A 230686-nucleotide genomic window follows, 5' to 3' on the forward strand; every position below is an offset into this window, starting at 1 on the left:
AAAGTTTCAGAGAGAGAAAACAGCTTGTTCGGGATTGAAAACAGGATTTGTCTGGCGGCAAGAGCGCGGTGGTCCCACCTGACCCCATGCCGAACTCAGCAGTGAAACGCCGTAGCGCCGATGGTAGTGTGGGGTCTCCCCATGCGAGAGTAGGGAACTGCCAGACATTCAATCAGTCAGAGAAGCCATCCGTCACCGGATGGCTTTTTTGCGTTTGGGCTACCCGCGGCAGCTACAATTGCAGAAAATAAAAAATGTTGTATTTTATCTTTTCCTTTCCAGTTGTCATTTACCTGACGTATCTTGGAACAAGAAGTGTTCAATAGGATAGGAAAAATTATTAATATATTTCGTATCAGAGTGATGATGTTTTTTTCATCGTAATTCATGCCATGATTTATTTTTTAAATCATAGCCGTTTGATAAATAAGATAAAAAAACCCCTCAGGCAATAGCGAGAGGGGATTCAAAAAAACGATAATTATTTATCTATTCTACAGTATTCTACTGATTAATCGGTCCACTCGAATACGACGCAAGCGTCGTATCAGCTTGCGTACCTTAACAGGATAGAGCTGAATACTTTCTAATTCCTGATAACTGTGAATAACCTTTGTATGAGTGCGAATGCAATCCAATTCCATTGCACGTTGCTCATTCATCTCTTGGTGGGGATCGTGAATAAGAATGGCATTTTCCAGATCTAATCCCCATGCGCGAGGATTAAGGTTATTACCAGTAATTAATTGCCATTTATTATCAACCCAGATCCCTTTTAAGTGATAAGTATTATTTTGATCTTCCCATAACCGGATAGTCAATTGCTGGCTATCGATAAACTTTTGCAGCCGACTAGTAAATCTACGCAGGTTAATTTCGTACAGATAAGGCAATGCACCAATGATCTTAAATGGTTCCTCTGGTGGAATATAAAAATCATTGGCTGTTTTGTCTCCAATGATAATCTCAACTTGCTTGCCTTGGCGGAGCAGGCGAGATATTGCACGTACCAACACTGCGGGTAAATTGAAATAAGGTGTACAGATAACCAGCTTGTTTTCAGTGCAAGACATAAGATGACAAATTGTTTTGTTTAGCAGATTCTTTTTGCCTAATCCTACCAGGGGGGTTACTGCCAATTCTTCATTTGATGCCTGATTTTCAACGTGGTATTCGGCATTTCTTAATGAAGCACGAAATTGGCGGATCAAATTTTTAATTTCAAGGCTACGAGGGCGATTGTAGCAAGCGAGATCTTTTACGGCTTCTGCACTAATAATACTGTCATCGATAAATTGCTTCATGACCGAGGCAAGTTTTGCATTGTGCAGCAAATGATAACGATCGTAACGATATTTTTCATGGCGGTGCAGATAGACATCATTAATACTGGCTCCGCTGTAAATAACCGTATCATCGAAGATAAAGCCTTTCAGATGTAAAACCCCCAGTGCTTCACGTGTATTCACTGGAACACCCAGAATGGAAATATTGACATCAGGGTAGCTTTCAGCTATAGAACAGTACCAATCTGCATTTGTTGCCGCAGCTTCCGCACCAATACGGCCACGCTGGGCACGATGCCAATCGACTAGAATTTTTATATCCAGCGCAGGGCGTTTTTGTTTGGCTTCATATAATGCAGTCAGAATATCTCGCCCTGCATCATCGTTTTCTAAATATAATGCGGCGATATAAATATGCTTTTGGGCATTTTTTATATGTCCTAATAAGGTGCTGCGAAATACTTTAGATTCATAAAGTGTCTCAATGTCAGCAACTGATTGCGGTAGCTTAGGCAGTTGTGCAAGGTGTTGTTGGTGTTTTGCTTGTTTAAATTTGGACAACATCACAGTGCGTTTTTCTCTTAGTCTAGATGGAATTAATCCATCATAAGGTGTATGAATCAAAATGATCTGGCGATGATACCATTAGTTTGGTCTATTGTGAGTATGAATTAACTCTCTTGAGCTGATTGCTTTAAGACTGTGCGATCTATCACGGAGTGAGCATTTTTTATCACTCATCACGAGATGCATATTGAATTGATTTTTTTGCTAGAGTTTCAACATAAGATTAACAATACCGTCTTCTAACTGTAGATCAATGGTAAACCCAAGTTTTTTCGCAAGTTGGATCATATTACGATTTTCAGGCATAGTGATGGCTGTTAATGCCTGAATACCATGTTCTCTTGTATAGTTAATCAGTTTAGTCATAAGCTGATAACCTAACGTAACCCCCTTCATATCTGATCGAACTAATATCGCAAATTCAGCTTCGATATTATCGGGATCAGCCATAGCACGAGCGACACCAATAATTTCAGGTGTTGTTGTCGGGTGGCGGACTGCCACAAATGCCATTTCTCGGTCGTAGTCAATTTGGGTCATATTGGCGAGATCATCATGGGTAAACTCGTTAATTTCACTGAAATAGCGGTAATAAAGATCTTCCTTTGTTACCTGGTCGATAAATGCTTTCAGTAAAGGTTCATCTTCTGGCAAGATTGGTCGTAGCAAGCATTCAAAATCATCTTTGGTATAGATGGTTTCTTCCAGTTCATTAGGATAAGGTCGGATAGCCAATCGATTACGGGGATCACCTGTTACTGGCACTAACTCCATTGTTACATCCAACAGAGTAAACTCATCGCCTGATGCAAGCAGTGGATGGATATTCAGACGAATAATTTGAGGGCAATCGATCAGAAGATTAGAGACTCTGACCAATAACTGGCTGAGAGCAAGAATATCTAGCGGCAAAAGTGAACCACCCGATTTTATTTTGCCGCTCTTAATTGCCTGAATAACCAGATAACGGGCTAATGCCATATTAAGGGGAGGAAGAGCGACAGCCGCCTGAGTTTCATGTATCCAATCGATATCTCCCTCGCCTAGCATGATTAAAGGACCAAATATTTCGTCTTGTTCAATAGCAATTCTCAGCTCTTGTGTACCAGCCCGATTAGCCATACTTTGTACTAATAATCCATGGATCCTGGCTTGCGGAAAGTTTTGTTTAACACGTTCAATAATCGCTTGTGTGGCGGCCTTAACTTCATCAGCATTGCGCAAATAAAGCATCACGCCCTGAACTTCTGATTTATGTGGAATATCAGGGGAGCGGAGTTTTAATGCCACTGGATAGCCAATTTTTTCTGCAATATTGACCGCATCATCACTGGTATGGGCGATCCAAGTCGGTAAAGTATTTAAACCATAAGCATCGAGAATAGGTTGTACTTCATGGGTATCCAGTTGGATATTCCCGTTATTAAGCGCTTTCTGTATACATTCATGGGCTCTAGCCGTATTCGATGTGATGCCAATAGGTAAGGAGGGGGTTTCTTTTAATTGTTTTTGGTTTCGTTGGTATTCCACCATATGCATAAAGGCGGTAATGGCACCTTCTGGCGTCCGATAAGTCGGAATACCTGCCTCACTGAACAGGCGTCGTGCTGCCAACGAAGAATATTCTCCGCACCAATTAGTGAAAATAGTGAGCCATTTTCCACGGGGATGCTCTTTAATGGTTTGTATAACCCGTACCGCTGTAGTTTGGCTGTGGGATATGGCACTAGGAGAGTGGATTAACAATAAGGCATCATGATCATGATTATCCAAAAGTAACTTGAGCGTAGCAATATATCGTTCGGTGGAGGAGTCATCACCGATATCCAATGGATTACGTAAAAGCAGTGTGTCTGGAAGTATACCAGACAATCCATTGATCGTTTCCTTACCTAATATAGCGAGCTTGCCAGTTCTCCTGACTAGTTCATCCAACGCCATTGCTGCTGGTGCTGCACCATTACTGACGATTAATAAACGTTCTCCGCGCAATGGCCGCATAAAACTTAATGTTTCCACTGCGGAGAACATTTCATGTGTATCTTGTACACGCAGTAATCCGGCACGTTGAATGGCTGCATCATAAGCAGCATCGAAATTTTGTTGTTCTCCTAGTAATTTCTGAACTTGTCGGGTACGGCCACTTTTCACGATTAGAATAGGTTTATTGCGTGAAGCACTGCGGGAAGCAGAAAGAAAACGGCGTGCATCACTAATATGTTCGAGATGCAACAAAATGGCGCTGGTTTTACTGTCTCTGGCTAAAAAGTCGAGTAAGTCATCAATATCAATATCAACACTGTCACCTAAAGCAATAAAATACGAAAAACCAATACTACGGTGATTGGCCCAGTCCAAAATTGTGTTAGATATTGCTGCTGATTGTGAAATAAAAGCCAGTTTACCTTTAAGGATAGGGATTGGGGAAAAACTGGCATTTAGCCCGCTCCAGGGAGCTAAGATGCCAAGACTATTTGGTCCCAGAATTCGAAGATGATGTTTTTGGCTGCACTGTTTCAATTCAGTAAATTGTGATGGCGGGGAGGATAAAATGATGACGGTTTTGCATCCGTGTTGAGCCAGTTGCTCTAGTAAAGACAAATTGCGACTGTGATGAGTACAGATCACAGCCAAATCAGGAGAGAGTGGTAATTTATCGATAGAAGGGTAGGCTAACACACCCAGAACGGCGTTTTTGTTTGGTGTTACGGGGAGAATAGGCCCTGTAAATCCACCCATTAACAAATTTCGCATCAACACTGAACTGGCTTTTTCTGGCTTTTCAGAAGCACCAATAACGGCGATGGATTTAGGGCGTAACAATGCTTCAAGTCCGCGCTGGCTCATTTCTGGAGTTCCTTATCAGTTATCACATCAATAACAATCACTGTTGATTAAACAATTACTATGAATAACTTTAGCCACCATCAGTCACTTTAGCGCGGATTGTCAAGCATTACTGTGAATTATCCCTACAGATGGTTAGACTTTCCTGCCAGATATTGTTCACGAAAATGATTGAAATGGTTCAATAATGACTGTGACGCTTTAATATCTCCTGCCAATTCTAGTGCCGCAGCCGCGACTTCGGCAGTACAATGTTGTTCTGTTCTGGAGGGTATCCGAAGTAAATAGTCCATTTTGGCAATATTATTAATAGACAATAGGGGAATATCATCCAAATATGGGCTTTTGCGAAACATTTTTCTTGCTTCTGGCCACGTGCCATCCAATATAATGAACAGCGGTGGTTTTTGGTTAGCAGGGAGTTTCTGATATACCGTACGAGGAGGCATAGCATAACTGTCTGGGAAGATCAGATAGGGTTGTCGGGTTGGATCACGTAATACTTTAAGCAGTTGTTGATCAGGCTCTGTTCTAGACCAGAGAAAAGCCATCGTATCGGGCAGAATATCTGCAATCAACTTTCCCGTATTACTGGGTTTCATAGGTTCAGTATCGAACATGATGAGACAGAAGCGGCTTTCTGCATTTGCAGATGAAATCATTTCACACAGACATTTTTTTTGGGGTAATAAACAATGCAGGCAACGCTGCACTCGGCATCCCCTTGCCAGAAAAGGGCGAGTAGAGCGGGCAAGCCGACGTTGGCGAAGCTGATAAACGGCGTTGTTATTTCTCATTTAAGAACTCAAACATGTTCGTGGATAAAATCAGTAAAAAATTAGCGGATATTTTAATGGATTGTCGTTACCAGAGGTAGCTTCGGGCGCGTACATCGGGTAATCTTCGCGCCATAACGCAGTTGGAGAAATAAATGAACGATTCCTATAGTGGTAAGAACGGCAAAGTCAAAGTAATGTATGTCCGCAATAATGAGGACAGTAACGATAACCGTAAAGGCGGAGATCGCCGTAAAAACAGTGACAGTCGTAAGAGTGATAACCGTCCGTTTGGTAAAGGGCGTGATCAGGGTGACCGCCGTCGTGGCAGTGAACGCCCAGAGCGCTTAGGTGATCGTTCTCCGTGGAGAACGGTCTCCCGTCCAGAGAGTGAATTTCTTGAGCCAGAGCATCAAGGTATTAGCGGTAAAAGCAACATTGATCCTGAACAGCTTCGTCGTCAGCGTTTGGAAGAAACCCGCATCTATGGGGAAAATGCTTGTCAGGCAATGTTCCAGAACCGTCCCGATGCGATTGTTCGGGCCTGGTTTGTTCAATCGGTCACGCCGCGTTTTCGCAATGCATTGAAATGGATGGCGGCAAATCGCAAAGCTTATCATGTCGTTGACGACGAAGAACTTTCCAAAGCATCAGGTACAGAACACCACGGTGGCGTATGTTTTTTGATTAAGAAGCGTAATGGCTTGGATGCGGAAACCTATTTGCAGCAGGCACCAGCAAAAGATTGTGTGCTGGCATTGGAAAATGTAGGTAATCCACATAATCTTGGTGCAATTATGCGTAGTTGTGCGCATTTTGGCGTGCAAGGTATGATTTTACAGGATACAGCGATGCTGGAATCCGGTGCGGCTGTTCGTACAGCAGAAGGGGGCGCTGAACACATCAAAGGCATTGATGCGGATGGATTCACGGCTACGCTGAATAAATTTCGCAACCAAGGTTACACAATTGTGACCACATCAAGTCATAAAAGTAGTACAACACTGACACAAGCAACATTACCAGAAAAAATGGTTTTGGTATTGGGACAGGAAAGTGACGGATTAAGTGACAGCATTTGGGAAGATGGTGACATTCGTCTTTCTATTGGTGGAACGGGTCGAGTAGAAAGCCTGAATGTTTCTGTTGCAACAGGTATTATGCTGGCGGAATGGTGGCGTCAGAATAAGGTTTAATTTTTCATTGTTAATAAGGCTCTGACTAAATAGTCAGAGCCTTATTCCTTTATCTATTAAGTTAAGCTCACCAGGTTCAATGTAACAAGTTTAATGCGCTCCTCCGTGGTCTTTACCTCCGGCAGAAAAAGGCGGTTTTGCCAGCCAGATCAATAATGTCAAAACAAGGAATATACTTGCTGAAAGCCAAAAGATCTCATTGGCAGAGATAATTAATCCTTGATGAGTGATCTGTTTTGCCAGATAAGCGGAGATTTGTTCATCATTCATGCCTAATTGAGTTAATTGCTGATGTATTTGCTGATAATTAGGGTTATATGGGTTGATGTATTCCGTAAGGTTCGAGTGGTGCATCGACTCACGTTGTGTCCATATTGTGGTTGTGAGGGATGTCCCGATTGAACCAGACAATATACGGGTAAAATTTGACAAGCTGGAAGCTGAAGCCATTCGTTCTGGCGCTAGGCCTGATAATGTAATGGTTGTCAACGGCATAAAGAAACATGCCATGGCAAGCCCCTGAACAAACTGTGGCCATGCTGTAGCAGCAAAATCCATGTCCGGTTCAAAGGTATATGCCCGCCAATAGAAGCAAATAGCATAAGTGATGAAACTAAATGTCACGATATAGCGCATATCTATCTTATGACCAAACTTGCCAATAACGGGGGACAATAACAGTGGAAGCAATCCTATCGGTGCGGCCGCAAAGCCCGCCCAAGTTGCAGTATAGCCGTAAACTTCTTGCAATAGCTGTGGCAATAAAACAATTGAACCGAAATACATCATGAAGCCGAGACTAATACTCAGCGTACCAATAGAAAAGTTGCGTAGCTTGAACAGGGAGAGATCGATTATCGGATGATCATCAGTTAATTCCCATATGATCAAAAAAATAAGCGCGATAATAGCAGTAATAGTAAGAATAATAATCTCGGTGGAATTAAACCAATCAAGTTCCTTGCCCTGGTCAAGCATAATTTGCAAACTGCCTATACCAATCACCAACAAAAACAGCCCAATAATATCGATGGGGCGGATTTCTGTTTTTGTTTCTCGGTCACGCAATAGTTGCATGATGATAAAGATAATGGCAATGCCAAGGGGGATATTGATGTAAAAGATCCATCCCCAGTGGTAGTTATCACTGATATAGCCACCAAGAATAGGCCCACAAATGGGGGCAACAACAATCATTATCGACCATAGCGCCAATGCCATGTTTCGTTTCGCTGGTGGGTAGTTATTTAGCAACAAACTTTGACAAAGAGGAAGTACGGGACCCGCGGCCACTCCTTGCATAACACGGAAGAAAATTAACATGCCAAGGCTGTTGGAAAGACCACACAGCCAAGATGAAAGAGTAAAAATTGCGGTAGACCAGAGGAACAATTTGACTTCACCAAAGCGTTTCGCTAGCCAACCGGTAATTGGAATGGAAATTGCGTTTGCGACACCGAAGGAGGTAATCACCCATGTTCCCTGTGAGCTTGACGCACCCAGATTACCAGCAATCGTCGGTATGGCGACGTTGGCAATAGTAGAGTCGAGAACAAGCATGAACGTCGCCATTGAAAGAGTCATGGTCAAAAGGGCGAGTTTTGCACCTGTAAGCGGTTCTCTTGTCACCATGAACCCCCCTTAAATTTGATTGCCTGCATTACTATTAATAATGTCAGTAACTATTTTGTTTGCAGGAGCCATATCTATCGTCAAGGCATTGGTCTGATAGGCCGGAAGAGTACGTTCGGTGGTTGCCAGTACAGTTCCATCGGTGTTCGCTGTATCCACGGTAACTTTTGTTGATAACCCAATCCGCAAGGGATGTTGTTTTAATTGTTCAGGATCAAGTTCAATACGGACAGGCAAGCGTTGTACGACTTTAATCCAGTTTCCGCTGGCATTTTGCGCTGGTAATAGGGAAAAGGCGCTACCAGTTCCCATATCGATACCGGTAACCTTGCCGGTATAGACAATATCGTCACCATAGAAATCGCTGATGATTGTTGCTGGCTGACCAATCCGCATATTTGCCAGTTGGGTTTCTTTGAAATTGGCCTCAATCCACATATTGTTGGCAGGCACAATTGCCATCAAAGGTGTTCCTGAATTAATACGGGAACCGACCTGAACGCTACGACGAGCGACATAACCATCAACAGGGCTGACAATATTGGTTCTCTGTAAGGTGAGCCAGGCATCACGGACGCCAGAGGCTGCTTTTTCGATAGCTGGCTGTTTTTCCAGCGGAGTATCCAGAATAATGGCCTGATTACTTTTATATTGAGCGATTGCGACATCCAGATCAGCTTGGGCAGCAGAGACAGCTTCGCGCATATGTTGCAATTCTTCTTTGCCAATTAAATCCTGAGTTCCCAATATTTCTCGTCGCTTAAGATCATGTTGGGCTTTTCTAAGCGCAATTTTTTTCAGCTCAATGATGGCTTGATATCTTTTACTGTCGATCAGGTGTTGATGGGTGATTCGGACAGTATTGGCTAATTCATTTTTAGCTCTTTCTAAAGCTAATTCGGCATCACGGGGATCGAGCTGGATGAGAGGCTGACCACTTTGCACAAAATCAGTATTATCAAAATTGACCGTCACAACACTACCCGCAATTTGAGACATGATTTGTATCTGATTACCTGTAACATAGGCATTATCAGTTTCTTGGTGGTGACGTAAAGTGAGAAACCAGTAAACAGTATAGCCAGCCCCAAGCAGAAGGAAAAAAAACGTCAATAACGTAATGATACGGCGGCGTTTCTGTTTTTTAGCACTATTTTTTGTTTTCACCTTTTCAGGAGAGGGTTTTTCGGTAGAAGGAAGTGATGTTTTCTCACTAATACTCATGGAGAGTCCCCATATTTGTTTTTGACTTATTATTAATGTGTGGCCCCGACAGGACGAAACACGTTTCCAGTAGTGTGCGCTTACACTACTGGAAGAGACGAACGATATGGATTTAAGTATTATCTGAAGATAATAATTAGCCATACGAAGTATCTGATGATACAGGCTAGTAGAAAAGTTTTTTTAGATCATGTTGCTATAACATGTTTTCTTGGTTCAAAACCATCCAGAAGAAGGGCAATCACTGACTTAAACAATCTCCCACACTATCTAGTTGCCCCAAAATTTTTCTCATCAATTTTTCTAACTGCTTTTTCTCCTCTGAGTCCAGGATAGACCAAAGCTTAACCAGGCATTCATGCTGTGGTGGAAGTAAACTGTTCAAGAAAATCGAACCTTTTTCTGTGAGATGAAGATGGAGGCAACGACGATCATTATGGCTCTCCTTTCTCTCTATCCAGCCCTGCTTTTCTAATTCATCTGCAATTCGGGTTGCATTTGTACGGGAAGAACCCAATGCAGCACTAAGTTCTGATGGCTGAATGCTACGGCTTTCTTTGGTATCCAGAATCATCAGAGCCATAAACAAGGTTTCATTGATTCCTTGTGCTTTCAGCATGTTGTTGCGATTTTCCAGAAGTCTACTTTGGACATGCATGGATAAGCGAGTTAGTAATATCTCTTGATAGGGTAAACTTTTTTGCTGTGCTACACGGCAATTAAGTAACTCTTCTGTGGGAGTGAATGAACTTTCCATTGTTTAGATACCTTATTAGTTTCAACCGGTAAAGTAACTTTTGTTAAAAACCATACAAATACTATATTAAAAGTTAAATTTAGCAATTATAGTTATTTATTATCATCATATTTCTTTTAATATTGATACCTAATTCATAAATACTTTGAATATTATTCCAAAAACTACGGCACCAGACAGTGTTGAAATAATGATGCTTCGAGTTTTATAGAAAAACAGACAAATAGTTAGGTAGCCAATTAAAGTCGGAAAAAATTTGCTGTGTTCCTTCATGACGTCAGGAATACTTGAGACGATAAGGAGTGAGCAAATTGATGCAATACCAATGCTGTCGAGTATGACGCCCATTTTTCCTTTTTTTTCTGTCGGTGAGCGATTGACACCCAGCCGCAGAGGAAGATAGCGGAATAAAAAGTTGGCAGCGCCTACAATGAATCCGATAAGAAGTATTTTATTATCAATCATATAATGAGTTAATTATGTAAGGTTCTAATCATGCATTTTTAGTTTGCAGAAGTGCGGCTAAACATCCACTCACGATCCCCGCAAGAATGGCGATAGGAATTGAAAAAAATGTGATTCCCATTAATGCACCTAATAAAGCAGCGATAACACAGTAGGTATTTTGTTTTTTGAAAGATGCTAACAAAAAACTTAAGAATAGCGCCGGCAGCATAAATATCATGGCAGCTTCAATAGCTGGATAAGAACTTAAATAACCATTACCCAATATGGCCCCAGCTACAGTACCCAGCACCCAAGAGAGCCAGGAACATATTGCAATGGCAACCATCCAGTTTTCACTCCAACTCCGTTGGTCTTTAATTAATTTGGTTGTTGCTGCGGCAAAAACTTCATCAGTCAGGCCAAATGCCCAAATCACAGTTTTCTTTTCCGATAATTTTTGTTTGATGCGATAACGTAAGGCAGGGCCATACAAAATATGGCGGATATCCATTGCCATGACAGTTAGCGCAGAAAACCACAATGACATTCCTGCACTGAGCAAAGCCGTGATGACAAACTGGCTGGCGCCCGCATAAATGACACAGGAAAAAAATATGGCTTCTACGGGGGTAAACCCTAGTTTAGTCGCGCTTAAGCCAAATGCAAAAGAGACGGGAATATAGCCAATGGCGATTGGGAGACTATCCCAAATACCGTCTTTAAATGAAGAAGCCTTGCTTGGCAGAGGATTCTCAGATTCTGATGTATCAGATATTGGTATATCAGGTACAGACTTATCAGACATTGACATGGAGTATTTTATTTTTTTGTTAACAGATAAAACAACATTAACAAAATATGATGAAAGTGAAAATATAAAATATATAAATTATTTAAATAATATCATTGGGAATAAAGGAGTTGATAATGATAGAAGAGTGTGTGCTGGATAGTCGTGAGTTTTATTAATGTCTTCACGGCTATCCAGGTGCAGAATGAAGGAAGGTTAATTTATGCTTTGTGAGCGGCTTTTCTGGCTGCTTTTAGCCAACCATCTACCGTTTTCCGATGTGTTTTGATCCACTCTTCAGCCTGACGTTCAATATCAGCCTCGGAAATTTTAGTGTTATGCATGAGCTGATTTTGAGCACTGATGTCAGCAATAGGTAAGGTCATAACAGCAAAAAGTTTCGCCGCCGCAGGGTTCTTTTCTGCCCACGCTTTGTTTGCCACGATATGCATGGTACTGGGTGGGAAGCCATAGTTACGGCCATTAGGCAACTGGGTATTGAGGGTTTCTCCCTCACCGATAGCAGAGAAGGGGACTTGAAGCCAGATGACATCTTTTCCGGGTTTCAGTACATCACTCACCCAGTAAGGTGTCCAGGTATAATAGAGGATAGGTTTACCTGCCCGATAACGGGCAATAGTGTCAGCCATCATAGCCGCATAATTGCCTTGGTTTTGCTCCACGGTATTTTTCAATCCATAAGCAGTTATGTGGTGATTGATCGCTCTTTCACACCCCCATCCAGGGTTACAGCCTGTCAAATCTGCTTTTCCATTTCCATTACTATCAAACAGTTTGGCAAGTTGAGAATCTTCTAATTGAGCGATATTGGTGATGTGATATTTTTCTGCGGTTTTTTTATCAATAAGATACCCTTGAGCCGCATTGACAACATAACTTCCCTTGCGATAGAAGATGTTATCTCCTCCGGCAGCTTTGTATGGGGCATCATGGAGCGGTACCCAATTGACGGCCATAAATGTGGCATCACCAGAAGCAATCGAAGTGTAAGCGACGTTATAATCCACTTCTTTGATCGGTTTGACGTCATAGCCAAGTTTTTCCAAGGCCTTGCAGACAATCAAAGTCTGAAATGTTTCTTCACTGATTGTACTTTGTAGCGGTTGTACACTGATACCTTTGCCGGGAAGGTCAGTGGCAGATGCTATTGAGGATAATAAAAGACTCATAAATATCATGAGAAGTGCTGCGAAAATTATCCTCTTATTCATGATCTCTTTGCATACGGTGATTATGCGCATGGCTGTTTCCTCCTTTTGTTGCCAGGTCGGATATTGTTTTGGCTGTATTATTTTGACCGGCATGATTTTGATGAGCGGTTTTTTTCTTAATTGAGCGAATTGAGAGAAAAAGCAGGCGCAGTAATCCTATTGGCCCAGAGTGATACCAGTGCCCCCCTCTGGTTCGATGATTTTTGCCCAAGGATTGAGTCAGGCGATCAAGGATAATGGCAAGAATGACAATTCCTGTCCCGCCAATGGCTGCTAATCCTATATCAAGACGGCCAATACCGCGCAATACCATCAGCCCCAAGCCGCCAACCGCAATCATGGAAGCGATAACGACCATAGAAAGTGCTAACATCAATGTTTGATTTACCCCCGCCATGATTGTAGGCATCGCCAACGGCAGTTGGACTTTGAACAGCATCTGCCGTGGGCTCGCCCCAAATGATCTGGCGGCCTCAATTAAATCTGATGGCACTTGTTTTATTCCCAAAATGGTCAGGCGGATAATGGGAGGTAACGCAAAAATGATGGTGACGATGACGCCGGGTACATTACCTATGCCAAACAGCATTACGATGGGAACGAGATAAACGAAAGCTGGGGTGGTTTGCATGGCATCCAGTAAGGGGCGAACAATTTTGGCTAACCGTTCATTGCGAGCCAATCCGATCCCAAGAGGAAGCCCAATGATAAGGCAGAACAGGAGGGCAGTTAGCACCAGAGCCAAGGTTATCATAGCTTCTGACCATACCCCAATTGCACCGATCATGATCAGCGAAATTAAAGAAATCACGCCTATTCCTGCCCCCGCAACTTGCCAGGCCACTAATGCAAAAAACAAAATGGTGATAGGAGGGGGCAATGTCATCAGAAACTGTTCAAAACCACTAAGGACAAAATCGATTGGAACGCGGATGACTTGAAAAACAGGCCGGAAGTGAACGACAACCCAATCAATAATATTGGTCACCCATGAGTCAAACGGAATGAGCTTATGCTGAAAAGGTGACATGAAATTAAAGTGCTCTGGAGGAATATTGGTTGCAGAAGTATTCAGCCAATCGTGGTTTGATGAAGGAACAGCGGTGCCACTGTCCATCCAGGGATCACTGCTGTTGCTGGGATCCGTGACTATCTGTGGAGAGTTATTGTCCATTGGGCGCCTCCTTATCTAAGGCCTGTAGCAATATTCCTTTGGAAATGACACCTAAATAACGACTATTGTCATCTGTGACAGGAACAGCGCAGGGAGATTGCGCGACAGTGGATATCAATTCGTTCAGCGGAATATCTGCTGAAACGGCGGTTGGTTTTTCCAATATGGCATGTTCAATGGGTTTTTTTTCTGCCAATGCCCGTTGCAGGGAATTAACAGATACCACGCCAATAAACTTTTGGCCTTTTTCGATTAAATAGCCATAGTTTCTGTCTTCATTATCCAGCACTTTCAATGCAGAGCGGGGACCAAAACCTGCCGCGGTATGCAGCAATGTTTCTGGCCGACGGCGGGCAATGTCTTTGGCTGAGAAGACATGTCCAACATCCACGCCACGAAAGAATGTTTTGACATAATCATTAGCAGGGCTATTCATAATCTCATCAGGCGTGCCGACCTGAACAACAATACCGTCCTGCATGATGGCAATGCGATCACCGACACGCATGGCTTCATCTAAATCGTGGGAAATAAAAACAACAGTACGTTGATGCTCCCCTTGTAAGCGCAGTAATTCATCTTGCATTTCGGCACGGATCAAAGGATCGAGGGCTGAGAAGGCTTCATCCATTAACAGAATATCGGGATTGTTGGCTAAAGCCCTGGCTAACCCAATACGTTGCTGCATACCGCCGGAAAGTTCATCGGGATAGGATAGAGCATAGCTTTCGAGATTGACTTGTTGTAGCGTTTCAAGCGCTTTTTGATGACGCTCTTCTTTGGGGACGCCAGCAAGCTCCATACCAAACGCCGTATTCTCCAAAATGTTCAAATGTGGCATGAGTGCAAATGACTGGAAGACCATGCTGATCTTGCTGCGGCGAACATTCCGTAGCTGAGTTTCTGTGATGATGGAAATATCTTTGCCGTCAATAAGTACATGGCCTTTGGTAGGCTCTATCAGACGATTGAGAAGACGTACTAGTGTGGATTTACCTGAACCAGATAATCCCATAATCACAAATATTTCGCCTTCTTCAATGGCCAGATTGACATCTTGAACACCGACGGTGAGACCTGTTTTTTCAAGTATTTGTTCTTTGCTGAGACCAGACGCTAATAACTTAAATGCCAGCTCAGGATTATTGCCAAATATTTTATAGAGATTCTTAACTTCAAGTTTAACAGTCATGGAATAATATTTTCCTGTTGTTGATGATATATTGCGTTTAATTACTCCGCTGATATTTTTACCAACATATACCCTAACATATTAAAATGTACTGACAACCCTTTATTTAACATCATTAATAAAAGGTTATGTTTTACCATGACATAATATTGGGGTGGTAAAGTAAATTTCTGAGCATTAATTTAATGAAATTCAACTGGGTAAATGATTTTTTCAGAAAACAAAAAAGTCATCATCATGGGGGGATTTAATTTTTTTCTGGTTTTTTATTGATTTTTATAACTTTTTTGGTTTTTTATGCTTGTTTTTGAAGTGCCTGATGACGCATATTCTAATCATGGAAAAGCTCATGAAAAATTGATGGGTTTAAATTGCCATCACAATATATTTTTTTGATTAGTAAATATAAGCCTATTTTGCAGGTTTGAAATCGAGTTTTGCGATGTATAAATATTGCTATAACAATAGCATGTTTCATGTATATTTATTGTTTTTTATCATTGATTAACCGCATGGTGTGGAATTGAAATTCAGTATGCGATATTTATTTTATATATTTTCTATGCTTTGAATATGTGCAGATTATTTGTTAATGAGTTTTTATATTAAACAGCATGCTAATAGATATGGAATTTAAATCCATTGTGCCTGATTCATTATTTCACCCCTCCGGGGATAGGAAATAGTCATTCATTGCAAAAAAGAACCAGAGGGTTGGGTGACTCGAAGATGATCTTCACACCGTTTGTGAGTGAACGCGGTTAATACTTGGGTATAACTGGCTTTTTCTCACCATTGAGTTGATTGGCAACAGTGTAGTGTATCTCTTTTAGGTGAATTGGCTTTTAGGTGAACTCGTTCTCGATTGCCGTTTTCTAACTTGGAATCGGTCAATGACATGTCACTGTGTTTGCCATAAATGGTAATACTTCTAGTAAAATTTCTGGATGCTATATTATTTAATAATAATAAAAAATAATATATCTGTATTATATTGAGATAATTTAATTATGAAAGTTATACTATATGTAGAGTTTAATTTAATTGTTTTATCTATATGTGGTATTTTGTTCTTTTTTAAATCGGTGGCATTAAAAATAAAATGTCATAACTTATTGGCAGAGCCATAATTTTAATTGTCAGAGGGCGCGATGATTTCTTTATCAAATTGTCAGATGTGTAACCGAATTCATCATTGCAAATTGATGAATGAGAGATTTAGGCTAGTACTGAAATTTTTAATAATAAATTAAATGGAGGTAGTTTATGTATCATCATTACCTGAATACTCCAGAAGGATTTCCCAAGCCTTATGTGTATATCACTGCGGACGATGAAGGAGTAACCAGTATCTATTTCGTCAATGAAAAGAAAGCATTAGAATCGAAGAGTGTGATAACCAAGCAGTGCGCGAAAGAGTTGCAGGAATATTTTAAAGGGAAACGACTAACGTTTACCGTTCCTTTAAGTATGCAGGGAACTGAATTCCAACAGCGTGTTTGGCAGCAACTTTGTAAAATTCCTTATGGCGAAATGTGGAGTTATAAACAATTGGCACTAACATTGGGATCGGTAAATTATTGTCGTGCAGTCGGTATGGCGAATTCACGCAACCCTCTGTCATTAATTGTGCCTTGCCATCGGGTGATTGGGCATGATGGTAAATTGGTGGGCTATACCGGTGGGCTGGATATCAAAAAGTGGCTACTTGATCATGAAAAGAATAGAAAGGTGAAAAGTAAACAGAATTAAAATAAAACGCTAATTTATTTGTGAAATCACCATTGGCGTATAAAATCAATCAATGTAATTAAGCAAAAAGTGTGTTTTTTTGCATTCGGTTATATGTTTCGTGATCTATGTTGCAGACAGTGGACTATATTATTTGTTGTACTGTACGTGACACAGAGTCCGTGTCTTTTTTATTAAAGGTAAGTTTTAATGTCAAAAATTAAAGGTAACGTTAAGTGGTTTAATGAATCCAAAGGATTTGGTTTTATCACTCCAGAAGATGGTAGTAAAGATGTTTTTGTACACTTTTCCGCCATTCAGTCTGGCGGATTCAAAACTCTGGCTGAAGGCCAAAAAGTAGAGTTTGAAATTACTGAGGGTGCGAAAGGTCCATCTGCTGCAAACGTTGTCGCAATCTAATTTCGAATCCCGTATTCTGAAAACCCGTTTTGATAACGGGTTTTTTTATCTTATTAGCTTTTAGATAGTTATAAGATTTTTGTTTATTACCGCAAAAGCAAATGCTGTCATCAACAATGAAGCGATCACATTCGCCAAAATGCTGAACAGTGCCCAACTTATTTTTCCTGCTTGCAATAAATAAACCACTTCAGCAGAAAAGGTAGAAAAGGTCGTTAGCCCACCGCAAAACCCCGTCGTTAGCATTAGCTTCCAAACCGGATCGAGATGTGTGGCTTTGTTAAAATAGGCCAAACCCACTCCAATGATAAATGCACCAACACAATTAGCCGTCAGCGTACCAACGGCAATCGGGGAAGAAGGCGTGTTCAAGCGGAGGCTGATGACCCAGCGTAATACGCTACCCAGGCCACCACCAATAAATACAGCAAATATGATATTCATCATGATGGTGGCGACAGATTATTTGATTTCTATGCCTTTGGCCTGCAAGTCAGCATGGTACGAAGAGCGAACAAACGGGCCACAGGCAGCATGGGTAAAGCCCATTTCTAACGCGGCTTCTTTCATTTCATCGAATTCAGCGGGGCTGACATAACGCTGCACTGGCAGGTGATGGCGGCTCGGTTGTAAATATTGCCCTAATGTCAGCATGGTGACACCGTGGCTACGCAAATCACGCATGACTTCTAAAATTTCTTCGTTGGTTTCACCTAATCCCACCATTAAGCCTGATTTAGTCGGGATATCTGGATGTGCTTCTTTGAATTTTTCCAGCAATTTCAATGACCAGTCATAGTTGGCACCGGGACGAACCTGACGATAAACCCGTGGCACGTTTTCCAAATTGTGATTGAACACATCAGGAGGAGTTGCCGTCAGAATTTCCAGCGCACGATCCATACGACCGCGGAAATCTGGTACTAAAGTTTCAATCCTAATTGATGGACTTTTTTCACGAATAGCCGTGATACAGTCAGCAAAATGTTGTGCACCACCATCACGCAAATCGTCACGGTCAACAGATGTAATAACGACATAGCGCAGCCCCATATCCTGGATAGTCTGTGCGAGCTTGATAGGTTCATTGGCATCAGGTGCATTTGGGCGACCATGGGCTACGTCACAGAATGGACAGCGACGAGTACAGATGGCGCCAAGGATCATAAAAGTGGCGGTTCCGTGGTTAAAACACTCAGCGAGGTTAGGGCAGGAAGCTTCTTCACAGACAGAATGCAACCCATTTTTGCGCATTGCCGCTTTGATACCCTGAATGCGGCTGGAATCCGCAGGAAGTTTGATTTTCATCCACTCAGGTTTACGCAAGAGTACTTCACGTTCTGTGGCGATTGTCTTCACAGGGATCAAAGCCATCTTGTCTGCGTCGCGGTATTTAACACCACGTTCCATCTGAATTGGTTTACTCATAATCGTGCTGGTTCCAGTTATATTCTTCAGATTTTGATTTACTGCCTGATGGTGATGAGAAAAATATCGAGGCAAATAAATCCATTCAAATTTTTTTGAAAAATGTTAAAAAATTATATCATCTTTCATCGATGAGTTGGAATCCCAAGATCTGACAGAATTTCTCCACCAGAACGGGTTGTACATCTTCAACGGTCACTCCGGTGACGAAATCACTGAGTTGTATCATTTGCATTCCTGCGTAACCACAAGGATTTATGCGTAAAAATGGTTGCAAGTCCATTGCAATATTCAGTGCCAGACCATGGAAAGAGCAACCTTTTCGGATACGCAATCCAAGGGAACATATTTTGTTACCTGCGACATAAACTCCAGGGGCATCTGGGCGGGCAGAGGATTCCACGCCAAAATGAGCTAACGTTTCGATTACGGTATTTTCGATTGCAGTGACCAATTGACGCACCCCAATTTTTGACCGTTTCAAATCAATCAAAACATACATGACCTGCTGTCCGGGGCCATGATAAGTGATCTGTCCCCCCCTATCTGACTGGACGACAGGGATATCACCCGGTGCAAGTATATGCTCAGCTTTGCCAGCCTGACCTTGCGTAAATACTTTTTCGTGTTGGACAAGCCAGATTTCATCAGGTGTTTCCGCTGTACGTTGTTCGGTGAACTGGTGCATGGCATCAGAAACCGGCTCGTAGGGCTGAATGCCTAGCTGGCGTAAAATAACGGTGTTATGTTGCAATGGAAATTTCATCATTCATTAACAAAAAGTGCCCGCCAGTATAACGCTGTAAGATGATTCCCACCAGTTTGAGAATGCCGTAATACAATAATATTGTTAATTAGACGAATATATTTTTATTTTATATTATCATAGTTATATGTTTTGATGATTTCCCTTTTAATCCCCTTTTGAGCTAACAAATGGTCAAAAAAAACCAATTTCTGATTGTTGGGCATCTTTGTAGTTTTCTGGTGCTCCTTTATAGCCTCTCAATGCTGATACCGACTTTTGTGGCTCTGTTTTATAAAGAGAAAAGTGCTTTTGCTTTTTTTGAGACATTTGTCATTGGCTTGGTTACAGGTGGAATAGGCTGGTACTTTACCCGTAAAATCAAGGCGCAGCCGAGTACGCAAGATGGATTTCTTATCATCGTACTTTTCTGGTTGTTATTCTCATTGCTCAGTGCGTTGCCTTTTGTACTCGATAAAAGTTTAAACATTAATCTGGTAGATGCAATGTTTGAAGGGATATCTGGCATTACAACCACCGGAGCTACGGTATTGAATGATGTCTCAGCCCTGCCTAAGTCCGTACTTTATTATCGCGCTCAGCTCAATTTTATTGGTGGCTTGGGTGTCATTGTCCTTGCTGTTGCCATCTTGCCTTTATTGGGTATTGGTGGTGCCAAATTGTATCAATCAGAAATGCCGGGCCCTTTCAAAGAAGAGCGGTTGACTCCACGGCTTGCGGACAGTGCCAAGAGTTTGTGGGTAGTTTATTTGTTGCTGGGTGGGCTTTGTTCGGCCAGTTTCTGGGGCGCGGGAATGTCATGGTTTGATGCTATCTGTCATGGTATCTCAACGGTTTCTTTGGGGGGATTTTCCACCCGCAATGAGAGTCTTGGCTATTATGACAGTGCAGCCATTGAAATGGTAGGAGGCATTTTTTCAGTTCTGTCAGCAGTCAACTTTACACTCTATTTTGTTGCCCTGACGCGCAGAAGCTTAAAACCGTTGCTAAAAAATACCGAACTGCAATTTTTCTTGCTGGTACTGGCGGCGATAGTGATCATTATCTGGTTAGAATTATACCGTTCAGGCATGTATGGCGTGACAGAAGCCTTTGTTCACGGTTTTTTCATGACCAGCTCCATGATGACGGATAATGGTTTGGCGACTTCTGATTACGCTCAATGGCCTCCCCATACGATATTGCTGTTGCTGGCAGTGAGTTTTTTTGGTGGCTGTGTGGGTTCAACGTGTGGAGGCATTAAAGCCCTCCGTTTTATGATCCTGGCAAAACAGAGTGTGAGTGAGGTTAACCAGCTCATTCATCCAAATGCCATTTCGACGATTAAAATTGGCAAATCTGTGGTTCAGGAAAGAGTTCTGCGCTCTGTTTGGGGGTTCTTCTTTCTCTATGTCTTTTTTAGTTGTTTCTTTATCTGGGCATTGAACTTACTTGGCTATGATTTGATGACTTCATTTGCCACTGCGGCTGCTTGTATTAATAACATGGGGATAGGATATGGTGCGACGGCGCAAGGTTTTGGTGATCTTGATCCTATAGCGAAATGGATGATGTGTGCAGCTATGTTGTTGGGAAGATTGGAAATTTACCCAATACTGATTTTATGTTCAAAAGCATTTTGGCGTTTTTGAGTGGCAATTTCTCCCATTATCATTTTTGGGGTTTCTGATTTGAAAATATTGACAGTCGTTTTGGAACATTCCGTATGGTCTTTATGAAAATAATTATCATTATTATATTGATTTGAATTACTGCCTGATCTAAGTTGTATAATATTTTATCAATCAAGGGAATAACAAACCTGTTTGTTAATATAATATTATGTCTTCAACTTATTCTATTTTTAACTTATTCTTGAAAGAACGTATCACGGTATCACCCTCTATTTTGCGTTGTATTTTCGCAGGTTCTGAAGTGCATAAAATGCGGCAGCATGCCCCCGATCAACGTATTAAGCTATTATTTCCCCAGGCAAGCAATCCTTCACTACAGATAAAAGAGGGGAAAGATTGGTACAATAACTACCTGTCTATCCCTAAAGAAGAACGTCCTGTAATGAGAACATACACATTAAGGGCGCTACGCATCGAAGATAATGAGATGGATGTAGAGTTTGTTTTACATGGTAAAAATACGCCGGTATCCAATTGGTTGAAGCAGGCTAATCCAGGCGCTCCTTTACAGATTGTCGCCCCGAAAGTGGATTCCAATGCCGGCTCAATAAATGGGGCTGATGGTTGCGAGTGGAAGCCACCAGCACAGATCCGTCAGGTGTTGCTGATTGCTGATGAGACGGCTTTACCCGCGGCATTGGGTATCCTTGAGGAATTATCACTAAATGAGAATCCCCCTGATGTACAGGCATTTTTTGAAGTTCCCAAGCCAGGGGACTGCATTAATATAGCGCAATTTAAATTCGCCAATGTATTTTGGTTGCCTCGTGAAGCTAAAGAAAGATATAGATATGGTGAACGTCTGCTTGAGGCAGTACGTGAACATATCACTTTGCCGACGTCTGCGTTGATTGAAAAACAGCCCCTGACTGAAACAGTTTCACCAGATGGCACAATATGGGAAAAGGCTGAAAGCGGAGATGAGGCCAACCATTTTTATGGTTGGGTTGCAGCGGAATCCACTGTTGTAAAAAATCTACGCCGTTATTTGCTGCAAGAACGTCATTTGGATCGGACATTAATTAATTTTATGGCGTATTGGGCTAAGTCTCCAAGAGATAATCATTCCTGAATCTGACTAACTGTTTTTTTATTAACAATGCGCTGATTTCTGTGTCAGCGCATTGTTTTTCAGTAAATGGTGATTACACCATTACAGCACAACGCGAACCAACTCCAGCTTACCTAATTCTTCATACAGCGTTTCCACTTGCTCAATATGTGTCGCATTGATAGTAATGGAGACGGAATGGTAGTTGCCTTTGCTGCTAGGTTTCACGACTGGAGAATAATCACCTGGGGCATGGCATTGAACCACTTCAATCACTTGATCCACCAGCTCTGGTTGAGCCAAACCCATCACTTTGTAAGTGAATGAGCAGGGGAACTCAAGCAGTTCATTTAAATTCGTTTTCATGGGTGCTCCTAAAATATATTTGCCACGGCAATAGTGCATAATGGTTGATTTGCCGTGGCGTGATAATTTTTTAACGATATCTAATTTAATATAGGCTCAATATCTGGCTTTCAAGAGATCAGCCGAACCAGTGATGAAACATCAGTCGAATATAGTCGATCATGCGGCTGAAAAAGCCACCTTCTTTCACTTCCTGCATCACAACCAATGGACGTTGTTCAATGGTTTTACCATCAAGCTGGAAGTTGATCGTTCCAACAACTTGATTTTTAGCAAGCGGTGCATGCAGCTCGGTATTGTTCAATACATAGCTGGCTTTCAGGTCTTTCAAACGGCCACGGGGAATAGTCAGGTAAACATTTTTGTCAACGCCCAGTTGAACCTTATCAGTATCACCGAACCAAATTGGCTCTGAGGCAAATTCTTTACCGACTTGCAGTGGTGAAACCGTTTCGAAGAAACGGAAGCCCCAGGTCAGTAATTTTTTGCTGTCGGTTTCACGTCCTTTGGCGGTTGGGCTACCCATCACCGCAGAAATCAGGCGCATATTGCCTTCGGTAGCAGAAGCAACAAGGTTATATCCTGCACCGTTGGTATGGCCTGTTTTGATGCCATCGACATTCAGGCTCTTATCCCATAGCAAACCATTACGATTAGGCTGATGAATGTTGTTGTAAGTAAAGTCTTTTTCTTTATAGATAGCGTATTCATCTGGCACATCGCGAATTAGTGCCCGACCAATCAACGCCATATCATGGGCAGAGCTGTATTGACCGTTAGCATCCAAACCATGAACGGTTTGAAAATGGGTGTTTTTTAACCCCAGATTTTGTACATATTGATTCATCAAACTGACAAATGCATCTTGGCTGCCTGCGACATAATCTGCCATAGCAACACAGGCATCATTGCCAGATTGCAAATTGATACCGCGAGAAAGCATAGCGACAGAAACTTGATCGCCCGGTTTTAAAAACATCAGGGACGAGCCTTTAAATACCGGATTACCCGTTGCCCAGGCATCTTTACCGACAGTAACAATATCGTCCGGTTTGATTTTTCCTGATTTGATGGCCTGACCAATGACGTAGCTGGTCATCATTTTGGTCAAACTTGCGGGATCGCGGCGGATATCTGCATTCTTTTCGGCTAATACCTTTCCTGAATCGTAATCAATCAGAATATAGGCTTCTGAATCCAGTTCTGGTACACCGGGGATCATGGTCTTGAAATTATCATCCGCGTAGGCAGATGCGGAAACGCTGGCAGCCAGAACAACACCTAACGTGGCTCTTTTAATAAAACGGGAAGTAACTATATATTTCATGGTTGATTAGATAACATCCGTGAGAGAGGGATTGATAATAAGTGACATAATAACAAATGAAAAAAAAGCTGACATTAAACAAAACTGAGTACAGCCGATTTATCTGCCTGCTGACAGGAAAAGATCAGCAGGCGGTGATGCTATTTATCTCGCGTTATCGTGACTGTGGTGCATAAATCAGGGAGCAACAATAAACGAGGATTGATGCATCTCATCTGTCAATTTTTTTTGTAATTCCATCGCTTGCTGGCGGCTATTGAATGGCCCCAGTTGGACGCGATAGACGTTACCAAATTGGATAATACGCCCTTGAACATTAAAGCGCTGGCTCAATGACTGTTGCCATTCTTTGGCTTTTTGTTCAGCGCTGATTGCGCCTACTTGCACCATATAACCGCTTGTTGGTGCAGGCGCAGGTGATGTAGTGGAAAATGTAGTGGAAGATGGCGTAACAGGCTGATTCGTCGTATTTTTAGCCGAACTTGGTTCATCTGGTGGTTGCTTGACTGTATTTTCGTCAGCAGAACTGCTTATTACAGCAGGAGGCGTTGATGATTGTGATTGAGAAAGAAGATTAGGTCTTTCAGGTAAGGCAAAGCTCTTTTTAACAATCGTTGCTCCTTCGGTTCCCAAACCGGAAAGTGAGCCATCAGGTGAAACGAGGATACCATCCAATTTCACTTTGCTTTGTGGCATCAAATTGAGCCGCTCTGCTGCTGCATGAGATAATTCAATGATTTTCCCTGGCTTATTGTAAGGACCTCGATCATTGATTCTAACAATCATCATGCGTCCATTGCTTAAATTGGTGACACGAACATAACTTGGAATAGGCAGTGTCGGGTGTGCTGCCGCTAAAGCATAGGAGCTTGCTCGTTCACCAATTGCTGTCAGTTTTCCATTGGATTCTTCACCGAACCAACTGGCATAGCCTGTCTGGGTAAAGTGAGCGGGATCTTGCACTATGTGATAGGTTTGCCCATCCCGCTGATAATCTTGGTTGGCACTTGGATGGTAAGGCTCATATTGAGGCTCTGCGCCCAAAACATCACGAGTTGGAACAGGGGGAAGAGAAGATGTCCGATGGTTATCGGTTATTGTACAACCTGATATCAGTACAGCTACGATGCTAAGTATAAGCCACTGTTGACGCATGAAACTTCTTCCTCATAAACTTTTGGACAATAATTTACGATGCGTGTGTATCGACATGATAATGCCGAACCCCGCCATTAAGACAATTAATGCTGATCCCCCATAACTAATCAACGGCAGGGGAACACCGACTACCGGCAGGATACCGCTTACCATGCCGATATTGACAAAAACATAGACAAAGAAAATCAGTACCAATCCTCCGACCATAACTCGGCCAAAAGTATTCTGTGCTTTGGTTGCAATAAACAATCCACGCATAATAACCAGCAAGTAGAGTACCAGCAAAACCAGGACGCCAATTAACCCCAGCTCTTCCGACAGAACGGCGAAAATAAAGTCGGTATGTCGCTCTGGTAGGAATTCTAATTGCGATTGAGTGCCTTGCAACCAGCCTTTTCCAAACATTCCTCCGGAGCCAATAGCAATTTTGGACTGAATGATATGGTAGCCTTTGCCCAATGGATCACTTTCTGGATCTAATAGCATCATAACGCGAGCGCGTTGGTAATCATGCATCAGGAAGAACCACAAAATTGGGATGAAACAAGCCAGCAGTAAGACGGCAACGCCAATGAGTTTCCAATTCATCCCCGCCAGAAATAGGATGAATATCCCAGAAGCGGCAATCAGAATAGAAGTGCCTAAATCGGGTTGTGCTGCTACCAGCAGAGTAGGGACAAAGATCAAGACCAGCGCAATAGCCGTATTTTTCAGCGAAGGTGGACAGAGGTCTCGATTCATAAAGCGAGCCACCATTAAAGGTACGGCGATTTTGGCAATTTCTGACGGCTGGAAACGTACAATGCCCAGATCCAGCCAACGCTGTGCCCCCTTACTAATCTGGCCAAAAACATCAACAAAGATAAGCAGAACAACGCAGACAATATAGAGATAAGGCGCCCAATTTTCGTATACACGTGGAGGAACCTGAGCCAAGACAAGCATCACTATCAGACCCATGATGACCTGTCCTATTTTTCGCTCCATCATATCAATGTCTTGCCCACTGGCGCTCCACATAATGAAAAGGCTGTAGACCAGTAATACCAAAACACATAGCAGTAATGGAATATCGATATGTAGTCGGGTCCAGAAAGGAACCTTGTTTGATGAGTCTGTCATGGTGTTACTCAATTAATTAGTTTCTGTTCTGGGTCGCTTGATTTACTCCTGTCTGCGCAGAGGCGTTGACAGGAGAGCGGTTTTTGTTATCCCTGAGTAAAATATGATCCAGAATTTGACGAACAATAGTGCCAACAGGTGGCCCGGAACCACCATTTTCAAGAATGATGGAAATGGCAACTGTCGGGTTGTCATAAGGCGCAAAGGCAATCATCAGTTTATGGTCACGCAGATGTTCAGCAAGTTTACTCGCATTGTAGGTTTCATAACTGAAAACCTGAGCAGTACCTGATTTAACGGCCGCTTTATATGGTGTACCGGCAAAGGCTCTGCGCGCTGTACCATTTGGGGCATTGGCAACACCGTACATGCCATCTTTAGCAATTTCCCAATATCCTGAATGAATATCCCCAATCGGTTCGCTGGCTGGCGACTGGTAAGGTTGCATTTCGCCATTTACACGAGTATTCATCAAGAAATGGGGTGTTTTCACTACGCCATCGTTAATCAAAATCATTAAGGCTTTTACCATCTGCATAGGCGTTGCAGTCCAGTATCCTTGACCGATACCAACGGAAATCGTATCGCCTTGATACCACGGTTTTTTATAGCGTTTGAGTTTCCATTCACGGGTAGGCATATTGCCAGGGTTTTCTTCTTTCAGATCGATACCCGTGAATTGACCATAGCCGAATTTTGTCATCCATTCAGACAGTTTATCGATACCCATATCATAGGCGACTTGATAGAAAAAAGTATCTGCCGATTCAACAATCGATTTATGCACATTCAGTTTGCCATGTCCCCAGCGTTTCCAGTCACGGTAACGCTTTTCTGAGCCTGGCAGTTGCCACCAACCAGGATCATTGATTGTGGTGTTCTTGGTGATGACATCACTACTGAGGGCTGCAACGGCAATAAAAGGCTTCACTGTTGATGCTGGTGGATAAGCACCTTGGGTGGCTCGGTTAATTAAGGGGCGATTGGGGTCATTGAGCAGAGATTTATAGTCCTGACTCGAAATACCATCGACAAACAGATTCGGATCATAGCTTGGGTTGGACACCATAGCCAAAACCTCCCCTGTACGCGGATCGGTAACAACAACACCTGCGCGGCTGGTCGTTAGTATCCCTACAATATAGGTTTGTAACTCTAAGTCGATTGACAGGTAAATATCTTTGCCAGCCTGTGGCGGTTGTTCATGTAGCTGGCGGATCACTTTACCGCGGTTGTTGACTTCGACTTCCTCATAACCCGGTTTGCCATGCAGGACAGATTCATAATAACGTTCAATGCCCAGTTTTCCGATATCGTGGGTAGCTGCGTAGTCCGCCAGAATACCCTCTTTTTCTAGTCGTTCTACATCTTTATCGTTGATTTTAGCGACGTAGCCGATCACATGGGTGAGTGCGGAACCGTAAGGGTAATAGCGGCGTTGGTAGCCTTTGATCTCCAGTCCCGTAAAGCGATATTGATTGACGGAGAATCGAGCAACCTGAACTGGGGTCAATGATGTTTTTAGCGGAATAGAGGTAAAACGGCGTGCGCGCTGACGCTCTTTTTTGAAGGTTTCAATATCTTCATCAGTCAGGCCAACGACGGAGCGCAGTTCATTTAATGTTTTCTCAAGGTCAGCGACTTTTTGTGGCACGATTTCTAACTGATAAATAGTTCGGTTAGCCGCCAGCGGGGTGCCATTACGGTCATAAATGATGCCCCTGCTTGGGGCTATGGGAACGAGTTTAATACGATTTCCATTCGATCGGGTCTGGTAATCTTCGTGGCGCGTAATCTGGAGATGATAAAGATTGGCAAACAGGATGCCTGTTAAAATAATAATACCTATAAACGCCACGAATGCGCGGCGTATGAATAGGGCTGATTCAGCCGAATGATCGCGAAAAGAGGTTCGTTGATTCTTCATCCCATTGCCAGAATTCACGGTGTCAGATTACCCAATTTATTCCCGATGATAAGGGTGGTTAGTCGTGATGCTCCACGCCCGATAAAGGCTCTCCGCAACCAGAACTCGTACAAGGGGATGCGGCATGGTTAAAGGAGAAAGTGACCAGCTTTGTTCCGCGGCTGCTTTGCAGGCAGGAGCCAAACCTTCAGGGCCGCCAATTAACAGGCTGACATTTCTGCCATCCAGCTTCCAGCGTTCAAGCTGTTGTGCCAATTGCGGGGTATCCCAACGAGAACCAGGAATATCCAGAGTCACAATACGATTACCTTTACCAACGGCAGCCAGCATCTGTTCACCTTCTTTTTCCAGAATGCGTTTGATGTCAGCATTTTTGCCCCGTTTCCCCGCAGGAATTTCAATAAGCTCAAAAGGCATATCCTTGGGGAAACGATTCAAATAATCCATAAAGCCGGTCTGTACCCAGTCCGGCATTTTTGTTCCTACAGCGACCAGTTGTAACTTCAAACTCAGCTCCAGAGTTTTTCCAGTTCGTACATACGGCGGCTGTCTTCTTGCATGACATGGATCATGATTTCGCCGAGATCGACGACTATCCAGTCTGAAATGCCTTGCCCTTCAACACCTAAAGGCATAATGCCGGCTTGGCGACAGTCATCCACCAGATTATCTGCCACAGACATCAGATGGCGATTGGATGTTCCGGTGCAGATAACCATGCAGTCAGTAATACTGGATTTCCCACGAACGTCTATAGAAACAATATCTTGTGCTTTGGAATCTTCAAGTTTATCAATAACAAATTGTTGTAGTTCTGTGCCTTGCAAAAGGATCACCTTTATTTCATAAAATTGGTTGAGTAACGCAGAATAATAGCATGCCAATCTCTATAAAAGTAAGCGAGTTAGCTGCAAATCACCGCATGATTTCGTTATTTCTTATATAACCCCTGTGAATCGATATAATTTTGTATTGATGGGGGAAGTAAATCATCACAGCTCATTCCTTGCTGGTGACGCTGGCGAATATCCGTTGCGGAAATGTTTAACAACGGAGTGGCAGCCAGGTAAATATAGCCGTGTGGTTTTTGGCTCAGAAGGAGTGGAGAAGCAATTTGGTGCTTTTCAAGCCACGATTGCATTCCTGGAGCCGAAAGTTGACTTTGATAACCCGGACGGGAGCAGACCAACAAATGACAAATGTCGAGCAATTCCTCCCACTTATACCAGGTATGAATAGTTTGTAATGAATCCTGACCAATGATGAATGCCAATGGATGGTGTTCACCGATTTCCTGACGGAAGGATTTCAGGGTTTCTACTGTGTAAGAGGGCGTTTGCCGCTCTAGCTCACGGGTATCCACGGTAAACAGAGGGTTATCCTGTACCACCAGACGAACCATTTCCAGTCGTTGTTGGGAGGTCGCCTCCGGTTGAGGGCGGTGCGGGGGAACATGATTCGGCAATAAGATGACCTGCTTGAGTCCTGCTAATTGCGCCAATGCTTCCACAGGACGCAAATGACCATAATGGATAGGATCGAATGTACCACCGAATAAAGCCTGAATAACCGGAGAATTCCCATTGGTTGCAGAATCAGTGGCATTGTTTAGGGCAATAGTTGTTGAATCAATATCTTGATTGATATTGATTGGATCAGTAGATTCAAGCATTCAGGAAGCTCTCTGGTAATGGTTTTCCGCATAACAACATGGAAAGCGTTTCCAGGTCAGCCCAAATGGATTGGCTATAATCCTGTTTGACGCACAGTTCCATTTGGGTCAACAAATGTATGGCAGATTGCAGTTCTCGCTGTGACAGGCGCTGTAGTGCGGTTGACAGCAATGTTCTGCGATTTTGCCAAATCTTGTGTTGATCAAACAAAGTCTTCAAAGGGACGGTCGTATATTGACGTTTAAGTACCAGAAGCAGCATTAACTCCCGCTGTATAGTACGGAGTAAAATAATCGTCTCGGTATCTTCTTGCCGCAGTTGTTTCAGTATATGCCATGCCCGTTTTATTTTTCCTGTCAGCAAAGCATCAACCCAATGATAGGGCGAAAAGTGAGCCGCATCGTTGACCGCTTCTTCAACGCGAGGAAGTGTCAGTCGATTATCAGGGTAGAGCAGGGAAAGGCGTTCCAGAGCCTGAGCCATTGCCAATAGGTTTCCTTCATAACAATAGCAGAGTAATTGATTGGCTTCATTTTCCAGTAATAGCCCCATGTTTTTGGCACGCTGTGCCACCCATTGTGGCAGGCGATTTTGCTCAGGTGTTAAACAACTGACATATACCCCATTTTGCCCAATCGCTTTGAACCACGGGCTATTTTCCTGTGCTTTGGTTAGTTTGTGTCCACGCAATATCAGCAGGATATCTGAATGCAGCAACCCTGACAGTTTGGTTAACCGCTCTGCCATTGCAGCATTTGGGCCATTTTCTGGCAGCAGCAGGTTGAGTGACTGGCGACTGGCAAACAAGCTAAGTGACTGGCACAGGCTAAAGATTTCATCCCAATCGGTATGGTTATCCAATGTAAAGGTGAAATGCTCCATAAGGCCATGTTGTTCAGCCACCTTGCGGATGCTGTCTTGACTTTCCTGTAATAGTAATGGCTCATTGCCCCATAACAGGTAGCTGCCTCGCAGCTCTTCATTGAGCTGCGAAAGAAGTTGTTCAGGATACAGTCGGATCATTGCTTCTGTGTAGCCGCAGCTTTTTGGGTTGCCTCGGCTTTCAGGAGTTCTGCACTATGGACGGTCAGCAATTGGCGTATAAGCTGACGGGCAGCCTGTTCGCGCATTTCCTGTTTAACCAGTTCATCTTCTGCATCTTTTGCCAGTGCTTCCAAAGGGTTATCGAAAAATGAACGATCAATCTTTGCCCGCAATGGATAGATGCTACCATCTGGCATCAGAACTTGTGCATCAACATTCAATACCAACAGGCGTTCAGCCGCTTTACCATCCTGAAAGATAGAAACTGTCTCTTTGTTCTCATTAGAGCCAACCAGTTTCAGGATAGGGACTGAAGCATCACCATTTTCAATAAGTTTGACATCGTTTAGCCGTAGTTGCTGGCGTACTGCCAGTGCCAAAGGCCCATAAGGGTCACCAGAACTTAATTGCAATGTTTGCAGTTCTTTTGGTACTTGTGTTGTACCCTGAAGATGAAAACCGCAGCCAGCGGTGACTAGCACCGCTAACCCGAGCAACAAGGTGTAAATATGATGTCGTAGATTATTTTCTACCACAAATAGGGTCTCCTGTTATCAGCCTACAACCAGATTCAGTAACTTACCTGGAACATAGATGACTTTGCGGATACTGACGCCTTCAAGGTATTTCTTCACACCGTATTCTTGCATTGCCATCTCTTGGACATACTCTTTTGTTGCATCTGCCGGTACTGTGATGCGACCACGAACCTTACCGTTAATTTGGATAATGACCAGTTTAGTATCGTCTACCATTGCCTGCTCATCAGCTTGTGGCCATGCAGCGGTGTCTATGTCATCCTCATTACCAAGTGCTTTCCACATGACAAAGCAAGCGTGTGGTGTAATCGGTGAAAGCATCCGTACAACCGCAGTGACTGCTTCTTGCATCAGAGCACGATCTTGCTCTGTTTCTTGTGGCGCGCGAGTTAGTCTATTCATCAGCTCCATAATGGCCGCAATGGCGGTGTTGAACGCTTGACGGCGACCAATATCGTCAGTGACTTTCGCAATGGTTTTGTGTAAATCACGGCGCAGATCTTTTTGCTCTGTAGTCAGGTTGCTGACATCCAGAGGCTGGGTGGTTCCTTTATTGCTGTGTTCATGAACCAGACGCCAAACACGTTTCAGGAAGCGGTTAGCCCCTTCCACACCAGATTCTTGCCATTCCAGAGTCAGTTCCGGTGGTGCAGCGAACATCATGAACAGGCGAACGGTGTCAGCACCGTATTTATCAACCATAATTTGTGGATCGATGCCGTTGTTCTTGGATTTCGACATTTTGCTCATGCCGGTATAAACCAGTTCATGACCATCTTTATCCATTGCTTTTACAATACGGCCTTTCTCGTCGCGCTCAACAATGGCATCAGCCGGAGATACCCAGACTTTCTCGCCGCTGTTGCCAGTGTAGTAGAAGGCATCAGCCAGAACCATGCCTTGGCACAACAGGCGCTTGGCAGGCTCATCAGAGTTGACCATACCCGCATCGCGCATCAATTTGTGGAAGAAACGGAAGTACATCAGGTGCATGATAGCGTGTTCAATACCACCGATGTATTGATCCACTGGCAACCAATAGTTGGCCGCAGCCGGATCCAACATCCCTTTATCATAATCTGGGCAGGTATAGCGTGCGTAATACCATGAGGATTCCATAAAGGTATCAAAGGTATCGGTTTCAAGCCGTGCTGGCTGGCCGTTGATGGTTGTTTTTGCCCATTCAGGATCCGCTTTGATTGGGCTGGTGATCCCATCCATTACAACATCTTCTGGCAAAACTACCGGTAATTGATCTTCTGGAACAGGAATAACAGTGCCATCTTCCAGTGTTGCCATTGGTATTGGCGCACCCCAATAACGTTGACGAGAAACGCCCCAGTCGCGCAGGCGGTAATTGACTTTACGTTGTCCGACACCCATTACAACCAGTTTGTCTGCGATAGCATTGAAGCCTTCTTCATGGCTCAAACCACTGAATTCGCCGGAGTTGACCAGTGCATTTTTGTCAGTAACAGCCGCTTCCTGAACGTTTGGTACATTGCCATCATTGTCAAGAATAACGGCTTTTATTGGCAGGTTGTACTTAGTGGCAAATTCCCAGTCACGTTGATCGTGTCCTGGAACAGCCATCACCGCACCTGTGCCGTATTCCATCAGGACAAAGTTGGCAACCCAGATAGCGAGTTTTTCGTTGGTTAATGGGTGAATGACAAACATGCCTGTTGGCATACCTTTTTTCTCCATTGTTGCCATATCAGCTTCGGCAACTTTGGTATTACGGCATTCGTCGATAAATTTCTCTAGTTCAGGATTATTTTCCGCAGCCTGTTTGGCCAGAGGATGACCCGCCGCCACAGCGACATAGGTTGCCCCCATGAAGGTATCCGGGCGTGTGGTATAAACGGTGAGTTTTTCCTGGCTGTCAGCAACATTGAACGTGATTTCGACACCTTCAGAACGGCCAATCCAGTTACGCTGCATGGTCTTGACCTGTTCCGGCCAATCTTCCAGTTTATCCAGATCGTTTAGCAGCTCTTCTGCATAATCGGTGATCTTGATGAACCATTGTGGGATCTCTTTACGCTCAACCTGGGTATCACAACGCCAGCAGCAACCATCAATAACCTGTTCATTTGCGAGAACCGTCAGGTCATGCGGGCACCAGTTAACTGCGGAAGTTTTTTTGTATACCAGATCTCTTTCGTACAATTTAGTGAAAAACCACTGTTCCCAGCGATAGTACTCTGGTGTACAGGTGGTGACTTCACGATCCCAATCATAACCAAAACCCAGTTTTTTTAACTGGTTTTTCATATAGTCAATGTTGGAATAAGTCCACGGGGCAGGGGCGGTATTATTCTTGACCGCAGCACCTTCTGCTGGCAAGCCAAAGGCATCCCAACCGATAGGTTGCAGTACGTTTTTGCCCAGCATGCGCTGGTAACGGGAAATTACATCACCAATGGTGTAGTTACGGACATGGCCCATATGTAGTCGGCCAGAAGGATAAGGTAGCATGGACAGGCAGTAGTATTTTTCTTTGCTGCTGTCTTCTGTCACTTTGAACGTTTGCTTCTCTTGCCAATGAAGCTGGACTTGTTGTTCTATGTCTTCTGGACGATATTGTTCTTGCATGGCACCGATAATCCTATGGTGAATAATAAAGCTACGCCTTGAGCGTGTTTGGTTTGTTTATGAAATCAAAGATTCCATAGCATAGCTGATAAGGGATAGAAGCAACAACTCTTGTTAAAGGTGGAATGCGGAAAATTACTTATTTTTAGGGAAAATTTAAGATCGGCGGCAGTTTTGCCTTCCGCCGATGAGGAAAAATCAGTGCAGAATTTTCGCCAGAAAATCGCGGGCACGTTCTGATTTTGGGTTGGCAAAGAAATCTTCTTTCTTACTGTCTTCGACAATTTTGCCTTCATCCATAAAAATAACACGATGTGCCACTTTCTTGGCAAATCCCATCTCATGGGTTACCACCATCATGGTCATGCCTTCGTTCGCCAATTCCACCATGACATCCAGGACTTCATTAATCATTTCAGGATCAAGGGCAGAAGTTGGCTCATCAAACAGCATAGCAATCGGGTCCATGCAGAGTGCTCTGGCAATGGCAACACGTTGTTGCTGACCACCGGAGAGTTGGGCTGGGAATTTATCTGCATGGCTGGTTAACCCAACTCGCTCCAGCAGTTTTAAGCCTTTTTCAGTCGCTTCTTTCTTGTCGCGCTTTAGCACTTTAACTTGAGCCAGTGTCAGGTTTTCAATGATCGATAGATGAGGAAAAAGTTCAAAGTGCTGAAATACCATTCCCACCTTGGAGCGCAATTGTGCCAGATTGGTGTTCTTGTCATTGACTTTGGTATCGTTTACTCGAATTTCACCTTGCTGGACAGGTTCAAGGCCATTAACCGTTTTTATCAGTGTGGATTTACCGGAACCAGAAGGCCCGCAGACCACGACTACTTCGCCTTTTTTAACTTCAGTTGAGCAGTCAGTAAGAACCTGAAATTGGCCATACCACTTGGATACATTTTTCAGGGAAATCATCAAACAGTCCTTTTCTTCAAATAGTTAACCAGCATAGAAGCGGAAAAACTAATCACAAAATAAACAAAGCCGGCAAACAGAACCATTTCAATCTGGGTTCCATCGCGCTCACCAATATTCGTTGCTGTACGGAAAAAATCCGCCAGACTCAATACATATACCAGAGAAGTATCCTGGAATAATACAATGCCTTGTGTTAGCAGCAATGGGATCATTGCCCGAAATGCTTGTGGCAGTATGACCAGCCGCATGCTTTGCAATTGAGTCATCCCCAGCGCCAGCGCAGCAGAGGATTGCCCGCGAGAAATGCTCTGGATACCTGCCCGAATTATTTCGGAGTAGTAAGCGGCTTCAAAGAGCGAGAAAGCTACCATTGCAGAAATTAAACGGATATCGGTTTTTGGTGATATACCTAGAATATTTTGTAATAAGTTAGGCACAATGAGATAAAACCACAGTAATACCATCACCAGTGGAACCGAGCGGAAAAGGTTAACATATAGGGCTGCAAACCAGCTCAATGCCTTGATGGATGAGAGACGCAGCATCGCCAGAATGGTTCCCCAGACAATGCCTATGATAACGGCTGTCACGGTAATTTTTGCCGTTATCAACAATCCATCCAGAAGAAAGGGCAAACTTGGTACAATCGAACTCCAGTCAAACTGATACATTTCTTATCGCCCTCCCATATTACCGGGTAAACGTACTTTTTTCTCCAGTATGCTCATGGCAAGCATAATCACCAGGTTGATAGCCACATAAGCCAATGTGATCGCTGTGAACGATTCATAGGCGTGTGCGGAATAATCCAGTAATTTACCTGCTTGGGCAGCCATATCGACTAAGCCGATTGTGGAAGCAATGGCTGAATTTTTCACCAAATTGAGCATTTCCGAGGTCATTGGAGGAATAATTACTCGATAAGCGTTTGGTAGCAGAACGTAACGGTAGGTTTGTGGCAAGGTTAAGCCCATTGCCAGACCGGCGGCTTTTTGTCCTCTTGGGAGTGACTGAATTGCCGCGCGAACTTGCTCGCATACACGGGCAGCAGTGAATAATCCTAAGCAAATGACTGAGGAGATAAAAAATTGAATATTGGGGTCCAGCTCCATTTTGAACCAGTCGCTTAGGTTTTTGGGCAGAAGCTCAGGAACGACCAAATACCAGGTAAAAAATTGGACAATGAGAGGAACATTGCGAAATAACTCCACATAACAAGTTCCAAGTCCGGCAAGGAATTTATTCGGAACTGTACGGAGAATACCAAATAATGAGCCGACAACGAATGCAATGATCCAGGCACAGGCGGAAAGTGCCACCGTCACCTGAAAACCAGAAATAAGCCACCCCAGATAGGTGGTATTACCAAAAGGGGCAGCTTGTAAAAAGATGCCCCAATCCCAATTAGCGGACATAATCGAACTCCCTGATATGGGGTTAGCTGTCATTCATCGAATTGAAATCTGGAAAAAATGAGGCAGGGAACGACTACCTCATATCCGTTTTGCCAATTAAGTCGTAATTTTAGTTATTTAATTCAATGCCTTATCATTTGGTGATTTAAACAAAGCTCGCATTTCATCTGACATAGAGAAGTTTAAATTCAGGTTTTTAGGTGGAATAGGTTCTTTGAACCAGCGATCAAACATTTTTTCTGCTTCACCGGAGGTTTGTGTTTTGGCAATAACGTTATCAATTAATTGCTTAAATTGAGGATCATTTTTGCGCAGCATACAGCCGTATGCTTCTTCCGATTGTGGTTTGCCAACAATGATCCATTGATCGGGTTTTTTGGCTTTCGCGCGTTCACCAGCGAGCAAGGCATCGTCCATCATAAAGGCGACAGCACGGCCTGATTCCAGGGTGCGGAATGAATCACCGTGGTCTTTGGCACTGATGATACGCATTTTCATTTGCTTCTCATCATTGAGCTTATTCAGCAAGATTTCAGACGTTGTGCCGGAAGTCACAACGACATTTTTTCCTGCCAGATCATCAAATCCCTTAATGCCTGAATCTTTTTTGGTCAGCAAACGAGTACCGACGGAAAAGATAGTGTTGGAGAATGCCGCTTGTTTCTGTCGTTCCAGGTTATTGGTAGTAGAGCCACATTCAAAATCGAAAGTACCGTTTTGCAGCAGGGGAATGCGATTCTGGGAGGTAATTGGGATAAGCTTAACTTGCAAATTAGGCACATCCAGCTTTTTCTTGACGGCATCAACAATGAGGTTGGAATAATCCTGGGAATAACCAACGACGTTTTGTCGATTATCGTAGTAAGAGAATGGAACAGAAGATTCTCGATGTCCAACAACGATAATGCCATTATCCTTGATTTTTTTCAGTGTTCCTGTCAATTCCTCAGCATGGGCAGACCCAACTGCGCTAAGTAACATCATGGTTAACATCAAATTACGCATATACAGCTCCTTTATCTGGCTATTTTTTGTGAAATTGGATTTTTTACAGATAACTGTGTTTCTGCATGTTTCTACATAAATTAAGACTGTTGAAACGATTTTTTTGGGTTGTTTTGTTTGTGTGCTGTAAAAAAATAATTCAAAGTGTTACTTTTTTGAAACCATAATGTTTCTATTTCGCGACCTACATCGCACTATAAATAAACAATTTCATTTATGTGTGGTTAAAAAGCGAATAATATTGAATAGTGTTCACACTTTGCGCTATTTGGAGTATTATTCTGTTTTTGCGGGTATTTTATGGTGATGTGTGTGATGGATTTTTATTATATCAGTGATTAAATCGAGGGGTAAGTGAAATCAGGACATAACTAATATGCCCTGACCATGATTAACGTTTCATTAAAAGAAAATAGAAAATTAAGTTTTGCGACGTTTTTTTATAAAAGCAAAGATGAAAAACAGGACGCTTGCACCCCATATTGGTAAATTTCCGAAGCGAAAATAAGGTGTTATTCCTGTGGCTGGCGTTACTTTGGCTTCCAATACCTGTCGGGTAAATTGTGGAAGTTCAGCCTGAATGGAGCCATCAGGGTTGATTACGGCTGTAACACCATTATTCGTTCCTCTTAGCAGAGGACGTCCTAGTTCAAGGGCACGCATCCGTGCCATTTGGAAATGCTGCCAGGGGCCAATGGAACGTCCAAACCAGGCATCATTAGAAACGGTTAGAAGGAACTCTGTGTCAGGTTTGAAATTATCACGTACTTGTTCACCTAAAATAATTTCATAGCAGATAGCCGCAGTAATATTGTGCCCGGCAACAGAAAGTTGAGGCTGAATGTAATTACCTTGGCTAAAAGAAGACATTGGCAAATTGAATAACGGGGCTAGTGGTCGCAGTATTGATGCCAATGGCACAAACTCACCAAATGGTACTAGGTGATGTTTGTCGTAGCGGGTTAGCGCGGGGTATTGGTAAGGTATCTTGTCCCCTAAAACGATAATGCTGTTATAGAATTTATAACCTTCCAATGTTTGTCGGGCATCCACAACGCCAGTGATTAAGCTAGTATTGTGTTCCCTCAATACGGTATCCAATTTAGTCAGGAAATCACTTTGGTTATATTCATAATCAGGAATGGCTGATTCTGGCCAAATGATAATTGGCACTTGACCAATGAAAGGACGGCTGTTATCCAAATAAATATCCAGCGTTTTTCCAAGAACAGCGGGGTTCCACTTTATGGCCTGAGGAATATTACCCTGAACCAAAGCAATATCAGTGGTTTTTTCTGGTTGTAGGGTGTACCACGGGTAGTGCTTCATTGTCCACGGTAACAGTAGCAGTATAGTGGCGAAAATAGCCGCGGAAATTTTTTTCTGGGTGATGGCAAAAACCAGTAGCCCGCTGATCATCATCAGCAAGAAAGTAATACCTTCTACTCCCAGAATAGGCGCGATGGCTTTCATCGGGCCATCAATTTGGCTATAACCAAATTGTAACCACGGAAACCCAGATAACACCCAGCCACGCAAGAATTCTGTCAACTGCCACAGCGCTGGGCTGGCGATAACCAGCCTGATGCTATTAGAAACCGGGAAAAAGCGGTTCAATAAACCAGCAAACAGAGCAGGATAAAGAGCAAGGTAGGCAGATAGCAGGATCACCAAAAAGAGATTGATAGCGGTTGGCATACCACCAAAGTCGGCGATACTGACATAAACCCAGTTTGCGCCACTACCAAATAAGCCCAAACCCCAGCATAAGCCAATAAAGCAAGCTTGACGGGTTGTTCTGTTCAAGGAAAGGATTTGCAGGCCAAAAAGGGAAACAAGTGCGGCAGGCCAGAAATCAAAAGGTGAAAAAGCCAGTGTTCCACTGGCTCCGAAAAAAAGTGCCAGCGCAGCACGTAGCCGCTGGCAACTTATTAATGAGGCTTTGTTCATCCAGATCCTATTTATTGTTTATCAAGGCCAGGAACGTCAGCATCATCCGGTATTTTTACATGAACCTGAATGATTTTACGGCTATCAGACATTGTCACTTTGAACAGGTAGCCATCAATGGTGATGGATTCCCCACGTGAAGGCAGATGCCCAAATGCCTGCATGACTAGCCCACCAATAGTATCAACTTCTTCATCGCTGAAATTGGTGCCAAAAACGTCATTAAAATCCTCAATTTGAGTCAATGCCCGCACTGAATAGGAGTGGCGGTTTAAAGCACGAATATCGTTATCTTCATCATCATCGTATTCATCCTCTATTTCACCTACAATCAGTTCAAGAATATCCTCAATTGTGACCAGCCCCGAAACGCCGCCAAATTCATCGATCACAATCGCCATATGGTAGCGTTGGGAGCGAAATTCTTTCAGCAGGCGGTCAACACGTTTACTTTCCGGCACGACAACAGCCTGACGAAGTACTTTATCAATGCTGAAAGGTTCTGCATTTGTACGCATGAAGGGTAGCAGATCTTTCGCCATTAATATGCCTTCGATGTGATCTTTATCTTCGCTGATCACGGGAAAGCGTGAGTGGGCTGAGTCAATAATAACATCCAGACATTCGTCCAGAGATTGGTTGCGTTTTAAGGTAACGATCTGTGAGCGTGGGATCATAATGTCACGCACGCGTTGATCAGCAATATCCATAACACCTTCGAGCATCTCGCGGGTATCGGGATCGATTAGGTCGTTCTGCTCAGAATCACGGATCAGTTCAACCAAATCATCACGGTTTTTCGGTTCACCGTGAAAAAGCTGATTAAGAAGTGCAAAAAAGCCTTTCTTAGGGTCAGGGTTATCGTTACTTGATGAAGGATGGTCGTCGCTCATGGCGTTTTAATGAAAATTCCCCATATAAAATCGTAGACTATTATGTTTAACATAAAAATGTTGACAAGGGTTATTCTTTTTCCGCGAGATAGGGATCAGCATAACCCATTTTTTTTAGGATCTCTGTTTCCAGAGCTTCCATTTCCTCCGCTTCATCGTCTTCAATATGATCATATCCCAGAAGATGAAGACAGCCGTGAACCACCATATGCGCCCAGTGTTCTTCGGCCGTTTTTTGTTGCTCATCTGCCTCTTTTTCAACAACCTGGCGACAGATGATTAAATCACCGAGTAAGGGTAATTCAACTTCAGGTGGCGCTTCAAATGGGAAGGATAACACATTCGTTGGTTTATCTTTCCCGCGATAAGTGAGGTTTAAATCGTGGCTTTCTGCCTCATCAACCAAGCGGATAGTCACTTCACTTTCGGCCTGAAATTGCGGTAAAACACCTTCCAGCCAGCGCTGGAAAAGGACTTCTTCGGGAAGCCCTGCGGGGTTTTCACATGCAATTTGCAAATCTAGTATAACTGAACTCATTGTGTTTCCTGTCGGCGTTTCTCTGCGAGCAATTTTTTACGTTCCTGTTCCGCCGCTTCCCATGCTTCATAGGCGATTACAACTTTTGCAACCACCGGATGGCGAACAACGTCCTCACTATGTAAGAAGTTAAAACTCAGTTCATCAACATCAGATAAAACTTCAATTGCATGACTCAGTCCTGATTTTTGGCCTCTTGGCAGGTCAATCTGGGTGACGTCACCAGTAATGACTGCCTTAGAATTAAAACCAATACGAGTCAGGAACATTTTCATCTGTTCAATGGTCGTATTCTGGCTTTCGTCGAGAATAATAAAGGCATCATTGAGGGTACGTCCACGCATATAAGCCAGTGGTGCTACTTCAATAACGTTTCTTTCGATCAGCTTCTCAACTTTTTCAAATCCCATCATCTCAAACAGGGCATCGTAAAGCGGGCGCAGATAAGGGTCGACTTTCTGGCTGAGATCACCAGGCAAGAAGCCCAGTTTTTCGCCGGCTTCAACCGCAGGACGGGTTAGCAGGATACGGCGGATTTCCTGACGTTCCAGTGCATCAACCGCCGCAGCGACAGCCAAATACGTTTTCCCTGTACCCGCAGGCCCCACTCCGAATGTGATATCGTGATCAAGGATGTTAGCAATGTATTGCGCCTGATTGGGCGTGCGGGGCTTTACAACACCCCGTTTGGTTTTGATATTGACGGCCTTGCCGTATTCAGGAACGCTTTCTGCTGCTTGTTCCAGCACTCGGCTTTCGGTAATCGCGAGATGAACCTGTTCAGGCTCAAGATCCGGTATCATGCCGCGTATAGGCGCGGTTTCAACATAAAGGTGACGCAGGATCCCCGCGGCTGCACTAACACACAATGGTTTACCTGCCAGTTTGAAACGGTTATCGCGGCGATTGATTTCAATACCCAAACGGCGCTCAAGTTGTTTCAGATTATCATCAAGTGGTCCACACAGGCTCATCAGACGTTGATTGTCTGCGGGTTCCAGAAAGATTTCTTGGGTTGCTACTTGTGAGTGTATTTGTGTCACTGATTATCTCTATGTTAGAGCCTATTAAGGCTGGTAAAGGCCAACGCCGAGTTCATCTTCTTTGCGAGTACGGGCAATGACTGATTCAGGTGACTCATGGATGCGCAGATCCATCTCATCTTCAGTACGGATCACTTTACCACGCAAGGAGTTAGCGTATACGTCAACAATTTCAACATCAACAAATTTACCAATCATGTCAGGCGTTCCCTCAAAGTTAACCACACGGTTATTTTCGGTACGGCCAGAGAGTTCCATGATATTTTTGCGTGACGGACCCTCAACCAGAATGCGCTGTGTAGTGCCAAGCATTGCACGGCTGAAGCTCATCGCTTGTTGGTTAATGCGCTGCTGGAGCAGGTACAAGCGCTGTTTCTTCTCTTCTTCACTTACGTCATCTGGCAAATCGGCGGCGGGTGTTCCTGGACGCGCTGAATAGATGAAGCTGAAACTCATATCGAAGTTAACATCGGCAATCAGTTTCATGGTTTTTTCAAAATCATCCTGTGTTTCACCTGGGAAACCAATGATGAAGTCAGAACTGATCAGGATGTCAGGACGTGCTTTACGCAAACGGCGAATAATACCTTTATATTCTAGTGCAGTATGGGCGCGCTTCATCAGGGTAAGGATACGATCAGAACCACTCTGGACTGGCAGATGCAGGAAGCTCACTAACTCAGGAGTATCTTCGTAGACGGCGATAATATCGTCAGTAAACTCAATTGGGTGGCTAGTGGTGAAGCGAATACGGTCGATACCATCAATAGCCGCTACCAGACGCAGCAGTTCTGCAAATGTACAGATGCCCCCATCAAACGTAGCGCCACGATAAGCATTAACGTTTTGACCGAGCAGATTAACTTCACGTACACCTTGCGCAGCAAGTTGTGCAATTTCGAATAAAATATCATCACAAGGACGGCTGACTTCTTCTCCGCGGGTGTAAGGTACAACACAGAATGTGCAGTACTTATTGCAGCCTTCCATGATGGAAACGAATGCAGTTGGGCCGTCTGCACGAGGCTCAGGCAGGCGGTCAAACTTTTCAATTTCAGGGAAACTGATGTCAACAATCGGGCTGCGGCTGCCTTTGACATGATTAATCATTTCGGGCAGGCGGTGCAGGGTTTGTGGTCCGAAAATAATATCGACGCTAGGAGAGCGCTGGCGAATGTAATCCCCTTCCTGGGAAGCCACACAACCACCCACACCGATAATGATTTCAGGGTTTTTATCTTTCAGGCCTTTCCAGCGGCCAAGTTGGTGAAAGACTTTTTCCTGCGCCTTTTCACGGATTGAACAAGTATTCAGGAGTAAGATATCTGCTTCTTCGGCGACATCGGTTAACTGATAACCGTGAGTGGTTTCCAGCAAATCGGCCATCTTGGATGAATCGTATTCGTTCATCTGACAGCCCCAGGTTTTGATATACAGTTTTTTTATCGTCGACATTTTGTGTTGTATCCGGTGTTTCCAGTGGAATGATGCTTCAACACTGAAAAGTGCAATATATTGCACTTAGTGTATTTAGCATAATATTGTTGGTTATTGTAGTCATTTGAGGCACCAGTGACCAGACTGTAACAGCGGATATTCACAGCCGGAAAGGGAAAATTCCGGTAGACTATTTTAATCAATAAGTTAATGACGTGATGAATATGAATAATCCACAACAAAAATTCGATATCGTTGTCGTCGGCGCAGGTATGATTGGCGCTGCGACAGCATTGGGATTGGCGCAGGAAGGTTGGCGTGTTGCATTATTGGAGCACCAGCCTCCCGCGTCTTATGATGCAGATAGTGAACCTGATGTTCGTATATCTGCGATTAGTTGTGCTTCAGTGGATTTATTGAATCAATTGGGAGCATGGGAAAACGTACTACGAATGCGTAGTGCCCCTTATCGAAAGCTGGAAACATGGGAGCAAAATGATTCGAACGTCGTTTTCGACGCTGAAAGTTTGGGGCTGCCAGAGTTGGGGTATATGGTTGAGAATCGTGTCTTGCAACTGGCATTGTGGCAGGAATTTGAACGTTATCCAAACCTGACATTGATTTGCCCCACTGTTTTGCAATCTATGCAGCGCCAGCATAAGAATAAAACGTGGCTGATGACATTGGCAGATGGCATGGAAATTAACACACGCTTGATTATTGGCGCAGATGGTGCCCGTTCTCAAGTCCGTCAATTGGCGGGTATTGGCAGTAACGGGTGGCAATATCGGCAGTCATGTATGTTGATAACCGTCAAGACCAACCAGCCTCAACAAGATATAACATGGCAACAATTTTTTCCTTCTGGTCCCAGGGCTTTTCTGCCGTTGTTTGATCAATGGGCTTCGTTAGTTTGGTACGATTCTCCTGCTCGTATTCGTCAATTGCAGTCAATGACGATGGCACAACTTGAGCGAGAAATTTTTCAGGCATTTCCCACTCGTTTGGGTAACGTCACCCCGATTGCTGCGGGTTCATTTCCACTGACTCGTCATCATGCCAACCATTACGTACAAGAAGGATTGGTTTTGCTGGGGGATGCGGCTCATACCATCAACCCGTTGGCAGGGCAGGGAGTGAATTTAGGCTATCGGGATGTTGATGTATTACTCAAGGTGCTGACTGGTGCTAAGGAATTATTGGAAGAGTGGGATTCTTTGGCTGTCTTGATGCGTTATCAGCGTCGCAGAATGCCGGATAATTTGGTGATGCAGGCGGGAATGGATTTTTTCCATACCGCATTCAGTCATGATTTGCCAGGGTTAAAAACGGTACGAAATCTGGCATTAATGGCAGCGCAGCGTTCAGGCGTCATGAAAAATCTGGCGCTGAAATACGCATTGGGACTGGGATGAATATTACCTCCTATTAGCCCCTTATGGGGCTAGTTTTGTTCAAAAGTCAACGAATGCTTGTCTTTGTATGCCAATACTCTTTTTCGAAAATCTAAGCTGTAGCCCATCTCATTTTATGCCTTGTCATCTTAGGTTTAGATATTATGTCATATTGATATGATTTAGCTATATCCCTGTTGGTCGATTTATTTCCGTTCGTTTCCAGATGCCGGCAGATTCGTGTGTAATTTGAGATAGGGGAGGTGGGTGATTTGTGGCGTAATGGGCAAAAGTTTTCAGTCGAAAATGATGAGATTTTTTATCTATTGAGGAATAAATGAGGTGGTTTTTGTGGCTCATAAATAGAAAAAACCACCTAAAAGGCGGCTTGCACATCAAAGAATATTTTACCTGTATATTCTTTTTCAACTTGTTAAATAATGTAACTCATTGAAAATACTGGCTGGGGTACCAGGATTCGAACCTGGGAATGCCGGAATCAGAATCCGGTGCCTTACCGCTTGGCGATACCCCAACTGAATTTTTAAATGGTGGCTACGACGGGAATCGAACCTGTGACCCCAGCATTATGAGTGCTGTGCTCTAACCAGCTGAGCTACGTAGCCATTTACGTTAAACGTAATTTTTTTGATAAATCTCATTAATATGGCTGGGGTACCTGGATTCGAACCAGGGTATGCCAGGATCAAAACCTGGTGCCTTACCGCTTGGCGATACCCCATCTGAGTATTATCAATGCAGCCTTTGTTATTCCCAGAGTGCCTAGTTAATTCTAGCTCGTTTTAACTTTCTGTTTCAGTTAAATGGCTGGGGTACCTGGATTCGAACCAGGGCATGCCAGGATCAAAACCTGGTGCCTTACCGCTTGGCGATACCCCACCTGAAACTACAGACTAAAACTTAAAATCGTTACTAAAACACATCGTAAGTACAACCCGATGAAGAAAATGGTGCGGGAGGCGAGACTTGAACTCGCACACCTTGCGGCGCCAGAACCTAAATCTGGTGCGTCTACCAATTTCGCCACTCCCGCAAAGATGGTGGCTACGACGGGAATCGAACCTGTGACCCCAGCATTATGAGTGCTGTGCTCTAACCAGCTGAGCTACGTAGCCATCTTTCTCGCTTTGCCTTCATCGGCGGTGCGGGGCGAATTATGCGTATATCAGACAGATGCGTCAACTGCTTTTTTAAAGAAATATGCACAAAATCGTTTGTTTGTTTGTCTTATAAGCGCTTTGTCGACAAAGTCGGCTAAAACGGTTGAAATTATCCGCCAAGAAGATGTTGTAACAGTACACCATTAAGCATTGCACGTTTCGTTAGGGCGAATGCTCCAATTGCTGAACAGTGATTTAGCTCAGAAACCACCACGGGGAGGTTTTCACGGAATGCTTCTAATACTTGGGTATTGATGCTGCTTTTGATAATCGGCAGTAATACCTGTTCTGCTTCAGTAATTTCTCCGGCAATCACCACCTTCTGAGGGTTAAATAGGTTAATGGCGATTGAGATAGCCTTGCCGAGATAGAGTCCTACTTGTCTGATGACTTCTGTTGCAAGCAGATCACCCGCATTGGCGGCAAGGCAAATTGCATGGATATTGCAATTATTCAAGGCAAGCTGACTTGGAAACCCTTGGCGTAATTGTTGCTGTACTTTAGCTTCTATTGCTGAATTGGACGCAATGGTCTCCAGACAACCAAAATTACCACAATGGCAACGTTGACCCAGAGGATCGATTTGGATATGGCCTATCTCACCCAGATTGCCGCGTTTATTGCGTAAAATATTGTTGTTAACAATGACACCAGCCCCTGTGCCGCGATGGATGCGCACCAGAATGGAATCTTCACAATCGCGTGTTGCCCCGAAATAATTTTCTGCTAATGCAAGGCTGCGAATATCATGACCAATAAAACAGAAAATATTGAAATGTTCTTTGAGGATCTTAACCAGAGGCCAGTTATCTACTTTAATGTGTGGCATATAGCGGATAATACCTTGGTCAGGGTCAACCAGTCCGGGCAGAATAACGGAAATTGCGATCAATTCACGGATCCGGCGCTGGTTTTTGTCGATGAAACTTTCAATGGCGTAAATAATTCGTTTTTCGACTTCATGCTGACTATTTTCCCGCACAGGATAGTGTGCTTCCACTAACGTCTTGCCGCTCATATCGAACAGCGCCACGGTCGCATCATGGCGCCCAAGCCGGACTCCAATAGTATGGAAATGGCGTGTTTCAGTAATAATAGAGATTGCGCGTCTTCCGCCAGTGGAAGCCTGATGTTCGACTTCTTTTATCAGGCCCCGCTCCAATAATTGACGAGTAATTTTGGTTACGCTAGCAGGGGCAAGCTGGCTCTCTTCTGCAATCTGGATACGTGATATTGGCCCATGCTGATCAATCAGCCGATAGACCACCGCACTATTTAGCTGTTTGACGAGATCAATATTACCAATTTGCTTCTGTGCGTTCTCATTACTCATCAATCTTTATACTCACGGTAGTTTGATTTCATTTCCGTTAACAATGGTTTTGCAGATTTTGAAATCGTGAGTAAATGCGGTCAGATTCGCTACCTTGCCAGATTCAATCGTACCGAGGTGTTTATCAATACCGATTGCGCGGGCTGGGTAAAGCGTCACCATTCGCAACGTTTCATCCAAAGCAATACCAACATGCTCCACACTATTTTTAACACAATCAATCATTGTGATTGATGAGCCGCTCAGTGTTCCATTTTCATCAACACATAAGCCATTTCGATAATATATTGTTTTATTGGCAAAGGTAAATTGTTCTATGGCATCGGGGGCAAGTCCGGCAGGAAGGATGGCATCTGTTACCAAAATAAGTTTTTCATTTTTTAATCTCTTGGAATTGCGGACATTTGGCCATGATACATGCATTCCATCACAGATAATGCCGGCATAGACTTCAGGGGAGTCATAAATGGCACTCACCAGCCCAGGCTGACGGCCAGAAATCGCAGGCATGGCATTATATAAATGGGTAGAGAAAGTAATGCCATGTTGGAAGCCATAACGAGCTTCTTCATAGGTGGCATTGGAATGACCCGCAGAAACCGTAATACCCGCTTCGGCCAATTGTCGAATATATTTGCTTTCTACTATTTCCGGAGCAAGGGTGATTTTGGTAATAACATCCGCATTCAGGCACAGGTAATTAACCATTTCAGCGGTGGGTTTGCGGATATAAGCTGTATTATGAGTTCCTTTTTTTATTGGATTGATATAAGGTCCTTCCAGATGCAGCCCTAATGCCTGATTAGGATTTTTTTGCAAATAAGCGCGCATTACTTCAATGGCTTTTATCATTAATTCATCGGGGCTGGTGATGAGGGTAGGCAGGAAACTGGTACAACCGTAGCGCTGGTTGGTTTTCTGCATGGTATGCAGAGTCTCTTCTGAAATATCTTCCAACTGTTCATTAAACTGGACTCCCCCACAACCATTCAGTTGTAGATCAATAAATCCTGGTGCGAGATTTGCGCCATGTAAATCATGTTTTTCAATCTCTTCTGGCAACTCGTTGACCGGACAGACGTGTTTAATCAAACCATCTGCAATAATGACTGCATGGTTATCGAGCCTGTCATATCCGGTATAAATAATGCCATTGGTTAACGCGTACATTGATATCTTAACTCCTGGATCAGTTTAGCTGGCGAACTCATTAATGATATCGGCCTCTAACTGGTGAAAATACTTCACTGTCTTTACTTTCAGTTCCAAAGTGGCGGGTTCATCGCAAGCAATAAGTGATTTTGGATGCATCTGGAGACAACTGATTGTCCACATATGGTTGATATTCCCTTCTACTGCGGCAAGCAGAGCTTGTGCTTTATTCATTCCAGTTGCCAAAATCATAACTTCTTCAGCATCCATTAACGTACCCACACCAACAGTTAATGCATATTTGGGAACTTGCTCCACATCATTATTAAAAAAACGGGAATTGGCAGTCCGCGTTTCAATGGTCAATGTTTTAATGCGGGTGCGTGAAGAGAGAGAAGATGCGGGTTCATTAAAGGCAATATGCCCATCATTACCAACACCACCCATAAATAAATGTATCTTGCCATAAGCCTTGATCTTATTTTCGTAACGCTGGCACTCAATATCAATATCTTTCGCATTTCCATTTAACAAATTGATGTTCTCTTTTGGAATATCAATGTGATTAAAGAAATTGTGGTACATGAATGAGTGGTAGCTTTGGGGATGATCTTCCGATAGTCCAACATATTCGTCCATATTAAATGTCACAACATGCTTGAAGCTCACTTTTCCAGCTTGATACAGGGAAATAAGTTCCTTGTAGGTTGCCAGTGGTGTGCTGCCTGTGGGAAGCCCAAGCACGAAAGGGTGTTCAGCCGTTGGATTGAATTCATTGATTCTGCTTGCAATATAGTGAGCAGACCATCGGCCAACATCACTTGCCGTCGTTAGGGGGATCAGCCTCATGATTACCTCTTAAAAAACATTCAATAAATTAATGACGAGAACTATGCACGATACACATGATTTTGAGATATCAATGCGGGGCGTGATAGCTGTGTGACAAAACTACACATCGTACTTGTTCTAAGTGGGGTCTTGTCGCATTCAATGTAATATAGATATTTTTAATAATAAAATAAGTTTTGCGTACTAGCTAGATTTTTGATTAAAAAATTATCAAATATGGTGATTTTAATCACGCGTTAGATGGATTTAATTTGCGTTACAAAATATTTTTTTTAGACTAAAAACGTATTAACAATAAATACATAAATGATGGCACCACACATTGATTAACTAAAAGATTCCATTAACGGAGCTTCAAGGGGGCATACGTGAACATTCTGAACTACTTACAACGGATTGGTCGGGCATTAATGGTGCCTGTGGCAACATTGCCGGCAGCGGCAATATTGGTTGGTGTAGGTTATTGGATTGATCCAACGGGATGGGGGGCCGATAATGAGTTGGCGGCACTGCTTATCACATCAGGCAATGCCATTCTTGATAACATGGGTATGTTGTTTGCGATTGGGATTGCCTATGGAATGTCGAAAGATAAAGATGGAGCTGCTGCACTGGCAGGACTTATCGGATTTATTGTTGTCATGAAACTATGTTCTCCGGCAGCGGTGGCAATGATTAAGGGTATTCCGATTGAGGAAATTCCCAAAGCATTTAGCAAGATTAATAACCAATTTGTTGGGATCTTGGTGGGGGTATTTTCCGCTGAACTGTATAACCGCTACAGTAGTGTAGAGCTACCTCAAGCACTGTCTTTCTTTAGTGGCCGTCGTTTAGTTCCTATCTTGAACTCTTTCTTGATGATTGTTGTGTCTTTTATCTTGATGTTTGTTTGGCCAATAGTTTATGACTGGCTGGTAGCATTCGGTGAGAGTATCACCAATCTTGGTTCCGTTGGCGCGGGTTTGTATGCCTTCTTCAATCGTCTGCTGATACTCATTGGTTTGCATCATGCACTGAACTCAGTATTTTGGTTTGATGTTGCTGGTATCAATGACATTCCTAACTTTCTTGGTGGACAGAAATCCATTGAAGCAGGAACTGCGGTTATGGGTATCACTGGCCGTTATCAGGCTGGTTTCTTCCCGATTATGATGTTTGGCTTGCCGGGAGCTGCATTAGCGATTTACCACTGCGCTCGTCCGGAAAATAGAGCGAAGGTTGCTGGTATTATGATGGCAGGGGCATTTGCGGCTTTCTTTACAGGAGTAACAGAACCGCTTGAATTTTCTTTCATGTTTGTTGCACCAGTGCTTTATGTTCTGCATGCCATCATGACTGGGATTTCGGTTTATATTGCGGCTGCCATGCATTGGATTGCCGGTTTTGGCTTTAGTGCCGGATTTGTCGATATGTTACTTTCTTCACGTAACCCGCTGGCTGTTCATTGGTACATGTTGATTCCGCAGGGTTTGGTATTCTTCTGCCTTTATTATGTTGTCTTCCGTTTCACCATCAAAAAATTCAATTTGATGACCCCCGGACGTGAGTTGTCAGCCACAAATGAAACTGATGGTTATGATATTGATATGGCGAAAAAAGAGAGCAATTCAGCGGGTTCCATTCAGGAAAAGGCCCATCAATACATTGCTGCTGTTGGAGGTTCAGACAACTTGACGAATGTTGACTCTTGTATTACTCGCTTACGTTTATCTGTGAACGATTCCAGCCTGGTCAATGAACAATTAGTAAAACATCTTGGTGCTTCGGGTGTTATCCGCCTGAATAAGCAGAGTGTCCAGATTATTGTTGGTACACGTGCAGAATTGATATCCAATATGATGAAAGAAATTCTGAAAACAGGTTATGTTGCAGCGGCAAAAGTAACCCTCAAGTCTGAGGCTGATGTTTTGGTGGAAAAAGAGGATGAGCCAGCAGGTAAACCCATTTTGACTTTAATTGCTCCTGTAACGGGTGAATTGGTCAAATTGGAAGATGTTCCTGATGAAGCCTTTTCCAGCAAATTAGTCGGTGATGGGATTGCCATAAGACCCACATCGAATATCATTTTTGCTCCTGTTGCGGGTACGGTCGTGAAGATATTTGATACCAACCATGCGGTATGTATTGAAACGGATAGTGGTATTGAGATCATTATTCATATCGGCATAGATACAGTCTCACTGAATGGCACAGGATTTGAGCGTTTGGTGGAAGAAGGGGAGAAAGTGAAAATAGGGCATCCTCTATTGAAGTTAGATCTGGATTATTTAAATGCACATGCAAAATCAATGGTCAGTCCTGTGATTATCAGCAATATTGATGATTATGTTGGTGTGAAAATTCTTACTAAGGGAAATGTAATCGCTAATAAGTCAGATTTATTTCAAGTAATGCAATAAGTTAATGCACATAACATTTTATGTCATAACGAGTTAAAAAAAGTTGAGCCGATACAATAAATAAACCATTTCCCACGAACAAAGTATTGTTTCTCGGTTCAGCTTATTAGATTATAGAAGGTTATGTTGAAGCGCTTTTTGCATTGAGGAAAAAAACGATGAGTGAGGCAGATGCCCGCCCGACAAACTTTATTCGTCAGATTATTGACGAAGATCTGGCAACTGGTAAACATACATCCGTACATACCCGTTTCCCACCTGAACCCAACGGTTATCTGCATATCGGCCATGCCAAATCGATCTGCCTGAATTTCGGCATCGCTCAAGACTATCAGGGACAATGCAACCTACGTTTTGACGATACAAACCCCGTCAAGGAAGATATCGAGTACGTTGAATCGATTAAAACTGACGTTCAGTGGTTGGGATTCCAGTGGAGTGGGGATATTCGCTACTCTTCCGACTACTTCGATATCCTGTATCAATACGCTATTGAATTAATCAATAAAGGCCTGGCGTATGTCGATGAACTGAGTCCTGAAGAGATCCGTGAATATCGCGGTACGTTAAAAGAGCCAGGCAAAAACAGTCCATATCGTGATCGCAGCGTAGAAGAAAACCTGGCGCTGTTTGAAAAAATGCGTGCCGGTGAATTTGCTGAAGGCAAGGCGTGTTTGCGTGCCAAAATTGATATGGCATCCTCGTTTATTGTTATGCGTGATCCGGTAATCTACCGCATCAAATTTGCAGAGCATCACCAGTCAGGCAATAAATGGTGCATCTATCCGATGTATGATTTCACGCACTGTATTTCCGATGCGCTGGAAGGGATCACCCATTCCATCTGTACACTGGAATTCCAGGATAACCGCCGTTTGTACGATTGGGTATTGGATAACATTACGATTGATTGCCATCCACGTCAGTACGAATTCTCGCGCCTGAACCTGGAATATACGGTGATGTCCAAGCGTAAGCTTAACCAGTTGGTGACAGAAAACATCGTTAATGGTTGGGATGACCCACGTATGCTAACTATTTCTGGGTTACGCCGTCGTGGTTATACTGCGGCAGCTATCCGTGAGTTCTGTCGCCGTATTGGTGTGACGAAACAGGATAACAACGTTGAAATGGCGGCATTGGAATCCTGCATTCGTGATGATCTGAACGAAAATGCACCGCGCGCAATGGCGGTTCTTGATCCGGTGAAACTGGTGATTGAGAACATGCCAGAAGGTGAAGTTATTCTGACGATGCCTAACCACCCGAACAAACCAGAAATGGGCAGCCGTGAAGTGCCATTCAGCCGTGAATTGTACATTGACCGTGCAGATTTCCGTGAAGAAGCAAACCGTCAATATAAGCGTCTGGTTCTGGGTAAAGAAGTCCGTCTGCGCAATGCTTACGTGATTAAAGCAGAGCGAGTTGAGAAAGACGCGGAAGGCAATATCACGACAATTTATTGCCAGTATGACGAGCAAACCCTGAACAAAGATCCAGCCGATGGTCGCAAGGTTAAGGGGGTCATTCATTGGGTAAGCGCAGCACACGGTGTACCGGCAGAATTCTATCTGTATGACCGACTGTTCAGCGTGGCAAATCCAGGGGCAGAAGATGACTTCTTGTCTACTATCAATCAGAATTCGCTGGTGATCCGTAAAGGATTTGTCGAACCAGGGTTGGCAAATGCATTGCCAGAAACAACCTATCAGTTTGAGCGTGAAGGTTATTTCTGTGCTGATAGCCGTCTGTCAAGCGCTGAACATCTGGTCTTTAACCGAACGGTTGGCTTGCGCGATACTTGGGCAAAAATCTCACAAGAGTCATAACCTCACTAAGATAATGTGATCCTTTCCACAAAAAAGCGTGATTATTTTCACGCTTTTTTGTGCTTGATAGCCCCGTAATGAAAATTAACCCCTTCATCTAAGATTAAAAATTGCCTTATAGTCACATATTATATAGGGTTATTTCCTGGCCAGACTTGTATATTATTTACCCAAAGCTTACCCATCGAAAAAATAATAAGTTCGGACGAGGTAATTTATGAAACCCATTAAATTACGTACCTTGGCAGCATTTATCACGGCAGTTGGATTTATAGGCAGCGCTCATACAGAAATGACATCGGCAATGTCGCCGCAAAATCCAATGTCATCACAACAGATCGTGGATTTACTCAGTCAGTTAAAAGTCACTTTCAAAGTCATTGATAATCAGGCGGGTTCACATGGTACAGATTGTGCCATTCTTGGCGCTGATTCGGCGGCCTGTAATCGGGTCAACATTATCTTGAGCAATGGTGATCAGGCAATCAACTCTTCCGATTGGGCGCTCTATTTTCACAGTATTCGCCAAATCCTGAAATTGGATAATGATCAATACAAAATCACCCATATTACCGGTGACTTACATAAACTGGAGCCAACGAAACAATTTACGGCCATCAAAGCCAATGAAAAGATCGTGCTACCCATTATTGGTGAATATTGGCAGATTTACAGTACAGATTTTATGCCGCGTTGGTATGCAACTTCCGGTGATGCGACGCCCAAAATTTTGGCAAATACTAATACAGAAAACATCAGCGAATTTTTATCTGATCTGAAAGGTGAACAGTGGCAACGAACCACAACGGATAACAATACCCTGATGACGCCTGAAAACCGCTTTGCAAAAAACCAACAAGTGGCAACGATCAGTGAAGATAAACTGCGAGGGCAGATTATTCCGACACCGAAAGCGCTTTCCGTTCATTCTCAGGATGTGGATTTATCCCGTGGCGTGAAATTAGAGTTAGGTGGGTTGAGCGGTGAATCTATTAACGTGATCAGGGAGCGTTTCAAAGCTCGTGATATTCATTTAACGGATAATGGTTACCGAATAGCGACTCAAATCAACGCAAACCAATTTACCAAGCCTTGGCGAATAAAAGGTGCGTATTTATTGGAGATTACCACCAAAGGGGCACAAATCATCGCATTTGATCAATCTGGTGTATTCTATGGCCTACAATCGCTATTTTCCTTACTTCCTGCCAATGGTATGCCAAAGATTGCGACACTGACGGCAAAAGATGCTCCACGGTTTGAATATCGTGGTGTGTTTCTTGATGTTGGGCGAAATTTTCATAGTAAAGAAGCTGTCTTGCGTCTGCTTGATCAAATGTCCCGCTATAAATTGAACAAGTTTCATTTCCATTTGAGTGATGATGAAGGTTGGCGTTTAGAAATCCCTGATTTACCGGAATTGACTGAAATCGGCAGTCAACGTTGCCATGATTTGAGTGAGACTCAGTGCTTATTGCCGCAATTGGGATCAGGGCCAGAGAATAACAATATGGGAAGTGGCTATTTTAGCCGTCAGGATTACATTGATATTCTGAACTATGCCAAAGCCCGCCAGATAGAAGTGATCCCAGAAATTGATATACCCGCCCATGCTCGTGCCGCAGTGATGTCGATGGAAGCGCGTTATAAGCGGCTTATGGCGCAGGGCAAAGAGCAGGAAGCCAACGAATATCGTCTGCTTGATCCGACAGATACCTCGAATACCACCTCCGTGCAATTCTATGATCGCCACAGTTATCTTAACCCGTGTATGGACTCTTCAAAACGGTTTATCGATAAAGTTATTAGCGAAGTTGTTGCCATGCACCAAGAGGCCGGTTTGCCGTTGAATACATGGCATTTTGGTGGGGATGAGGCGAAAAATATTCGTTTAGGCGCGGGATACCAGGATAAAGACGAACCGAGTGTGCCAGATAAGGGCATTATCAACCAGAAAATCGAAGACAAACCGTGGGCAAAATCTCAGGCTTGTCAGAAGATGATAGCGCAAGGTGTCATTAAAGATGTTGATGAACTTGCCAGTTATTTTGCCATTGAAGTCAGCAAAATCGTCAATGCTCACGGTATCAGCACCATGCAGGCGTGGCAGGATGGCCTGAAACAGGCTAAATCGGCAAAAGATTTCGCCACTAAACATGTTGCGGTGAACTTTTGGGATACCCTGTATTGGGGAGGTTATGATTCTGCCAATGACTGGGCAAATAAGGGCTATCGGGTTGTTGTTTCCAGTCCTGATTACGTCTATCTGGATATGCCATACGAAGTCCATCCGAAAGAGCGGGGCTACTATTGGGCAACTCGCTTTAATGATGAGGCAAAAATTTTCAGCTTTGCTCCGAATAATATGCCACAAAATGCTGAAACCTCGCTGGATCGTGATGGCAATTACTTTAGTACTCATAGCAATAAACGCTGGCCAGGGGCTTATGGTATGTCGGGGCAATTATGGAGTGAAACCGTGCGCACCGATGATCAAATGGAGTATATGATTTATCCACGTTTACTGCCGCTGGCAGAACGGGCATGGCACCAGGCAGAGTGGGAGCAGAATTATCAGCAAGGCAGGGAGTATAAAGGTGGAATAACGCACTATGTTGATACGGTTCTTCTGCAACAAAATTGGGAACGCTTTGCCAATCTGATCGGACAGCGTGAGCTAGCGAAGCTGGATAACGCCCAAATTTCATATCGTTTGCCAGTGCCGGGTGGCAGAATTGTTTCTGAAACACTGGAAGCCAATATCGCATTGCCAGGGGTGGTTATCCAATACTCATTGGATAATGGAAAAACATGGCAGGATTACAATGACAGGCAGCGACCTCATGTCAGCGGCAAGGTGAAAATTCGTTCTGTCAGTACTGATGGAAAACGCTTTAGCCGTATCGATGAAGTTAAATTCTAACGGCTGCTTTTGAGCAATGAGGGGAAACCAGAGCAGAAGATTGATAAAGTAACCTGCCGATTAGTTGGAATTCTAATCGGCAGTAGCTTATTCAGACGAACAAACACCAGAAGTGGATTATTTCAGTTGCCTTATTCGGTGCTTGTTTATCTATCTATCATGCTTTTTCATCATGCAGCGCGTTATCTTTGCGGCAATCACCAGCAGCACAGTGACCATATAAATAAAGACTGTGGTTTGAGAGCTTAATGCCATAACGCTCAGCAATATTTTTCTGGCGCTCTTCAATAAACTCATCACTAAATTCAATGACCTTACCGCAGTCGAGACAAATCAGGTGGTCATGGTGATGTTGTTGGGTGAGTTCAAAAACCGATTTACCGCCTTCAAAATTGTGGCGTGTGACAATGCCGGCATCATCGAACTGGTTCAACACGCGATAGACAGTGGCGAGGCCAATCTCTTCACCGATATCAATCAGTTTCTTGTAGAGATCTTCCGCACTGACATGATGGCATTCTGGGTCCTGTAGCACTTCCAGAATTTTCAGTCGTGGAAGTGTTACTTTAAGTCCAGCATTTTTCAATGCTTTATTGTTGTCGGTCATGCGGATTCAGTCCTGTAACTTGAGTTAAGTGAACTTGTGATACTTGGGTATCGTGAGGGAATCATGATTCTGTTTCACGTTGCTGATTATAGGCATGGATATTAAAAATGAAAACCATGCCTATTCAGATATCATGACACATTATGCAAGAATAATCCTGCCTGAAAGGGCTTTTATCTTCTTATTAAGCAATTAGAATTTCTGATAGGCTCACTTCAGCCTTGATCTGTTGTACCCAGGCTTCAACGCGCTCATCCGTCAATTCTGGTTGACGATCTTCATCAATGGCCAAACCAATAAAATGGTTATCGTCGGCCATGCCCTTAGAGGCTTCGAAATGATATCCTTCGGTTGGCCAGTGACCTACAATAATGGCGCCACGAGGCTCAATAATATCGCGAATGGTGCCCATAGCATCACAGAAGTACTCTGCATAATCTTCCTGGTCACCACAGCCGAACAAAGCAACCAGTTTCCCTTCGAAGTTGATCTCTTCCAGTGTTGGGAAGAAATCATCCCAGTCACACTGGGCTTCGCCGTAATACCAGGTTGGGATGCCAAGCAGCAGGATATCGAAGGCTTCAATGTCTTCTTTGCTGCTTTTGGCAATATCGTGGACTTCAGCAACATCAGCACCACCCAATTTTTCTTGGATCATTTTGGCGATGTTTTCTGTGTTGCCTGTATCGCTACCGAAGAATATACCTATTATTGCCATAAAATGGGTTAACCTCTTGTTTTATTTGTGTATTAAATCTATACACATCACGCTGAAATCAGCTAGAAAAATGTCAGTTTCAGTAACATGAAAAGCGTTATTTTGACCAAACATCCATGACAAATCTGTCAGATTTGTGTGGTGATACCGCTTCATTGTGTTTAATAAAAGCCGTTAATCGGCAAGGTGATTTTTTTCTGTCAGTTGAGCTAATAACATTTGTTCAATCAATTCACTGCGGCTAATGTTGCGCTGTTTTGCCAGATGGTTTAGTGCGTCGACGGCATCTTCATTGAGTTTGAGTTCCACTCGACGTAGTCCTTTGACTTTATCTCGTCGCAACTGATTGCGCTTATTGATTCTAAGCTGTTCATCCCTGGACAGCGGGTTTGTTTTAGGTCGCCCAGGCCTGCGTTCATCTGCGAACAAATCCAGTGTGGTGCGATCAGTTTGTTCTTTTGCCATAAATTCAATTGATAATGGGCGTGTACCAATAATATAGCGGGCAATAATACCTTAGCTGGACGTGTGTCGCTACTAGTTGATGGGAGAGATTGTTGGGATGGTTCAAATGTTATGAGTATGTTTTGAGTGAAATTTGAACTCTTACCTTGCGAGTTTTTCTCTCTAGAGTTAGCATGTATTACAATGTAACACATGCTATATAGGTAACTATTGAGGTATAGCTATGAGTGAAACGACATTTACATTTAGGGTCGATGATACACTGAAAAGCGATTTTTCAACGGCAGCAAAAGCACTTGATCGTACTGGTGCACAGCTTTTGCGCGAATTTATGCGTGATTTTGTTCGCAAACAGCAAGAAGCGGCGGATTACGATGCTTGGTTTCGCGAACAGGTTCAAATAGGTATTGATGATGCCAATATCGGAAATTTGATGTCAGCGGAAGAAGTTGAAGCTGACGCAAATGCATGGCGCACGGAAATCCGAGAGAAACTGGCTAAGAAATGAAAATTGTATGGACGTTATCAGCCAGTACTGACAGAAAAAAAATTCGTGAATATATTTCACTAGATAATCCGGTAGCAGCTTTGGACTGACGTCGCGGACGTATTGTTGGTACACGTGAGCTGGTTATTCATCGTCATTATGTTTTAGTCTATGACATAAAGAATGAATCAGTTAGGATCCTCGTTTGTTCAAGCCAATTAGTGAATTGAATGTGACCGCTTAGGCGGTCACGGAATACCCGCTTCGGAGTGACAAAACAAGTCTCATATCTTCAATAAATTTCTTTTTCAGTCATCACTTCGTTTGTTGATACCAAAGTTGTGCATATAAACCATCTTGTTGTATCAGGGCATCATGTGAACCTGATTCAGCGATTTTGCCCAAATCTAAAACGAAAATCTTATCAGCGTGGCGAATAGTATTCAGCCGATGAGCAATGCTGATCACAGTTCGGTTTCGGCATATTTCAGCCATATTACTCATGATGGCAGCTTCGGATTCATAATCCAGTGCGGAGGTCGCTTCATCAAGGATCAGAATTTTGGGATCATTGAGCAATGCCCTTGCCAATGCGATGCGCTGCCGTTGTCCGCCAGAAAGGTTGCCTCCTTTTTCGCCAACAGGATGGGCAAATTTATGTGGAAATGTATTGATGAAATCAACCGCACCCGCTAAGGTGGCAGCCCGATAGACTTCCTCATCGCTGGCATTGGGCTTACACAGGCGGATATTGTCCGCAATGCTGCCGGAAAACAGGATGCTCTCCTGCAAGACCACGCTCATATTACGGCGCAGTGACACTGGGTCGGCAATTGCTAAATCCATGCCATCCACCAAAACCTGACCGTGTTGTGGCACATAGAGGCGCTGTAACAGGCGGGTTAATGTACTTTTGCCGGAACCTGATGGCCCCGTAATGCCAATAAATTCTCCGGCCTTAATTTCCAGTGACAAATTTGCCAGCACTTCTGGCGTATCGGCATGATAGCGGAAACGTATATTGCGGAATTCAATCTGGCCTGCCAGTTCAGGTGCTGATGCCAGCCCTTGTTTACTGCTTTCCATCGGTTCATCAAGAATATCACCCACCCGTCGCAGGGCAATCAGGGTATGCTGAAAGTCTTGCCAGACTTGTGCCAATCTTAGGATGGGTTGGGTAACATGCCCCGCCAGCATATTAAAAGCAATTAATTCACCAGGGGACAACTCTCCATCAAGCACGCCCCGAACTCCCCACCATAAAAGCAGAGCAGCAACCACTTTTTGGATCAGCTCAATCCCTTGTCCCGCAGCCAGTCCGCTTTTTTGGGCTGTAAAACGCTGGATTAATTGCTCGCTCAATACTTTTTGCCATTGGTACAAAAAACGCTTTTCTGTCGCCGTGGTTTTGATGGTTTCAATTCCCGTGACGGCTTCTGTCAGGAAGCTGGTGGCATTGGCATCGGCTTCATACTCTTTTTCTACCTTGCGACGAATAATGGGCCCGACGGCGATCCAGAGTAAAAAATAGAGAACCAGTGAACTGATTACAAGCCATGTCAGCAGGGAGGAGTAATGGAACATCACACCCAGAAACAGAATGATGAAAATCAGGTCAAGCAACAACATTAGGGTCGATCCGGTCAAAAATTGGCGGATCTGTGCCATCTCCCTGACTCTGGCGATAATTTGTCCGGTCTGCCGCTGTTTGAAATAGGGCAGGGGCAAACCTACGAGATGGCGATACAGTTTGCCGGAGAGTTCCGCATTGATTTGGCTGGCCATATGCCCAAACACGGTATTGCGCAGGAAGCCATACAGGGGTTCTGCCAATGCCAGTGCCAGCATCGCCATACCTAAAACATGCAGGCTGGAAATACTCCGTCCAACCAGCACCTTATCTATGACATTTTCAAATAACAAAGGCGCTGCTAATGCTAAAAGCTGCAACATAATGGCATACAGAAAAATATCCCGTAACTGGCTTTTTTGCCTGAAAATGGAGGGATAAAACCAGCTTAGACCAAATTTAACCTGCTGCTTGGTCAGGGATTTATCCGCTATTAGCAGCACCTTGTATTCGTATCCACTATGATCCTGTTCGCCACGCATTGGAGGAGCCAGTGCACGTACTTCATATTTTCCGGTAATAGGATCGAACACCTTAAATGTGTCAGGATGGATTTCTGACAATACCCACCAGCGCTTATCCAGTTTAATCAATGCAGGTAAAGGTAATGTAGTGGCGGTATCCGGTGTCAGGCGTTCAAACTTGCTGTGTAGCCCAATGGCATCTGCGGCTTCACGTAGCTGTGGATCTGTCAGTGCAAGAGAGTCTACACCCAGAATATGATGCAATTGCCCGACAGAGGCCACTTTGTGGAACTGTTTGCCTAAGTGGGCGATACAATCCAGGGCATAATTGTTTGCATTGATATCACTATTTGCGCCGATTGTGTGGTCGGTTTTTGGGTCTGTATCTGTACTACAGGTGAAGGAAAAAGTATCAGCCATGATTATTTCTCTCTCAACGCTTCAGATTGATATTCCTGGATTGGGCTGAGCAGGTAATCAATGACTCTTCGCTGATCTGTTTTGATTTCCGCAACGATAGACATACCTGCTGTAATTTCAACCGGTTTCCCATCTACCATAATGTTGTTCTGTCTGAGGCTGATTTGCGCGGGAAAAACCAGACCTAACCGTTCATCGGTGGTGGAGTCCCGCGAAATACTCAATAACTCTCCTTCAATCGTGCCATAGCGGGTATAAGGAAACGCATCGACTTTTACGGTGACAGGCTGACCAGGCCGGACAAAACCGACATCTTTGTTCAGGATCTGGATTTCAGCCAGTTGTACATGCTCGTCAGGAACAATCACCATCAAATTCTGCGCAGGTTGCAAAACAGCGCCGAGGGTGTGGACGCTCAATTGTTGAACCGTGCCAGTGACGGGAGAGCGCACGACCTCAAGTTCTTCCCGCTCTTGCATTTTAGAAATTTCTTGTTGTGTTACTACTAGCTGTATTTTTGCCTGTTTTCTTTTCTCAAACCATTCCCGCTCTTTTTTGATTTTGACGCTCTTTAATTGCTCCTCCTGGCTCTTGTATTTCGCCATCAGAATATTGAGTTCCGATTTTTGTTGCGCGATCACCCTTTCTGTTTCCAGAAGTTCCTTTTCTTGTTCGAGGTATTCCACCTTGCTGATAACCTGCTTCTGGCTCAATGTTTTTCGTGCCTGCAAACGCTGGCTGATATTTTCGTGCAGATGGGTTAATGACCGTATATCGCTATTCCGCGCTTTTTGGGAAGTCAGGTTCTCTGTCATTTCCGCATGAATAGTGGTCATAATTGAGTCGAATTCCTGCTTTTCGTGGGCATAATGTGCCAGAATGCTTTCCTGCTTAGCGGCGGATTGCTGCTGGAAAAGCAGCAGAGATTTGGGGTCGTGTTTTTCAAGCAGCGCTTGATAACGAATTTCCTCTTCCGTCAGGTAATCGCGTTGCTCGATCAAACGGGCAATATCTTGATTGACGCCGAGCGTATTGAGTGTCAGCAATGGCGCTCCTTTCTCAACATGCTGACCATTGGTGACATGAATGGCGATCAAGCGGCTCTGCTCATAAGCCTGAATGATTTGGGAACGGCCAGAAGCGATCAGGCGTCCGGTTGCAGTTGCCTGCACATCCAGTTTCCCCAGACAAGCCCATAGCAGAGCAACCAGAACGCTAATGCTCAGGGTTATTGCGGTATAACGGGCGAACGGGGAAGGTGGGCGTTGTGACAAAGCCAAGTGGGTCGGTAAAAAATCATAATGCGGGTTGGCAGTACGTAACTGTTTGATCCCTCTGCGCAAGATAGCCTTAAACATGGGCAGGCTCCTCCTGTGTTGTTTCCTGTTTTAGTTCTTGTTGTAACTGCCAAAGTTTCCGATAGTGTTTGCCTTGTTGCAGAAGCTGTTCATGGCTACCTTGTTCGATGATTTGGCCTTGATGTAACACAATGATGCGGTCACATTGGCGTACTGTGGAGAGCCGGTGTGCAATGGTAATGACTGTTCTGCCTTGAGCAATAGCAGCCATGTTGGATTGAATAACGGCTTGCGATTCATCATCCAGTGCACTGGTGGCTTCATCAAGGATCAAGATTTTGGGCTCGGATAACAGCGTTCTGGCAATGACAAGACGCTGTCGCTGCCCGCCTGATAGCGATTGCCCGCCTTCGGCGATCACCGTGTCATACCCCATCGGCAATCTGAGAATAAAACCGTGTGCGCCTGCCAGCTTTGCGGCTTCAATGACAGCGGATAACGGGGCGTCAGGGCAGGATTGGGACAAATTCTCATACACCGTTTTATTAAATAGAAAGTTTTCTTGCAGAACGATGCCAATCTGCTGCCTGATGGATCCAATATTGAAGTTTTGCAAGGGAATGCCATCCAGCGTGATAGTCCCACTTTCTGGGGTATAAAGCCGTAACAGCAAACGTGCAAGGGTACTTTTTCCTGAGCCAGAGGTTCCGACGACGCCTACAGTTTCCCCCGCCCGAATATTCAGAGTGAAATGGTTGATGGTGGGGGGGAGATCGGGTTGATAGCGAAAGACGATATCAGAAAATGAGATAGCCCCGTGCAAGGCAACCCGTTCGTTGCCTGATTGCTGCTCTGTTGGCAGGTTCAGCATATCTCCCAGCTTATCGATGGCAATGCGTGAACGGATAAATTGCCCCCAGAGCTGCACCAACTTAGCCAGAGGCTGCTGGGTGTGGCTTACCATCATATTGAAGGCAATCAATTGACCAATGGTCATATGTAGGGAAAGCACTTGCGAAGCGCCCAGCCAGATAATGACCGCACTGGTGACTTTTTGTAGTACCGTTACCAGATGACCGGAACGATTATCCCATTGCTGTACATCATAACTGGTGCTGACCATCTTTTCCGTCTGGCTATCCCAACGGCGAATAAAGCGAGGTTCAGCGGCGAGGCTTTTTAGTGTCTCAGCACCGGCAACGGTTTCGGTCAGGAAAGAGGTGTTCATTGCCGCATGAGTGAACTGTTTTTCCACCGCTTTTTCCATTTTCGGTGTCACCCACCAGGCCAGCAGGGCATAACAGGGTAGGGTAAGCAGGAAAATCAGGGTCAACATAGCGGACAACAGGCTCATGACATAAATAAATACGAACATGAACAAAACGTCGATACATAAGGTGAACATGGAACCGGTTAAAAATTCCCGAACCGTTTCCAGCTCCCGTACTCGTGTCACAATCGCGCCCACCTGGCGGGATTTAAAAAACAGCAACGGCAGGCCAAACAAGTGCTTAACCAGTTTCAGGCCAAGTTTTATATCAATCCGGTTGGCGGTGTGGGCATACTGGTATTCACGTAATCCCCGCAAAATAATCTCAACCAATCCAGCCGCCACCAGCCCAAAAATCAGCACATCCAAGGTGGAAAATGCCTGATGTACGAGAACTTTGTCCATAACAACTTGCACAACCAGTGGGGAAATAAGTGCCAGAATTTGCAGAACGAAGGAGAACAGGAGGATCTCCGTAAGGTTCTTCTTTTGCCTGATAAATTCAGGAATAAACCAGCGAATATTAAATTGGTTGCTTTTTTGTTTTATTTTTATCCACTTGCCATTCCATAGATTGATAAATTCTTCTTTACTTAATATCTCAGATGTTTCTTGATGGGGTTTTTGGATTAATACCCGTTGATCATCATATTTTGCCAGAATAAAGGGTTGTCCATCATGGCTAAACAAAATGGCAGGCAGTGATAGGGTGCCTAACTTCTTATTTTTAGAGTGCTTATTTTTAATGCTAATATTACATTCTTTTTGCAGCTTGTTTAGAGTAGAAATATAATCATCACCATCATTTAAGTTTTTATTTGATGGGGCTGTATGATCCTTATTAGATATCATTACTATTAAATTAATTAATGATATTATTGTTTTTTCTATTTCATTCATTAAATTAAATCTATTTTAAATAAAAAATTACATTTTTGATGTAAAGAGATAACCTGAAAAAAATAAGGCATTATATTTATTAAATAATCTTAACAAAATCTCTTAAAAGATATTATCTGCTATCAAAAAGCCTATGGATGTCGGTGATTGGAACAAAATGTCGAGCCTAACCAGACATTTTACTATTTATATGTTGATCTTAGCCAATAAATAGATATATCTTTATCCAACGTTATCGGTAAACCCTGATTGGTAACTCATTATCAATATACCATCTGGAACGTAGAACATACTTAAGTTGGTTTATACTTTACTTGCTATTTTGTATTTTGGATAGCTCTTTTAAAAAGAGCGTTACTGCAAGATAATAACTATTGAAAAATAAGGGAAATATAATTTAATTTAGCTTACTCAGAACGTTGTAGCAAGCAGGTTAAATCATAAATGAACCCATCATGTATATGGATTTATTTATGATTTAATCATTTTAATTTAATATTGTTTTAACATTAAATTAATATTTATTTAATGGGTAATGCTATGTCTGAAAAATTTGTTCAAACTATCTCAAGCGTTAATTATAACAAAGGCGTATTTTCTCTCTATTTTGTAGGCCAAGAGCCAAATAGAATGGCCAATGGTGTGCTGGCGGAAAATGATCAGGAATTACAGTTAAAACAAGTTATTCATATGCCAGCTTCTGGTTTTATGTATATGGTTTCTATGGTCAAAAGTATGCTGGAAGATCCAAGAATGGAAGCCGAAATCAATAAGCTGATTGCCGCAGGCTTTTTGCCGGTGCCTGAAATTAATGAAAGCGAAAAACCGGCTGAAACAGAAGTGGCTATTTCAGAATCGACGGAACCCAAAAAACGTTCACCACGTCATTCTGCAACATCAAAATAACATCAGCCAAATTCTATCAGGCAGTTGCTAATCTATGATGATTACACATCAACCGGCAACACTGAGCGCGAATGAAATACAGGCAATGATTGGTGGGGTGATGTTGCTTTGTCAGCATTCCCCCTTGCACCGGCGTTATTTAGTTGCTGAATGGCAACAACGTATCTTGCCTGCATTTCAGCTTAATCAGTTTTGCTATTACGAAGATGAACATCAACGCCCAGTTGCTTTTTGTAATTGGGCTTTTTTGTCTGACCGGAGTCGGGATGCGATTCTTGCCGGAGAACGGGAAATTTCGCGGGAAGACTGGCGTTCCGGTCAGCATATCTTTTTTCCAGAGATGATCGCGCCCTTTGGACATGCGCGGGATATTGCCTGCGATCTGCGTCGGCGTGTCTTTGCCGCCTGGAAAGGGCAAAAAGCCTGTACAGTCAGGGGAACTCTGGATGTTCCAAATAACCGCTGTATCCGTCGGGTACAGTGGTTTATTGTTTAATTTCTGCCCAACATCAGGATTATTTTATGGGAAAATCATCTAGCCGCAGTGCAGAATACTTCTTTACTGAGAGATACGAAGATGATGATGATGGCAACGCAATACATGCCTTCGGCGTCGGCGTTAATGGTGTCATTAATGCTTATGGCGGAAATGACAACATAGTTGTCGGTTCTATTAATGTGACAGTCAATACCACCTGGGGTGACGACACTATTTCGGGCGCGACGGGCTATCTGAAAGTCAATGACACGAGTGGCAATCTGACAGTGAAAGGAGGCTCCGGTTTCACTGCAATCAACAAGACACAGAGTGGGCTAATCAGATTTGAGGGCGCCGCTGGTGGCGTGAAAATCCAGCATACCGGTGATAAGAGTGGCATCGATTATTCTGGCGCAGCCGGATACAACAGCATTACCCGCAAAGGCTTACAGGGTGATGTGAGCTTCAAGGGTGCAGGTGTATACAACGAACTCTGGCATGAAACCAATCAGGGAAATTTCTATTTCGCGGGAGCGGGTGGTGCAAACAAGATTGATCGTACCTGGTTCAACCGTTATCAAGGTTCCCTGGGGAATTTAACCTTCAAGGGTGCCGGAGCGGCAAATATTATTAGCTCCAGAGTTGAAAGTGGCAACATCGATTTTGAGGGAGTGGGAGCGGCCAACAGTATTGTTCGTCAAGGTAAAATGGGCGACGTCATATTACGTGGTGCGGGCGCGTCTAACCGTATTGAACGTACTCGTCAGGTAGATGATATATATTCTGAAACCAGCGGTGATATCCGGTTTGAAGGTGCTGGCGGTTATAACAGCCTCTACTCCGATGTTGCGCACGGTAATATCTCTTTCACGGGGGCGGGGGGCTATAACGAAATTACCCGCAAGGGCACCGCCAATGACTTCGGCAGCGAAGGGATGGAGTATGCCAAGGCCGAAGAAATTGTGCTGACCAATGCCACTATGAGCGGTACATGGGTTGGTGATTCTCATCAGGTTATGGGGCTTAAATTCACACGGGAGCCGAATACTTACCTGTTTGCCTTTGAGGATGGTGTTCACACTAAAATCAACAAAGTTCAGCTCAGTAATGATCCGGTAACTGGCAAACTAAGATACTTATCGACCGCCTGGTATAAAGAAGGGAAGCATCTCAAGGGGCTGGAAAAACAAGATATCTCTGCTCAAGGTGGCTTTAATTCTGTTAATACTGACGGCGCATATACATTGTCAAACCTGACTGTTGAACGACGGAAACAGGTAACGTTTAATGCAGTTGAGAAAAAACTGACCGAAAACGAATGGGTGAATTATGGTAATGGTGTCCAGATTGACGCGGCAGATATCACCTTGTCTGACGCTAAAATGGGCGGTTATGCCATTTACCGCGATGGAACCACCGTTGATGTCAAAGCCGTCAAATCCAACCGGATGCCAAACACCTATGTTTATTGTAAGCAACTTGGTGAATATACCAAGATTGTGGTGGTTGAGCTGAGAAACGATCCCAAAACCGGAACGCTGCAATACTTCGCCCGCCCTTGGTATAAAGAGGGGCACCATACAGCAAATCTGGCGAACGAAAATATCTCTTACGCTAACGGTTATCACGATATGGGAACCGGTAGCTATTCGCTGAGTGATATTCATTACCGCGTTAATGCTGTGCGCACAACATCCAGTCGTGTGCCTGATATGCATGAATACCGTGAACTTGATCTGTTCAAATCGGCAACGGTCAGCGGTGACAGTTCCGGTGATATTCATTATGCCGGTGCGGGTGGTGGTAACCTCATCAAGTCCAACGTCACCCGTGGCAATGTCAGCTTTAAAGGTGCTGGCATTGCGAATGTGATTGAACATAGCGCTGAGTTCGGTAACACCGAATTCAATGGTGGTGGTGGGGCAAACGTCATCATCAAAAAAGGCAAAGAAGGTAACCTGAATTTCAATGGTGCTGGCATTGCCAACGTATTGCTGCACCAAAGCCAGCAAGGTGAAATGAATGTTAATGCTGGTGGTGCGGCAAACGTATTGGTTCGCGTTGGTGACGGCCGCTATCTTGCTCACCTTCTGGCTGTTGGCAATATCTCCATTCATCAAGGTAATGGTGATAGCCGAATCGCGATGGGTGGCGGTTTTAATACCCATACCCAGATTGGCAACGGTGACGCATTGTGGTCTGGTATTGGTGGAGCCAATGTCCTGACCCAAGTAGGGGAGGGTAACGTTTCCTCCATTCTTGTGGGTGGCGCAAATGTTGTGACCAAAATCGGTGAAGGTGATCTGAAATCAGCGATGTTTGGCGGTGCTAATATTATTAGCCATATCAGCGCTGATACTTCCGAGACCAATGCTGCAAATAGCCAATCCTCAGATACGGCGGTAATCGCACTGGGCGGCGCTAATGTCCTGACGAAAAAGGGCAAAGGCGATCTCTTGTCTGTCATGGGCGGTGGCACCAACGTCCTGACCCATGTCGGTCATGGCAAAACTACCGGTGTTATGCTGGGTGGGGCGAATATCCTGACTAAAGTCGGTCATGGCGATACCACGGGCATTATGTTAGGTCTGGGGAACGTTTTGACTCACGCAGGTAATGGGCAAACACTGGGCGTTATGGCTGCGGCAGGGAATATCTTCACCAAAGCGGGTCATGGTACAACCATTGCGGCAATGGTCGGTGCCGGCAATATTTTCACCCATGTCGGTGATGGTGATGCCTGGGCATTGATGGGCGGTGCCGGCAATATCTTCACCAAAGTCGGCGATGGCGATGCCTTGGCATTGATGCTGGCATTCGGCAACGTCTACACCCACATTGGTGATGGCATGAGTGTTGCCTTGATGATCGCGAAAGGCAATATTGCGACCAAAGCCGGTAATGGTGATGCGTTGTCTGCCATGATTGGCAAAGGCAATATTTTTACCCAGATTGGTAATGGTTCCACTTTTGCTGCCATGATTGGCGGGGCGAACGTACTCACCAAAGTGGGTACGGGTTTGACTGCCGCGCTGATGGCGGGTAAAGCCAATATTTATACCCATGTTACCCGTATGGGTGAAGAAAGTACGAGCATCGGCCTGTTTGCGGGCACCGCCAATATTATGACTAAAGTGGGTGATGGCACAACGCTGGCGGCTATGTTCGGCGAAGCCAATATCATGACTCATATCGGTGATGGCTCGACGGGGGTACTGGCATTAGGCAAAGCCAATATCGTGACGAAAGTCGGTAATGATTTTATGGGCGTTGTGGCGGCGTCTGAAGCCAATGTGGTGACCCATGTTGGTCATGGCACTACGGCGGCCTTGTTAGCGGGCAAAGGCAATATTCTGACGAAAGCGGGTGATGGAACCGCGGTCGGCCTGTTGATTTCTAAAGTCGGCAATATCATGACCCATGTTGGTGACGGCACGACGGTCGGGTTTGCAAAAGGTGAAGCTAACATCATCACCAAAGTCGGTGATGGATTGGGCATCAATGCTGCCTGGGGCAAAGCCAATATCATCACCCATGTTGGTGAGGGTGATCGCTATAACCTCGCCAAAGGTGATGCAAATATCATTACCAAAGTCGGCGATGGTCAGGAAGTTACCGTTGTTCAAGGGCAAGCTAACATCGTGACTCAGATTGGTGATGGCGATAGTTTCAACGCATTATGGAGCCAGGGCAATGTTGTCACCAAAGTGGGTGATGGCATACAGGTCACGGCCGCCAAAGGTAAAGGCAATATCACGACTACCGCGGGTGAGGGGCTTAGCGTGACGGCTGCTCATGGCGACCTGAATATCAATACCAAAGTCGGTGATGGTGTTTCCGTCAATGTGGCTTGGGGCAAATTCAACGTTAATACCCATGTGGGTGACGGCCTGAATGTTTCAGTCATGAAAGGCAAGGGCAATGCCAATATCCATGTGGGTGATGGCTTGAACATCAATGCCTCTTATGCTCGTAACAACGTAGCCATTCAGGTGGGTAACGGTGATTTCTATAGTTTTGCGGTGGCGGAAAGCAATACCCAGAGCAATAAGCTGGATGCGTTTTTCGATAATATCAAGCAGACAGTGCTTGGCAGCGCGGGCAGTCAGGGCATCAATTATCTGGTGAATGGGGATGAAGCCAATACATCAGGAACCCATAAAGGCCGTGGTGCTATTGAGCTGCCGGAAGTCTCTTCTCTGAATGGCTTTAAGCTGACAGAAATGGATAAAATCACTTCTGATTTGAAGGACAGCTTGAAAGGTTCTGTGACGGGTGTTGATACGCCGGATATGGGGAATATCGAGCAAACACTCGGCAACGAAACACGCCTGAATCCCAAAAATCAGTCACGCAACTTGATTGTCAATGGTGATTTTGAGCAAGGCGACAAAGGATGGACATACACCAATGGCATTGAAGCTAGTCATTCAGCGAAGTCATACGGCCTGAGTACAGAAGGGCATGGCAATCGTGTCAGTGAGCTTGATGTCAAGGGTAACACGCATATCTGTCAGAATATCCAGAATTTGACAGAAGGCGAAGAAATTACCGTCAAATTCGATTTTGCAAGGCGTGTTGGCAGCTCTGCTGATAACGGGCTGGAAGTGTGGTGGAATGGTAAGGTTGTTTATGCGGCTGCCAATGGTAAAAGCGAGTGGCAAAACCAGACACTGACCTTAACCGCCAAGGCGGGCAAAAACCTACTGGGATTTTCTGGAATCGGCTTGGATGATGGCTTGGGCTACGTTCTGGATAACGTTTCGGCCACTTCATCCTCTTATCTGTCAGACAATGCTATTACTGACCATGTGCAGCAGGACAAGGCTGCCCATAACGCCTTGCAGGATAAAGAAAAGGCACAAGCGGATCGTCAGCGTTTAGAGCAGGAAAGAGATCAACAACTGGCCGCGATTGCGGGTACTCAGGCACAACTTGAGGCTACCGATCTGGATGCCCTGAACGCTAATGGTCAGGCGCAGCGTGATGCGATCAGAGACGAAGCTCAAGCGGTGACAGCGGAACTGATGGCGAAAGCCAAAGGTCTGGAAGCATTGGATAGCTATGCGGAATATCATGGGAGATCCGGTCAGCAATGGCGTGATCAGTTTGCCGTTGGTTTGCAGCAGCGTATTCAGACCGAATTGAACAAAGCTGACGAAATTGCGCAAAACCAACTGGATAATTCACAAAAAGCGGCGGTAAGACGGCTGGGTGATATCAAGGATGCTGTTGCCAAATCAGAAGTGGGAACACTCAAGGCCGAACATAATCATCAGAGTGCCAATCTGGATGTTGAACAGGCTCGTAATCAGGCTGAATACAGGGAAACAGAAGCCATCAGCCATAAGCAACGGGCTGAACAGGCAGAACACGATGGCACAGCCGCCGTGCAGCAAGCAAAACAGCGTGCTCGGCATGAAGTCACCGTAGCAGACAGTAAAACTGCGCAAGTACAACATGATGCTAAAGGTTCGAAACTGGATGGCAATTATAAGCCGACTCGCGCAGGTACAGCAGGTAGTGGACTGTCAGTGACCGCGGATAAAGCTCACGATGCTGAAAATATTGAAAAATTAGAGAGCACCAAGAGTCACATCAATCCTGAGTCGATTGTTCAGGCTGATGGCGGGTTCAGTGAAGAATTATACGATCTGGATGAAGATCTGGATGAACAATTGAGCGGTGCCAAAGAGGCATTGAACCGTTTACAGATCAATGCGGGAATACGTGCTAAAAAAGCGTCTGGTGGTTCTATCTTGACATCAATGCAGGGAGAAACATCGGCCAATCCGCCTGTTAGCCAGTCCACTCATACTGTAGCTGAATGGGTAAGAGACACCGCGAAAATTTCAGGCTTGGATCTCAGTGGCTTGCAAGCACTGGGTGAAGCTCTGGCTCAGCCAGAATCCATTGATACGTCAAAAGTGTCTGCGACGGCAGAAAGGGCACAAAAAGTGGCAGATGTTTATCATTGGCTGGATAGTGACAATGGTGCCACGACAGATAGCTACATTCCTGTCCCTGGCTTTAACCGTGTTGATGCAGATATTCCGGCTGATCTCAGACAGAAAATGGTGACCTTTGTTGAAGGCTACCTGAATGCTACAGAAAATAGCGTACCGAAAGACCAGATCACTTCTCTGGCGAAACTATTTGTTGATGCCACAATTGATTACAACTGGGATAAGCGCGTCGAATTCGTCTCAAGACTGGAAAGCTATGGCTATAGCTTCGAACCTGTACATGGCGACAAGAGTATCGTTTCATTTTGGTCTGGCAGAAACTTCAAGCAATACCGTGACATTCTTGATGCAGTACAGACTGATGGCAAGAAGGTAGTTTACGATATTGATGTAAAAGGTAACTCTTTTGCTATTGAGTTGAACAAGACGCTGCTGCGTTGGGGCGGTATATTCCTCGATTCTGACATTGCGGAACAGAAAGCCTTGCAATCGGTTATTAACGCTTCAGCATACAGCAATACCGGATTCTGGAGTTCTCTCTATGCAACCGGATCACGTGATGATGTCTATGTCATTGCGGAAGGCGGATTACGTCTTGGCAACTATTTCTGGAATGTTGAATTGCCGGTATTGCGTCAATTGCAGCGTGAAGGCTTGGTAGGCGAAATTCGCCTGCTGGATAAAGCGGCCAAAGAATATCAAGGAATGTCACCTGAATCCATTGGACGCAGATTGACAGAAGCGGGGGTTGCTGTAAAAGCCCGTTTTGATTCACTTAGTCTTGTTGAGCAGGAACGACTGCTGGCATTAGAACCCGACAAATATAAGCCGGATACATTAGTTGATCTGGATATCAAAACCAGTGCTATCGATAGCCTACTGAATCAAGCATTGCCATTCTATGCTTTGCGTACAGAACGTAATTTGTTGGTGCGTGAATCCGATGATGGCAGCTTTGACATCCGTCCGTGGCCGGGCAATAACAGTGACGCCGCCAAGACTATCATTGTGGAAGATCCAAATGACCCAGCGCAGATCAAAGCCGCTGAACGTTTTATCCTTGCCAACTATGAAAGTTACGACCAACTGCCTGAGTCATTGTGTCTGTCCGAAAAGCAAATTATTTCCCTCGATCACGGGCGTACCCGCATTATTGCTGAAAAAGTAGAGGGTAGCTGGAAATATAAGCCGGAAATTAACCTGATGTCTGTCAGCGAGTTGCAGGAAGCCGCTTACGTTAAGGGCAAAATCCTGGGTGACAGTTATCGTAATATTCTGGACGCGCTCAAAAGTTATGAAAACAGCCTGCAAAACCGCAGAGATTATGACCTTGAGGCGGTAGAAAAACTGACTCATTTGCGTCAACAGGTTGAAGGCTATTTGTTAGGACATCCGGACTCAGCACGTACACCCGCGTTGAAAAACGTGTTGTCACAGATCACTGTACGCATGGAAGAATCGCTGGTACTTGCTGATTCGACGGTGAACGCAGGCAAAGATAGTTTCAGTGAGTTATATAACAAACTGGGCAATGCCAACCTCAAAGATTCCAAACATCTTTATATGGATGAACAGGGGAATTTTGTTACCCGCGGTAAATCCAATATCCAGATTGCCATGAAAGCGGAAAGTGCAGAAAAAGCCATTGAACAGGTCAAGGCGGCTGTCACTAAAGAATATGGTCAATCAGTGGCTGACACGGTCTTTTCAAACTTGCCTGCCTCTGAGTTATCGAAAGATGGCAAGGGGATCGATATCTCCGGCTTAAGAAAGGTACATCAGGCGATTGAACAACAATTGTCTCCGGTCAGTGCAACCCTGTTTGTCTGGAAACCGAGTGATCACAGCCGCCTGGGACATGCTGCCCTGCAAATCGGGCAAGGGCGTGTTCAGATCAATGCAGAAGAGGCGGGTGAATTTAATGAGAAAAACTACGTCAGTTGGTGGCCAAAAGGCAGCAAATCCTCCAATTTCAGCGATATTCTCAATGTTTCTTCTGAGCAATACCCTGACTTGAGGATACGTTGGTATGACCTGAGTCAACCCGCGTCCCAGAATAATACGCTGGAACACGATGTCGCATCTGAAGAGCAAGATAACTTTGGTATGCAGGATGGGGAGCTCAAGCTGGAGAAATTTATTGAAAAACTCCAGATAGCCAACGGCATTGATGCAAAATTCAAGGATATCAGTGAAAGTTTTGCTATAGCTGCATTGGCAAATCCTCATCTATTACAATCTGCTGGTGTACCGGAAGCGATTTCCCGACCGTTTATCAAACAGTGGGAAGATGGTGGCGTTGATATGTTTGAAGTGGGCAAAGATTTTGCTGAGGCTCTGCGCAGGGCTGCCAGCCAATCACCTGAGCTGACAGAAAAACGCATCACCAACGTTATCCGCCAGTTTGCCGAACGAGAGTTGAGCAATATTCAGGACTTCAAAGCCAGTGAGGGCGACCAAGGGCGTGTATTCCGGATTAATCTGGCGGGATTGGACGCGGCAGCAATGCAGGTGGAATGGCAGAAAATCAGCCAAAACCCTGATGCCCGTTATCAACTCCTGACCGACAACTGTTCCAGCATTGTTGCCAGAGTACTTAAGGCTGGTGGTGCCGATAAAGTGATTGGTCATGCGTGGCGGCCAAAATTGGGTATCTGGACACCAACCGAGTTGTTCAATTTTGCGCAGGCATTGCAGGAAGCACAGATTGAAACAAACCTGCATAAGCCGAAGCAGGTTGCAGGCGAAGAGCTGGAAGCACTGGGTCATTCTGGTAAAAAAGATGAAGTGCTGGAAAAAATTGCCATTGATAATGACGGCACACCACCGCGTGACAGGGAGCCATTCAATCCAGTAACTCGCTTCCTTAACGATGAACTTTACGGCGCCAGAGAAAATCGCCGCAATGTCGATGATGACACTCAACTTATATTGAATGAAGCTGTCAGCAAAGGTACAGCGGATAAAATCACGCTACAGGGTGAAGCGGGACGTCTGACAGGTTATTACCATAATGGTGATCAAAAAGATCAGGGTGAACATAACTTAGCGGAAAATAGTCCGGCGAAAAAAGTGGTGCTTTTCATTCATGGTTCCGGCTCATCTGCGGAAGAGCAGGCGAGTGCTATCCAAAGCCACTATCAAAAACAGGGTGTTGATATGCTGGCGGTGAACATGCGGGGCTATGGCGCCAGCGATGGTCATCCAAACGAAAAAGGGCTGTATCAGGATGCCCGTACCATGTTCAACTATCTGGTTAATGATCGCGGTATTAAGCCCGAAAATATCATTATTCATGGCTATTCTATGGGTGGGGCAGTCGCGGCAGATCTTGCCCGTTATACAGAGCGCAACGGACAGGCGGTTTCCGGTTTATTGCTTGACAGACCAATGCCAAGCATGACTAAAGCCATTACCGCCCATGAAGTACCAAATCCAGCGGGTATCATCGGGGTGTTGGCGAAGGCGGTTAATGGCCAGTTTTCGGTTGAGAAAAATCTGCATGGTATCTCGAAGCAGACACCGATCATGCTGTTGACCGATAACGAAGGATTGGGCAACGAAGGCGAAAAACTGCGTGCCAAACTGGTTGTGGCGGGTTATCCGGTGTCGGGTGAACAAACCTTCTATGGTCATGAAGCCAGCAATCGGTTGATGCACCAATATGCCGATCAGATTGTCTCAGCGCTTTCCGCCCCTCGGCGTGAAAACGGCAGCATAAAAGCGGGTGTAGAGATTGATGGTGCTGACGAGGTGAAAAAACCATTGGGTAATAACTCACCGGAAAGCCATATTCATGTGAATAACCAAGATGTTGATTCTTGGGGCAATGTTGATGTCAAACCACAGCCTGAAAGTAGCGAGAGCCGTTTTGCTGGTCAAATTATTATCCAGACAGAAAATGATCCGGTGGTTGCGCAAGCCGCCGCGAACCTGGCAGGTAAGCATCCAGATTCCAGCGTGATCGTTCAACTTGATGCCAACGGTCAATATCGCGTGGTGTATGGTGATCCGGCTGTCTTGTCCGATAAATTACAGTCCGGCAAATTACGCTGGCAAGTTGTTGGGCATGGGCGTGAAGAGTCAGTGCAGAATCATACGCGCATGAGCGGTTACAGTGCGGATGAACTGGCGCTGAGACTGAAACAGTTGCGCGCGGATTTCAAACTGGCAGGCACACCAGACCATATCAGCCTCGTGGGTTGTTCTTTGATAGGCGATGACAACCGCAATGGTTTCGCTCACCGCTTTATTTCGGCACTGGATAAGCAGGGTATTCGTACCACCGTATCGGCGCGCAGCAGTGAAGTTGCGGTAGACAGCGTCGGCCGCAAATACACCAAAGATACGCAGGCACAATGGGTGCACAAACTCACGGACAATAAGATCCTGTTGGGGTGGAATGATCAAGGGGAAGTGGAAAGCCACACGGATCGAATCCGTCGCGGTATTTCTGAAAATAACATCAGCCTGTCCCGCGTAGGTCAGACCGATATTGATGCAAAAGCACAAGGTGCTATTGCGGGCAATACCGAAACATTCCATGCACCCAAAATCGATCATGTAAAAGATGACAATAAATCGGTCATTCCAGCGGAATCATCAAACAAGCAACTGAGTTATTCCGGCAATATTCAGGTACAGATTGGTGATGGTGAGTTTACAGCCATTAACTGGGGAACCACCAATGTCGGGATCAAGGTCGGTACAGGCGGCTTTAAGTTTCTGGCCTTTGGGGATAACAATGTGATGGTTCACATTGGTGATGGTAACAGCAAACACAGTGTTGATATTGCCGGTTATCAGGCATTAGAAGGGGCACAACTGTTCGTAGGCAACCGTAACATCAGTTTTAATATGGGACGCAGTAACGATCTGATCGTTATGTTGGATAAATCTATTCCAACACCGCCACTGGTTAACCCATTTGGTGGTGCAGCGCGTATTTCTGGTGTATTGCAAAACATTGCCGGATCGTTTAACTCACCAGATTGGCTGGAGACGCAAGACCAGCAATGGACATTGGCAAGTGCGAAAAAATATGTCAGTGATCTGTCCGGTCTCGATTTGACCAGCGGTGTGGACTATCAAACCTTGACAGATCTCGGTTCGCAAAATGAACGTAGCAGCCGTGGCCTGAAAAGTGATCTCGAAAGCACCCTGAACAAGCAATACAACCAGTGGCTGGGTAGAAATGGCAATACGCCTGAAATGAGCAAAATCAGTCGGGCAGATAAATTCCGTCAAGCGAATGAAAAACTGGCCTTTAACTTTGCTGTTGGCGGGCAGGGGGCTGATATTCAGGTCACGACCGGTAACTGGAACTTTATGTTCGGTGACAATATCCAGTCGATTCTGGATACCAACATGGGATCGCTGTTTGGTTTGATGACGCAGGGATATACCCCAACGGGCATGGCGAAAAATACGTTTACCTTTAGCCCGACAGACTTGCCACGTCAGATCAAAAACAAATTGCTGGGGAACCTGGCAGGCGTCAGAGCGGATACCACGCTGGCGGATATCTTTGGCGTGGATTATACCCCGCAATGCGGTATTGTTTCCCGCTCAGGTCAATCTGTTGACGGCGTTGCCATTCTGCGCGAAATGCTGGAAATCATCGGTGAATTCAGTGGTGATCAACTGCAAGCCTTCACTGATTCGGAAAAATTTATCAACAGTCTGAAAGCCAGTTTGAATATGGGGGCTGATGGTGTGAAATCTTTTGCGGAAAGCCACGGTCTAAAAGCAAAAGCACCTGATGAAAAGCAAGACGAACTTGTAACCATTACTAAAGAGGGTGATGTAGTACCAGAAACAGCCAACTCTCAGGCCGATCGTGATTTTGGGTTGACTTCCCTGAATCTGCCAAATCTGTTTGCTACCCTGTTCCATCAGGACAAACAGGTCGAAATGAAATCGCTGGTCACTAATCTGAAACAGAACCTGACAGCCGACTTGCTGAATATGCAGGATAAAACCTTCGATTTCCTGCAAAAGAGCGGCCATCTGCAAGGTGATGGTGATATCAACATTTCTCTTGGTAACTACAACTTTAACTGGGGCGGTGACGGTAAAGATCTCGGTGCTTATCTGGGAGAAAATAACAACTTCTGGGGCGGTCGTGATGATGACGTCTTCTATTCCGTAGGCACCTCGAATATCTTTACAGGTGGCGAAGGCAATGATACGGGCGTGATGATGGGGCGTGAAAACATGATGTTTGGTGGTGCAGGCAACGATGTTGCGGTATTGGCTGGACGGATTAACTACGCCTACATGGGAGACGGTGATGATCAGGTCTTTGCCTTTGGTGAAGGCGGGGTGATCAACGGCGATAAAGGACGTGACTACATCGTGGCTTCTGGTGACTTCAATCTCATTGATGCCGGAGAAGATCAGGATTACGTTGTGACCATCGGCAATAACAATCAGGTGGATTTGGGAGAAGGCAACGATTTTGCCACGGTATTCGGCAACTACAACTGGATCGATGGTAACACGGGCAACAATTCCATTAAATTGATGGGTTATCACGCTGTCATCAACGGTGGCACAGGTGACGATCATTTGATCGCCGATGTGGTATCGAAGTTCAGCCAGCTTAACGGCGGTGATGGTGATGATCTGCTGATACTGGGCGGATACCAAAACCGCTTTAAGGGCGGCACAGGTGTGAATAGCTTTGTAGTCAGCGGTGATGCCATCGATAACGTGGTTGAAGATATCAAGCAAGGTGACAAGATTATTTTCAACGATATCAACTGGCAAAACCTGTGGTTCCAACGCAGCGGTTACGATTTGGTGCTATTGACCCAGCGTAATATCAAAGATACTTCCGCACAGGGGCAGTTTGAAGCAATGGGTTCTGTGACTTTCGACAATTACTTCAATGGTAACCGTGCGGATATCATCACCCAAATGGGGGATAAAGATGCACAGGGCGAGCGTGAATATACGGCACTGTCTGCCAATGCGGTGGATTCTCTGGTGCAGGCCATGAGTGGATTCGCGCCGAATATGGGAGACAGCGGCTTTATTGATTCGCTTGATAGTAAATCGAAATCAACCATTGTGACGGCTTGGTCGGATACCATTAATGGAAAATCCAAACTAGTCTAATCGTTTTATTAAATAAATTTGATTAACAAAATGGCTCATAAATATGAGCCATTTTTCAATTGACGTGTTATCGGGATTGATTTTATCCCTCTATGATTGCTTGCCATGGATCTTCCTCTTTTGCTGTCATAGCTTGAAGAAAAATCCATGTTGGGTGAAGCGGTTAAAATTATGTGCTCATTTCCAGCTCTTTTTCAGTATTACTGATAGTTGATGTGACCTGAACATCGGATTTCAGCATATTTTTAATAACCCGATTTGCTATATTCGTGACCACGACAAGGGCATTGGGCACCCATAACCGCTTATGCGCAGGCGTGCCAACAAACCAAATACTCTCTTTTTCCTTAAAGTCAGGGAGAATAGCGGCCATTTCTGGCGAGATCGATATGGCGCGTTCTGAACGCTGGCCGTGAGTATCAATCTCAAGTATCCCATCCTCGTCAATGATAAAGTCAGGTCGGTGATAACCCACCGCAGCGACAATAGCATCAAATGGTTGATAATCCCGTCCTAAGTTGACTAACCAGGTATCTGTTTCTCCTTTCTCTATAGCAACATTTAGCATTTCTCCTTTCTGAATGATCAGAGAACCACTATCCATATAGTGCAGAAGTTTTCGTGCATTGGGTAAAGCAATGGCGGTGATATAGCGATGAAGCATTTTTTCGACGTTGGGATGAAATGAACCGCCGAAATAGGCGTTATCATTTAAATGCACTTCGTTAATGACGTGCATGAAATTGGCTATCATATCTTGCCATTGACTTTTTCCTTGCTCGGCAATAGCGATTTCTTCACGCAGACGTTCCCGATAACTATTGGCATTAGAAAATTGCTCTCGCCACGGTATTTCTGTGTATTTGTTGAGTGCGCGGCAGAAATATTTCAGATACGCATGCTTCAATGAATCAGGAAAAATACTTGTCATTTGATTCCCCTTACGGGTCATTATCGACATTATATTTTCATGCTCAAAGAAGGTTCCAGGGCTTCGTATAAACCGTGAACGGACTGCGGGAATATCTCCTGACGGCGATGTCATGGTGACGTTATGGCCTTCACGACAGAGAAGAATAGCCGCATCGATTGCTGAAAGTTTACTGCCGATAACCAATACCCGTGATTGCGGGGGGATTCTGGCTAACATATCCTTCTCTGGATAGGGGCTGTGCATAAAGGTTGGGCGAGTCAAGTAGGGTTTCAACACCTCAGGGAGCCGAGAAGCACCTAATCCTGTACAGAAAATGACCTCGGTCACTTCCAGCGATTGAGGTGTCAGGCTATTACCGTACCAGATCGTATAATAGCGATGTGAATTGACCTTCAATCCCCTAAACCAGTCAGGTACATGGAAAACCTCAATACCAGCCTTAAGAGCGAGAGTACTAAATTCCAGAAATCTTTCATTCAGATAGTTGCCTACCCACTGCCGCGGTACGAAAGATTCTGGTGTAACGCTATGCCCGTGTTTATGCAAATAATCCAGAAAATCCAGAGGGTTATCTGCCACGACTGACATGGTATCGACCGAGGTATTACACAATACATCGCCATCCAAATTGAAAAAAGCCATTCCTGGGCCAACAGGCCCAGGTTCTATAATATAAATAATTTGTGCCGCACGCTGTTGCACTGCTGCGATGAATGTCGCCACCCCAGCAGCCCCGCCTCCGACAATGGCAAGACTTCTTTTGTGAAAAGACATCACTATTTCCTCAATATATTGTGAAAATAAGGAAGTTTTTACCTGGCTGACTTAATGCTCAGGAACTCATTCGGCAATGGCTTCAATAATCGAAATATGACAGCCTGTATTAATGACACGATTGAGTTTCAAGCCTGCGTTAGCCAATAATTGTCGGAATTCATCCTCTGTGCGTTCACGCCCTTCTTCGTAGATCCCCATACAGAGAAGATCCATTTCCTTACCTGCATGGGAAACGTTGCCATTAGGGATCACCGGATCCATTACCAATACGCGTCCATCAGGGGACATCGCTTGTCGGCAGTTACGTAGAATGCGGATACATTGTTCATCAGACCAGTCGTGCATAATGTACTTGAGCAGATATATATCGCCCTGAGGACATGACTCGAAAAAGTCACCAGAAGCAATATCCCACCGCGTATCGTCACCTAGTGCGCCAAGTTCATGTCTGGCCAGTACATGTGATTGGTCGAAAAGTATCCCTCGCAGAGTGGTATTAGCCTGTAATACTTCTAATAACAAGCCACCAAATCCGCCCGCTATATCGACAACTGTTGCGTTTTTCGGGAAGTCATAACTGTGCACGAGAAACAAATTTTCCACTTTAGACATTGAGGACATACCGACGTGAAAATCATCAGATTGCGTGTCCGTCTGTGCCCAATAATCAAAGAAAGAAAGTCCGTAGAGGTGTTTGAAGGCTGGATTACCACGGACACTTTCTACAATCTCACCAAGAGATTGCCAGCATGTCCGGTCAGTCAACATCAAAACTGCGGCGCGGAGGGAATGGTGTGTATCTTTGCGCAGAAATTCTGCGGCTGGGGTGAGTGAAAACGATTTTTCTTCGGTTTCATGAAAGATATTCCGTGTGGCAAGTAACCGCAGAACGCGGTGTAGCTGTTGCTCTTGGGCTCCGACAGTTTTGGCGAGTTCATGCACTGTTTTTGGCCCACTGCTCAAATGATCGGCTACACCGAGAACCGTGGCAGCACGAAGTGCCGCTTGATAGGTATATCCCATTGTTTGATTAAGTAAATGTAAAGCTGCTGATGTGTAGTTAGAAATTGCTGTGTTATTATTTAATATGTTCATATCGATCTCATTTATAATTTTAAATTAAAATTAAAAAAATATAAAAATACTTTATTATTGCATTTACATTATTAATCTGGAATTTGTTCATTTTGCAATCACAAAAAATCTTATATGAAAGTATATTGTTATCATAATTATTATTAATTGGAGAGTAATAAGTAAGATTGTTTTTACGAGAAGGCCACGTTGTGACATTAAGTAATATAATAAAAAACTCATTAGTGTTTGATGAAAACCCCATTATAAATGATGGCAGTAATTTATATTATTTGCGTAATGAAAGTTGATATCATAACGATATGTTGTTCTAATATTTACTGTTTTAGAAATAGCATTAATAGTAAAGTCATCCCCCGTAATAAAATTACATTTTCATCACTGCCTTAGTGATGGCATTTTTATATTGATTCTTTATTTTATCAACCCATCGTAATATGGGTTGATGTCCGCTATTATTTTGTGCCTAAAAAACGATGAATTGCCCTGAGTACAGCTTCAGGTTTTTCTGCATGCACCCAATGCCCACAACCCGCGACAACCCATGCCGTTGCTTGTGGAAATTGGTTGATAATATCTTCCCGATATTCTTCAGTAACGTAATCTGAATTTCCACCACGGATAAACAGGGCGGGTTCATGCCATGCAGAAATAGTTTCCCAACCGATAATTTTTTCGTATTCTTTTTGCAAAACGGACAAATTGAATTTCCATTCTCCTTGACGGAATGATTTCAGTAAAAATTGAATAACACCCTCTTCCCGAATATCCTGGCGCATAATGTCTGCTGCTGCTTGTCGGGTCTGTACACCGGCTGCCGTGACTTTGGTCAGTGCTGCGAAAATGCTGTCATGGCGGCGAACCGGGTAAGCAATGGGCGCCATATCAATCACCACGATTTTTTCAATCCGTTCTGGCGCAATAGCGGTCATGGTCATGGCGATTTTGCCACCCATTGAATGCCCAATAATAGTGGCTTTGGGCACAATTAGCTCATCAAGCAGTGTCAGGACATCCTGCGCCATATCGCGATAATCCATATTTTCCAGACGTGGTGAGAGACCGTGGTTACGTACATCGATTTGGATCACTGAATAATGTTGCTGCAAATCACGTCCCAATACGCCCAAATTGTTTAAATCTCCAAACAGCCCATGAATCAAGACAATGGGCGTTGACGATTGCGGATTTTCTACAGTGTGAAGATGATAATTTAATTGACGATTTGACTTCATAATTTGCCTGAATTTAATACCATTTATACAATGTTTAATATTGCCATGATTAATATCATGGCACGTGAATTGTGACAAACTCCATGAGATGAAATAGTTGTAACTAATTGATTTATTTTAAAGGAAAGTCGCTTTCCTAAAGATTCTCAATTTTAAAAGGAAGCGCTTTAAGTTATTGAAAGTTTAATTGTTTTGTTTTGTGGCATTATATCTTATAATCCCAGAATAATTTTTTCATTAAGAACAGTACTGGATAGAAATGAAAACGATAGAAGTTGATGAAGAACTTTACCGCTTTATTGCAAGCCAAACTCTGCATATCGGTGAAAGTGCATCTGATATTTTACGGCGCATATTGAAGTTAGACGTCGGGCAGCCAGTACAAATTACAGAGCCTGCCAACAACCCTGCACCTGTTGTTAAAACCCCGATTGTCCGTTCTCGTGATGCTGTCCGCGTTATTCGTGAATTATTGCTTTCTGATGAATATGCTGAAAAGAAAAAATCTGTTGAGCGCTTTATGCTGATTTTGTCGGTATTGTATAGCCTGAACAGCGAGAGTTTTTCTAAAGCAACGGAAGCGATGCGTGGTCGCACCCGTACCTATTTCGCCGGTGATGAATACACTTTATTGGCTAACGGTAAGCAAACTAAGCCACGTCACGTTTCCGGTACCCCTTTTTGGGTGATCACTAATACCAATACTGACCGTAAACGCAGCATGATTGAACATATTATGCAGGATATGAAGTTTCCGGCAAATTTGATTGAAAAAGTGTGTGGCACTATTTAATTCAATGAGTTAGTTGCCCTACTATGAATACAATCGCTTAGTTTATTAGTACTGCGCTGGCGATAAGTCAGTGCAGTTTCCCAGGAGAAATAATAAAGTGGCAATTCATCCAAGAGCAGGGCAGCTCGCCCAGCAGCATGATTTAATCAATATTGCTCAGCTCACTTCACAGTACTACACCTTACAACCACATCCTGAAAATCCAGCACATAAGGTCAAATTTGGGACTTCCGGCCATCGCGGCAGTGCTGGACGCAATAGTTTTAACGAAGCGCATATTCTGGCTATTTCGCAGGCGATTGTGGAAGTGCGTTCGCAACATGGGATTACTGGACCATGTTATGTGGGTAAAGATACCCATGCACTTTCAGAAGCGGCATTTATCTCCGTATTGGAAGTATTAACGGCGAATGGTGTAGATGTAATTGTGCAGGAAAATAATGGGTTTACACCGACTCCGGCCATTTCCCACGCTATCTTATGCCATAACCGTCAGGGAAAAAGTTTGGCTGATGGTATTGTGATTACACCATCCCATAACCCGCCAGAAGATGGTGGTATTAAATATAATCCGCCTAACGGCGGGCCAGCCGATACCGATTTGACGGCAATCATTGAACAACGTGCAAATGCATTATTGGCCATTGGTTTCAATGGGATCAAACGTCTGCCTTATGAACAGGCATTAAAAAGTGAATATCTGCATGCCCAAGATTTGATCGATCCTTATGTGACTGCACTGGGTGACGTGGTGGATATGGCAGCGATCCAACAGGCAGGCTTAAAGATTGGTATTGATCCACTGGGCGGCTCAGGGATTGCCTACTGGCAACGGATTGGGGAATATTACAATCTCGATCTGACATTGGTTAATGATAAGGTCGATCAGACATTCCGTTTTATGACTTTGGATCATGATGGCGTGATCCGTATGGATTGTTCATCCCGTTGGGCGATGGCGGGGTTACTGGAGCTGCGTGGTAAATTTGATTTAGCCTTCGCCAATGATCCTGATTATGACCGTCATGGGATTATTACGCCGGCAGGTTTGATGAATCCTAACCATTACTTAGCAACGGCTGTCGATTATCTATTTCGTCATCGTCCACAATGGCCGAAAAATATCGCAGTGGGTAAGACATTGGTTTCCAGCGCCATGATTGATCGTGTTGTCGCCGATCTGGGACGTGAATTAATCGAAGTTCCCGTCGGTTTTAAATGGTTTGTGGACGGGTTGCATAAAGGCAAGCTGGGCTTTGGGGGAGAAGAAAGTGCCGGCGCATCTTTCCTGCGTTTTGATGGCACTCCGTGGTCAACCGATAAAGATGGCATTATCCTCTGCTTGTTGGCGGCTGAAATGACCGCAATGACGGGTGAGAATCCACAGCAACGCTACGACAAACTGGCGGCCAGATTTGGCACACCAAGCTATAGCCGTATTCAGGCTCCAGCGACTCATCAGCAAAAAGCACTGCTGTCCAAATTGTCACCGGAAATGGTTAAGGCCGATATATTGGCAGGTGACCCGATTACTGCCCGTTTGACCACTGCATCGGGTAATGGCGCTTCCATTGGTGGCTTGAAAGTGATGAGTGACAATGGTTGGTTTGCCGCCCGTCCTTCTGGTACGGAAGAGGCCTATAAAATCTATTGCGAAAGCTTCCTTGGTGCGGAGCATCGTGAAAAAATTGAACAAGAGGCACAGGAAATCGTCAATCAGGTATTTGCTGCGGGTTGATTGTTTTCTATTTTTGGCCGGAAAAACACCAGCCGTAGCAACTGCTACGGCTGGTGTTTTTATCCCAAAGCAACCATCAAAGCGCCTATGGCAATCAATCCGACGCCGGCGGAAGTCACCAGAGATATTTTCTCGCCAAATAGAATTACCGCCAGAACGACCGCAAATACCACGCTCAATTTATCGATAGGAGCAACCTGAGAAACGTGACCATGTTTGATCGCCAAAAAATAGAAGAGCCAAGAGAGAGCTCCGGCAATACCACTTAATAGGATAAACAGTAGCGCTTTACGATTGGCAAGAATTTCACTGATAAGATTCAATTTGCCCTGCACAACGACAACGCCTACCAGAAACAGTGCCATAATGACAGCACGAATAGCGGTTGCTGTATTGGCATCCAAATTTTGTAACCCAATCTTTCCAAAGATAGCAACCAGCGCTGCCGTTAGCGCGGAGAGTAAGGCATAAATCAGCCATGTACTCATATTCAATTAATCCTGTGTTTGATATTAACGTGTTGTCTCAGAGGAGTGAATAATAGGCTAATTTTGTTGATCTGAATATATAGAACTCCACTAAAATGCAGAAAAATTTTATGTGCTTTAATTTTTGAATTTCTGCAATTTTTGATTATGTGAACGTTAATTATATGAAAGTACCATTAATTAAAGGTTGTCCAGAGAGTTTAAATTAATTCATGCAAAAAATCAGATCCAATTTTCTTACAAAACGCCTTTTATGATGAGCATCACAAAAGGTAACTCAGCCTTTATTCTCCTCCTGATATTTATTAATAAAGGAGGAGGTGAACTTATCTAATACAATGTTTAATCATTATTTTCATTTTATTAAAAATAAAATAATTGATGTGATCTTTCTATTAAAAAGGTTTGACTATGAAATCTGACTTTTGGAGAAAGGTTTATCTTATTGTATTCGGCAGCTTATTCATTTTATCACTGACAAGTTGCGTACAAGATAACTGTATACAAAATAAAAATCATTCGCTCAACTCCCAGGAGGAACTGATGGCACCTAGTTTGAAACAAATATCGGGTAGTGAACAAATCTATCGTTGTCATTCTGAGTCAGACATTTCTCAAGCTTCCGCACATTGGGTTGATCGACAAACATTATTATGGTCAGGTGGAGCAGGCCAGCCTATTGTTCGCTTATATTACAATCTCAACAATAAGGTAGAGCCTAATAACCAAGGTTATTTTACCGATAACTATCTGACGCTAACACCAACGAACTTACATCAAGAGACAGCAAGCCGATTTCCTCATCTGGCAAAATGGGCAGCATTCCGTCTACCAGAAGGAACAGATATCGATCTCCTTCTGACCGGAGATTTGGTCGTATTGGCGGCTAATGAGCAAGGTTTGCTAATATCAGCAACTCAGATACAAACGGCGGGTGTATTGGATGATCGTTTTGCTGATGCTGCTGATAAGCTGGAATATGGGGCACGGATAAACGATAAGGGAGTGATTTTCCGTTTATGGGCACCAATTGCCCAAGAAGTTGGCCTGGTTATTTATAATCAGGATAAGCAGGTTATCGCCAATTATACAATGGAACGCGATGCTGCAAGTGGCTCCTGGTCATGGCAAGGCGATGAGAAATTGATTGGTGCTTACTATCGTTATGCCTTAAACGTTTATCATCCATCTTCCCGTAATGTGGAACGTTATGAAGTTACCGATCCCTATTCTTATAGCCTGTCTACTAATTCAGAATATAGCCAGATTGTTAATTTGGATGATGCATCTTTAAAACCGCAAAACTGGGATAACCTGTTGACGCCGCACGCACAAGATACAGCAACGGATATTGCCCGCATGGCTATCTATGAAGCGCATATTCGCGATCTTTCTGTTGCCGACAGCACGATACCAGCAGACTGGCGTGGTAAATATCTGGCACTGACTGACAAGAACAGCGATATGTTCAAGCATCTTAAAGCGTTAAGTCAGGCGGGAATGACGCATATGGAGTTATTGCCTGTGTTTGATATCGCTTCCATTAATGAATTTAGCCATCAGGTGGCTGATCTTGATCACCCTTTTAAACGTCTATGTCAGGTCAATCCAATGGTGAAAAATAGCCGTTTTGCCAGTTATTGCCATAGTTCATTGACTATACGGGAGGTTTTGCAGCAATTGCGGCGTGATGACAATATCAACAATCCACAGGTACAAGAATTAAATACGATGGTGGCAAAGACGGATTCCTATAACTGGGGCTACGATCCGTTTCACTATTCAGTGCCGGAAGGCTCTTATGCCACTGATCCAGAAGGTTCCGGTCGTATAAAAGAGTTTCGCTCTATGATCCAGACTATCAAGCAGCAACTGGGCATGAATGTGATTATGGATGTTGTCTACAACCATACCGATGCAGCAGGTTTTACGTCCCGGACGTCAGTGTTGGATAAGATCGTGCCTTGGTATTACCACCGCTTAGATGAGATAACAGGTAATGTTGAAAGTAATACCTGTTGTGCTGACACTGCGCCTGAACGCCGCATGTTTGCCAAACTGATTGAAGACTCACTGGTGACCTGGGTTAAAGATTATAAAATAGATGCATTCCGGTTCGACTTAATGGGCTATCACCCCAAAACGCAAATTATATCGGCACTAGAAAAAGTACGGGCGATTAACCCATCGATCTACTTTTTCGGCGAGGGCTGGAATTCTGGGCAGGATGATCGATTTGAAACTGCCTCACAAGTTAATCTTAAAGGGAGTGGCATTGGAACCTTCTCTGATCGGTTGCGAGATGCGGTACGTGGTGGCGGGCCTTTTGATGTTGCCGATAGTATTCGCAGTCATCAGGGCGTTGGTAATGGTGCCGAAATATTACCGAACGAAATTTCTAACTTAGAGGCAGATCAAGTTCGTCATTTATGGGATCTGGTTCGTCTTGGCATGGCGGGTAATTTGGCGGATTTCGTCATGATCGATAAAGATGGCGAGGTAAAAGCAGGCAAGGAAATTAATTATAAGGGCACTGCTGCGGGTTATGCACTCGATCCCACTGAAGTACTGAATTATGTATCTAAGCATGACAATCAAACATTGTGGGACATTATTAGCTATAAAGCTGCCCAAGAAGCGGATTTGATGACGAGGGTTCGTATGCAGGCACTCTCTCTTGCGACGGTATTCCTTGGACAAGGTCTGGCTTTTGATCAACAAGGGTCAGAGCTATTGCGTTCAAAATCATTTACCCGTGATTCTTATGAGGCTGGCGATTGGTTTAATCGTGTTAGCTATGACTATAAAGACAATAATTATGACGTGGGATTACCTGAACGGGGTAATGACGGCAAAAATTATCCACTGATTAGTCGGGTGAAAAATCAGGTGGAAAAACCAGACCAAAATGAATTATTACAGATGATGGCGTTTTATCAGGAGCTATTGCGTTTACGTCAATTTTCACCACTGATGACACTTGGCGATGGTGCTGCTGTCAGGCAACGTGTTGATTTCGTTAATGTTGGTTCTCATCAGCAACTTGGTTTACTGGTCATGACGATTGATGATGGCAATATGACGTCGGATGATCGTGATTGGCGGTTTGATGGTTTGGTCGTCGTCATTAATGCTGCACCTTGGTCTGTGATTGTCAACGATCTTAATGTCGAGGGGCTGAAATTAAATGATATTCAACGTGAATTAGGTGAAGCGTCTTTGGCTGCGGGAATACAGATAACAAAAAATGGTGAGGTAATTATGCCCGCATGGTCGGCAGCCGTGTTAGTTCTGCCACAAGAAGGAATTCGTGGAACCGGTTTGCCTGTTCGCAGGAAATAATGAAATCAGGCATATTGTTTGACAGGCGCATTGTTTGAATATATTGAGTTTGGGGGCGGGCTCATTTTTATTTACATCTCCTTGAGATTATTTTCAATTTTTGGTGGCTCTTCCAACGGCAGACGAAAATGAAAACTAGCACCGCCTTTTCTATTGTTCGCCGCCCATATTTTTCCACCGTGGATTTCAATAATGGAGCGGCAGATTGCCAAACCTAATCCGACACCAGGTATAGCCGATTCTTTGCTGGTGCGTGAAAACTGATCAAAGATAAGTTTTTCTTGTCCTTGTGGAATTTCTGTGACTGTATTCCAAACTTCAATATGCAACTGTTTTTTTTCATATTTTTTTTCTATTGTGGCTCGTATGCCTAAGGGTGTTTGTTCATTGGTGTATTTAATGGCATTTTCCAGCAGGTTGATAAAAACACGTTCCAACAAGGTGGCATCACAGTGCAATAATAAATTGTCAGGTAAAGAAAGTTCTACAATATAGTGATTGAGGGTATGTTCCAGAGAGCGCAAAGCATTGCCGACAATGTCTTCCAGTGGATGCCATGCAAGATTAAGCTGAATGCCTCCTGATTGTAGTCGTGCCATATCAAGCAGGTTATTAACTAGTCGAGAAAGGCTGAGAATTTGCTGGCGGATTTGATTAACTTGTTGGATACGGGGAGAGTTTTCGGTGGATAAATCCAACATCAGTATTTCAGCCTGCCCAAATAGTACGGTCAACGGGGTAAGTAAGTCGTGAGAGAGTGCTGCCAGTAATGAATTACGTAATTGCTCCCGCTCAGTTTCTAACTTGGCAGATTCTGCACTGCGGGTAAGGTGCAAGCGTTCCAGTGCATTGGCAATGAGTCCCGTGAAGATTTGTAATAACCTTTGCTGCTCCGGCACCAGTAGTTGACGTTGGTTAGGGGATTCAATAGCGAGAACGGCAAAGACCTGCGAGGGCGTAGCGATAGGCAGTAATTGATAAGGAACTGCCGGTAATGTATCAGTACCCGCGCCAGCAGGTTGTTTTTTCTCAAAACACCATTTGGCGATCGCTTCGTCGATCTGCATCTGACCACCATTATTGGCTTTCACTTGATATAAATGTTGGTTGCTATCGGGCAGCAGCAGCCCTGTTTTTGCCTGAAAGCTGTTGGATAGAAAGTGATAGCTGATACGGGCTACGTCTTCTTCGTTCAGAGCTTTGCTCAATGTACGAGTTATTTCGTATAGATGCCGTGTTCGTTGTTCGCGATAACGGGCGACTCTGGCTTGATAGCGTATACCAGAAGTGAGATTTCCAACAACTGCCCCGACAATCAGCATTACAGCCAGTGTGAGCAGATATTGTATGTTTTTGACTTCCAATGACCAACGTGGTTGGACAAAGAAAAGATCAAAACTGATGACATTGACAAAAGCAGCAAAGACAGATGGCCAGCGACCATAAAACAGAGCGATAATGACAACACCGAGCAGGTAGAGTGCCACCAGATTGGCTTTATCCAGGGTCAGCAAGAAGGTTCGGGAAAAGAGGGTAATCAGGGCACAAAGTACAATCGCCATCAAAAAACCCTGGATCGGGACTCGCCATTTATCATTGAATGTTCGGTTATCTTTTGGCTCTTTGTCTCCGTGTTTTTTGTCTTCCAACGCGACAATAATCAAATCCAAATCAGGGCCGAGTTTTCCCAGCCGCTCTGAAAAGTCACGATACCATTTAAAGTCGAAAAAATTTACCTGTGAATTGTAATAGCGACCAATCAGGATCTTACCCAGATTATGCTCTCTGGCGTAGCGCAGGATGGCTTTTTTTTCATCAGAATCGGAAAGTGTTGCGGTTTCAGCGCCCAGATCTTGTGCCAGCTTTAAGGCTTGCAAAATGGTACGTCGTTTGCCTTCTGGCAGTCGATGTAGTTTGGGCGTTTCAACGTAAACGGCATGCCAGGTACAGTTGAGCTTTGCTGCCAGGCGAGCGGCTTTCCGAATCAGTTTTTCATTGCCGGCGTTGTAGCCAATACACAACAGTAAATTCTCTTGCGTATGCCATACGGGCTCTTTTCCTCTCGTATCACGAAAAGCGCGCATTTGGTCATCTACGCGATCTGCCGTACGACGCAGAGCCAATTCACGCAGGGCAATCAGGTTCCCTTTGCGAAAAAAATGTTCAATAGCACGCTCTGCCTGACCTGAAATATAAACCTTACCATCGTTGAGCCGCTGACGCAGATCATCAGGCGGAAGATCGACCAGCACCACATCATCGGCCTGATCAAAGATATGGTCAGGAACGGTTTCCCGAACGCGAATACCGGTAATACCGCCGACAACATCATTCAAACTTTCCAAATGTTGCACATTGATGGTCGTCAGTACATCAATGCCAGCTTCCAGTAATTCTTCAACATCTTGCCAGCGCTTCGGGTGGCGACAACCTTTAGGGTTACTGAATGCCAGTTCATCCATCAGAATAATGGCCGGATGGCGGGCAAGGGCTGCATCAATATCAAATGCCGCTATCCTGCGTTCATTATGGCGGAAATATTTTGCTGGTAATTGGGGTAAACCTTTCAGTAGGGCTGCGGTTTCTTGTCGATCATGAGTTTCAACCACGCCGACAATGATATCTAACCCTTGTGCCAGCAGCCGTTGAGCTTCTTGCAACATGGCATAAGTTTTGCCAACACCCGCACAAGCACCAAAAAATATTTTGAGTTTGCCACGTGGTTTTTCGTTTGCCAGTGTCAGTAATTCATCAGGATCAGGGCGCTGTGGTTCATTTTGTTCCATGTCTTAATCTGCCTTTTGGTTCAGGTTATCCAACGCCAGATTCAGTTTCAGTACATTGACTATGGGCTGCCCCATATATTCCAGCAGGGGATATTGAATGTGTTGCTGAATGAGCTGATGGATGACTGCAAGTGGTATATGACGGGCTATCGCCACGCGTTGTGCCTGAAATTCAGCCGCTTCAGGAGATATATGGGGATCGAGTCCGCTACCTGATGCCATGATTAAATCAACAGGGATCGGATAATTTCCGGGATGATTAAATAAACGTTCTCGGATGATGTTTTGGTGTATTTTACTGTTCAGTATAGGGTTGGTCATAGCGAGATTACTGCCTCCAGATGACAGGGTGTTATACGGTTTTTCGGCCGTCATAGAAGGTCGCCCATGAAAATAGATAGCTTCGGTAAAATGTTGGCCAATTAATTCAGAGCCAACCCATTTGCCATTCTGCTCGATTAGCGATCCTTTGGCTTGATGGGGAAATAAAAATTCGGCTATTCCCGTCACCAGTAATGGATAGGCAATCCCCGTGATGAGGCTAAGAAATACCAGCAGAACAATGGAAGAACGTAACCAGATCATTTTTCATCACCTTATTTGAAGCCCGATTTTTAAATACGCGGTAGTTAAAAGATCGTTAGTTAAACATTAAGGCAGTGAGCAATAGGTCAATCAGCTTGATACCCACAAAAGGCACCAGCAGGCCACCAAGGCCATATACCCATAGATTCCGGCGCAAGAGTGACAATGCATTCATTGGGCGATAACTGACACCTTTTAGGGCTAATGGCAGTAAAAAGATGATAATTATCGCATTGAAGATAACCGCAGACAGTACCGCAGATTCTGGCGAATGCAGATGCATAATGTTCAACACATTAAGTTGTGGATATGTGACCGAAAAAGCAGCGGGAATGATGGCAAAATATTTAGCAATATCATTGGCAATACTGAATGTGGTCAAAGCCCCGCGCGTCATTAGCATCTGTTTGCCGATATGTACAACCTCGATTAGCTTGGTGGGATTGGAATCCAGGTCAACCATATTGCCGGCTTCTTTCGCTGCTTGTGTACCTGAATTCATGGCAACAGCAACATCTGCTTGTGCCAGCGCAGGTGCATCGTTTGTACCATCACCCGTCATGGCAACCAGACGCCCTTCGGATTGATATTGGCGGATAAGGGCGAGTTTCGCTTCGGGAGTGGCTTCTGCCAGAAAGTCATCAACACCAGCTTCGGCGGCAATTGCCGCGGCAGTGAGATGATTGTCACCCGTGATCATGACAGTCTTGATCCCCATTTTGCGCATTTCACTGAAGCGTTCTTTAATGCCACCTTTCACAATATCTTTTAAGGCAACCACACCTAAGACTTGCTGATTCTCAGCCACAACCAAGGGAGTTCCTCCCTTATGCGCAACTTGTTGTACCAATTTATCAATCACATCCGGGAAATGGCTATGATTAGCTTCAATATGGCGGCGAATAGCATCGACCGCCCCTTTGCGGATCATACGGTTACCAATATTGACGCCACTCATGCGCGTCATTGCAGAGAAGGGGACAAATGTCGCGTTTAATGCCCGAAGATCACGTTCACGCATATTGAAACGTTGTTTCGCTAAGATCACGATACTGCGGCCTTCCGGTGTTTCATCTGCAAGGGAAGAGAGTTGAGCGGCATCAGCCAACTGCTGTTCTGTTACACCCGATGCAGGTAAAAATTGGGATGCCTGACGATTGCCTAGCGTGATAGTGCCCGTTTTATCAAGTAGTAAAACATCTACATCCCCGGCGGCTTCAATGGCTCGTCCGCTGGTGGCAATGACATTGGCTTCCAGCATACGGCTCATACCTGCAACCCCAATGGCTGACAGTAATCCGCCAATCGTGGTGGGGATCAGGCAAACCAGTAAGGCAATTAATACGGTAAGTGTGATCGGCGCGCCAGATTGGTTGGCTTGGACGCTGAATAAGGAAAAAGGCAGCAGGCTTATACAGACCAGCAGGAAAATAATGGTCAGTGCAGTAAGTAAAATGGTGAGGGCTATTTCATTGGGTGTTTTACGTCGTTTAGCTCCTTCAACCATTGAGATCATTCTGTCTAAAAACGTTTCTCCCGGATTGACTGTACATTCGACGATTAACCAGTCTGATAAAACTCGCGTACCGCCAGTGACAGAAGAAAAATCACCGCCGGATTCACGGATAACGGGGGCAGATTCTCCTGTAATCGCGCTTTCATCAACGGAAGCCCCTCCTTCAAGGACTTCGCCATCACAAGGGATAATTTCTCCTGCTTCTACCAGTACAATATCGCCTTTGCGTAAAGTGTCAGAAGTGACTTTTTCTTTTGCAGCCTCACGGCTGGATGATGCCAGTTTGGTCGCCCAATTAGTTCTTTTGACCCCTTTCAGGCTGGATGCTTGAGCTTTGCTACGTCCTTCGGCCAGCGCTTCTGCAAAGTTGGCAAACAGTACGGTGAACCATAGCCAGAGAGCAATAGCACCGGTAAAGAGTGCACTGCCCGTTAATTGCCCCACTAATATGCCGATCCATAAGGCAGTGGTCAGGCAGCTTACTACATAAACAACGAACATGACCGGATTGCGCCATTGTTGAGCCGGATGGCATTTTTTTAACGCACCGATAAGTGCATGGCGGATTAGAGTCGGTTCAAATAATACGTGTTGTTTGTTCTTCATTCGTCACCTCACATTCTCACGGCCAAAGTTGTAGCTGTTCTGCGATGGGACCCAGCGCCAGCGAAGGAATAAACGTAAGGGCACCAATGAGTAAGATGACCAGAATTAATAACCCAATGAAGAGTGAGCCGTGAGTTGGTAAAGTGCCGTTGCTAATCGGCTGGCGTTTTTTGTTAACCATAGAACCTGCGATTGCCAAAACAGGCAGAATGAGACCAAAGCGTCCAAGAAACATGATGACGCCCAACAATAGGTTGTAAAAGACATTATTGGCATTGAGTCCGGCAAAGGCACTGCCGTTGTTGTTGGCAGCAGATGAGAAAGCATAAAGCACTTCGGTGAAGCCATGAGCGCCAGGATTTGCAATAGCGCTGCGGCCTACGTCGATTGAAATTGCCAGAGCAGTGCCTAATAAAACAAGCGAAGGCGTGATTAAAATCGCCAATGCGACCATTTTCATGTCATAAACATCGATTTTTTTGCCTAAGTATTCTGGTGCACGGCCAATCATCAAGCCGGCAATAAATACGGCAAGCAGAACGAACAGTAATATGCCATAAAAGCCGGAACCTGCCCCACCGAATATAATTTCACCAATCTGCATCAACCAGAGCGGTATCATGCCACCCAGTGCAGTAAAGGAGTCATGCATCGCATTTACGGCACCACAAGAAGCGGCTGTCGTCACAACGCTATAGAGAGAAGAAGCAAGGATACCAAAGCGGGCTTCCTTACCTTCCATATTAAAGTGGTTACCAATATTAGGATGGATGAGATGGGAATTACCTGCGGTTTCGGCATACATGACAACGCTGGCGGCAATAATGAAAATAATGCTGATTGCCCAGAGTAAGGCGTATCCCTGTCGATTGTCGCCAACAACCAGACCGAATGCGAAATATAATGCGCAAGGGATCAAGAAAATAGCCAGGATCTGGACAAAGTTACTCAGTGAAGTTGGGTTTTCAAATGGATGGGCTGAGTTTGCGCCAAAAAATCCTCCACCATTAGTGCCCAAAAGTTTTATCGCTTCTTGGGAAGCGACTGGCCCCATAGGCAACAATTGTTGTTGTCCCTCAAGCGAGTGAATGAGGACATAGGGAGAAAAGTTTTGGATAACGCCTTGACTGACAAAGAATAAGGCTACAATGATTGCAAGCGGCAACAAAAGATATACAGTAATACGTGTGATGTCGATCCACGCATTTCCCACTGTTTTAGTGCCTTGACGGGAAAACGCCCGCATTAAGGCAAAAGCCACAGCAATTCCCGTTGCCGCAGACAGAAAATTCTGAACAGTCAATCCGGCCATTTGGCTCAGGTAACTGAGGGTATTTTCCCCGCTATAAGCTTGCCAATTGGTATTAGTGATAAAGCTGATCGCGGTATTAAGAGCCAGATCCCATTTCATGCCAACAAGATGTTGTGGATTCAGGGGCAGATGGCCTTGGCTTATCAGCAGAATAAACAGTAGTAATAGTCCGGCTATGTTGAATATGATGATAGCGAGAGCATACTGCCACCAGTTCATTTCTTTGACATCACTGCCCGGTTTATTCAGGCCACAACAGCGCCATAAGATGGCTTCTGTTTTAGTCAGCCAGCGAGGTAGTTCGCCTTCGACGAGCCTGGCAATCAGGATACCAAGAGGTTTACCCAATAGAAACAGCATGAGCAGGAAACTGGCAATCAGGAAAAAAGCGGCTATTGCCATTTAAAAATCCTCCGCATTCAATAACGCATAAATGAGATAACCCAGTAATAGCGTCACCAGAAAAATGCCAAGGATCAGGAAGGTATTCATGGTGATGTATCTCCTTGCTTATTTCTTTAAGAAATAGTCAGTTACAGCATAGAAATACCAGACAAAGAAGTTATTAAAAGGATTTTCGAAAGCGTAAAAAAGTACCAATAATTTGCGGAATTCATCGACAAAGCATCATAAAGCAAGTGTAGCAAACTATGTCGAGTTAATTTTTTGTTTTCGATTTGTTTGTTTTGTTTCTGTTTAAGAATAATTTTGTAATTGAATTACGCAACCATGGAAAAAAAGCGATTTATTCCACTAAAAAGTGGTCGGATGAGTAGTAAGTTTTCATTTTATCGGATAAAATTTTGTGCATATTACAGGTTAAGCCCGTGGGGGGCATCAATGTCTATATATCGTGCATACTCTTGGCATCAGATTATTTTGCGGCGTATTGGCGCTATATCACTGGGTGTCATTGCGCTTCCTGTTATGCTATTTCGTCGTGATCGTGCCCGCTTTTATAGTTATCTGCATAAAGTATGGCTAAAAACCAGCGATAAGCCAGTATGGCTGGAACGTTCAGAAGTGACTTTAGAGACTCGGAATCACTAAAATAGCATCATGATTAAGCCTGACAGGGCATTTTGAATTAACATATTGAACGCTATATTTTGGCACCTTGCCGGTTTATGCTGGCAAGGTGTTTTTGTTTTATATTGGATTTAGTTAATTCATGGCAGGTATGTATTTTATGATGAAAAAAATGCTAAGTGACAAGGGGGATGTGATGAACAATGTTGAATTGGAGTATGTGCTTAATACGGAATTGAAGATCCGTGAATTCCAAGATTACGCTCCCAATGGATTACAGGTGGAAGGTCGCTCCCATGTCCAGAGAGTGATTACAGGTGTGACAGCTTGTCAGGCACTGTTGGATGAAGCTGTTCGCCTTGAGGCAGATGCTGTCATTGTTCATCATGGATATTTTTGGAAGAATGAATCTCCTGTTATTCGTGGCATGAAACGTCGCCGTTTGCAAACACTACTTTGCAATGATATCAACCTGTATGGTTATCATCTTCCATTAGATGCTCATCCTGCTTTGGGTAACAATACCCAATTGGCACGCCAGATGGGGGTGAAGGTTATCGGCGAAATTGATACTCTTCTTCCTCATGGTGCTTTTGATCAGCCTATTACACCAGCAGAATTGACTGAACGTCTTGAAAAAAGCCTGGAAAGAAAGATACTGCATTGCGGTGATAATGCACCAGAAGAGATACGCACACTGGCATGGTGTACAGGCGGCGGCCAAAGTTTTATTGAACAGGCGGCTGAGTTTGGTGTTGATGCCTTTGTGACGGGAGAAGTATCGGAAAAAACTATCCATGTTGCCCGCGAAATGGGACTCCATTTTTTTGCAGCAGGACACCATGCGACAGAGCGCTATGGTATCAAAGCGCTCGGTGAATGGCTGGCAAATAATTATAGATTGGATGTGACTTTTATCGATATTCCCAATCCGGCTTGATTTTTAATTAATTTACATAGCCCCTGGATTTTATTTCCATTTTGGGATTTGGGGCTTTTTAGCTTGCAAGAGAGATAAAACAGTGATTGCGATCCCACAACATATTAATACGCTGCCTAATGCCTGACTCCAGCCCGCCAGTGCCAAACCAACTCCCAGCAGCAAATAGTAAAATAACCCAAGTAAAGCACCGGCTGTGCCTAGCCTATCTGAATAGTGGGTTAATGCAGAAGCTAAAATATTCGGTATCGCCAGTCCATAAGCGATGACTATTCCTGACATGGGAAAAATAAAGAGCCAGCTATTTTCGAGCAAGTATACGCCGATCCCACTGAATAAACTCATTAATGAAGTAAGGACAACTAATTGGGTTGATATCCATTGTTGTTTTAATAGATATTTGTTTAATAGTGAGCCTAATACAACGCCAAAAGTTAATAACAGGCCAGTATAACCAAATACTGTCTGGGATAATCCAAATTGTTGGAAACGAAATGGCGCTAATTGGTAATAGCTGAACAAACAAATATTGAAAAATGCGATCAAAAACGCATTTCGCCAAATTGAAATATCTTTAAGCATCATAATTCCTGTGCTTAATAAAGCCACTTTTGTTACGTTGGTTGGGCGAGTTTCTGGTAATCGGGCAATAGACCAACAGGTCAGGATAACCGCCAAAATAATTAACCCGGTAAAGACTGCCTTATAGCCAGCAAAATAGTTCAATGTTGAACCACTGAGCATACCAATGGCAGGGCTGCTTGCTAAGGCAATTCCCATGATAGAGAAGACATGTGCTAACTCTTCCCCACGATAAGCATCACGCATCATGGTTTGTGTGCCGATAGAGCCAACTGCGGCTCCGAAAGCAGATAGCATTCTGGCAACGAGTAATAACCAAAATTGTTGTGTCAATAATGCCAGCAGAGAAGCGAGGCCATAGAGTGATAGGCCAGCAATAATCGTTGGGCGCCTGCCAATGACATCACACATACGCCCCCATACGACAACTCCAAAGGAAAAAGCAAAAAAGTAGAGTGATAATGTTTGGGCTGCTCGCTCTGGGGTGACGGAAAACCCAACGGCGATATTGATTAATGCAGGGCTATAGATAGTTTCTACGATCTGCGGGAACATCATCAAGGCGATAGCAAGCCAAAGTGATGGTTTAGTTTGCATGATTTTTTTCTTTTGCTGATAAGTAGGTAATGGCTTGAAAGGTTAGCATTATGGCTATTGTCTTTTTATGAAAATAAAGACTATTTATTTACCTTATCGGACATTAAATCAGTAGGAATGAATATGACATGGTTGCAACAAAGTGATTATTTTGATCCTGATAGCTTGAATATACCTGTGATAGGGATTGCAGCAGAAATGGGGCAACACGATTCTGGCTTTCATCAACATGATATGGGGCAATTGCTGTTTACCCAGCGGGGCTGTATCAAGATCACATTGGCAAACCAGATCTCCGTTTTGCCCCCAACCAGAGTGGCATGGATCCCTCCTAAGACACGGCATCGGGCAGAAATGCGTGGCTCTGTAGGCTACCGTTCTATTTATTTAAATTCTAACTATTTAAATTCTAATTACCTGAAATCACCTGAAATGGCATTATTTTCGATGCAAAGTGAAGTATTGGCAGCCACACCATTATTACAGGCTCTTTTGGAGCGTATCGCGATATCTTCTTTTGACTCTGATTGGCATCAGGGAAAAGGAGCAAATTTGTTAGCACTATTTTTTGATGAAATTCGCGAGGCGCGTAGGGAACCAACCTTATTGTCGTTGCCGTCTGATCGACGATTAACTCATTTGTCATTTGATCATCTGCCGTCACCATTGCACATACTGGCTACTGATATTGGTGCCAGTGAGAAAACCATTACCCGAATATTTCAGCGTGAAACAGGAATGAATTATCAACAGTGGCGGCAGCAATGGCGATTGGTAAAGGCAATAGAATTGTTGGCGCAGAATAAAACGTTATCCTACGTTGCACAGGAACTTGGTTTTGTCAACGATAGTGCATTTGTGACCTTTTTTCGCAAAATCATGGGGAGACCGCCAAGGGAATATATGGCGGGATCAGAGAGATAAAATAAAACTGCACCTCTAATATCAGAATAAAAACGGGTATGAGAGGTGCAGAAATACACTATTCAAAATGTGCCAGAATATGATCAAGATATAACCAAAATATGAATAGTATTATTGATCAAATTACTTTTTCAACGGGCTCTTGAAATCGCGTTTCGTGTGACCAGTATAAAGCTGGCGTGGACGTGCGATCTTCAAACCTTCATCGTGCATTTCATTCCAATGTGCAATCCAGCCAATAGTACGGGCAATGGCGAAAATCACGGTGAACATGGTTGACGGAATACCCATGGCTTTCAGGATAATGCCTGAATAGAAGTCGACGTTTGGATACAGTTTTTTCTCAATGAAGTATGGGTCATGCAAGGCAATGCGTTCTAATTCCATTGCTACTTCCAGCAGACTGTCATTCAAACCGAGCTCATTTAGCACTTCATGGCAGGTTTCACGCATCACTGTCGCGCGAGGGTCATAGTTTTTGTAAACACGGTGACCAAAGCCCATCAGGCGGAAAGAGTCATTTTTGTCTTTGGCGCGCGCGATGAATTCAGGGATGTGTTCGACAGTTTGGATCTCCTCCAGCATCCGCAAGCAGGCTTCATTTGCTCCACCATGTGCTGGTCCCCAGAGAGATGCAATACCCGCAGCAATACAAGCAAATGGGTTGGCACCAGAAGAGCCCGCAGTGCGCACCGTTGAAGTTGACGCATTTTGCTCATGATCTGCATGCAGAATGAAAATACGATCCATAGCGCGTTCTAATACTGGATTAACCTTATATTCCTCACACGGTGTTGAGAACATCATGTGCAGGAAGTTAGCCGCATAAGACAGATCGTTGCGTGGATAAACGAAAGGTTGACCAATGGAATATTTGTAACACATTGCCGCAACTGTTGGCATTTTGGACAGCAGGCGGTAAGCAGTGATTTCACGGTGACGAGGATTATGGACATCCAGGGCGTCATGATAGAAGGCAGCCAGTGCGCCTGTAACACCACAAAGTACAGCCATTGGATGGGAATCACGGCGGAAGCCGTGGAACAGACGGGTGATCTGTTCGTGGATCATAGTATGGCGAGTCACCGTAGTTTTAAATTTTTTATATTCTTCGGGAGTGGGGGGCTCGCCATATAGCAGAATGTAACAGACTTCCAGATAGGTCGATTCCGTTGCAAGCTGATCGATGGGAAAACCACGGTGTAGCAAAATGCCTTCATTGCCATCAATATAGGTGATTTTCGACTCACAGGAGGCAGTGGAAGTAAAACCTGGATCATAAGTATAGAAGCCTTTTGAGCCGAGGGTACGAACGTCAATCACTTCAGGACCTAGGGTCGGCGTTAGTACGTCTAGTTCGATAGCAGCTGAACCATTTATGTTCAACGTAGCCTTTTTATCAGCCATTTATATCTCCTTAGCGCTTATTTTTATAACCCCTAACAACCAGATAGGCGCAATTTATACTGTGCCAAAGGCATTGTGCTACCGGAGAGAATTTAAAATCAGGCTGGTATCACATTTAACGCTGAAATCTCATTACGGATGACAATGGTTTTCAGGTTGTTAAAAAGTTTCTGGAAGTTATGTTTAAAGTATTATTGACATAAAATGTTACCATTTTGTGCTTATGTAATACTTTTGCATAACTTTTATCTTTCGTTAAGATTAATTTTTCATCATAAAATGATGGAAAATAATATATAGCGATATATATGTAAGATAAATGTTTAATCTTTGTCAAACAAGATTGTGGGTTTCATGAATAATGTTTGAAGCGTGATCTTTCTCACTGTTCAAGCTAAATGTTAATAATCATATTGTGTGGGAATTGTAATAACAATGTGAAGTACTTATACTTCTGTGAGGTCTCCGGATTATCCTGATGTAGGAGCACCCAGCGTAACCAAATCACAACTTTTGATGAACAGTAAGGATTGTTTAAGTTATATGTTGTGTCTTTGTATCCTCTTTAGCGCTGTCTGATTCCCGCCCAGGACCGGAGGATGGAAAATAAAAAAAGCTTTGTGGGCAAAATTGTGAAAAAACAAAGACCTGTCAACCTTGATCTGCGGACGATTAACCAACCCGTCTCCGCGATAGCTTCGATCTTGCACCGTATCTCAGGCGTCATCACCTTTATCGCAGTTGGAATTCTACTGTGGTTATTGGGGATGTCATTGTCTTCGCAAGAGGGCTTCCTGCAAGCATCTGAAATCATGACTGGCTTCTTCGCCAAATTTATCCTGTGGGGGATATTGACGGCGTTGGCTTACCACATCTGTGGAGGTATTCGCCATGTATTGATGGATTTTGGTTTTCTGGAAGAAAATCTCGCTACCGGTAGTGCATCTGCCAAAGTAGCAATAGCAATCGCGGTTATTCTGTCCATTCTGGCTGGGGTATTATTATGGTAAGCAACGCATCCGCTTTGGGTCGTACGGGTATTCAGGATTGGCTGCTACTGCGCGCATCCGCAATTATTATTGTTTTGTACGTTCTTTATCTCGTTGGTTTTGTCGCAACAACGTCGGACATTACCTATGAAGTTTGGCGTGGTTTCTTTTCTTCATCCCTCACTAAAGTATTCACCGTGTTGACACTGTTTTCCATTCTAATCCATGCATGGATTGGCATGTGGCAGGTACTGACAGATTATGTCAAGCCGCTCGCACTGCGTCTGGTTTTGCAACTGGTGATTATTGTAGCGCTGTTAACTTATTTGATTTACGGAACAATGGTTGTGTGGGGTGCATAAATGAAACTACCAGTAAGAGAGTTTGACGCTGTTGTTATTGGTGCTGGTGGCGCAGGTATGCGTGCAGCACTGCAAATTTCACAAATGGGTTTATCCTGTGCTTTGATTTCCAAGGTGTTTCCAACTCGTTCCCACACTGTATCAGCACAGGGCGGGATCACTGTCGCTTTGGGCAATTCCCATGAAGATAATTGGGAATGGCACATGTATGATACGGTGAAAGGCTCCGATTATATTGGTGATCAGGATGCTATCGAATATATGTGTAAAACTGGCCCAGAAGCAATTTTAGAACTGGAGCACATGGGATTGCCATTCTCTCGTCTGGATAATGGCCGTATTTACCAACGGCCATTTGGTGGGCAATCCAGGAATTTTGGTGGTGAACAGGCTGCTCGTACTGCTGCCGCTGCTGACCGAACTGGTCACGCTTTATTGCATACTCTGTATCAGCAGAATTTAAAAAACCACACGACTATTTTCTCCGAATGGTATTCGTTGGATCTGGTTAAGAATCAAGATGGTGCCATTGTCGGTTGTACCGCGATTTGTATTGAAACCGGTGAAGTGGTCTATTTCAAAGCCAAAGCGACTATTCTGGCAACGGGTGGTGCTGGCCGTATTTTCCAATCCACAACCAATGCACATATTAATACCGGTGATGGCGTGGGAATGGCATTGCGTGCAGGAGTTCCTGTTCAGGATATGGAAATGTGGCAATTCCACCCAACTGGCATTGCTGGCGCAGGGGTTCTGGTTACAGAAGGTTGCCGTGGTGAAGGGGGTTACCTGCTGAATAAAGACGGTGAACGCTTTATGGAGCGCTATGCACCAAATGCTAAAGACCTTGCTGGCCGTGATGTGGTCGCCCGTTCTATGATGATCGAAATCCGTGAAGGCCGTGGTTGTGAAGGTCCATGGGGTCCGCACGTGAAACTGAAACTGGATCATCTGGGTAAAGAAGTCTTGGAATCTCGCCTGCCAGGTATCCTTGAATTATCCCGTACTTTCGCTCACGTCGATCCGGTAAAAGAGCCGATCCCTGTTATTCCAACTTGTCACTATATGATGGGCGGTATCCCAACTAAAATCACGGGTCAGGCGTTGACAGTAAATGAAAAAGGCGAAGATGTGGTGATCCCTGGTTTGTTTGCTGTCGGTGAGATCGCTTGCGTATCTGTTCACGGCGCAAACCGTTTGGGTGGTAACTCACTGCTTGACCTGGTGGTATTTGGTCGTTCCGCGGGCTTGCATTTGAAAGAGTGTCTGATGGAACAAGGCACTAGTCGTGATGCCAGCGAATCTGATGTCGATGCGGCACTGCAACGTCTTAACCGCTGGAATGATACCCGCTCAGGTGAAGATCCAGTGGAAATCCGCAAAGCATTGCAAGCTTGCATGCAGCATAATTTTTCGGTATTCCGTGAAGGTGATGCGATGGCAAGAGGGCTGGAAGAACTGAAAGTGATCCGTGAACGCCTGAAAAATGCTCGTCTGGATGACACTTCATCAGAATTCAATACCCAACGCATTGAATGTTTGGAATTGGATAACCTGATGGAAACCGCTTATTCCACTGCGGTTGCTGCGAACTTCCGTACAGAAAGCCGTGGTGCCCATAGCCGCTTTGATTATCCAGAGCGTGATGATGCTAACTGGCTGTGCCATAGCCTGTATTTACCGCAAACTGAGAGCATGGCTCGTCGTGAAGTGAATATGCAGCCAACGCTGCGTGAAGCTTTCCCGCCAAAAGTGCGTTCTTACTAATTGCGTTGCTGATGTTCCAGTTGCGGAGAAATAGATTATGAAACTTGAATTTTCAATTTATCGTTATAATCCAGATGTCGATGATGTTCCTCGTATGCAGGACTACATACTGGAAGCACAGGAAGGGCGCGACATGATGTTGCTGGATGCGCTCATCCAGCTAAAAGAGCAAGATCCAACCTTATCATTCCGCCGCTCTTGCCGTGAGGGTGTTTGTGGTTCTGATGGCGTGAATATGAACGGTAAAAACGGGTTGGCATGTATTACACCCATTTCAGCGTTGCGTCGTGGCAATAAGAAAATTGTTATTCGCCCATTGCCTGGTCTGCCTGTGGTTCGTGATTTGGTTGTTGATATGGGGCAGTTCTACACGCAATATGAAAAAATCCGCCCTTATCTGATTAATGATGGTAAAAATCCACCTGCACGTGAGCACCTGCAATCACCAGTACAGCGTGAAAAGCTGGATGGTTTGTATGAGTGTATCTTATGTGCTTGTTGTTCAACATCTTGCCCATCATTCTGGTGGAATCCAGATAAATTTATCGGTCCAGCCGGTCTTTTAGCGGCATATCGTTTTCTGATTGACAGCCGTGACACTGAGACAAGTTCACGATTGGATAATCTCAATGATGCATTCAGTGTTTTCCGTTGCCACGGAATTATGAATTGCGTCAATGTATGTCCTAAAGGATTAAATCCGACAAAAGCGATTGGTCATATTAAATCTATGTTGCTGAAACACAGTGCATAGCGAAATAAAAAGTTGTGTATAAATAACACATAAATAGTGTGTAAATAGTGCATATAATGTTGCCCTCCACAATTTTGAAATAAATATCAAATCAGTGGAGGGCATAAAGAATGGAAAATGATAAATTGCCTGCTGCTAAAGACGAAGTATGTTGCTAAATAAAGGAACCTTTAAAAATTGATATTCAATTTTTAAAGGTTCCTTGAAGGGTAGGAAAACCCATAGAAGAACATGCATTAAGCACGTCCAAATGAACCTTTTATCAACACCGCTAATTAAGCGGTATTTGTTAACCACGGCGAAAACTAAAGCTTTTAAAGCTTAAGGGATCACAATGCAGAACGGCGCAATGAAGGACTGGCTGGACTCAAGCTTTCTGGCTGGTGCAAACCAGTCTTACATAGAGCAAATCTATGAAGACTATATAACCGATCCTAATTCTGTTGATGCAAGTTGGAGAGAAATTTTCCAACAATTACCAGATGCAGGACTTAGCGGCGAACAACTTCACTCACAGACACGCGATTATTTCCGTCGTCTGGCAAAGGATGCCACGCGTTACCACACTTCAGTCAGCGATCCAGCAATGGATGCAAAACAAGTCAAAGTTTTGCAGCTCATCAATGCATTCCGCTTCCGCGGACACCAACATGCAAACCTTGATCCATTGGGATTATGGAAACAGGAACCTGTATCTGATCTTGATCCTGCTTTCCATAATTTAACAAAAGCGGATTTTGAAGAAACGTTTAATGTAGGCTCTTTTGCCATTGGTAAAGAGACAATGAAATTGGCTGATCTGTATGACGCGCTGAAACGCATTTATTGTGGTTCAATTGGCGCGGAATATATGCACATCACCAACACGGAAGAAAAACGTTGGCTCCAGCAACGTTTAGAGTCAGTGGCAGTAAGTTCACAGTTTAGTGCAGAAGAAAAGCGTCGTTTCCTGAAAGAATTAACATCAGCGGAAGGTCTGGAACGTTATTTAGGTGCCAAGTTCCCAGGGGCGAAACGTTTTTCCCTGGAAGGTGGCGACGCACTTATCCCTATGTTAAAAGAGTTGATCCGTCACGCAGGTAAACAAAGTACCCGCGAAGTGGTATTGGGAATGGCTCATCGTGGTCGTCTCAACGTTCTGGTCAATCTTTTGGGTAAAAAACCGATTGATCTGTTTGACGAATTTGCGGGTAAACATAAAGAGCATCTGGGCACAGGTGACGTAAAATATCATCAAGGTTTTTCTTCTGATTTTGCAACCGAAGGTGGTTTGGTGCATTTGGCTCTGGCCTTTAACCCCTCTCACCTTGAGATTGTCAGCCCTGTTGTTATCGGCTCTGTACGTGCCCGCCGTGATCGTCTTGATGAAGGTCGCAGTAACATGGTTCTGCCGGTCACCATCCACGGCGATGCCGCAGTTACAGGACAGGGGATTGTTCAGGAAACACTGAATATGTCTCAGGCTCGCGGGTATGAAGTGGGTGGTACTGTTCGTATCGTCGTAAATAACCAGATTGGTTTCACCACTTCTAACCCGAAAGATGCGCGTTCAACACAATACTGTACTGATATTGTGAAAATGGTTCAGGCGCCGATTTTCCACGTTAATGCAGATGATCCGGAAGCTGTTGCATTCGTCACACGTCTGGCGCTTGACTTCCGTAACACCTTCAAACGTGACGTGATGATCGATCTGGTTTGTTACCGTCGCCACGGTCATAACGAAGCTGATGAGCCGAGTGCAACTCAGCCATTGATGTACCAGCAAATCAAAAAACAGCCAACTGCCCGTAAAATCTATGCAGATAAGCTGGTAGCAGAAGGCTTGCTGGAAGCCAACGACGTTACTGAGATGGTGAATCTGTACCGTGATGCACTGGATCATGGTGAGTGTGTAGTCGATGAATGGCGTCCAATGGGGCTGCATTCATTCACATGGGAACCCTATCTGAACCACGAATGGGATGAAGAGTATCCACATAAGATGGATATGAAACGTCTGCAAGATCTTGGCAAAAGCATCAGCACCGTTCCTGCCGAAGTAGTCATGCACTCACGTGTTGCGAAAATCTATGGCGACCGTGCAGAAATGGCTAATGGCAATAAATTGTTTGACTGGGGTGCTGCGGAAACACTGGCTTACGCGACCTTGGTTGATGAAGGTATTCCTGTCCGTATCTCTGGTGAAGATGCAGGACGTGGTACTTTCTTCCACCGTCATGCTGTTGTCCATAACCAAAACAATGCTTCTGTTTATGTGCCCTTGGCAAATATCCACAATGGACAGGGTGTATTTAACGTATGGGATTCTGTCCTTTCAGAAGAAGCTGTACTGGCATTTGAGTACGGTTATGCAACAACTGAACCTCGTACCCTGACAATTTGGGAAGCTCAATTTGGTGACTTTGCCAACGTAGCTCAGGTGGTGATTGACCAATTTATCAGTTCTGGTGAACAGAAATGGGGTCGTATGTGTGGCTTGGTTATGCTGCTGCCACATGGCTATGAAGGGCAGGGACCAGAGCACTCGTCGGCACGTCTGGAGCGTTATCTGCAACTGTGTGCTGAACAAAACATGCAGGTTTGCGTACCATCGTCACCAGCCCAGGTTTATCACATGCTGCGTCGTCAGGCTCTGCGTGGTATGCGTCGTCCGCTCATCGTTATGTCACCTAAATCGCTACTGCGTCATCCACTGGCGGTGTCTACTCTGGATGAATTGGCGAATGGCAAATTTGAGCCAGTGATTGGTGAAATTGACACCTTGGATCCAAAAGGTGTTAAGCGCGTAGTGCTTTGTTCCGGTAAAGTTTATTACGATCTGCTGGAGCAGCGTCGTAAGAATGAACAGACCGATGTTGCTATTGTGCGTATTGAACAGTTGTATCCATTCCCACGTCAGCACCTGCAAGCTCAGTTTGAGCAGTATGCTCATGTCCATGACTTTGTCTGGTGCCAGGAAGAGCCACTGAACCAAGGGGCTTGGTATTGCAGTCAACATAATTTCCGTGAAGCAATCCCATTTGGGGCTTCTTTACGTTATGCAGGTCGTCCGGCATCTGCTTCCCCAGCGGTGGGATATACGTCTGTTCACCAGCAGCAACAGCAAGCACTGGTTAATGACGCACTGAACGTTGAATAAATTAAGGATAGAAAATGAGTAGCGTAGAAATTCTGGTTCCAGACCTTCCTGAATCTGTTGCAGATGCCACTGTGGCAACATGGCATAAAAAACCAGGTGACACCATAGAGCGTGATGAAGTACTGGTTGAAATTGAAACGGATAAAGTTGTTTTGGAAGTACCAGCAAGTGAAGCCGGTGTGTTGGAATCTATTTTGGAAGAAGAGGGTGCCACCGTACTGTCCAAACAACTGTTAGGTCGTATCCGTTTGGGTGACAGCACGGGTATACCTGCCGAAGTAAAAGCAAAAACAGAGGCCACACCAGCACAGCGTCAGACCGCGTCTTTGGAAGAAGAAAACAACGATGCACTAAGCCCTGCTGTTCGTCGTCTGATTGCAGAGCATGATTTAGATCCTGCTGCAATTAAAGGCAGTGGTGTTGGTGGCCGTATTATCCGTGAAGACATCGAAAAATATATCGCTGCAAATAAAAAAGAGAATAATAAGCCTGCTGCCTCTGCTGAACAGCCATCCTTATTACCACATCGCAGTGAAAAACGTGTCCCAATGACGCGTCTGCGCAAGCGTGTTGCAGAACGTTTGCTTGAAGCGAAGAACAATACGGCAATGCTGACAACTTTCAATGAAGTCAACATGAAGCCAATTCAGGAATTGCGCAAGCAGTATGGCGATGCGTTTGAGAAACGTCATGGTGTGCGTCTGGGCTTCATGTCTTTCTATGTGAAAGCGGTTGTTGAAGCGTTAAAACGCTATCCAGAAGTGAACGCTTCCATTGATGGTACAGATGTGGTTTACCACAACTATTTTGATATCAGTATTGCTGTATCTACACCACGTGGTCTGGTTACACCGGTATTGCGTGATGCTGATGCATTGAGTATGGCTGATATTGAGAAAAGCATCAAAGAGCTGGCTATCAAAGGCCGCGACGGTAAATTGACTGTTGAAGAACTCACCGGTGGTAACTTCACCATTACTAACGGCGGTGTTTTCGGTTCCCTGATGTCCACCCCGATCATTAACCCACCACAAAGCGCGATCCTTGGTATGCATGCCATTAAAGATCGCCCAATGGCGGTAAATGGTCAGGTTGAGATCCTCCCGATGATGTACCTGGCACTGTCCTATGACCACCGTCTGATTGACGGTCGTGAGTCAGTCGGCTTCCTGGTGACCATCAAAGAAATGCTGGAAGATCCAACACGTTTGTTGCTGGATGTATAGCATCACTATCGGCGGAGGGTGTTAACTCCGTCAGTCTGAAGTAGTACGACGTTGATGTAAAAATATATGCAGGCCAGCCTCTTGGGGCTGGCCATATCCAGAGCAACAAAATAGAAGGTAATTTACCTTTCTTAAATTAAATTATGGATAGAACATCATGAATTTACACGAGTATCAGGCAAAACAACTTTTTGCACGGTATGGTTTACCAGCACCTGCTGGCTATGCTTGTACCACACCGCGCGAAGCAGAAGAAGCAGCATCCAAGATTGGTTCAGGCCCTTGGGTCGTTAAATGTCAGGTTCATGCAGGTGGCCGCGGTAAGGCTGGTGGTGTGAAAGTCGTCAACAGTAAGGAAGATATCCGCACTTTTGCTGAACAATGGCTGGGTAAACGACTGGTAACTTACCAGACAGATGCGCAGGGGCAACCTGTCCATCAGATCCTGGTGGAAGGGGCAACTGATATTGCCAAGGAGCTGTATCTTGGTGCTGTTGTTGACCGCGGTACACGTCGTGTAGTGTTCATGGCCTCTACTGAAGGTGGTGTCGAAATAGAAAAAGTGGCGGAAGAGACGCCTGAACTCATTCATAAAGCCATTATCGACCCACTGTCTGGCCCTATGCCGTATCAAGGCCGTGAATTGGCGTTCAAACTTGGCTTGACTGGTAAACAAGTTGGTCAATTCACCAAGATTTTCTTGGGGTTGGCGAACCTGTTCTTAGAGCGTGATTTGGCATTAGTCGAAATCAACCCTTTAGTGATCACAACGCAGGGTGATCTGGTTTGCTTGGATGGAAAATTGAGCGCTGATGGTAATGCGATGTTCCGTCAGGCTGAACTGCGTGAAATGCACGACCCTTCACAGGAAGATCCGCGTGAAGCTCAGGCTGCACAATGGGAACTGAACTATGTTGCGCTGGATGGCAACATTGGTTGTATGGTGAATGGCGCAGGTCTGGCAATGGGAACGATGGACATTGTCAAACTGCATGGTGGCGCGCCGGCAAACTTCCTTGATGTAGGTGGTGGTGCAACAAAAGAACGTGTTACTGAAGCATTTAAGATCATCTTATCAGATGAAAATGTTAAAGCTGTTTTGGTTAATATCTTTGGTGGTATCGTCCGCTGTGACTTGATTGCTGACGGCATTATTGGTGCGGTGGAAGAAGTGGGTGTGAACGTACCGGTAGTCGTTCGTCTGGAAGGAAACAATGCTGAACTGGGCGCTAAAAAACTGGCGGATAGTGGTTTGAACATCATTGCAGCTACCAGTTTGACAGACGCAGCTAAACAGGCAGTAGCAGCAGCGGGGAATAAATAATGTCTATTTTAATCGATAAAAACACCAAAGTGATTTGTCAGGGTTTTACTGGCAGCCAGGGTACTTTTCACTCTGAACAAGCGATAGCTTACGGTACTCAAATGGTGGGTGGCGTAACACCGGGTAAAGGTGGCACTGAGCATTTAGGATTACCGGTGTTCAACACCGTACGTGAAGCCGTTGAAGCAACGGGGGCAACCGCTTCTGTCATCTACGTTCCGGCGCCATTCTGTAAAGATTCCATTCTGGAAGCGATTGATGCAGGCATTAAACTGATCATTACGATTACAGAAGGTATTCCAACACTCGATATGTTGACAGTTAAGAAAAAACTGGATCAAGCCGGTGTTCGTATGATTGGCCCTAACTGTCCGGGAGTAATTACACCGGCTGAATGTAAGATCGGTATTATGCCTGGCCATATTCACAAGTCAGGTAAAGTGGGCATTGTTTCCCGTTCAGGCACGTTGACTTATGAAGCAGTTAAACAGACCACAGATGCTGGATTAGGGCAATCTACCTGTGTTGGTATTGGTGGTGACCCGATCCCAGGCTCAAACTTCATTGATATTCTGCAACTGTTCCAGGAAGATCCGCAGACAGAAGCGATTGTCATGATTGGTGAAATTGGTGGTACAGCCGAAGAAGAAGCTGCGGCCTATATCAAAGAACATGTCACTAAACCAGTTGTTGCTTATATTGCTGGTGTGACTGCACCTAAAGGTAAGCGCATGGGTCATGCCGGAGCGATTATCGCAGGTGGTAAAGGGACAGCAGATGAGAAATTTGCTGCACTGGAAGCTGCGGGTGTGAAGACTGTCCGTAGCCTTGCAGACATTGGCGATGCTGTAAAAGCGTTATTGGTATAAGAGTCACAAAATAAACTATTTTTATAGAAAAAGGCTGCCTCAGGGTGGCCTTTTGTTTTTATTTATAATATTAACAGTAAGTTAGTTCATTTATAAGATAAGTTATTTCTCAATTTAATTGAGCTGGATTTTAGGAAAACCTATTTATTTGATTAATTAAATTGGAAATATCGGAAAAATATATTTTTTAAAGAATGAAAACGAAAAGTTAATTTTCTAACGAATTTTACAGCAAAAAATAAATTACAAATCATCGCAAATAACAACTTATTAACATGAAGTAAACTATAATGAAATAATAACTGTAAAGATTAACAAAAAAAGGAAAAAATTGACTAAAATCAATTTATTACTCTGGATTGTATTCGCTAAACTTGATTAAATTGATCTAGTATATATAGATATTAGACTGAGAATGTATGGTGTTGTTGACCTATATTCAGAATTCTAAGCTGAGTCACGTAAAAGCTATTTATTGTATGTGAATATAAGCGTAATATTATTGTGGTATCTATTGAATTTTTGATTTTGTAATTCATTGTTGTGTTTGAGGCATTTATTGCTGGTAGTTACGAGACTTTCGTTTTACGAAGTCGGGTTGCCGCAAGTCGGTGTCTTCCTGCTAGGAGCAAGGAGTCAAGATGTTTGATATTGTCGAACTGTCACGATTACAGTTTGCTTTAACTGCCATGTACCATTTTCTGTTCGTACCATTGACGCTCGGTATGGCATTTTTGCTTGCGATCATGGAAACGGTATATGTCCTTTCTGGCAAACAAATCTATAAAGATATGACAAAATTCTGGGGTAAGTTATTTGGTATCAACTTTGCTCTGGGTGTCGCAACGGGCTTGACCATGGAATTCCAGTTCGGAACCAACTGGTCATATTTCTCACATTATGTTGGTGATATTTTTGGTGCGCCTCTGGCCATCGAAGGTTTGATGGCATTTTTCCTCGAATCCACATTCGTTGGCCTGTTTTTCTTCGGATGGGATCGACTGAGCAAAAAACAACACCTGGCGGTTACCTGGCTGGTTGCATTAGGCTCTAACTTCTCTGCATTGTGGATCCTGATTGCGAATGGTTGGATGCAAAACCCGATTGCGTCTGACTTTAACTTCGAAACCATGCGAATGGAAATGGTGAGTTTCAGCGAACTGGTACTTAACCCCGTTGCACAGGTGAAATTTGTCCACACTGTTGCAGCCGGTTATGTTACTGGTGCCATTTTTGTATTGGGTATCAGCTCTTACTATCTGCTGAAAGGGCGTGATTTGGCGTTTGCCAAACGTTCTTTTGCGATTGCAGCAAGTTTTGGTATGGCTGCGGTACTGTCTGTCATCGTTCTGGGTGATGAATCCGGATATGAAATGGGGGACGTGCAGAAAACCAAATTGGCAGCAATCGAAGCAGAATGGGAAACTCAGCCGCCTCCAGCTTCATTCACGCTGATTGGTCTTCCTGATCAGGACAAAATGGAAAATAAATATTCCATCCAAATTCCTTACGTTTTAGGTTTGATTGCTACCCGCTCCACAGATACACCGGTTGTTGGTTTGCGTGATTTGATGAGCCAGCATGAGCAGCGTATTCGTAACGGTATTAAAGCCTATGAATTACTAGAAGAACTGCGTGCCGGTAATGTTGATCCAAGTGTCCGCAGTGCATTCAATGAAAGTAAGAAAGATCTTGGCTATGGCATGCTCGTGAAGCGTTATACCCAAAACGTAACTGATGCGACAGAAGAGCAAATTAAAGCCGCCGCGAAAGATTCTATTCCACGCGTAGCACCACTCTACTTTGCCTTCCGCATCATGGTTGCTGCTGGCTTTATTATGCTGTTGGTTATCGGTCTGTCGTTCCTGAGTGTTTTGCGTAACCGTATCGGTCAACATAAATGGTTGCTGCGTGCTGCATTGTTCAGCATTCCATTGCCATGGATTGCCGTTGAAGCAGGTTGGTTTGTCGCAGAATATGGCCGTCAGCCATGGGCGATTGGTGAAGTATTGCCAACTGCTGTCGCGTCTTCAACCCGCAGTGTAGGCGATCTGATTTTCTCAATGGGGCTGATTTGTGGTCTGTACACTTTGTTCTTGATCGCAGAGATGTTCTTGATGTTCAAATTTGCCCGTCTTGGCCCAAGCAGCCTCAAAACTGGACGTTACCATTTTGAACAAAAAACCGCTTCTTCAGCGAATAATATTGAGTAAGCAGGAGTCCACTTATGCTTGATTATGATGTATTACGATTTATATGGTGGCTGCTGATTGGTGTGTTACTGATCGGTTTCACGGTGACTGATGGTTTCGACATGGGAGTTGGTATCCTGCTGCGGATCATTGGTAAAAATGATACCGAACGCCGCATCATGATTAACTCAGTTGCCCCGCATTGGGATGGTAACCAAGTTTGGTTAATTACCGCGGGTGGAGCTCTGTTTGCCGCATGGCCGATGGTATATGCAGCCGCTTTCTCTGGTTTCTATGTGGCAATGATTTTGGTCTTGGCTGCACTGTTTTTCCGTCCGGTTGGCTTCGATTACCGCTCAAAACTGGAAAACAGAAAATGGCGCAATATGTGGGACTGGGGGCTGGTTATCGGTAGCTTCGTACCTGCATTGGTTATCGGGGTGGCATTTGGTAACTTGCTGCAAGGTGTACCGTTAGCGGTAGATTCTTACCTGCGTGTCTCCTATGAGGGTTCATTCTTTGGCTTGCTGAACCCTTATGGGTTGCTGGCAGGGGTGATTAGCCTGATGATGATTGTGACGCAAGGTGCAACTTATCTGCAAATGCGTACAACTGGCGAACTGCATCTGCGTTCCCGTACCGCAACTCATGTTTGTGCAGCGATAACGGCAATTGCATTCTTGTTGGCAGGGATATGGCTGATTTATGGCATTGATGGCTATGTTGTAACGGGAGGATTGGATGTCAATGCAGCATCTAATCCGTTACATAAAGAAGTAGTTCAGCAGGCAGGTGCATGGCTGACTAACTTCAATAACTATCCGGCGCTGTGGGCGATACCTGTATTGGGCGTATTGCTTCCTCTGCTGACTATGCTGACCACTTGGATGGATAAGGGGGCTTGGGCATTTTTGTTCTCATCACTGACAGTAACTTGCATTATCCTGACTTCAGGGATTGCTATGTTCCCGTTTGTGATGCCATCAAGCATTGACCCGAATGTCAGTCTGACTATGTGGGATGCGACATCCAGTCAGTGGACGTTGCAAATTATGTTTGTTGTTGCACTTATCTTCGTTCCTATTGTGCTGTCTTACACCATTTGGTGTTATTACAAGACATTCGGGCGTTTGGATAAGAACTATATTGATAACAACAAACACTCACTGTACTAAGGAGCATAGGCATGTGGTATTTTGCTTGGATTCTCGGAACGCTTTTGGCCTGTAGTTTCGCTGTCATTGCTGCCTTGGCACTTGAGCATAGCGAATCACCAAAAACCCCAGAGAGTGACAAAAAATAATGTTGGTTGATAAATGTTACCAACTTATGGATAAGCGCCCATTGAGGGCGCTTATCCTCATCATCGCTTTAGCACTTGCTATATGTGTGTTTTGGGAGCCTGCGCGTTTTGCTGCCAACACCAGTTCACTACAAATATGGCAAGGTATTTTATTGATCTGGGCAGTTTGTTCTGGCGTTACTTTTGGTGTCGGTTTTCACCCTAACCGTATTATCTGGCGATTGTTTTTTCATCCGTTACCCGCATTTTTCATTCTTCTTTTTGGCTTATATCATTTCTTTAAGTAAACTAATTGTAATTTTATAGGCTGACGGCCTATAAATTTTTTTTACTGACAAGTCATTCCAAAGCGCTATTGTCTTAAGTATAGTGACAGCGTCAATTCACCTAATTAGGATTATGTGAGTAATATGTTATTCCGTTGGCCTATCCGTGTTTACTACGAAGACACAGATGCTAGTGGTGTGGTTTATCACGCTCGGTATTTGGGGTTTTACGAAAGAGCTCGTACAGAAATGTTGCGGGAAAAAGGCTTCAACCAACAGTCTATGCTGGATGAGCAGGTTGGCTTTGTTGTTAGTCGTATGACGATTGACTACCGGAAACCAGCAAAACTGGATGACCAACTGATTGTTGAAAGCGAAGTTACGAATATTCGTGGCGCTTCTCTGACATTTATTCAACGAATTGTTGATTGCAATGGCGTAGTTGTCGGCAGCGCGGAATGCCTGGTTGTCTACGTGAATTCATCTCAAATGAAGCCGATTGCGCTTCCAAAGTCTATTGTCGCGGAGTTTAAGCAGTGACTGACATGAACATCCTTGATTTATTTCTTAAGGCAGGTTTCTTAGTGCAGCTAATCATGTTGATTTTGATTGGCTTCTCTATCGTCTCTTGGGCAATCATTATTCAACGGACAAAAATTCTTAATGCCGCAAGCCGTGAGGCAGATGCATTTGAAGATAAGTTTTGGTCTGGTATTGAATTATCTCGCCTTTACAAAGAAAGTCAGTCACGCCGTGATTCACTAAGTGGCACTGAGCAAATCTTCCATTCTGGGTTTAAAGAATTTTCTCGTTTACATCAGGCAAATAACCATGCCCCAGAAGCTGTTATTACAGGGGCTTCCCGTGCCATGCGTATTTCACTAAACCGTGAATTGGAAGTATTGGAAAATCACATTCCATTTCTGGGGACGGTAGGCTCCATCAGCCCTTATATTGGTTTATTTGGTACGGTCTGGGGGATCATGCATGCCTTTATTGCCTTGGGGGCGGTCAAACAAGCCACTTTGCAAATGGTTGCTCCTGGTATTGCTGAAGCTTTAATTGCAACAGCTATTGGTCTGTTTGCCGCAATTCCTGCGGTGATGGCCTATAACCGCCTGAACCAGCGCGTTAACAAACTGGAACAAGTTTACGATAATTTTATGGAAGAGTTTCTGGCTATCCTGCATCGTCAGGCTTTTGCTTCCAATACCAATAAGTCGTAATAAATCGTAAGGGGAAATCAGCGAATGGCGCGCACTCGTAGTCGCAGACGTGAGCTAAAATCCGAGATCAATATCGTCCCCTTGCTGGACGTGTTGCTGGTATTACTGCTTATTTTTATGGCAACAGCACCGATTATCACGCAAAGCGTAGAAGTCGACTTACCTGATTCGGTGGATTCAAAGACAGTTTCCAGCACTGATAATCCGCCGGTCATTGTGGAAGTTTCTGGGGTAGGGCAGTACAGCATGATTGTTAATCAGGAACGCTTGGAATTATTACCTGAACAGCAAATCGTTGCAGAAGCTCAAACCGTGATGAAAGCCAATCCGAAAACGGTTTTCCTGATTGGTGGTTCTAAGGAAGTTCCTTATGATGAAATTATCAAGGCGTTGAATATGCTTCGTCAGGCAGGTGTAAAATCGGTGGGTTTAATGACCCAACCTATTGGTGCCTGACGGCGGTAGTTACTTAAAGTTTCTGGATGTCGAGCGTGGGAAGAACAAGCGAGCAAAATAATAGGCTGAATCGCGCCATTATCATTTCGGTAATATTGCACATTATCCTGATCGGGTTTCTGATTTGGGGTTCTTTGGTGCAAAAAACAGAAATGGGGGGCGGTGGACAAGATGGGACTGTCATTGATGCTGTTATGGTTGATCCGAATGCGGTCGTTCAGCAATATAACCAACAACAACAGCAACAGGCTAATGCAAAGTTAGCTGAACAGCAACGGAAGAAAAAAGCTGAGCAACAGGCGGCTGAATTGCGGGCAAAGCAGGCGGAAGAACAGGAACGCTTGAAAGTGGCGGAAGAAGAGCGAATTAAGGCACTACAGGAAGCTGAAGCGCAGAAAAAACAGTCTGCGGTTGCTGCCGCTAAGGCACGTGAAGAGCAGGAACAGGCTGATGCCGCCGCTGCTAAAGCGCGTGAAGATCAAAAACAGGCAGAAGAAGCGGCTGCAAAAGCACTGGCAGAAAAAGAACGAATTCTAAAAGAGCAAGCTGAAGCCCGACAGAAAGCGGAAGCCCAGGCGAAGAAAGAAGCGGAAGAGGTGACAAAACGTAAAGCGGCGGCTGAGGCAAAAGCTAAAGCGGAAGCCGAAGCGAAGGCTAAGGCAACAGCAGAAGAGAAAGCCAAGGCAGAAGCAGAGGCTAAAGCAAAAGCAGCCGCAAAATCTAAGGCAGAAGCGGCAAAGCAAGCTCAAACAGTTAATGATCTGTTAGGTGGATTAACGTCTAACACACCTAAGCAGGGTGGAGCGGCTACGGCAGGAAAAGGTGGCGGTAAGAAAAGTGGTCTTTCTCAGCAAGATATTAATAGTTATCTGGGAAAAGTTCAGGCTGCCATAGAGAGTAAATTTTACGATTCGAATCTGTATATCGGTCGTACTTGTGATTTAAATATAAAACTGGCGCCAGATGGATTATTGATTGATATCAAAGCGGGTGCGGGTGATCCGGCGTTATGTCGAGCAGCAATTACCGCCGCTAATTTGGCAAAAAAAATGCCACCTCCACCAAGCAAAGAGGTTTATGAATATTTTAAGAGTTTCACACTAGAATTTAAGCCGCATTAAGTTAAATGTTTGGCAGATAATCGTTATGTTCTAGGTAAACTTTCGAATAATTTATATGTACAAACAAAATTATTAGATTTTATTTAGGTATCTAGTTTTGTTTGTTGGCGTTTGTTAGAATCCGGCGAATTATTGCGGCAGGTAAAAGATCGCGATATGGGAGAGATGATGAAGCAAACTTTTAAACAGATGTTTAAAGTCATACTGGGCTTTCTGATGCTATGGGCAGCACTTGCTCATGCAGAGGTTCGTATTGAAATTACACAGGGTGTTGATTCTGCCCGCCCTATTGGGGTTGTTCCATTTAAATGGACTGGGGAAGGCGAATCCCCTGAAAATATTGGTTCAATTATTGCTGCGGATTTGAGAAACAGTGGGAAATTTAATCCGATTGATCCTACTCGTATGCCACAACAACCAACTACCGCATCAGAGGTAACGCCTGCCGCATGGACTGCGTTGGGGATAGATTCAGTTGTTGTTGGACATATTCAGCCTAGTGCGGATGGTAAGTTTTTAGTTTCTTATCAGCTTGTTGATGTTGCCGGTGCACCAGGAACAGTATTGGCACAAGAGCAATTTACAATTGAAAAAAAATGGTTGCGCTTCGCTGCACACACAGTCAGCAATCAGGTTTTTGAAAAACTGACAGGTATTCGCGGTGCATTTACTACCCGTATAGCTTATGTCGTCAAAAATAACAGTGCAGGTAAGTATCCATATGAGCTACGTGTTTCTGATTATGATGGTTATAATCAATCTACCGTACATAGCTCGCCAGAACCACTGATGTCGCCAGCCTGGTCGCCAGATGCTTCCAAACTTGCTTATGTTACATTTGAAGGTGGCCGTTCTGCGTTGATTATTCAAACACTGGCAACAGGTGCTATTCGTCAGGTCGCTTCGTTCCCTCGCCATAACGGAGCACCTGCATTTTCTCCGGATGGAACTAAGCTTGCCTTTGCATTATCTAAAACCGGTAGTTTGAATCTTTACGTGATGGATTTAGCTTCTGGCCAAATTCGCCCGATCACTGATGGCCGCAGTAATAATACTGAGCCAAGCTGGATGCCAGATAACCAGACACTGGTCTATACCTCAGATCAGGGTGGGCGTCCACAATTGTATAAAATCGATATTAATGGCGGTGCTCCACAACGCCTAACTTGGGAAGGATCACAGAACCAAGATGCAGATGTTAGCCCTGACGGTAGTTTTATTGTGATGGTTAGCTCAGCGAGTGGCAGTCAGCATATCGCCAAACAGGATCTGGCAACGGGATCTGTCCAAGTCTTGACAGATACGTTTCTAGATGAAACGCCGAGCATCGCACCTAATGGCACTATGGTGATTTATAGCTCCACTCAAGGGTGGGGAACTGTATTGCAGCTAGTTTCGACTGATGGGCGTTTCAAAGCGCGTCTTCCGGCTACCGATGGACAGGTAAAATCTCCTGCCTGGTCGCCGTATCTGTGATGCATAATAATATGTATGGCAAACTATAAAAGGATCAAAGAGATGCAACTGAACAAAGTGCTAAAAGGGCTGATGTTAGCTTTACCAATCATGGCCGTAGCAGCGTGTAGTTCTAACAAAACTGGCAATAATGATCAGTCGGGTGTAAGCACCGTTGATAATTCTTCTAAGACTCTGTCTGCTGAAGAATTAGCACGTCAGCAGATGCAAGAGCTGCAAAACAACAACATCGTATACTTCGGTTTCGATAAGTACGACATCAACGGCGAATTTGCTCAAATGTTGGATGCACACGCTGCTTTCCTGCGTACTAACCCATCTGTTAAAGTGACTATCGAAGGTCATGCAGACGAGCGCGGTACTCCTGAGTACAACATTGCTCTGGGTGAGCGTCGTGCGAACGCAGTGAAAATGTATCTGCAAGGCAAAGGCGTTTCCGCTGATCAGCTTGCTATCGTTTCTTACGGTAAAGAAAAACCGGCTGTACTTGGCCATGACGAAGCAGCATATGCGAAAAACCGTCGCGCTGTGATCGTATACTAAGAGTAATGCATGAACAGTAACTTCAGACGTTATATGTTGGGTCTGTCGTTATTGGTTGGCGTAGCGGCTCCTTGGGCCGCTACCGCCCAAGCGCCAATCAGTAATGTCGGCTCAGGCTCCACCGATGAGCGCCTCTCCCAATTAGAGCGTATTTCTGACGCTCACAGTCAATTATTAACCCAGCTTCAGCAACAGCTTTCTGACTCTCAGCGTGATATCGATACACTCCGCGGTCAAATTCAGGAAAACCAGTATCAGTTAAATCAGATCATTGAGCGGCAAAAAGATCTTTATCTGCAATTGGATAAAATCACCAATCCATCAAGTGCAGAGGGTTCTGAATCAGGAAATCGTGATGCGGCGTCTTCGGCACAAGTTGGGAATAAACAACCTGCTGGGTCGGCGAGTACAGGCAGTGAAAAAGGTGATTACGATGCCGCTGTCTCTTTGGCTATCAACACCAAGGAATATGATAAAGCGATTGTAGCATTTCAAAACTTTGCCAAAACCTATCCCAAGTCTAAGTACCTGGTGAATGCCAATTATTGGTTAGGTCAGTTGAATTACAACAAAGGCAAGAAAGACGATGCAGCTTATTATTTTGCCACTGTCGTGAAAGACTATCCCAAATCACAAAAAAGTAGTGATTCCCTGTACAAAGTTGGTTTAATCATGCAGGAAAAAGGACAAAAGGATAAAGCAAAAGCGGTTTATCAGCAGGTGATTAAGCAATATCCTGGCACGAATGCAGCAAAAATGGCTGAAAAAAAGCTTTCCGGAATGTAATAATTATCCCCAAAAGGTCAGAAATCGGTCTTTTTGGGGGTGATTGACCGCTTAATAAGCATTTAAACCCGTTTTTTAAAATAAACGTTGCGCCACGCTGAGAAATCAGTAATATATGCCGCCGTTGGCAGGGATAACTGCCAAGCAGATTTAGATGGGTCGTTAGCTCAGTCGGTAGAGCAGTTGACTTTTAATCAATTGGTCGCAGGTTCGAATCCTGCACGACCCACCATCTAAACTCTCACTATCAAGCATTCCCTAGATGGGTCGTTAGCTCAGTCGGTAGAGCAGTTGACTTTTAATCAATTGGTCGCAGGTTCGAATCCTGCACGACCCACCATCTAAATTCTCATCTCAAACATTCTTTAGATAGATCGTCAGCTCAGTCGGTAGTGCAATTGACTTTTAATCGATTGGTTACGACAGATTACTTAATAATTTAATTACTGACTTTACATTTTTCCCTGATCGTTTTTAAATCTTCGAAATAATTAAAGACTTTTTTTCTTAAATTAGCTATCTTGTTTAGTATGTAAAACATAAAGGAGCAAAATAGCCTGTTTATCTCGTAATTTCATATTTTTGTATTGATATACTAAACATTGTTTATGGTAAGGATAAAAAAGTATGGATTTTTTCAACATTAATAACATATTGGTACATATCCCACTGGGAACGGGTGGCTATAATCTTTCATATATTGAAGCGATTGGCACGATAGCAGGTTTGTTATGTATATGGCTTGCTAGTCAGGAAAAAATCATTAATTATCTATTTGGATTAATTAATGTCTCACTCTTTGCTGTCATCTTTTTTCAAATTCAACTCTACGCCAGCCTCATTTTGCAAATCTTTTTCTTCGCGGCCAATATCTATGGTTGGTATGCATGGAGTCGAGTAAATGAGCAAAAACAAATAGAGCTTAAAATCCGGTGGCTCAACCCTAAACAGATGGCTGTTGTTGCCGCGGTTTCCATCTTTGCCATATTGATCATGACATTTAATATCGATCAAATATTTGGTTATATGGCAAAAGTGGTGGTGCTCGCCCTACAGGAAATGGGTTTTAATATCATCATGCCTGATTTGCAGCCTGATGCTTTCCCATTCTGGGATTCAGTGATGACAGTCTTATCCATTGTGGCAATGATACTGATGACGCGTAAGCATGTGGAAAACTGGCTGATTTGGGTGATCATCGATGTTATCAGTGTCGTGATTTATTATTATCAAGGTGTTTTAGCCATGTCGCTGCAATATATTATCCTGACCGGTATTGCAGTTAATGGCGCTCGCCTGTGGATCAAGGCAGCGAAACATAATGAAGAACAACCACAAGAAAATGTAAATTAGCGTTGATCATCGGCCATAGAAATTTCTATGGCCTGTTGTTTGATATTTTCCTATATTCTCTTCTATTAAGCCATTTATTTGAATTAACATCATTTTTACTTCCAATGGTATTTTTCATAAAAAAGTATCCTATTTTTACTCACAAAGATTATTTACAGAACTACGCCTAACAGTTAGATTGAGATCACAAAATGATTTCGGATAACTGTAAACGTATTAGGTGAAAGGATAATGAATTACCAGAATGACGATATAAGAATAAGAAAAATAACAGAATTATTGCCACCAGTTGCATTGCTCGAAAAATTTCCGGCAACAGAAGAGAGTGCTATTACTGTTCACAAAGCACGTGAATCTATTCATAATATTTTAATTGGTGAAGATGATCGTCTATTGGTAGTGATTGGCCCGTGTTCAATTCATGATCCACAAGCGGCGTTAGAATATGCAGAGCGTTTGAATAAATTACGTGAAGAATTGAAAACCGATTTGGAAATTATCATGCGGGTTTACTTTGAAAAGCCCCGCACAACTATCGGCTGGAAAGGATTGATTAACGATCCAAGCATGGATTGTAGTTTTAATATTAATGGCGGATTACGTACTGCCCGTAAGTTATTGCTCGATATTAATAATATGGGGTTACCTGCGGCAGGTGAATTTCTGGATATGATTACTCCTCAGTATTTGGCAGATCTCATGAGCTGGGGCGCAATAGGGGCACGTACAACGGAGTCCCAAATTCATCGCGAATTGGCATCGGGGTTATCCTGTCCGGTTGGTTTCAAAAATGGCACGGATGGAACAATTAAAGTTGCTATTGATGCGATTAATTCAGCTAGCTCATCGCACTGTTTCTTGTCTGTCACAAAATGGGGTCACTCCGCGATTGTTAATACAGTAGGCAACCAAGATTGCCACATTATTCTGCGTGGTGGCAAAGAACCTAATTATAGTGCCGAACATGTCAGTGCCGTTAAAGAAGGACTACAAAAAGCCGGTTTGGCTCCCCGCGTGATGATTGATTTCAGCCATGCCAATAGCGCGAAGCAGTTCAAAAGACAAATGAATGTCGGAGCTGATGTTTGCGGTCAGATTGCGGGTGGTGAAAATGCGATCATTGGTGTTATGGTTGAAAGCCATCTGGTTGAAGGAAACCAAAACCTGGAGAGTGGCAAGCCTTTTGTTTATGGTCAAAGTGTGACCGATGGTTGTATTGGCTGGGAAGATACCGAAACGTTACTGCGTCAGTTGTCTCAGGCCGTTCAGAACCGCAGAAGCTAATTTATTGTAAAAATGCCATAAAAAAGCCGGATTAATTTCCGGCTTTTAACATTCTTTTTATGCGATGTGAGGATTACTTCGCTTTACCCTGATTTGCAACTGCTGCCGCTTTTGCCGCGATTTCATCAGCGTTGCCCAGATAGTAGTGTTTGATAGGCTTCATGTTTTCATCAAACTCATAAACCAGTGGTACAGCAGTTGGAATATTCAGTTCAAGAATTTCTTCTTCACTCATATTATCCAGATACTTCACCAATGCCCGCAGGGAGTTACCGTGAGCAGCGATAATGACTTTTTCGCCTTTTTCTACGCGTGGCTTGATAACTTCTTCCCAATAAGGAATAACACGTTCGATAGTAGTAGCAAGGCTTTCAGTGACTGGGAGTTCTTCTGGTTTCAGGCTTGCGTAACGAGGATCGTGGCCTGGGTAGCGTTCATCATCTTTGGTCAAATCAGGAGGAGTAATAGCGAAGCCACGACGCCACAATTTAACTTGATCATCGCCGTATTTGGCTGCGGTTTCTGCTTTATCCAGACCTTGTAATGCGCCGTAGTGACGTTCATTCAGTTTCCAGCTTTTCTCAACGGGCAGCCATTGCTGATCAACCTGATCCAGAATGTTCCACAAAGTGTGAATAGCACGTTTTAGAACGGAAGTGTAGGCGAAATCAAAAGTGAAACCTTCTTCTTTCAATAGTTGACCAGCTTGTTGTGCTTCAGAGCGGCCTTTATCGGACAATTCAACGTCAGTCCAGCCAGTAAAACGGTTCTCTTTGTTCCACTCGCTTTCTCCGTGCCTTACAAGAACCAGTTTAGTTACAGCCATAGCTTAAACTCCTATCAGTACTTTTTAATACAAAATGAAAAAGATCGCTGCGGGCATTATATGGCGCGACAGGCCAAAACGGCAAACAATAGTCTCGTATCTCCTGTTTTAAATCATGTTTGGTGATAATTACGGCGATTATATATCTGGCAAGGGAGGGGATAGCGGGGAGTTTATGATCTGAACTGTCCCCGAATAGGAGACAATTCAGCTCAAATATAATTCAGTTTAGTGCATGACTACTGATTTTATTGGGTAGGTGAAAAATAGCAGATGCATCAGATTGAGTGAAAAATGGAAAGCAACAGCCACCCATAAACGACCACTCCACAGCCAGGTCAGGCCATAAATTAACCCTGCCAGCGTAGCAAAAATCACCAGCAAACCACCGCCGGCAAAATGGGCGGCGCCAAACAGTAGAGAGGTGATGACCAGAGCTAAGTAAGGATTCATCCATTGACTGAGCTTCTGCTGAATATAGCCACGAAACAGCGCTTCTTCAGCCAAAGAGACAAAGAAAAGATTAGCAATAACAAAGGCAGGGAACCAATTAGGTAAATGGAGTTCAACGGACAATCCACCTAATACGGTTGCAAGCCCTAATAATGCTGGAATGGCTGCGATCAATAACGCCCATCCATGAGCCGGTGCATTAACCAAAGGTTTTCTGATAAACAGAGTTGGCATACAGAATATTAGGATAAATGGCAGCAGCGCCTTGTCAAAGTTGAAGTACATTGAAAAAGGTGCGCTGAGCGAGCCTACCTGTACTTTATCCAAGTACTTGAGATTATGGAATCCTGGGATGTAATGTACAAACAGTAAAATACCACCGATAAGCAATAACAGCTCGATGACGATCCTGGGGATAAAATGTTTTTCGCTGTTTTTTTGGCAATAAATATATGCCATACCTAAAAGAGTTATCACTGTCAGCGTGATTATAGCAGGATAGGTAAGTACGTTAGTGCTGATCCCAGCAATGATAGCGAAGAGCGCGACGAAAAAAGCAATTTTCTGGCGACTCTCTAAAAGAGCCAATGCAATGGCAAGTAATGCCCAAGCCATATAATTCCCTATTATCTTTAAAAAAACCAATGAAATAGTCTAAAAATGGACGGTGATTTTATAGTAATGGTTAAAAAATTCAAAAATAATAATAAAAAATATCAAAAAAATATGACTTGATTTTATTAAAGAGTGATTACATAGAACGGTAATAGGAATCCCTCTCTTGATAGAGAGGGATAATTAATATGCTGAACGAAGAAAGAAGATCACAGCGATTCTACGGAAATACTCTCGGTTTCATACCGATAAATATCACCGTCAGGAATAAATCGCAGGCGATGGGTAATGCACTGTGGTGCATCTTCTTGATGGTGAGAAACAAACAGAAGCTGCGTATCACCATTAGCAATCATGATGTCAATGAAGCGCAGGATTAACTGGCGGTTTAGCGGATCAAGCCCTTGCAACGGCTCATCTAAGATCAATAAAGCGGGATGTTTCACCAGAGCACGGGCAATTAAAACCAGCCGCTGTTGCCCCCATGACAGACTATGAAAGGGGCTAGTTGCCGTTGATCCCGATAACCCTAATAAGTCCAGCCACTCATCGGCTAACTGTTGCTGTCGATCTGAAACAGCCTGATAAATTCCTATTGAATCGAAGAAACCCGATAGAATAACGTTTCGAACGCTGGTACTGACACGATACTCCAGATGAATACTGTTACTGACATAACCAATGTGACGTTTGATGTCCCAAATCGTTTCCCCGCTTCCCCGTTGACGGCCAAATAAGACTAACTCATTGCTGTAACCTTGGGGGTGATCGCCTGTAATCAGGTTAAGTAGTGTCGATTTTCCGGCACCATTTTCACCGATGATTTGCCAGTGTTCATTCGGATTCACTTGCCAGCTCAAGCCGTGCAAAATGGGTTTGTCATTGTATTGAACAATAACATCACGCATTGATACCAAGGGTTGGTCAAGTGGAAGTTGTCCATCAGTCCGGTATTCATCGGTTTCGGGCAGATGAATATTTTTCAGTCCTTCACTGTGTGCTAACTGTGCCACGAGAGATTGTGCCAGAATGCTCTCTTTCTTTCCGGCCAGCATCAGGTGGCAATCCGCCAATACGCCAACTTGTTCGACAAAATCAGGAATTTCATGGAATCGGGTTAAGATCAAAACTAAAGTAATGCCTTTTGCAGCCAGAGAACTCAATAATTGGGAAAGTTGATTGCGGGCATAATTATCTAACCCATCAAAAGGTTCATCAAGAATAAGCAGGTCAGGATTTGCCATTATTGCCTGACATAGCAGAACCTTACGGACTTCCCCGGTTGAGAGGTATTTGAATCGTCGCGAGAGTAAATCTTTAATACCAAAATATTCGCTTAATTCAAGGCACAATTCATTGTCTTTATGGTGAAGTTGAATAATATCTGCGGCAGTACGCCCAGTATCCTCTTCTCCGTCACTAATCAAATCTGTATTGTTGCGTTGCCACTCTTCATCAATCAGTTTTTGCAATTGTTCGAAAGACAGACGTATTGGTATGCGAAACGAACAATGGCGGTCACCTGTCAGTTGGATTAATTCATCCGACAATGCACGAGCCAGTGAAGATTTTTCACTGCCATTTGCCCCAACAAAAGCCCAGCTTTCCCCAGAAATAATTTTCAGTGACGGTAACCGTAGGGTACGGGTGTCACTTAAACGGAAACTAGCTTGCGTTATTTGCAATTCAGACATTCCTCTTCCTTATTTAAGCAACATCAACTAAAGGATCACCAGAAATAAGCGGAATAATGTTTAATGTCAATGTGTAGCTGTTTGTTATTCATTGAGGATTAATCATTTTTGTAATCGATTAACATAGGGTGGCAATCATCACTTTATCGGCATTGAAAAGTGCGGTAACAGAATCGTGGGGCTGGAGCTGTAAATGCGCCACGTCTTGGTTAGATAACGTAACACAAAGGGATTCACCGCCATCAAGTGTCAGAATAATTTCACTGTATTCTGTTCCTGTTTCAATATGGCTAACCTGGCTGGATAGGATATTTTCGCATGAAACAGCAGGAGCCTGATCTTTGGTTAAAGTTATCCACGGCGCTTTAATCAATACCAACACTTCTTTTCCGGTGACTAAATTCAGCCGATTGGCACTTTGTTCCGTTACAGCCGCATAGATTGATGTTTTACCATCTGCCAGCAAAACCCGAACATGTTGTTGAATATTGGCGTGGCTACGTTCAGTGATCGTACCGAAAAATTGATTGCGGGCGCTGGTTTGTAACGAAAAACGAGATATAGCCGCGAGCAAGCTGTCTAAGGGCAGAGAATCCTCTTTCAGGACATCAAACGCTTTTTGTTGAATTTTTTCCAATAAATCATAAAGTTGCAACAGACGTTCACCATAATGGCTCAGTTGGGCACCGCCGCCGCCTTTTCCACCCGTGGCACGTTCCACTAAAATCTCATCGGCGAGTTGGTTCATTTCATTGATGGCATCCCAGGCACTTTTGTAACTGATCCCAGCCTGCTTTGCACCTTGGCTAATAGAACCCGTGACTTTAATTTGCTTAAGCAATGTAATTCGCCGAGGATCAGCGAACAGGCGTTGTTGCAATTTCAGTATTAATAATATTTGGGCTTGCATAGTGATTTATTTAGGGCAACTATTTGAGAATTTTTACAACAGAACCATAAGAATCGCACGTTTCGTCGGTTACTGTTACTGTTTTATTGTCTAGAATAACGGAATTAATGTCTGTGTTATGTCATTTTCAGATATGATTCAGTTAATTTGTTAGTCACTCAGGATATGAGGTTAGCATGTTTGAATTGCTTAAAAGTATGGGATTTGCGCTGATCATGGTTCCCGTGGTGATGGCGGCTATTTTGGCGTTGATTTACGTGCTTGGGGGATTATTCAATCTGATCTCCAAAACAGAAAACACCAGTCGATAGTCTTGAGCTTTACCATTTTTATTACCCGGTTATCCGGGTAATCATCAACTCCTGCCTTCCTCTTCATATATAACTTTTCATATGTAATTGTTGCATTGAGATCAATATAAAAGCTAAAACTAACTCACAACTTGCCGATTAATCACAAAATAGCGTTTTCATTTAACGTTGTATCTTGTTATATACAACGCACCATATTGATTATCTCAGGTGAGTGTAAAATGAAAAATAAAATTTATCAGTTGTTGGCAGGAGCCGTGGTCACTTTTGCGCTTGCCGGAAATGGTTGGGCGGCAGATAAAGTTACTGTGTTTGCGGCGGCTTCATTAACTAATGCGTTGGATGAGATTGCAACACAATATAAAAAAGAGAAACAGGGCAATATCGTGGCTTCCTACGCTTCATCGTCGACATTGGCGCGCCAGATAGAGCAAGGAGCTCCGGCCGATATTTTTATTTCTGCCGATCAGCAGTGGATGAATTATGCTACTGATAAACAATTAATTGCCGAGAATACCCGTCATACCTTGTTGGGGAACCGGATCGTCCTGATTGCGCCTAAAGAGAGTAACTTGAATCAAGTGGAGATCAACCGAGAAACCAAATGGAAATCTTTGCTGGCAGGAGGGCGATTAGCGGTTGGCGATCCTGATCATGTACCCGTTGGTATTTATGCTAAAGAATCGCTGCACTATTTGAATGCATGGGATACGGTTAATCCGCTGATGGCTCGTACTAATAATGTGCGTAGCGGTATGGCACTGGTAGAACGAGCCGAAGCTCCGCTGGGCATTGTTTATGGCTCTGATGCCGTTGCCAGCAATAAGGTGAAAGTTGTGGGGGTTTTCCCCTCTGAAAGCCATAAACGGGTGGAATATCCGATGGCAATAATCAAAGATCATGAAAGACAGGCCGTTCGCGATTTTTATGATTACCTTAAAACCTCTGAAGCCGCTGCCATTTTTAAACGTTACGGCTTTAGTCCACTGTAGGAACTGATCTTTTGGAGATGTTAAGTGAATATGAGTGGCAGGCAATTTTACTGAGCTTAAAAATCTCAGCGATTGCTGTGCTATTCAGTTTGCCATTTGGGATCTTAATGGCATGGATGCTGGCTCGTTGCCAGTTTGTTGGTAAATCCTTGCTTGACAGCATTATTCATCTGCCACTGGTATTACCGCCAGTGGTAGTGGGATATCTGTTGCTCATCAGCATGGGACGGCGCGGGGTCATTGGTGAATACCTTTATGATTGGTTCGGTATCAGTTTTGCATTTAGTTGGACAGGGGCGGCATTGGCTTCGGCTGTGGTGGCTTTTCCGCTGATGGTCAGGGCTATTCGTTTGTCATTGGAGAGTATCGATCGGCGACTGGAACAGGCTGCCCATACTTTAGGGGCAGGTTCGTTTAAAGTCTTTTTCACCATTACCCTGCCATTATCATTACCCGGCATCATTGTTGGTGCAGTATTGGCGTTCGCCCGTTCATTGGGGGAATTTGGTGCCACTATTACCTTTGTTGCCAATATTCCGGCGGAGACGCGAACCATTCCTCTTGCCATGTATACATTGATAGAAACACCAGGCGCTGAAACCGCCGCAGCCCGTTTGTGCATCATTGCTATCGTATTGGCGCTGATTTCATTAATGCTTTCCGAGTGGCTGACACGCTGGGGCAGGAAACGTTTGGGGGCAGCATGTTAGAGCTGGATTTTGAGCAGCGATTGGGTGAGCTGCACATGCAGGTTAACACCACTTTACCAACAGAAAGCATTACTGCCATATTTGGGCTTTCAGGGGCAGGGAAAACCTCACTGATCAATATGATTGCGGGATTGAGCCACCCACAACAAGGTCGCATTGTTTTAAACGGCTCCACGTTGGTGGATACCGAACAAAAGATCTTTGTGCCACCAGAAAAGCGCCGGATTGGTTATGTTTTTCAGGATGCACGCCTTTTTCCGCATTATCGTGTGAAAGGAAACTTGCAATACGGCATGGCACCTGAGATGAAATCGCAGTTTGACGGTATTATTGGCCTATTGGGAATTGAACATTTATTGTCACGTTTCCCCATCACATTATCTGGCGGAGAAAAACAGCGGGTAGCCATTGGCCGTGCATTACTGACCGCCCCAGAAATCCTGCTGATGGATGAACCACTGGCATCATTAGATTTACCCCGTAAGCGTGAGTTATTGCCTTATCTTGAAAAGTTGTCCGAAGACGTCAAAATCCCGATCCTCTATGTCAGTCACAGTTTGGATGAAATCTTACGGCTGGCAGAGAATGTCATTGTGATGGATAAGGGAAAAATCAGGGCAACAGGAACCTTAGAAGAGGTCTGGTCGAGCAGTGCACTGCGTCCGTGGCTGCAAAAAGAGAGTTTGGGCAGCATACTAAAAGTGTCTGTTATGGAACACCATCAACGTTATCAAATGACCGCAGTCGCAGTGGCTGACAAGCTCCTTTGGTTGCCACAAGTTAATGCTGTTCCAGGAACTGATCTGCATATCCGCGTTGATGCATCAGATGTTTCCTTAGTTTTGGAACCGCCGAAAACCAGCAGCATTCGTAACACTTTGCAAGTCAAAGTCATTGAGTTGTTTGAGGATAATGGTCAGGTTGATGTCAAATTGGCGCTGAGTGAACATACACTGTGGGCGAGAATTACGCCTTGGGCGCGGGAAGAGCTTAATCTGCGAGTAGGGCAATGGCTCTATGCACAGATAAAGAGTATTTCGTTGAATCGTCACTGATAAATATGTCGGAAGTTGGGAGCTGATTTGCTCCCAGTGAATGGACATCAAAGGTAATTACAGTACATATTTTCTTAAAACTTCAGCGATACCGGGTTGGGTATTATCCCGTGTGACAATATCTGCCCGCTCTTTGACGGCATCAACGCCATTCCCCATCGCAACACCCAGTCCGGCGCTTTCCAGCATACTGAGATCGTTATAATTATCACCAAAAGCAATCACATCTTTCATGCTCATGCCTTGCGATTCCACCCATTGTTGCAACCGTATACCTTTACTATTGCCTTTTTTGGCAATATCGACTTGATCAAACCATGACCATTCACACTCAAGGCCAATATTTTCCTCAATTTGTTCACTAATCTCACGTAATTTCACTAAATTGGGTGAGCTGGTGGCAAATTTCCAAATCGCACTAACCTCGTGGATCGCGTCTTGAAAATTCCCTGTTTGCTGGAGATTCGGACGCTGGTACTCAGGCAGAGAATCCGACCATGCAAGGGTTCGGGCTACAGTGTGAGGAAATTGATATAAAATGGCATCATCAACATACATCAGATGCTGAATTTCTGTATCTTGCAGATAGGCAAGTGCTTGAGAGGCTTCATGGATGGAGAGTGGGTCAGAGGCCAAAACTTTCTTTGCATGATAATCATACGAATAAGTTCCATTGCAACAGATGGCAGGCGTATCAAGTTGCAGTGCTTGATAGAAAGGATGGATGGCGACATGATGGCGTCCGGTTACAATCAAAACTTTGATACCTGACTGGCGGGCTTCATTTAGGGCTGCCAGTGATTCTGGCAGAATACGTTTTTGTGGATCGAGCAGTGTTCCATCGAGATCCAGAGCGATAACGCGATACGACATGGATTGGCCTCTAAGTTGTCTATGATATAAACAAAATATTATACGTTAGTTGAATATAGTTAAACCGTCATATAGGCAGTTTAGCCGTTAAAATTTTTTAAGAATCGTTATAGATCAATAAAATGGCAATACGCATTAAGGAGATAACATGAAACAGGTGGTTTATACAGCCAGCCCAAATAGCCGACAAATTCACGTATGGTCGCTTAATGTGGCGGGGGAACTTGCGCTTCTCCAGACCGTAAATGTACCAGGTGAAGTGCAGCCAATGGTTGTCAATCCAGATGGTAAACACTTATATGTGGGAATTCGTCCGCAATTTAGTATCGTAACTTATGCCATTGGGGTAGATGGATGCCTTGAACAGCGAGCCATTGCCCCCTTGCCGGGTAGCCCGACCCATATATCCACTGACAGAGCAGGGCGTTTTTTATTCTCTGCTTCTTACAGCTTCAATAACTTAAGTGTTCATCCTATTGATGAAAATGGGATCGTTAAAGCTCCAGACCAAATTGTAGAAGGTCTGCAAGCGCCACACTCTGCTAATATTGATCGGGAAAATCGTCAACTGCTGGTTCCCTGTCTGAAAGAAGATCATATTCGTATTTTCAATTTGAATGAGCAGGGCTATCTGACAGAAAGTCGGACAGATGAAATTACGACAGCAACAGGTGCAGGCCCACGTCATATGGCATTCCATCCGGAAAAACAGGCCATCTATTGCATTAATGAATTGGATTCAACCGTTGATGTTCTGCGTCAATGGGAAAAATATCGTATTGTGCAATCAATTGATTCGTTGCCAGCAGATTTTTCCAACGTTCGTTGGTCGGCTGATATTCACATGACACCGGATGGTCGGCACCTCTATACCAGTGAGCGTTCAGAGAGCCTGATCAGCCATTTCCGCGTTTCAGAAGATGGTTATCGCCTGACATTAGCCGGACATTATCCGACAGAGAGTCAACCGCGTGGTTTTGCTATTGATCACAGCGGTCATTTTCTGATTGCATCAGGGCAGAAATCGGATCATATTTCAGTATCGCGTATTGACAAATATTCAGGGGAATTAACTCAACTGGCGCGCTATCCGGTTGGCAAAGGCCCGATGTGGGTGACGATATTGGCAATAGTGGCATAGCAATATTGGCAAAAGTAATATCGGCGAAGGTAAGTCGTGATCACGCCAGCCATATAGCTTGGCTATGTGACTGGCGAAAATTTATTTGCTACAAACAAGATAAAAAATTAATGTAATTAATTGATGTTAAATTAAATTAAACGTTCCGACACCTGGTAAAACAATAGGATAGGTGATTAATATGTGATTCTGTTGTACGGAATATAAATCGCCTAAATAAACATTTCCTTTTAAAAGTCGTAAGATTATATTTCTTGGGTAAATATAAAGTTGAATGTTTAATGGTGTATTGATAATGGAGTAAGGATATTTGACTACACCTCCAAGATGAATATTATTAAAGTTCAATATTGGTGTGTTATATACACCATTAATATAGCCATTGAAATTGGCCTTTTTCCCTATATTAGGTTCGTGCCCAATGGTAGTGGAGTTAGAAGATATTTGGGTAAAAGGTAAGCCGCCATATTGATAATATGTGTTAATGTTAAAATACCCACTGACAAATTCGGTTTGGTTCTGGGTTGGACTGGTTAATGAATCTGGTTGAATATTTTCAACAAACAGATGGGCTAATTCAGGTTTTTCTATTACCAGAGTTTCGTAATGCGAAATTTCTTGCTCATACCTATTTTGAGATAGTTCAAAGACATCTTGTATTTCATTATTGGAAGATGTAAACAAATTTTCTGTATTCATGATATTTTCCTCTTTGTTTAAATAAGCGTGGTTTCATCATGAATATATCAAATAATTTGTTTTTAGGTGATGTAATAGCCTCTGTTTTTGTCATTAATATTTGTCAGTGATTGACGTTTGGAAATGCATTTAATATGCTTTGTTTTTTATTAGAAATATAATAAATGGGTCACCTATTCAACCTATTGATAGTTATGTATAATCACCATTTTTTCTGGTCATGATTCCAAAGTGTATTATTGCTCACACGTTATAACAGAATTAACCGCTTGAATCGTAAAACACTCAGCTACTCAAAATCCCCCGAAATGAATGAAAAAGTTATCGGTACTTTTATCGAAAAAGAATACTATATTTAAGGCAAATCAACGGATTGAATACATGACCGAAAATGTATGTTTTTATTTATTTCAATTAATTAAGATATACCCTATACTTTCCATCTCGTTATAAAGCCATTATTTTTACGTTCTTGTCAGGTGATATAACTGCTAGATTAAATACTTTTTTCATACTGTTTTGAATTGTAAGATATGTATTTTTCTTTAAAGGAGAGTGGCATTTAGCAGAAGGGGGGATTACTTTCCTATTAGGAATAGGATCTTCTTCTGCTAACACAATACATTTACCCATGTAATGCCATTTATCCATTTTGCTTTTCCACAGGTCATTATATTTTTCAGCAGGGCAAACAATATTTGCCCAAGGATCGCATACCCATAATTCCTTTGGTAGATTGTGATATAACCTCCCCAGTATAGGTTTAAACATATTATGATTAAAAGAGCCTATTGTTATAAATACATGATCATGTACTCCTACAGCCCCCACTATTTGAATATAGACATGATCAGGGTTTTCTAAACCAGAATTAAAAAACTTCAGAATATTATCAAGACAATTATGTATTAAATAATGAAACGCACAATTGCAGTAATCAGGGCAATTTCCGGATAGAAAATTATCTTTATTTTTCAATGTATAATTATATAGCGCCTTATAAGTATCAGCTTCTCTTTCTATTTCATTACGTTTATATAACCTCTCGTGTTTTTCTTGTTCATGAAGTTTAGATTTTATTTCATTTCTTTTTTTTATGCTTTGTTCATTAATTTCACTACCATGCATAATATTCTCATACATACTTCTATAAATGTCATTTTTAAATTTGTCATTTTTAAATTTGTCATTTTTTTCAATATTATGTTCTTTTTTTCTGAATACATCTATAAAGTTTCTCATTTTATTAAATTCATTATATTTATGTTTTTGCATTTCATTTCCATATAAAAATTCCTTATATGTTCCTTTTTCCTTAAGGGGAGCGTTGTCAAAATAATACTTATTACCTGATTTTGCTTTTAACATTTCCCTGGAGTGTCTTACCGCATCATTTAGAATAGATTCGATCATAATGAACTCCCATTAATAATTTTAAAGATACTTATAATTCGGAAGTATTTTCCTACTGATATTAATATCAGTCAAGAAAATAATAAGATAAAAGTGGGTATAAATATATTTATATTTATATTTTTTATTCATAACTGAATACCACCTCCTACGGAGGTGGTCAATATCATATTGTCTGAATGCCAAAATGCCGATTTAGAATACTGAAAAATAATGTAAGAAGGGAGGTTTATAAGCAGATACGGATTTCATGTGAGCAACTCGAGATAGAAATTGTAGAATTGACTGTTCAAATAGATCATGTTCATCTTCTGGTAAAAATACCGCCAAAATTATCTATATCTCAGGTGGTTGGACACCTTCATTTGAGCGGTGAGGATGTCAATGTACCCGCAATGGCATTTGTCAGCCTTGCTAGCTGTTCTGGTTGAATAATATAAGGTGGCATCAGGTAAATTAACCGACCAAATGGCCTGATCCATACACCATTTTGAACAAAATGGCGTTGCAATGAAGCGACATTGACGGGCTGTTTCATTTCAACCACACCTATCGCGCCTAACACCCGAACATCTTTGACCAAACTGTGTGATTTGAGGGGAAATAGTTCTGCTTTTAATTGAGTTTCTATTGATTGAATACGTTGTGGCCACGGGCTATCAGCGAGCAATTTCAGACTGGCACAGGCGACGGCACAAGCCAGAGGATTTCCCATAAAAGTTGGGCCATGCATAAAACAGCCTGCTTCACCTTGGCTGATAGTTTCAGCAACGTGGCGGGTAGTCAGTGTTGCGGACAATGTCATATACCCCCCCGTCAATGCTTTGCCTAAGCACAATATATCCGGTTCGATCTGCGCATGTTCACAAGCGAATAGCTTGCCAGTCCGTCCAAATCCGGTCGCAATCTCATCTGCAATTAACAAAATCTGATATTCATCACAAAGCTGACGAATCTGGCGCAGATATTCAGGATGATAAATCCGCATTCCGCCAGCACCCTGAACAATAGGTTCTAAAACCACAGCAGCGATTTCATCATGATATTGCAGCAATAATCGTTTAAAAGAATCGATATCTTCGGCTTGCCATTCATCACCAAACTGGCATTGCGGCGCATTGGCAAACAGATGATTGGGGAGATAGCCTTTGTACAGATTATGCATAGAGTTGTCTGGATCGCAGACAGACATGGCTCCAAAAGTGTCACCATGATAACCATGACGCAGGCTCAGGAAACGATGGCGTTTTTTCCCTTTGGCTTGCCAATATTGCACTGCCATTTTCAGGGCGACTTCTACGGCGACAGAGCCAGAATCTGCCAAAAAAACACACTCCAAAGGATCTGGTGTCATTGCCACCAATTGCTTGCACAGTTCAACCGCCGGGGGGTGGGTTATGCCGCCGAACATAACATGGGACATCTTATCGATTTGTGACTTTGCTGCCTCATTGAGAACAGGATGATTATAACCGTGGATAGCTGCCCACCATGAAGACATACCATCAATCAATGTACGTCCATCTGATAAAACCAGTTCCACACCAGTGGCTGATACGACAGGATAGGTGGGAAGTGGATTCGTCATTGAGGTATACGGATGCCAAATATGGCGCTGGTCAAATTTAAGATCTGAAGGAGTCATAATAACTTTGTTGTAAACCTTTTAAAGTTCATTTTGGTTGACATGATAACGGTGTTATTTAAACTGACAACATTTTTTACATCGGAGATGTTATTGTGAGCGAGCGTCAACAATGGACAATCAGACAAACGCAGACGTTGTTTGATAAACCTTTTTTTGAATTATTATTTCAGGCACAACAAGTACACCGCGAACATTTTGATCCACAACAAGTACAGGTCAGTACACTGCTTTCGATAAAAACGGGCGCTTGTCCAGAGGATTGCAAATATTGCCCACAAAGTTCCCGCTATAAAACCGGTTTGGAAAAAGAACGGTTGATGGAAGTGGAAAAAGTCATTGAATCAGCGCGCAAAGCGAAAAATGCGGGTTCAACCCGTTTCTGCATGGGGGCAGCCTGGAAAAACCCACATGAGCGTGATATGCCGTATTTGGAAAAAATGGTCAAAGAAGTCAAATCACTAGGGATGGAAACCTGCATGACGTTAGGCATGTTAAACCAATCGCAGGCACAGCGTTTGGCACAGGCCGGTCTGGACTATTACAACCATAATCTGGATACCTCGCCAGAATTTTACGGCAATATCATCACCACTCGCAGTTATCAGGACAGGCTGGATACTTTAGGCAATGTCCGAAATGCAGGTATTAAAGTCTGCTCCGGCGGTATCGTTGGTTTGGGTGAGCAAATTCGTGATCGGGCAGCATTATTGGTGCAATTGGCAAACCTGCCTAAGCCGCCGGAAAGTGTACCGATCAATATGCTGGTAAAAGTCAAAGGAACACCACTGGAAGACAATGAAGATGTCGATCCTTTTGACTTTATTCGTACCATCGCTGTGGCACGGATCATGATGCCAAAATCTCACGTCCGTTTATCCGCAGGACGTGAACAGATGAATGAGCAAACTCAGGCACTGTGCTTTATGGCAGGGGCTAATTCCATTTTCTACGGTTGTAAATTGCTGACTACACCAAACCCGAATGAAGATAAAGATCTGCAACTGTTCCGCCGCTTGGGAATTAACCCTCAACAAACAAAAACGGCATTTGGTGACAATCAGCAACAGCAGAATTTGACTGAAGCTATGATTCATCATGCTGATAACGAACAATTTTATAATGCGGCAATATGATGAGCTGGTCAGACTTTCTCTCCCTGCGTTTGGCCGAACGTCGGGGCACCCCGCTATGGCGTAACAGGCAAATCCATCACGGCGCTGATGGGCGTTTATTATCCACTTCGGACGGCCAATATCTTAATTTTTCCAGTAATGATTACCTTGGCTTGAGTCAACATCCCCAGATTATTACTGCCTGGCAACAAGGTGCCCAGCAATATGGTGTGGGCAGTGGCGGCTCAGGGCATGTTACGGGTTACACTGCTGCACATCACACGCTGGAACAACAACTCGCGGAGTGGTTGGGATATTCTCGTGCTTTACTTTTCATTTCCGGTTATGCCGCTAATCAAGGGGTGATTGCGGCCTTGATGGAAGGGAAAGATCGCATTATTGCTGATCGCCTGAGCCATGCGTCGTTACTCGAAGCAGCAATGCACTCTCCCGCACAACTTCGGCGTTTTCTGCATAATGATATGGGATCTTTGCAGCAACATTTGGCAAAAACGTGTATCGGTAAAACGCTGGTGGTCACGGAAGGTGTTTTTAGCATGGATGGGGATTATGCGCCACTTGATGTTATTGCACAGCAAGCGAAATCGACGGCAAGTTGGTTGATGGTGGATGATGCCCACGGTATCGGCATTCATGGTGATGAAGGGCGCGGCAGTTGCTGGATGCAAAATGTTAAACCGGAGATTCTGGTCGTCACCTTCGGCAAGGCATTTGGATTAAGCGGAGCCGCAATTTTATGTGATGAACAAACCGCAGAATACCTGCTCCAATATGCCAGACATCTGATTTACAGCACCTCAATGCCACCTGCGCAGGCACTGGCACTTTCCGAAGCAGTACGACAAATCAGGGCTGGGGATGAATTGCGTCAGCGGTTGCAAAACAACATCCGTTATTTTCGTCGCGAAGCACAGCATCTGCCTTTTGCATTGCTGAATTCAGAAACGGCTATCCAGCCATTAATCGTTGGTGATAATGAGCGTTGTACCGCACTGTCTCATGTACTTAAGCAAAAAAAAGTGTGGGTTAAAGCAATACTTCCACCCACGGTTCCCCCTGACAGCGCACGATTGCGTATTACATTGACAGCAAACCATACCCGACAGGACATTGATGCATTACTGGAGGCGTTGCATGGTTCTGGCTGTTAAATCCGTTGACAAGCAGGCGATTGCCGGTGCTTTTGACCGTGCGGCTGCCAAATATGACACGGTGGCTAAGTTACAACAGCAAACCGGTGAGTATTTGATGGGGTTGGCACAAGCGGAAGATATCGGTATGCAGGTATTGGATGCAGGGTGCGGAAGCGGTTTTTTTAGTGCTCGTTGGAAACAGCAGGGTAAACAAGTTATCGCACTGGATCTGGCTTCCGGTATGTTGAGCTATGCAAAAGGGCAGCAAGTTGCTGATTATTATTTGCAAGGAGATATCGAACATTTGGGGTTAGCAGATAACAGCGTCGACATCTGTTTCAGCAATCTGGCGGTACAATGGTGCAATGATTTATCATGCGCTTTACGCGAATTTTACCGTGTTACCCGTAGCGGTGGCCTTATCGTATTTTCCACGCTTGCACAGGGTTCGCTGAATGAATTGGCAACCGCTTGGGCGCACGTGGATGATTATCAGCATGTTAATCAATTCCTGCCATTGCGAACAATTATCCAGGCATGCCAACCCTATCGACATAAAATCATTAGCCGAAAATATTACCAGCGCTATCCACAATTGTTGCCTTTATTGAATTCCCTAAAAGGGATCGGTGCAACACACCTTCATCATGGCCGCCAGCAAGGATTAATGACGAGAAAACGTCTAAACGCCCTTGCAGAAGCCTACCCACGAAACAATGGGGATTATCCATTAAGCTATCAAATTGTTTTTGGAGTTATTTATTGTGACAAGTAAATATTTTCTGACAGGAACGGATACTGATGTAGGTAAAACAGTGGTGAGTTGTGCCTTGCTGCAAGCGGCTAATAAGAAGGGATATTTGACTGCCGGTTATAAACCTGTGGCATCAGGAAGTGAAATGACGTCAGAAGGAATACGTAATGGTGATGCATTGGCCTTGCAGCGTAATAGTTCGGTGTCACTCACTTATCGGGAAGTGAATCCGCTGGTATTTATGGAGCCGACATCGCCGCATATTGTAAGTGCGGAACTTAATCAACCAATAGATTTTTCCGTTTTGTCGGAAGGTTTGGCAGTACTGGTAAAAAAATCTGACTGGATTTTGGTTGAAGGCGCAGGAGGATGGTATACGCCATTATCGGAAAATACGACTTTTGCCGATTGGGTGATCCAGGAGAATTTAGCGGTAATTTTGACAGTGGGTGTCAAATTGGGCTGCATCAACCATGCTGTATTAACCGCAAAGGCAATTCAGTATGCTGGGCTAAAGTTAGCTGGCTGGGTTGCCAATGAAATTGAACCGGCCGGCAAACATCAGGCTGCCTATCTGGAGACACTGGAGCGCCTGATCCCCGCACCTTTATTGGGAATTATTCCTTATCTGAGTGAATCATGCGATAAAAATAATATAGGAAAATATATTACTATTGATTCTTTGGTTAACTAATTGTTTACTTTGGGCTAGTTAAAATTGATGCTTAGGGTTGTGATTTAATCGATGTTCTTACGTAGAAGATGTTTTATTTCAACAACGATTGAACTATTTTTGATCAACAAATAGCGTGAATCAATCCCAAAGCAGCATAAAAATATTCCACTATTGAAAAAATGTATCAGTGGGGATAACTCTGCAACCGCCCATGCTTAATAGGTTTTGCTGAGTTATCCACTATTCCTGTGGATAACCTTGTGTATTAGTTTTAGAAAAGTATCCTCGTGCAAGGTAATACGCGGCCTGCGGCAGATTTGCTGTTATTCTCTACTTGGATTTTTTTATAGTCAAAATCAATGCGTTAAATAAAAGCAATTCCTTTTTGCATCTCTTTGCTATTCAGTGCCCCATCATTTCAGCCAATAATACAAAAATAGAAAAAAGCAAGATCATTATCTGGGGATAAAAATAGTTACCTTTGATGTTAAGCAAAGGTTAATAACATCCGGACAACAACATTATTTTGCCAACTTACTTGAAGCTGGTTTTTTATCCAGTATGATAAAAATAATTTTGTCAGTGTATGGATGGCGTGGGGAAATGAGCAAAGAAACGAATAAAATATTTAAGTTGCACTCTGATTTTAAACCGGCAGGTGATCAGCCATCGGCTATCAGACAGTTACAGGAAGGGCTTGAAGATGGACTGGCTCATCAAACCCTTCTGGGAGTCACGGGATCGGGTAAAACTTTCACGATTGCCAATGTTATCGCAAACTTAAATCGCCCCACCATGATCCTTGCTCCCAATAAAACCCTGGCAGCACAGCTCTATAGCGAAATGAAAGCGTTTTTCCCTGAGAATGCCGTGGAGTATTTTGTTTCCTATTACGATTATTACCAACCAGAAGCTTATGTCCCCAGTTCCGATACCTTTATCGAAAAAGATGCGTCAGTGAATGAACATATCGAACAGATGCGACTGTCTGCAACGAAAGCCTTGCTGGAACGCCGTGATGTCGTCGTGGTGGCTTCTGTCTCCGCGATTTACGGTTTAGGTGATCCTGATAGCTATTTGAAAATGATGCTTCATTTAACTGAGGGCATGTTAATTGACCAGCGCGCTATCTTGCGTCGGTTAGCGGAACTGCAATATACCCGCAATGATCAGGCATTCCAGCGCGGAACATTTCGGGTTCGTGGTGAAGTCATCGATATTTTCCCCGCAGAATCGGATGAACGTGCTTTGCGCGTAGAATTGTTTGATGATGAAGTCGAACGCCTTTCCCTGTTTGATCCGCTGACGGGACAGGTAGAGTACCATGTCCCGCGTTATACCATCTATCCCAAGACCCACTATGTGACACCACGTGAACGCATCCTTCAGGCGATGGAGGAGATCAAGATTGAGCTGGAACAACGGCGTCAGATTCTGTTGGCGTCAGACAAGTTGTTGGAAGAACAGCGTGTCACCCAGCGAACCCAATTCGATCTCGAAATGATGAATGAATTGGGCTATTGCTCTGGTATTGAAAACTATTCTCGTTATTTGTCTGGACGTTCTGCTGGTGAACCACCTCCAACGCTGTTTGATTACCTGCCGGCAGAGGGTTTGCTGGTGGTGGATGAATCCCACGTTACTATCCCACAGATTGGTGGAATGTACCGAGGGGATCGCTCCCGCAAGGAAACATTGGTGGAATATGGTTTCCGTTTGCCATCAGCGCTGGATAACCGTCCATTGCGGTTTGAGGAGTTTGAGGCATTGGCACCACAAACCATTTATGTTTCAGCCACTCCCGGCAATTATGAATCAGAAAAATCAGGCCACGAAGTTGTTGAACAAGTTGTGCGCCCAACGGGGCTAATTGACCCTGAAGTTGAAGTTCGACCGGTGGCAACTCAGGTCGATGATCTGCTGTCTGAAATCCGTATCCGTGCGGCAAACAATGAACGAGTGTTGGTCACAACCTTAACCAAACGCATGGCGGAAGACTTGACTGAGTATCTGGAAGAGCATGGTGAGCGGGTACGTTATCTCCATTCTGACATTGATACCGTAGAGCGAGTGGAAATTATCCGTGATCTTCGTCTCGGTGAATTTGATGTTTTGGTTGGCATTAACTTATTGCGCGAAGGTTTGGATATGCCAGAAGTTTCCCTTGTGGCAATTTTGGACGCAGATAAAGAGGGTTTTCTTCGTTCAGAACGCTCCCTGATCCAAACCATCGGTCGTGCAGCGCGTAACCTGCATGGTAAAGCCATTTTATATGGTGACAAAATTACGGATTCGATGGCAAGGGCTATTGAAGAAACCGAACGCCGTCGCGCCAAACAGCAGGCGTTTAACCAAGAGCACGGCATCGTACCACAGGGTTTGAAGAAAAAAATTGGTGATATCCTGAAAATTGGTCAGCCGGTTAATGGCAAAGGGAAGGCCAAAGGAAAAAATAAAGTTACCCTGGGTACAGATGATTACCGCAACCTGCCGGCGAAAGAGCTGGAGAGAAAAATCCGTGAACTGGAAGAGAAAATGTACCAACATGCACGGGATCTTGAATTTGAGCAAGCAGCCAATATTCGTGACCAGGTTCAGGCATTGCGGGCACAATTTATTACCAATTCCTGAAAATTTATATCCGTGTCTATGTGATCCATCGTGACTTGTTAACTGGTCTTTTATGGAATATTATCAGACCGATTAACAGGTCTTTTGGGAGGGGTTATGGCTGCTATTATTTTGAGTGACATGAGTGCCAGTGTTAGTGAGTTAAAACGCAACCCTATGGCGACTGTCAGTGCTGGAGGGGGCTCTCCAGTGGCTATATTGAATAGAAATAAACCTGCATTTTATTGTGTTCCCGCGGAACTGTATGAAAAAATGTTGGATGCCTTGGATGATCGGGAATTAGTCAAGATAGTGCAGGAGCGTGAAAATCAGCCTCTAGTCGATGTAGATTTGGATCAATATTGATGATTTATGCGGTCAAATTTAGGGAAGATGCTGCAAAAGAGTGGGCTAGACTGGATAGCACTATTCAGCGACAATTTGCTAAGAAACTAAAGAAGTTATGTGAAAATCCACATATTCCTTCTCTTAAACTCAGTGGAATGCCCAATTGTTATAAAGTAAAATTACGTGCTTCTGGTTTTAGGCTTGTTTATCAGGTAATTGATGATAAATTAATTATTGCTGTTGTTGCCGTTGGTAAACGTGAACGGAATGAAGTTTATCGGTTGGCTATTAATCGTATTTCGGAACCATAAATTTATCATAATTAATGATGGATGACAGTGTTTATCATAAAAAAGACAAACTCCATTATTTTAAATAGAGCTTGTCAGTGGACTGAAATGCTAACCCAACTTTTGCAGAGTATGCTCAATTGCCTGACGCAACAATTCACGGTCGTGACGGTAAGGGATATCCTGTGCTTCCAAAACCCGTTGTGTCACAACGCGGTCATTGAAAGGGCTGATATCGGTACGCGGGCCGACAATCAGCGCATGAATCATCTTGCGGCCAATCTTGTTCTCCATGATGGCAAGTTTATCTTTTAATGATAGATTGGCCGCAGCGTGGCTGAGTTCTTTCCCTAAGTTACCGATATAAATCATGTTCGCATTACTGCGTCGTAAGGATTGGGTTAAATCTTCCAATAGCAACAATGGCATTAGGCTGGTGAAAAAGCTGCCAGGGCCGATCAAAATCAAATCGGCTTGCTCAATAGCATCCAGTGCCTCTTTAGTGGCATTGACATGAGGGTAAAGCGAGAGTTCCTGTGGTACACAATTGAGCTGATCGATATTCACTTCACCATATACGGTATTACCTTGATCATCGACTGCCATTAAATCAACTGATTGCTCGGACATAGGAATCAATTGTGCATTAACTTTCAGTAGATTGCGGATCAGGTTAATGGCCTCAAGAGGACGGACACTTAAATGATCCAGCGCTTTCAACATCAAATTGCCTAAATTATGTCCGGCCAATTCGCCATTGCCACTGAACCGATATTCAAACATGGCAGAAGCAATGGTCGGTTCCGTGATTAACTGATTGAGGCAATTGCGCATATCTCCCCAGGCAATCCCGCCTTCCGAACGTCGTATTCTACCGGTTGAACCACCATTGTCCGTTGTCGTGACAATTCCTGTCAGACGTGCTCCGAGGGAGGAAAGGGAAGACATAACGCGTCCAAGTCCATGACCACCGCCGAGGGCGACAACGCGATCTAAATCAGCTAATGTGCGATTTCGCATAGGATTCCTGTTACTGGCTAAACGTAGGGGCTTTAGTAAATCTCGTGTAATTTATCATAAAATATGATGCATTCAGAAATTGATGTGATTTTATGCGATCTTTGCGCATGGCAGCTTAAAAACATCGCAGGGAATTTGATATTATCGCGATCAGCTAACTCGTTGTGTAATAAGATATATATCGGATCTGATATTAGCTTTTTGTTATCTTAACGGTTAGAATCTTCGGCGGGCATGCCGCCACTCGCGCAATGATTCATATAAAAATTTAACTGATATTAACTCCTAGCCTCTGTATCTAAGTCGCTGTATCACATTGATATGATGCTCTGGCCGTGGCTCCTGAGTCACCAGGATGCAAGGTAGAAATGCCAGCATCTCCCGTACTTGGAAGGTGTTATTGTGGAACAACTTGTAGATGCATTCTCGCGCAAATTCTATTATTTGAGATTGTCTATTACCGATGTGTGTAACTTCCGTTGCACGTATTGCCTGCCTGATGGATACCGGCCTCATGGCCATAAATCATTCCTTTCCCTGCCAGAAATTCGTCGTGTTAGCAGGGCATTTGCTGAACTTGGCACAGAAAAAATTCGTTTAACGGGGGGAGAACCCACCATGCGCCGCGATTTCTGCGATATCATCGCTGCGGTTCATGAAAATCCGCAAATCAAAAAAATTGCTGTCACAACGAATGGTTACCGTATGGAGCGGGATGTTTCCCAATGGAAATCGGCTGGCCTGACAGCGATTAACGTGAGTGTTGATAGTTTGGATCCTCGCCAATTTTACGCCATTACCGGACAAGATAAATTTTTCCAGATTATGCGTGGTATTGACACGGCTTTTGAGGCAGGCTTCAACACAGTGAAAATCAATGTCGTGTTGATGAAGAATGTGAATGATACCCACCTGCCTGCCTTCCTTGATTGGATTAAACATCGTCATATCCAGTTGCGTTTTATTGAATTGATGGAAACGGGGGAAGGTCGTGCCATTTTTCATCGTCATCATCTTTCTGGAGAAGTGATCCGCCGCCAACTGCTACAACAGGGGTGGCAACAACAGCAACGTGCGCGAAGTGATGGGCCGGCTAAAGTTTTTCGTCATCCCGATTATCAGGGAGAAATTGGCCTTATCATGCCGTATGAAAAAGATTTTTGCCAAAGCTGCAACCGTCTGAGGGTATCCGCTATTGGCAATCTTCATTTGTGCTTATTTGGTGAACAGGGTATTCCATTGCGTGATTTATTGTCTGATGATGCATCATTGGATGCTCTGAAACTCCGTATTCAAGGTGGATTGCGTTATAAACGTGAAACTCACTTTTTATATCAAGGGGACAGCGGGATCACCCCGAACCTTTCTTTTATTGGCGGCTAGCTTGATTGCAAAATTTATTTTCAGGAGCAAAGAATGTCTCAATTGACCCATATCACGACTTCGGGTGAAGCGCATATGGTGGATATTTCTGCCAAATCAGAAACTGTGCGTGAAGCACGGGCAGAAGCCTTTATTGAAATGCAGGCTGAAACCTTAGCCATGATTATCGCGGGTGATCACCATAAAGGGGATGTTTTTGCCACTGCCCGTATCGCAGGTATTCAGGCGGCGAAACGGACGTGGGAATTGATCCCGCTGTGCCATCCGCTGTTGCTGAGTAAAGTAGAAGTCCGGCTGGAAGCCCAAACAGAACATAATCGTGTCAGAATCGAATCCTGTTGCCGCCTGGCGGGGAAAACAGGTGTGGAAATGGAAGCTTTGACAGCGGTATCTGTGGCCGCTTTGACCATTTATGACATGTGCAAAGCGGTACAAAAAGATATGGTCATCGGGCCTGTGCGTCTGTTAGAAAAAAGGGGTGGCAAATCAGGAAATTTTAGGGTGGAGGCATGATAAAGGTACTGTTTTTTGCGCAAGTCCGCGAGCTGGTGGGAACAGATTCACTAGAACTGCCTCATGACTACTCAACGGTAGCGCATCTTCGTCATGCACTGACTGAAAAGGGAGAACGATGGGCATTGGCATTGGAAGAAGGCAAAGTGTTGTCTGCCGTCAATCAATCTTTTGTCCACGCTGAACATACCCTGAATGATGGTGATGAAGTGGCTTTTTTTCCACCTGTTACGGGGGGATAAAAATGGAAAATACGCGGATCAGTGTCCAACAGGAGGCATTTGATGTTGGTGAAGAATATCAATGGCTCTCGCAAGGTGATGAAGATGGTGCTGTTGTGACTTTTACCGGAAAAGTTCGTAACCATAACTTGGGAGACACCGTTAAGGCACTGACATTGGAGCATTATGCTGGCATGACAGAAAAAATGTTGCAGGGCATTGTGGCCGAAGCTCGCCAACGTTGGTCATTGCAACGAGTCAGCATTATTCATCGTATTGGCGAATTGTGCCCAGGGGATGAGATCGTATTGGTTGGTGTCACCGGTTCTCACCGCAATATGGCTTTTATGGCGGCTGAATTTATCATGGATTATCTGAAAACTAAGGCACCATTCTGGAAAAAAGAATCGCTTGTAGAGGGAGAGCGTTGGGTAGAGGCAAGGCAGAGTGATCAGGATGCGGTAAGCCGCTGGTAAAACAGCATTTGTTGGTTCATTCTGCGGATTATCACGAAAACTGGACAAATAAATAATATGTCACTGAAATTGCCATTAATTGGCGGATGGTTTTATTAATGTTCTATGCTAATGTATAACTTTTGAATAGATTGTTTATTTTTAAACATTCTTAATCCTTAAACATTGTCATGAAAAGGTAATCGTCATGGACCGATATCAACGTTCTAATGGTTCGATTGTCCAGAAAACTGGTTCTGGTATACAAACTTACATGGCACAAGTCTATGGTTGGATGACTTGTGGCTTGCTGTTAACCGCATTTGTTGCATGGTATGTGGCAAATACCCCTGAAATTCTATACGCCGTTTTCAGTAGCTCTATTGTTTTCTATGGCTTAATCATCGCACAGCTTGCGCTAGTATTTGTGCTGTCTGGTTTGGTTCATAAAATGAGTGGGGCACTGGCGACAGGGTTGTTTATGTTGTACTCCATGCTAACGGGGTTAACACTTTCCAGTATCTTTGTGGCTTACACCGCCAGTTCTATTGCCAGCACATTTGTCGTTTCAGCGGGTATGTTCGGTGCATTGAGCGTTTATGGTTATACCACTAAGCGTAGCCTGAGTGGTCTGGGTAGCTTCCTGTTTATGGGGCTAATTGGCATTGTTCTGGCTTCGTTGCTAAATATCTGGCTGAAAAGCTCGGCATTGATGTGGGCAATCACCTATATCGGTGTTGTGATTTTTGCTGGCTTGACGGCATACGATACCCAAAAACTGAAAGAAATGGGTGAACAATTGGATGTTAACGATAAAGAAACCCTGCGCAAGTATTCAATTACTGGTGCATTGACTCTATATCTGGACTTCATTAACCTGTTCTTAATGCTGTTACGTATTTTGGGTGATCGCCGATAGTCACTGATAGATTAAATGATTTTTTGATATAAAAACCCTGTTTTGTCAGGGTTTTTTTAATAGTTATTTCACCTTTATCGAATCAAACAATGATAAGTTCATAATCAATATTGGTCTTGGGGAAAATCATATAGACAGAAATAACAACCGGACAGCAAACCCAATCAATACTATTCCCATTACTCGTTCAAACCAATAACCTTTCTGTATGAATTTATTACGAATCAATGCATTTGAGAAAATGATACTCACCAACACAAACCAGACAGCATTGACTACACACATCCAAAGACCATAGAAGACTTGTATCAGAATAGGTGTATTACTACTCACTACGGTTGTGAAAACGGCCAAAAAGAACAATGTCGCCTTAGGATTAAGGGCATTGGTCATAAACCCCATCAGAAATGCTTTCCATCTACTCTGTGAGGCCAAACTAATTCCTTCACCCTCTAAGGTATCCAAATTAGCAGGTTTACTTCTGATAAATTTGATACCAAGCCACGCGATATAAATTGCACCAACGAGTTTTGCCACTTCCATCAACCACGGAGTGGCATGCATTAATGCACTAACTCCCACTAGTGTATAGATAACATGTATTGATATTCCCGCTCCAATACCTACTGCCGTACATATCCCTGCCCAACATCCAAATCTTACACTCTGCCGTATAGTTACCGCAAAATCTGGACCTGGAGCAACTACTGCCAGGAAATGAATCACAGCCAGCCCCAGAAATTCCCCCCAATAGTTAGACAACATATCAACTCCAGAATGACAATAGATTTTCTGTTCCACAATAGCCTATAAAACAAGACAGACTCAAACGTAGATCATCGACACCAGCAGTCACAGAGTGCATACATCGAGAATTAAAGATCAAAAGATCACCTATCTCTGGTCGAATCTCTAGTGCTGGTTCACCAAGCAAATAAGGCTCAATCCCATAACTATCACCACGCATAGCATCAAATTCTTCTGTAGAGAGTTCATCCTTCCAAATTTGTAAGGCTCCACCTTCACTGGGCATAGAAAGATAAACATTAGCTGCAAACTGAGCTTGAAGACTTTTAGCCTTAAAGCTATCAGGGGCATCCTTAGCAAAAATGTCATGGTGTGCAAGAAAAGTGACCCCAGGTATGACTACCCTCGATAATCCCACATACATTTTCTTACCATAAAGTGTTTTCAATTTGGGCACCAGCAGGCCAAAACTCATCTAAAATGCATCTCAGCTAACAAATTAGGTACAAATTGTTTTACACGTATAACTAAAATTTCCTTATCTGCAAGCTTTTTCAGACATGTCGCATCAAGGCAATCAACTTCTATAATCATAATATCCTTTTATTTTATTTACTGGTGATTTTTAGAAACAATATATTAAATTGTCAGGCTACATCATAATGTACTATTAAATTGCCCTTCTTTATTTTAACCTCCTGCACTTTAATATTTCCTAGTTGTCCTAGAGATGTTACGTGGGTACCACCACAAAGGTAAGGCGTAAAATGACCAAAACTAACTTCTCGAAATCCATCATTTCGTTGAACTACTTTGCATGGTAGATCCTGTCTAATATAATTTTCACATATCGTTTGAATATGCTTTTCCGATACACTTTGAGCATTCACACCCGGCTTAAATACTATTCTTCCTTCACCCGGCCAATGATGAGCTTTAATCGGATGCCACATCATAAGCTCAACTACATGCCCAATAAGATGCCCAGCAGAATGCAGCCGCGAATATAATTGGCGTCGTTCAATATCAACACGAGCAAAAGCATTTCCCAAAGCCACAGGTTTTGTCGTTAAGTGGACAATGTCACCATCTTCCACATTCACGTGAACTACTTCAACTTCATTAAGCCAGCCTATATCGCTGGGTTGTCCCCCTCCTTGAGGATGAAATATTGTAGACTTCAACCAAGTGGAATAACATCCATTATCACGAGGAATACAACCAATCACTTCAACATTATCAGTCAGTGCTTGATTTGATAAATAATTACGCTCCGTCATATTTTATTCTCAGGTATTATTACAATTTAAATATAGTTTTATAATTATTTCAATTTGAACTATCTAAAATATATAATTTGATTTTCTTATGATTTTTTATGGTTTTCTAAAAAAACTAACACTCATTAGAAAAAAAGTAAAGTAACAACTAGTAAGGATATAATAAGCGATATTGCTATTTTCATTAAAAAATATAATAGAGAATTATCCTACGTTTAATGACAGGCAATTCAATTAGGTGGTTTTTCACAGCGTTAAATTTATCAGGCAATCTTATTCCGAAATAGCCGATAAGCGATCCCGCCAGTTGTTGCAGTAATTACCAATAAAGGCCATAAATTAGGCCAAATAACGGATAAATCCGCCCCTTTCAAATAAATCTGCTTGGTGATGTCGGTAAAATGCCGGATTGGATTAATCCAGGTGATGTTTTGTAACCAAACGGGCATATTCTCGACCGGAGAGATATAACCAGAAAGCAAAATAGCGGGCATCATAAACACAAATACACCAATAAACGCTTGTTGTTGGGTGGAACAGACAGCAGAAATCAGCAAACCGAAACCCACCAGAGATAAGCCATAAATCACCATACAGCCATAAAATAGCAGCAAGGAACCCGCGAAAGGAATTTGATAGAACAGTGTTCCAATCAGCAAAACAATGCTTGCTTGCATTGTCGCCACAACGAGTGCCGGAATGGCCTTGCCAAGGAAAATTTGCCAGGTTGCCAGTGGCGAAACCAGCAACTGATCCAGTGTCCCTTGTTCCCGCTCACGAGCGACTGACAACGCTGTGACAATCAGAACACCAATCGTTGTAATCATGGCAACCAGCGACGGCACAACGAACCACTTATAATCCAAATTGGCGTTATACCAGTTACGCACAATAAGTTCGCTATTATTGAAATTAGGGGCATTTCCCAACCGTTGTTGCTGGTAATTCATCACAATCTGCTGGATATAGTTGGCTGCGATTTGGGCACTGTTTGAATTACGCCCATCCAACAAAACTTGAATTGATGTTGGGTTATGGTTGGCGAGATCAGCACTGAAATTTTGTGGAAAGCGTACCAGCAGCAGTGCCTTGCGGTTATCCAGAGTGGGGCGGATCTCTTGCGAACTGGTTAGTAAAATAACATCAGGAAATGCTTTTGATTTTGCCAGCCGTTGGGTTAACTCAATCGATGCCTGCCCTTTATCCTCATTATAAATAGCGATGGTGGCGTTTTTGACTTCCAGCGTTGCGGCCCACGGAAACAGGATCATTTGTATAATCACAGTCAAAATCAAAATGTTCCGTGTTTGCGGTTCTCTCAGAAGAGACTGCAACTCTTTCATGATAAGTGTATACAGACGATAAAACATGCTCTTTCCTTTTTAATCCAGATGCCGACGCGTTTTCCACGCGGTCAGGCCGATAAAGACGATGGAACTGGCAATCAACAGGAGCAGGTTTGTCAGCAACACAGTGCCAATATTTCCCGCCAGAAAGAGCGTCTGTAGGCTGCTGACAAAGTAACGTGCAGGTATGACATAAGTCGCAGCCTGAATAAGCACAGGCATACTGTCTATCTCGAAAACAAAACCAGACAACATAATGGCAGGCAAAAAAGCGGCATTGAGAGAAATCATCGCCGCATTGAACTGATTACGTGTCAGGGTGGAAATCAGTAACCCCATCCCCAGAGCGGTAGCGAGATAAAGGCTGGAAACTAATGCTAATATCCAGAGTGAGCCGCGATAGGGAACCCCCAGCACAAACACCGTGAATAGCATACAAAGTACCATGACGAAAGATCCCAGCATTTGATAGGGTAATAATTTGGCGAGCAGCAATTCGGTGCGGGTAACCTGGGTCGAAAGTAGCGCTTCCATAGTGCCGCGTTCCCATTCACGGGCGACGACGAGCGAGGTAAGAATTGCGCCGACCACGGTCATAATAATTGAAACAGCACCAGGGATAAGGAAGTGCTGGCTAATGGCGGCGGGATTAAACCAATAGCGGATTTGTGTATCAATCAAGGGGGGCGTTGCAACCCCACGATTTTGCCCTCGTTGCTGTAACCAGATTTGCCAGATGCCTTTGGTATAGCCCTGCACGAAATTGGCGGTATTCGGTTCACTGCCATCGGTAATAACCTGGATGGGAGCATGGCTGTCTGCGCGGGCAAGCTGGGCGTCAAAGTTGACAGGGATGACGATAATGCCCCGAATTTGGTTTTCCTGCATTTTTTTGATTAAGAGCTGGCGATTGTCGCTGATGGTGGCATCAATATAGGGCGATCCGGTAAAGACATGCACCAATTCACGGGCGTCCTCGCTCTGTTGTTCCATGAGAATACCAAGGCGCAGCTTGCTGGAATCCAGGTTAATGCCGTAACCAAAAATAAAGAGCAACATTAAAGGGATAACTACCGCAATTAAAGCACTGCTGGGATCACGGACAATTTGCTTAGTTTCCTTGATACAGAGTGCCTTCAATCGACGCCATGAGAAACTGACCGCTTGCTGGGGTGTTACATGTTCAGAATGACTCATTGCGGCTCCTTATCGTAGTTCAACACGAGGCCGATAAAAGCATCTTCCATGGAAGGATTAGGGCGCTTATCCGTGGCAACCAGTTGTTTTAGTTCATCGGGTGTTCCGGCTGCAATCAATTTGCCCCGAAAGACCAGCCCGATACGATCACAATATTCGGCTTCCTCCATAAAGTGAGTTGTAACCATCACGGTGACCCCTTTGTCTACCATGCCGTTGATATGTAGCCAAAATTCGCGGCGGGTCAGCGGGTCAACACCCGAAGTGGGTTCATCCAAAAACAGAATATCAGGTTCGTGCATCAATGCGCAGGAAAGGGCAAGTCGTTGCTTAAATCCGAGCGGAAGGCTATCCGTCTTTTGATGTAAGATTGACCCAAGATTGAAAGCACGGATCATGTCAGACATCTTTTCTTGTTGATGGCGACCTTTCAGGCCGTAAACACCGGAGAAAAACTTAAGATTCTGCCCAACCGTCAGGTTGCCATACAGTGAGAATTTTTGCGCCATATAGCCAAGGTGTTGGCGGGCTTTGCCTGAACCGGTTTTTAAATCCATACCCAAAACCAGCGCTTTGCCTGACGTCGGGATCATTAAACCACACATCATTTTGAAGGTCGTCGATTTTCCGGCTCCATTTGGCCCTAATAGGCCGAATATTTCTCCCCGTTTCACCTGAAAATCGACATGGTCAGTGGCAGCAAAATCGCCAAATTTTTTGGTCAGGCTACGGGCTTCTATCACGGTTTCCGTTGGGTTTGGCGGGATTTGCGGCATTATTTCAGCCAATTCGGAACGATGGGATGGGCCGCCGCCCAATAAATCGATAAATGCATCTTCGAAACGGGGTTCGGCCTCTAGAATATTGGTTTCAGGTAAATCGATCTGTTGAAGTAATTCGTTTTTATCCACCCCTTTTTTTAAGATCAGGCGAACATATTTTCCCTGAATGACACCATCAGTCACTTGGGGTAAGGTAAGGGCGTGTTGCAGCATTTTGCGGCGCGCATCTTGTTTAACATCAAGCAAAAAAGATCGACCCGCAATATTTTGGGTTAAGTCTTGTGGCTGGCCGCGATAGAGCAGCTTACCGCGGTTCATCAGCAAAACATCACGACATAATTCGGCTTCGTCCAAATAAGAGGTGCTCCACAGGATCAGCATGCCGTCAGAAGCGAGTTCATGAACCATTTGCCATAATTCACGACGGGCGATGGGATCAACGCCCACACCAGGTTCATCCAGTAGCAAAACTTTCGGGCTACCCAATAAAGTACAAGCAAGCCCCAATTTTTGTTTCATACCACCGGACAATTTTCCGGCTAACCGTCCGGTAAAACGGGTTAAATCCGTGAAGGTGAGTAATTTCTGAAAGGTGGTTTTGCGCTCTTCGCCAAGTACACCACGCAGGTCGGCATATAAAGTGAGATTTTCCATTACGGTTAAATCTTCATACAAGCCAAATTTCTGCGGCATGTAACCGAGGTCAGAACGGACTTGCACACTGTCCTTGATGGGATCAAGTCCCATAATTTCAATATTGCCGCTATCGGGCTTCAATAATCCGGCTAACATTCTTATCAGCGTGGTTTTTCCAGCGCCATCTGGGCCAACAAGACCCGTCACTGATCCGCCCTGAATTTCTGCTTGCAGATGGGATACAGCAGGAACCTCTAATCCTGGAAACGTTTTCTCCACGCCGTTCAGTTTTATCGTATAAGCTGAACTGGTCATGTTATCGCCTTAGTTATTTATTTCAGCAAAGCGTAAAGTGACAGGCATGCCTTGTTTCAGCCCTTCATCGGGATCAAGGACAATAATGCGCAGGCGATACACTAAGTCTGTTCTTAAATCCGGTGTTTCGACATTTTTTGGGGTAAATTCGGCCGTTGGAGAAACAAAACCGATTTTGCCATGATAGGGTTGGTTTTTCCGCCCATCGGTATAAATCAGAACTTCCCGTCCGGCGATAGCCTGATTGAGATGAGGTTCATCAATATAGGCTCTGATCCAAACGGGATTGGTGAGTGACAGGGTAAAAACCGTGTTGCCAGCCGCCAGCATAGTGCCGGGTTCAATGGCTCTGGTCAGGATCATCCCTGCCGATGGAGAAGTGAGTTGAGTATCTTTTAGATCGAGTTCCGCCTGTGCTACCGTTGCTTCTGCCTGAATAAGTTGGGCTTTTGCTGCCGCGATTTCTTCTATGCGATAACCCGTCTCGAACTGCCGCAATTTATCTTTTGCCGCCTGGTAAGCAGCCAGTGCCTGATTGCGTCCGGTTCTGGCATTTTCCAGCTCATTGGCGGAAATGGTTTTGCTTTGCCATAAGCCCTGCTGGCGTTTCAGGAAACTATCGGCAAAATGGAAGGCTGACTCTTTTTGCTTTACTTCAGCACGTACTTGAGCGATTTCTTCGCTGCGATAACCCGCCTCAGCTTTGGCAAGATTGGCCTTGGCGACATCACGCGCCGCTTTGGCCTGATTCAAGGCATTAATAAAGGGAGCATCATCAAGGCGACCAAGCATCTGGTTCACCGTTATGGCATCACCTTCATCCACTTGTAGTTCAGCCAGTTTACCGGCAACCCGAAAACTGAGGTTGACCGTCCTGATATCGACATTGCCATACAGGGTTAGCTCCCTGCTATTTTGTTCCTGATAATAGTAGATACCGACAATCGCACCGATAACAACAATGAGCGCCAATAGGGCAAGAGCAAACTTTTTACTGTTCATACCATCCCTTATGCCTTGTTCAATTTATACCTTCTATCTTTCAAGTGGTGGCTTCGTTGGTTATGCCATTGCTTAAGAGCTATTGGGTATGCATTTTTGATTTCTCTCTTAACCCATCAAGCAATAAATTGATGTGCTGAGATAAAACCTGATTGATTAATTCGTATTCTTTGGCACCAATATTGTCCCATCCGGTTTGGCGCAATAAGGCTTCACGAGCCAGACGGAAAGAAAGGATCTCACCCAATAAAGCATGAGTGTGGATTTGGGTGGAAATTTGGCGTTCATCAGCGCCGATATAATTGGCGATGAGTTTATTCATTCGGGAATAAATGGGAGCCAGTCCCTGTTCATGCATGACACTGTAAGCCGCTGTCGGCGTCAATTGTTCATGGGACATGATCCGGCTGATATTGATACTGCTTTTCTCAAAAATCAGGCGGTTATAGCTCACCATTCCCTGATGAATAAATGCCAATATTGGATCTTTTGGATAGGGTTTTGGTGTCTTGGCAAAAAAATGATCAATGGCTTCAATGAGGGGGGAAAACTCCGCTTTTAGCTTATCGGCAATATGTTGCACAACTGTGAGGTATAATCCTTCTTTGGAACCGAAATAATATGCGATAGCTGCAATATTTTGCTGTGCAAGTTGGGCAATGTTACGGGTAGTCGCACCATCCAGACCAGATTTGCCAAAAATTTCTATCGCTGCTTCCAGAAGTTGTTGTTTGGCTTGTTCGCCGCGTAATGTCTGGGCCTTCTTTGCTGACATGTCAAAATATTTCCTGTGACAAAGCGTTTTCGGGAGTGTCGAAAAATATATCAATCGTATGATTAACTTTAAAACTAAAGCAAGTAGATGTAAAGTTGCTACAAATTGTCTTTTTAATAGACGCCCATAAAAAATAATCGTCCAGTTTTGGCTCATTTCCCTTGGCTAAAGAGATTTAGTCAATTTTAGACGAATTTATTACTCTCTTTGACCTGCGTTGCAAGACATATCTGTTATACTCATGCCCTATTTATATACGGTGCATTGCAGTTTGTGTAGTTTCTTTGCGTTTTATCGCGTCTGTTTTCTTCCCATAAAACTGCCCCTGAATTGATATCAGGCATGGTGAAGTCTGGAGTATTTCTTATTTATGAATTTTGAGTCACTCGGCTTGAAGGCTGATATTTTGCGTGCCGTTGAAGAACAAGGCTACGTGGAACCTACCCCTATTCAGCAGCAGGCCATTCCTGTTGTGTTATCCGGCAAAGATCTATTAGCCAGTGCCCAGACAGGTACAGGAAAAACCGCAGGGTTTACTTTGCCTATCCTGCAACTCTTGAGCGAATCCCCGATTCAGGCAAAAGGCCGCCGTCCGGTCAGGGTGTTGATTTTAACCCCAACCAGAGAACTGGCGGCTCAGGTGGGGGAAAATGTACGTAGTTACAGCAAATACCTCAGATTACGTTCGTTTGTGGTATTCGGCGGTGTCAGTATCAATCCACAGATGATGAAACTGCGCGGTGGTGTGGATATTCTGGTAGCAACGCCGGGGCGCTTGCTGGATTTAGAGCACCAAAATGCGGTAGATCTTTCTCGCGTAGAGATCCTGGTTTTAGATGAAGCTGACCGCATGTTAGACATGGGCTTTATTCACGATATTCGTCGTGTGTTGAGCAAGCTGCCAGCAAAACGCCAAAACTTGCTCTTTTCTGCAACATTCTCTGATGAAATTAAAAACCTCGCCAGTAAATTACTGAAAGAGCCAGTCAGCGTAGAAGTGGCACGGCGTAACTCAGCCTCTGAGCAAATTGAACAAGCAATCCATTTTGTGGACAAAAAGCGCAAGGGTGAATTGCTCTCTTACATGATCGGTAGCCAGAACTGGCAACAGGTGCTGGTATTTACGCGTACCAAACATGGTGCAAACCGGTTGGCGGAGCAATTGAATAAAGATGGTGTAACTGCTGCGGCGATCCACGGTAACAAAAGTCAGGGAGCAAGAACCCGTGCGCTGTCTGATTTTAAGACAGGGAAAATCCGCGCGTTGGTAGCAACGGATATCGCTGCCCGTGGACTGGATATTGACCAATTACCCTATGTCGTCAACTATGAGCTGCCAAATGTTGCCGAAGATTATGTGCATCGCATTGGCCGTACAGGGCGTGCAGAAGCTACAGGGCAAGCAATATCGCTGGTGTGTGTCGATGAACATAAGCTCCTGAAAGATATTGAGCGCCTGTTGAAGCGGGAAATTCCACGCATTGCTATTTCGGGTTATGAACCTGATCCTTCTATCAAAGCTGAGCCTATCCAAAACGGCCGCAATAGCCGTGATAATAACTCTCGTGGTAATAACTCTCGTGGTAATAATCCACGAAGTGATAATCAACATAGTAATAACCCGCGCGGTAATAACCCACATAGAAATGGTAAACCAAGCCATGCCAAACAAAATCGGGTAAATAAAGGTCGGGCAAGCAAAACTCCACGTGCTTCGGTGGCGGGAGAGTAATTCATGCGCGTTTTGCTGGCTCCTATGGAAGGGGTTTTGGATTCTCTGGTTAGGGAACTGTTGAGTGAAATCAATGACTATGACCTGTGTATCACTGAATTCCTGCGTGTAGTTGACAGCTTACTGCCGGTAAAGTCCTTTTACCGGTTGTGCCCTGAACTGCATCATCAGAGCCGTACACCAGCGGGAACGCCTGTCAGGCTCCAGCTCCTTGGGCAATATCCAGAATGGTTGGCAGAAAATGCTGTCAGGGCGGTTGAATTGGGATCATGGGGTGTCGATTTAAACTGTGGTTGTCCGTCCAAGGCAGTCAATGGCAGTGGTGGAGGCGCCAGTTTATTAAAAGATCCCGAACTCATTTATCAGGGAGCTAAAGCCATGCGTGAAGCCGTGCCTGCCCATTTGCCGGTAACGGTAAAAGTACGTCTGGGATGGGATTCTGCTGCACGCCAATTTGAGATTGCGGATGCCGTCCAGCAAGCGGGTGCAACCGAGCTGGTTGTGCATGGGCGAACCAAAGAAGATGGTTATAAAGCAGAGCGTATCAACTGGAAGGCGATAGGGGAAATTCGGCGTCGCCTCGCTATTCCTGTCATTGCCAACGGTGAAATTTGGGATTGGCAGAGTGCCCAGGAGTGTATCAAAACGACAGGGTGTGCTGCCGTAATGATAGGACGTGGCGCCCTGCATGTGCCAAACTTGAGTCGTGTCATTAAATATAATGAACCAAAGATGCCGTGGCGTGGTGTACTCAAGCTGTTGCAAAAATATACTTATCTGGAAAAACAGGGGGATACGGGGCTTTATCACGTTGCCCGCATCAAGCAATGGCTAGGATATTTGCGCAAAGAGTATCATGAAGCGGATGAATTATTTATGCAAATCAGAGTATTAAAAACATCTGCTGAGATCGCTAACGTTATTTCTTCTGCTGTAGATAAATGTTTACTGCGGCATTTTACCCAAGAGTCTCAAATCTTCTGTTAGCCGGATTTATCCCTCCAGTGATATAGTGACATCGCATATTATATATAGCGTTATATAGTGTCTCTATATTTGGTTGTGTATTCAATCCGTTAATTCTGTTGCGAAGTGTAAGATTTTCACGCTTTCAACGACTTGTTCTTTAATCCCTGCCTGGCATGCGCTCAAGTTGAAAGGTTCGTTGGCAAAATCGACATTTTACTTCAGTCATCGCCATTTAATTTCTCCGAAAAAAGGGGAATTTTAGACCAACATCTACGGATTGAATACGTGACCCAATTTTTTAATAATAATCTTATTCCATTTATTAGGGGATTAATAGGAAAAGGTATAATTAATATATAATGATTTATTAATACATTCATTAGATTTTATATACCCACAGGCCGAATACTAATTGGCCTGTGGGTTCATTTATTGTTACTTTTACAATTTTCAATCCTTTTCATCAATGTGTTAAATTAAGGCGTAGAAGAGAAATCGAATTTGTAAATCAGTAAACTCATCGCTATTTATTCGTTCTAATCAGCTATTTTTCTAATGGAAGTGAATCATCGGCTCCCCATTCAGCCCAGGAGCCATCATATAATCCTGCTTCTTTATGACCAATCATATCAAGTCCCAAAACTAAAATAGCGGCTGTCATGCCAGAGCCACAACTGGCTATGATGGGTTGGTCTAAATCAATACCTTGCTTGCGAAATATTGTCGTAATTTCTTCTACTGGCTTATAACGCCCATTATCAATCAGGGCTGTCCACGGAACATTTTTAGCTCCGGGAAGGTGTCCCATTCTCAAACCTGGGCGGGGTTCTGGCACTTTTGCCTGAAAACGATCTTCTGCTCTGGCATCCACAAATTGTACTGCTATCTCATTACGGAGAGCATCGAGGATTTGCGCCTGAGAACAGACTTTTTCAGGGATAAACTGCACATTGAAAATTTCAGATGAGCGGGTCACTTTTCCTGATTCGGTTGGATAACCAGCTTGTTGCCAGCTTTGTAAGCCTCCTTCGAGGATACGGATATGACGAGCACCAAAGATGTTGAATGTCCACCATGCCCGTGGAGCAGAAAACATATTGCCTTGATCGTAAATGACCACCAGATGATTTTCACTGATACCCATTTTACCGACAACCTGACGGAAAGTTTCCGGCTCTGGCAGCATGTGTGGCAGATTGGTTTGTAGATTGGCAACCTTATCAAGATCAAAAAATTGTGCACCCGGAATGTGTTTTTCTAACCAGAGTTGATGATAATCAACGGTTTGGGTGGGCATTGGAGCACTGGCATCAACCACAACGATATTCTCATCATGGCGATGTTCGTTTAACCATTGTGGACTGACAAAATATTCATTTTTCATGAGCTTCCTCATCGGGTGTTACGATACAAACCAACGTATTTATTGTTGCCCTGTTGGCGCATTTTCCTGCTGAGTCTGTTGTGGTGCTTCTATTGGTGTAGTTGAGCGGGTATATATATTCATCCCTGCCAGAAAGATCCCACCAATTGAGCCGATGGAAAATAATATAATGATAATAAGCAGGATTTTTTTCATCTCTGTGTCCAATAAGGTTTTAATAAAAAGAGGATAACAATCATCAAAATCCAAAAGATAGAAAGCCAAAAGTATATCGGCTTCTAGAGGCAAGACAAGCGATAAACTATTTTTGCAAAAGCTGGAAACTGTTTCCCAGTAATGGCCTTATAAGGCTGATCTGAGATTCACTCTATGAGAGAATAGCTCCTCATTTTTAAGCAGAAAAATTCATGGCACTTTCCAGTTCAATAAAAAATCAGATTAGTCAGTGGCATAAAGCATTGTCTATCCATATTGATGGTTTCATTCCACGCGCGCCGCAACGCCAAATGATCGCTGAGGTTGCGATGACATTAGCGGATGAAGAAGGGCGGCATTTGGTGATAGAAGCATCAACAGGAGTAGGAAAAACGTTGTCATATCTGATCCCTGGGATTGCCATCAGTCGGGCAGAACAGAAACCATTGGTGGTCAGTACAGCCAATGTTGCTTTACAAGATCAAATCTACAGCAAGGATTTACCGCTGCTGCGTAAGATTATTCCTGACCTGAAATACACGGGCGCTTTTGGTCGGGCACGTTATGTCTGTCCGCGCAACTTGGAAGCCATTTGCGCCGCAGAAGGAGAGCAGATTGACTTGATGTTTCTGGTTGAAGACCAGACTGAAATTGCCAATAGTGAAGAGCGGGAACTATGTCGTCGATTGCGCAGTGATTATACGACATTTGTTTGGGATGGCTTACGTGATCACCATAAACTGGCACTGACAGATTCTCTGTGGACAAAAATCAGTACGGATAAAATGAACTGTCTGGCGCGCAATTGTCAGTTTTACTCCCGTTGTCCATTTTTTCTTGCCCGTAGGGAAATTGAAGATGCGGATGTTGTCGTCGCCAATCACTCTTTGGTTATGGCTGCGTTGGAAAGTGAATCTGTTTTGCCGGAAGCAAAAAATCTACTGTTGGTTCTGGATGAAGGGCACCATATTCCTGAAGTAGCAAGGGATGCCCTGGAAGTTGAAGGGGAAATAACTTTATTCCAGCTTAATGGGCAGTTAGATGCATTTATCCGTCATGTAGAACAGTACCTGGTTCAATTTCGGCCGACCAAACCGCCTGCTTTGGCAAATATCCCTCGATTGCAGACTCATTGTGCAACAATCCGTGAACACTTTACGGAATTGGCGGAGATAACACAGGCATTATTGCCTGAGCGTGGTGAAGCGGAAGAATATTTATCCAATCGCATTGCATCAATGTTCCATCTTGATAACTTGGTTTTGATGTATCTTATAATCATTGATCATTAACCCTTGCAAGAAACTCTCATCATGAGAGCTTAAAATAAAAATTTTTTTGTCGGCAAAGGATTTGATCATCTTCCTAAAAAAAGTGATTGATTTTAAATCAAGACCATTAGTGGGTTCATCAAAAATATAAACATCAACATCAGACATTAATGCTGATGTCAGTAAAAATTTCTTTTTAGTGCCTAAAGACATATTGCCGAATTCTGTATTTAAGTAATGAGAGATATCAAAACCTGTTAAATAATCTACCAAATGAGCGTTATGATTTATCTTTTTATAACGTTTGGTTAAATTAATGATATCAAGGCCAGTAAGAAAATGGTAAAAATTAACTTGGTCAGATAGATAAAAACCTTGCTTTTGCAAGTTGAATAAATGATTTTTATGATCTTTGACAAAATTGATTTTACCTTTATTCATCTTTTTAATGCCAGAAAGGCAAGAAAGAAAGGTTGTCTTGCCAGAACCATTGATGCCAGTGATACGATTTATACCAATATTAAATTGACAATTAACATTTGAGAATATCTTTCTACTACCAACCATCGTCTCCAGTTCAATGATATCAAGCATAAATATATCCTCCTAAACAAGAAAATAAAACTATGGAACATAATGTGAGTAATTTTGTATAGTGTGTCTTTGATAGGTTCATTAGTGCAGTGAAAACAGATATTACATAATAATAAAGAAATAAAACTATATACAATGAATTTGTCACAAAGAGGATGAATACACAACATGAGATAGTAAAAACAGAAAGGCATATACAATAATGAAGAAACCGAAGTTTTTTTGTTGATAGAAAATTAATTAGTTGACAAAGGTGATTTTTATTGGTGTGAATTAAATTATAGAATAATATCATTGAGATATAGAGCATGAATCCAAAATAACCTATTGTAATATAATTGATTTTTTTAGGTGCTTGTTGACAAGCTATATAAGCGGTGAAATATAAAACAACTATTGATGTGATCATATTCACAACAAACGTTTTGTTAGTTGAGAGGAAATAAGATAAATCTATAATATAAGGAGATAAAAGTTTATTAGATAAAACAACACCATTTCTTTGATAATTTTTTTTATCTTTTTTCTCATGAATAAATAGCTGAAAAGAAATGGTTAAAATAATAAAGGTATAAATTAAATTATGTAGTGGACTATATCTAAAAATAGATAGGAAAATAAACAAAAATGATAATATTATGGTGTGAGAGAATTTTAATTCTGACAAGGAAAATCCAATTACGGCAAAAGATATGATCAAGAATAATACAGAAGTGACTTGTGATAATGGATTGACACTATCAGATAATAATCCTATAAAAAAGAAAATAGAAATAGGTATAGCACTATAAGCCATAAAAATAATTCGGCATATAAAGAAAGTTCTTTTGTCTATTAATGATGAAATAAGACTATTTGAGTGTTTTAATGGAAATAACGGTTTTTGTACTGAATAAAAGATAACATATGCCAGCAGGAATATTGATATCAAGTAAAGGGAGGTTATCATGTTATTTGTAGTTATTACATATTGTGATAAATGTATCAATCCGATAAAAATCCCTCCCGCTTTTGCTGGAATAAATAAAAAACATAAAAATAAAATAAGATTTTTATTCCCTGATGCAAATTGTTTTATTTTACCTTTGTATTCTAATATATCTGCAATAAGTAAATTCATTTTTCCTCCTAAAACCAGATTCTATATAGTGTTCTTTTCGAGTTTTTTGGGAAAAATGTTCTGGAATGTAAATAGAGATAATTGCTAAATATAATACATTGATTTTCTTTTAGTTTAAAGAAGATTTGATTTTCTTTTTGATGTATTAGATAATTTATATCTTTAAGCATTTCATAGATTTCTTGAGTGCATTTGAATTCATTAATTAATGGTGAAAATGATATCCCTATGTTTTCTTTTATTTTTAAAAAAATGTTCTTTGTAAACTCATTATTTTTTTTAATGCAAGTGATACAGTCATTATGGAATAATAAATCCACCTTGTCACCATATTTCTCTATAAGTAATTTGTAAATTAATTTAGAATTAACTAATATATTGTCTCCCCCAAATTCAGAGTTTTCTTTACAATAAAGAGCAAGGATATTGGGTTGAATTTTTTCATGACCCTCATCAGTATGTACTGGTTGGGAATAATGAGATTCAAAAAACCACTGTGGATTTTCAATGGCAGTTATTATTTCATATTTATTGTTATACTTATTTTTATTGTTAATGGTTTTTCCTAAAACACTCTCAAGTAGAATAATTATTTCATCTATTTTTTCTTCTGTATCAAATTCGGTAAGATATATAGTGCCGTTAAAATAGATATTGTTAAATATTTCTTTCTTATTTTCTAGAGTGATTTTTTCTTTTTCTATCTTTTTTGTAAAATTTATTCCACTGCTTTTCCTTATATTATATTCTTTTGAGTTTATTGTTTTTTTAATTTCTTCAAATAAGTTTAATTTATTGTATATCATTTTATCCTCTCTTTTAATTTATTATTTTTTTTGATTTTTCAAAAATGTACTTTGAACGTGTTGAGAAAAAATAAATATTTTTTTCTATTGCAATTGAAAATTTTTTACATAAATTTATTATTCTATCGGTTGAACCATGATAATTTGAAAATGAATTTTCATTAAAGAAATTTTTTCTGAACATAAGTATTTCTATGCCAACAATATAACTATGAAATAACGTATATAAAGGGAATTTGTTATCATGAAAAACAGATTTTACTCCTTCTACTTCTATTGTTATAAATTTAGTATCATTTTCCATATGGAAGTGTACTATATCATCAATGAATAGAATCATATGTATTAGCTGATGAAAGATTAGCTCTAAAAAATCTTGATAATTGAAATTATCCTTAAAATCAATAAATGTAAGACCAATGGTGTCTTGTGTAGTTCCATTTGTATATGAAAAAAGTTTGTTTATTACTATTATTTTTATAATTCTATTTATTAATTTGTATATTTGTTCGTTTTTAGATAAAATATTTAACCATTTATAAAATGTGTTGTCTTTTATCATTTTATCAATTTTTTTTGAATTATTAGAGAATTTGTTTTTTAGTGAAATAAGATAGTCATAGCAAAATGGAAATCCTCCTTCATAAGATGTTATTAATGGTGTGTTTTTATCTGGTATATCAGAAAAAACAGAATTTTCTTTTAAAAACTCATCATAATTATAAAATGAGAGATCATAAGAATTTATTGCTTTACTTATAGAGTCTGTAATAGAATTATACCCAAGAATATAGTACATTTTTATACCTCCTTAAAAGGATTTTAGAATCAGGCTATAGATTATGTTGTTTATTTTTTTATTACCAAGAGAAAATCTAATACTATTATTAGTTATTTCTGAATAATTATGAGGAAAAATACTTACTTTTATTCTATGCTTAATTAATTCATGATTAAATTTTGCTATATTGTTTTTGTCTCCTCTAAAAAACACAAAATTAGCTTGGCTGTTTGAAACGAAAACATTTTCTACATTAGATAATTTATTTATTATTTCATCCCTATATTTTTTTATGTTTTTTATGTGCTCTTTATTTATTTTGTTTTTATCTATTATCTCTAGTGCTAACTTAAGTTTTATATCACTTAAAGAATATTGTAGTGAAAATTTATTGATGTATGAAACCATATCTCGGTTCGAAATTAAATATCCAAAGCGAAGTCCAGCAAAACCTATTTTAGAAAAACTTCTAAGGATAATGACATTGTCAAAATTTGTTATAAGTTCCAATGAGGTTGAGTTGTTTTTTGAATAATTAATGTAAGCCTCATCTATAATGATGGGGCATTTGCAATGACTTGCTATTATTTTTAAATCTTCAGTTTTAAATAATACACCTGTTGGGTTATTAGGATTGTCGATAATGATTATTGGATTTGGATTTTTTTTAGCTGCATCAATGAATTTTAATACATCAATATTGAGATTAATATCTAAAGGTATTTTATAAACATTTGTTCTACATATTTTAGATAACCGTGTGAACATAAAAAATGAAGGAGATGGAATTATTATCGTTGTTTTATCGGTAGAAAATGATAGTAAAATAGTTTGGATTATTTCTAAAAGGCCATTACCAAGGAGTATATTGTTATCATAATCAATCTCATGATGTTCACATAATTTATTTTTTATAATATTACAATCAATATTTGGGTATCTATTTATATCACTAAGTTTTATTTTTTCATTTTCTTTTTCAAGATGTAAATTTGTTTGATATGGTAATTCCATTAGGCTTAAATCATACTTTTCATTAGTTGCTTTAAATTCTGGTATTTCATCGTATGTTTCACGGCGGTAAAAAAAACTTTCTTTTAACATAATCAAAGTTCCATATAAAAAGACAATAAATTAAAGGATTTTTAGTGCTAAACTATTTTTCCAGTTTGAGTAGTCACCAATATCATTTCGCTCTATAATTGGAGGAAATGATTTCCTTTTAAATTTAAAATACTCATCTCTAAGATCGCCTTCCAATGAATTATTATATGTAAAAAAAATACATCTTCTTTCCCTTTCTGAAAAATTGATTTTTGACATATGTAATAGAAACGAACTAAATATGAATATATCTCCAGATCTGGCTTGAACAGGGAGCCAGTTATATTTTTTATATGTATTTTCCAATGCTTTTCCTTTATGGTGAGGTATTGTCTTTTTTTTAAATGGGATTTTTGAAATATACAAACAGCCATTACTTATTCTCATATCATCAATAGGTACCATTATGTTAAACATTTCGTTTTTGATAAATTTAGTAAATGCAAGATGATCTTGATGTGGTTTAAATCCTCCTCCTCCTTTTAATTTAAAATTTATTTTATCTTTAAATAATATGTATTTCTTTTCTAATATCTCTGATAGTAGAATTGATAATTTATTTTCTATGAAGTTTATAGCATTGTTTTCTTTGTGATCAATGAAATTTTCAATCCTATTCAAAATTGTCTTTCCATCAATTATGCTAGATTCATAGTATTTCATGATTTTCCCAGGCTCATCTTTCTTATCATAAAGAAATTGAACATAGATATTGAGTGATTTTTTCTCTTTATCGCTAAGGAAATTTTTTATCAGAATATATCCTTTTCTATATAAATCCTTCTTATATTGATTGTTCATATTTTATATAACTCCTCTTTTTTTATTATGTTACATATTTTTTTGTCTAATTTTTCTCTATTATTATATATAGAATAGATGTCTTTATATTTTATCGAAGTACACACCCAGTCATCTTTCCTATCAATGGAAATAATTGATATTTTTTTCTTTTTTGCAATAACAGCTACCCATATGTCAGCCATATTTTTTATTGGAAATGATGACATTGAGAAAGAATAAAGAGATGAATGGTAAGCTAGGGTACCAGTTCCTGGAATATTAACAATAATATCATGATCTAGTGATTTATTAAAATGTATTCCTTTTTTATTTTTGTAATATGAAAAAATTGAATTTTTATCAATGATATTACCATGAACACATATAAAAGCGTTTCTTTCATATTTTTCTATTTTTCCTATGAGTTTTTTCATATAGTCTGGAGGGTATATTAAATCATCATCTAATGTGAATAAATATCCTGTCTTATTCATTAATGGATAAAATTTAGATGCATCTCCAAAATCGCCAAATTGATAGCTCATATATATATTTATTTTATCTCTTTTTAAGAATTCAGGAATTTCTTTATAGCCGTTTAAATATACATTTAATTCATCAACTTGTGGGTATATTGAATGTACAGAAAAAAATAGGTTACACTCCCTTTCTGGTATGCTTGCCATCGATGCGATTTTTAAATCATAATGTTTTATTAACATGTTATTTATATTTTCCATATGTTCTTTTATAAATTTCACGTGCAATATTTATTTCATCAATAATAGTTGTGTAATCATCGATATTAGAATCTCTTTCAATGATTACACCGTAAGTATCTGTCTTTGAAAGAGCAAACTCATATAATTCCCACACCTCTTTCCATATATTATTTGCGTGAGTGTCTACAATCATATCGAATTTGTAAGCTCCACCTGCTAGGTGTATTTCAACTATATGATCTAGAGGTAATTTAAGTAAAAAATCCTTTGGATCAAAATTATGATTTATTGAATTAATGTATAAGTTATTAATATCTAATAGCATACCACAATCACTATCCCTGATTATATTGCTTATGAAATCTATCTCTGACATATCAGAGCCTGGCATTTCATAATAATATGTAATATTTTCAATAATGAAATTTTCGTTTACCTCTGATTTTATTTTTTTGATTTTATCTGTTATTTTGGAACTATTTTCAATAGAAAATTGAATGGGCATTAAATGACCAACTTCAATACGTTCATGTCGTGTGGCAGATAAATGATCACTATACCATTTAGGTTTTTTATCCATGATGATCTTTTTTAATTTTTCAAGATATTGATTATCTAAAATTTCATCGCTCCCTAATGACATATCGAGGCCATGAAAAACAATAGGAATTTCTTTGCAGCATTTTTCTAGATAATAATCTTCTTCATCTAAAAAAAATTTTTCTGAATGTATTTCTAATATATCAATACTTTCAAGGTTTTTTAGGATTTCGGTTGAAAATGATGCTTTATAATTAACACCGACACCAATTTTTTCATATTTACCCATGAATTATACCTCATATATTAAACGATACTAGGTTATTAGATCTAAGGTTTTTGAGAGTAGTTATAAAGCATTCTTTATCTATATTATATAATTTATTAATTTCTTGATATAATTCAGAAAATGATATGACTTTTTTGCATAAAAATATAATGTGATTAATTATATCTCCAATTGATAATGAAATTATTTTTCTTGATTTTTGTTTTTTGTAGAAAAGAATATTTAATTCATTTTTATTTGGTGTTTTTTTTATAGCGTCTTTTGGTAATTTCTTATCAATTAGTGATAACACAGAAATTATATCTATATTGAATTTCTTTATTCTTATTGTTGAATTAGAAGCTATAAATAGTCTCTCAAGATCAATATCATCGATATTGTATTTTAAGTTTTCTTTTGTGTTTGGATTTAAAAGGTTGTTTTGTTGTAAATCGATGAGTAAACTGTTTTTTTCTTTTTCATATATGGCTATGTTTTTTAAAATGTTATCTTTTGTTTTGTTTATTATATGCCTACAAAAAAATATGGATTCGATAATTGGGTTTTTTTTTACTTCATTATCGAAATCTAGGTTCAGCAAATATTTTTCAAATTCATATTCAAATTGCTCTTTGGCGAGATATTTATATAGATAAGGCAAAGCCATTATTAAACCCTCCATTCTTTTGTTTTTTTGTAAAATTGATGATTTGACAAACTTATCTCCATTTTTTCTAAAAAAATCAACTAATATATCTTTATTTTCTTGGGATATATAATTTATTTTCATAAATTTATTAGGGTTTTCATACATCTTTATTGAATATTTAGGGTTTGATATCAATTTAGATAGATAAATGTTTATTTCTTTCATATTCATAGTGGATTTAATCCTTTATAAATCAATGTTTATAGCCTCTTGTTTGAATACTTCCCCCTAACTGGATAGGGGGAAGTATTTTAGTCATGGGCAACCAACGCTATTGCAAAGAACTTCAATAGATGATTCGGATTCTTCAATAAATTCAATTTCCATTATAAAACTCCTATTTACTGTTTATCTTTTACGTGAATATATCATTTTATATAGTTAGCTAACTAAATTGATTTTTAACTTTGACTGTTATTAAGTCAATAGTTTTTTTTTACTATTGATAAAAATGGGATCTATATCAAAAACAATTTAAGTACATATTGATATGTAAGAATTAATTGTCGATTGTTGTTTATGTTTATGTTTATGTTTATGTTTATGTTTATGTTTATGTTTATGTTTATGTTTATGTTTATGTTTATGTTTATGTTTATGTTTATGTTTATGTTTATGTTTATGTTTATGTTTATGTTTTAAAAATGCTTTTTTAAAAAGTAGATGATATTTTTTTTATCTGAGAAAATCCTGTTTTAGCTTATGGTAAATAAAATAACGTTTTTCATATCATAACTTATTAAAAACAATATAAATATAATATTATTGATTTATTGCGGTTATGAACAATAAACTCAAGATTCTGGTATGAGTATAAGTGCCGATAAGACGGAGAATGCTCGAATAACTTGGATGCTGCTCAATCAGAAGTTGGTTTATGAACATTATCTTAATTTGGATTTAAATTAGGATAAGTTTATGTTGGGTTTATTTTTTTTTATTTTAATAAATTAATTTCTCATGATAAATAATTATGAATCAATGTCAATAAGGAATAATTTAGAGATTGTTAGTCAGGTTATATATACCCGCCATTATTAGGGCACTAATGCCTTCAATAATGACGGGTATATATCTAGGGCTGGAACTTACAACCTATTGAGAACACTGTTCTTCAATATAGTTTAAGTTATATCTGGTGCATACATTCGCTATATACCTCTTTAAGGCAAAATTGGTATTTTTTATGATGTTTAATATGCTTGGCACATATAGTACGTGCGCGTTCTTGGCATTTTTCAGATTTATCATTCAATTTTGCTTCTGTTGCAAATGTATTCCAGGATATTAATAGCAGAATAGCTGTGCATAGAGTAAGTGAAGTCTTCATCTTGTAACCTCTATATAAATTTTAATATTTTCAATGTCTTTACTCTGTATCAGAATAAAAACATATTTATCATAAATTCTCTTGGTTGAAATTCCAATCTATTTAGTGTTTTTCTAAGGCTTGATTTATGAATTATTTATTTAATGGATTGATTTTATAAGTGATATTGTTATTTTTTTAGCGAGAAAATTTAATTAGCAGAGGTAATAATTAGTCGCCTGATTTAATATGAGTAATACTATTCAATTTTAATGATGGGGATACTACTCTCGGTGCCAGATAAACTGAATGTTTAAATTTTTTTACCAGTATGTCACTATAAAAAACGGGAAGACTATAATTTCATGGAATGGGCAATTGTTTAAAATTTAAACCAAAAACTAGTTAAAGGAAAAGGATATAACATGAGCCATATTGCCGCATTGAGAAAAATTAATAATTTAAAACAAGAATTTGATTTAATAGAAGAAATTTGGTCACCGAAGGTGATAGCTCAAACAAACGAATATAAGATAATTATATTGCTCGCTGAAGGTGATTTTATATGGCACACACATGAAGATGAAGACAAGGTATTTATGGTTATTGAAGGTGAACTTCGTATAGATTTTAAAAATGATCACGTAATAATAAAGCAAGGTGAGTTTTTTGTAGTACCTAAAGGGGAAGAAAGTAAACCTTCGTCCAAGACATTAACCAAGCTGCTATTAATAGAACCCTATATAGTCGCGAATTCAGATCAGAAGTGTCACGCGTGATTTGAGTTGGAGGCAAGGGCGGGCTGATTAGCTCTTCCTTCTCAAGGATAAATAATATAAAAGTTAATATTATTTATCCTTTAAGCAAGAATAGGATTGTAACTGTTATTTATCTATTTTTTTCAGGAAACAGGTTTTCAGGACTAATCCCTTAATTTTATCGGCATTGCATTCAATTTCATCTTCGCGGTGGGTCAGGCGGATGTTTTTGATCAGCGTGCCGCGTTTCAGTGTCTTGGAAGTCCCTTTGACTTTCAAATCCTTGATAACCTGAACTGAATCACCATCGTTCAGTAATGCGCCGTTAGAATCTTTGACTTCGATATCCATCTTATAGAATCCTCATGTTTATTTTTGAATCAAACAGGGATTATAGAGAGAAAAATGATCTTTTTAAAGGTTTGCGGGATTTTTAAGGTTATAACTTCTTTTTTTAATGTTTTTTCCATCAATATCTGTTGTTGATGGAAAAAGGCCACGGATGCGGCCCTAACTTAATGAGGAATAATATTTTTATTTTATTGCTCAATATTTGTTTCGATAAATCATAGAAATTTATCAAGATCACGGGATCATATCAGTATTTTTAAAGTCATTATTCTACTTTTTCTATTTTAGTTTTCCGCTTAATAGTTGAGGTGGAGCCTATAGAAGCACAAATAATGCAAAAGAGAGCAATCCATTGAATTTTTGTCAAGTGCTCATTAAGGAAGATGATGCCTGATAATGCTCCCAATGCAGGCTCAAGGCTCATTAATGTCCCAAATGTTTTGGCCGGCAGGCGAGTAAGGGCAATCATCTCCAGAGTGTAAGGAAATGCGGTGGATAAAATAGCGATCCCCAGGGCAATAGGCAGCAGAGAAGTATCGAACAGGAGTTCAGTCCCAGTCTGTATTAATCCAATTGGGAAAAAGATAAAGGCAGCAATGAGTGAACCGATAGAGACCGTCGCAGCACCATAGCCCGCCCCAGCACGTTGCCCAAAAATAATATAAAGTGCCCAAAAAACACCGGCTCCCAGTGCGTACACAATACCTATAGGATCGAGGGTATTGACGCTATTCCCGATTGGCAGCAGGAAGCTTAATCCGGCAATGACCATGGCAATCCAGAGAAAATCCAGAGGACGGCGGGAAGAAAACATGGCTACCGCTAAAGGTCCGGTAAACTCAAGCGCAACGGCAATGCCGAGTGGAATTCGGGATAAGGACAGATAAAACAGATAGTTCATTGCTCCCAGGGAAATGCCATAGGCGAAAAGAGGGAGTAATGAAGAACGCTGAAATTTCAGTCGCCACGGTTTAAAAATCAGAAATAGAATAATCGTTCCTAATGCAAGTCTCAGAGCGGTGACACCAGGCGCACCAATGACAGGAAATAATGTTTTAGCCAGTGAGGCTCCGGCTTGGATTGATGTCATTGACAGTAACAATAAAATCACAGGAAGCAGTGGAAAAGAAGCTGCCCGATGTTTGGAAAGAGACATTTTAAAAAAACCTCAGTTACAACGTGTTATTTAAGAGATGCCATCTTCGCAGTGAAACAGATATAACTCAACAGTATTATCAGTTGCATGTTTGTTAATAGAGAGTGTTGTGGCTTCGTCGGGGGATTTTGGCACATTGGAGGTATTCAGTGAGGGGACTTGATCGTTTTAATAATTATATTATCCTGTTGGTGGAAATTCATACTGACTCATTAAAAATAATCGAGAGAATATAATGATAATAAAAACGGCTACTATGCAGGATATTGAGTCTATTTTATCTCTTTATCGTGTATTGTTCAGTGAAATGGCGGCGTTGCAGCCGGATAGAATGCAAGTGGCTGAACAAGAAAGAGATTTTATTGCTTCCAATATCAATAACGATAAATTTCATTTATTAGTTGCAGAAGATGAGAATGGCAGCATTAAAGGTTTTGCTATTGCTCAAGAGCAAACGACGGCTCCCTTTAATTGCCTGGTTCCGAGAACTTATGGTTATGTTTTTGACTTAATGGTGAGTCAGGATGCCAGAAATCTTGGAATTGGCCAGAAATTACTGGCTGGTATGAAAAAGTGGGCGCAAGAAAACCATTATTCACACCTTGAACTGAGCGTATTATCTCAGAATGTTGATGCGATACGTTTTTATATCAGGGAAGGGTATCAAGAAACCAGCAGAACGATGGCGCTTACCTTGTGATCAGGAATAATATATTAAAACCATCAAAGCGATACTTTGATGGTTATTGTAATCGTTAAAGTAGCCAATTTACCCTGCATAAATTAAGGAAGTTTAAAAATTTATACAACTTGCCGCTCCCGATACTCTTTTAATACTTCATCAATAACCCAACTGGTGCGAGCGGCAGATTCACCTGTGGATGGGCAACTACCATTACCCTGTATGTTATTAATAACCGTCTGAATGAATGGCATTTGGATATGTTTGGGGTTGTCGAAATGGTATTGGTGTAGTTGGTTATTTTCGTCATAGTGTGAAATGGGGGAATCACCAAATGTGGCAAAAACTATTTTGCCTTTTGTACCGATAATTTCGACTTTATCCTCGCGAGAACTGGCGACAAAATTCCAAATGCCAACTCCCTGAACATGATTCTCGAACACAAATGACATGGAAACACAGTCTTCGGCGGGATAGGCTTTTGCCTGTGAATGGGCGTGTCCTTTGACTGAGATAATTTTGCCCAGCAGAAAATCCAATATATCGAGTGTATGGCAAGCTAAATCAACAAATAAGCCACCACCAGCTATTTCGGGTTTAACAAACCAGGGTAAGTTATCAGGATCTTGATAGATAGAGGACATTTCCCGGAATTGCATGCAATTGACAATTCGTGGTGTACCAATTGCGCCAGAATCAATTAACGCTTTTATTTTAATAAATCTCGGTAATGCTCTGCGATAATAAGCGACGAACAGGGAAACTTTTTGAAATTGGCAGATGGCAATCATTTCGTTACATTCTTCAAATGTTAATGCCATCGGCTTTTCGACATAAACACTTTTACCGGCCTGTGCTGCTAAAATAGTGTATTTCTTATGGGTAGAAGGTGGGGTAGCAATATAAACGGCATCAACTTCCGGATCATTAATTAAAGATTCGGCATCCGAGTACCATTTTCGAATATTGTGCCGTTCGGCAAAATCTTTGGCTAAATTCGCATTGCGCCGCATGACGGCAACTAATTCTGAATTCTCTAACTTATAAAAAGCAGGGCCACTTTTTACTTCTGTTACATTACCACAACCTATAATACCCCATCTTACTTTTTGCATTGTATTCTTTCCGGTATATCGAATTGTTGAGTTGTAAAATTCAGAGTGAAGTTTATAACAGTGCCTTTTTTTGTTCTATATTTCACAGTGTAATAGGTTAGATTTTTCATGAAAAATAATGAATATTCAGTATGTTATTTGAGGTGTTGCCCTGACTTTAACAGTGAGTAACGCATTCTGGCGATACTTTTTTTCTGTTGTGGCATAATGCGCGGCTATCGGTTTTATCATCTCCCTTTTTATTCACTTATAAGAGCAACAGTTGTGTTAAGTACAAACAACATCACTATGCAGTTTGGCAGTAAGCCACTGTTTGAAAATATTTCTGTCAAATTCGGCAACGGTAACCGCTATGGTTTGATTGGGGCGAATGGCGCAGGCAAATCCACTTTCATGAAAATCCTGGGCAGAGATTTAACGCCAACTTCTGGTAATGTCAGCCTTGATCCTAATGAGCGTCTGGGTAAATTGCGTCAGGATCAGTTTGCTTTCGAAGAATATACCGTGTTGGATACTGTCATCATGGGGCACTCGGAGCTATGGGAAGTCAAACAAGAGCGTGACCGCATTTATGCGATGACAGAAATGAGCGAAGAAGATGGCTACCGTGTCGCCGATCTGGAAGTCGCTTATGGTGAGATGGATGGTTACAGTGCAGAAGCGCGTGCCGGCGAATTGTTGCTGGGGGTTGGTATTCCTGTTGAGCAACATTATGGCTTAATGAGTGCAGTGGCTCCGGGCTGGAAATTGCGTGTATTGCTGGCACAAGCCCTGTTTTCCGATCCTGACGTCTTGCTGCTCGATGAGCCAACCAACAACCTGGATATTGATACTATCCGCTGGTTGGAGGAAGTGCTCAACGAACGTAACAGCACGATGATCATCATTTCCCATGACCGTCATTTTCTGAATACGGTATGTACCCATATGGCTGATTTGGACTATGGCGAACTGCGTTTGTTCCCAGGCAATTATGATGAGTATATGATTGCCGCAACGCAAGCTCGTGAACGTCTGCTGGCTGATAATGCCAAGAAAAAGGCTCAGATTGCTGAATTGCAATCATTCGTTAGCCGTTTCAGTGCGAATGCATCCAAATCTAAACAGGCAACTTCCCGTGCCCGTCAGATTGATAAGATCCAGTTGGAAGAAGTGAAAGCTTCCAGCCGTCAGAATCCTTATATCCGTTTTGAGCAAGAGAAAAAACTGTTCCGTAACGCACTGGAATTGGAGGGCTTGACCAAGGGTTACGATAACGGGGCACTGTTCAAGAACCTGAATCTGCTGATGGAAGTCGGCGAAAAGATGGCGGTAATCGGTGAAAACGGTATCGGTAAAACAACACTCCTGAAGACCTTAGTGGGTGAAGAAACGCCAAATAGCGGCACAATTAAGTGGTCTGAAAATAGCACAATTGGCTATTATGCGCAGGATCATGCCAGTGATTTTAACTGTGATATGACCGTATTTGAGTGGATGAGCCAATGGAAGCGCGAAGGCGATGATGAGCAGGCAGTCCGCAGTATTCTCGGCCGTTTGTTGTTTGGGCAGGATGATATCAAGAAGAAAGTCGGTGTACTTTCCGGTGGTGAGCAAGGCCGGATGCTGTTTGGCAAGCTGATGATGCAGAAGCCTAACATTCTGGTTATGGATGAACCAACTAACCACCTGGATATGGAGTCTATCGAATCTTTGAACCTTGCGCTGGAACTTTATCAGGGCACGTTGATTTTCGTTTCTCATGACCGTGCATTTGTTAGCTCACTGGCTAGCCGTGTTCTGGAAATTAAATCCGATAACGTTATTGATTTCAAAGGTACTTATGATGAGTATCTGAAAAGTCAGGGTATTGTCGGGTAAGCCGGATTTGTATTGGAAGAGAAACATCCAGCCAGATTTGGCTGGATGTTTCTTTATCAGAATAAGTTTCCAACGACATATTCATTGCGACTGGCAAATTTCACACAAGGGATCTTTCCGCAATGTCATTTGGCGAAATTGCATGGTCATTGCATCGAAAAGTAATACTTTACCACGACAGGTTTGCCCGTATTGGGTTAATAGTTTAATGGTTTCCATTGCCAGCAAGGCGCCGATAGTGCCTACTAATGGCGCCATGACACCGGCTTCAACACAAGTCAGACTGTTTTCACCAAACAAGCGGCTCAGGCAACGATAACAAGGCTCTTTCGGTTGGTAAGTAAAGACAGAAAGCTGGCCTTCCATGCGGATCGCAGCACCCGATACCAATGTTATTTTACGTCCATAACACAAGCGATTGAGCTGTTCACGAATGGCAATATTATCTGTACAGTCGAGCACAATTTTGTGTTGGCTGATTAGCTCATCTAATGCCGGATCATCCAGTAACCCTTCAATGGGGTTGATGGTGATGTGTGGATTGATCTCCCGCAGGGTCAGCGCCGCAGAATGCACTTTTGCCATACCAATGCGTTCATCGCGATGCAGGATCTGCCGTTGCAGATTGGAAAGGGAGACCGTATCAAAATCCAGCAGGCTAATTGTCCCAATACCCGCCGCTGCAAGATATTGGGAAGCTGCACAACCCAGTCCCCCCGCACCCACTATTAACACCTTGGCTGATTTTAATGTTTCCTGCCCGTCGAAATCGAAACCACGCAAGATAATCTGTCGGTTATAACGCAAAGTTTCTTCATCAGTAAGTTCGACTGTCATTTTTCGGTATCTTATTATTGGTTTTTCAGTGATTAATTTTTCAGTAAATAGTTGAAAAATTCAATTTGCACGGTTTCACCCGCAGCAACATGTCCACGTTCCCGTTCCAACACAATAAAACAGTTGCCGAGACTGTATGAACTAAAGATATGCGAGCCTTGATGACCCGTAGTTTGTACCTCTAATTCACCATATTCATTCAGTGAAGCAATACCGCGTTGGAAATCCAGTCTGCCAGGGGATTTTTTCAAGGGGGTTGTTGTCTTGGCTGTGAGACGCATAGGCGGTTGCCATGCGGTAAAACCCGATAGATGGGCAATCAATGGTTGTACTAATTGGTAGAAGGTGAGTACGGCAGACACCGGATTGCCGGGTAAGCCGCAGAACCAGGCATTTTCCAATTTGCCAAAGGCGAAAGGCTTACCCGGTTTAATGGCGAGTTTCCAAAAACTGATTTTTCCTGCTTCTTCTAAGATTTGCTTGGTGTAATCCGCTTCACCAACAGAAACGCCACCGCTGCTGATCACTAAATCAGCTCGTTTATCTGCTTCGATAAAGGCCTGACGCAATGCATCGGGATCATCGCGGATTACGCCAAGATCGATGATGTCACAACCCATTTTTTCCAACATCAGGCGAATAGCAAATCGGTTGGTATCGTAAATTTGACCTGCCTGTAAGGGTTCACCGATGGCTTGTAATTCGTCGCCGGTAGAAAAAATGGCAACTTTCAGTTTGCGGACAACATCAACCGTTGCAATGCCTAGTGAAGCAATTAGCGGTAATTGTGCTGTGGAGAGTTTAATCCCTTTTGCTAATACCACCGTATTTTGGTGGATGTCTTCACCGATGGAGCGAATGTTTTGCTTCGGTTTTACCGGATGAGTGAAGCGAATTCCTGTTTCGGTAACTTCCGTTTGTTCTTGCATAACAACGGCATCTGCGCCTGCAGGAATGGGAGCACCGGTCATAATACGAATGCAACTGCCCGCCGGCCATTCCTGCTGAAATGGCATACCCGCCAGCGCTTTTCCTGCCATTGGCAAGGTTTGGTTTTCGCTAAGATCTGCAAGGCGAATAGCATAACCATCCATTGCTGAGTTATCAAACGAGGGTACGTTGATCGGGGAAATGATATCAGTGGCGGTAATTCTGCCCGTAGACTCGGTCAGGCTAATGGTTTCTGTCGTGATGAGTGGGGTAGCGGTGAGGGGAATGGTGTGGGTCAGTAATTTTTCGAGTGCTTGATCAAGTGAGATTAAGTCTGAGGCATGACAGTGATCCATAAGAAACTCCCTATACGCCGCAAATTGCGGACAAGTGTTTATGCTTATATTGAATGCATTATGGCAAAGATTGCATTGATGGGGAATGACAGGTAATGGCGACTATCACAGAGGAAGGGGTTGTTAATAAAAGATGTATATTATATTCATGGTTTGTTATAACTGAATAATACCCACCAAATCAATTAATTTTATTACTATTTAATCACTATGAAAAATCAAACTGTTGCATCTGGTAGTCGTAACTATCAATCTTTTCAGATTGCATTAAGCGGTTTTTTCGCTTTGGTTGTTGCAATGGGAATAGGACGCTTCACTTTTACCCCACAAGTTCCATTGATGATCGCTGAGTCCCAACTCACATTAACGAGTGTGGGAATAGTTGCAGCATTCAATTACCTCGGCTATCTGGCGGGTTCTTATGATGCCATGCGAGCGCAACGTTTTGTGGAATATCGTTTGTGGAGCGGTTTATGGGGAGCCGTCATTATCACCCTGCTTTCCGCATTGTTGGATGGACCCATATTGCACAGTATTGCCCGCTTTTTTATCGGCTGGGCAAGTGGCTGGACGTTGGTATTGGTAGCCGCATGGTCAAATGATGAATTAGCAAAATTAAATCGTCCAGGATTGAGTGCCGCCGTTTTTTCAGGGACGGGTGTGGGGATCTTTATTAGTGGCATGCTAGCAATTGGGATTCAATCCTGGCAGATGAGCGCCGCCAGTGCGTGGATATTATATGGCGTTCTGGCGCTGTTATTCAGTATTTATGTCAGTCGTTATCTGCCTCGCAGCGGTGAATTACACCGTCCGCAGACGGCGATCCAAACACTGAGTATGACACCAGAAATCAAGCGATTGGTGTGGTGTTATAGTTTGGCTGGGTTTGGCTATATTTTGCCTGCGACGTTTCTTTCCCAAATGGCGACAGAGCGTTTTCCTGATAGCTTGTTTGCCCAGTTTGTCTGGCCAATATTTGGTGGTGCTTCGGTCATTGGTATCATGCTGGGAATTTTGCTGCGTCATGTAGCAACATCTCAAATCCGTCTGGCGGTCACGTTATGGCTTCAGGCACTGGGTATTTTAATTGCGGAAATATTACCGGATATTGGTGGTTTGATGATTGGGGCATTGCTGATAGGTGGTGGATTTATGTGTGTAGTGCAGCTTGCTTTGCAGTATGGCCGTGAATTGGCTCCCGATCATGCTCGATATATGGCGGGATTACTGACCACGGGTTATGCGCTGGGGCAATTGGTAGGGCCCATGTTATCAGCTACTTCGACATGGCTGACAGGCAAATTGGAGCCTGCACTGTATATCGCATTTATTGGGTTGCTCATTGCCGGATTGCTGGTATTTTATCGCACCAATACTCATCGTGAACCATCCTGATTTGGTGCATTGATGATGTACAGGTATAGTTCTGCGCCTATTCGTGTATACGATATAGGCGCAGAACAAGATAAATAAAATAGATATTGTATGGTATTACATTCGCTGATATCTGCGTAAAATAAGTGTCCCGATTTCCCGTCAAGTAACGGAAATATTTACCTTGGAGAAACTGATGTCATCCCTAAGTACAGAAGCTGCGCTGGTGCATTCGGCACTGGTTGAACGTGGCCTTGAAACCCCATTGCGTGGACCCACCTTGGCGCCAGAAGTGCGTAAAGCACGCATTGAGGAACATATGACAGAAATTATGAAGTTGTTAAATCTTGATTTGAGTGATGACAGTTTGGCAGATACGCCGGGTCGTATCGCGAAAATGTATGTGGATGAGATTTTCTCAGGGTTAGATTATAACAATTTCCCGAAAATTACGCTGATAGAAAATAAAATGAAAGTGGATGAAATGGTGACAGTGCGTGATATTACAATGACCAGCACCTGTGAACACCACTTTGTCACTATTGATGGCAAAGCCACGGTTGCTTATATTCCGAAAGATAAAGTCATTGGCTTGTCAAAGATTAACCGCATTGTCCAGTTTTTTGCCCAGCGCCCGCAAGTGCAGGAGCGTTTAACACAGCAGATTTTGATTGCACTACAAACCCTGCTTGGCACAAATAATGTCGCTGTTTCCATCGATGCTGTCCATTATTGCGTGAAAGCGCGTGGTATTCGCGATGCGACCAGTACCACAACGACGACTTCGCTGGGTGGATTATTTAAAACCAGCCAGAATACACGACAGGAATTCCTGCGTGCTGTGCGTCATTTGCACTTATCATGATGAATTTCTATTACTATGAAACACAGTTGTAATGGGGTAATGTGCCAGAGAATTGAGATACTTGATAGCGTGCGCGGTTTTGCCATTTTGGGAATATTGCTGCTGAACATTTCCAGTTTTGCCTTGCCATATGCAGCCTATATGAATCTGTTTTATAAAAATTCAGTCTCGTTCTCTGACGTGATGACATGGTCTGTATTGAACACCTTTACTCAGGGAAAGTTTTTGTTCATTTTGACGCTGTTGTTCGGAGCATCACTCGAATTGCTTCGGCAGCGGGGGCGTGATTGGAATATCCCCAGGTTACTGGTTTTGGCTGTTATTGGTTTATTGCATGGTGTTTTGCTATGGGATGGCGACATTTTGTTGTCATATGGCGTTGTTGGCTTATTGGCATGGCGTTTTATCCATAATCGTCAAAAATTGTTTGGTACAGCGGTAACTTTCTATTTATTTGGCGTCATGATGTTTTACCTTCTGGGGCTTTTTCCCTTAGCGGAAAATAATTCATTTTGGCAGCCTACACCGGAAGATATTTCTTATGAAAGCGACTGGAAAATGTATGGTGGATTATTAGCCATAGAGTACCGGATTCGTCAGATAAGCGGCGCGATGATTGTGGTGATTGTGCAATATGGCTGGCAAATAATGGGTGTCATGCTTTGTGGTGCTATGTTGCTGCGTAATGGTTGGTTAAAAGGGGAATTCAGCCGTAAGCATTACCGCCGATTAGCATTATGCCTGATCCCCGTTGGTTTGACGATTCAGGTTATTGCCTTGTCGATACAATATTTATATCCCTACAGTTATTTTGCATCCTGGACTGTCCGTTATACCATCACTGAATTGGCAACACCCTTGTTGGCATTGGCTTATATCGCACTGTTCTATGGGTTTTGGCCTGCTATTTCCCGTTGGAAACTCACGTTTTGGCTCCGGCAGGTCGGGAAAATGGCACTGAGTAGCTACTTGTTGCAAACACTGGTTTGTACCACACTTTTTTATCGCTTTGAGTTATTTGGGCAGTTTAGCCGTTTGGAGTTAATAGCATTTATTCCCTTTATCTGGGCATTGAATATCTGGTTTGCTTGCTGGTGGTTGAAACGTTATTCCCAGGGGCCGATGGAAAAGCTCTGGCGCAGTTTAACAGTAAAGTTGGCAGGTAAAGTTTAGCAAAAGCGTTGCCATCCATTTTACCTCTGACGGATTTTAACAGGTTAACAGATTTCAGGTTGCAGTTTTAGTTTTGTCGGTAAACTGCAACTTGAAAGATCGAGGGCAAGAAGCTGATTAAATAGGTTGCTCTGATTTTTTATCCATTTTTATTTCCTTTGCGGCTTCCTTTCTAATTCTTGTAACTCTTCTGGTGATACCGCAGGGTAACCGTGAATTCCTGTTGGTACAGTATGTGGGACAGGGATCGGCATTAATGGGCCTAAAAATCGAGGTTCACGGTTTAAAATATAGAGATCAGTCAAGGCACCGAGACGCGCTAATACTTCCCTCAGACGGATGGTCATCATATTCTTGGGGGAGGGAACTACATAACATTGCGCTTCTATACCAAAATGCATAGCGATAAACAGGGCCCGTTCGCAATGAAAGCGCTGAGTGATGATAGTAAAATCGTTGGTATCAAATACCTTGCGGGTTCTGACAACCGAGTCTAATGTTCTGAAACCGGCAAAATCCATCACAATGTTACTGGCTGGAATTCCTGCTTTGATCAAATCCTTCCGCATGGTAATTGGCTCATTATAACTATGCTGGGCGTTATCCCCACTCAATAGCAGGTATTTGACTTTACCGCTGTTGTAAGCATTAACCGCTCCTTGGATCCGATAGAAATAATATTGGTTATATTTACCGGTTTTATAATATTTGGATGTGCCGAGTACCATACCGACTTCTCGCTCAGGCAGTTGCCTGACATCATCAAAAATGTAAGGAGCGGTTTTCCAGCTAACCCAACGGTCAAGCATAATGGCTGCCAATATAAGGACAGCAATGATAAAAATGAGACCAGTAATCAGGCGCTTCCACATGATGTTTGTTTGCCTTATATGTGCTGATGAGTCAATGCCTTAAAGGCTACTTGACTTGAAATATTGAAGCAAGTTTTGGGGGATCATATCGGAACTAAACGGATTCAATTTAAAAAATATAAAGCAATTATTTATGATTTATCTGGCTGGATGATTATTGGGTTATTTTTCAAGCCTGCCAATATAACTGGCAGGCTTATTACCCATATTATCAAAATGAAGTGCGTTTATAGATGCGATATTCTGGTTTCCAGAAATTGCGTTCAATCGCTTCATCCAATGCATCTTCCGATGTAACAATCGCTACGCCTTGAATTTGGGCTTTTTTCGCCACTTCTTTGGCTATTTTGCGGGAAACATCCTGGATATCATCAATCAGTGGCAACAATGGGCCAGAGCCTATTTGTGCCAGTGGTGAACAATCCGCTAATGCGCGGCTGGCAGCCATCAACATATCATCGGTAACACGTTTAGCGCCGGCGGCGATAACGCCTAAACCGATCCCTGGGAAGATATAGGAGTTGTTACATTGTGCGATTGGATATTCCTGACCGTCATATTTTACTGGAGCAAACGGGCTTCCTGTCGCAACCAATGCCTTGCCTTCCGTCCAGTTGATGATGTCTTCTGGACGAGCTTCCACACGTGATGTCGGGTTGGAAAGAGGCATCACGACTGGACGTTCACAATGTTTGTGCATTTCACGGATGATCTCTTCGGTGAACAGACCCGATTGACCAGAAACCCCAATCAGGACTGTCGGTTTGGCATTGCGAACCACATCCATCAATGAGAGAGAATCGCTGGTAGCATCCCACGATTGTAAGGCAGCGCTTTTCTGTACCAATGCACTTTGGAAATCCAGCAAGTTTGGCAGCTTGTCAGTCAAGAGGCCAAAGCGGTCAACCATAAACACGCGGGCACGAGCCTGTTCATCACTCAATCCTTCCGATTTCATTTGAGCAATGATCTGCTCTGCAATACCGCAGCCAGCAGAGCCAGCCCCAAGGAATGCCACGGTTTGATCTTTCAATTGGCGACCTGCCGCACGGCTGGCGGCAATCAGGCTACCCAAGGCAACGGCGGCGGTGCCCTGGATATCATCATTGAAGCAGCAAAGCTCATCGCGGTAGCGGTTCAACAGTGGCATGGCGTTGTTTTGGGCAAAATCTTCAAATTGCAGCAGTACGTTAGGCCAGCGACGTTTTACTGCTTGAATAAATTCATCCACAAATTCATCATACTCTTTGCCAGTAATACGTGGATGGCGCCAGCCCATATACAGTGGGTCATTGAGGCGCTGTGGGTTATTTGTCCCTACATCCAGAACCACAGGCAGGGTATAAGCAGGGCTGATCCCGCCACAGGAGGTATACAGTGACAGTTTACCGATAGGGATCCCCATGCCCCCGATGCCCTGATCACCCAGACCAAGGATGCGTTCACCGTCGGTAACAACGATAACTTTTACATTCTGCTTGGTAGCATTTTGCAGCATGTCATCAATGTAAGCCCGATTTGGGTAGGAGATAAACAGACCACGAGCACGACGGTAAATGTCAGAAAAGTGTTCACACGCAGCACCAACGGTTGGCGTGTAGATAATAGGCATCATTTCGCTTAAGTGGGCATCAAGGAGACGATAGAACAGCGTTTCGTTGGTGTCTTGAATATTCCTTAAATAAATGTGTCTATCAATATCATTTTTGAAATCGACATATTGACGGTAGGCGCGTTCTGCCTGCTCTTCTATTGTTTCAACCGCCTGCGGCAATAAGCCATGCAAGTTGAAATTACTACGTTCTTCTTCTGTAAAGGCACTGCCTTTATTCAGCAGAGGAAATTCCAACAAGATGGGGCCAGCGTAGGGAATATAGAGAGGACGTTTACTTTCGTGTTCCAGTTCCATGATGCTTACTCTTTGAACTTATCAATAACAAAATCGGCTACCGATCCTAAGAAGATAAAAACAATAAGTACAGTAAATGTTACTTAGATATGATTATCATGAGCAAAAATGAGAGATAACATGCAGAATTAGCTAATAAAATGTTATTGGATGATGTGCATGTCAAAACATATGCCGTTCTATTTTTGTACAGCCGAGGGCAGTTAGTGTGCATTCTGTCGCACTCCATTGTGATAAATGGTTATTTTCACCTTCTACCAGTACTGCCCGCGTGATGGATTGACAATTGCCGCCTGCCATATTCATGAAAATGAGTGCTGCCTGTAATGGAGGCAGGCTTGGGTTGAATGCCGCATTTTCTGCATAACGGCCGGTATAAATTTTTCCTTGTTCATCTTGCAAAGCAATTCCTGCATGGGATTGACTATAAGGTGCATGGCTGCGGTTTGCTGCATCCAATGCTGCTTGCACCAATTCGTCACGGGTAGTTAATTGATAGCCGTGATTAACCTCATCCAGCAACAATGGTGTGTCGGCTAAATCGAGTGGGCCAAAGGCTTCTGGCAGGTAGTCGGCCAACGTTAATGGTGGACGGTTGGGAAGGTAAACCTCCAATTGTGTTCCACTATTCAGTTCATTCATAAATTGTCGGCAATGGCCACAAGGTGAATAGTTGACAGTAATGGCAACCAGCTTTTTCTCGCCACGTAGCCAGGCGTGTGTGATGGCTGATTGTTCTGCATGGACAGTTTGCTGTAATGGGACGCCAGCGAATTCCATATTGGCACCGAAATAGAGATTACCACTTTCTCCCCGTGCAATTGCTCCAACATAAAAATGGGAAATAGGGGCAAGGGAATAGGCTGCTGCAAGTGGCAATAAGGCTAATGCCAGTGTTTGATCATCGAATCCGCTGAATTGTTTGATTGACCCCACTTGCTCTGCTGTCAGCATGGCTGGGAAATCGTCGTTGCGAATATAAGGTAACAGGGTTTTTTGCAGTTCAGGTGTCATTTCTGACCAAATAGCGTGAAAACGAGCTTGCATAGAATGATCTCCAAATTAATTGAAGGTCATTCTAGGACGTCTGTTCAGGTTTGCAATGTGATAAATAGCATATAATTAATGAAATCTGTGTAATAAAGACATTGTTTTAGTAACCTGTGTCAAATTTTTGCTGTCTTAATGGATTTATTTACCTTTTTGTTGCGATCTTGTAACGGCTGAAGCCATAGTCATTTATAAAATGGTTAACCAAACAGATGCAGCAACACTGGAAATAGAAAAGGTGCAATCAGTGAGGTAATAATGCCGCAGGTCATTAAGGCCAGTGAACTGTATGCCCCTTCAACATGATCCATTTCCGCACAGCGCGCCGTTCCTACCGCATGGGATGCTGTGCCCATTGCCAACCCTCGTGCCGCCTGGGTTTTTATGTTTAGGGCGTTAAATAGATTGTGACCAAAGATAGCCCCCAAGATACCTACCATAATGACACAAGCTGCGCTAATGGCAGGAATACCGCCAATGGAATCGGCCACAGCCATAGCGATTGGGGTCGTCACAGATTTGGGAAGAACAGAGGCCGCAATTTCAGGTGTAGCACCCGCCCATAATGCGATGGCCGTCCCTGTAACCATGGCGACAATACTGCCCACAAAACAGATGCTAATAATGGATTTCCATTGAGCCCGGATTTGATGTAGCTGTTCATACAGAGGAAAAGCTAGGGCAACAACGGCAGGTTGCAGCAAATCGTTCAGTATCTTGCTACCGGCAAAATAGTGTTTGTAAGGGGTATGAGTCAGCAGCAGCAAGGGAATAATAACGGCCATTGAGATCAATAAGGGATTGAATATAGGCAATTTGAGTCGTACTGCCAGCTTTTTAGCGCCGTAAAAGACAATCAGGGTTAACGGTAGTGACCACCAAATATGGCTTAACATTTTTCTTTCTCTTCCGGTTTTTGTGATAACTGTTGTGATGGCTGTGTTGGTGTTAGGGGGAATTCTGGTTGCTTAGTATTCGTCCGGTTGGTATCCATTTGCTGAGCACCAATAATGATACGTTTACGATGAATATAATGGGAGCTGTAAGCAACGACGACCATAACAATCACTGTGCTAACGATACAAGAGAGGAGAATGGGGAGCATTTGTTGGCTAAGCTGTGGGTAATAATCCATGATCCCCACTCCGATGGGCAAAAAGAGCAGTGTCATGTTTTTCATCAACAGGCTACAGCCTGGTTTTACCCAGTGTGAGGGAATAATTTGGGATGCGAGTAAACCAAACAGCAGAAGTAAGCCAATAATGCTGCCGGGGAGAGAGAAGGGAAGCAGTGCCGAAATAATATTCCCCGCGATCAGGCACAAATAGAGCAGCGCAAATGCGCGCAGGTATTGCCAACCGATTATCAGCACATTTTGGAAAGACATAATCAATAATTCCTCAGTATAGCGAGGGTTTTATCATACGACTAACATTGTAAATGTGCCACACATCACATTAAAAAGCGGGTCTTTTTGGGAACCCGCTTTATTATCTAATTGATAATTAAAATATTTATCAAAGATACGTAACTATCATTTAACCTGCATACCTGGTTGGGCGCCACTATCTGGGCTTAGCAAGAAAATATCTTTTCCACCAGGGCCAGCCGCCATCACCATGCCTTCTGACATACCGAAGCGCATTTTGCGTGGAGCAAGGTTGGCAACCATCACAGTCAGACGATTTTCCAACGTCTTGGGATCAGGATAGGCTGAACGAATACCAGAGAAAACCTGGCGAGTCTCACCACCGAGATCAAGGGTTAGTTTCAGTAACTTATCTGAACCTTCGACAAAATCAGCCTGTTTGATTAGAGCAATTCGCAAGTCAACCTTGGCAAAATCATCAAATGCAATAGTGTCCTGAATTGGATCATCCGCTAGTGGGCCTGTTACGGTTTTTTGTGGTTCGATGCTCTCTTTCGAATCAACAACCATTGCTTCAACTTTAGCCATTTCGATGCGGTTGAATAGCGCCTTGAATGGTGAAACATCATGGTTTAACAGCGGTTGCGGGATGCTGTCCCAGGTCAGTTCAGTATTCAGGAAGGCTTCTGTTCGTGCGGCTAAACCTGGAAGAACAGGTTTCAGGTAAGTCATCAGCACGCGGAACAGGTTAATTCCCATTGAGCAGATGGCTTGCAGATCAGCATCACGGCCTTCTTGTTTCGCCACAACCCACGGTGCTTGCTCATCAACATAGCGGTTAGCCAGATCGGCCAGTGCCATAATTTCACGGATTGCCTTGCCGAATTCACGGTTGGTAAAGTCTTCTGCAATACCCTGTGCAGCTCCGACAAACTTCTGGTATAGCGCAGGATCAGCGAGTTGGTCTGCCAGTTTGCCCCCAAAGCGCTTATTGATAAAGCCCGCATTACGTGAAGCAAGGTTAACCACTTTATTAACGATATCGCTGTTTACACGCTGAACAAAATCTTCCAGATTCAGATCAATATCGTCAATGCGGGAAGAGAGTTTTGCCGCGTAGTAATAGCGCAGACAGTCTGCATCAAGGTGTTTCAGATAAGTACTCGCCTTGATGAAAGTGCCACGAGATTTGGACATCTTAGTGCCGTTAACCGTGATGTAACCGTGGACGAACAGATTGGTTGGCTTACGATAATTACAGCCTTCCAGCATGGCAGGCCAGAACAGACTGTGGAAATAAACGATATCTTTGCCAATAAAATGGTAGAGATCAGCTTTAGAATCTTTCTCCCAGAACTCATCAAAATTCAGGTCATTACGTTTATCACACAGATTTTGGAACGCGCCCATATAGCCAATTGGAGCATCCAGCCAGACATAGAAATATTTACCTGGCTGATCGGGGATCTCAAAGCCAAAATAAGGCGCATCACGGGTAATATCCCATTGTTGCAGCCCAGCTTCGAACCACTCCTGCATTTTATTTGCCACTTGCTCCTGCAAGGTGCCAGAACGTGTCCATTTTTGCAGCATATCGCTGAACGCAGGCAGATCGAAGAAGAAATGCTCTGTATCACGCATTTCTGGCGTTGCCCCAGAAACAACAGAACGAGGATTAAGCAATTCTGTCGGAGAATAGGTGGTTCCGCAGACTTCACAGTTATCGCCATACTGATCTTCTGCCTTACATTTCGGGCAGGAGCCTTTGACGAAACGGTCTGGCAGGAACATACCTTTTTCTGGATCGTACAACTGAGAAATCGTCCGATTTTTAATGTAACCGTTCTTTTTCAGTTCCAGATAAATTTTGGAGGCAAGCGCTCTGTTCTCTTCGCTGTGTGTAGAGTGATAATTATCATAGCTAATGGCAAAACCGGCAAAATCCTGCTGATGCTCTAGGCTCACCTTGGCAATCATCTCTTCTGGAGAGATACCACTCTGCTGGGCTTTCAGCATAATTGGTGTACCGTGGGCATCATCGGCACAGACAAAGTGAACCTCTTTGCCGCGCATTCGATGATAACGAACCCAAATATCAGCCTGAATGTGTTCCAGAATATGACCGAGATGAATTGGACCGTTAGCATAAGGTAACGCACAGGTCACCAATAATTTGTTCGCGACTTGAGACATAGTTAGGATCTGACTTCTGTAAAGTGAAAAGGGTTTTTGATGTTACCTGATAAGGAGCGTTGCCGCTAGGGTAACGCAAGATCTTCATCACTTTTACGCGTTGCCTTTATCTGAAGTGGTTAGCTTCTGTTATGATGACCAAAACAGTTTTAGGTTGAAAAAGATAAATCAAAAGGAGCCGGGATGAACTCACAGTCCCCTGAGCAGACCAATCTTGACCTGCTGAAAGAACATGTTGTAAAGATATTAACGACATTCAAACATCCGACTTTAGAACAAGATTTGATTGCCCTGAAAGCATTGCATCATTGCGCTATGCTGGATGGGATACTGCATATTGAATTAACCATGCCGTTTGTCTGGAAACGCGCCTTTGAAATCTTAAAGAAAGAAACTACCCAACCTTTGCAATCTGCGACGGGAGCAAAATCCGTTGAATGGAGATTGACCCACAATATCAGCACATTGCGCCGAGCCAATAATCAGCCTGGTGTTAATGGCGTGCGCAATATCGTGGCAGTCAGTTCAGGAAAAGGCGGCGTAGGGAAATCCAGCACAGCGGTAAATCTGGCGCTGGCGTTGGCACAGGAAGGCGCAAAAGTGGGAATTTTGGATGCAGATATTTATGGCCCATCCATCCCCAATATGCTTGGTACAGCCAAAGAGCGCCCGACTTCCCCTGATGGACAGCATATGGCGCCAATTATGGTTCACAGCATGGCAACCAACTCCATTGGCTACCTTGTTACCGATGATAACGCGATGGTATGGCGTGGCCCGATGGCAAGTAAGGCCTTGATGCAAATGCTGCAAGATACGCTGTGGCCTGATCTGGATTATCTGGTGATTGATATGCCGCCAGGGACAGGCGATATTCAGCTAACGCTTTCCCAAAATATTCCGGTGACAGGGGCGTTAGTTATCACAACACCGCAAGATATTGCTCTGATCGATGCGATGAAAGGCATCGTCATGTTCCAGAAAGTCAATGTGCCCGTGTTGGGCATTATTGAGAACATGAGTACCCATATTTGCAGTAATTGCGGTCATCATGAACCCATTTTCGGCACGGGTGGGGCGGCAAAACTGGCAGAAAAATATCATTGCCAATTACTGGGGCAGATCCCGCTGCATATTTCACTACGTGAAGATCTCGATCGTGGTGAACCAACGGTAAGCAGCCAGCCTGACAGTGAATTTGCAGATATTTATCGTGAAATTGCAGCCAATATTTCTGCGAAGATGTATTGGCAAGGCGAAAAAATTCCAACTGAAATTTCTTTCCGAGCAGTTTGATTAATGAATTTAACCGTAGTAACCGCGGTTGTGTAGGAAATGTTGATCAATGGCTCTGCTGATATCGAGTCATTGATCAAGGCTCAATGTTTTCTCTATTTTTTACCACAACATGACATCTCAATCACCAGAGAGCCATTGCGCATTTATGTGAAAATTATTTATGGGATATTTCCCACTAGATGCATAAAATTGCGGAATTTTTGCCCGAAACATAGCAAAAAAAACGAGACTTATCTTGTTTACTCTGGAATAGAAGTCATTAACTCCCTATAATCCGCCAAACATGGTGTTAGCGAATACCATATTTCTACTTTATTTTTTTCTTTTTTAACCAGGTTATTTTTAGTATGGCTGATGAAGCACATAAGTGTACAATCGTAGGTATTTCAGGTGCCTCCGCCTCAGGCAAAAGCCTTATTGCCAGCACACTTTATCGAGAATTACGGGATCAAGTTGGTGATCACAATATCGGCGTTATTCCAGAAGATTGCTATTATAAAGACCAAACTAACACCCCGATGGAAGAGCGTTATAAAGTTAATTATGATCACCCAAATTCAATGGATCACAATTTACTATTCGAACATCTTCAGGCATTAAAAGCCGGAAAATCCATCGAATTGCCACAATATGACTACGTTGAGCACACCCGCAAACCCGAATCCACTCATTTTGAACCGAAAAGAGTTATTATCCTCGAAGGTATTCTACTATTAACAGATAAGCGTTTACGCCAGGAACTGGATTTCTCCATTTTTGTCGATACGCCACTGGATATCTGTTTGATGCGCCGTATCAAACGTGATGTGAATGAACGCGGCCGTTCATTGGATTCCGTGATGGAACAATACAAAAAAACCGTGCGCCCAATGTTCTTGCAATTTATCGAACCATCGAAACAATATGCCGATATTATTGTGCCTCGTGGTGGGAAAAACCGCGTAGCCATCGATATCTTAAAAGCCAAGATTGGCCAATTTTGCGAATAATCTGTTGTTCAGGTATTCATAAGCATCATCGTATTTGAGAGGAAATAATGCGACTCTGTGACCGTGACATTATTAAATGGCTAGATGAAGGTAAGTTGGTAATTACCCCTCGTCCCCCTGTTGAACGCATTAATGGGGCAACTGCTGATGTGCGCCTTGGGAATCAGTTTCGCGTTTTTCGTGGTCATACTGCCGCCTATATTGATTTGAGTGGTCCTAAGGCGGAGGTCAATGCGGCACTTGATCGTGTCATGAGCGATGAAATTACTTTATCGGATGAAGAAGCATTTTTCCTCCATCCTGGCGAATTGGCTTTGGCAGTAACGTTGGAATCTGTCACACTGCCTGATAATTTGGTCGGTTGGTTGGATGGCCGTTCATCTTTGGCGCGTCTTGGCTTGATGGTTCATGTTACTGCCCATCGCATTGATCCTGGCTGGCAAGGGCAAATTGTTCTGGAGTTCTATAATTCAGGCAAACTGCCTTTAGCCTTGCGTCCTGGGATGGTGATAGGTGCATTAAGCTTTGAACCGCTTTCTGGCTCTGCTGATCGGCCTTATAACCGACGTCAGGATGCTAAATATAAAAATCAGCAGGGAGCCGTAGGTAGCCGAATCAGTGAGGATTAACCTTTTCTGGTAAGGCTTTCTGGTGAAAAATAGTCTTCTTGTGAGCATGGGACTGGGGAAGTCATGAAAAGATTGTTGACGACACTCATTATTTTGCTGGTAGTCATTGTTGCTGGCTTAACGACATTGGTTATGCTGGTAAACCCAAATGATTTTCGTGGCTACATCGTCAAACAAGTACAAAAGAAGAGTGGTTACCAGCTCGTGTTACAGGATGACTTGCGTTGGCATGTTTGGCCAAGGTTAAGCATTCTGACCGGTGAGATTTCTTTGACTGCCGAAAATGCCAAGGTGCCGGCGATTGTGGCAGAAAATATGCGTCTGGACGTAGAGTTGCTGCCACTGCTGTCTCATCAACTCTCAATAAAAGAAGTGATGCTGAAAGGGGCTGTTTTGCGGCTTACGCCGGATAGCCGGCCACAAAAGCAGCCAGAAGCCCCAATTGCGCCGGAAAGCGATATTCATTATCCCATTGTCACGGGAAGTCAGGCCTGGAAACTGGATATTGCCAGGATCAGGTTAGCGGACAGTTTACTGATCTGGCAAACTAACGCGCATTCTCAAGTAAATGTCCGTGATCTCAATTTATTGTTGGAGCGAAGTGATCAAAATCACGTTAACTTTAGCCTCCGCAGTAAAATCAATAAAAACCAGCAAGAGCTGTCATTTGAACTCAATTCTTCGATAGATATCTCTGATTATCCTCAGCAGCTATCGGCCGACATTAATTCCTTTGAATACCAATTTCGGGGAATTGGGTTACCGTCTACGGGTATTCAAGGAACGGGGAGTGCCATAGTGAAATATCAGGCTGCACCTGAATCAATTGCGCTGCAAAAAATGGCATTGACGGTGAATGATGGAAATGAACTTAAAGGAAATATTACTGCCGCTTTGCAAGATAAGCCGCGATATTCCATCAATCTGAGTTCACCAAAATTCAATCTGGATAACCTGTTGGGATGGGGTGTTTTACCGAAAAATACGCCTCAGGTAAAACATGATTATCGGGTTGAAAATAATTCCTTAAAACCGGTGATTGCAACCTCGGTTTCGGCATTGTCTAACTATGACCTTACCTTTTTGCAAGGGTTTGATGCTGATATCTCATTCACGGCAGATAAATTCATTTATCAGGGCATGGATATTGACCATTTTGGCCTGCAAGCGAGTAATAACAATGGCCTGACGGAAATCACAAAATTAAGTGGTAATGTGTTTGGTGGATATTTTACGCTACCGACGTCAATTGATGCCACGGTTATTCCTGCAAAACTGCACACGAAGCCGCTCTTACAACGGATTGAGATACAACCTTTATTAACTGCATTGGCATTACCATCGATATTCAGCGGTCAGCTTAATGTCGATGGTGATCTTTTGGGAGAAGGTTATGACGAGTATGCTATTTCTCACTATTGGCAAGGTGATTTGCATATCGATTTAAAAAACGCGCGGTTGGAAGGATTGAATATTCCTCAGCTTATTCAACAATCTTTTGCACGGGCAACAGATCAAGTCAGCCAACCTACAAATACAGATGATTTCACTGAAGCTAAGAGCATGTCGGTAAAAGCACAACTGGAGCGCGGTGAGATTAAAATCAGTGAACTTGCGGCCACTTCAGGCAGGTTCAATATTAAAGGGCTGGGGAAAGCTAATTTACTGAAACAAAACACCGATGTTTCATTATGGGTGCAATTAACCAGTGGATGGGGCAAGCAGAACGAGTTTGTACGTCATTTGGCGCAGTTAAAAATCCCCCTGCGGGTTTATGGTGACTGGAATAAGCTGCAATATGAGTTGAATGTAGAATCCATGTTGCGCGATGAATTACAGCAGAAGGCCAAAAAATCGATCAAAGATTGGATCGAAAATAACAGCAGCAATGAAAACATTAAGGCGCTGGAAGATCTACTGAATAAAAATAGGTGATCGCTTTGGCGATCACCTGAGTTACTGAGGGTCATAACGAAACTATTTCATTTTAAAATAACAGATTAGGGTTGAACTTACTGTATCTATTAATACCCTACCACCTGATAATAGAAGATCGGAGTCCAACCTTGAGGCGTCGTGACAGATATTGTTAAGGTATCTTTCGACAAACCATCTCCGTTTGAATTGACTCGTTGTGTTTTGACATCAATCAGAAAACTGGGGCGTTGAGCATCAAAATTATCTCCGGCAACACTTGCCTGGCATGAAATGATGTCATTTGGCAAAGTAGTGGGCAGTTTGATTTTGTAGAAGTGGGTATAAGTAAGTCACTCCGCCGATCTCGGATGTATGAGACTTCCCATAGGTTCACTACCATCTCCTCTAACTACCATCTCCTCTAACTACCATCTCCTCTAACTACCATCTCCTCTAACTACCATTGAACGGGGTTATTGTACGCAAAGGTAATAATGCACAAATGCTTTAAAAACTAAATGAAACCAATAAACCTTATAGGAATAAAAAAAACCGGCCTTATGCCGGTTTTTTCTCAGTAAGTGATATCGTTTTAATATTGTGGGTTATATTTCTGCCGTTTCTTCAACGGTCAGTGGGGTTATTTTCACTTTATTGATGCGGTGGCTGGTGATTTCTAACGCTTCAAACAGGTAGTCACTGATCTTTAATTGTTCGCCTTGCTGTGGAATGTGTTGCAGATGTTCCATCAACAAGCCCGCTAGTGTCTGGTATTCCCGTTTTTCATCCAATGGCAGCGGCACATAAAGCACCAAATCTTCCAGTGGCATAAATCCATTGGCGATCCAATATCCCTCTTCCATGACCTGAATATCATGGCGAGCATCGATCTCTCCGCTACCTACAGGAAGATTACCTGTAATGGTTTCCATCACATCGGTGACCGTAACCACCCCTTCGACAGAACCGAATTCATCGACAACAAAGGCAAAATGCGTTTGCGCTTTACGGAACTGCTCCAGCGCCTGTAGTAAAGAGAGCGATTCTGGGAAAATCAGCGGTTGCTGGACTAACTCCTTTAAATCGAAAGTATTATGAGTCAGTTGTTGATTAAGGATATCAATCACATGTACCACGCCAAGTGGTTCGTCACCACTCTGTTCATCTGTGACTACAATTCGCGTATGTGGCTTTTGTTCCAGTAAGGTAGTCAATTTTTCCGTCGGGGAATGGATATCTAGATAAATTACATCATGGCGTGAAGTCATGATGCTACTGACGGTACGTTGTGCCATGCTGAGAACGCGGGCAATCATCTGGCGTTCCTGAGGCTCAAAGATTTCTTTGTTATCTGTATGATCTGCAATGAGATCAGAAGCATGGTTATCCAACGCAGCGTTTTCACGTTTGCCATTTAAAATGTGAAGAACAGCTTCTGCGGTTCTTTCGCGCAGGGAGCGGGAAGCGCTCAAGAACTTGCGGCGATTGAACTGAGCGAACTGGTTCAGTGCTTCAATCATGATGGAGAAGCCGATGGCCGCATAGAGATAGCCTTTCGGAATATGATAGCCAAAGCCTTCTGCAACCAGGCTAAAGCCGATCATTAGCAAGAAACTGAGACACAGGATCACGATGGTGGGATGTGCATTGACAAATTTTGTCAGTGGTTTGCTGGCCCATATCATCAGGATCATGGCAATAGTTACAGCCGCAATCATGATACCAATATGGTTGACCATGCCTACGGCGGTGATAACAGAATCCAGAGAGAATACCGCATCTAAGACGATAATTTGCACAACAACCGCCCAGAAGCTGGCTCCTTTACGCTGTTGGCTAGTATGCAAAGCTTTTCCTTCTAACCGTTCATTCAATTCCATTGTTGCTTTGAACAGCAAGAAGATCCCCCCTATCAACATAATTAAATCACGGGCACTGAAAGGGTGCTCCCACAAAGTAACCAATGGATTAGTCAGGGAAATGAGCCAGGATAAGCTGAATAGCAGCAATATCCTCATGAGAAGGGCGCAGGAAAGCCCTGTCAGGCGAGCTTTATCTCTCTCTTTTTCAGGTAGTTTATCTGCCAGAATGGCGATGAATATTAAGTTGTCTATTCCGAGAACAATTTCTAAAACGATAAGTGTGGCCAGACCTGCCCATATCGTCGGATCAGCGATCCATTCCATATAATTTATTTTGCCTTTTAGTGGGACGGCATTTGCCGACCATTAAATAATGCGTATTGAAATGCGAAATATCAATAGTTGATTTGTCTCAGTTGGAAATTTTTTCAGCAAAAAAACGTCACGCCGATATCGATTGCATCAATAACTACCGTCAATGGCCATTCCTGAGTTAACATGTGACTTCATTAACAAATTGCCCGCTCTGTTTTGTTGCATACGGTATGCATTACATTTGGTATGACGTATAGCATCTTGGGTGGGTGGTGGTAGTCATTATTAGACGGGAGTTATTCATGTCCAAACAGCAGATCGGTGTTGTCGGTATGGCGGTAATGGGGCGCAACCTGGCGTTGAATATTGAAAGCCGTGGTTACTCTGTATCTATTTTTAACCGCTCCAGCGATAAAACAGACGAAGTTATTGCTGAAAATCCAGGGAAAAAATTAGTTCCAAGTTATTCCATTGAAGAGTTTGTCGATTCGCTGGAAAAGCCACGTCGTATTCTGTTGATGGTTAAAGCGGGTGAAGCTACGGATAAAACTATTGCATCACTGACACCACATTTGGATAAGGGTGACATTCTGATCGATGGTGGCAACACCTATTTTCAAGATACTATTCGCCGTAACCGTGAGTTGTCTGCTCAAGGTTTTAATTTTATCGGTACGGGAGTGTCTGGTGGTGAAGAAGGCGCACTGAAAGGCCCTTCAATTATGCCGGGTGGTCAGAAAGAGGCTTATGAATTGGTGGCTCCAATTCTGAAAGAGATTGCAGCCCAAGTGGATGGCGAACCTTGTGTGACTTACATCGGGGCAGATGGTGCAGGTCATTATGTGAAGATGGTTCACAATGGCATTGAATATGGTGATATGCAGCTCATTGCAGAAGCCTATTCTCTGTTGAAAAGCGCACTGAACCTGAGCAATCAAGAATTGGCTGACGTATTCAGCGATTGGAACCAAGGTGAACTAAGCAGTTATTTGATCGAAATTACTGCCGACATTTTCCGTAAGCAAGATGAAGACGGGAAATATCTGGTTGACGTGATTCTGGATGAAGCGGCCAACAAAGGCACCGGTAAGTGGACTAGCCAAAGCTCGTTGGATCTGGGTATTCCGGTCACACTTATCACGGAATCTGTCTTTGCACGCTATCTCTCTTCCCTGAAAGATCAGCGCGTAGCAGCATCCAAAGTTTTGTCAGGCCCAGAAGTTCAACCGTTCAATGGAGATAAGGCTGAATTTATCGAGAAAGTTCGCCGTGCTCTGTATTTGGGTAAGATTGTTTCTTATGCGCAAGGCTTCCAGCAGTTGAAAGCGGCATCGGATGAGTACAACTGGGATCTGAACTATGGTGAAATTGCCAAGATCTTCCGTGCGGGTTGTATTATTCGAGCGCAATTCCTGCAAAAAATCACCGATGCATACAATGAAAACTCCGCTATCGCTAACCTGCTTTTAGCGCCTTACTTCAAACAAATCGCAGATGAATATCAGCAAGCTCTGCGTGATGTTATTGCTTACGGTGTGCAGAATGGTATCCCAACACCAACATTCTCTGCTGCAATCTCCTATTACGACAGCTATCGTTCTGCGGTATTGCCGGCTAACCTGATTCAGGCACAGCGTGATTACTTTGGTGCGCACACTTACAAGCGTACTGATAAAGAAGGTGTTTTCCACACTGAATGGTTGGACTAATCATTAAATATCTTTATAAAATATAAAATATTTCCAAAATCAGGTGCTGAGTTTTCAGCACCTTTTTTGTGAAATGACGTGAAGTAAAAGTAAAGTATCAATTTGGCAGTTGCCACTTAAGTAATCGTTGGGCAAATTTCTCCAACCAGTGTGCTATCTCGGCATCGTGGAAATAAAGAAACAGAGCGAGGCTGAGGATAGCAAGGCTGAGTATTACCAGAACAAAAATATTATTCATATAATAATCACCCATTTTCGTTTGGTTAAATTATAGCAAAATTTAAGTTATCTTTAATTTATTGGGCATTTTCTTAAGGCTCGATTTAATCGATTCTTTTCCGAAAGGTAATTAATTCTGGTATAGCGATGCGACGGTAATCTGCTGTATTCAAAATAATCGAACGCTCCAGACTACCTGCATTAAATACCAATTCCTCATAGCGTTCAAATAAAAGCGGATCGGCCGCCAGTAGCGTGTTTCATAACTTGATAGCGGGCATTGTTGTTGTCTAATAGGGCAGTGAGGCGTTCAAAGATGTCGTTTTTTAGCAAAATATTCTCCTGCATAAACTCAAAGTAAAAATTAATACCTATTTTTTTCCGTCTTGCATCAGCAATTATTGATTCTGGTCAAAATTACTGAGGTAGATAAGTGCCACATTGTAATTCCAGTTTCTTACACTAAGATTTGGAATACTTCAGTAAAATCTAAGGAGTTTCAAATGGCAGCATCAACTTTCTTTATCCCTCCAGTGAATAAAATCGGTATGGGGTGCATGACTGAAGCCGTCGAATTAATGAAAAACTACGGCCACAGACAGGCTTTGATTGTCACTGACCGCGTGTTAAACGAGATTGGTGTTGTTGGAAACGTTCAGGCTTTGCTGGCCGATGTTGGGATAAAAAGTGCAATTTATGCTGGAACAAATCCAAATCCAACTACGATTAATGTTGGGGAAGGTTTGGAAATTCTGCGCCAGCATAACTGTGATTGTGTGATCTCTTTAGGTGGTGGTTCACCGCATGATTGTGCAAAAGGTATCGCGCTGGTGGCCGCTAATGGCGGAGATATTCGTGATTATGAAGGAGTTGATCGTTCGGCTAAACCACAACTCCCTTTGATTGCCATCAATACCACTGCGGGAACAGCTTCTGAAATGACACGCTTCTGTATTATTACAGATGTTGAACGTCATATCAAAATGGCCATTGTGGATAAAAATGTAACGCCCATTTTGTCAGTCAATGATCCTGCATTGATGGCAGGGATGCCAAAAGGATTGACTGCCGCAACAGGAATGGATGCATTGACGCATGCGATTGAGGCTTATGTCTCTACGGCGGCAAACCCTATCACGGATGCCTGCGCGTTGAAAGCGGTGACAATGATTAGCCATTATTTACGCCGTGCGGTCGAAGATGGCAATGATATGGAAGCGCGTGAGAATATGGCTTATGCCCAGTTCTTGGCTGGCATGGCATTCAATAATGCCTCTTTGGGATATGTCCATGCTATGGCACACCAGTTAGGGGGATTTTATGATTTGCCACACGGGGTCTGCAATGCGGTTTTATTGCCACATGTACAGAGATTCAATGCAAAAGTTTCTGCTGCTCGTCTGAGCGATATTGCGGCGGCTATGGGCGTTGAGGTTGGTGCTTTAAACGATACGCAAGGTGCTGAAGCTTGTATCCATGCAATCAGTGAATTGGCAAAAGATGTGAATATTCCGTCAGGTTTGTCTGCGTTGCATGTAAAAGAGGAAGATTTGCCAATATTAGCAACTAATGCGTTGAAAGATGCCTGTGGTTTCACCAATCCCATTCAGGCATCACATGAAGAAATCGTTGCTATCTTTAAGGCAGCAATGTGATTCACTGAGTAGTGGTTTTTAAGCACTGAATGTTCTTCACATCATGATCCACTGACAAGTCCTATTATTTTCTACGGGATTTGTCAGTGGGTTGAAATACTTAATGAAATGTTATGTTCTTCCTTTCAGGCCTACTGTGGCTTTACTCCATATACCGGATGAAAATATCGTCTTCTACTATCACCATTATGCTTTACATGATCCATATGATTGTTCGGTGAAGTGTTCGAGTTAAATCCCTACGCAACATTCTTCTTGTAAGAAGTTGATCAGATTTCCCAAGTGTTGATAATCAGGTATACATACGATAGTACGGCTGTGTTTCGCTTGACGGATTAGTCCGACCTTCACCATACGGTTAAGATGATGTGACAGTGTCGAAGGAGGAATATCCAAAGCTTTCTGAATTTCCCCTACCGAGGCTCCCTGATGACCAGCCTTGACTAAAAAGCGAAATATAGCTAATCGGTGACTATTCCCTAGTTCCGCCAGACTTGCTGCGACTTCTTCGTGTTTCATACGCGTCTCTGAATCCAAAATTCTATGTTTCTAGAAATATACTTGACAGGAATTGCAATGGCAATCTATCATCCTGAATATTTCCATATTACTAGAAATATAGGTATATAAGGATCTGGTATGTCTTCTCAATTACAAGAAACCCTAAACATGTTTGTCTTCCTCGCCATAGAGTTATCAGCCTTGTTTATTGGTATCAGTTTGTTGGTTGGTATTCTCCAGCAGCATATACCTCCATCCAGGGTAGAAGCGTTACTGAGTGCTAACCGGAAAAGGGGATATTTTCTGGCTGCTGCCCTCGGTTCTATCACTCCTTTCTGTAGTTGCTCGACTATTCCTATGTTGAAAGGGCTAATTCGCGCCAAAGCTGGTTTTGGTCCAATGATGGTATTTTTATTTTCTTCTCCGCTATTGAACCCCATCATCGTTGTATTGTTTGTTGCTACTTTTGGTCTGACGCTAACAGCCATTTACGTACTATCTGCCTTTCTGGTCTCATTGGGTGCCGGATGGTTGCTACAAGTATTAGGATTTGAACGTTATGTACGCCACGAAGAGACATCGGGTTGCGGAGTTTCTGGAAGTAGTTGCGACGTTAAGCCAGCAATGTCAAACAGTTGTGAATCAATGGCAGCTCCCTGTTGTTCTGTTACCCAGATGACCACGCAATCTACAAGTTGCTGCGATAGCCAACCTACTAAAGCGGTTCGTCCAAAAAGTAGATATAGCGGTTTGTGGCAGGAAGCTTGGGCAGATTTTAAGAGTGTACTTCCGTATTTATTCATCGGTATAGCAATAGGCAGTGTGATCTATGGCTATATTCCTACTAGTCTGCTTGAAAAATATGCTGGTTCAGATAATCCTTTTGCAATCCCAGTTGCTTCTGTCATTGGAATACCACTGTATCTTCGAGCCGAAGCATTGATACCGCTTTCAGCAGCTTTGATGACGAAAGGAGTTAGTGCCGGAGCGATTCTGGCATTAATTATCGGTGGTGCCGGCGCCAGCCTGACTGAGCTGATTTTATTACGCTCCCTATTCACATTTAAACTCTTGGCGGCCTTTGTCGCTGTTATTCTTGCTATGGCAATGATCGCAGGTTACACGGCTTTACTATTTTTCTGAATGTTCATCAAATAAACGTATTAGGCCGATCGTTATTAAAATTATGTCAGAGCTAAGGTTGGGTTTTATTAGAGGTTATAGAATAGAATGATGAAAACCAAAGAAAAACAATTGCTTCAGCGAGTTGAAAATGTACAGAATTACTACGGTACAACGCTTTCGAGCAAGGAAGACCTGGTAACTAATGTTTGCACTGTAGATAAACCACCTTCTGATGAGATCAAAGCTTTATTAAAGTTAATCCACCCAGATGTGCAGCAGCGCTTTTATGGCTGTGGCACTCCTTTTCCCCCGTTGCTGGTTGGAGCAACTGTGTTGGATTTAGGCTGTGGTGGCGGGAGAGATTGCTTCATTTTATCCAAGTTGGTAGGAGAAAAAGGGAAGGTTATCGGTGTGGATGCTACTCCTGAGCAAATTGAATTTGCCAAGAGCTACGTTGAATACCACCGTGAAGCCTATGGCTATAATGAAAGTAATGTACATTTTATACACGGTAATATTGAGTCTTTGGATTTACTCAGTTTACCGCCAATTAATTTACTGCCGAATAGTATCGATGTCATAGTTTCCAATTGTGTCATTAACCTAGCTACTGCAAAACCTGATGTACTTAAAGGAATTGCTCAGTTGCTCAAACCTGGCGGCGAAATTTATTTTGCTGATATTTTCTCTGATCGCAGACTTTCCCAGGAGTTGAAAAATGATCCGTTGCTGATTGGCGAATGTATTGGTGATGTCTTGTATTATGGCGACTTTGTGCGAATAGCGCGTGAGGCAGGTTTTCGGGATATACGAATTGTTGCAAGCAACCTAAAGACTATTCGCAACAAACCTATTGAAGAAAAATTGGGGGGCGCAAGGCTGTACTCAATGACTCTCAGGTTATTCAAGATTGATCTGGAAGATAGTTGTGAAGATTATGGTCAAGTCGCCATATACAAAGGTAATCTTCCTGATGCTCCTGTTCGCTTTATGTTTGATCAAGAACATGTATTTGAAGCTGGGAAAGCGATGCCAATATGTCGGAATACGGCAGATATCATTTGTCAAAGTCGATACCATAACTTATTTAGTGTGATTGGTGAAGGCCGTACGCATTATGGAATTTTTAATTGTGGAACAGGAACAGCTTCAAATAACTCTGTCGTTTCAGTTGAGGTTCCCATAAGCGCATCAGGTGGTTGTGGTTGTTAAATAAAGTACATAGGATCCTCTAATAGGATAGCGAGAAGCCACTTCTTATTATAGCTAGTATATATAGCTTGGCGAAGTGGCTGTTATTTTTCGAAGCTGTTATTCCTGTGCCGAAAATTATTCCTTGGCTGAATGCCGCTCCCGCAATCGACGAATAATACAACTAAGATCGAGCTTTTGATCCTGGAGTAAAACCAGCAGATGATAGAGCAAATCTGCGGCTTCGTTAGTCAATTCTTCCCTATCATTGACTGTTGCCGCTAGTGCGGTCTCGACGCCTTCCTCGCCCACTTTTTGGGCGATGCGTTTTGTTCCGCTGGCATATAAACGAGCCGTGTAGGAACTGTCTGGCGAGGCATTTTTTCGGCTTGCCAGTAATTGTTCCAATTCATAGAGAAAACCCCATTCAGTTTGTGCAGGAGCAAAACAGCTTTCACTGCCTGTATGACAGGTGGGGCCAATAGGATCGACTAAGGCTAGCAGGGTATCGTTGTCACAGTCGGGATAGATACCGACCAGATTCAAAAAGTGGCCGGAGCTTTCGCCTTTTGTCCATAACCGCTGTTTAGTACGGGAAAAAAAAGTGACTTTGCCAGAATGAAGTGTCACATTCAGTGCTTCTTGATTCATATAACCCATCATTAACACGGTTCCTGAGGTGGCATGTTGGACGATGACGGGCATCAGATTATCCACTTTTTGCCAATCCAGCTTCCCCATTTCTTGGGGGGTTAATTGTCGTGCTGTCAACATGTTCTAACCTCGACACCCTGTGTAGCCAGATATTGTTTAAGTTCACAGATATTAATGATCTGCTTGTGAAAAACCGAGGCAGCTAAAGCACCATCAACATTTGCCAATTGAAAAGCATCAAGGAAATGTTCCGGTATTCCAGCGCCTCCAGATGCAATTAATGGTACAGAACAGACATCACGTACTAATTTCAGTTGGGTCAGATCATAACCATTACGGACACCATCCTGGTTCATCATATTCAGGACAATTTCACCTGCACCGCGTTGTTGAACTTCTTTGATCCAATCCAATGTTTGCCAGCGTGTTGCGGTTGTGCGCTTTTCATCCCCTGTAAATTGGTAAACTTGATAACTGTTAGTGTTCTCATCAAACCATGTATCAATACCCACGACGACACATTGCACACCGTAGCGATCAGCCAGACGGTTAATTAAACCTGGATCAGTCAAGGCTGGGGAATTGATAGAAATTTTATCTGCACCGAATGTTAAAATTTGTCCCGCTTCTTCGACGGTCTTAATACCACCGGCTACGCAGAAAGGAATGTCGATAACTTCTGCGACCTTTGCCACCCAGCTTTTATCGACCATACGGCCATCGGAGGAAGCGGTAATATCGTAAAAGACTAATTCATCAGCTCCCTCCTGGGCATAACGCTGTGCGAGAGGAACAATATCACCAATAATTTCATGGTTACGGAATTGTACGCCTTTGACAACTTGTCCATCACGGACATCCAGACAGGGAATTATGCGTTTTGCCAACATTGGATAGCCTCCGTCAGGGTAAATTTTCCTTCCAGTAATGCGCGCCCAACAATGACACCCGTCACACCAGAAGCAGGAAGAGGAGAGATATCGGTGAGATTGCCAATACCGCCAGAGGCTTGAAATTGGATTTGTGGATATTGCTGGCTGATTTCCTGATAGAGCGCGATATTAGAGCCGCTTAATGTGCCATCACGGGAAATATCGGTACATAAAACATGTTTGAGTCCAACAGGGAGGTACTGTTCAATGACATACTCAAGGGTAGTGTTGCTGTTTTCTTGCCAACCACTAATAGCAACTTGTTTTATCCCATCTGTATTGATACGAACGTCCAGTGCCAGCACGATTGCCTCTGCCCCGTAGTTTTGCAACCATTGTTTGATTAATTCAGGCCGTGTAATTGCAGTGGAACCAATGACAACTCGGCTTGCACCTGCTTCAAGCAGGGTTTTTATATCTGCCTCTGAACGAATTCCGCCGCCAACTTGAACGGGCACAGTAACACCTGCCAGTAGCGCTTTTAAGAGGACAACTTGGCGTTTGGCCGGATCTTTTGCACCAGTCAGATCGACTAAATGCAGTAACTTAGCGCCTTCCTGTTCATATTGCTGTAAGCGAGAAAGCGGAGAGCTGCCATAATCCCGACGTTGGTCATAATCTCCCTGATGCAAACGCACCACATTGCCATCGATTAAATCTAATGCAGGTATGATCATGCGATTACATCTCCAAAAAGTTTTTTAGTAGCTGTGCGCCTGCTGCCCCTGAGCGTTCAGGATGGAATTGCACTCCAAAGAAATTGTTTTTTGCAATGGCGCTACTAAATGTATTGCCATATTCAGTTTGGGCAATCGTATATTCACCGACAGGCAGGGCATAACTGTGAACAAAATAGAAACGGGAATTATCTGCAATATGGCGAAACAGTGGATTACCTGTCTGTGCTTGCACTTGATTCCAGCCCATATGTGGCAATGGCAGATTTGCAGCCATTATTTTTTTGACAGGCGCGTCAATGAGCTGCAATAGAGGGATGTTACCTCCTTCCTCACCGACGCGAGCCAGCAATTGCATGCCGAGACAGATACCTAATACGGGTTGGGTAAGAGAATTAATCAAGGGAATTAATTGTCGTTGTTCAAGTTGTTTCATTGCGGCGGTTGCCGTTCCCACGCCTGGTAGAAATAGCTTATCGGCTGCTTGAACAACATCCGCGTCTAAACTCACTGTTGGCTCATAACCTAAGCGACGGATGGCATAGGTAACAGAAGCAAGGTTAGCGCAGCCTGTATCTAGAATAACAATGTTCATCATGGCTTCCTTCTATCGCCTTTCCTACAAAACACCTTTGGAACTCGGCAAAGTATCGCCTTCTACGCGAATGGCTTGGCGCAAAGTTCGGCCAAAGACTTTAAACAGGCTTTCTGCCCGATGGTGATCGTTCTTGCCTTTGGTTTTCAGGTGCAGGGTGCATCCCATGGTGTAAGAGAGAGAACGGAAAAAATGTTCGATCATTTCTGTACTCAAATCTCCAACCCGCTGGTGTTTAAATTCAGCTTTATATTCAAGATGTGGGCGACCGGAAATATCCAGAGCACAGCGAGCAAGGCATTCATCCATTGGCAGCATAAAACCAAATCTGGCAATGCCGCGTTTATCCCCCAATGCCTGCTTTAAAGCATCTCCTAGTGCAAGGCCGGTATCTTCAACCGTATGATGATCGTCAATATAGAGATCACCTTTGACCTGGATATTCATGCGGAAGCCGCCGTGAGTTGCGATTTGATCCAGCATATGGTCGAAAAAACCGACGCCTGTATTAATGCGACTATCTCCTTCACGATCCAGCCAAATTTCAATATCGATAATAGTTTCTTTGGTTTTTCGTACGACATGAGCATGACGATTTTTATGGGTCAATTCTTTGCCGATCAATTGTTCACCGATCAATTGCTCACAAATGGTTGTCCATCCCAGTGATGCGGGCTGGTAGCGGATGCCCCTGATCCCCATGTTTTGGGCTAATTGCAGATCGGTTTCCCGATCACCGATGACATAACTGTTGTCAGTATCGATAACATTGCCTGCCAGAAATTTTTGTACCAACCCAAGTTTGGGTTTACGGCAGTGGCAATTATCTTCTGGTTTGTGTGGGCAAATTAACACCTCTTCAAAATGGATACCCTGTGAGGTAAAAATTTGCATCATCAAGGCATGGGGTGGCTCAAAATCTGCCTGCGGAAAACTGGCCGTACCTAACCCGTCCTGATTCGTGATCATCACTAATGTATAATCGGCTTTTTGCAGGGCGAGTAAGGCAGGGATCACATCGGCTTCAAAAGCCAATTTATCAAGGCGATCAACTTGATAATCACTGGGTGGCTCGGTGATCAATGTTCCATCGCGGTCAATAAAAAGCATTTTCTGGCTCATGGATTTTCAGTTTCCTTGATTTGTTGAAGTTGGTTGGAAAGCGCACTAATGGCAAGAACCAACTGTTCACATTCATTCCGGTTGCCGATGGTAATGCGCAGGCAATTCGCTAATCCTGGTTGTTTACGCTGGTCACGCAAAATGATCCCTTGTTCCCATAGTGTCTTGAATACCAGCTCTGCATTAGTAAATTTCACCAAAATATAATTAGTTTCGCTTGGAAACACAGTGTCAACCAACGCCAATTGACTGAGTGCTTGCTGGAGATAAGCCCGATTGTTGGTGATCTCTGCCACCCGATTTCTCATTGTTGCAATGCCTGCTTCGGTTAATGCTTGTGCAGCGATATCAGCAACAGGCGTCGCCAGTGGATAAGGCGCAATCACTTTTAGCATCAGTGCGATGATATCGGCAGAGGCCAGCGTAAATCCACAACGTAATCCAGCCAAAGCAAAAGCTTTCGAGAGGGTTCGCAAAATAACTAAGTGGGGATAGTCTTGCAGCCAACGGGTGGTAACATGGGTAGCTGCGTGTTGTGGGCAAAATTCGATGTAGGCTTCGTCAATGGCAACGATGGCACGGTTACGGGCTAATTCAAGGATCTGGCGTAATGCCTCAGGATCAATCAGGTTGCCTGTTGGGTTGTTGGGGCTACAGATATAGATCAGCTTGACGCGATCCAGATTACTTTTGATAGCGGCAATATCAGGTTGCCAGTTGGCGCAGGCCGGGACTTTTTTCTGCTCTACACCGAAGGTTTCGGCACTAACGCTGTACATGCCATAGGTTGGCGGGCAAAACAGGACAGCATCGCGCCCTGGCTCGCAAAAAACGCGGATCAGCAGTTCGATAGATTCATCTGCGCCACGGCTGACAAGAACTTGCTCCGGTTGCAGGCCAGCATAATCGGCATAACGTTGAATGACTGTTGTGGGTTGGCATTCAGGATAGCGGTTGAGTGTATGTTCGGTGAGTTGGAAATTGGGTGCGATAGGATATTCATTCGCATTTAACCAAATATCACCACGACCACCCAGACGGCGGGCAGACATATAAGGGACTAATTTGCGAACGTTTTCTCTTGCCAATGAATTGATATCAAAAACCGTACTCATGATTGTTCCTTAATTTTTTATGGTTATCAGACCCTGTGGTTCTCAGTCTGCGTTATTCAAGGCTGTTATACGTAAGGTAACAGCATTTTTGTGCGCAATAAGTTGTTCTGCCTGTGCCAGTGTTTCGATAGTGGGGGCGAGTTTTTGTAATCCTTGCGGAGTAAGCCGCTGGACGGTCATTCGTTTCAGGAAATCAGCCAGGCCGAGGCTGGAATAGGTTGAAGTATAGCCGTAGGTAGGCAGAACGTGATTGGTGCCGGAAGCGTAATCTCCGGCGGATTCAGGCGACCAGTCACCCAGAAAAATAGAGCCGGCGTTGGTAATCTGCTCAAGTAATTGCTCAGGCTGACGAGTTTGAATGATCAAGTGTTCTGGACCATATTGGTTACTGATTGTCACGCATTGATCGAGATCTTGAGCAATAATTATCCGACTGGCTTGCAAGGCCTGGATTGCAATCTGTTGACGTGGCAAGGCCATAAGTTGGGTTTCAATTTCACGGATAACCTTTTTAGCCAAATTTTCATCGGGGGTGAGCAGTATCACTTGAGAATCAGGGCCGTGTTCTGCTTGTGAAAGCAGGTCTGCTGCCGTAAATATGGGATTGGCTCCGCTATCAGCGATAACCAATACTTCGGATGGACCTGCGGGCATGTCGATCGCGGCACCGTCAATCTGTTGGCTGACCTGACGTTTGGCTTCTGTTACCCACGCATTTCCGGGGCCAAAAATTTTATCTACTTTGGGAACGGATTCTGTTCCGAATGCCATTGCGGCAATCGCCTGAGCACCACCGATTTGAAATATTTCGCTGATCCCACACAGTTGGGCCGCATAGAGTATTTCATCGGCAATAGGGGGGGGGGAACACAAGATAACTCTACGGCAACCTGCAATGTTGGCTGGCGTACCTAACATTAATGCCGTTGAGGGCAGGGGAGCAGAGCCACCGGGAATATAGAGTCCAACAGAATCTATTGGGCGTGTAACTTGTTGGCAGCGAACTCCTGGTAGTGTTTCGATGTCAACTGCTGCTGGTTTTTGTGCCTCATGGAATTGACGGATATTGCTCATAGCGTGTTGCATGGCCTGTTTGATTTCTGGAGTCAGGCGAGCGGCTGCGGCATCCACTTCATCGGCTGAGATTTGGATGGTTTCAACCATTGTTTTGTCGAAGCGTTGGCTGAACTCTTGCAATGCCTGGTCGCCCCGTGTTTTGACTGTTTCCAAAATCTGTTTAACTGTGCCGGAAATATCGTCGGATGCAGCAATAGCCGGACGGGTCAGCAATATTTTTTGTTGTTCTGGCGTACATGATTGCCAGCGAATGATGGTTTTAAAAGGAGTGCTCATCAAGGTTACTCCATCATTTTTTCAATTGGCAGAACCAAAATAGAACTGGCACCTAATGCCTTGAGTTTTTCCATCGTTTCCCAGAAAAGGGTTTCACTACTGACCATATGCATAGCTACGCGGTTTTGTGCGCCTGCCAGTGGCAAAATAGTGGGGCGTTCTGCGCCTGGCAGCAGGGATATAATCGCTTCCAATTTGTTGCTGGGAGCATGCAGCATGATGTATTTGGATTCTCGTGCCTGAATGACGCCTTGGATGCGGAGCATCAATTTATCAATAAGCTGCTGTTTGGCTTCTGGCATTTCTCCATCACGCTGGATCAAACAGGCTTTTGAGCGATAAATAACTTCTACTTCTCGTAAGCCATTGGCTTCCAACGTGGCACCGGTGGAAACTAAATCACAAATAGCATCTGCAAGCCCTGCACGGGGGGCAACCTCGACTGAACCATTGAGAAGGCAAGGTTTGAAATGAATATTTTTTTGGTCTAAATAACGTTTCAATAAGTGTGGGTAAGAGGTTGCGATACGGGCGTCTTGCAAGCACTCCACGCCGGTATAATCGCAATCAAAAGGCGTTGCCAGAGACAGCCGGCAATCGCCAAAATCGAGGCGGCGCAATGTCAGATAGCGGGGATCTTCTCCTTGTGCCTGGCGCGTCAGTAACTCTTCTTCAAGTACGTTTTCCCCAATAATGCCCAGATCGACAACGCCATCTATCACCAGGCCCGGAATATCATCATCGCGGACACGCAGAATGTCGATAGGCATATTTTCAGCGAATGCGATCAGGCGCTGTTGCTGTAAGTTAATTTTGATACCGCAACTTGCCAGTAAAGTTCTGGAGTCATCACTCAAACGACCCGATTTTTGCATGGCTATACGTAAGCGTGTTTTATCTAGCATGTTTTGTCCTATCTTAAGATTTAGTCAGTCATTAATTTGCAGAAATCAAACATAAAAAAACCCTCGGAAGTTCTTCCGAGGGTTTTTTATCGTATTCACTCCACCGGAAGACGGGTCAAATGTCTTCCAGCACACAGCAGCCTGAAAGACTAGTCAGGATGATGGTGGTGATGGTTAAATTGAATACGGTTCATATATACGAGCTCTCTATTATTTATTTTTCTACAAGAAACATGGTGTACTGAATAATGGCTGTACGTAATGCTATGTTTATGATTAAGGGTTGGTTGCTTGTTGTTTAACCTATACGATCTTGTGTATAAAAAGCAAACTCTTTTTTAAAGAAGAGGTTTTTTTTGTATTAACATATTGTTTTCAATCGCTTTTGGGAGGATATAGTGAAAAAAGTTTCTATTATTGGATTAGGGTGGTTAGGAATACCATTAGCACAAGCACTACAAAGTGAAGGAATGCAGGTAGTTGGGAGTAAAACAACGCCAGATGGTGTTGAAGCGGTGTGTATGTGTGGGGTGGATTGTTACCAGCTAAACTTGGCGCCTCAGATTGTTTGCGATGCGGATGATCTTGATCAACTGATGTCTGTTGATGTGCTGGTTTTGACACTGCCCGTTAGTGGTGTTGCGGGTGGTGGGAAGGAATATATAAAAGCAGTGCAACTGGTTGTTGATACAGCACTTTCATATTCGGTTCCACGGATTATTTTCACTAGTTCTACTTCAGTTTATGGTTCATCTGCGGGTTATCTCAATGAAGATAACCCCGTGTGTCCCGAAACTGAATCAGCCAAGGCACTGGTTGAATTGGAAAACTGGCTGCATCAATTGCCCAATACGTCGGTCGATATCTTACGCTTGGCTGGCTTGGTAGGCAGTGGACGCCACGCAGGGCGTTTTCTCGCTGGAAAGAAGGCACTCAGCGGAGGAGAAGATGCGGTCAATTTGGTACATCAAGATGATGCTATTGCTGCTATTAAGCTTCTTATTCAACAACCAGAAGGCGGGCATCTTTTTAATTTGTGTGCGCCGATCCACCCGAAAAGAGCAAAGTTTTATCAATCAGCCAGTCGCCAGCTCGATCTGACACCGCCAGAATTTTTACAGCCAGAAAGAGCAGAAAGCGAAAGTAAGGTAGAGAAAATTGTTGATGGTAGCCGTATTTGTCGGGAGCTAGGGTTTAGGTATCAGTTCCCCGATCCCGACAGAATGCCAATGAGTTAATGAAATCACAAGTAAAACATTAGCTTATTTCTATCATAACAATCTTTCTGAAAGCGGGCCTTTCGGTCAACAATTGATACCAACGATCTAAATTTGGCAGAGATGGGCGCTCTATTTCTACGTTTAACCATAAATAGGCCAGTGGTGCTAAGGCAATATCAGCCATACCAAATTTGTCACCGGAAAGGTACTGCTGATTGCTTAGTGTGTCATCGACCATTTTCAGTAATTTTTCAATCTCGGCTAAAACTTGGGCGATGATTTTGGGATCACGTTGATCTGCCGGTGTTCTGATAAAGCTGATCATAAATTGTTTAATAGGAGGGAAAAGATTGCAGCCTACCCAGTCCATCCACTTCTCAACACTGGCTCTTTCTTGAAGATCGGCTGGGTAAAGACTGTCTTTGCCAAATTTCGCAGCAATGTAACGAACAATGGTGTTGGATTCCCATAAGATAAAATCGTCTTCTTGCAAACAAGGAATAACTGCATTGGGGTTCATACGCAGATATTCAGGATCGTTGAGTTTGCCAAATTTACCACCAACATCAATTTGTTGATATGGCACATTCAGTTCTTCCAGACACCAAAGCACTTTTTTCACGTTTGATGAATTTTTACGGCCCCAAATTGTCAACATCATTTTCTCCTTAATGTCAGTCTATTTTTAACGATTGATAATATGGCAATAAAACGAGTTGAATGACAGAAAAATCTTTACGTTATTAGGTTGGAGTCTTCTCTTATAACATCCTATATTAATAGAGTTTTAGCAGAGAAAAAGGGCGAACGATGATGAAAAAAAGGCAGCAAATACCGATAATTAAATCTTTTACCTTTGGCCTGAGTGTTTTTTGGTTGGCGAGTATCAATGTATATGCAATAGAACAGCCCGCCGCACCTGAAATTGATGCAAAAGCCTATGTATTAATGGATTATGCCAGTGGAAAAATTCTGGCTTCAAATAACGCCGATGAGCGGTTAGATCCTGCCAGCCTGACGAAGATAATGACCAGCTATGTCGTAGGACAAGCGATCAAATCAGGGAAAATTGCTACAGAAGATTGGGTAACTGTTGGTAAAGATGCCTGGGCTACTGGGAATCCAATACTTAAGGGCTCATCGCTGATGTTTTTGAAACCGGGTGACAGGGTTAAAGTGATTGATCTGAACCGTGGGGTTGTTATCCAATCTGGTAATGATGCCAGTATTGCACTTGCTGATTATGTTGCGGGCAGTCAGGACGCTTTCGTTGATTTGATGAATAAGTACTCAGAAACACTAAAATTGACGAACACTCATTTCAAAACAGTGCATGGCCTGGATGCAGCAGGGCAGTATAGTACCGCTCATGATATGGCGCTTTTAAGTCAAGCCATGATCCGTGATGTGCCGGAAGAATACGCTCTGAATAAAGAGAAAGAATTCACTTTTAACAATATCCGCCAACCTAATCGCAATCGCCTGTTGTGGAATAAAAACATGGAAGTGGATGGCATCAAAACCGGACACACCAGTGGTGCAGGTTATAATCTTGTAGCATCCGCAATCGAAGGGCCAATGCGTCTGATTTCAGTGGTATTAGGCGCTCCGAGTGATCGGGTACGTTTTTCTGACAGTGAAAAACTTTTGTCATGGGGATTTCGTTTTTATGAATCGGCGACACTGTTGAAGGCCAGTGATACTTTGGTGACAGAGAAAGTATGGTACGGAACTCGCCCAGAAGTCGCATTGGGAGTGGAAAAAGATGCTTCCGTGATAGTTCCCCGTGGACAAGGTGCGAATTTGAAAGCGAGCTTTACCCTGAATAATGCCTCGCTTGAGGCACCACTAGCTCAGAACCAAGTGGTGGGTACAGTGAACTTCCTGCTAAACGATAAAGTCATTGACCAGCGTCCATTGGTTGTTAAAGAAGCGGTAGAAGAAAGCGGTTTCTTGGGTCGTATGTGGGATTTCGTTGTAAAAACGGTTAGTGGCTGGTTTAACTCGATCTTTGGTTGATATAGCGGCTAGCATTTAAATGAAAAAAATGCCAGTCGGTCTTTTGATGACTGGCATTTTTTTAGGTGTTACTGTTGAAGAAAGCAGCGTATGGATTTTGATTACATAACTGAGTAAATTGCTGCTGAAATAGCAATTGAGCCGATGACAATAACAAAAATATTGCTTGGCTTACCTGCATATTTGCGCATAGCGGGAACTTTTTTGATTGCGTACATTGGCATGATAAACAAGATCATCGCAATAATTGGTCCACCGAGTGATTCAATGATGTTCAGGATGCTTGGATTAAGTGTAGCGACGATCCAAGCACTGACTAGCATAAAGAGACTAGTGATACGATTCAGCGTCTTGTGCTGAATCGTTTTGCCTTTCGTGTTCATCATTGCTTTGTTTACAATGCCGTTAAAGCCTTCACGGGCACCCAGATAGTGGCCGAGGAAAGACTTGGTAATGGCAATAAAAGCGATAAATGGCGCAATATATTCAATAGTTGGTACACGGAAGTGGTTAGCCAGATAGGACAGAATAGTGATGTTCTGTGCTTTTGCTTCTGCCAGGTTTTCCGGTGATAAGCTCAGTACGCAACTGAAAACAAAGAACATGACTGTCAGCACCATCATGATATGGGCATAGGCCAGAATGCGTGAACATTTTTTCTCTGCATGCTCACCATATTCTTCACGTTTTGCAACTGCGAATGCTGAGATGATTGGGGAATGGTTAAAAGAGAAAACCATAACAGGGATTGCCAGCCACAGGGTAAATAATAAGCCGTTATTGCTGGTGACAGACATGGCACTGTCCTGAGACAGGCTATCGAAAATAGTCGTGTTCCAGTGAGGAATTAAGTACAAGGCCAACAGCATCAAAACGGTGACGAATGGGAATACCAATATACTCATAGCCTTAACGATGGCTTTTTCACCGAAACGGATAATACTCATTACACCAAGAAGCAATACCAATGCCAGTAATGCACGTGGCGGGGCATCAATCTGTAGCTGATGTACAAGAAAGCTCTCTACCGTATTGGTCAGTGCAACACTGTATACGAGCAGAATAGGATAAATCGCAAAAAAATAGAGAACGGTGATCAGAAAGCCGGCAACTTTACCAAAATGTTCTTCTACCACGCCGGTGATATCATCACCACTGCTTTTACCAGATAAAACAAAACGACACATTCCACGATGCGCAAAAAATGTCATAGGAAGAGCAAGAATCGTCATGATAATGAGTGGGATTAAACCACCAATACCTGCATTGATGGGAAGAAACAAAACGCCGGCACCAATCGCTGTGCCATATAATCCCAGCATCCATACTGTGTCTGATTTACGCCAGGTAGTGTGATTGCTTTTGCTGGAAGCAGAGGATGCTATCGAGCCTGCTTGAGATGTGTCCATAAGTATCTCCGAAATAACGCGGTAAAGTAAAATTTAAAAATTACTAAACCCGCACATTAATTAAATGCACGAGTTGGATTTTATATGAATAATAAGTTGTCAGATATTGCGTTGTCGTTTATCTAAACGTTTTTATTACTACACCTTTATTACTACATCCAAAAAACTTGACCCCAGACTTTTGGTAGGGGAAATATAGTTATTTTCAGTGAAATGTACCGTGATCACTCTCGCAATTGCAAGATTTATATAGAAAAGGAAGGATGTTAAAAATATTCGTCAAAATGTTGATTAAATATTAAGTAAAATAAAATGCAAATTTTGTTAAAGAATATATCATTATTTTTATTTAAATTCTAATATCTATCGGGTTTATTGCTTAATGATGTTTATATGTTAATGGTGTTTTCTTGTCTGGTGTTTGAATAACCTGAGATTGAATTATAAATGCCAATATTTTTCTCTTAATATCTCTCTGTTTGTCGTTTTGATTTTATTAATTCAATGATAGATAAGGGGATTTTAACTTCATCGCAAAGGATATACATTCTTTGACAGAAAATGTGTTTAGCATTGATATTACTTTAATAAGCGTTTAAGGATAAACAATTGTTGTGTATGAAGTTTGTTCTTTATCTCTATATTTATGAAGTAATGGTAATCGTTTTATAGTTATATATTGTTAAATATAACGAAGGGTTTTATTCTGAGATTTAAGCCACGATGAAGAGTCGAATAAATGTTAAGAAATTTCTTGAACAAGATAATGCCACTCTTTTTTTATGGTTATCAGTTACACCAGCCATATAGAGCTATATGACTGGTGCATATTCAGAATTGATTAATTTTTTACCCACCCTTTTTTGATAAAAAATGCGCAGAAGAATTGATAGAGTCGAGTCAGTTTGTTTTGTAAATGTTCTCCGTACTGGCTCCAAAATATTTGGGAAAAAGCACAGCCTAACAGGCTTACTAAAAATGCCCCAACCATATCGATTGGCCAGTGAACACCCACATAGACACGAGACCAGGCAATAGCACAGGCGATGGCCATCAGGCATAAACCTGACCAAACGCGGTGCCAAAATATAAATGCCAGGGCGAAAGTAAAGACTGCTGTGCCGTGATTACTCGGAAAAGATTCTGTAGGAGCATGGTAGAGAAAATTATAGCCAAAACCGTCAACAAATGGTCGGGCATGTGGAACAATCACCCCGATGATATAGGAGGTTGCTATGCCAAAGGCAAAAGCAATGCAGGATTTACTGACAACGGCGCGTTGAGATGTGATGGCTTGTTCTTTTCCCCAAAGCCAGCAAATGACCAATGTGGCAGGGTAAATAAATACGCAATATTTCGCTATAAAGATGGCAAGCGAGATCATTGCTGGTGGTGAACCCGGTGTTGCATTGATAAAAGTAAACAAATTGTGGTTAAGTTGTTCTAGCAAAGTCAGCCTCACAAGCGAGATATTTACGTAAACAGGGTGATTTTATTTAATGCTTGTTGATGTTGCATGAGTAAATAATATAGGGATTGTAATAATAATGAAAGATAACTGCTATCTTGCAAGTCGCTCGTGACTAACAAAAAACCCGATAGTCTTTAACCAAAGTGGATGACTATCGGGCCCTCAATATGGGGGACATCAAAGAAAAGCAGTGGCAATAATTAAGACTGTATTATGATGTGAAAGTTCTCATCCTTGGGAAAAAATTGCAAAAATTTTTTCAAGAAGGGAACGTTTTTTCGAAGGTTAAGGCACCGCTATCCAGCAAAGGGACGGTTTCTGGCTGGATAGCGTTTTTTTTTCGACGACTGATTTTATCACTAATTATTGGGTTCTGTTATTTGTACAGTTCCAGATTTTCTTTGGCATAAGCTTCAAAATCAGTGCAGCCACCGATATGTTTCTCGTCAATGAAGATCTGGGGAACCGTCTCAACAGGTTTACCCACCGTTTTTGATAAGTCGTTTTTGGTGATGTTTTCAGCCCAGATATCGACATAGCGATAATCAAAATCGTCGCGCTCGTTTTTTAGTTTTTCAGCGAGTTCTTTGGCGCGAACGCAATAAGGACAACCAGGGCGGCCAAAAATGACAGTGTACATACAAGCTCCTTAGTGGTAATGATAATGAATTTCATAGGATGTCATCTGGAGCCACTATGCCTGTAAGTATTCATAAAAAAAAGCAGGAATTGCCTTTTGTTGTAATTAGTCCTGCCAATAAGCGGAATTCAGGTATGATAGGCTCACCAATTAACAGAAATCTATTGAGTAACGGAAAGTCTATTTTTAGGCCGAAACAGACTAAAGAATGAAAATGAATCCATCAAAAGAGATGCGCTCATTGGCTGACATGCCTAAGTTAGTCATTTTATTGGAAGTATTGGGAGTGGGACTGTTGGTTCTGTCTTACTTGTCAATAACTGATAGCATAATTCTATCACCTTTATTAATGACGACAGAAGCACACATTGCTATGATTTTATTGGGTATCGGTTGCTTGATACCAGCGGCTATCCATATTATCTGGCGTGCAGTTTATAATCTTTCCTTTTTGGGAATTGATCATAAGAAAGCGGATAAAAACCATCAGATTGTCACTGATGATGAGAAAAATAAAATAGGTTAATTATTGTACATGCGACTGCTTGCTGGGAATTTCCCTGTGGTAGTATGTGTCACTTCCCAGTCATATGAGGTTAATTCGATGGATTCTATGGTTATTCCCGATTTGTCAATTTTGCGTACGTGGCTTGAACAGCTCAAGATTTCTTATTTTGAGAATGATTCAGGCTCAGTCTTGCATTTGCCTCATATGCAGAATATTGATGGCTTGTTTGATGCCAAGATCGATCTGTTGGGTGATGTAGTACTATTTTCTGCTTTGGCCGAAGTCAGGCCAACTGCGATAATTCCATTGGTTGCTAATTTGAGTCAGATTAATGCTTGCTCTCTTACTGTGAAGGCATTTATTGATGTTCAGGATGAAAGTTTACCTAAGTTGATTGTTTGTCAGGCTTTCCCTATCGCTGCCGGGATGACTTTCAAACAATTCTCCAATTTTATGCAGCAGGGTGAAGAACAAATTGCGAATGTGATTTTTGAAATTCACAGTAATAATTTTCTCTATGTCAACCATGATATGGAAAGTGATATGGAAAGTGAGATGGAAGTTGAAGTTGAAGATGAAGATGAAGAACCCTTAACTTCAACGAAAACATCAACATTTACTTTGCACTAATATTTTTTTGATACGGTTTTTTACGATGCAATGTGCGCAGCATACCGCGGGGCATTGTCACTCCTGTCAGTGGCTCAATAAGTCCTATTCACAGCAATTATTTGATAAGCAACAACATTTAAAGCAACTTTTACAGGAAGGATCAGTAATACATTGGTTGTCGCCAGTAACCAGCAAAACAAGTGAGTTCCGTAATAAAGCCAAGATGGTCGTCAGCGGCAGTGTTGAGCGTCCACTGCTTGGTATGTTGCATCGTGATGGCAGAACGGTGGATCTTTGTGACTGCCCGCTGTATCCAAAATACTTTCAGACGGTATTTGCAGTCATAAAAACATTTATTGCCAAAGCTGGCTTGGTTCCGTACAACGTTGAACGTAAGAAAGGAGAATTAAAATATATTCTTCTGACGGAAAGTCGCGCTAATGGCGAAATAATGCTGCGTTTTGTCTTGCGTTCGGAAACAAAGCTGATCCAATTAGAGCGCGCTTTGCCTTGGTTGCAGGAACAATTGCCACAAGCAACAGTGATTTCCGCTAATATTCAGCCAACCCATATGGCGATCCTGGAAGGTGAGAAGGAAATCATTTTTACCGAACGTAAGATGTTGCAGGAAACTTTTAACGGTATTCCGCTGTACATCCGCCCCCGCAGTTTTTTCCAGACAAATCCAAATATTGCCTCAGAGCTGTATGCAACAGCGGGGCGCTGGGTTAGGGAATTGAACATTAGCAATATGTGGGATCTGTTTTGCGGTGCTGGCGGTTTTGGTCTGCATTGTGCAGATAAAGGGACTCGACTGACAGGGATTGAGATCAGTGCTGAAGCAATTAGTTGTGCTAAAAGTTCTGCCAAAAGCCTGGGGCTGGAGCAGGTAGATTTTCAGGCACTGGATTCCACTCATTTTGCCCTTGATAAATCACAAATACCTGAGTTAGTTCTGGTAAACCCTCCTCGGAGAGGAATTGGTAAAGAGTTATGTGAATACCTTAGCCGGATGGCACCTAAATATGTGCTTTATTCGAGCTGTAATGCGCAGACGATGGCAAAAGATATCACTATGCTTAAACAATATCGAATAGAAAAAGTGCAGTTATTCGATATGTTCCCTCATACCGAACATTATGAAACATTGGCACTGTTAGTTCTTAATGTAAATTAATAACCTTATATCTTGGTTACCGTGATAACGATAAGTTATCACGGGCAGGAATGGTGAAATCAGATCATTGGGTGTGAATGCTGATTAATTGCGCTGTTCAAATGATAAGGCTCGTTGTTCAATCATACGCATCAGCAGTGTTAAAAGACCATTTATGCAGAGGTAAATAATCCCCGCAGCAATAAATACCGTTGCATCATAACTACGCCCAAATTGAAGCTGGCTATATCCCATGATGTCTAATAAGGTGATGGTACTGGCTAGTGAAGTGCTCTTGAAAATCAGCACAACTTCATTGGAATAGGAAGAGAGTGCTCGCTTAAAAGCATAAGGTAACAGAATGCGCATAGAATGCACTTTGGACATACCAAGAGCCTGGCAAGATTGCCATTGTCCGGCAGGAATGGCTTTGACAGCCCCGTAAAATAGCAAGGTTGAGTAGGCTGCACTATTCAATGTAAGTGTCATCATTGCACACAGCCACGGCTCTGACATAAGTTGCCATAACCACGGATACTCTTTAAGTGATGGAAATTGTCCCGGCCCGTAGTAAATCAGGAAAAACTGAACGAGGAGCGGGGTTCCGGTAAATAGTGTGATATAGCCTCTCACCAATTGAGAAAGTACAGGCCATTTCATTGTCAGGATCGTGGTCAAGACAATGGACAGTATGAATGCGACCAACAATGCTGAGAAAGTCAAACTGAGGCTGGTTTGCAAGCCGGATAAAATTTCCTGGATGTATTCAAACATTATGAAGCACTCCGTTCAAAATGGGTGGCGCGCATTTCAAGCTGTTTGAGAATAAATTGGCTGACCAGAGTAATTATCAGATAGATCACAGCAACAACCATATACCATGTAAACGGCTCCTGAGTTCGGGTGGCGATACTTTTTGTTTGTAACATCAGATCATTAACGCTGATTAACGAAACCAGTGCCGTATCTTTCAATAAGACCAGCCATTGATTACCAAGCCCTGGCAGGGCATGGCGCCACATTTGAGGCATAATCAAGCGAAAAAAGATGCGACTTTGGCTTAACCCCAGAGCTTGACCGGCTTCCCATTGCCCTGACGGAACCGCTTTTAATGCTCCCCGCAGCGTTTGTGAAGCATAAGCAGAATAGAGCAGAGACAGGGCAATAACACCGCACAGGAAAGGACTGACATCAAAGTTGTCAATTTCCATCTGTATTTTAAAGTGCCAGATAACAAGATTGATATCAAAACCTTCCGACAGTGTAATGAGGAGTTGTGAACTGCCAAAATAGATGAAGAGAACAACTAAAATTTCAGGCAATCCTCGGATCAAGGTAACCCAGCAAGAGCCTAAAAAAGCAATAGGTTTCCAGCGAATGGATTCCCATGCAGTCAACAACATTGCCAGAACTAAACCGACGACAAGCGAGGAAATGGCAAGGCCGACGGTAACTCCGGCGGCACTGATTAAAGAGTGGAGTTCATTCATTAGGATTGAGTTTATTGTTTAAACCATTTTTTGTAGATGGTGTCGTAAGTACCGTCTTGTTTAACTTCGGTTAGTGCTTTGTTCAGTTTATTCAGTAGCTCAGTATTACCTTTGCGGACGGCAATACCTAAACCGATACCAAAGTAGTTTTTGTCTGTCACCTTATCGCCAACCGTACTTAACTCTTTATTCTTTTTTAGCCATTCATTGACGACGGCAGTATCACCGAACAACGCATCAATACGACCATTTTTTAAATCAAGGATTGCATTTTGATAGCTGTCATAAGGCACGGTTTTCAGCTCTTTATGTTGCTCCATCAAATACTTCTGGTGTGTAGTGCCATTCTGAGTACCTATTTGCTTACCTTTGAGGTCGGCAACTTGAGCAAATTTCCCTTTGATAGCAACGAACATAGCAGAGTTATCATAATAAGTTTGGGTAAAATCAACTTGTTTTTGACGATCTGGTGTGATGTCGATACCCGCCATCAAAACATCAAACCGACGGAATTTTAAGCTGGGAATAAGGCTATCAAATGCCTGGTTGGTGAATGTACATTCTGCGTTGAGCTTTGCACATATGGCATTCGCCAAATCGACGTCGAATCCTTGAATCTTATTGTTTGCATCAATAAATTCAAATGGAGGATAAGTTGCTTCCGTCGCAAAACGGAGAGTTGATTCCTCCGCTGCGGTTGCTGATAAGGTCACTGCACTCAATAAGGCTGCAAACAATAATTTCTTCATAGCAATATCCTGTTGTTTATGAACTTTATGGGAATGTAGTCAATTGAAATTAAAAAAGTTTATAGATCCAGTATGGTGTTTCAGTGCGATAAATTTCAGTGTGATAAATTTCAGTGTGATAAATAGTGAGCAAAGGATTCTGTTTGAGGACGCATAAAATGCGTGGTATCACCTTTTTCGATAATGCGTCCCTGCTCCATATATACAACCTGGCTTGCGGTTTTGCGAGCAAATTCCACTTCATGAGTCACTATAACCTGAGTGATACCGGTTCCTGCCAGCTCTTTTATAATATCAATAACTTGGGCTGTGATTTCGGGATCGAGTGCAGCGGTAGGTTCATCAAACAATAGAATCTGAGGTTCCATCATTAATGCACGTGCAATAGCAACCCGTTGCTGTTGTCCACCGGAAAGATGCAGTGGAAAACGGTTGGTGAATTGCTCCAAACGAAGTCGGGAAAGGAGTTTTGCTGCTTTTTCCCGTGCTTGTTGTTTGGATTGCTTTAATACTCGGCAAGGTGCTTCAATCAAGTTATCCATCACGGTCAAGTGTGGCCATAGATTGTATTGCTGGAAGACCATGCCAACTTTTTGGCGCAATGCGAGAATTTCTTTGTAATTAGGTTGTTGTTCGAAATCAAATTGGTGCGTTACCACATTGAGTAGCCCAGAACGAGGCATCTCCAGTAAATTCAACACACGCAGCAAAGAGCTTTTTCCAGCCCCACTGGGTCCCAGCAACACCACAGTTTCTCCTGAGTTACATTCAAAATTGATATCGAAGAGAGCCTGGTGTGAACCATAGAAGCAATTTATGTTTTTTAATTGAATGCCCATGTGAAAAATATGAATAGTTAATTGATTGATGCGATATTAGTCTCATAAGCATAACTATGCAATTACATCTGCATAAAATTGTTATTTTAATCAACTTAATACAACTTAATAAGTTAACCAATCAATTTGTCGGCATTTTTTAGATCTTTTTTTGCTCTTTATATTAGTTGGATAGATTAATTTTTATATCGAAAATTTTTTTTTATTCAGTTTACGCACTAAACCTGGATGGTTTTTATTGGGTAAACAATGCGATGAATAACGGGGTTAATAAACTCAATATAAAACCATGAACGATGGCTGCTGGCACAATACTGATACCACCACAACGTTGTAAGATTGGTAAGGTGAAGTCAATTGAAGCTGCTCCTGTTAAACCCAATGCGGTTGAACGGTAGCGATTTATTAGCATGGGAATAAGCATGATAGACGCCAATTCACGCGCTAAATCATTGAAAAATGCCGTACTACCAAATACAGGCCCGTAAGCATCGGAAATTAAAATACCGGAGAGGGAATACCAACCGTATCCTGATGCAATGGCAAGGCCTGTTTTGGTCGGTAATCCCAGTAAAAATGCCGCCAGTACACCACCCAACAGAGAACTCACAGCAACCACGATAGCGATAATCGTACCACGGCGATTCAGTAGTGTTTGCTTGAGGTTCATGCCGTTATTGCGCAATTGAATTCCAACTAGAAAGAGTAAAAAAATCAGGGCAATTTCGCTGGCTTGTCTGGAAAAATGGAACCCTGACCAGCCTGTTAATCCAATCAGAAATCCCAATACTAACGCACCACATAATTTGACGGAATCCAGAGCCATGTGTAATCGGGAAGGAGGTTTTTCCTGTTTATGTGTATTAATAATCCACGGATCTCGTTTATCCAGAAGGAAAAGCGCTAGCATATTAATTATAAAAATGCACAGGAAAAACGTTGTTGCATACAGCAAGATGGAAAGTAAATGATTGCCCAGGTTTTCCAGCATCGCAAGGCTGATCCCCATCAGAATGAGAATGATGTAGACCATAACATTGAGTAGCTGATGCACGAGAGTTAGCGTTGATTTATTATTCAGATGAATAAGGTAGCCCAGAGCCAAAGGCAGGAGAATAATTAATAATCCTGAATACATGTTCCACATCCTTATCCAATAAAAAACATCTTCTTATCTAATCTTAATAACGAAAACGGGTTACAAAGATCATAAAATATACCGAAACAAAAAGTTTACATTAAAATAACAAGCAGCATAAAGGGAAACATACTGAAACTCAACGCATTTTTAATCTCCGATAGAATGGAACGCTATCGTTTTAATGAGCTTGATTTCTATCACTCCAGGAATGCAATTGGTTAGCGAGAGGGAGAGTCAATTTAACGTAATTTGGGCTACCTGCATTTATATTGGTTTTATATTGGTTTTTTAAAGGAGAGCTATCAGAAAATTTTCTTATCAAAAATCTTTCGTTGATAGGGTTTGTTTATATTTTCTACAGTAAAGTGCAGGTAAAGTAATTAGATAACATATTTTAATAGTAGGTATTTGTTGATGAAACTTTTTTTTACCAAATATCGCTGGATTGGGACTGGGCTTGTTCTCATCGCTATTGTCTTTGTATGGTACCATTTCTTCTATTCACAAAAACCTATTACATATCAGACAAGTGCCGTGATAAAGGGAGATTTCGGTAGAAATGTTCTGGCGGTAGGTAAATTGGATGCAGTCAGTAAAGTTGATGTAGGAGCTCAGGTTAGTGGTCAATTGAAAGAGCTCTATGTGAAATTGGGGGATAAGGTTAAACAAGGTCAATTACTGGCATTAATTGATCCACAGACAGCAAAGAACACCGTGGCAGAAATTCAGGAAACTGCAAAATCACTGGAGGCTAACCTTCGTGGGGCACAAGCTGAATTAAAACTTGCACAGCTCAAAGTAAATCGCGTGAAACATTTATTTAAATTACATTTAATATCTCATCAAGAATTGGACTCCAACATAACAGATATGCAGTCTAAGGCAGCCAGAGCTGACGATTTGGCAGCGCAAATTAAGCAAAATAAGGCCAAACTTGATACGGCAAAAACGAATTTGCAATATACCCGAATTATTGCCCCAATAGAGGGCATTGTGGCAGATATTAAAACACTCCAGGGACAAACCGTGATTGCTGCACAGCAAGCGCCGACCATTCTGACACTGGCAAATCTCGATACCATGATTGTTAATGCAGAAGTATCGGAAGCTGATGTCATCAATTTAGCGCCCGGCCAGAAAGTCTCATTCACCATTTTAGGAGCACCAGGCCGACAATTTCATAGCGTCCTGAAAGATATTCTACCAACACCGCAAGCGGTGAATAACGCTATTTTCTACTATGCTCGCTTTGAAGTCCCTAATCCTAAACATATATTGCGTTTGCAGATGACTGCTCAAGTAAAAGTGGAGCTTCAGGCTCTGCATAATGTATTGATGATCCCAATTTCAGCTTTGGAAATATCGTCTCAACAAGATACGTCTTCAACTCAATATTTACCTTCTACACAATATGAAGTGAGTGTTTTGCATAATGGCAAAGCAGAAAAACGTAACATCACGATAGGCGCTTTTGATAACGCTAATGTTCAGGTGCTCTCTGGATTGAAGGAAGGCGAACGGGTAATCACTAGTCGCAGCGATAGTAGCGTAGAGGAGTAATAATGAGTACGTTACTGGAACTCAAAGGCGTTAGCCGTAGTTATCTGGCTGGAGAAAGTCAAGTCACTGTTCTGGATAATATTTCTTTATCTATACAGGCCGGAGAAATGGTGGCTATTGTTGGTGCTTCCGGTTCAGGTAAGTCTACTTTAATGAATGTACTTGGCTGCTTGGATAAACCTAGCAGTGGAGAATATTGGGTTGCAGGAAGAAATATTGCTGACTTAGATAGTGATCAGTTGGCAGAGTTACGCAGGGAATATTTTGGGTTCATTTTTCAGCGCTACCATTTATTGACTCATTTAACCGCTGAACAAAATGTTGAGATCCCGGCAATTTATTCCGGTATTTCCAAAATACAACGTCGTAAGCGAGCGATTGAATTGCTAAAGAGCCTTGGATTGGAAAATCGGATTAACTATCGACCAAGTCAGCTTTCAGGTGGGCAGCAACAACGGGTCAGTATTGCCAGAGCACTCATGAATGGTGGTCAGGTCATTCTGGCAGATGAACCGACAGGGGCATTGGATAGTACTTCCGGCCAGGAAATGCTAGATATCTTGAAGAAGCTCTGTCAACGGGGACATACGGTCGTAATTGTTACTCACGATCCCAATATTGCGGCACAGGCTCAACGAGTGATTGAAATTAAAGATGGATGTGTCATGAGTGAGGTGCGTTCTTCTGAACATCAAACATTACCCCATACCTCTTCTTCTGTAGATACCACTGTCAAGGTAAAAACTTCTTCAGTACAACAAATCTGGGGACGTTTTAATGAAGCTTTATTAATGGCATGGCGCGCCATGAATGTGAATAAGCTACGTACTCTGCTGACAATGCTTGGAATTATAATAGGCATTGCTTCTGTCGTCACAATTTTAGTAATTGGTGATGCGGCAAAATCAAAGGTGCTATCAAATATTAAATCTATTGCCACTAACTCTATAACGATTTATCCGGGCGGAGATTTTGGCAGTGATAATGCTTTGGATATGCAGGCACTGAAACTGACTGATATTCCGGCAATAAAATCTCAGTCCTATGTTCGGGCTGTTTCCCCCGAATTTGTGAATAGCGGACGTTTGCGTCAAGGCAATATAGATGCTAAAGCACAAATATCAGGGGTAGGTAGTGATTTTTTTCAGGTGTATGCTATGACGTTTTCTCAGGGCATTCCTTTTACTCCAGAGATGATTGAGAGTAAGTCTCAAGTGGTTATCATTGATGAGAATACACGTAAGAAGTTCTTTCCTTACCAGAATAATGTGATAGGCAAAAAGTTACTGTTAACAAATATGCCCTTGACGGTGATTGGTGTCATTGCTAAAGGGCTAAATCTTTATGGCAGTAGTGATACATTACAAGTTTGGGTGCCTTACAGTACGATGAATAGCCGTTTGATGAATCAAAGCTATCTGAATTCGATTGATGTCAGGTTGAAAGATGGCTATGAGTCCAATGCAGCGGAAGAAAAACTTAATCAATTACTGATATTTCGTCATGGTAAAAAAGACCTTCACACTTATAACATGAATAACACCATTAAGATAATGGATAAAACAACCCGGACGCTGCAAATATTTTTAACGTTAGTTGCGGTAATATCCTTGGTTGTCGGAGGAATTGGTGTCATGAATATCATGTTGGTATCAGTTACCGAGCGTACAAGAGAGATTGGTATTCGTATGGCTGTAGGAGCCAGAACCAGTGACATTATGCAGCAATTCCTTATTGAAGCTGTTTTGGTTTGTTTAATGGGGGGGATACTGGGGATTATTTTGTCATACAGCCTTTCTTTTATGGCGCAATTGCTGTTACCGAACTGGAATTTCGTTTATAACATCACTGCATTTATCATCGCATTTGGTTGTTCAACGGCAATAGGGATAATCTTTGGCTTCCTGCCTGCAAGAAATGCAGCTCACCTCGACCCTATAGAGGCCCTGGCAAGGGAATAAAATAGCACGCCACAAATAAGCTTATTGTCTATTTGTGGCGTGGAATTACGAATTTATCGGGGTACTATTTTTTTGATTTTGAACCACCTTCCAGGGGTACAATGAGGCTGGCGTGGTTACCCTTAGGGCCTTGATGAACGCTAAAGTTCACTTTTTGACCGGCCTTCAGCGTCCTATAACCATCCATCTGAATGGTTGAATAGTGAGCGAATATATCCTCGCCCCCGCTAGCTGGGCAAATAAATCCAAAGCCCTTTGCATTATTGAACCATTTCACAGTGCCTGTTTCCATACTTCTCTATCCCTCGTATCACTATTTCGGGTTTAGGAGTCACTAAAAATTTAAAAATATGAACAAACGCCCAGACGGAATGCGGTGTTCATAAAATATACTGTAGTGAAATTCATTACGTCGTCAAGCATATAAACAACGTCAAGCTGTCTCAAATAACCAAAGTTTGATATAGATAACGGTATCTGATTTTTAGGCAAGATCCTGATCTGTTAATCAAGGGAGGGATAAGCAGAGTGCTTTATGAAGTGATAAAATATATAGCAGTAGAATGAATGAGTTCATTCTAAAATCCAGCGGACAGTTAATACCCAACGGAAGAATAATGACTGAGTTTTATAACGATTTGAAAGTTGAAGAATTTATTGAGGATGATGCAAAACAAAAACTACAACCACCATCAATGTATATGGTTATTCTTAACAATGACGATTATACCCCTATGGAGTTTGTAGTTGACGTATTGCGAAAGTTCTTTTCTTATGATGTTGAACGAGCAACGCAACTAATGCTGGATATCCATTACAAAGGGAAAGCTGTTTGCGGAATTTATACGGCAGAGGTCGCAGAAACTAAAGCTGCGCAAGTGAACATGTATGCTAAAGAGCACGAGCATCCGTTACTTTGCACGCTGGAAAAGGTCTGATCTGGCTTACTTAAATTTGGGAGGAGGTGCTTATGCTCAATCAAGAACTGGAGCTTAGTCTCAATATTGCTTTTGCCAAAGCAAGGGATAACAGACATGAATTTATGACTGTAGAGCACCTGTTGCTGGCGTTGTTAAGTAACACATCAGCGCGAGAAGCATTGGAGGCTTGTAAAGTCGACTTGGCGATGTTACGCCAGGAATTAGAAAGTTTTATTGCACAAACGACCCCGTTGTTATCTGAGAATGATGACAGGGATACACAACCTACATTAAGTTTTCAGCGTGTTTTGCAACGCGCGGTATTTCATGTTCAATCTTCGGGGCGTTCGGAAGTTTCTGGGGCGAATGTGTTAGTTGCCATTTTTAGCGAACAGGAATCTCAGGCTGCTTATTTACTGCGTAAACACGACGTCAGTCGTTTGGATGTTGTGAATTTCATCTCTCATGGAACCCGTAAAGATGAATCAGATAATGATACCCACCACAGTATCAATCCGGTTCCAGAAGAGCCGGTAATTAGTGAAGATCGATTGGAAAATTTCACGACCAATCTGAACCAATTGGCACAGAAAGGGCAAATTGATCCGCTTGTCGGCCGTCAGAATGAGTTGGAAAGAGCAATTCAGGTACTCTGTCGTCGCCGCAAGAATAATCCTCTGTTTGTTGGAGAATCGGGCGTTGGTAAGACAGCTATTGCTGAGGGGCTTGCATGGTGTATCGTGCAGAAGAATGTGCCCGAAGTGATGCAGAATTGTACTATCTATTCTCTGGATATTGGCTCGTTGCTGGCAGGGACAAAATATCGCGGCGATTTTGAGAAGCGCTTCAAGTCTTTGTTAAAAACATTGGAACAGGACAGTAAAAGCATTCTCTTTATTGACGAAATCCATACTATTATTGGAGCGGGTGCTGCTTCTGGTGGGCAGGTGGACGCAGCTAATCTTATTAAACCGCTGTTGTCCAGTGGGCGTATACGGGTAATTGGCTCAACGACTTACCACGAATTTAGCAATATTTTTGAAAAAGATCGGGCTTTGGCTCGCCGATTCCAAAAAATTGACATTCTTGAGCCTTCTTCGGAAGAAACGGTACAAATTATCAATGGGCTGCGTGCTAAATATGAAGCACACCATGACGTTCGTTATACAGCGAAGGCCATTCGAGCCGCAGTGGAGTTATCTGTGAAGTACATTACCGATCGTCATTTACCGGATAAAGCCATTGATGTCATTGATGAGGCTGGTGCAAGAACCCGGTTAGTGCCAGTTAGCCGCCGTAAGAAGACTATTAATGTTGCCGATATTGAGACTGTTGTTGCTCGCATAGCCCGTATTCCAGAAAAAACGGTGTCAGCCAGTGATAAAGATGTATTGAAAACACTGGATGAGCGTTTGAAAATGTTGGTCTTTGGTCAAGACAAAGCGATTGCTGCTTTGACAGAAGCCATTAGAATGAGCCGTGCTGGATTGGGACAGGATTATAGGCCAGTAGGATCTTTCTTGTTTGCAGGGCCTACGGGAGTGGGAAAAACAGAAGTCACAGTCCAACTTGCCAAGGTATTGAATGTCAAATTATTGCGATTTGATATGTCAGAGTATATGGAACGACATACTGTCAGCCGTTTAATCGGTGCTCCTCCGGGTTATGTTGGGTATGATCAGGGAGGATTATTGACCGATGCGATCATCAAACATCCTCATTCTGTACTATTATTGGATGAGATTGAAAAAGCGCATCCTGATGTATTTAACCTGCTGTTACAGGTTATGGATAATGGCACGTTGACCGACAATAATGGTCGTAAGGCGGATTTCCGCAATGTTATTTTGGTGATGACAACCAATGCAGGGGTACGTGAAATACAGCGTAAATCTATTGGGTTCACGGAGCAGGATAATAGTACGGATGGCATGGAAGAGATAAAACGGATTTTTACACCTGAATTCCGCAATCGCCTTGATAGCATCATCTGGTTTGATGCGCTCTCTGCTGAAGTTATTCAGCAAGTTGTTGATAAATTTATCGTCGAGTTACAAGCCCAACTGGATGAAAAAGGTGTTTCTCTGGAAGTCAGTGCAGATGCCCGTCAATGGTTATGTGACAAAGGTTATGATAAGGCGATGG

General features: G+C 43.0%; 196 protein-coding genes, 8 tRNA genes, 1 rRNA gene, 5 pseudogenes, 1 riboswitch and 1 other annotated feature (1 of these 212 cut by a window edge). Of the genes and pseudogenes, 88 read left to right on the top strand and 122 right to left on the bottom strand.

Annotated features, from left to right (window positions below; genetic code table 11):
- Positions 1-50: 50 nt before the first annotated feature.
- Positions 51-166, top strand: a 5S ribosomal RNA gene (gene rrf / locus Xedl_RS39545).
- 328 nt (positions 167-494) lie between these two features.
- Here rrf and pssA read toward each other — a convergent pair.
- From pssA to Xedl_RS39560, 3 genes are all read right to left on the bottom strand, one after another.
- Positions 495-1853 (bottom strand): CDP-diacylglycerol--serine O-phosphatidyltransferase, encoded by a 1359-nt coding sequence (gene pssA, locus Xedl_RS39550; protein ID WP_074022320.1) that lies wholly within the window; start codon positions 1851-1853, stop codon positions 495-497.
- 204 nt (positions 1854-2057) lie between these two features.
- Complete coding sequence (locus Xedl_RS39555; RefSeq protein WP_074022321.1) at positions 2058-4700, bottom strand: bifunctional acetate--CoA ligase family protein/GNAT family N-acetyltransferase; 2643 nt, start codon at positions 4698-4700, stop codon at positions 2058-2060.
- 125 nt (positions 4701-4825) lie between these two features.
- On the bottom strand, positions 4826-5497 hold the full coding sequence (locus Xedl_RS39560; RefSeq protein WP_074022322.1) for a tRNA-uridine aminocarboxypropyltransferase: 672 nt from the start codon (positions 5495-5497) through the stop codon (positions 4826-4828).
- A 134-nt stretch (positions 5498-5631) separates the two neighbouring features.
- Here Xedl_RS39560 and Xedl_RS39565 point away from each other — a divergent pair, with 134 nt between their 5' ends.
- On the top strand, positions 5632-6672 hold the full coding sequence (locus tag Xedl_RS39565) for a tRNA/rRNA methyltransferase (protein ID WP_074022323.1): 1041 nt from the start codon (positions 5632-5634) through the stop codon (positions 6670-6672).
- A 90-nt stretch (positions 6673-6762) separates the two neighbouring features.
- Here the strand turns inward: Xedl_RS39565 and emrB are convergent, their stop codons facing one another.
- From emrB to proV, 8 genes are all read right to left on the bottom strand, one after another.
- On the bottom strand, positions 6763-8304 hold the full coding sequence (gene emrB / locus Xedl_RS39570) for a multidrug efflux MFS transporter permease subunit EmrB (protein ID WP_074022324.1): 1542 nt from the start codon (positions 8302-8304) through the stop codon (positions 6763-6765).
- 9 nt (positions 8305-8313) lie between these two features.
- Positions 8314-9528 carry a multidrug efflux MFS transporter periplasmic adaptor subunit EmrA gene (emrA, locus tag Xedl_RS39575; RefSeq protein ID WP_074022325.1) on the bottom strand — a complete coding sequence of 405 codons (1215 nt, stop codon included), beginning with the start codon at positions 9526-9528 and terminating at the stop codon, positions 8314-8316.
- A gap of 241 nt (positions 9529-9769) precedes the next feature.
- A complete protein-coding gene (gene mprA / locus Xedl_RS39580; protein ID WP_074022326.1) occupies positions 9770-10285 on the bottom strand; it encodes a transcriptional repressor MprA in 516 nt (171 codons plus the stop codon).
- A gap of 129 nt (positions 10286-10414) precedes the next feature.
- Positions 10415-10750, bottom strand: coding sequence for an L-valine transporter subunit YgaH (gene ygaH, locus Xedl_RS39585; RefSeq protein WP_074022327.1), 336 nt, complete (start codon positions 10748-10750; stop codon positions 10415-10417).
- 28 nt (positions 10751-10778) lie between these two features.
- Entirely contained in the window at positions 10779-11543 is a 765-nt protein-coding gene (locus Xedl_RS39590) for an AzlC family ABC transporter permease (protein WP_083600252.1), read from the bottom strand.
- A 200-nt stretch (positions 11544-11743) separates the two neighbouring features.
- A complete protein-coding gene (proX, locus tag Xedl_RS39595) occupies positions 11744-12754 on the bottom strand; it encodes a glycine betaine/L-proline ABC transporter substrate-binding protein ProX (protein WP_074022578.1) in 1011 nt (336 codons plus the stop codon).
- A complete protein-coding gene (gene proW / locus Xedl_RS39600) occupies positions 12747-13928 on the bottom strand; it encodes a glycine betaine/L-proline ABC transporter permease ProW (RefSeq protein WP_083600253.1) in 1182 nt (393 codons plus the stop codon). Before proW ends, proX begins: the two co-directional genes overlap by 8 nt.
- The gene (proV, locus tag Xedl_RS39605; RefSeq protein ID WP_074022328.1) at positions 13918-15120 is read right to left on the bottom strand and encodes a glycine betaine/L-proline ABC transporter ATP-binding protein ProV; all 1203 of its coding nucleotides are present in this window, start codon (positions 15118-15120) and stop codon (positions 13918-13920) included. Before proV ends, proW begins: the two co-directional genes overlap by 11 nt.
- Positions 15121-16386: 1266 nt before the next feature.
- Between proV and Xedl_RS39610 the strand changes: the two genes are divergently transcribed.
- A complete protein-coding gene (locus Xedl_RS39610) occupies positions 16387-16872 on the top strand; it encodes a methylated-DNA--[protein]-cysteine S-methyltransferase (protein ID WP_074022329.1) in 486 nt (161 codons plus the stop codon).
- 189 nt (positions 16873-17061) lie between these two features.
- Positions 17062-17271 carry a transcription antiterminator/RNA stability regulator CspE gene (cspE, locus tag Xedl_RS39615; RefSeq protein ID WP_074022330.1) on the top strand — a complete coding sequence of 70 codons (210 nt, stop codon included), beginning with the start codon at positions 17062-17064 and terminating at the stop codon, positions 17269-17271.
- Positions 17272-17331: 60 nt separating this feature from the next.
- On the opposite strand, the gene crcB is transcribed toward cspE, so the two are convergent.
- From crcB to lipB, 3 genes are all read right to left on the bottom strand, one after another.
- A complete protein-coding gene (crcB, locus tag Xedl_RS39620; RefSeq protein WP_074022331.1) occupies positions 17332-17718 on the bottom strand; it encodes a fluoride efflux transporter CrcB in 387 nt (128 codons plus the stop codon).
- Positions 17719-17733: 15 nt separating this feature from the next.
- Positions 17734-18699 (bottom strand): lipoyl synthase, encoded by a 966-nt coding sequence (lipA, locus tag Xedl_RS39625; RefSeq protein ID WP_074022332.1) that lies wholly within the window; start codon positions 18697-18699, stop codon positions 17734-17736.
- Between the two features lie 118 nt (positions 18700-18817).
- Complete coding sequence (lipB, locus tag Xedl_RS39630) at positions 18818-19465, bottom strand: lipoyl(octanoyl) transferase LipB (RefSeq protein ID WP_208605020.1); 648 nt, start codon at positions 19463-19465, stop codon at positions 18818-18820.
- A 170-nt stretch (positions 19466-19635) separates the two neighbouring features.
- On the opposite strand from lipB, the gene Xedl_RS39635 reads away from it, so the two are divergent.
- Both Xedl_RS39635 and Xedl_RS39640 read left to right on the top strand, forming a co-directional pair.
- A complete protein-coding gene (locus Xedl_RS39635) occupies positions 19636-21096 on the top strand; it encodes a TrkH family potassium uptake protein (protein ID WP_074022333.1) in 1461 nt (486 codons plus the stop codon).
- 190 nt (positions 21097-21286) lie between these two features.
- Positions 21287-22210: a siderophore-interacting protein gene (locus Xedl_RS39640; protein WP_074022334.1), complete on the top strand. Its 924-nt coding sequence runs from the start codon at positions 21287-21289 to the stop codon at positions 22208-22210.
- 81 nt (positions 22211-22291) lie between these two features.
- On the opposite strand, the gene ybeD is transcribed toward Xedl_RS39640, so the two are convergent.
- The 20 genes from ybeD to miaB form a co-directional block, all read right to left on the bottom strand.
- Positions 22292-22555 (bottom strand): DUF493 family protein YbeD, encoded by a 264-nt coding sequence (gene ybeD / locus Xedl_RS39645; protein ID WP_074022335.1) that lies wholly within the window; start codon positions 22553-22555, stop codon positions 22292-22294.
- A 118-nt stretch (positions 22556-22673) separates the two neighbouring features.
- On the bottom strand, positions 22674-23882 hold the full coding sequence (gene dacA / locus Xedl_RS39650; RefSeq protein WP_074022336.1) for a D-alanyl-D-alanine carboxypeptidase DacA: 1209 nt from the start codon (positions 23880-23882) through the stop codon (positions 22674-22676).
- A 177-nt stretch (positions 23883-24059) separates the two neighbouring features.
- Positions 24060-25037, bottom strand: coding sequence for an endolytic peptidoglycan transglycosylase RlpA (gene rlpA / locus Xedl_RS39655; RefSeq protein WP_074022337.1), 978 nt, complete (start codon positions 25035-25037; stop codon positions 24060-24062).
- 12 nt (positions 25038-25049) lie between these two features.
- Positions 25050-26162, bottom strand: coding sequence for a peptidoglycan glycosyltransferase MrdB (gene mrdB, locus Xedl_RS39660; protein WP_074022338.1), 1113 nt, complete (start codon positions 26160-26162; stop codon positions 25050-25052).
- Between the two features lie 16 nt (positions 26163-26178).
- Complete coding sequence (mrdA, locus tag Xedl_RS39665) at positions 26179-28089, bottom strand: peptidoglycan DD-transpeptidase MrdA (protein WP_074022339.1); 1911 nt, start codon at positions 28087-28089, stop codon at positions 26179-26181.
- Between the two features lie 36 nt (positions 28090-28125).
- The gene (rlmH, locus tag Xedl_RS39670; protein WP_047769160.1) at positions 28126-28596 is read right to left on the bottom strand and encodes a 23S rRNA (pseudouridine(1915)-N(3))-methyltransferase RlmH; all 471 of its coding nucleotides are present in this window, start codon (positions 28594-28596) and stop codon (positions 28126-28128) included.
- A 2-nt stretch (positions 28597-28598) separates the two neighbouring features.
- Entirely contained in the window at positions 28599-28925 is a 327-nt protein-coding gene (gene rsfS, locus Xedl_RS39675; protein WP_074022340.1) for a ribosome silencing factor, read from the bottom strand.
- 95 nt (positions 28926-29020) lie between these two features.
- Positions 29021-29761, bottom strand: a complete 741-nt coding sequence (nadD, locus tag Xedl_RS39680) for a nicotinate-nucleotide adenylyltransferase (protein WP_083600254.1) — start codon at positions 29759-29761, stop codon at positions 29021-29023.
- Positions 29754-30785 (bottom strand): DNA polymerase III subunit delta, encoded by a 1032-nt coding sequence (holA, locus tag Xedl_RS39685; protein ID WP_074022341.1) that lies wholly within the window; start codon positions 30783-30785, stop codon positions 29754-29756. The genes nadD and holA overlap by 8 nt, the downstream gene beginning before the upstream one ends.
- Positions 30782-31342 (bottom strand): LPS assembly lipoprotein LptE, encoded by a 561-nt coding sequence (lptE, locus tag Xedl_RS39690; RefSeq protein WP_074022342.1) that lies wholly within the window; start codon positions 31340-31342, stop codon positions 30782-30784. Before lptE ends, holA begins: the two co-directional genes overlap by 4 nt.
- 18 nt (positions 31343-31360) lie before the next feature.
- On the bottom strand, positions 31361-33943 hold the full coding sequence (leuS, locus tag Xedl_RS39695; RefSeq protein ID WP_074022343.1) for a leucine--tRNA ligase: 2583 nt from the start codon (positions 33941-33943) through the stop codon (positions 31361-31363).
- Between the two features lie 198 nt (positions 33944-34141).
- Positions 34142-34867: an amino acid ABC transporter ATP-binding protein gene (locus Xedl_RS39700; RefSeq protein ID WP_074022344.1), complete on the bottom strand. Its 726-nt coding sequence runs from the start codon at positions 34865-34867 to the stop codon at positions 34142-34144.
- A complete protein-coding gene (gene gltK / locus Xedl_RS39705) occupies positions 34867-35541 on the bottom strand; it encodes a glutamate/aspartate ABC transporter permease GltK (RefSeq protein WP_074022345.1) in 675 nt (224 codons plus the stop codon). Before gltK ends, Xedl_RS39700 begins: the two co-directional genes overlap by 1 nt.
- A gap of 3 nt (positions 35542-35544) precedes the next feature.
- Positions 35545-36285, bottom strand: coding sequence for an amino acid ABC transporter permease (locus Xedl_RS39710; RefSeq protein WP_074022346.1), 741 nt, complete (start codon positions 36283-36285; stop codon positions 35545-35547).
- A 117-nt stretch (positions 36286-36402) separates the two neighbouring features.
- Positions 36403-37290 carry an amino acid ABC transporter substrate-binding protein gene (locus tag Xedl_RS39715; RefSeq protein WP_143187365.1) on the bottom strand — a complete coding sequence of 296 codons (888 nt, stop codon included), beginning with the start codon at positions 37288-37290 and terminating at the stop codon, positions 36403-36405.
- 420 nt (positions 37291-37710) lie between these two features.
- Entirely contained in the window at positions 37711-39240 is a 1530-nt protein-coding gene (gene lnt, locus Xedl_RS39720; RefSeq protein WP_074022348.1) for an apolipoprotein N-acyltransferase, read from the bottom strand.
- Between the two features lie 11 nt (positions 39241-39251).
- On the bottom strand, positions 39252-40133 hold the full coding sequence (gene corC / locus Xedl_RS39725) for a CNNM family magnesium/cobalt transport protein CorC (protein ID WP_074022349.1): 882 nt from the start codon (positions 40131-40133) through the stop codon (positions 39252-39254).
- Positions 40134-40203: 70 nt separating this feature from the next.
- Positions 40204-40671, bottom strand: coding sequence for an rRNA maturation RNase YbeY (gene ybeY, locus Xedl_RS39730; protein ID WP_074022350.1), 468 nt, complete (start codon positions 40669-40671; stop codon positions 40204-40206).
- On the bottom strand, positions 40668-41645 hold the full coding sequence (locus tag Xedl_RS39735; protein ID WP_422645896.1) for a PhoH family protein: 978 nt from the start codon (positions 41643-41645) through the stop codon (positions 40668-40670). Before Xedl_RS39735 ends, ybeY begins: the two co-directional genes overlap by 4 nt.
- 93 nt (positions 41646-41738) lie before the next feature.
- Complete coding sequence (gene miaB / locus Xedl_RS39740; protein WP_074022352.1) at positions 41739-43169, bottom strand: tRNA (N6-isopentenyl adenosine(37)-C2)-methylthiotransferase MiaB; 1431 nt, start codon at positions 43167-43169, stop codon at positions 41739-41741.
- A 206-nt stretch (positions 43170-43375) separates the two neighbouring features.
- Here miaB and ubiF point away from each other — a divergent pair, with 206 nt between their 5' ends.
- Entirely contained in the window at positions 43376-44566 is a 1191-nt protein-coding gene (gene ubiF / locus Xedl_RS39745) for a 3-demethoxyubiquinol 3-hydroxylase (RefSeq protein ID WP_074022581.1), read from the top strand.
- 35 nt (positions 44567-44601) lie between these two features.
- On the opposite strand, the pseudogene Xedl_RS39750 reads toward ubiF, so the two are convergent.
- From Xedl_RS39750 to nagB, 10 genes and pseudogenes are all read right to left on the bottom strand, one after another.
- Positions 44602-44673, bottom strand: a pseudogene (locus tag Xedl_RS39750) (IS630 transposase-related protein); the annotation flags it as partial.
- A 332-nt stretch (positions 44674-45005) separates the two neighbouring features.
- Positions 45006-45080 (bottom strand) — tRNA-Gln (locus Xedl_RS39755).
- A gap of 14 nt (positions 45081-45094) precedes the next feature.
- Positions 45095-45171: transfer RNA gene (locus Xedl_RS39760), tRNA-Met, on the bottom strand.
- Positions 45172-45212: 41 nt separating this feature from the next.
- Positions 45213-45287: transfer RNA gene (locus Xedl_RS39765), tRNA-Gln, on the bottom strand.
- Between the two features lie 83 nt (positions 45288-45370).
- Positions 45371-45445 (bottom strand) — tRNA-Gln (locus tag Xedl_RS39770).
- Between the two features lie 69 nt (positions 45446-45514).
- Positions 45515-45599 (bottom strand) — tRNA-Leu (locus Xedl_RS39775).
- A 5-nt stretch (positions 45600-45604) separates the two neighbouring features.
- Positions 45605-45681: transfer RNA gene (locus Xedl_RS39780), tRNA-Met, on the bottom strand.
- A 154-nt stretch (positions 45682-45835) separates the two neighbouring features.
- The gene (nagC, locus tag Xedl_RS39785; protein ID WP_074022353.1) at positions 45836-47059 is read right to left on the bottom strand and encodes a DNA-binding transcriptional regulator NagC; all 1224 of its coding nucleotides are present in this window, start codon (positions 47057-47059) and stop codon (positions 45836-45838) included.
- A gap of 12 nt (positions 47060-47071) precedes the next feature.
- Positions 47072-48229 carry an N-acetylglucosamine-6-phosphate deacetylase gene (gene nagA / locus Xedl_RS39790; RefSeq protein WP_074022354.1) on the bottom strand — a complete coding sequence of 386 codons (1158 nt, stop codon included), beginning with the start codon at positions 48227-48229 and terminating at the stop codon, positions 47072-47074.
- Positions 48230-48253: 24 nt separating this feature from the next.
- Positions 48254-49060 (bottom strand): glucosamine-6-phosphate deaminase, encoded by an 807-nt coding sequence (gene nagB, locus Xedl_RS39795; protein WP_074022355.1) that lies wholly within the window; start codon positions 49058-49060, stop codon positions 48254-48256.
- Positions 49061-49431: 371 nt separating this feature from the next.
- On the opposite strand from nagB, the gene nagE reads away from it, so the two are divergent.
- The 3 genes from nagE (at position 49432) to Xedl_RS39810 (ending at position 56214) form a co-directional block, all read left to right on the top strand.
- Positions 49432-51462 (top strand): N-acetylglucosamine-specific PTS transporter subunit IIBC, encoded by a 2031-nt coding sequence (gene nagE, locus Xedl_RS39800; protein ID WP_074022356.1) that lies wholly within the window; start codon positions 49432-49434, stop codon positions 51460-51462.
- Positions 51463-51620: 158 nt separating this feature from the next.
- Positions 51621-53291, top strand: coding sequence for a glutamine--tRNA ligase (gene glnS / locus Xedl_RS39805; RefSeq protein WP_074022357.1), 1671 nt, complete (start codon positions 51621-51623; stop codon positions 53289-53291).
- 217 nt (positions 53292-53508) lie between these two features.
- A complete protein-coding gene (locus tag Xedl_RS39810) occupies positions 53509-56214 on the top strand; it encodes a beta-N-acetylhexosaminidase (RefSeq protein ID WP_074022358.1) in 2706 nt (901 codons plus the stop codon).
- 157 nt (positions 56215-56371) lie between these two features.
- Here Xedl_RS39810 and fur read toward each other — a convergent pair whose 3' ends face one another.
- The 3 genes from fur to ybfE all read right to left on the bottom strand — a co-directional run bounded on the left by fur (position 56372) and on the right by ybfE (position 58004).
- Positions 56372-56821 carry a ferric iron uptake transcriptional regulator gene (gene fur / locus Xedl_RS39815; RefSeq protein WP_074022359.1) on the bottom strand — a complete coding sequence of 150 codons (450 nt, stop codon included), beginning with the start codon at positions 56819-56821 and terminating at the stop codon, positions 56372-56374.
- A 184-nt stretch (positions 56822-57005) separates the two neighbouring features.
- Positions 57006-57539: a flavodoxin FldA gene (gene fldA / locus Xedl_RS39820; RefSeq protein WP_074022360.1), complete on the bottom strand. Its 534-nt coding sequence runs from the start codon at positions 57537-57539 to the stop codon at positions 57006-57008.
- A gap of 174 nt (positions 57540-57713) precedes the next feature.
- Entirely contained in the window at positions 57714-58004 is a 291-nt protein-coding gene (gene ybfE / locus Xedl_RS39825) for a LexA regulated protein (RefSeq protein WP_074018441.1), read from the bottom strand.
- Between the two features lie 223 nt (positions 58005-58227).
- On the opposite strand from ybfE, the gene Xedl_RS39830 reads away from it, so the two are divergent.
- Entirely contained in the window at positions 58228-58512 is a 285-nt protein-coding gene (locus Xedl_RS39830; RefSeq protein ID WP_074022361.1) for a CopG family ribbon-helix-helix protein, read from the top strand.
- Between the two features lie 294 nt (positions 58513-58806).
- Here Xedl_RS39830 and Xedl_RS39835 read toward each other — a convergent pair whose 3' ends face one another.
- The 3 genes from Xedl_RS39835 to Xedl_RS39845 are packed head-to-tail and all read right to left on the bottom strand — an operon-like array spanning position 58807 to position 64425.
- The gene (locus tag Xedl_RS39835) at positions 58807-61005 is read right to left on the bottom strand and encodes a type I secretion system permease/ATPase (protein WP_083600256.1); all 2199 of its coding nucleotides are present in this window, start codon (positions 61003-61005) and stop codon (positions 58807-58809) included.
- 2 nt (positions 61006-61007) lie between these two features.
- The gene (locus Xedl_RS39840; protein WP_074022362.1) at positions 61008-62363 is read right to left on the bottom strand and encodes an HlyD family type I secretion periplasmic adaptor subunit; all 1356 of its coding nucleotides are present in this window, start codon (positions 62361-62363) and stop codon (positions 61008-61010) included.
- A complete protein-coding gene (locus tag Xedl_RS39845; RefSeq protein ID WP_074022363.1) occupies positions 62356-64425 on the bottom strand; it encodes a peptidase domain-containing ABC transporter in 2070 nt (689 codons plus the stop codon). Before Xedl_RS39845 ends, Xedl_RS39840 begins: the two co-directional genes overlap by 8 nt.
- 588 nt (positions 64426-65013) lie before the next feature.
- Here Xedl_RS39845 and rtxH point away from each other — a divergent pair.
- Genes rtxH through rtxA form a run of 3 tightly spaced genes read left to right on the top strand, consistent with a single transcriptional unit; the run spans position 65014 to position 78945 of the window.
- On the top strand, positions 65014-65379 hold the full coding sequence (gene rtxH / locus Xedl_RS39850; RefSeq protein WP_074022364.1) for a protein RtxH: 366 nt from the start codon (positions 65014-65016) through the stop codon (positions 65377-65379).
- Positions 65380-65413: 34 nt separating this feature from the next.
- Positions 65414-65875 (top strand): RTX toxin-activating lysine-acyltransferase RtxC, encoded by a 462-nt coding sequence (gene rtxC / locus Xedl_RS39855; RefSeq protein WP_074022365.1) that lies wholly within the window; start codon positions 65414-65416, stop codon positions 65873-65875.
- Positions 65876-65901: 26 nt separating this feature from the next.
- Entirely contained in the window at positions 65902-78945 is a 13044-nt protein-coding gene (gene rtxA / locus Xedl_RS39860) for an MARTX multifunctional-autoprocessing repeats-in-toxin holotoxin RtxA (RefSeq protein WP_074022366.1), read from the top strand.
- 169 nt (positions 78946-79114) lie between these two features.
- On the opposite strand, the gene Xedl_RS39865 is transcribed toward rtxA, so the two are convergent.
- The 3 genes from Xedl_RS39865 to ybfF form a co-directional block, all read right to left on the bottom strand.
- Entirely contained in the window at positions 79115-80653 is a 1539-nt protein-coding gene (locus Xedl_RS39865; RefSeq protein ID WP_074022367.1) for an FAD/NAD(P)-binding protein, read from the bottom strand.
- A gap of 66 nt (positions 80654-80719) precedes the next feature.
- On the bottom strand, positions 80720-81751 hold the full coding sequence (locus Xedl_RS39870; protein WP_074022368.1) for a methyltransferase: 1032 nt from the start codon (positions 81749-81751) through the stop codon (positions 80720-80722).
- Positions 81752-82206: 455 nt separating this feature from the next.
- Complete coding sequence (gene ybfF, locus Xedl_RS39875) at positions 82207-82986, bottom strand: esterase (RefSeq protein ID WP_074022369.1); 780 nt, start codon at positions 82984-82986, stop codon at positions 82207-82209.
- 259 nt (positions 82987-83245) lie between these two features.
- On the opposite strand from ybfF, the gene seqA reads away from it, so the two are divergent.
- Both seqA and pgm read left to right on the top strand, forming a co-directional pair.
- Complete coding sequence (gene seqA, locus Xedl_RS39880) at positions 83246-83779, top strand: replication initiation negative regulator SeqA (RefSeq protein WP_074022370.1); 534 nt, start codon at positions 83246-83248, stop codon at positions 83777-83779.
- A gap of 97 nt (positions 83780-83876) precedes the next feature.
- Positions 83877-85517, top strand: coding sequence for a phosphoglucomutase (alpha-D-glucose-1,6-bisphosphate-dependent) (pgm, locus tag Xedl_RS39885; RefSeq protein WP_074022371.1), 1641 nt, complete (start codon positions 83877-83879; stop codon positions 85515-85517).
- 59 nt (positions 85518-85576) lie between these two features.
- On the opposite strand, the gene Xedl_RS39890 is transcribed toward pgm, so the two are convergent.
- Positions 85577-86005 carry an EamA family transporter gene (locus tag Xedl_RS39890; protein WP_074022372.1) on the bottom strand — a complete coding sequence of 143 codons (429 nt, stop codon included), beginning with the start codon at positions 86003-86005 and terminating at the stop codon, positions 85577-85579.
- Positions 86006-86548: 543 nt separating this feature from the next.
- Between Xedl_RS39890 and pulA the strand changes: the two genes are divergently transcribed.
- On the top strand, positions 86549-89347 hold the full coding sequence (pulA, locus tag Xedl_RS39895) for a pullulanase-type alpha-1,6-glucosidase (protein ID WP_074022373.1): 2799 nt from the start codon (positions 86549-86551) through the stop codon (positions 89345-89347).
- 71 nt (positions 89348-89418) lie between these two features.
- On the opposite strand, the gene kdpD is transcribed toward pulA, so the two are convergent.
- The 5 genes from kdpD to kdpF are packed head-to-tail and all read right to left on the bottom strand — an operon-like array spanning position 89419 to position 96644.
- A complete protein-coding gene (gene kdpD, locus Xedl_RS39900) occupies positions 89419-92133 on the bottom strand; it encodes a two-component system sensor histidine kinase KdpD (RefSeq protein WP_074022374.1) in 2715 nt (904 codons plus the stop codon).
- A gap of 3 nt (positions 92134-92136) precedes the next feature.
- A complete protein-coding gene (gene kdpC / locus Xedl_RS39905; protein ID WP_074022375.1) occupies positions 92137-92718 on the bottom strand; it encodes a potassium-transporting ATPase subunit KdpC in 582 nt (193 codons plus the stop codon).
- A gap of 55 nt (positions 92719-92773) precedes the next feature.
- Positions 92774-94840 carry a potassium-transporting ATPase subunit KdpB gene (gene kdpB, locus Xedl_RS39910; RefSeq protein WP_074022376.1) on the bottom strand — a complete coding sequence of 689 codons (2067 nt, stop codon included), beginning with the start codon at positions 94838-94840 and terminating at the stop codon, positions 92774-92776.
- 16 nt (positions 94841-94856) lie between these two features.
- The gene (kdpA, locus tag Xedl_RS39915) at positions 94857-96554 is read right to left on the bottom strand and encodes a potassium-transporting ATPase subunit KdpA (protein WP_074022377.1); all 1698 of its coding nucleotides are present in this window, start codon (positions 96552-96554) and stop codon (positions 94857-94859) included.
- Complete coding sequence (kdpF, locus tag Xedl_RS39920) at positions 96555-96644, bottom strand: K(+)-transporting ATPase subunit F (protein ID WP_074022378.1); 90 nt, start codon at positions 96642-96644, stop codon at positions 96555-96557.
- A 348-nt stretch (positions 96645-96992) separates the two neighbouring features.
- Between kdpF and Xedl_RS39925 the strand changes: the two genes are divergently transcribed.
- Positions 96993-97202 (top strand): YbfA family protein, encoded by a 210-nt coding sequence (locus tag Xedl_RS39925; protein WP_074022379.1) that lies wholly within the window; start codon positions 96993-96995, stop codon positions 97200-97202.
- Between the two features lie 175 nt (positions 97203-97377).
- Entirely contained in the window at positions 97378-98121 is a 744-nt protein-coding gene (locus Xedl_RS39930) for a type 2 GTP cyclohydrolase I (protein WP_074022380.1), read from the top strand.
- A gap of 30 nt (positions 98122-98151) precedes the next feature.
- Here the strand turns inward: Xedl_RS39930 and Xedl_RS39935 are convergent, their stop codons facing one another.
- Positions 98152-99300: an MFS transporter gene (locus tag Xedl_RS39935; protein ID WP_074022381.1), complete on the bottom strand. Its 1149-nt coding sequence runs from the start codon at positions 99298-99300 to the stop codon at positions 98152-98154.
- A gap of 123 nt (positions 99301-99423) precedes the next feature.
- On the opposite strand from Xedl_RS39935, the gene Xedl_RS39940 reads away from it, so the two are divergent.
- Entirely contained in the window at positions 99424-100224 is an 801-nt protein-coding gene (locus tag Xedl_RS39940) for an AraC family transcriptional regulator (protein WP_074022382.1), read from the top strand.
- Between the two features lie 123 nt (positions 100225-100347).
- Here Xedl_RS39940 and Xedl_RS39945 read toward each other — a convergent pair whose 3' ends face one another.
- On the bottom strand, positions 100348-101631 hold the full coding sequence (locus Xedl_RS39945) for a citrate synthase (protein WP_074022383.1): 1284 nt from the start codon (positions 101629-101631) through the stop codon (positions 100348-100350).
- A 620-nt stretch (positions 101632-102251) separates the two neighbouring features.
- Between Xedl_RS39945 and sdhC the strand changes: the two genes are divergently transcribed.
- From sdhC to aroG, 23 genes are all read left to right on the top strand, one after another.
- A complete protein-coding gene (gene sdhC / locus Xedl_RS39950; protein WP_074022583.1) occupies positions 102252-102641 on the top strand; it encodes a succinate dehydrogenase cytochrome b556 subunit in 390 nt (129 codons plus the stop codon).
- Positions 102635-102982: a succinate dehydrogenase membrane anchor subunit gene (gene sdhD, locus Xedl_RS39955; protein WP_074022384.1), complete on the top strand. Its 348-nt coding sequence runs from the start codon at positions 102635-102637 to the stop codon at positions 102980-102982. Before sdhC ends, sdhD begins: the two co-directional genes overlap by 7 nt.
- Positions 102983-104749, top strand: coding sequence for a succinate dehydrogenase flavoprotein subunit (gene sdhA / locus Xedl_RS39960; protein ID WP_074022385.1), 1767 nt, complete (start codon positions 102983-102985; stop codon positions 104747-104749).
- A gap of 37 nt (positions 104750-104786) precedes the next feature.
- Positions 104787-105503, top strand: a complete 717-nt coding sequence (locus tag Xedl_RS39965; protein ID WP_074022386.1) for a succinate dehydrogenase iron-sulfur subunit — start codon at positions 104787-104789, stop codon at positions 105501-105503.
- Positions 105504-105837: 334 nt separating this feature from the next.
- On the top strand, positions 105838-108645 hold the full coding sequence (sucA, locus tag Xedl_RS39970; protein WP_074022387.1) for a 2-oxoglutarate dehydrogenase E1 component: 2808 nt from the start codon (positions 105838-105840) through the stop codon (positions 108643-108645).
- Between the two features lie 14 nt (positions 108646-108659).
- Positions 108660-109871, top strand: coding sequence for a 2-oxoglutarate dehydrogenase complex dihydrolipoyllysine-residue succinyltransferase (odhB, locus tag Xedl_RS39975; protein WP_074022388.1), 1212 nt, complete (start codon positions 108660-108662; stop codon positions 109869-109871).
- A 157-nt stretch (positions 109872-110028) separates the two neighbouring features.
- Positions 110029-111195, top strand: a complete 1167-nt coding sequence (sucC, locus tag Xedl_RS39980) for an ADP-forming succinate--CoA ligase subunit beta (protein ID WP_074022389.1) — start codon at positions 110029-110031, stop codon at positions 111193-111195.
- A complete protein-coding gene (gene sucD, locus Xedl_RS39985) occupies positions 111195-112064 on the top strand; it encodes a succinate--CoA ligase subunit alpha (RefSeq protein WP_074022390.1) in 870 nt (289 codons plus the stop codon). Before sucC ends, sucD begins: the two co-directional genes overlap by 1 nt.
- 641 nt (positions 112065-112705) lie before the next feature.
- Positions 112706-114277, top strand: a complete 1572-nt coding sequence (gene cydA / locus Xedl_RS39990) for a cytochrome ubiquinol oxidase subunit I (protein WP_074022391.1) — start codon at positions 112706-112708, stop codon at positions 114275-114277.
- 14 nt (positions 114278-114291) lie between these two features.
- The gene (cydB, locus tag Xedl_RS39995) at positions 114292-115431 is read left to right on the top strand and encodes a cytochrome d ubiquinol oxidase subunit II (RefSeq protein WP_074022392.1); all 1140 of its coding nucleotides are present in this window, start codon (positions 114292-114294) and stop codon (positions 115429-115431) included.
- A gap of 11 nt (positions 115432-115442) precedes the next feature.
- Positions 115443-115559 carry a cytochrome bd-I oxidase subunit CydX gene (gene cydX / locus Xedl_RS40000; RefSeq protein WP_074022393.1) on the top strand — a complete coding sequence of 39 codons (117 nt, stop codon included), beginning with the start codon at positions 115443-115445 and terminating at the stop codon, positions 115557-115559.
- Positions 115559-115846 carry a cyd operon protein YbgE gene (gene ybgE, locus Xedl_RS40005; RefSeq protein WP_074022394.1) on the top strand — a complete coding sequence of 96 codons (288 nt, stop codon included), beginning with the start codon at positions 115559-115561 and terminating at the stop codon, positions 115844-115846. The genes cydX and ybgE overlap by 1 nt, the downstream gene beginning before the upstream one ends.
- Before the next feature lie 114 nt (positions 115847-115960).
- Entirely contained in the window at positions 115961-116365 is a 405-nt protein-coding gene (ybgC, locus tag Xedl_RS40010) for a tol-pal system-associated acyl-CoA thioesterase (protein ID WP_074022395.1), read from the top strand.
- Positions 116362-117051, top strand: a complete 690-nt coding sequence (gene tolQ / locus Xedl_RS40015) for a Tol-Pal system protein TolQ (RefSeq protein WP_074022396.1) — start codon at positions 116362-116364, stop codon at positions 117049-117051. The genes ybgC and tolQ overlap by 4 nt, the downstream gene beginning before the upstream one ends.
- A 24-nt stretch (positions 117052-117075) precedes the next feature.
- Positions 117076-117507, top strand: coding sequence for a colicin uptake protein TolR (gene tolR, locus Xedl_RS40020; RefSeq protein ID WP_074022397.1), 432 nt, complete (start codon positions 117076-117078; stop codon positions 117505-117507).
- Between the two features lie 35 nt (positions 117508-117542).
- Positions 117543-118628, top strand: a complete 1086-nt coding sequence (gene tolA / locus Xedl_RS40025) for a cell envelope integrity protein TolA (protein ID WP_074022398.1) — start codon at positions 117543-117545, stop codon at positions 118626-118628.
- 189 nt (positions 118629-118817) lie between these two features.
- On the top strand, positions 118818-120104 hold the full coding sequence (gene tolB / locus Xedl_RS40030; protein ID WP_208605021.1) for a Tol-Pal system beta propeller repeat protein TolB: 1287 nt from the start codon (positions 118818-118820) through the stop codon (positions 120102-120104).
- A gap of 42 nt (positions 120105-120146) precedes the next feature.
- Positions 120147-120647: a peptidoglycan-associated lipoprotein Pal gene (gene pal / locus Xedl_RS40035; protein WP_074022399.1), complete on the top strand. Its 501-nt coding sequence runs from the start codon at positions 120147-120149 to the stop codon at positions 120645-120647.
- Between the two features lie 9 nt (positions 120648-120656).
- On the top strand, positions 120657-121433 hold the full coding sequence (gene cpoB / locus Xedl_RS40040) for a cell division protein CpoB (protein WP_074022400.1): 777 nt from the start codon (positions 120657-120659) through the stop codon (positions 121431-121433).
- Between the two features lie 156 nt (positions 121434-121589).
- A tRNA-Lys gene (locus Xedl_RS40045) sits at positions 121590-121665 on the top strand.
- Between the two features lie 32 nt (positions 121666-121697).
- A tRNA-Lys gene (locus Xedl_RS40050) sits at positions 121698-121773 on the top strand.
- Positions 121774-122060: 287 nt separating this feature from the next.
- Positions 122061-122786, top strand: a complete 726-nt coding sequence (gene pnuC / locus Xedl_RS40055; RefSeq protein WP_074022401.1) for a nicotinamide riboside transporter PnuC — start codon at positions 122061-122063, stop codon at positions 122784-122786.
- A 231-nt stretch (positions 122787-123017) separates the two neighbouring features.
- Positions 123018-124070 (top strand): 3-deoxy-7-phosphoheptulonate synthase AroG, encoded by a 1053-nt coding sequence (gene aroG / locus Xedl_RS40060; protein ID WP_074022402.1) that lies wholly within the window; start codon positions 123018-123020, stop codon positions 124068-124070.
- Between the two features lie 73 nt (positions 124071-124143).
- Here the strand turns inward: aroG and gpmA are convergent, their stop codons facing one another.
- From gpmA to modE, 4 genes are all read right to left on the bottom strand, one after another.
- Positions 124144-124896 (bottom strand): 2,3-diphosphoglycerate-dependent phosphoglycerate mutase, encoded by a 753-nt coding sequence (gene gpmA, locus Xedl_RS40065; protein ID WP_074018398.1) that lies wholly within the window; start codon positions 124894-124896, stop codon positions 124144-124146.
- 228 nt (positions 124897-125124) lie between these two features.
- Positions 125125-125964 carry a CPBP family intramembrane glutamic endopeptidase gene (locus Xedl_RS40070; RefSeq protein WP_074022403.1) on the bottom strand — a complete coding sequence of 280 codons (840 nt, stop codon included), beginning with the start codon at positions 125962-125964 and terminating at the stop codon, positions 125125-125127.
- Positions 125965-126173: 209 nt separating this feature from the next.
- Complete coding sequence (gene modF, locus Xedl_RS40075) at positions 126174-127658, bottom strand: molybdate ABC transporter ATP-binding protein ModF (RefSeq protein ID WP_074022404.1); 1485 nt, start codon at positions 127656-127658, stop codon at positions 126174-126176.
- 118 nt (positions 127659-127776) lie between these two features.
- Positions 127777-128568: a molybdenum-dependent transcriptional regulator gene (gene modE, locus Xedl_RS40080; RefSeq protein ID WP_074022405.1), complete on the bottom strand. Its 792-nt coding sequence runs from the start codon at positions 128566-128568 to the stop codon at positions 127777-127779.
- A gap of 176 nt (positions 128569-128744) precedes the next feature.
- Here modE and Xedl_RS40085 point away from each other — a divergent pair, with 176 nt between their 5' ends.
- The 4 genes from Xedl_RS40085 (at position 128745) to modC (ending at position 131636) form a co-directional block, all read left to right on the top strand.
- A complete protein-coding gene (locus tag Xedl_RS40085; protein ID WP_074022406.1) occupies positions 128745-128879 on the top strand; it encodes an AcrZ family multidrug efflux pump-associated protein in 135 nt (44 codons plus the stop codon).
- Positions 128880-129100: 221 nt separating this feature from the next.
- Complete coding sequence (gene modA, locus Xedl_RS40090) at positions 129101-129871, top strand: molybdate ABC transporter substrate-binding protein (protein WP_074022407.1); 771 nt, start codon at positions 129101-129103, stop codon at positions 129869-129871.
- 17 nt (positions 129872-129888) lie between these two features.
- Positions 129889-130581, top strand: a complete 693-nt coding sequence (gene modB, locus Xedl_RS40095) for a molybdate ABC transporter permease subunit (RefSeq protein ID WP_074022408.1) — start codon at positions 129889-129891, stop codon at positions 130579-130581.
- On the top strand, positions 130575-131636 hold the full coding sequence (gene modC, locus Xedl_RS40100; protein ID WP_074022409.1) for a molybdenum ABC transporter ATP-binding protein ModC: 1062 nt from the start codon (positions 130575-130577) through the stop codon (positions 131634-131636). Before modB ends, modC begins: the two co-directional genes overlap by 7 nt.
- A gap of 57 nt (positions 131637-131693) precedes the next feature.
- Here modC and Xedl_RS40105 read toward each other — a convergent pair whose 3' ends face one another.
- Positions 131694-132509 carry a pyridoxal phosphatase gene (locus tag Xedl_RS40105; protein ID WP_074022410.1) on the bottom strand — a complete coding sequence of 272 codons (816 nt, stop codon included), beginning with the start codon at positions 132507-132509 and terminating at the stop codon, positions 131694-131696.
- A gap of 148 nt (positions 132510-132657) precedes the next feature.
- Here Xedl_RS40105 and pgl point away from each other — a divergent pair, with 148 nt between their 5' ends.
- Positions 132658-133650, top strand: a complete 993-nt coding sequence (gene pgl, locus Xedl_RS40110) for a 6-phosphogluconolactonase (protein ID WP_074022411.1) — start codon at positions 132658-132660, stop codon at positions 133648-133650.
- Positions 133651-133776: 126 nt separating this feature from the next.
- Here the strand turns inward: pgl and Xedl_RS40115 are convergent, their stop codons facing one another.
- Positions 133777-134349, bottom strand: a complete 573-nt coding sequence (locus Xedl_RS40115) for a hypothetical protein (RefSeq protein ID WP_074022412.1) — start codon at positions 134347-134349, stop codon at positions 133777-133779.
- A gap of 254 nt (positions 134350-134603) precedes the next feature.
- Between Xedl_RS40115 and Xedl_RS40120 the strand changes: the two are divergent.
- Positions 134604-134708, top strand: a pseudogene (locus Xedl_RS40120) (IS1 family transposase); the annotation flags it as partial.
- An 88-nt stretch (positions 134709-134796) separates the two neighbouring features.
- On the opposite strand, the gene Xedl_RS40125 reads toward Xedl_RS40120, so the two are convergent.
- Positions 134797-135762, bottom strand: a complete 966-nt coding sequence (locus tag Xedl_RS40125; RefSeq protein ID WP_074022413.1) for a hypothetical protein — start codon at positions 135760-135762, stop codon at positions 134797-134799.
- Positions 135763-135941: 179 nt separating this feature from the next.
- Between Xedl_RS40125 and tnpA the strand changes: the two are divergent.
- Positions 135942-136124: pseudogene (gene tnpA, locus Xedl_RS40130) on the top strand (IS200/IS605 family transposase); the annotation flags it as partial.
- On the opposite strand, the gene bioA reads toward tnpA, so the two are convergent.
- Positions 136124-137407 carry an adenosylmethionine--8-amino-7-oxononanoate transaminase gene (gene bioA, locus Xedl_RS40135; protein WP_074022414.1) on the bottom strand — a complete coding sequence of 428 codons (1284 nt, stop codon included), beginning with the start codon at positions 137405-137407 and terminating at the stop codon, positions 136124-136126. The pseudogene tnpA and the gene bioA overlap by 1 nt on opposite strands.
- A 95-nt stretch (positions 137408-137502) precedes the next feature.
- On the opposite strand from bioA, the gene bioB reads away from it, so the two are divergent.
- From bioB to Xedl_RS40170, 7 genes are all read left to right on the top strand, one after another.
- The gene (bioB, locus tag Xedl_RS40140) at positions 137503-138543 is read left to right on the top strand and encodes a biotin synthase BioB (protein WP_074022415.1); all 1041 of its coding nucleotides are present in this window, start codon (positions 137503-137505) and stop codon (positions 138541-138543) included.
- Positions 138543-139694 carry an 8-amino-7-oxononanoate synthase gene (gene bioF / locus Xedl_RS40145; protein WP_074022416.1) on the top strand — a complete coding sequence of 384 codons (1152 nt, stop codon included), beginning with the start codon at positions 138543-138545 and terminating at the stop codon, positions 139692-139694. The genes bioB and bioF overlap by 1 nt, the downstream gene beginning before the upstream one ends.
- On the top strand, positions 139678-140451 hold the full coding sequence (bioC, locus tag Xedl_RS40150) for a malonyl-ACP O-methyltransferase BioC (RefSeq protein WP_074022417.1): 774 nt from the start codon (positions 139678-139680) through the stop codon (positions 140449-140451). Before bioF ends, bioC begins: the two co-directional genes overlap by 17 nt.
- Entirely contained in the window at positions 140441-141124 is a 684-nt protein-coding gene (gene bioD, locus Xedl_RS40155) for a dethiobiotin synthase (RefSeq protein ID WP_074022418.1), read from the top strand. Before bioC ends, bioD begins: the two co-directional genes overlap by 11 nt.
- Positions 141125-141709: 585 nt before the next feature.
- Complete coding sequence (gene uvrB, locus Xedl_RS40160) at positions 141710-143737, top strand: excinuclease ABC subunit UvrB (RefSeq protein ID WP_074022419.1); 2028 nt, start codon at positions 141710-141712, stop codon at positions 143735-143737.
- Between the two features lie 96 nt (positions 143738-143833).
- Positions 143834-144082 carry a type II toxin-antitoxin system Phd/YefM family antitoxin gene (locus tag Xedl_RS40165; protein WP_074018380.1) on the top strand — a complete coding sequence of 83 codons (249 nt, stop codon included), beginning with the start codon at positions 143834-143836 and terminating at the stop codon, positions 144080-144082.
- Complete coding sequence (locus Xedl_RS40170) at positions 144082-144375, top strand: type II toxin-antitoxin system RelE family toxin (protein ID WP_074022420.1); 294 nt, start codon at positions 144082-144084, stop codon at positions 144373-144375. The genes Xedl_RS40165 and Xedl_RS40170 overlap by 1 nt, the downstream gene beginning before the upstream one ends.
- A 90-nt stretch (positions 144376-144465) precedes the next feature.
- Here Xedl_RS40170 and yvcK read toward each other — a convergent pair whose 3' ends face one another.
- Positions 144466-145374, bottom strand: a complete 909-nt coding sequence (gene yvcK / locus Xedl_RS40175; protein ID WP_074022421.1) for a uridine diphosphate-N-acetylglucosamine-binding protein YvcK — start codon at positions 145372-145374, stop codon at positions 144466-144468.
- A 270-nt stretch (positions 145375-145644) separates the two neighbouring features.
- Positions 145645-145787, top strand: a riboswitch (molybdenum cofactor riboswitch).
- Here yvcK and moaA point away from each other — a divergent pair.
- From moaA to Xedl_RS40200, 5 genes are all read left to right on the top strand, one after another.
- Positions 145774-146757, top strand: a complete 984-nt coding sequence (gene moaA / locus Xedl_RS40180) for a GTP 3',8-cyclase MoaA (protein WP_208605022.1) — start codon at positions 145774-145776, stop codon at positions 146755-146757. Its footprint overlaps the riboswitch before it by 14 nt.
- A 33-nt stretch (positions 146758-146790) precedes the next feature.
- Entirely contained in the window at positions 146791-147270 is a 480-nt protein-coding gene (gene moaC, locus Xedl_RS40185; RefSeq protein WP_074022423.1) for a cyclic pyranopterin monophosphate synthase MoaC, read from the top strand.
- Positions 147267-147512 carry a molybdopterin synthase sulfur carrier subunit gene (gene moaD, locus Xedl_RS40190; RefSeq protein WP_074022424.1) on the top strand — a complete coding sequence of 82 codons (246 nt, stop codon included), beginning with the start codon at positions 147267-147269 and terminating at the stop codon, positions 147510-147512. The genes moaC and moaD overlap by 4 nt, the downstream gene beginning before the upstream one ends.
- 2 nt (positions 147513-147514) lie before the next feature.
- Positions 147515-147967, top strand: a complete 453-nt coding sequence (gene moaE, locus Xedl_RS40195) for a molybdopterin synthase catalytic subunit MoaE (protein WP_074022425.1) — start codon at positions 147515-147517, stop codon at positions 147965-147967.
- 187 nt (positions 147968-148154) lie between these two features.
- Positions 148155-148865, top strand: coding sequence for a Bax inhibitor-1/YccA family protein (locus tag Xedl_RS40200; protein ID WP_074022426.1), 711 nt, complete (start codon positions 148155-148157; stop codon positions 148863-148865).
- Positions 148866-148991: 126 nt separating this feature from the next.
- Here Xedl_RS40200 and Xedl_RS40205 read toward each other — a convergent pair whose 3' ends face one another.
- The 8 genes from Xedl_RS40205 to Xedl_RS40240 all read right to left on the bottom strand — a co-directional run bounded on the left by Xedl_RS40205 (position 148992) and on the right by Xedl_RS40240 (position 156945).
- Positions 148992-149630, bottom strand: a complete 639-nt coding sequence (locus tag Xedl_RS40205) for a LysE family translocator (protein ID WP_074022427.1) — start codon at positions 149628-149630, stop codon at positions 148992-148994.
- Position 149631: 1 nt separating this feature from the next.
- Positions 149632-150087: a 2OG-Fe(II) oxygenase gene (locus Xedl_RS40210; RefSeq protein ID WP_208605018.1), complete on the bottom strand. Its 456-nt coding sequence runs from the start codon at positions 150085-150087 to the stop codon at positions 149632-149634.
- A gap of 172 nt (positions 150088-150259) precedes the next feature.
- On the bottom strand, positions 150260-150892 hold the full coding sequence (locus tag Xedl_RS40215; RefSeq protein WP_074022428.1) for an alanyl-tRNA editing protein: 633 nt from the start codon (positions 150890-150892) through the stop codon (positions 150260-150262).
- Positions 150893-151155: 263 nt separating this feature from the next.
- Positions 151156-152262, bottom strand: a complete 1107-nt coding sequence (locus Xedl_RS40220; RefSeq protein ID WP_074022429.1) for an ABC transporter permease — start codon at positions 152260-152262, stop codon at positions 151156-151158.
- A gap of 12 nt (positions 152263-152274) precedes the next feature.
- A complete protein-coding gene (locus Xedl_RS40225) occupies positions 152275-153435 on the bottom strand; it encodes an ABC transporter permease (RefSeq protein WP_074022430.1) in 1161 nt (386 codons plus the stop codon).
- On the bottom strand, positions 153432-155168 hold the full coding sequence (locus tag Xedl_RS40230; RefSeq protein ID WP_074022431.1) for an ATP-binding cassette domain-containing protein: 1737 nt from the start codon (positions 155166-155168) through the stop codon (positions 153432-153434). Before Xedl_RS40230 ends, Xedl_RS40225 begins: the two co-directional genes overlap by 4 nt.
- Before the next feature lie 9 nt (positions 155169-155177).
- A complete protein-coding gene (gene hlyD / locus Xedl_RS40235) occupies positions 155178-156170 on the bottom strand; it encodes a secretion protein HlyD (RefSeq protein ID WP_074022432.1) in 993 nt (330 codons plus the stop codon).
- A gap of 79 nt (positions 156171-156249) precedes the next feature.
- A complete protein-coding gene (locus tag Xedl_RS40240) occupies positions 156250-156945 on the bottom strand; it encodes a transcriptional regulator (RefSeq protein ID WP_074022433.1) in 696 nt (231 codons plus the stop codon).
- Between the two features lie 370 nt (positions 156946-157315).
- Between Xedl_RS40240 and rhlE the strand changes: the two genes are divergently transcribed.
- A complete protein-coding gene (rhlE, locus tag Xedl_RS40245; protein WP_074022434.1) occupies positions 157316-158677 on the top strand; it encodes an ATP-dependent RNA helicase RhlE in 1362 nt (453 codons plus the stop codon).
- A 3-nt stretch (positions 158678-158680) separates the two neighbouring features.
- Positions 158681-159664: a tRNA dihydrouridine(16) synthase DusC gene (gene dusC / locus Xedl_RS40250; RefSeq protein WP_074022435.1), complete on the top strand. Its 984-nt coding sequence runs from the start codon at positions 158681-158683 to the stop codon at positions 159662-159664.
- Positions 159665-160190: 526 nt separating this feature from the next.
- On the opposite strand, the gene sseA is transcribed toward dusC, so the two are convergent.
- Entirely contained in the window at positions 160191-161030 is an 840-nt protein-coding gene (sseA, locus tag Xedl_RS40255) for a 3-mercaptopyruvate sulfurtransferase (protein WP_074022436.1), read from the bottom strand.
- A 39-nt stretch (positions 161031-161069) separates the two neighbouring features.
- Complete coding sequence (locus Xedl_RS40260) at positions 161070-161225, bottom strand: hypothetical protein (RefSeq protein ID WP_167366712.1); 156 nt, start codon at positions 161223-161225, stop codon at positions 161070-161072.
- A 212-nt stretch (positions 161226-161437) separates the two neighbouring features.
- Between Xedl_RS40260 and Xedl_RS40265 the strand changes: the two are divergent.
- A pseudogene (locus Xedl_RS40265) lies at positions 161438-162445 on the top strand (DEAD/DEAH box helicase); the annotation flags it as partial.
- Positions 162446-162460: 15 nt separating this feature from the next.
- Here Xedl_RS40265 and Xedl_RS40270 read toward each other — a convergent pair.
- Genes Xedl_RS40270 through Xedl_RS40310 form a run of 9 tightly spaced genes read right to left on the bottom strand, consistent with a single transcriptional unit; the run spans position 162461 to position 170094 of the window.
- The gene (locus tag Xedl_RS40270; protein WP_074022437.1) at positions 162461-163090 is read right to left on the bottom strand and encodes an AAA family ATPase; all 630 of its coding nucleotides are present in this window, start codon (positions 163088-163090) and stop codon (positions 162461-162463) included.
- A complete protein-coding gene (locus Xedl_RS40275) occupies positions 163083-164210 on the bottom strand; it encodes a hypothetical protein (RefSeq protein WP_074022438.1) in 1128 nt (375 codons plus the stop codon). Before Xedl_RS40275 ends, Xedl_RS40270 begins: the two co-directional genes overlap by 8 nt.
- Positions 164211-164218: 8 nt before the next feature.
- Entirely contained in the window at positions 164219-165016 is a 798-nt protein-coding gene (locus Xedl_RS40280) for a TauD/TfdA family dioxygenase (RefSeq protein ID WP_074022439.1), read from the bottom strand.
- Between the two features lie 13 nt (positions 165017-165029).
- Positions 165030-165815 (bottom strand): hypothetical protein, encoded by a 786-nt coding sequence (locus Xedl_RS40285; RefSeq protein WP_074022440.1) that lies wholly within the window; start codon positions 165813-165815, stop codon positions 165030-165032.
- Between the two features lie 12 nt (positions 165816-165827).
- The gene (locus Xedl_RS40290) at positions 165828-166901 is read right to left on the bottom strand and encodes a pyridoxal phosphate-dependent aminotransferase (RefSeq protein WP_074022441.1); all 1074 of its coding nucleotides are present in this window, start codon (positions 166899-166901) and stop codon (positions 165828-165830) included.
- A gap of 30 nt (positions 166902-166931) precedes the next feature.
- Positions 166932-167702, bottom strand: a complete 771-nt coding sequence (locus tag Xedl_RS40295; RefSeq protein ID WP_074022442.1) for a phytanoyl-CoA dioxygenase family protein — start codon at positions 167700-167702, stop codon at positions 166932-166934.
- A complete protein-coding gene (locus Xedl_RS40300; protein WP_074022443.1) occupies positions 167699-168424 on the bottom strand; it encodes a glycosyltransferase in 726 nt (241 codons plus the stop codon). The genes Xedl_RS40295 and Xedl_RS40300 overlap by 4 nt, the downstream gene beginning before the upstream one ends.
- Complete coding sequence (locus Xedl_RS40305; RefSeq protein WP_074022444.1) at positions 168408-169235, bottom strand: MbnB/TglH/ChrH family RiPP precursor modification enzyme; 828 nt, start codon at positions 169233-169235, stop codon at positions 168408-168410. The genes Xedl_RS40300 and Xedl_RS40305 overlap by 17 nt, the downstream gene beginning before the upstream one ends.
- A gap of 10 nt (positions 169236-169245) precedes the next feature.
- Complete coding sequence (locus tag Xedl_RS40310) at positions 169246-170094, bottom strand: hypothetical protein (RefSeq protein ID WP_074022445.1); 849 nt, start codon at positions 170092-170094, stop codon at positions 169246-169248.
- A gap of 1563 nt (positions 170095-171657) precedes the next feature.
- On the opposite strand from Xedl_RS40310, the gene Xedl_RS40315 reads away from it, so the two are divergent.
- Positions 171658-172011 carry a cupin domain-containing protein gene (locus tag Xedl_RS40315; RefSeq protein WP_083600258.1) on the top strand — a complete coding sequence of 118 codons (354 nt, stop codon included), beginning with the start codon at positions 171658-171660 and terminating at the stop codon, positions 172009-172011.
- A gap of 105 nt (positions 172012-172116) precedes the next feature.
- Here Xedl_RS40315 and Xedl_RS40320 read toward each other — a convergent pair whose 3' ends face one another.
- Positions 172117-172341: an alkylphosphonate utilization protein gene (locus Xedl_RS40320; protein WP_074022446.1), complete on the bottom strand. Its 225-nt coding sequence runs from the start codon at positions 172339-172341 to the stop codon at positions 172117-172119.
- A gap of 265 nt (positions 172342-172606) precedes the next feature.
- On the bottom strand, positions 172607-173497 hold the full coding sequence (gene rhtA / locus Xedl_RS40325; RefSeq protein ID WP_074022447.1) for a threonine/homoserine exporter RhtA: 891 nt from the start codon (positions 173495-173497) through the stop codon (positions 172607-172609).
- Positions 173498-173732: 235 nt separating this feature from the next.
- Here rhtA and Xedl_RS40330 point away from each other — a divergent pair, with 235 nt between their 5' ends.
- Entirely contained in the window at positions 173733-174197 is a 465-nt protein-coding gene (locus tag Xedl_RS40330; protein WP_074022448.1) for a GNAT family N-acetyltransferase, read from the top strand.
- A gap of 101 nt (positions 174198-174298) precedes the next feature.
- Here the strand turns inward: Xedl_RS40330 and Xedl_RS40335 are convergent, their stop codons facing one another.
- The gene (locus tag Xedl_RS40335) at positions 174299-175294 is read right to left on the bottom strand and encodes a Gfo/Idh/MocA family protein (protein WP_074022449.1); all 996 of its coding nucleotides are present in this window, start codon (positions 175292-175294) and stop codon (positions 174299-174301) included.
- Positions 175295-175558: 264 nt separating this feature from the next.
- On the opposite strand from Xedl_RS40335, the gene Xedl_RS40340 reads away from it, so the two are divergent.
- Positions 175559-177154: an ABC-F family ATPase gene (locus Xedl_RS40340; RefSeq protein WP_074022450.1), complete on the top strand. Its 1596-nt coding sequence runs from the start codon at positions 175559-175561 to the stop codon at positions 177152-177154.
- Positions 177155-177235: 81 nt separating this feature from the next.
- Here the strand turns inward: Xedl_RS40340 and moeB are convergent, their stop codons facing one another.
- Together moeB and moeA are read right to left on the bottom strand one after the other, a co-directional pair.
- Positions 177236-177991, bottom strand: coding sequence for a molybdopterin-synthase adenylyltransferase MoeB (gene moeB / locus Xedl_RS40345; RefSeq protein WP_074022451.1), 756 nt, complete (start codon positions 177989-177991; stop codon positions 177236-177238).
- 32 nt (positions 177992-178023) lie between these two features.
- On the bottom strand, positions 178024-179277 hold the full coding sequence (gene moeA / locus Xedl_RS40350; RefSeq protein WP_074022452.1) for a molybdopterin molybdotransferase MoeA: 1254 nt from the start codon (positions 179275-179277) through the stop codon (positions 178024-178026).
- Positions 179278-179487: 210 nt separating this feature from the next.
- On the opposite strand from moeA, the gene Xedl_RS40355 reads away from it, so the two are divergent.
- The 3 genes from Xedl_RS40355 (at position 179488) to yeiB (ending at position 182689) form a co-directional block, all read left to right on the top strand.
- The gene (locus Xedl_RS40355; protein ID WP_074022453.1) at positions 179488-180672 is read left to right on the top strand and encodes a YbfB/YjiJ family MFS transporter; all 1185 of its coding nucleotides are present in this window, start codon (positions 179488-179490) and stop codon (positions 180670-180672) included.
- A 175-nt stretch (positions 180673-180847) separates the two neighbouring features.
- Positions 180848-181516: a GTP cyclohydrolase I FolE gene (gene folE, locus Xedl_RS40360; RefSeq protein ID WP_074022454.1), complete on the top strand. Its 669-nt coding sequence runs from the start codon at positions 180848-180850 to the stop codon at positions 181514-181516.
- Between the two features lie 15 nt (positions 181517-181531).
- Positions 181532-182689 (top strand): DUF418 domain-containing protein YeiB, encoded by a 1158-nt coding sequence (yeiB, locus tag Xedl_RS40365; protein ID WP_074022455.1) that lies wholly within the window; start codon positions 181532-181534, stop codon positions 182687-182689.
- Positions 182690-182838: 149 nt separating this feature from the next.
- Here yeiB and sanA read toward each other — a convergent pair whose 3' ends face one another.
- The 6 genes from sanA to metG form a co-directional block, all read right to left on the bottom strand.
- Complete coding sequence (gene sanA, locus Xedl_RS40370) at positions 182839-183561, bottom strand: outer membrane permeability protein SanA (RefSeq protein ID WP_074022456.1); 723 nt, start codon at positions 183559-183561, stop codon at positions 182839-182841.
- A gap of 211 nt (positions 183562-183772) precedes the next feature.
- Complete coding sequence (locus Xedl_RS40375) at positions 183773-185470, bottom strand: NAD-dependent malic enzyme (RefSeq protein ID WP_074022457.1); 1698 nt, start codon at positions 185468-185470, stop codon at positions 183773-183775.
- A gap of 162 nt (positions 185471-185632) precedes the next feature.
- Positions 185633-186517 carry a cytidine deaminase gene (cdd, locus tag Xedl_RS40380; protein ID WP_074022458.1) on the bottom strand — a complete coding sequence of 295 codons (885 nt, stop codon included), beginning with the start codon at positions 186515-186517 and terminating at the stop codon, positions 185633-185635.
- Between the two features lie 203 nt (positions 186518-186720).
- On the bottom strand, positions 186721-187416 hold the full coding sequence (locus Xedl_RS40385; RefSeq protein WP_074022459.1) for a CidB/LrgB family autolysis modulator: 696 nt from the start codon (positions 187414-187416) through the stop codon (positions 186721-186723).
- A complete protein-coding gene (locus tag Xedl_RS40390) occupies positions 187410-187907 on the bottom strand; it encodes a CidA/LrgA family protein (protein ID WP_074022460.1) in 498 nt (165 codons plus the stop codon). The genes Xedl_RS40385 and Xedl_RS40390 overlap by 7 nt, the downstream gene beginning before the upstream one ends.
- 147 nt (positions 187908-188054) lie before the next feature.
- Positions 188055-190082, bottom strand: coding sequence for a methionine--tRNA ligase (gene metG, locus Xedl_RS40395; protein WP_074022461.1), 2028 nt, complete (start codon positions 190080-190082; stop codon positions 188055-188057).
- Positions 190083-190265: 183 nt separating this feature from the next.
- On the opposite strand from metG, the gene apbC reads away from it, so the two are divergent.
- The 4 genes from apbC (at position 190266) to asmA (ending at position 194934) form a co-directional block, all read left to right on the top strand.
- Positions 190266-191378 (top strand): iron-sulfur cluster carrier protein ApbC, encoded by a 1113-nt coding sequence (gene apbC / locus Xedl_RS40400; RefSeq protein WP_074022462.1) that lies wholly within the window; start codon positions 190266-190268, stop codon positions 191376-191378.
- A 350-nt stretch (positions 191379-191728) separates the two neighbouring features.
- The gene (udk, locus tag Xedl_RS40405; protein WP_074022463.1) at positions 191729-192370 is read left to right on the top strand and encodes a uridine kinase; all 642 of its coding nucleotides are present in this window, start codon (positions 191729-191731) and stop codon (positions 192368-192370) included.
- Positions 192371-192417: 47 nt separating this feature from the next.
- On the top strand, positions 192418-192999 hold the full coding sequence (dcd, locus tag Xedl_RS40410) for a dCTP deaminase (protein ID WP_074022464.1): 582 nt from the start codon (positions 192418-192420) through the stop codon (positions 192997-192999).
- A gap of 63 nt (positions 193000-193062) precedes the next feature.
- On the top strand, positions 193063-194934 hold the full coding sequence (gene asmA, locus Xedl_RS40415; protein ID WP_074022465.1) for an outer membrane assembly protein AsmA: 1872 nt from the start codon (positions 193063-193065) through the stop codon (positions 194932-194934).
- A 587-nt stretch (positions 194935-195521) separates the two neighbouring features.
- On the opposite strand, the gene Xedl_RS40420 is transcribed toward asmA, so the two are convergent.
- The gene (locus Xedl_RS40420) at positions 195522-197102 is read right to left on the bottom strand and encodes a TerC family protein (protein ID WP_074022466.1); all 1581 of its coding nucleotides are present in this window, start codon (positions 197100-197102) and stop codon (positions 195522-195524) included.
- A 293-nt stretch (positions 197103-197395) separates the two neighbouring features.
- On the opposite strand from Xedl_RS40420, the gene gndA reads away from it, so the two are divergent.
- Complete coding sequence (gndA, locus tag Xedl_RS40425) at positions 197396-198802, top strand: NADP-dependent phosphogluconate dehydrogenase (protein WP_074022467.1); 1407 nt, start codon at positions 197396-197398, stop codon at positions 198800-198802.
- 97 nt (positions 198803-198899) lie between these two features.
- On the opposite strand, the gene Xedl_RS40430 is transcribed toward gndA, so the two are convergent.
- Together Xedl_RS40430 and Xedl_RS40435 are read right to left on the bottom strand one after the other, a co-directional pair.
- A complete protein-coding gene (locus Xedl_RS40430) occupies positions 198900-199040 on the bottom strand; it encodes a hypothetical protein (protein ID WP_167366711.1) in 141 nt (46 codons plus the stop codon).
- Positions 199041-199125: 85 nt separating this feature from the next.
- Positions 199126-199272 (bottom strand): annotated as a pseudogene (locus Xedl_RS40435) (YbaK/prolyl-tRNA synthetase associated domain-containing protein); the annotation flags it as partial.
- Between the two features lie 252 nt (positions 199273-199524).
- Here Xedl_RS40435 and yiaY point away from each other — a divergent pair.
- Positions 199525-200676 (top strand): L-threonine dehydrogenase, encoded by a 1152-nt coding sequence (gene yiaY, locus Xedl_RS40440; RefSeq protein ID WP_074022468.1) that lies wholly within the window; start codon positions 199525-199527, stop codon positions 200674-200676.
- Positions 200677-200907: 231 nt separating this feature from the next.
- On the opposite strand, the gene Xedl_RS40445 is transcribed toward yiaY, so the two are convergent.
- Entirely contained in the window at positions 200908-201195 is a 288-nt protein-coding gene (locus Xedl_RS40445; protein WP_074022469.1) for an ArsR/SmtB family transcription factor, read from the bottom strand.
- Positions 201196-201315: 120 nt separating this feature from the next.
- Between Xedl_RS40445 and Xedl_RS40450 the strand changes: the two genes are divergently transcribed.
- Complete coding sequence (locus Xedl_RS40450; RefSeq protein WP_074022470.1) at positions 201316-202320, top strand: permease; 1005 nt, start codon at positions 201316-201318, stop codon at positions 202318-202320.
- An 87-nt stretch (positions 202321-202407) separates the two neighbouring features.
- Complete coding sequence (locus Xedl_RS40455) at positions 202408-203514, top strand: methyltransferase domain-containing protein (protein ID WP_244149655.1); 1107 nt, start codon at positions 202408-202410, stop codon at positions 203512-203514.
- A 117-nt stretch (positions 203515-203631) separates the two neighbouring features.
- On the opposite strand, the gene hisIE is transcribed toward Xedl_RS40455, so the two are convergent.
- From hisIE to hisG, 8 genes are read right to left on the bottom strand one after another with little or no spacing between them, the layout of a single operon-like run.
- On the bottom strand, positions 203632-204267 hold the full coding sequence (gene hisIE, locus Xedl_RS40460) for a bifunctional phosphoribosyl-AMP cyclohydrolase/phosphoribosyl-ATP diphosphatase HisIE (RefSeq protein WP_074022471.1): 636 nt from the start codon (positions 204265-204267) through the stop codon (positions 203632-203634).
- On the bottom strand, positions 204261-205037 hold the full coding sequence (hisF, locus tag Xedl_RS40465) for an imidazole glycerol phosphate synthase subunit HisF (protein WP_074022472.1): 777 nt from the start codon (positions 205035-205037) through the stop codon (positions 204261-204263). Before hisF ends, hisIE begins: the two co-directional genes overlap by 7 nt.
- The gene (gene hisA / locus Xedl_RS40470; protein ID WP_074022473.1) at positions 205019-205756 is read right to left on the bottom strand and encodes a 1-(5-phosphoribosyl)-5-[(5-phosphoribosylamino)methylideneamino]imidazole-4-carboxamide isomerase; all 738 of its coding nucleotides are present in this window, start codon (positions 205754-205756) and stop codon (positions 205019-205021) included. The genes hisF and hisA overlap by 19 nt, the downstream gene beginning before the upstream one ends.
- 4 nt (positions 205757-205760) lie before the next feature.
- Positions 205761-206351 (bottom strand): imidazole glycerol phosphate synthase subunit HisH, encoded by a 591-nt coding sequence (gene hisH / locus Xedl_RS40475; RefSeq protein ID WP_074022474.1) that lies wholly within the window; start codon positions 206349-206351, stop codon positions 205761-205763.
- Positions 206352-206375: 24 nt separating this feature from the next.
- Complete coding sequence (hisB, locus tag Xedl_RS40480) at positions 206376-207473, bottom strand: bifunctional histidinol-phosphatase/imidazoleglycerol-phosphate dehydratase HisB (RefSeq protein WP_074022475.1); 1098 nt, start codon at positions 207471-207473, stop codon at positions 206376-206378.
- Positions 207470-208588, bottom strand: a complete 1119-nt coding sequence (hisC, locus tag Xedl_RS40485; RefSeq protein WP_074022476.1) for a histidinol-phosphate transaminase — start codon at positions 208586-208588, stop codon at positions 207470-207472. The genes hisB and hisC overlap by 4 nt, the downstream gene beginning before the upstream one ends.
- A gap of 42 nt (positions 208589-208630) precedes the next feature.
- Positions 208631-209941 carry a histidinol dehydrogenase gene (gene hisD / locus Xedl_RS40490; protein WP_074022477.1) on the bottom strand — a complete coding sequence of 437 codons (1311 nt, stop codon included), beginning with the start codon at positions 209939-209941 and terminating at the stop codon, positions 208631-208633.
- 5 nt (positions 209942-209946) lie between these two features.
- On the bottom strand, positions 209947-210846 hold the full coding sequence (hisG, locus tag Xedl_RS40495) for an ATP phosphoribosyltransferase (protein WP_074022478.1): 900 nt from the start codon (positions 210844-210846) through the stop codon (positions 209947-209949).
- Between the two features lie 51 nt (positions 210847-210897).
- Positions 210898-211020 (bottom strand) — a sequence feature (His leader region).
- Between the two features lie 224 nt (positions 211021-211244).
- Here hisG and Xedl_RS40500 point away from each other — a divergent pair.
- Positions 211245-212084 (top strand): SDR family oxidoreductase, encoded by an 840-nt coding sequence (locus tag Xedl_RS40500; RefSeq protein ID WP_074022479.1) that lies wholly within the window; start codon positions 211245-211247, stop codon positions 212082-212084.
- A 19-nt stretch (positions 212085-212103) separates the two neighbouring features.
- Here Xedl_RS40500 and Xedl_RS40505 read toward each other — a convergent pair whose 3' ends face one another.
- Positions 212104-212724, bottom strand: coding sequence for a glutathione S-transferase family protein (locus Xedl_RS40505; protein WP_074022480.1), 621 nt, complete (start codon positions 212722-212724; stop codon positions 212104-212106).
- A 152-nt stretch (positions 212725-212876) separates the two neighbouring features.
- Here Xedl_RS40505 and Xedl_RS40510 point away from each other — a divergent pair, with 152 nt between their 5' ends.
- The gene (locus Xedl_RS40510; protein ID WP_074022481.1) at positions 212877-214085 is read left to right on the top strand and encodes a serine hydrolase; all 1209 of its coding nucleotides are present in this window, start codon (positions 212877-212879) and stop codon (positions 214083-214085) included.
- 101 nt (positions 214086-214186) lie between these two features.
- Here the strand turns inward: Xedl_RS40510 and Xedl_RS40515 are convergent, their stop codons facing one another.
- The 3 genes from Xedl_RS40515 to Xedl_RS40525 form a co-directional block, all read right to left on the bottom strand.
- Entirely contained in the window at positions 214187-215494 is a 1308-nt protein-coding gene (locus Xedl_RS40515) for an HAAAP family serine/threonine permease (protein WP_074022482.1), read from the bottom strand.
- Between the two features lie 841 nt (positions 215495-216335).
- Positions 216336-216944, bottom strand: coding sequence for an undecaprenyl-diphosphate phosphatase (gene ybjG / locus Xedl_RS40520; protein ID WP_074022483.1), 609 nt, complete (start codon positions 216942-216944; stop codon positions 216336-216338).
- Between the two features lie 397 nt (positions 216945-217341).
- Complete coding sequence (locus tag Xedl_RS40525) at positions 217342-217605, bottom strand: GrxA family glutaredoxin (protein WP_074022484.1); 264 nt, start codon at positions 217603-217605, stop codon at positions 217342-217344.
- A 208-nt stretch (positions 217606-217813) separates the two neighbouring features.
- Between Xedl_RS40525 and Xedl_RS40530 the strand changes: the two genes are divergently transcribed.
- From Xedl_RS40530 to rlmC, 3 genes are all read left to right on the top strand, one after another.
- Positions 217814-218131, top strand: coding sequence for a YbjC family protein (locus tag Xedl_RS40530; protein WP_074022485.1), 318 nt, complete (start codon positions 217814-217816; stop codon positions 218129-218131).
- Positions 218132-218209: 78 nt separating this feature from the next.
- Entirely contained in the window at positions 218210-218743 is a 534-nt protein-coding gene (locus Xedl_RS40535; protein ID WP_074022486.1) for a type III secretion system chaperone family protein, read from the top strand.
- 25 nt (positions 218744-218768) lie between these two features.
- On the top strand, positions 218769-219902 hold the full coding sequence (rlmC, locus tag Xedl_RS40540) for a 23S rRNA (uracil(747)-C(5))-methyltransferase RlmC (protein WP_074022487.1): 1134 nt from the start codon (positions 218769-218771) through the stop codon (positions 219900-219902).
- An 84-nt stretch (positions 219903-219986) separates the two neighbouring features.
- On the opposite strand, the gene artM is transcribed toward rlmC, so the two are convergent.
- The 5 genes from artM to Xedl_RS40565 all read right to left on the bottom strand — a co-directional run bounded on the left by artM (position 219987) and on the right by Xedl_RS40565 (position 224097).
- The gene (gene artM / locus Xedl_RS40545; protein WP_074022488.1) at positions 219987-220655 is read right to left on the bottom strand and encodes an arginine ABC transporter permease ArtM; all 669 of its coding nucleotides are present in this window, start codon (positions 220653-220655) and stop codon (positions 219987-219989) included.
- Positions 220655-221371, bottom strand: coding sequence for an arginine ABC transporter permease ArtQ (artQ, locus tag Xedl_RS40550; RefSeq protein ID WP_074022489.1), 717 nt, complete (start codon positions 221369-221371; stop codon positions 220655-220657). Before artQ ends, artM begins: the two co-directional genes overlap by 1 nt.
- A gap of 11 nt (positions 221372-221382) precedes the next feature.
- A complete protein-coding gene (gene artJ / locus Xedl_RS40555) occupies positions 221383-222120 on the bottom strand; it encodes an arginine ABC transporter substrate-binding protein (RefSeq protein WP_074022490.1) in 738 nt (245 codons plus the stop codon).
- A 110-nt stretch (positions 222121-222230) separates the two neighbouring features.
- On the bottom strand, positions 222231-222959 hold the full coding sequence (gene artP / locus Xedl_RS40560) for an arginine ABC transporter ATP-binding protein ArtP (protein ID WP_074022491.1): 729 nt from the start codon (positions 222957-222959) through the stop codon (positions 222231-222233).
- Between the two features lie 235 nt (positions 222960-223194).
- Positions 223195-224097 (bottom strand): LysO family transporter, encoded by a 903-nt coding sequence (locus tag Xedl_RS40565; RefSeq protein ID WP_074022492.1) that lies wholly within the window; start codon positions 224095-224097, stop codon positions 223195-223197.
- A gap of 417 nt (positions 224098-224514) precedes the next feature.
- On the opposite strand from Xedl_RS40565, the gene macA reads away from it, so the two are divergent.
- On the top strand, positions 224515-225660 hold the full coding sequence (macA, locus tag Xedl_RS40570) for a macrolide transporter subunit MacA (RefSeq protein WP_074022493.1): 1146 nt from the start codon (positions 224515-224517) through the stop codon (positions 225658-225660).
- A gap of 2 nt (positions 225661-225662) precedes the next feature.
- Entirely contained in the window at positions 225663-227621 is a 1959-nt protein-coding gene (macB, locus tag Xedl_RS40575; RefSeq protein WP_074022494.1) for a macrolide ABC transporter ATP-binding protein/permease MacB, read from the top strand.
- Positions 227622-227685: 64 nt separating this feature from the next.
- On the opposite strand, the gene cspD is transcribed toward macB, so the two are convergent.
- Complete coding sequence (gene cspD / locus Xedl_RS40580) at positions 227686-227913, bottom strand: cold shock-like protein CspD (RefSeq protein WP_074022495.1); 228 nt, start codon at positions 227911-227913, stop codon at positions 227686-227688.
- A gap of 325 nt (positions 227914-228238) precedes the next feature.
- On the opposite strand from cspD, the gene clpS reads away from it, so the two are divergent.
- Both clpS and clpA read left to right on the top strand, forming a co-directional pair.
- A complete protein-coding gene (clpS, locus tag Xedl_RS40585) occupies positions 228239-228559 on the top strand; it encodes an ATP-dependent Clp protease adapter ClpS (RefSeq protein ID WP_074022496.1) in 321 nt (106 codons plus the stop codon).
- Between the two features lie 32 nt (positions 228560-228591).
- A protein-coding gene (gene clpA / locus Xedl_RS40590; protein ID WP_074022497.1) for an ATP-dependent Clp protease ATP-binding subunit ClpA crosses the window boundary here: on the top strand, positions 228592-230686 show its 5' portion. The gene runs 191 nt beyond the window's last position; the window shows 2095 of its 2286 coding nt (coding positions 1-2095); its start codon is at positions 228592-228594; its stop codon lies beyond the right edge, outside the window.

It is taken from the genome of Xenorhabdus eapokensis (assembly GCF_001908105.1).

Coding starts and splice junctions, on each gene's coding strand:
- Xedl_RS40170 (WP_074022420.1), top strand. CDS start 144,082: ATGATTTATGCGGTCAAATTTAGGGAAGATGCTGCAAAAGAGTGGGCT.
- Xedl_RS40085 (WP_074022406.1), top strand. CDS start 128,745: ATGTTTGAATTGCTTAAAAGTATGGGATTTGCGCTGATCATGGTTCCC.
- cydA (WP_074022391.1), top strand. CDS start 112,706: ATGTTTGATATTGTCGAACTGTCACGATTACAGTTTGCTTTAACTGCC.
- kdpF (WP_074022378.1), bottom strand. CDS start 96,644: ATGAATACCTTCCTGATCCTTGGCATTTTTCTGGTGACGCTATTACTG.
- Xedl_RS40115 (WP_074022412.1), bottom strand. CDS start 134,349: ATGAATACAGAAAATTTGTTTACATCTTCCAATAATGAAATACAAGAT.
- mrdA (WP_074022339.1), bottom strand. CDS start 28,089: ATGAAGAATCAACGAACCTCTTTTCGCGATCATTCGGCTGAATCAGCC.
- Xedl_RS40310 (WP_074022445.1), bottom strand. CDS start 170,094: ATGAATATGAAAGAAATAAACATTTATCTATCTAAATTGATATCAAAC.
- rtxA (WP_074022366.1), top strand. CDS start 65,902: ATGGGAAAATCATCTAGCCGCAGTGCAGAATACTTCTTTACTGAGAGA.
- dusC (WP_074022435.1), top strand. CDS start 158,681: ATGCGCGTTTTGCTGGCTCCTATGGAAGGGGTTTTGGATTCTCTGGTT.
- kdpA (WP_074022377.1), bottom strand. CDS start 96,554: ATGGCAATAGCCGCTTTTTTCCTGATTGCCAGTTTCCTGCTCATGCTG.
- cydB (WP_074022392.1), top strand. CDS start 114,292: ATGCTTGATTATGATGTATTACGATTTATATGGTGGCTGCTGATTGGT.
- Xedl_RS40225 (WP_074022430.1), bottom strand. CDS start 153,435: ATGAGTCATTCTGAACATGTAACACCCCAGCAAGCGGTCAGTTTCTCA.
- emrB (WP_074022324.1), bottom strand. CDS start 8,304: ATGGTGACAAGAGAACCGCTTACAGGTGCAAAACTCGCCCTTTTGACC.
- hlyD (WP_074022432.1), bottom strand. CDS start 156,170: ATGAACAGTAAAAAGTTTGCTCTTGCCCTATTGGCGCTCATTGTTGTT.
- Xedl_RS40315 (WP_083600258.1), top strand. CDS start 171,658: ATGAGCCATATTGCCGCATTGAGAAAAATTAATAATTTAAAACAAGAA.
- modF (WP_074022404.1), bottom strand. CDS start 127,658: ATGTCTGAATTGCAAATAACGCAAGCTAGTTTCCGTTTAAGTGACACC.
- udk (WP_074022463.1), top strand. CDS start 191,729: ATGGCTGATGAAGCACATAAGTGTACAATCGTAGGTATTTCAGGTGCC.
- ubiF (WP_074022581.1), top strand. CDS start 43,376: ATGAATAATCCACAACAAAAATTCGATATCGTTGTCGTCGGCGCAGGT.
- uvrB (WP_074022419.1), top strand. CDS start 141,710: ATGAGCAAAGAAACGAATAAAATATTTAAGTTGCACTCTGATTTTAAA.
- lipA (WP_074022332.1), bottom strand. CDS start 18,699: ATGAGTAAACCAATTCAGATGGAACGTGGTGTTAAATACCGCGACGCA.
- Xedl_RS40510 (WP_074022481.1), top strand. CDS start 212,877: ATGATGAAAAAAAGGCAGCAAATACCGATAATTAAATCTTTTACCTTT.
- Xedl_RS40390 (WP_074022460.1), bottom strand. CDS start 187,907: ATGTCTTTCCAAAATGTGCTGATAATCGGTTGGCAATACCTGCGCGCA.
- hisD (WP_074022477.1), bottom strand. CDS start 209,941: ATGAGCACTCCTTTTAAAACCATCATTCGCTGGCAATCATGTACGCCA.
- aroG (WP_074022402.1), top strand. CDS start 123,018: ATGAATTACCAGAATGACGATATAAGAATAAGAAAAATAACAGAATTA.
- modA (WP_074022407.1), top strand. CDS start 129,101: ATGAAAAATAAAATTTATCAGTTGTTGGCAGGAGCCGTGGTCACTTTT.
- Xedl_RS39945 (WP_074022383.1), bottom strand. CDS start 101,631: ATGGCTGATAAAAAGGCTACGTTGAACATAAATGGTTCAGCTGCTATC.
- hisC (WP_074022476.1), bottom strand. CDS start 208,588: ATGAGTACGGTTTTTGATATCAATTCATTGGCAAGAGAAAACGTTCGC.
- Xedl_RS39640 (WP_074022334.1), top strand. CDS start 21,287: ATGTCTTCAACTTATTCTATTTTTAACTTATTCTTGAAAGAACGTATC.
- modE (WP_074022405.1), bottom strand. CDS start 128,568: ATGCAAGCCCAAATATTATTAATACTGAAATTGCAACAACGCCTGTTC.
- mrdB (WP_074022338.1), bottom strand. CDS start 26,162: ATGACAGACTCATCAAACAAGGTTCCTTTCTGGACCCGACTACATATC.
- Xedl_RS40525 (WP_074022484.1), bottom strand. CDS start 217,605: ATGTACACTGTCATTTTTGGCCGCCCTGGTTGTCCTTATTGCGTTCGC.
- Xedl_RS39940 (WP_074022382.1), top strand. CDS start 99,424: ATGACATGGTTGCAACAAAGTGATTATTTTGATCCTGATAGCTTGAAT.
- moaD (WP_074022424.1), top strand. CDS start 147,267: ATGATAAAGGTACTGTTTTTTGCGCAAGTCCGCGAGCTGGTGGGAACA.
- nagC (WP_074022353.1), bottom strand. CDS start 47,059: ATGAGTAATGAGAACGCACAGAAGCAAATTGGTAATATTGATCTCGTC.
- dcd (WP_074022464.1), top strand. CDS start 192,418: ATGCGACTCTGTGACCGTGACATTATTAAATGGCTAGATGAAGGTAAG.
- fur (WP_074022359.1), bottom strand. CDS start 56,821: ATGACCGACAACAATAAAGCATTGAAAAATGCTGGACTTAAAGTAACA.
- ybfE (WP_074018441.1), bottom strand. CDS start 58,004: ATGGCAAAAGAACAAACTGATCGCACCACACTGGATTTGTTCGCAGAT.
- metG (WP_074022461.1), bottom strand. CDS start 190,082: ATGTCTCAAGTCGCGAACAAATTATTGGTGACCTGTGCGTTACCTTAT.
- miaB (WP_074022352.1), bottom strand. CDS start 43,169: ATGTCGACGATAAAAAAACTGTATATCAAAACCTGGGGCTGTCAGATG.
- tolB (WP_208605021.1), top strand. CDS start 118,818: ATGTTTAAAGTCATACTGGGCTTTCTGATGCTATGGGCAGCACTTGCT.
- gndA (WP_074022467.1), top strand. CDS start 197,396: ATGTCCAAACAGCAGATCGGTGTTGTCGGTATGGCGGTAATGGGGCGC.
- artJ (WP_074022490.1), bottom strand. CDS start 222,120: ATGAAGAAATTATTGTTTGCAGCCTTATTGAGTGCAGTGACCTTATCA.
- Xedl_RS40280 (WP_074022439.1), bottom strand. CDS start 165,016: ATGATATACAATAAATTAAACTTATTTGAAGAAATTAAAAAAACAATA.
- Xedl_RS40290 (WP_074022441.1), bottom strand. CDS start 166,901: ATGTTAAAAGAAAGTTTTTTTTACCGCCGTGAAACATACGATGAAATA.
- rhtA (WP_074022447.1), bottom strand. CDS start 173,497: ATGTCTCTTTCCAAACATCGGGCAGCTTCTTTTCCACTGCTTCCTGTG.
- rtxC (WP_074022365.1), top strand. CDS start 65,414: ATGATGATTACACATCAACCGGCAACACTGAGCGCGAATGAAATACAG.
- yvcK (WP_074022421.1), bottom strand. CDS start 145,374: ATGCGAAATCGCACATTAGCTGATTTAGATCGCGTTGTCGCCCTCGGC.
- fldA (WP_074022360.1), bottom strand. CDS start 57,539: ATGGCAATAATAGGTATATTCTTCGGTAGCGATACAGGCAACACAGAA.
- lnt (WP_074022348.1), bottom strand. CDS start 39,240: ATGAACAAAGCCTCATTAATAAGTTGCCAGCGGCTACGTGCTGCGCTG.
- clpS (WP_074022496.1), top strand. CDS start 228,239: ATGACTGAGTTTTATAACGATTTGAAAGTTGAAGAATTTATTGAGGAT.
- lipB (WP_208605020.1), bottom strand. CDS start 19,465: ATGAAATTTCCATTGCAACATAACACCGTTATTTTACGCCAGCTAGGC.
- hisG (WP_074022478.1), bottom strand. CDS start 210,846: ATGCTAGATAAAACACGCTTACGTATAGCCATGCAAAAATCGGGTCGT.
- Xedl_RS40535 (WP_074022486.1), top strand. CDS start 218,210: ATGGATTCTATGGTTATTCCCGATTTGTCAATTTTGCGTACGTGGCTT.
- Xedl_RS40205 (WP_074022427.1), bottom strand. CDS start 149,630: ATGTTGTCTAACTATTGGGGGGAATTTCTGGGGCTGGCTGTGATTCAT.
- macA (WP_074022493.1), top strand. CDS start 224,515: ATGAAACTTTTTTTTACCAAATATCGCTGGATTGGGACTGGGCTTGTT.
- rlmC (WP_074022487.1), top strand. CDS start 218,769: ATGCAATGTGCGCAGCATACCGCGGGGCATTGTCACTCCTGTCAGTGG.
- dacA (WP_074022336.1), bottom strand. CDS start 23,882: ATGAAATATATAGTTACTTCCCGTTTTATTAAAAGAGCCACGTTAGGT.
- moaC (WP_074022423.1), top strand. CDS start 146,791: ATGTCTCAATTGACCCATATCACGACTTCGGGTGAAGCGCATATGGTG.
- Xedl_RS40300 (WP_074022443.1), bottom strand. CDS start 168,424: ATGGAAAATATAAATAACATGTTAATAAAACATTATGATTTAAAAATC.
- Xedl_RS40530 (WP_074022485.1), top strand. CDS start 217,814: ATGAAAATGAATCCATCAAAAGAGATGCGCTCATTGGCTGACATGCCT.
- Xedl_RS40200 (WP_074022426.1), top strand. CDS start 148,155: ATGGACCGATATCAACGTTCTAATGGTTCGATTGTCCAGAAAACTGGT.
- Xedl_RS39700 (WP_074022344.1), bottom strand. CDS start 34,867: ATGATTTCCCTGAAAAATGTATCCAAGTGGTATGGCCAATTTCAGGTT.
- hisH (WP_074022474.1), bottom strand. CDS start 206,351: ATGAACATTGTTATTCTAGATACAGGCTGCGCTAACCTTGCTTCTGTT.
- gpmA (WP_074018398.1), bottom strand. CDS start 124,896: ATGGCTGTAACTAAACTGGTTCTTGTAAGGCACGGAGAAAGCGAGTGG.
- cpoB (WP_074022400.1), top strand. CDS start 120,657: ATGAACAGTAACTTCAGACGTTATATGTTGGGTCTGTCGTTATTGGTT.
- ygaH (WP_074022327.1), bottom strand. CDS start 10,750: ATGATTGATAATAAAATACTTCTTATCGGATTCATTGTAGGCGCTGCC.
- yiaY (WP_074022468.1), top strand. CDS start 199,525: ATGGCAGCATCAACTTTCTTTATCCCTCCAGTGAATAAAATCGGTATG.
- Xedl_RS39735 (WP_422645896.1), bottom strand. CDS start 41,645: ATGAGCCTGTGTGGACCACTTGATGATAATCTGAAACAACTTGAGCGC.
- gltK (WP_074022345.1), bottom strand. CDS start 35,541: ATGTATCAGTTTGACTGGAGTTCGATTGTACCAAGTTTGCCCTTTCTT.
- Xedl_RS39870 (WP_074022368.1), bottom strand. CDS start 81,751: ATGAACATATTAAATAATAACACAGCAATTTCTAACTACACATCAGCA.
- nadD (WP_083600254.1), bottom strand. CDS start 29,761: ATGCTTGAATCTACTGATCCAATCAATATCAATCAAGATATTGATTCA.
- cspE (WP_074022330.1), top strand. CDS start 17,062: ATGTCAAAAATTAAAGGTAACGTTAAGTGGTTTAATGAATCCAAAGGA.
- bioF (WP_074022416.1), top strand. CDS start 138,543: ATGAGCTGGTCAGACTTTCTCTCCCTGCGTTTGGCCGAACGTCGGGGC.
- emrA (WP_074022325.1), bottom strand. CDS start 9,528: ATGAGTATTAGTGAGAAAACATCACTTCCTTCTACCGAAAAACCCTCT.
- Xedl_RS39565 (WP_074022323.1), top strand. CDS start 5,632: ATGAACGATTCCTATAGTGGTAAGAACGGCAAAGTCAAAGTAATGTAT.
- proX (WP_074022578.1), bottom strand. CDS start 12,754: ATGAATAAGAGGATAATTTTCGCAGCACTTCTCATGATATTTATGAGT.
- Xedl_RS39830 (WP_074022361.1), top strand. CDS start 58,228: ATGAGTGAAACGACATTTACATTTAGGGTCGATGATACACTGAAAAGC.
- Xedl_RS40450 (WP_074022470.1), top strand. CDS start 201,316: ATGTCTTCTCAATTACAAGAAACCCTAAACATGTTTGTCTTCCTCGCC.
- Xedl_RS40165 (WP_074018380.1), top strand. CDS start 143,834: ATGGCTGCTATTATTTTGAGTGACATGAGTGCCAGTGTTAGTGAGTTA.
- moaE (WP_074022425.1), top strand. CDS start 147,515: ATGGAAAATACGCGGATCAGTGTCCAACAGGAGGCATTTGATGTTGGT.
- hisB (WP_074022475.1), bottom strand. CDS start 207,473: ATGAGCCAGAAAATGCTTTTTATTGACCGCGATGGAACATTGATCACC.
- Xedl_RS40240 (WP_074022433.1), bottom strand. CDS start 156,945: ATGTCAGCAAAGAAGGCCCAGACATTACGCGGCGAACAAGCCAAACAA.
- Xedl_RS39810 (WP_074022358.1), top strand. CDS start 53,509: ATGAAACCCATTAAATTACGTACCTTGGCAGCATTTATCACGGCAGTT.
- Xedl_RS40320 (WP_074022446.1), bottom strand. CDS start 172,341: ATGGATATCGAAGTCAAAGATTCTAACGGCGCATTACTGAACGATGGT.
- sseA (WP_074022436.1), bottom strand. CDS start 161,030: ATGAAAAATGAATATTTTGTCAGTCCACAATGGTTAAACGAACATCGC.
- Xedl_RS39840 (WP_074022362.1), bottom strand. CDS start 62,363: ATGTTTAAGGCTATCTTGCGCAGAGGGATCAAACAGTTACGTACTGCC.
- seqA (WP_074022370.1), top strand. CDS start 83,246: ATGAAAACGATAGAAGTTGATGAAGAACTTTACCGCTTTATTGCAAGC.
- Xedl_RS40285 (WP_074022440.1), bottom strand. CDS start 165,815: ATGTACTATATTCTTGGGTATAATTCTATTACAGACTCTATAAGTAAA.
- Xedl_RS39845 (WP_074022363.1), bottom strand. CDS start 64,425: ATGATATCTAATAAGGATCATACAGCCCCATCAAATAAAAACTTAAAT.
- kdpC (WP_074022375.1), bottom strand. CDS start 92,718: ATGATCTGGTTACGTTCTTCCATTGTTCTGCTGGTATTTCTTAGCCTC.
- Xedl_RS40385 (WP_074022459.1), bottom strand. CDS start 187,416: ATGTTAAGCCATATTTGGTGGTCACTACCGTTAACCCTGATTGTCTTT.
- sucD (WP_074022390.1), top strand. CDS start 111,195: ATGTCTATTTTAATCGATAAAAACACCAAAGTGATTTGTCAGGGTTTT.
- yeiB (WP_074022455.1), top strand. CDS start 181,532: ATGAAACACAGTTGTAATGGGGTAATGTGCCAGAGAATTGAGATACTT.
- ybeY (WP_074022350.1), bottom strand. CDS start 40,671: ATGAGTTCAGTTATACTAGATTTGCAAATTGCATGTGAAAACCCCGCA.
- cydX (WP_074022393.1), top strand. CDS start 115,443: ATGTGGTATTTTGCTTGGATTCTCGGAACGCTTTTGGCCTGTAGTTTC.
- ybgE (WP_074022394.1), top strand. CDS start 115,559: ATGTTGGTTGATAAATGTTACCAACTTATGGATAAGCGCCCATTGAGG.
- Xedl_RS40305 (WP_074022444.1), bottom strand. CDS start 169,235: ATGGGTAAATATGAAAAAATTGGTGTCGGTGTTAATTATAAAGCATCA.
- kdpB (WP_074022376.1), bottom strand. CDS start 94,840: ATGAAGAACAAACAACACGTATTATTTGAACCGACTCTAATCCGCCAT.
- Xedl_RS40070 (WP_074022403.1), bottom strand. CDS start 125,964: ATGGCTTGGGCATTACTTGCCATTGCATTGGCTCTTTTAGAGAGTCGC.
- cdd (WP_074022458.1), bottom strand. CDS start 186,517: ATGCAAGCTCGTTTTCACGCTATTTGGTCAGAAATGACACCTGAACTG.
- Xedl_RS40445 (WP_074022469.1), bottom strand. CDS start 201,195: ATGAAACACGAAGAAGTCGCAGCAAGTCTGGCGGAACTAGGGAATAGT.
- pnuC (WP_074022401.1), top strand. CDS start 122,061: ATGGATTTTTTCAACATTAATAACATATTGGTACATATCCCACTGGGA.
- Xedl_RS40270 (WP_074022437.1), bottom strand. CDS start 163,090: ATGCTTGATATCATTGAACTGGAGACGATGGTTGGTAGTAGAAAGATA.
- Xedl_RS39935 (WP_074022381.1), bottom strand. CDS start 99,300: ATGCAAACTAAACCATCACTTTGGCTTGCTATCGCCTTGATGATGTTC.
- Xedl_RS40355 (WP_074022453.1), top strand. CDS start 179,488: ATGAAAAATCAAACTGTTGCATCTGGTAGTCGTAACTATCAATCTTTT.
- Xedl_RS40220 (WP_074022429.1), bottom strand. CDS start 152,262: ATGTTTTATCGTCTGTATACACTTATCATGAAAGAGTTGCAGTCTCTT.
- Xedl_RS40215 (WP_074022428.1), bottom strand. CDS start 150,892: ATGACGGAGCGTAATTATTTATCAAATCAAGCACTGACTGATAATGTT.
- Xedl_RS40295 (WP_074022442.1), bottom strand. CDS start 167,702: ATGAACAATCAATATAAGAAGGATTTATATAGAAAAGGATATATTCTG.
- Xedl_RS39715 (WP_143187365.1), bottom strand. CDS start 37,290: ATGCGTAATTTGATGTTAACCATGATGTTACTTAGCGCAGTTGGGTCT.
- Xedl_RS40565 (WP_074022492.1), bottom strand. CDS start 224,097: ATGTATTCAGGATTATTAATTATTCTCCTGCCTTTGGCTCTGGGCTAC.
- Xedl_RS39965 (WP_074022386.1), top strand. CDS start 104,787: ATGAAACTTGAATTTTCAATTTATCGTTATAATCCAGATGTCGATGAT.
- kdpD (WP_074022374.1), bottom strand. CDS start 92,133: ATGGAACAAAATGAACCACAGCGCCCTGATCCTGATGAATTACTGACA.
- pgl (WP_074022411.1), top strand. CDS start 132,658: ATGAAACAGGTGGTTTATACAGCCAGCCCAAATAGCCGACAAATTCAC.
- hisIE (WP_074022471.1), bottom strand. CDS start 204,267: ATGTTGACAGCACGACAATTAACCCCCCAAGAAATGGGGAAGCTGGAT.
- folE (WP_074022454.1), top strand. CDS start 180,848: ATGTCATCCCTAAGTACAGAAGCTGCGCTGGTGCATTCGGCACTGGTT.
- artP (WP_074022491.1), bottom strand. CDS start 222,959: ATGGGCATTCAATTAAAAAACATAAATTGCTTCTATGGTTCACACCAG.
- pulA (WP_074022373.1), top strand. CDS start 86,549: ATGGCACCTAGTTTGAAACAAATATCGGGTAGTGAACAAATCTATCGT.
- artQ (WP_074022489.1), bottom strand. CDS start 221,371: ATGAATGAACTCCACTCTTTAATCAGTGCCGCCGGAGTTACCGTCGGC.
- rlpA (WP_074022337.1), bottom strand. CDS start 25,037: ATGCGTCAACAGTGGCTTATACTTAGCATCGTAGCTGTACTGATATCA.
- Xedl_RS40515 (WP_074022482.1), bottom strand. CDS start 215,494: ATGGACACATCTCAAGCAGGCTCGATAGCATCCTCTGCTTCCAGCAAA.
- Xedl_RS39555 (WP_074022321.1), bottom strand. CDS start 4,700: ATGAGCCAGCGCGGACTTGAAGCATTGTTACGCCCTAAATCCATCGCC.
- sanA (WP_074022456.1), bottom strand. CDS start 183,561: ATGTGGAAGCGCCTGATTACTGGTCTCATTTTTATCATTGCTGTCCTT.
- Xedl_RS40105 (WP_074022410.1), bottom strand. CDS start 132,509: ATGTCGTATCGCGTTATCGCTCTGGATCTCGATGGAACACTGCTCGAT.
- Xedl_RS39930 (WP_074022380.1), top strand. CDS start 97,378: ATGAACAATGTTGAATTGGAGTATGTGCTTAATACGGAATTGAAGATC.
- odhB (WP_074022388.1), top strand. CDS start 108,660: ATGAGTAGCGTAGAAATTCTGGTTCCAGACCTTCCTGAATCTGTTGCA.
- sucA (WP_074022387.1), top strand. CDS start 105,838: ATGCAGAACGGCGCAATGAAGGACTGGCTGGACTCAAGCTTTCTGGCT.
- tolR (WP_074022397.1), top strand. CDS start 117,076: ATGGCGCGCACTCGTAGTCGCAGACGTGAGCTAAAATCCGAGATCAAT.
- mprA (WP_074022326.1), bottom strand. CDS start 10,285: ATGGAAAGTTCATTCACTCCCACAGAAGAGTTACTTAATTGCCGTGTA.
- Xedl_RS39635 (WP_074022333.1), top strand. CDS start 19,636: ATGGTCAAAAAAAACCAATTTCTGATTGTTGGGCATCTTTGTAGTTTT.
- Xedl_RS39590 (WP_083600252.1), bottom strand. CDS start 11,543: ATGTCAATGTCTGATAAGTCTGTACCTGATATACCAATATCTGATACA.
- Xedl_RS40430 (WP_167366711.1), bottom strand. CDS start 199,040: ATGAATAATATTTTTGTTCTGGTAATACTCAGCCTTGCTATCCTCAGC.
- hisA (WP_074022473.1), bottom strand. CDS start 205,756: ATGATCATACCTGCATTAGATTTAATCGATGGCAATGTGGTGCGTTTG.
- Xedl_RS40420 (WP_074022466.1), bottom strand. CDS start 197,102: ATGGAATGGATCGCTGATCCGACGATATGGGCAGGTCTGGCCACACTT.
- moeA (WP_074022452.1), bottom strand. CDS start 179,277: ATGGATCACTGTCATGCCTCAGACTTAATCTCACTTGATCAAGCACTC.
- leuS (WP_074022343.1), bottom strand. CDS start 33,943: ATGCAAGAACAATATCGTCCAGAAGACATAGAACAACAAGTCCAGCTT.
- bioC (WP_074022417.1), top strand. CDS start 139,678: ATGGTTCTGGCTGTTAAATCCGTTGACAAGCAGGCGATTGCCGGTGCT.
- sdhA (WP_074022385.1), top strand. CDS start 102,983: ATGAAACTACCAGTAAGAGAGTTTGACGCTGTTGTTATTGGTGCTGGT.
- Xedl_RS40275 (WP_074022438.1), bottom strand. CDS start 164,210: ATGAATTTACTTATTGCAGATATATTAGAATACAAAGGTAAAATAAAA.
- sucC (WP_074022389.1), top strand. CDS start 110,029: ATGAATTTACACGAGTATCAGGCAAAACAACTTTTTGCACGGTATGGT.
- nagB (WP_074022355.1), bottom strand. CDS start 49,060: ATGAGGCTGATCCCCCTAACGACGGCAAGTGATGTTGGCCGATGGTCT.
- moeB (WP_074022451.1), bottom strand. CDS start 177,991: ATGACAGTCGAACTTACTGATGAAGAAACTTTGCGTTATAACCGACAG.
- pal (WP_074022399.1), top strand. CDS start 120,147: ATGCAACTGAACAAAGTGCTAAAAGGGCTGATGTTAGCTTTACCAATC.
- Xedl_RS39710 (WP_074022346.1), bottom strand. CDS start 36,285: ATGTCCGCTAATTGGGATTGGGGCATCTTTTTACAAGCTGCCCCTTTT.
- holA (WP_074022341.1), bottom strand. CDS start 30,785: ATGATCCGACTGTATCCTGAACAACTTCTTTCGCAGCTCAATGAAGAG.
- cspD (WP_074022495.1), bottom strand. CDS start 227,913: ATGGAAACAGGCACTGTGAAATGGTTCAATAATGCAAAGGGCTTTGGA.
- glnS (WP_074022357.1), top strand. CDS start 51,621: ATGAGTGAGGCAGATGCCCGCCCGACAAACTTTATTCGTCAGATTATT.
- ybeD (WP_074022335.1), bottom strand. CDS start 22,555: ATGAAAACGAATTTAAATGAACTGCTTGAGTTCCCCTGCTCATTCACT.
- Xedl_RS40335 (WP_074022449.1), bottom strand. CDS start 175,294: ATGCAAAAAGTAAGATGGGGTATTATAGGTTGTGGTAATGTAACAGAA.
- rtxH (WP_074022364.1), top strand. CDS start 65,014: ATGTCTGAAAAATTTGTTCAAACTATCTCAAGCGTTAATTATAACAAA.
- ybfF (WP_074022369.1), bottom strand. CDS start 82,986: ATGAAGTCAAATCGTCAATTAAATTATCATCTTCACACTGTAGAAAAT.
- proW (WP_083600253.1), bottom strand. CDS start 13,928: ATGGACAATAACTCTCCACAGATAGTCACGGATCCCAGCAACAGCAGT.
- Xedl_RS39925 (WP_074022379.1), top strand. CDS start 96,993: ATGTCTATATATCGTGCATACTCTTGGCATCAGATTATTTTGCGGCGT.
- corC (WP_074022349.1), bottom strand. CDS start 40,133: ATGAGCGACGACCATCCTTCATCAAGTAACGATAACCCTGACCCTAAG.
- Xedl_RS40455 (WP_244149655.1), top strand. CDS start 202,408: ATGATGAAAACCAAAGAAAAACAATTGCTTCAGCGAGTTGAAAATGTA.
- Xedl_RS40375 (WP_074022457.1), bottom strand. CDS start 185,470: ATGGAACTGGAACACGAAAGTAAACGTCCTCTCTATATTCCCTACGCT.
- Xedl_RS39560 (WP_074022322.1), bottom strand. CDS start 5,497: ATGAGAAATAACAACGCCGTTTATCAGCTTCGCCAACGTCGGCTTGCC.
- Xedl_RS40210 (WP_208605018.1), bottom strand. CDS start 150,087: ATGAGTTTTGGCCTGCTGGTGCCCAAATTGAAAACACTTTATGGTAAG.
- Xedl_RS39610 (WP_074022329.1), top strand. CDS start 16,387: ATGTATCATCATTACCTGAATACTCCAGAAGGATTTCCCAAGCCTTAT.
- hisF (WP_074022472.1), bottom strand. CDS start 205,037: ATGTTGGCAAAACGCATAATTCCCTGTCTGGATGTCCGTGATGGACAA.
- Xedl_RS39890 (WP_074022372.1), bottom strand. CDS start 86,005: ATGAGTACATGGCTGATTTATGCCTTACTCTCCGCGCTAACGGCAGCG.
- Xedl_RS39865 (WP_074022367.1), bottom strand. CDS start 80,653: ATGTCTTTTCACAAAAGAAGTCTTGCCATTGTCGGAGGCGGGGCTGCT.
- modC (WP_074022409.1), top strand. CDS start 130,575: ATGTTAGAGCTGGATTTTGAGCAGCGATTGGGTGAGCTGCACATGCAG.
- Xedl_RS40230 (WP_074022431.1), bottom strand. CDS start 155,168: ATGACCAGTTCAGCTTATACGATAAAACTGAACGGCGTGGAGAAAACG.
- macB (WP_074022494.1), top strand. CDS start 225,663: ATGAGTACGTTACTGGAACTCAAAGGCGTTAGCCGTAGTTATCTGGCT.
- proV (WP_074022328.1), bottom strand. CDS start 15,120: ATGACTGTTAAACTTGAAGTTAAGAATCTCTATAAAATATTTGGCAAT.
- asmA (WP_074022465.1), top strand. CDS start 193,063: ATGAAAAGATTGTTGACGACACTCATTATTTTGCTGGTAGTCATTGTT.
- Xedl_RS39835 (WP_083600256.1), bottom strand. CDS start 61,005: ATGGCTGATACTTTTTCCTTCACCTGTAGTACAGATACAGACCCAAAA.
- apbC (WP_074022462.1), top strand. CDS start 190,266: ATGAACTCACAGTCCCCTGAGCAGACCAATCTTGACCTGCTGAAAGAA.
- bioA (WP_074022414.1), bottom strand. CDS start 137,407: ATGACTCCTTCAGATCTTAAATTTGACCAGCGCCATATTTGGCATCCG.
- rhlE (WP_074022434.1), top strand. CDS start 157,316: ATGAATTTTGAGTCACTCGGCTTGAAGGCTGATATTTTGCGTGCCGTT.
- modB (WP_074022408.1), top strand. CDS start 129,889: ATGTTAAGTGAATATGAGTGGCAGGCAATTTTACTGAGCTTAAAAATC.
- crcB (WP_074022331.1), bottom strand. CDS start 17,718: ATGATGAATATCATATTTGCTGTATTTATTGGTGGTGGCCTGGGTAGC.
- sdhD (WP_074022384.1), top strand. CDS start 102,635: ATGGTAAGCAACGCATCCGCTTTGGGTCGTACGGGTATTCAGGATTGG.
- Xedl_RS40125 (WP_074022413.1), bottom strand. CDS start 135,762: ATGATCGAATCTATTCTAAATGATGCGGTAAGACACTCCAGGGAAATG.
- Xedl_RS40260 (WP_167366712.1), bottom strand. CDS start 161,225: ATGAAAAAAATCCTGCTTATTATCATTATATTATTTTCCATCGGCTCA.
- Xedl_RS40330 (WP_074022448.1), top strand. CDS start 173,733: ATGATAATAAAAACGGCTACTATGCAGGATATTGAGTCTATTTTATCT.
- nagA (WP_074022354.1), bottom strand. CDS start 48,229: ATGTACGCGTTAACCAATGGCATTATTTATACCGGATATGACAGGCTC.
- Xedl_RS40505 (WP_074022480.1), bottom strand. CDS start 212,724: ATGTTGACAATTTGGGGCCGTAAAAATTCATCAAACGTGAAAAAAGTG.
- artM (WP_074022488.1), bottom strand. CDS start 220,655: ATGTTTGAATACATCCAGGAAATTTTATCCGGCTTGCAAACCAGCCTC.